We start from the raw sequence: 169,997 nt of genomic DNA, 5'->3' as shown, positions 1-169,997 counted from the left end.
CGAAGTCAGCTCACCATCGCTCTTGGCGAGCTGAGATCGTTAATCGCTATCTTCAAAATTTGAGGGGAAGGTTCAGGGTCTGGGCCGCAATCTGTACCCAACCCTGTCGGTGGAGGAAAACCTGCAATTCTTCGGCCGCCTGTTCGGCCACGACGCCGCCAGCCGCCGTCGCCGCATCGACGAGCTGACCGCCAGCACCGGCCTGGCGCCCTTCCTGCAACGGCCGGCCGGCAAGCTGTCCGGCGGCATGAAGCAGAAGCTGGGCCTGTGCTGCGCGCTGATCCACGACCCCGACCTGCTGATCCTCGACGAGCCGACCGCCGGCGTCGATCCGCTGTCGCGCGCGCAGTTCTGGGATCTGATCGCCCACATCCGCAGCCAGCGCCCGACCATGAGCGTGGTGGTGGCCACCGCCTACATGGAGGAAGCCGACCGCTTCGACTGGCTGGTGGCGATGGACGACGGCCAGGTGCTGGCCACCGGCACGCCGCAGGAACTGCGCACGCGCACCGCCTCGACGACGCTGGAGCAAGCCTTCATCGCGCTGCTGCCGGCCGAGAAGCGCGGCGACCATCAGGCGGTGACGGTGCCGCCGTTCCAGGCGTCCGAGGGCAACGACAGCATCGCCATCGAAGCGCAAGGCTTGACGATGGTGTTCGGCGACTTCACCGCGGTCGACCATGTGGACTTCCGCATCCGCCGCGGCGAGATCTTCGGCTTCCTCGGCTCCAACGGCTGCGGCAAGTCGACCACGATGAAAATGCTGACCGGCCTGCTGCCGGCCACCGAGGGCAGCGCCCTGCTGTTCGGCAGCGCGGTCGATGCCAACGATATGGCGACCCGGCGCCGCGTCGGCTACATGTCGCAGGCATTCTCGCTGTACGGCGAGCTGACCGTGCACCAAAACCTGGTGCTGCACGCGCGCATGTTCAGCGTGCCGGAGGCCGAGATAGCAGGCCGCGTGGCCGACATGGCGCAGCGCTTCGGCCTGGCCGGCGCGCTCGACACGCTCCCCGAGCAGCTGCCGCTGGGCGTGCGCCAGCGCCTGTCGCTGGCGGTGGCGATGGTGCACAAGCCGGAGCTGCTGATCCTCGACGAGCCAACGTCCAGCGTCGACCCGGTGGCGCGCGACCTGTTCTGGCGGCTGATGATCGACCTGGCCCGCAACGACCAGGTGACCATCTTCATCTCGACCCACTTCATGAACGAGGCCGAACGCTGCGACCGCATCTCGCTAATGCATGCGGGCCGCGTGCTGGTGAGCGCCGCACCGGCGGAACTGCCGGCCATGCGCGGCGTCGCCACGCTGGAGCAGGCCTTCATCTCCTACCTGGAAGAAGCGGCCGGCAATGTGGCGCCGCAGCCTGCAACGCGCCTACAGCTACACGTTGCGCGAAACGCTGGAACTGCGCCGCGACCCGGTGCGCGCCACGCTCGCGCTATTGGGCACGGCGATCCTGATGTTCATCATCGGCTACGGCATCAACATGGACGTCGAGAACCTGTCCTACGCAGTGCTCGACCGCGACCAGAGCGGCCTGAGTCAAAACTATGCGCTCAACCTGTCCGGCTCGCGCTACTTCATCGAGCGCGCGCCGCTGGCCGACTACGACGACCTGGATCGCCGCATGCGCAGCGGCGAACTGGCGCTGGCGATCGAAATCCCGCCCGGCTTCGGCCGCGACCTGCAACGCGGCGCCCCGGTGACCGTGGGCGCCTGGGTCGACGGCGCCATGCCGATGCGGGCCGAGACCACGCGCGGCTATGTGCAGGCCATGCACATGGGCTGGCTGGCCGATATGGCGCAGCATCGGCTGGGCATGAAGCTGGCGGGTTCCGGCACGCTGGAAACGCGCTACCGCTACAACCCCGACGTCAAGAGCCTGCCGGCCATGATACCGGCGGTGATCCCGATGCTGCTGATGATGATCCCGGCGATGCTCAGCGCACTGTCGGTGGTGCGCGAGAAGGAGCTGGGCTCCATCCTCAACCTGTACGTGACGCCGGTGACGCGGCTGGAGTTCTTGCTCGGTAAGCAGGTGCCCTACGTCGTGCTGGGCATGCTCAACTTCGCGCTGCTGACCGTGCTGGCGGCCACCGTGTTTGGCGTTCCGGTCAAGGGCAGCCTGCTGGCGCTGACCCTGGCCGCGCTGGTGTACGTGATCTGCGCCACCGGGCTTGGCCTGCTGGTGTCGACCTTCACCCGCAGCCAGATCGCCGCGTTGTTCGTGACCATGATAGGCACCATCATCCCCTGCGTGCAGTTCGCCGGGCTGCTCAATCCAGTGTCTGGCCTGAGCGGCATCGGCGCGCTGATCGGCCGCATCTACCCGGCCACGCATTTCCTGACCATCAGCCGGGGCGTATTCAACAAGGCGCTGGGGCTCGGTGAGCTGGGCGGTTCATTGTGGCCGCTGCTGCTGGCGGTGCCGGTGATCCTCATTTTGTCGGCGCTGCTGCTCGACAAACAGGAGCGATGAACATGCGTATCTCACTTCACACGCGCGTGGCGCACATCTACCGGCTCGGCATCAAGGAGCTATGGAGCCTGCTGCGCGATCCGGCCATGCTGGTGCTGATCGTCTACACCTTCTCGCTGTCGATTTACGTGGCGGCCACCGCGATGCCGGAAAGCCTGCACAACGCCGCCATCGCCATCGTCGACCTGGATGGCTCGCCCTTGTCGGCGCGGATTGCGGCTGGCTTCTATCCACCGCATTTCCGCACGCCGTCGCTGGTGAGCGCCGACCAGGCCGACGCTGGCCTGGATAGCGGCAACTACACCTTCGTGCTGGCCATCCCGCCCGACTACCAGCGCGACACGCTGGCCGGCCGGGCGCCGACGATACAACTCAACATCGACGCCACGCGCATGAGCCAGGCCTTCACCGGCAACGGCTACATCCAGCAGATCGTCGGCGCCGAAGTGGGCGATTTCCTGCGCCGCCAGCAGGAAGCCGCCGCGCCGCCGGTCGCGCTGGACCTGCGCATGCGTTTCAATCCAAACCTGGAGCAGTCGTGGTTTGGATCGCTGATGGAAATCATCAACAACGTCACCATGCTGTCCATCATCCTGACTGGCGCCGCGCTGATACGCGAGCGCGAACACGGCACCATCGAACACCTGCTGGTAATGCCGGTGACGCCGATGGAGATCATGCTGGCCAAGGTGTGGTCGATGGGGACGGTGGTGGTGCTGGCGGCCCTGGCGTCGCTGGTGTTCATCGTGCAGGGCGCGCTGCACGTGCCGATCACCGGTTCGATCGCGCTGTTCGTGCTGGTGACGGCGCTGCACCTGTTCGCCACGACGTCGATGGGGATCTTCCTCGCCACGCTGGCGCGCAGCATGCCGCAATTTGGCATGTTGCTGGTGCTGGTGCTGCTGCCGCTGCAATTACTGTCGGGCGGCTCGACGCCGCGCGAAAGCATGCCGGTGCTGGTGCAGGACATCATGCTGGCCGCGCCGACCACCCACTTCGTGGCGGCCGCCCAGGCCATCCTGTACCGGGGCGCAGGCTTCAGCGTGATCTGGCCGCAGATGCTGGCGCTGGTGGCGATCGGCGCGGTGCTGTTCGCGCTGTCGCTGCGGCGCTTCCGCAAGACCATCGGCCAGATGGCCTGAGCGGCGTCAGTCGTGGAAGGCGTCGACCACTTTGCGTTGGCCGAGCATGAAGGCGTCGGCCACATGGCGCAGCGGCGCCACGTCGACGTCCGAGCGCCCTTCCCTGACCAGGCCCGCGAAGCGACGGTACAGCGACGGGTACTCGGCTTCCTTGGCCAGCGGCTGTTCGACGCCGTGCACCCACAGGCGCGCGCCGCCGTCGCTCAGTTTCAACTCGCCATCGGCCGTCTGGACCACGATATCCCAGCTTTGCTTGCCGGTCTGGCGCCAGTCGAACACGGCGTGCACCGGCACGCCGGCGCCATCCTGGAAGTGCAGCTCGGCGGCGATCGGCGCGTCGCGGTTCTCGGGGAACTCCAGCGAGGCGCGGTTCAAGAAGATCAGCGACGGCAGGATCTCGGTGACGATGGACAGCGCATTGATGCCCGGATCGAACACACCCAGGCCGCCGGCCTGCCAGATCCATTCCTGGTTCGGGTGCCACTGGCGCACGTCTTCCTTCCAGCTGACCTGCATGGAGGTCGGCGCGTGAGCCGCCAGGTAGGCCTTGGCCGGCTGCACCGCCGGCGCGTAGCGCGAGTGCCAGCTGGTGAACAGGGTCAGGCCCTTGGCGGCGGCCAGCGCCTCCAGGTCGGCCACTTCGGACAGGGTCGCACCCGGTGGCTTTTCCAGGAATACGTGCTTGCCGGCTGCCAGCGCCACGCGGGCGGCCTGGTAGCGGTACTGCGGCGGCATGCACAGCGACACGGCGTCGATCCCAGGCACGGCCGCCAGCATCTCCTCGATGGACTTGAACCCGGGCAGGCCGTCGACGGTGTTGTGCCGGCTGGCCGAGGCCACCAGCTGGAAATCGGCGTTGGCCGCGATGGCGGGCAAGTGCTGGTCATGGACGATCTTGCCGACGCCTACGATCGCGAGTTTAATTGCTGACATCATCTGTCTTTCATAAAATGGGGGCTTGTTCGCCACCATGCTACGACGAACGATGCCAGCTTAACCAATCATTTTTTTTGCCGCAAACATACCGAAATGGAATGGGAGCGCCCAATGATGCGAAAATGGCGGGGTTTGCTACTGACACAAGATCCCGCATGCCCCTGACCGCCGCCTCTCCCCTCCTCGCGCGCGACGCCCGCCGCATCGAACGCTATGCGGCCATGGCCGATACCGCCCGCTTCCTGCACCCGATCCAGCAAGCCTTGCTGCACCGGCGCGGCTGGCTCAGGATGCTGGCTCCGCGCGCCAGTGGCGGCGCCGAGCTGCCTTTGCCGCATGCGGTGCGGCTGGAGGAAGCGGTGGCCGGCGTCGACGGCAGCATGGGCTGGGTGCTCACGCTGTGCGCGGGCGCGGGATGGTTCGCCGGCTTCCTGCCGCCGGCGCTGGCGCGCGACATCATCGGCAGCAAGCGTGTTTGCCTTGGCGGCAGCGGCGCGCCGACCGGCTACGCCGACCAGGATGGCGATGGGGAAGCCGCAGGGTTCCGCATCACCGGCCGCTGGGATTACGCCAGCGGCGCGCCTATCGCCACCCACTTCACGCTGAACGCCATCCTGCGCGAGGACGGCAAGCCACTGCTGGACGAGCAAGGCGCGCCGCGCATCCGCGCTTTCCTGGTGCCGGCGGAACTGGTGCAGATCGTGCCGTCTTGGGGCAGCATCGGCATGCGCGCCAGCGCCTCGCACAGCTATCGCATCGACGGCGCATGGGTCAGCAAGGAGCACGGCTTCACGATCAGCCCCGCCACCGCCACGGCCGATGGCCCGCTGTATCGCTTCCCGTTCTATTCGCTGGCCTTCGTCACGCTGGCGGCCAATGTGGCCGGCATGGCGAGTCATTTCATGCAGTTGGCGCGGCCTTGCATCAGCCGCCGCCGGCACGCCATCAGGAACCTGCCGCTGCTGGAGGTCCCCGAAGTCGCCGCACTACTACGCGACAAAGAGCAAGCCCACGCAACCGCCCGCGCGCACTTCTACGACGTGCTCGATCGCAGCTGGGCGCTGGTGGAAAACGGCACGCCGCTGACTGCGGACGATATGGAGGCGGTGCAGGCCAGCTCACTGGCGCTGGTAGCCGCGTCGCGTGCTGCGGTCGATGAACTGTATCCCTATTGCGGCCTGTACGCCGCCCACCAGGACAGCGCCATCAACCGGGTCTGGCGCGACTTCCACACCGCCAGCCAGCACTCGCTGTTGCTGCCATAAGCTACGCCATGAAAGCGCCAACGTCGGCCATCGGACTAGCCTTGCTGTTGTCACTCCCGTGCGCGCGGGCTTCCAGCGCCACACCAGGCGTGCACTGGGCCGACGTGCCTGAGCCAAGTGCGGCATGCCGCGCCGGTCTTGCGCAGGCGCAGGACTACTTGAAGACGCTGCCCAGCACCTCAATGATGGCGGTGCGCGACGGCCAGGTGTTCGCCAGCTACGGCCCGGTGGACCGGGCCAATCAGGTTTATTCGATACGCAAAAGCGTGCTGGCCATGATGTATGGTCCTTATGTCGCCAACGGCACGATTTCATTGAGCCGCAGCCTGGCGTCGCTGGACATCGACGACGTGGGCGGCCTGCTGCCGCTGGAGCGCACGGCCACGTTGGGCGATCTGCTGGCGGCGCGTTCCGGCGTCTATCATGCCGCATCCAATCCAGGCGACGATGCAGAGGCAGCGCCGCCACGCGGATCGCAAACGCCGGGCTCCTACTTCTTGTACAACAACTGGGATTTCAATGCCGCCGGCACCGTGTTCGAGCAGCTGACACAGCGCGATATCTACCGAGGCTTTGAAGCCGAACTGGCAAAGCCGCTGCAAATGGAAGACTTCCGGCTGTCGCAGCAGCGCCGCAACGGCGATCCGGCCCGTTCGCGCCACCTGGCTTATCACTTCCACTTGTCGACCCGCGACATGGCGCGCCTCGGCCAGCTGATGCTGCAACAGGGAAGCTGGAACGGCAGGCAGCTGCTGCCGGCCGACTGGGTCAGCCGCATCACCACGCCGGTTACGCGGGCGGCCGACATGCATCCACCGTCCACCGCGCAGCGCGGGCTCGATTACGCACTGCTATGGTGGATACCCGCCGTGCCGGCGGGATCGCCGCTGGAGGGCGCCTACATGGCGTGGGGCTACTACGGCCAATACCTCCTGGTCGTCCCTCGGCAGCACATGGTGATCAGTCACCAGCGCGTAGTCGATGCGGCGCAGGCGAAAACGGCGCGCAAGGTCAGCCCGGCCGAGTTCCTGCGCCTGGCCGAGCTGCTGGCAAAGGCGCCCTGCGTCGTTAAACCAGAAGCAAAATAGCCGGTAGCAGCATGCCCGCGGCCAGCGTCAGGCCGACCGGGAGTCGCACCCGCGGATTGCTGAACGCGATGTACACCCCTGCCAGCGACGACGCGCACAAGCCTGTCGCCAGGGCCAGCACGAACAGCTTCAGCGGCATGTTGGAATGCTCTTCCGCTGGTTCCGCTTCCGGTTTCGGTTGGGCGTTTTCAGGCGGTGCGGCGTTCGCCGGCTTGCTGACCTGCGGCTTCGGCGCAGGCGCTTCGTACAGCTCCTGATCCTGATGCAGCGACGCCATCGCCGCAATCCACGGATAGGTCGGCGGATCGCCGCGATGCGCGCCCTTGTGCAGGTTGAAGGTCTGCAGCGCGCCAGAAAAAGCGAAGAACACTATGGCCGGTGTGAAGAACACACCGAGGTAACGATGCAGTTGTCGTATCGTGGGCATTTCACTATCCTCATCAAAAATAAACACTTACCACCAAGCCTGCCCCGCCATTGCTGGACAACTCGATCTCGGCGCCGTGGCCATCGACCACGTTCCTGACGATGGACAAACCCAGCCCGCAACCCCAAACGGCATTCCCATCCGGGCGATAGAAGCGGTCGAACAGGCGCCCGCGCTCGGCCTCCGGCACGCCGGGACCGTTGTCCGCCACCCGCAGATATGCCCGGCCCTGCTCCATGCCGGCGCTGACATCGACCTGCCCGCCCGGCTGCGTGTAGCGCACCGCATTGTCGACCAGATTGCTGAGCATGACCGACAAGCCTTCGGGATGAACCGGCACCAGCAGCGGATCGCCACTGCCCGCCACGCCCAAATCTATCCCGCGGCTCTCGGCGAGGATGCTGTGATCGGCGACCACCTGCCGGGCCAGCGCCAGGACATCGGTCGGCACCAGCGTTGGCAACGCCTGATTCTGCTCGTGGCGCGCCAATGTCAACAGCTGGTGCACAAGATGGGTGGAGCGGTCCAGCCGCTCATGCAGCCGGTGGAAGGCGACGTTGCGCTGCTCATCGCTATCGGCTCGCTCGGCCAGTTGCAGCTGCAATTTGAGCGCGGTCAGCGGCGAGCGCAGTTCATGCGCCGCGTCAGCGATGAAGCTGCGCTGCGCCGCCATCGCACTATCTATCTTTTCCAGCAAGCCGTTCAACGCGACCACGATGGGCAGCAGTTCGGGCGGCATGCCGCCAGTCTCCAGCGGCTGCAACACGCCGGGCGAGCGGCCATGCACCGCCTGCGCCACCTGCTCCAACGGCCGCAGCGCCATTCCCACCACGATCCAGATCAGCGCCGCCAGCGCCGGCAACAACAGCAGCAAGGGCGGTACGATGCGCAGCGCCATTTTGGCCGCGATGCGCTGCCGCACCTTGAACGGCTGGGCGATCTGCATAAAGTAATCCGAGCGCGATTCGCTGTACACGCGCCAGCGCTCCCCTTGATAGGTGATGGTGCGGTAGCCGGACAACGACTGTCGCGGCAAGGACTGCGCCGGTTCCGACACATACGCCGGCCGGCCGGCGCGGTCCCATACCTGGACCAGCACCGCATCGTCCTGGTCATCGTCAGCAGGGAGCTGCACGCCGTCCACCAGATGTGGCGGCAAGGCCCACGCCACCTGACGTAGGCGCAGGTCGGATTGTTCGTCGGCCTCGTGATCGGCGCGCTGGTAGACCATCAGGCCAGCGACCAGCGTAAAACAGAGCGTGCCAAACATCAGCCCCGCCAGCAGGCGCGCGCGGATCGACTTCATGCGACGCTGGCCAGTTTATAGCCGACGCCGCGCACGTTCTTGATAAATTCGCTGCCCAGCTTCTTGCGCAGGTGGTGGATGTAGACGTCGATGGTATTGCTCTCGATCTCCTCGCCCCAGCCGTAAATCTTTTCCTCCAGCTGGGCCTTGGAAACCACGCTGCCCGGCACATCGAGCAAGGCGCGCAACAGGGCGAACTCGCGCGAGGAAAGGTGCAGCGCCGCGCCGTTGAACGTTGCCTCGTGCGCGGCCAGGTTGACACTGAGCGCGCCATGCGTGACCAGGGAATGGAGTTGGCCGCCGCGCCGGCGCAACACGGCGCGGATGCGGGCCAGCAGTTCGTCCAGGTCGAAGGGCTTGACCAGATAGTCGTCGGCGCCGGCATCCAGGCCTTCCACGCGCGACGCCGTGGCATCGCGCGCGGTGACGATCAACACCGGCGTCTGGCCGCCCTGCGCCCGCAGGCGCCGCAGCACATCCATCCCCTGCCGCTGCGGCAGGCCCAGGTCCAGCACCAGCAAGTCGTAGATATCCTGCCGCATCGACAACTCGGCAGCCACGCCGTCGCGCACCCAGTCGACCGCATAGCGTTCGCCACGCAGCGCTTCGAGCATGCTCTCGCCGATCATCGGATCGTCTTCCACCAGTAGCAGGCGCATGGTCCGTCAGCTCAGGGAGTGGCCACGATGACCGTGTAGTGTTTGTCCACCACGGTCGGCAGATACAGCGCGCCGCTTTCATGGTCCATGGCCATGGTGCGCGCGCCCTTCTCGGTATGCAGCGTCACCGCCTTGGCGTAATGGTCGGCGTCGTCCTGGTGGATGACGCTGAGCGTGCCGTCGCCGTTGGAAGAAAACACGGTGGCGCTGGCGGCGTCGAACACCACCGCATCGGAATGCTGGCCGATGGCGGCACGCGCCACCGCCTTGCCGTTACTGGCGTCGGTGATCGCCAGCACGCCGTTCTGGCAAGCCGAGAACAGGCGCTGGTGTGCGGCATCGAGCGCCATGCCGGTTGGTTCCTCGCATCCGCTCAACGGCCAGCGCGCAACCTGACGGTCGCCGGCGATGTCGATGACCGCGACCTCGCCCTTATCTTCTATGTTGACGTAGATGCGCTTGCCGTCGGTGACCGCAAATTCCGGCTTGCCGCCGACGGCGATAGTCGCCTTCAACGCCATCGTCGCAGCGTCGAACACCGAAACGTTATTGGTCTTGCCGTTGAATGCGTAAAGCTTGCCGCTACCCGCGTCGAACAGGATGGCGTCGGGATTGGCGCCCGACACCTTCACTTCCTGGCGGGTTTGCAGCGTCGCCAGGTCGAAGACGACGATGCTGTTGCCGCCGCCGCTGCTGGCAAAACCCAGGTTAAGCTTTTGCGCGAACGCCACGCCGTGCGCGCTTTGCAGGCCGCTGATCTGGCCGGCCACTTTGCCCGACGGCAGATCGAGCACCTGCACGCGATCGCCACGCGTCATGAACAGGCGATGGCGCACCGGATCGACTTCAAGATAGTCCCAGCGGCCTGCCTGGTCCAGCGTCCAGGTCTGTCGTACGCCGTAATCGGCCGAATGGGCGGACGGCAGGGTTGCGGCCAGCAGCAGGCCAATTGACAGCAGCGCGCTCGATATCGTTGTTTTCATAGCATTATGCCGAAGTGAGTGAAAGTCGCAGTGTATTGCAGCCTTTATTAAGCGACTATTAACCCCGGCATTTTCGCACGAATGGCGTGCCCCCTCAGAATGCGCCGACGTAGTTCTCCGCCAGGGCCGTCGCCATCGCCCGCGAGCTGACCACGCATTCCAGTTCGGCGCGCTGCACCTCGCGCTGGAACGGCGTGGCGTCGGCAAAGGTGTGCAACAGACTGGTCATCCACCACGAGAAGTATTCGGCGCGCCAGACGCGCTTCAACGCCGCCGCCGTGTAGCCTTGCAGCCGCTCCTCGCTGTCCTGACGGTAGAACTGCTCAAGTCCCTGCGCCAGCAACGCCACGTCCGACACGGCCAGGTTCATGCCCTTGGCGCCGGTGGGCGGCACGATGTGCGCAGCGTCGCCGGCCAGGAACAGGCGGCCCGACTGCATCGGCGTCGACACGAAGCTGCGCATGCCGATGATATTTTTCTGGAAGATGCGGCCTTCGTTGACGCGCCAGCCGTCGTTGTTCTCCAGGCGCGCGTGCAGCTCGGCCCAGATGCGGTCGTCCGACCAGTTGTCGACGTGATCGGCCGGATCGCACTGGAAATACAGGCGCTGCACGGTCGGCGTGCGCGTGCTGACCAGCGCGAAGCCGCGCTCGTGGCGCGCATAAATCAGTTCGTCCGACGACGGCGCCGATTCCACCAGTACGCCAAACCATCCGAACCCGTAGTCGCGCTTGAAGTCCTGCCGCCCTTGTCCCGGCATCGCCGGCCGCGCCACGCCGTGATAGCCATCGCAACCGATGACGAAATCCGCCTCGATGCGCGCCGCCTCGCCGCGATGGATGAAGGCTACCGAAGGCGCGGTGGTGTCGACGCCATGCAGCTCAACGCCACTGACCTCAAACAGCAGCTGCCCTTGAGCCGCCAGTCGCGCCGCCACCAGGTCCTTGATCACTTCATGCTGTGGGTAGACGGTGATGGCCTTGCCCGTCAATTCGGTCAGGTCGATCCGATGCCGCTGGCCGCCGAACGCCAGCTCTATGCCGTGGTGCAGCGCGCCTTCGGCCTGCATCCGGGCGCCGACGCCGGCGTTGTTGAGTATGTCCATCGTGCCTTGTTCCAGCACGCCGGCGCGGATGGTCGCCTCGATCTCGGCCTGGGTGCGCGATTCCAGCACGATCGATTCGATACCGTTCAAATGCAGCAAATGGGATAGCAGCAGGCCCGCTGGGCCGGCGCCGATGATGGCTACCTGGGTACGCATGATGTCTCCGTTATGGTGTTAGTGTGTAGCCATCGTAGCGCCGGGGCCTTGCAAAAAAAATGGATGAAACTACCTAAAACTTGTACTATTTCGACACTCCACTCTTTTGAACGGCACGCCCCTCCATGCCCCGCATCACCCGACCAGCCCTCCCCGACGTTCCGCAGTTTGGCCTCTACGGCGAGCAGACACGGGGAGAAAACGCGGAATTCGTGCACATCGAGCTGATAGAAACCCGCAGCCGGGTACACCACTGGCATATCGACAAACACACCCATAGTGGGCTGTTTCAGGTACTTTTCCTCTACGGCGGCGAGGTCCGTGCCAGCGTCGACGACGCCGTCTGGGAATGCCGCGCGCCGACCGTCATCACGCTCCATCCGTCGGTGGTACACGGCTTCGACTTCTCGGCGGAGGCGCACGGCTATGTGCTGACGGTGGACCAGAATGTGATGTATGCAGGCCACGGCGACCTGTATTCCTCGCTGTTTGTGGAGCCCTTGGCGATCGACCTCTCAGGCCAGCCGGAGCTGCACGCGCGCCTGGAATCGCTGCTGCAAAACCTGTTGACGGAGGCGGCCTGGCCGCAGTTCGGCCACAATCTGATGTTGGAGTGGTTGGCGCGCAGCGCCTTGCTGCTGCTGGTGCGTTTGCATGCGGAGCGCCGCCTGGCCGACCAGTCGGGCCGCAGCGATTTTGAATTATTCAGCCGCTTTCGCGCCGAGGTGGAGCGGCGCTACAAGGAGCAATGGCAGGTCGGCCAGTATGCCGAGGCGCTGCGCGCCACGCCGACGCGGCTCAATCGCCTATGCCTCAAGCTATCCGGCAAATCGGCGTTCGACATCACCCAGGACCGGCTGATGCTGGAAGCCTGCCGCAAGCTGACCTATCTTCCGGCCAGTATCGCCAGCATCGCCTACGAACTGGGGTTCCAGGACCCGGCCTACTTCAGCCGCCTGTTCAAGAAGCGCATGGGCCTGACGCCCAAGGCCTTCCGCGGCGGCTGAAGCGCGGGGCTTCCTACAGCAAGGCGTTCAGCTCGACCTGGATCTTGATCAGCGCCGGCAGGCAGCGTTCGACCATCTGCTCGCGCGGCATGCGGCCGGCGTGGACGCTGATGTTCATCGCCGCCACCACCTCGCCCCGGAAATTCTTCAGCGGCACCGCAATGGTGCGCAAGCCCAGTTCCAGCTCCTGGTCCACCAGCGCATAGCCTTGCGCGCGGGCGCGGGCGATCTCCAGCGCCAGGCGCTCCTTGCCGATGATGGTGTGCTCCGTGATCCGTTCCGGCTGCGCGCGTTCGAGGAAGGCGTCGATCTGCGGCTGCGGCAGGTGCGCCAGCAGCATGCGGCCGTTGGCGGTGCAGTAGGCTGGCACGCGCGTGCCCGGTTGCAGCGTGACCGACACCAACTGCCCGGCGCTGACCGCCGCCACGCACACCAGCTGATCGTGATCGAGCACGCCGACCGATGCCGCCTCGCCCAACGCATAGGCCAAGCGGTATAACAAGGGCTGCACGATGCGCGGCAGGCGCGCCGAATGCAGATACGACTGGCCGAGCCGCAGCACCATGGGCGTCAGCGCGAACAGCTTGTTCTCATGCCGCATATAGCCCAGATGCGTGAGCGTGATCAGGTAGCGGCGCGCCGCCGCCCGCGTCAGGCCGGTGCGCTCGGCCACCTCGGCGATGCTCAGGCGGCTGCGTTCCTGGTCGAAGGCGGCGATCACCAGCAGGCCTTTTTCCAGGCCGGCCACCAGGTCGCGCTGGGCCGGGACGTCGTCTTCAGCTGTCATATGGCAGAAATTGAGTGATTTGTGCGAGTATCGCACAAAATGTGCGGATAGCGGATATCGCCCGACTTTCGCGTATTGTGACGCGGCGCCGCCTTCCCTACCATGGTCTCCACTCGAACTAAAACAACCATCAGGAGGCCAGCCTTGAACTTCGATGTCATCCCGTCCGGCGTCTACCCGGAACTGATCTACCCGCCCTACAAGTCCACGCTCAAGCGCGGTCCCACCCAGCCGCTGCTGCGCATCCGCGCCGACCAGCCGGTGCAGGACAATGTGATCGCGTCGCCGCGCATCCTGCTGCCGAACGATATGGACCTGACGGCGCACGGCCATGGCGCGCCGCTGGGCGAGAAGATCGTCGTCACCGGCCGCGTGGTCGACGAGGACGGCAAACCAGTACGCAATTCGCTACTGGAAGTCTGGCAGTGCAATTCGGCCGGCCGCTATTGGCACAAGAAGGACCAGCACGACGCCCCGCTCGATCCGAACTTCTACGGCATCGGCAAGATGATGACCGACGACGATGGCCGCTACCGCTTCGTCACCATCAAGCCCGGCCCCTACCCATGGGGCAATCACGACAAGGCCTGGCGCCCGGCGCACATCCACTTCTCCTTGTTCGGCAACGTGTATGCGCAGCGCCTGGTCACGCAGATGTACTTCCCCAGCGATCCGCTGTTCGACTACGATCCGATTTTCCAGAGCATCCCGGACCTGGCCGCGCGCCAGCGCCTGATTTCCCGCTACAGCCTGGAACACACCGACAGCGACAAGATGCTGGGCTATGAATTCGATATCGTGCTGCGCGGCCGCGACGCCACGCCCATGGGCATTTAAAGGAGCTATCCGCATGAGCCACATCACTACCTCACAGACCATCGGACCGTTCTCGCATGCAGCCTGGCAGTGGGCGGTCGACGCCAGCGCCGCCGGCCAGCTGGAAACCACCGCCGCCACCATCACCATCAGCGGCATCATCTACGACGGCGACGGCACGCCGATCAACGACGCCCAGATCGAAGCCTGGCAACCGGAAGCCGCCGGCGCGGAAGCGGCGCAGGCGCTACCGGGCTTCCGCCGCGTGCCCAGTGGCGAACAGGGAGATTTCAGCCTGCGCTTGTCGCAGTGCGCGGCGCCGGCCAGCGGCACGCCGGCCACTTTCATCACCGTGTTCGCGCGCGGCCTGGTCAAGCACCAGTTCACCGCCGTGTTCCTCGAAGACGATGCCGGCCTGGCCACGTCGGCGATACTGCAGCAGGTGCCAGCCGCGCGCCGGCCCACGCTGATCGCCCGCAAGACGGCGCCGGGGGTCTATCATTGGGACATCTGGATGCAGTCCGATAAAGAGACCGTGTTCTTCGACTATGCCTGACCTGCCAGCGGAGTTCTCTTGAGCGTATCCATCTTCGACAGTTTCCTCACCACGCCGGACATGATCGCCGTCTTCGACGACGCCGCGATCGTGCAAGCCATGCTGCGTTTCGAGCAAGCCCTGGCGCAAGCCCAGGCCCAACAGGGCATGCTGCCGCCGGAATCGGCGCGCGCCATCGCCGGCGTCTGCAACGCGCAGCTGTACGACATTCCGGCCATCGTCAGCGCCGGCCGGCGCGCCGGCAGCCTGGCCATCCCGCTGGTGCGTGAATTGACGCGCACCGTGGCGCTGTACGACGCCGAGGCGGCCGCGCGCGTCCATTGGGGCAGCACCAGCCAGGACGTGATCGACACCGCCATGGTGCTGGCCACGCGCGACGCGCTGCAACTGTTGGACGACGGCCTGCGCGACCTGACCGGACGCCTGCTGGTATTAGCGGAGCAGCATGCGGCAACGCCGGTGCTGGCACGCACGTTGATGCAGCCGGCGCAAGTGAGCAGTTTCGGGTTCAAGATCGCAGGCTGGCTGGCGCCGCTGGTGCGCGCGCGCGCGCGCCTGCGCGAGTGCGCCTCACGCGCGCTGCAGCTACAACTGGGCGGCGCGGTCGGCACCCTGGCCGTGATGGGCGAACAAGGCGCAGCCGTGGCGGCGCTGGTGGCGGCCGACTTGGGCCTGAAGCTGGCGGATGCGGCCTGGCACACGCAGCGCGACGAGTGGGTGCGGCTAGGACTGGAAGTGGCGGTGCTAAGCGGCAGCATGGGCAAGATCGCCACCGACATCAGCCTGATGGCGCAAGGCGAGATCGCCGAACTGGCCGAGCCGTCCGGTAATGGCCGTGGCGGATCTTCCGCCATGCCGCACAAACGCAACCCGGTATCGGCCATGATCGCGCTGGCCGCCGCAACGCGCACACCGCAGCACGCCGCAGCGCTATTGGCCAGCATGGGACAACAACATGAACGCGGTCTGGGTAACTGGCAGGCCGAACTCGCCGAGTGGCCAGGCCTGTTCCTCAGCGCCCACGGCGCATTGCAGGCGCTGAACGACGCCTTCGCCGGCCTGCATGTCGACCCGGCTCGCATGCTGCGCAATATCGACGCCTTGCAGGGACTGGTGTTCGCAGAGGCTGCGTCGGCCTGGCTGGCTGGCGCCATCGGCCGTCCGGCGGCCCACAGCCTGCTTGAAGAAATGAGCGCCGAGGCACTGGCGGGCGGCCGCAATTTGGCCGAGGTGCTGGCCGAAGCGGTGCAGGCCGACGAGCAGCTGCGCGCACAGGTCGACCAGGCCGCGCTGGCGTCGCTCTTCGATCCGGCCACCGCCTCCGGCCCGGCCCAGCACCTGGCGTTGCAGCAGCTGCAGGCCCTGCGCAAGGATATCGCCGCACTGAACTCCACCCCATTCCATCACAGGACACCCGCATGAGCTTCGATCCCATCGACCACGACTTCGAACGTGGACTGAACAACCGCCGCGCCATCCTCGGCGACGCCTGGGTGGATAAATCCCTCGCCAATGCCAACAGCTTCAACGCAGAGTTCCAGAACATGATCACGCGCTTCGCGTGGAACGATATCTGGGGCCGCCCCGGCCTGGAGCAAAAGACGCGCCGGGCGATGGTCCTCTCCACCACCATCGCACTGGGCCGGTGGGAAGAATTCGAACTGCACACACGCGCCGCGCTGCTGGGCGATGCCGCGAACCGCCTGTCGCCCGACGAACTGAAGGAAGTGCTGATGCAATCGGCGATCTACGCCGGCGTCCCGGCCGCCAACACCGCCTTCGGGCATGCGCTGGCGATCCTGCGCGAGGTCGGGCCGCAGATCGGCTACACGCTGGAGCCGATGGCGCCGGCCGCCGCCGCCCATCCCGGCATCGGCCGCAAGGGCCGCAGCAACGGCCAGCCTGCGCTGCACTACACGGTGCGCGAGCCGCGCAACGGCAAGGCTCCGCGTCACACGCTGGTGCTGAGCCACGCGCTGGGCTGCGACCTGTCGATGTGGGACGGTCTGGCCAATCAGCTGGCGGCGGACTGCCGCGTGATCGCCTACGACCACCGCGGCCATGGTGGCTCGGCCGCGCCGCAAGGCTTGTACAGCATGGCCGACCTGGCCGACGACGCTGCTGCGCTGCTGCGCGAACTCGATACCGGGCCGGTGGTATGGGTGGGCCTGTCGATGGGCGGCATGGTCGGCCAGGAGCTGGCGCTGCGCCATCCTTCGCTGGTACGCGCCCTGGTGCTGGGCAATACCACCTCCCGCTATCCCGAGGCGGCGCGCGACGCCTGGCAGCAGCGCATCGTCACCGTGCGCGAACAAGGCATCGCGGCGATTGCCGACGCGGTGATGGGACGCTACTTCCACGACGCCTTCCGTGCGGACCACGCAGCCACGGTGGCGCGCTTCCGCCGCCGCCTGCTCACCACGGACAGCACCGGCTATATGGGCTGCTGCAATGCGGTTGGCACGATCGACACGACGGAGCGGCTGGGCACCATCGCGGTGCCAACGCTGGTCATCGCCGGTGAGCTGGACCAGGGCACGCCGGTCAGCATGTCCGAGACCGTCAAAGAAGCTATCCCAGGTGCGGAGCTGGTCGTACTACCCAACGCGTCGCACCTGGGCGCGGTCGAACAGCCGGCGCTGTTCGCGTCGGCCGTCGCCGGCTTCATCGCCGGCTTGTAGATCCGCCGCTACACGCCCGGGTCGCGCACCTTGTCGGCCTGGTCGAACTCGATGTTGTAGAAGGAGCCGGCGCTGGCTTCGGCCTTGCGAATGTACACGGTCTGCACGATGTCGCGACTGGCGGCGTCGATGCTGACCGGGCCGCGCACGCTGGTCCACGCCATGCCCTTCATCGCCGCCAGCAGCTTGTCACCGTCGCTGTCGCCGTTGGTCTGCTTGAGCGCCTGGTACAGCACGTGCATGCCGTCGTAAGCGCCGACCGAGTGGAAATTGGGGCGCATGCCCGGATTGGCCTTGCTGAAGGCTTCCACATACGCCTTGTTCTCGGCCGATGGATGCGCCGCCGAGTAGTGATGGCTGCTGACCACACCAGCGGCGGCAGGGCCGATGCTGGCCATCAGGTCGTCGTCCAGCACATCGCCGGTGCAAATCAGCCGTATGCCGGCGGCGGCCAGACCGCGTTCGGTGAACTGCTTGAGCACTGCGGCGCCCTCGCCCGACGGCACAAACACGAACAGCGCATCCGGCTTCAAGTCGCGCACCCGCGCCAGGAACGGTGCGTAGTCCGGGTTGCGCAAGGGCGCACGCAGGCTATCGACCACCTTGCCTCCGCCTTCGAGCAAACCTTTGACGAACACCTTTTCCGCATCCAGGCCTGGACCGTAGTCGCTGACCAGCGTCACCGCGCTCTTGATCTTGTTCTTGGCCGCCCATTGCGCCATCGGCGCCGTCACCTGGGCCAGCGTGAAGCCGGTACGCACGATATACGGGGAGCGTTGCGGCACGGCCGACGCGGCGGCGGCCATCACGATCATCGGCACCTTGGCCTGCGTGGCGACCGGCGCGGCGGCGAAGGCCAGCGGCGTCAGGCCGAAGCCGGCCAGCACCTGCACCTTGTCGCGCGAGACCAGTTCCTGCGCCAGCCGCTTGGTCACGTCCGGGGCCACGCCGCCATCGTCCTTGAGGATGATCTCGATCTGGCGGCCGGCGACGCTGGCGCCGTTCTGCCGCATGAACAGCTTGACCGCCGCCTCGATCTGGCGGCCGGTCGAAGCGAACGGGCCTGACATCGGCACGATCAGGCCGACTTTCAGCGGCTCGGCGGCGGCCGTGGCGACGTTGGGCAGTACGCCGGCCGACAAGGCGGCGGCGCCCAGCAACAACTGGCGGCGTTGGGAATTGATATGGCCTGACATGGTGTCTCCTTCGTTTTATAAGTCTATTTATAAGTCCAGCAACAGCGTGCCGGTTTTGGAACGTGAACAACAAGGGGTGAACTGGTCGTTGGCGGCTTGTTCCGATTCGTCCAGGTACAAGTCACGGTGGTCCGGCACGCCGTCCAGCACGCGCGTCAGGCAGGTGCCGCACACGCCCTGCTCGCAGGAAGCTGGGATGAACACGCCCGCCTCGGTCAATACGCGCAGCACGGTGCTGTCGGCGGGGATGGCGTAGACCTTGCCGCTGGAGGCCAGCTTCACCTCGAACGGCTGGTCGCCGCCGGCGGCCGGCGCGGCGGCGGCGCCGAAGTACTCGAGGTGCAACTGCTCCTGCGGCCATAGCTGCGCCTTGGCCGTGGCCTTGACATGGTCGATGAATCCGGCCGGCCCGCACAGGTAGATGTGGGTCTTGCGGTCCAGTCGTGCCAGCAGGGCGGCCAGGTCGAGCTTTTGCGCTGCGTCGCCGCTGTCGTAGTGGAAGTGCACCTGCGGCGCAAACGGCGCGGCCGCGATGCGCTGGCGGAACGCGGTGCGCTCGGGCGAGCGCGCGCAGTAGTGCATCTCGAACGCAGCGCCGCGAGCAGACAACGCTTCGGCCATCGCCAGGATGGGCGTGACGCCGATACCGCCAGCCAGCAGCAGGCTGCGTTCGGCGTCGACCAGCGGAAAGTGATTCTTCGGTGCGCTGATCTGCAGCGTGGCGCCGGCCGTTACTTCATCGTGCATGGCCTTCGAACCGCCACGCGACGACGGGTCGCGCAGCACGCCAATCACATAGCGATGCCGTTCCTGCGGCGGATTGCACAGCGAGTACTGTCGCACCAGGCCAGCGCCAACGTGGACGTCGATATGCGCGCCCGCCGTGAAGGGCGGCAGCGGCGCGCCATCGACGCCGACCAGTTCATAGGTACAGATATCCTCGGCCTCCGGATGGCGGCGTTCTACCCGCACTTGCAGCAGTCCGGTGCTCATACGCCCTGTTCCTTCGCCAGCCACTGGTCCAGCACACGGCGCGACTGCACACCGCCGGCGTCGATATTCAGCATCAGCAGCTTGCGCTCCGGGTGGCGCAGGATGTTGGCCTGCTGTAGCTCCAGCATCTGCCGGTCCTCGCCGAAGATCTTGCCCTGGCCGGTGCGGATGGTATCGGTCAGCTCCTGGTCTTCCGGCTTGAAGTTGCGGGCCATACCCCAGAAGTACCAGTGCGAGGTCTCGGTTTCCGGCGTAATGAAATCGACCACGATGCTGGACGCCTTGTGCTCCGGCGCGGCGTCGTAACCGCCCTTGCCGGCATGGGCCACGCCGACCTCGATCATCACATGGCTGGGCGCCGTAAAGCGGCAGATCTGCCAGCGGTCCACCGGCACGTCGTCGGCCAGGCCGTTGCCACGCAGGGCCGCGCGCCAGAACGGCGGCGCCATGATGTTCTCCATATAGCGGCTGGTGATCACCTCCTCACCTTCGACCCTGGTGTTGACCGGCGCCTCATCGATCTCCTTCTGGCCAATGCTCGACGCGTGCACATAGGTCTCATGCGTCAGGTCCATCAGGTTGTCGATCATCAGGCGGTATTCGCAGTTGATGTGATACAGGCCGCCGCCGTAGGCCCAGGCGGGATTGTCCGCCCATTCCAGATGATGGATCAACGCCGGATCGGCCAGTTCGCGTTCGCCGGTCCAGACCCAGATAAAGCCGTAGCGCTCCTCCACCGGATAGCTGCGGATGCAAGGAAAGCCGCGCACGCGCTGGCCCGGCATGCTGACCACCTTGCCGTCGCAGCCCATCTCGAGCCCGTGATAGCCGCACACCAGTTGGCCGTCGCGGACAAAGCCCAGCGACAGCGGCGCGCCGCGGTGCGGGCAAAAGTCCTCCACGGCCGCCACCTTGCCCTCCGCGCCGCGATAAAATACGATCTTCTCGCCGCAGATCTGCCGCCCCAACGGCTTGCCATCGATTTCATCCGGCGTGCAGGCCACATACCAGGTATTTTTTGGGTACATCTCGTCTCCTTGTTCTATTTTCAATCCATATTCAGTGCACTGAATGTTGTAAAGTATAGACTGTAAATCCGTAAAGTAAACGCCCCGACCAGATTCTTTTTACGTTGCACCACAACGGCAACAACCGCAGAGGCCATGCAATGCCAGACACAGAGAGCCAATTGATTAACCTGTACGAGCACCCCGGCCACCTGCTGCGCCGCGCGCAACAAATATCGGTGTCGATCTTCCACGATGAGATGGGGGAGGAACTGACGCCAGTGCAGTACGCGATGCTGCGCAACCTGGAGAGCCACGCCGGCATCGACCAGGTATCGCTGTCGGCTATCAGCGGCATCGACACTTCGACCGGCGCCACCGTGTGTGCGCGACTGGAGGAAAAGGGGCTGCTCAACCGCACCGTGATTCCCACCAACCGCCGCCAGCGGGCGCTGACCATCACCGGCGCCGGCGAACGACTGTTGGCCGATCTGATCCCCGGCTCGCAGCGCTTGCGGCGCCGCCTTCTGGCGCCGCTCACCGGCCCGGAACAGCTGCAATTCATGAACCTGTTAACCAAGCTGGTGCAGGAAAACAACGAACAAAGCCGGGCCCCTCTGGCTACGCGCGCGAGTTGAACGCAATCGTCCGATAGTGTTCGGTGATCGCCCAAACGGCTATTAATCGCACACTCCTTACGATACGATAGCCAATGCTGGACACCGGCGCACTACCCATAAGCCGGGCGGCAATCCACACTACATCAAGGAGACACCATGAACCGTTCCCCCCTCACCCACATGGCCGCAGCGCTGCTGCTGGCCGCCACCGCGCCCGCCTTCGCGCAGAATGCCAGCAAGGCCGACGCCATCGCGCTGGTCGACAGGGCCGTGGCCGACATCCAGAAGAAAGGGATCGAGGAGGCATGCAAGGATTTCGCCGATCCCAAGGGAGGCTACATCCTGGGCGAGCTGTATGTGTTCGTGCAGGACGCGGAACTGATGATGACCTGCCATGCGTCCAATCCCAAAATGAACGGTAAAAACATGTCGGAGTTGAAGGACGCGAACGGCAAATACTTCACCAGGGAGATGCGCGACGTCGCCATGTCGAACAAGCCGGGCTGGGTCGACTATGTTTGGGTGAACCCGACCACCAAGGCGCTGGAGCCGAAAACATCGTACATCCGCAAGGCGGCGGACAAGTACGTGGTGGGAGTGGGCATCTACAAAAAATGACGACATGGCGGACCTCGGGTCCGCCATGTCGCCGCTGGTGGCAATGTCAGGCGACAGCCACCAGGCGATCCAGCTTGTCGCCGTCGGCCAGCAGGCTGGCGCTGTCCGAGTCATGTACGATGCGGCCGCGATCGAGCACAATCGCGCGCTGGGTCAGCGACAACGCCAGCCGCGCATGCTGCTCCACCACGATCACCGACATGCCCTCCTCGTGCACCAGCCGCCGTATCACCCGCACCAGTTCCTGCACGATGATGGGCGCCAGGCCCTCCATCGGTTCGTCCAGCAGCAGGATGCGCGGGTTGGTCATCAGCGCGCGGGCGATCGCCACCATCTGCTGCTCGCCGCCAGACAACTGGTTGCCCATGTTGGCGCGGCGTTCGTGCAGGCGCGGAAAGATCTCGTAGACCTTTTGCAGGTTCCAGCGGCCGGGCCGCGCCACCACCGTCAGATGCTCCTCCACCGTCAGCGAAGGGAACATATGCCGTTCCTGCGGCACCCATCCCAGGCCCGCGCGCGAACGCCGGTGCGTAGGCATGCGCGCGATGTCGCTGCCGGCCCAGCGGATGCCGCCGCCGTGCAGGCGCGTCAATCCCATCAGCGTCACCAGCAGGCTGGTTTTGCCGACGCCGTTGCGGCCCAACAGCGCCAGGCTGTCCCCCTCGTTCAGCGCGAACGACACATCTTCCAGCACAATGGACTCGCCATAGCCGGCGGTGACTTTATCGAGCTCCAGTAATTCAGCCATGTTCGGCCTCCCCCAGATAGACTTCCTTGACGCGCGGGTCGGCCGCGATCTCCGCCGGCGTGCCCTCGGTCAGCACTTTGCCGCCCACCAGCACCGTGATGCGGTCGGCGAAGCGGAACACCAGTCCCATATCGTGCTCGATGAACAGCACCGTTACATCGCGCGGCAGCTGCGCCAGCACTTCGAACAGCTCCTTGCTCTCCGCCTGCGGAATGCCGGCGGCCGGTTCGTCCAGCAGCAGGATGCGTGGCCTGGTGGCCAACGCCAGCGCGATTTCCACCAGCCGCTGCTTACCGTAGGCCATGCTGCGCGTGACGCTGTTGGCCTGGTCGGTGAGCTTGAGCGTGGCCAGCAAGGCCATCGCCTCGTCGATCACGTCGGCGTGCTTTGCCACCGTCTTGTACCAGACCGATTGCAGGCCGCGCCGCTCGCAGATCGCCAGCGCCACCGATTCCAGCACCGTCATGCCGGCGAACAGGGTGTTGAGCTGGAAGGTGCGCGTCATGCCGCGCCTCACCCGCTGGTGCTGCGGCAGGTGCGTGATGTCCTCGCCGCCGAGGTAGACCTTGCCGCTGCTGGGCATGAAGCCGCCGGTCAGCAGATTGATGAAGGTGGTCTTGCCGGCGCCATTGGGGCCAATCAGCGCATGGCGCGCGCCCGGTTCGAAGGTCAGGCTCACATCGCTGTTGGCGACGAACGGCCCCCAGCGCTTGGTCAGGCCTTCGGTGCGCAGTGTAATGTCCTGGCTCATGCCTGCTCCTTCCGTTTGAAACGCGATGCCATTTTTTCCAGTCCGCCGAGGATTCCGCCGCGTGCGAACAGCACGATCACCATCAACAGCAGGCCGATATAGAACTGCCAGTAGGCCGGATTGAGGCCGGCGATGTAGTCCTGCGCCAGCATGAACACGGCGGCGCCGACCAGCGCGCCGTACAGGCGGCCCGTCCCGCCCAGCACCAGCATGATCAACAGCTCGGCCGAACGCGGAAAGCCCAGCGAATCCAGTCCGACGAACTGGGTGGTTTGCGCCAGCAGCGCGCCCGCCAGGCCGGCCACCGTGGCGGCCAGCGTGAACACAGCCACCAGGCGGCGGTTGACGTCCACGCCCAGCGCGGGCATGCGGCGCGCGCCCTCGCGGATGCCGACCAGGCTCAGACCGAACGGCGACTTCACCACCCGGCGCAGCACCACGAACACGATGAACAGCACGGCGAAGCTGTAGCAGTAGGCCACGTTGCCGTTCAAATCGAACTCGAAGGCGCCGAACAATTTACCGACCATCATGCCGGACAAGCCATCCACGCCGCCGGTGAGGAAGGACGCCTTGTTGGCCGCCTCGAACAGCATCAGGCCGATGCCCAGCGTAACCATCAGGCGTGTCAAGTCCTGGCCGCGCACCACCAGGAAGGACATGACGAATCCGAACAGACCCGCCACCACGGCGCCGGCCAGCAGGCCGCTAAACGGCTCGCTCCAGCCATGCACCGACAGCAGCCCGGCCGTGTAGGCGCCCAGGCCGAAGAAGGCGGCGTGGCCGAGCGAGACGATGCCGGCATAGCCCAGCATCAAATCCAGCGACAGCGCGAACAGGCCGACGATCATGATCTGGCTGATCAAGACCAGATAGCCGGGGAAGGCGAAATACGCAGCCACCGGCAGCAGCCAGAAGGCGATTTCCAGCGGCGACCAGCGGTCGTCGGGCATACGGAGAAGGCTCATGCTCTGCACCTTGTTGACGGCGACGGGCGCCGGTTTGACTTCAGCTTCGGCGAAGGCGTTCATGCTTTCCTCCTGATCAGGCCTGCCGGGAACAGGATCAGCAGTACCACCATCAAGCCATAGATGACGAAGGCGCCAATCTGCGGCACGTAGTATTTGCCCGCCACGTCGAACACGCCCAGTATCAGCGCCGCCAGCAGCGGCCCCTTGATGGTGCCGGCGCCGCCCACGGCAACCACCAGCAGGAAGTAGACCATGTACTTGATCGGGAAGGTCGGGTCCAGTCCCAGCACGTCGATACCCAGGCCTCCGCCCAGGCCGGCCAGGCCGGAACCCAGCGCGAAGGTCAGGCTGAACACCAGGCCAACGTTGATGCCCAGGCCGGCGGACGCGGTTTGATTGTCCACCGAGGCGCGGATCTGCGCACCGAAGCGCGTGCGCTCGATCAGCAGTCCCAATGCCAGCGTGACCAGCACCACCACGCCTATCAGGAACAGGCGATACGCGCCGACCTCAAGGCCAAACAGCGACACCTGTCCACGCAGCCAGTCCGGCAGCGTGACCGGCTGCTGCGACGGCCCAAACAACCAGGTCGCACCGGCCACCGACATGAAGGTCAGGCCGATCGAGAACAGCACCTGATCCAGGTGGCTGGCGCGGTACAGGCGGCGGTACAGCAAGCGCTCCAGCACCAGCCCGGCCGCGGCCGAGGCCAGGAAAGCCAGCGGCAGCGAAGCCAGGAACGGTACGCCAAGCCGCGACAGCACCGTCACGCTGACATAGCCGCCCAACATGGCAAAGGCGCCGTGGGCCAGGTTAATGAAGTTCATCATGCCCATCGTGACCGACAGGCCGACGCTGATGAGGAACAGCAGGCTGCCGTAGGCGATGCCGTCGAACAGCACACCGGCAAAATTGGCTAGCATTTCCGCCTCCTCGTTTGAATTGTTTTATACATTTTTTGTCTCCACTGCTACTCTACAAACTACATTGAATCATACTCTTTCGATAATCATCGCAATGCCCTGCCCCACGCCTATGCACATGGTGCACAGGGCATAGCGCCCGCCGCTGCGATGCAGCTGGTAGGTTGCGGTGGTCACCAGGCGCGCACCGCTCATGCCCAGCGGATGGCCCAGCGCGATGGCGCCGCCGTTGGGATTGATGCGCGCATCGTCGTCCCGCAGGCCGAGCTGGCGCAGCACGGCCAGTCCCTGCGCGGCAAAGGCTTCATTCAATTCGATGACGTCCATCTGTTCCAGCGTCAGGCCGGTCTGGCGCAACAGCTTCTGCACCGCAGGCACCGGGCCTATGCCCATCACGCGCGGCGCCACGCCGGCCGTCGCCATGCCGACGATGCGCGCCAGCGGTTTCAGGCCGTGTCGCTTGGCTGCGTCGCCGCTGGCGATCAGCAGCGCGCAGGCGCCGTCGTTGATGCCGGAGGCATTGCCGGCGGTGACGCTGCCCTCGGGCCGCACCACGCCTTTCAGCTTGGACAGCGCCTCGATGGTGGTGGCGCGCGGATGTTCGTCCTGCGCGAACACCAGAGGGTCGCCTTTCCGCTGCGGCAGCGACACCGGCACGATCTCGCGCTCGAAGATGCCCTCGGCGATGGCGATGGCGGTCTTGTTCTGGCTTGCCAGCGCAAACGCATCCTGGTCAGCGCGGCTGACGCCATAATCCTGGGCGACGTTTTCCGCCGTCTCCGGCATGGTCTCGACGCCGTAGGCTTCCTTCAGCGCCTTGTTGATGAAGCGCCAGCCCATCGTCGTGTCCTGCAACGCCGCGTTGCGCGAGAACGCCGCATCGGGCTTGCCCATGACGAAAGGCGCGCGTGTCATCGATTCCACGCCGCCGGCGATCATCAGGCAGGCGTCGCCCGCCTGGATCGCCCGCGCCGCCGTGCCGATGGCGTCCATGCCGGAGCCGCACAGGCGGTTGACGGTGGAACCCGGCACCTCCTGCGGCAGTCCGGCCAGCAGCGCCGACATGCGCGCCACGTTGCGATTGTCTTCGCCGGCCTGGTTGGCGCAGCCGTAGATCACGTCATCCACCTGGTCCCACTGCACGTCGGGATTGCGGCGCATCAGTTCCCGCAGCGGCGCCGCGCCCAAGTCGTCGGCGCGCACGTCCTTCAGGGCGCCGCCGTAGCGGCCGATCGGTGTGCGCACGGCGTCGCAGATATATGCTTCGTTCATGTTGTCTCCTCTTATTTCAGCGGCAGCAAAGGCGCGCCGGTGGCCGCTTGCAGCTCTTCAAAACTCAATCCCGGCGCCATCTCGCGCACCACCAGCCCGGCCGGTGTCACATCCAGCACGGCCAGGTCGGTGTAGATGCGGTTGACGCAGGCCACGCCCGTCAGCGGATAGCTGCACTGGCTAACGATTTTGCTTTCACCAGTCTTGGTCTGGTGTTCCATCATGACGAACACCTGCTTGGCGCCGATCGCCAGGTCCATGGCGCCGCCGACGGCGGGTATCGCATCCGGGGCGCCGGTGTGCCAATTGGCCAGGTCGCCGTTGGCCGCCACCTGGAAGGCGCCCAACACGCATACGTCCAGGTGGCCGCCGCGCATCATGGCGAAGGAATCGCCGTGGTGGAAGTAGGCGCCGCCCGTCAGCAGCGTCACCGGCTGCTTGCCGGCGTTGATCAGGTCTTCGTCTTCCTCGCCGGGAGCCGGCGCCGGGCCCATGCCCAGCAGCCCGTTCTCGCTATGCAGGAATACTTCGCGCTCGGCCGGCAGGTGGTCCGCCACCTTGGTCGGCAGGCCGATGCCCAGGTTGACGTAGGCGCCTTCAGGAATGTCCTGCGCCACGCGGGCGGCCATCTGGTCGCGGGTGTATTTGTTCGTCATACCGCCTCCTGCACTACGCGCTGGACAAAGATGCCGGGGGTGATGATCGCTTCGGGATCGAGCTCGCCCAGCGCCACCACCTGTCGCACCTGGGCGATGGTGGTCTTGGCCGCCATCGCCATGATGGGACCGAAGTTGCGCGCCGTCTTGCGGTACACCAGGTTGCCCCAGCGGTCGCCGCGCAAGGCCTTGATCAGCGCGAAGTCCGCATGGATCGGCGATTCCAGCACATAGTGGCGGCCGTCGATCAGGCGCGTCTCCTTGCCCTCGGCCAGCAGCGTGCCGTAGCCGGTCGGCGAGAAGAAACCGCCGATGCCGGCGCCGGCGGCGCGGATGCGTTCCGCCAGGTTGCCTTGCGGGGTCAATTCCAGCTCGATCTCGCCGGCGCGGTACAGCGCGTCGAAATGATGGGAGTCGGCCTGGCGCGGGAACGAGCAGATGATCTTGCGCACCCGTTTGGCCTTGAGCAGCGCGGCCAGTCCCGTTTCGCCATTGCCGGCGTTGTTGTTGACGATGGTGAGGTCGCGCGCGCCCTGCGCGATCAGCGCGTCGATCAGCGCGGACGGCATGCCGGCGTTGCCGAAGCCGCCGATCATGACCGTCGCGCCGTCGTGGATGTCAGCCACGGCGCCCTCCAGTGATGCAAATGTTTTATCGATCATATGCCTGCCTTTTAAGTTCATTGTGCGATAATCGAACTAATGATTGATTACCGCACATCCAGTGTAGCAGCGTAATCGCGCCACGGTCAACAAAAAAACACCTATCGAACTTGCCTACTGCATTAAAATCACGCCATGTCCAAGACCACCAAACCTAAAACCAGCGTCGCCGAGGCTGAGCCGGAGCACGAACCAACCATCTCCGAACAGATCGACGCGCTGACCGATCCCAGTTTCATGACGTCGCTGGCGCGCGGCCTGGCCGTGGTGCGCGCCTTCAGCGATTCGCGTAAGCCGCAGACCATCGCCAATATCAGCCAGAAAACCGGCATTCCGCGCGCCGCCGTGCGGCGCTGCCTGCATACGCTGCGCGAGCTGGGTTATGTGGATGCGGAATTGAACAATTTTTCGCTGCGTCCCAAGGTACTGACGCTGGGTTATTCCTACCTGTCGTCGACGCCGTTGACGGTATCGGCCCAGCCCTACCTGAACAACATCAGCCGCGCACTGAACGAATCGAGCTCGCTGGCGGTGCTGGACGACGATGAAGTGCTCTACGTGGCGCGCGCCGCCACCTCGCGCGTGATGTCGGTGGCGCTCAATACCGGCAGCCGCCTGCCCGCCTACTGCACCTCGTTGGGCCGCGTGATGCTGGCGCACCTGCCGCCGGCGGAGCTTGACCAGTACCTGGCCCGCACCGCGCTGCGGCCGATGACCGAAAACACGGTGGTCAACCAGAAGCGCCTGCGCGAGCTCCTGGCGGGCGTGCGCCAGGCCGGCTACGCCATCAACGACGAGGAACTGGAACTGGGTCTGCGCTCGATCGCTGTACCGGTGCGCGGCGCGTCCGGCACGGTGCTGGCGGCGCTGAACGTGGGCGCGCAAGCGTCGCGCGTCAGCGTCAAGCAGCTGGAAAAAGAGTTCCTGCCCGTGCTGCTGCGCGGGGCACAGGAACTCTCGATACTGCTACCTTAGAAGCTGTGACGCAGGCCGGCCATGACGCCGTTCTGCGTCAGGCCTGCGCCGACGGTGCCGCCCGCATCCAGCGCCACTGCAGATGCGCCGGAGTTCTTCATGCGGCCCAGCGCGCCATACACGGCGGTACGCTTCGACAGGTAGTAGGTCAAGCGGGCCACCACCATGTTGACGTCGGATGAGCTGTTCTTGGTGTCGCGGCGCGCCACCTGCACATCCAGCGTGGACAGCGGCGTCACCGGATAACTGACACCCAGGAAGTACAGGTCCGACTCGGTCACGCCTGTGACTGCGCGCGTGGTGCGGTCGACGATGCCGCCGCCGATCTTGGCCGCGCCCACCTTGGCATAACCGTTGACGGTGATGCGCTTGTCGCTGTTGTCGCTGCTGGTCAGGCCGCCGGCCGCGCCGACGTTGCCGTACATGATGTCGTAGGAAGTGTTCAGGCCATATTCCGGGGTTTCGTAGCCGACCATGCCGGTGATCTGGCGGCAGGCCTTGGAATTGCCGGCCACCTCGCCCGGGCAGCCGGTGGCGGCGGGACCGCCCGCGGCCGACGCATCGCGCCCGGTGCTGTAGGTGGCGCCAACCACGAAGTTGTTGAAGTTGCCCAGGTAGCCGATGGCGTTGTCGCTGCGCGCGTTCGGCAGGTAGGGATCGATGCTGCCGATCGCGAACAGGTTAGGTCCCAGCACATCGCCCTTCATCGAGGCGATATAGGTCATGTTGATCTGGCGGCCCAGCGTCACCGTGCCGAACGCGCCCTTCAAGCCCACCGACGCCTGGCGGCCGAACAGGCGGTTGCCCTGCCCCATGGTGCCGGTATCCATCGACAGACCCATCTCCAGCGTGAACACGGCCTGCAGGCCATCACCCAGGTCTTCGGCGCCGCGGAAGCCCAACCGCGAAGGGAAGGAACCGGTCAGCGACGGCATCTTGGTGATGCTGGCGCCGGCGGCATTGGCGTTGGTCGTATAAACCAGGCCTGTGTCTACAAGGCCGTACACCGTGACGCTGCTTTGCGCCATGGCGCCGGTTGCGCTGACCCCAGCCAGCAGCGCCGCAGCGCATCGGATTGCGTTCTTCATTCCAGTCTCCTGTTGTTATTGAATACGTGATTTTTAATGACGTGCGATTATCGAACAATAGGTTGTTAATCGCACATAGATTGGATACTATGCAGGAAGCGCTGCGCTGTCAACCAACGCCGCGTGGCAGAATTGAGTCCCGCCACCGCATCCACTAGCCGCGCCGGGCCATTCTTCATAGAGAAAACAGAAACGCACAGGAGACCAACATGACGTTGAAAAAATTTGTAGCAATCGCGACACTCGCCACCACCGCGTGGTCGGCGATGCCGCTGGCGCAGGCCCAGGACACCATCAAGATCGGCGTGATCGCCGCCTTCTCCGGCCCCTTCGCCGATTACGGCAAGCAGATGGAGGGCGGCATCAAGGCGTGGATGGCGCAGAACGGCGCCACAGTGGCCGGCAAGAAGATCGAGATCATCTACAAGGACACCACCGGCCCCTCGCCCGAAATCGCCAAGCGGCTGGCGCAGGAGCTGGTGGTGCGCGACAAGGTCGACTTCCTGGCCGGCTTCGGCCTGACGCCGGAAGCGCTGGCCGTGGCCCCTATCGCCGAGCAGGCGAAGAAGCCGATGATCATCATGAACGCCGCCACTTCCGTCATCACCACCAAATCCAACTACATCGCGCGCTTTTCGATGACGCTGCCGCAAATCTCCGCGCCGATGGCGACATGGGCGGCGAAGAACAACATCAAGAAAGTTGTGACGCTGGTGGCGGACTACGGTCCCGGCATCGATGCCGAAACGGCGTTCAAGAATGAACTGGTCAAAGGCGGCGGCGCGGTGACGGAGGCGATCCGCGTCCCGCTGCGCAATCCGGAATTCGCGCCCTACATCCAGCGCATCAAGGACGCCAAGCCGGACGCGGTGTTCATCTTCGTTCCGGCCGGAGAGCAAGGCATCGCCTTCATGAAGGGCTACCGCGAGCGCGGGCTGGCCGCTGCTGGCATCAAGGTCATCGCCACCGGCGACCTGACCGACGACCATGTGCTGCCGGCCATGGGCGACGCCACGCTGGGCGTGATCACCACTTTCCACTATTCGGCCGCGCACAAGTCGCCGGAGAACACTGCATTCCTGAAGAGTTTTGCGACGGCCAATCCGGGAGCGGGACGTCCGAACTTCATGGCCGTGGCGGCGTATGACGGCATGGCGGCGATCTACGAGGTGACGCGCAAATTGAACGGCAAGATCGACGGCGACCAGGCGATGGCCATCCTGAAGACCATGCAGCTCAACAGCCCGCGCGGACCGATCAGCATCGATCCGCAAACCCGCGACATCGTGCAGACGGTCTACGTGCGCAAGGTCGAAAAGGTCGGCAGCGAATTCTATAACGTCGAATTCGACCAGTTCACCAACCAGAAAGACCCAGGCAAGTAAGCCGCCCGCCCTGCTACTTGCAGCTGAAGCTGGCCGCATCTTCGATACTGCCGCTGCCGTTGTATTTCGCCACCTGCGGATAGGGGCACAGCGGCCGGGTGCGCGTCGCCGACCACGAAGCCGGGACGTCGGCATTGGCGCCGCCGGCGTTGCCCGCGCCGCGCACACTTGCCACAACGCGCTCCGGCGCCTGGCCCTTCTCCACCCAGTTCACCAATGGCGTCAACATGTCGAATTGGTCGGTCGCCGGGCCGCCGGAACAATGGTTCATGCCCGGCACCCGGAAGAAGCGCGCAAAGCTGGAGGCTTCGCCGCCGTTGGCCGCGCGCAGATTGTCGTACCACGCCGTGGTGTCGTCGCTGGAGAAGATCGGATCGCTGGTGCCGTGGTACAGCATCATCTTGGCCCCACGGTTCTTAACGGTGCTGTAGTCGGTCAGGTGCGGCGGCAGCATGAAGGACATCGCGCTTTCGGTATAGACACCGTCGGTCGCCGCGACCTGCGCCAGCAGCGTGTCGATGCTGGATGTCAGCGCGAAGCTGGCGCCGTTGAAAGTGGCCGGATTCACGGGCGGCACCTTCCAGATCATCGCCACCGCGCCCGAGTCGAGCTGCAATGGACTGTAGAACTTCCAGAACGCCCAGTTGCCGGTGCCCAGGCCCGAGTCATACGGGAAGCTTGAATAGAACTTGCTCTTGGCGCTGGTGGCGGCGCCCATGAACAACTGCCCGATTGCCGACTTCTGCGCGGTGCTGAGACAGCTGCCGTCGCGGCCTTGTGCTCCGCAGGACGGAACGTCACGCTCCAGGCTAAAGGCAGCCTGGCAGGCGCCGGTGTCCTGCACCAATCCATCCTTCACGCCATCGAGCGCATCACACTTGTCCAGCACCGCGTTCGACACCAGCGCGCGTTCGGCGGGAGTAAAGCCGGTCGACAGGTCGCCCTGCGTGGTCGCCAGCGCCGCGTAGGACTGGCCCCCGGCGATGTTGGCGATCGCCGCCAACGGCAGCCGGAAGCCGGGATCTCCGACCAGATAGCCATCGAACTGTTCGCCGTAACGGGACGCCGCCACCATGGTGTGACGGCCGCCGTTGGAACAGCCGCCGAAGTACGACCGGTCCGGCCCCTTGCCGTAGGCGGTCTGGATCACGTTCTTGGCCATCGGCGCCAGCTTGCCCGAAGCCTGGTAGCCGTAGTCCAGCCGCGCCTGCGGATCGAGGCCAAATAACGGCGTCGCCGCGCCGTGGCCGGCGTCGGAACTGATGACCGCAAAGCCCTGGTTCAACGCGTTGTCCAGTTGCCCACCGCCGCCGACATCGCCGGTCGCAGTGACCACTGAGCCATCCAGGCCCCCATTTGCCTGGTAAAAGAAGCGGCCGTTCCAATCCACCGGCAGGCGCATCTCGAAACCGATCGCGTAGTTTTGTCCATCCACAGGGCCCACGCGCTGGTACATCGATCCCTTCAGCAGGCAATGCGCCGGTACCGGCTTGCCGGCAACCGTCAGCACACCGGCAGCCACTGAGGCCGCGCTGGCGATCGTCGTATTCGGATAGGCGATCTTGCTTGCCAAATCCGTGCAGGTCGATAGCTTGGCGCCGCTGGCTGCGGCCAACTGCGGCAGCGCCGCCGTGGCGTCGGGAACAGCGCCGCCATTTCCTCCACAAGCACTCAAGGTCGCAGCCGACAGGCAAAGCGCCGCCAGCGGCGCGCCGTTCAAGACACGTCGTTCGTTCATCATGAGGAATCTCCTTAGTTAGGGCTGACGTCGCGCAGCACGGCGATCGGCTCGTTCACCAGCTTGCCGTTGACCTTCTTCACTTCGCGGATGTACATGTTCTGCACGATGTCGCGCGTGGCCGGGTCGATGCTGATCGGTCCACGCGGACTGTCGCGCTTCATCCCAGCCAACACCTGCATCGCCTTGTCGCCATTGACGGCGCCGCCGAGTTTGCGGACGGTCTCGTAGATCATGCCCATCGTGTCGTAGGCCGCCACCGTGACGAAGGTGGCCGGTGGCCGGCCCGGATTGGCCTGCGCGTAGGATTTGAGGAAGGCCTTGTTCGTGTCGTTGTCCAGCGTGGGCGCGTAGTTCAGCACCGTCACCGCGCCCAGCGCGCGATCGCCCAACGCCTCCAGCGTCGGCGTCTCGCTGGTCATGTCGCCCACGCCAAGGAATTTGATGCCGGCTTTGTCCAGGCCCTTGTCGCTGAAGGCTTTCAGCAGGCCGATGCCATCCTCCACGCCGGGCGCGAAGAAGAACAGCGCATCGGGTTTTTCATCCTTGATACGCTGGATAAAGGGGGAATAGTCGGGATTGGCCAGCGGCGCCCGTGCCGAGCCCACCACCTTGCCGCCGCCGGCGCTGAACTCCTTGGTGAAACGCGCTTCCGCATCCAGTCCGGTGCTGTAGTCGCTGACCAGGGTGTAGACCTTGCCGATCTTGTTCTTCGCGGTCCAGGCGCCGAACGGCCCGGTCATCTGGTGCATCGTCATGCTGGTGCGCAGCATGTACGGCGACTTGGCGGTGATGCCATTGGTGACCGCGTTCATGACGATCATCGGCATCTTGGCCTGCGTGGCGATGGGCGCCACCGCCATCGCGCTCGGCGTCAGCGAGAAGCCGATCAGGAAGCTCACGTGATCTCGCGTGATCAGCTCCTGGGCCGCCCGCTTGGACTGGTCAACATTGGTGCCGCCGTCATCGCGGTAGATGATCTCGATCTTCCTGCCGGCCACCTGGTCGCCATACTGCAACATATAGGTCTTGATGCCGTCCTCGAACGGTTTGCCGGTGTTGGCGAACGGCCCGGTGAGCGCGGCAATGACGCCGATGCGGATGGGTTCCTGGGCCAAAGCCTGGCCCGCCAACAGTACAGTGGAAAGTACGGCAATAGGTGCGCAGCGTTTCATCGTGTCTCCTCGATGGTTGGTGTTGAGATAATTAGTTATGTTTTATAATGATTATAGACTATACGCATTTTTGCGACTTTGCAAGCATCAGGATGGCCGGAGGGGCGCTTCTTTGTTAGAATCGGACCATGACCACGCAGCCCAAAAAAAAGAAACCAACATTGATGGACGCCGTCCAGGAGGCGGCGGAGCAGCCGCTGGACCAGAGCATGCTCCTGGGTCTGGTGGGCTATAACTGCCGCCGCGCCTACATCAACATCCTGCCGTTGTTTGAAAAGCGGATGGCGAAGTACGAGCTGCGGCCAGTGGATTTCAGTGTATTGAGCCTGCTGAAGGCGAATCCCAACATCAACCAGAAACGGCTATCGGACGCGGTGAACGTGTCGCCGCCCAACCTCGCCATCCTGCTCGACAAGCTGCAGGAACGCGGACTGCTGCTGCGCCAGCGTAGCCCGCTGGACCGGCGCTCGCAGACGCTGGCGCTGACGCCCGCAGGCCTGAGCATGTGCGCCAAGGCGGAAAAGACCGCCAGCGAGTTGGAAGCAGATGCGACGTCCGCGCTGACCGACGCCGAGCGCGCGCAGCTCGTCAAGCTGCTACAGAAAATCTACCTGGAGTGAACGGCGCCGTGGGCGTTCACAATACGATGGCGCTCAAGGAACGCAGCAGCGTCCGCAGTTGCGCGTGCAATTCGCTGCGCTCGTCGACGCCAAGTTCGCTCAACATCGCGCGCTCCAGCTCCGCCACCGCGGCGTCGCCCTGCCGCAGCAAGACGCTACCCTCCGCGCTCAGGCGCAAATGAATAATACGGCCATGATTGGCGTCGGCCTGGCGCACCACCCAACCGCGCGCCTCCATCGCCTTGACCATCTCGTTGGCCGATTGTGGTGAAATCATCGAGCGTTCGGCCAGCTGCGCATTGGACAGCTGCTGCTGGGTGTTAAGCACGGACAGCGCCGTGTACTGGGCCGCCGTCATACCCAGCAGCCCAAGACTGTCGCGCAGGCGCCGACTCAATACATGGTCGATGCGGCCTATCAGATAGGCGATGCCGCTAGGTTTGTCGTGTGCGGCGGCTGGCAGGTTTTTTTTCATCGTCATCCAAAATCCAAAGAGCACACAAAAAGCGCTTGCCTTGCATGCCAGGCAGATTATATTATAAGTCACGTATCAGGCAACCTGATATTAACCTAACATAAAGTGAGACTGAGATGAGCCAATACAACAACCGCTGGAGCACCGTAAAAGTCGAGATCACCGGCGGCATCGCCTGGGTGATCCTGAACCGCCCGGAAAAGCGCAACGCCATGAGCCCGACGCTGAACCGCGAAATGATCGACGTGCTGGAAACCCTGGAGCTGGATCCCGAAGCCGAAGTGCTGGTGCTGACCGGCGCCGGCGACAGCTGGACCGCCGGCATGGACCTGAAGGAGTACTTCCGCGAAAACGACGGCAAGCCGGAAATCTTCCAGGAGAAGCTGCGCCGCGACTGCTCGCAGTGGCAATGGAAACTGCTGCGCATGTACAGCAAGCCGACCATCGCCATGGTCAACGGTTGGTGCTTCGGCGGCGCGTTCTCGCCGCTGGTCGCCTGCGACCTGGCCATCTCCGCCGACGAAGCGGTGTACGGCCTGTCGGAGATCAACTGGGGCATCCCACCCGGTAACCTGGTCAGCAAAGCGGTCGCCGACACCATGGGCCACCGTCAGGCGCTACACTACATCATGACCGGCGACACCTTCACCGGCAAGGAAGCCGCCGCAATGGGCCTGGTCAACAAGAGCGTGCCGCTGGCGCAGCTGCGCGAAGCGACCATCGAACTGGCGGAAAAGCTGCTGGCCAAGGCGCCGACCGTGCTGCGCATCGCCAAGCATGGATTCAAGCGCTGCCGCGAACTGACCTGGGAGCAAAGTGAAGACTACCTGTACGCCAAAGTCGACCAGTCCAACTACCGCGACCCGGAAAAAGGCCGCGCCCAGGGCCTCAAGCAGTTCCTGGACGATAAGACCATCAAACCAGGCCTGCAAACCTACAAGCGCGCATAAGACGCCCACCACGCCAAGAACACAGGAGATACGCCATGCTTGAAGCCCGTTTGCTGATCGGAGGCCTGGACCAGGCCTCATCCACCGGCGCCACTTACCAGCGCCTCAACCCGGCCACCGGCGACACCGCCTCGGTGGCCGCCGCCGCCACGCTGGACGATGCCGACGCCGCCGTCGCCGCCGCGCAGGCGGCCTTCCCCGGCTGGTCCGCCACCGCGCCGGGCGAACGTCGCCGCCTGCTGCTCAAGGCGGCCGACTGTCTGCAAGCGCGGGCCCCCGAGTTCATCGCGGCCGGCGTGGCCGAGGCGGGCGGCGTGGCCGGCTGGTACGGCTTCAACGTGATGCTGGCGGCCTCCATGCTGCGCGAAGTGGCTTCGCTGACGACCCAGATCGCCGGCGAGATAATCCCCTCCGACGTACCTGGCCTGATGGCGATGGGCATGCGCCAGGCTTGCGGCGTGGTGCTGGGCATCGCACCGTGGAACGCGCCGGTGATCCTGGGCACGCGCGCCATCGCCACGCCTCTGGCCTGCGGCAATACGGTGGTGCTCAAGTCGTCCGAGGTCTGCCCCGCCGTGCACAGCCTGATCGGCAAGGTGTTCGAGGACGCCGGCTTCCCGGCCGGCGTGGTCAACGTCATCAGCAACGCACCGCAGGACGCCGCCGCCGTGGTGGCGCACCTGATCGCCAATCCGGCCGTCAAGCGCATCAACTTTACTGGTTCGACCAAGGTGGGACGCATCATCGCCCAGCAGGCCGCGCAGCATCTGAAGCCGGTGGTGCTGGAATTGGGCGGCAAGAATCCCCTACTGGTGCTGGACGATGCCGACCTCGATGAAGCGGTGCAGGCGGCCGCCTTCGGCTCCTTCTTCAACCAGGGCCAGATCTGCATGTCGACCGACCGCATCATCGTCGACAACAAGGTGGCCGACGCCTTCGTCGAAAAACTGCGCATCAAGACCGCCGGCCTGCCCGCCGGCAAACCGGGCCAGGAAGGCGCGATATTGGGCGGCATGGTAGACGCTTCGGCAGCCACCCGCGTGGCGGCCATGATCGCCGACGCGCAGGCCAAGGGCGCGCGCATCGTCTGCGGCAGCGCCGCCAGCGACGGCAACCTGCTGCAACCGGCCATCATCGACCACATCACGCCGGCCATGACGGTGTACCAGGAAGAGTCGTTCGGCCCCATCGTCGGCATCATTCGCGTCGATGGCGACGAGGCTGCGCTGGCCGAGGCCAACGCCAGCGAATATGGCTTGTCCGCCGCCGTCTTCAGCCGCGACATCTCGCGCGCGCTGGCACTGGCGCGACGCATCGAATCGGGCATCTGCCATATCAACAGCTCCACCGTGGCCGATGAAGCGCAGATGCCGTTCGGCGGCGTCAAGGCCAGCGGCTACGGGCGCTTCGGCGGCAAGGCCGGCATCGCCGAATTCACCGACCTGCGCTGGATCACCATCCAGAGCGGCCACCGCCACTACCCGGTCTGATGGAGGAGCACGCGATGACGCAGCTCCCCTCCACCACCGCGACGCTGGACCTGTCGCGCTATCGCCCGGTGCGCGTCGGCGGCGCGCCGGTGCGGATCGAGTCCGACGCCCAAGGCACCTGGCGCCTGGCGTCGGAGGAAGCGCTGGGCGCCTATCCCGACCGCATCACCGATTGCCTGGTACGCGGCGCCGAGCGCCATCCCGACCGCACGCTGGCCGCGCGGCGCGGCGCCGGCGGCGCCTGGCAGCACCTCAGCTACCGCCAGATGCTGGAACAGGCGCGCGCCGTCGGCCAGGCCTTGCTGGACCGGGGCCTGTCGGCCGAACGTCCGCTGATGATCTTGTCCGGTAACGATCTGCAGCACCTGCAGCTGGCGCTGGGCGCGCTGTATGCCGGCATACCGTATTGCCCGGTCTCGCCCGCCGCATCCGGCGCTACCACCGACCACGCCAAGCTGACCCACTTCGTGCGCCATCTGACGCCCGGCATGATCTACGCCACCGACGGCGGCGCCTGCGCGGCGGCATTGGCGGCGGCGGTGCCGGACGACGTCGAGATCGTGATCGGCCATGGCGACGCCGGCCGCGCCAGCACGCCGCTGGCGCAGCTGCTGGTGACCGTACCGCGCACGGTGGACGCGGCCAACGCCGCCGTCGGCCCGCACACCATCGCCAAATTCCTGTTCACGTCGGGATCGACCAAGTTGCCCAAGGCGGTGGTCACCACCCAGCGCATGTTGTGCGCCAACCAGCAGATGCTGCTGCAAAGCTTCCCTGCCTTCGGCGACAAGCCACCGGTGCTGCTGGACTGGCTGCCCTGGAGTCACACGTTTGGCGGCAGCCATAACGTCGGCATTGCGCTGTACAACGGCGGCAGTTACTACATCGACGACGGCAAGCCCACCGCGCGCGATTTCGCCGTCACGGTGCGTAACTTGAAGGAGATTGCGCCGACGGTGTTCTTCAATGTGCCCAAGGGTTGGGAGCTGCTGACGGCCGCGCTGGACGAGGACCCGGAGCTGTGCCGTCATTTCTTCTCGCAGATGGAGCTGTTCTTCTTCGCCGGCGCCGGCCTGTCGCAGGCCGCGTGGGATGCGCTGGAGCGCGTCAGCGAAAGCCGCTGCGGCCAGCGGATCCGCATCATGGCCGGCCTGGGCATGACGGAGACGGCGCCCTCCTGCACCTTCACCACCGGCCCGGTGATGATGGCCGGTTACGTCGGCCTGCCGGCGCCGGCCTGCGAGGTCAAGCTGGTGCAGGTAGAAGGCAAGTACGAGGCGCGCTTCCGAGGCCCGCACGTCATGCCAGGCTATTGGCGCGCGCCACAAGCGACCGCCGACGCCTTCGACGAGGAAGGCTACTACCGCAGCGGCGACGCAGTACGCTTCGTCGATCCGGCGCTGCCGGAACTGGGCTTGATGTTCGACGGCCGCATCGCCGAGGACTTTAAACTCAGCAGCGGCACTTTCGTCAGCGTCGGGCCGTTGCGGGCGCGTGTCATCAGTGCCGGCGCGCCCTACATCCAGGACGTGGTGGTAGCCGGCATCGATCGTGACAGCATAGGCTTGCTGGTATTCCCGCGCCTGGACCAGTGCCAGTTGCTGTCCGGGCTGGGCGCCGATGCGGATGTCGCAGAGGTCCTCGCCAGCGCCCCGGTACGCAGCCACTTCCAGCAACTGCTGGCGAAGTTGAACGCCGTAGCGACCGGATCTGCATCCCGTGTCGAACGCATGCTGCTGCTGGAGGAAGCGCCATCGGTGACGGCCGGCGAACAGACCGACAAGGGGTCGATCAACCAGCGCCTGGTGCTGGAGCGGCGCGCGGCGCTGGTGGCGGCGATGTATGAAGGAAGGAATGCGGCGGTGTTGACCGCCGCCTGAACTTACTTGCCTTTGTAGATGCCGGCTTCCAGGATGATGTCGCCCTGCTTGACGAAGTAGGTCGACTTCTTTTCGATTTCGCCGGTGGCCGGGTTGTTGTAGCGGTAGTCGACCCAGCCCTTGCCCTTGGCCTTGGCAGTGTCGATAATTTCCTTGCGGAACAATTTTCCGTCCGCGTCAGGCAGCACCACCATGTTCTTGCCAACCAGCTTGGCGTTGGTCGGGTGCGCCAGCTGGGTGCCGTCCATCGCCCGCACGGTCAGGTAGGTGTTCTCGTTGATGAACTCGGGATTTTTGTTGTTGACTTCCTTGATCAGCGCGTCCTTGCCGTTCTTCTGCAGATAGCTGGCGCCCTTGTCCACCATCGCCACGGCGGCGGCGGCAGTGTCGGCGGCCAGCGCCGGCAAGGAGGTCAGCGCGGTCGCGGCCAGCAATACGGACAGGATAGTATTCTTCATTTTGTGTCTCCGAAAGTAGTAAAGCGCCGCTGCAACGGCGGCAAGGCACTATATCAGTTCTACACCGGGGCCCGGCAGCTCCCCGGCTACGTGATTTCCCTTATTGGCGACGGCCTAACGCAGCCGTTCCAGCATCAGGAAGTACCACATCCCCAGCGCCAGCATGTGCCGCCCCAGCCAGTCGCCGACCGGCGCCCGCACATGGCTGAAGCGCTGGAAAACGTCGAACTGGTCCATCGTTCCCGCGATGGCCTTGGCCATGACCTCGCCCACGATGTGCGAGGTGGCCAGCCCGTGCCCCGAGTAGCCTTGCGCGTACCACACATTGTGCGCCAACTTGCCCAACTGCGGAATCCGGTTGATGACGATGCCCATGTCGCAGCTCCACTGGTAGTCGATCTCCACCCCGCGCAGCTGCGGGAAGGTGCGCTCGATGCACGGCCGCAGCTCGGCCGCGATGTCGCGCGAAGCCTTGCCCGAATAGTTGGCGCCGCCGCCGAACAGCAGCCGGCCGTCGGCCGTGGTGCGGTAGTAGTCGAGCACGAAGCGGCTGTCGTACACCGCCACGTCCTGCGGATTGATCTGCCGCGCCAGCTCGCCTAGCGGCGCGGTGGCGACGATGCCGCCGGCGGCCGGGAAAATCATGCCGCCCAGCTTGCGCCGCTCCAGCTTGTGGCTGACGTCGCCCGCCAGCAGGATCTGGTCGGCGACGATGCGCCCGCCCTCCAGCCGAAGCGACGGCGTGGCGCCGTGGATAATCTCCAGCACCGGCGATTGCTCGAAGATCAGGCCGCCCAGGCTCGCCAGCGCGCACGCCTCGCCCAGACACAAGTTGAGCGGATGCAGGTGCAGATTGCGCTGGTTGTAGATGCCGCCGTGGTACAAGGGCGTGGCCAGGAAGCGGCCCATGTCGCGCGCCTCGACCAGTTCCACCATGTCGCCCATGTCGCGCCGGACCAGCTCTTCATACGTCGCGCACATCGCATGCATGTCGCCTGGCTTGTAGGCGGCATGGAAGTGGCCATGTTTAAGGTCGCACTCGATGCCGTACTTCGCGATGCGTTGGCGAATGATGTCCTGCCCACGCCAGCGCAGGTTCCAGATGAAGTGCTCGGCCACCTGGCGCCCGGCCTGGCGCGTGAGCTGCCGCAGGATGGCGCCGTCGCCCGACAGGCTGCCCGTGACCTGCCCGCCGTTGCGGCCGGACTGGCCCCAGCCGATGCGGTGTGCCTCGACCAGCGCGACCCGCTTGCCCTGCTCCGCCAACTCCAGCGCCGTGGCCAGGCCGGTGAAGCCGCCGCCGATGATGGCGACGTCGACCCGTACCTCGCCCTCCAGCTTGGGATAGCGCGCCGTGCTGTTGGCGGTGGCGTTGTAGTACGAATGGATGCGCTCGGTACTCATGCCAGCTCCAGGTAGCGTTGCAGCTCCCAGTCCGTGACGCTCTGGTTGAACTGGGCCACTTCCCATTGCCGGGTCTGGACGAAATGGCGCACGAACTCCTCGCCCATCAGTTCACGCGCCAGCGGCGAGCGGTCCATCGCGGCGGTGGCCTCGGCCAAGGTGCGCGGCAGGCGTTCAACCTGTTCGGCGCCGCGGTTGGCGCCCGTCACAGGCGGCAATTCCAGCGCCAGCTTGTGCTCGATGCCGTACAGTCCGGCAGCCAGCGCGGCGGCGATCGCCAGATAGGGGTTGGCGTCGGCGCCGGCGGTGCGGGTCTCCAGCCGCATGCTGTGGCAGCTGCCGGGGATCACGCGCAGTGCGGCGTTGCGGTTGTCCACCGCCCAGGTCGGCTTGACCGGGGCCAGGTGATGGTCCACCAGCCGCTTGTAGCTATTGATGAACGGGGCCAGCATCGGCAGCAGATGCGGCAGGCAATGCAGCTGGCCGGCGATGAAGTGGCGCATGGTGTTGCTCATGCCGTGCTCACCGCGTTCATCATGGAAACAGTTGCGGCCGTCCCGCCACAGGCTCTGGTGCAGGTGCTGGCCGCAGCCGGCGTAGTCGGTCGAATACTTGGCCATGAAGGTGTTCAGCAGGCCGTGGCGGCGGCCGATCTCGCGCACCGATTCCTTGAACAGCACGGCGCGGTCGGCGGTCTTGAGGGCGTCGCCGTAGCGGATCGCAGCCTCGAAGTTGCCGGGGCCAGCCTCGGTGTGCAGCGCTTCCAGCGGCACGTCGATGGCGTTCAGGCTGGTGAACAGTTCGCGCACGAAGGCTTGCCGCGCGCCGAGGCGGAATGGCGAGTAGTTGGTCATGCCGTGGGTGGCGGTCTGCAGGTCGCGGTAGCCCTTGGCGCGCACCGACACTTCGGTCTCGTCCAGCACAAACCATTCGAACTCGGCGCCCACCTGGGCCGAATAGCCGAGAGCGTCGGCCTTGGCCAGCACCCGCTTTAGCACCTGGCGCGGGCAGATCGGCAACGGCGTGCCATCGGCGCGGGTGTGCTCGCCGAGGATCAGCCAGCAGTTGTCGTCCCATGGCAGCTGACGCGCGGTGGCCGGGTCCAGCACCAGGCCGATGTCGGGAAAGCCGGTATGAAAACCGGTGAAGCTGACCTGCTCGTACAGCTGGTCCTGGATATCCCAGCCGAACACGGCGCTGGCGATGGTGCCGCCGCCGTCCAGCATGCTGGCGATCTTTTCGCCGGACAGGTGCTTGCCACGGCTGACGCCGTCGATATCGGTGACGAGGAAACGGGCGTAGGGCTGGCCTGCCAGCGAGTCTTTGGAAAAAGTCGGGTTCATGTGTAGTGCTCTCGATGCGGTTGGTCCTGCGGACGCGCAGGCGCACGCCACCGGCGCGAACGCCGGTGGACGGATGGGACGGGTGTGGGAGCCGGGAGAACTTAGGTGACGTCGGGCGGCGCTTCAGGGCGTGGCTTGGCCAGGCGTCCCTGTTCGTTCAACAGCATCATGTGGCTGGCCAGCGCGTGATGGCAGATCAGGCGGTGGCTCTCGAACAGCTCGGCATGGGCCGGATCGCGCATGATCGATTCGATCAGCAGATGGTGGTCGAGGATGGTCATGGTGCGCGCCATGACGCCGCAGTGGTCCTTGTCGACATACGGCACCAGGAACTGGATGGCGTCGGTCAGCAGGGCTTTCACTTGCAGGTCGATCTCATGTTCCAGCGCCTTCAGCGCCGGCACCGAGGACAGCAGCGTGATCAGCTCGCTCACGCCCGGCACCTGCTGGTACAGCGGCTTGACGGCCGCATAGACCATGCCGAGATAACGGATCAGATCGGTGCAACCAGTCTTGGACGGATGGATGGCGGCCACCGCATCCTTGACCTGTTGCAGCCACTGGCTGGCGAGCGCGTGCACGACCGCTTCCTTGTTGGGAAAGTATTCGTACAGACCACCCACCGACAGGCCCGCCGCCTCCGCGATGCGCTTGGTGGTGAGCTTGCCGAGGCCGCCGCGCGCGATTTCCTGTCCGGCCGCCTTGAGGATGACCTCGATCGTCTTGATGCCGCGCTCCTGCTGCGGAACGCGCCGCTTGGCGGCAGGCTTGACGGCGGCCTTGGCGCTGGCCGGCGCCACCTGGGCGAGGGATTCTTTTTTGTGCATACGTTTCAATGACTGTTCGAAGAGCGGCGCAGAGCGCCGATTATGCCACAGCAGTTCAAGCTGCCGGGCCCATGGTGGGAAAGCGTTCGATGAACAGTTTCGAGGTGCCGGCCCGCGCGTGGTTGGCGCCGATCCGGAACACCGTCTCGTCGTCGTAGGCGTTGGCGACGATCTGCATGCCGGTCGGCACGCCCAGCTCGGACAGGCCGGTCGGCACCGCCATCACCGGATAACGGTTGAGCAGGTTGAACGGCGGCGTCAGGCACCAGCCCAGGTAGGCGTCGATCTGGTGGCCGTTGATATCGAGCATGGGTTCGGCCACCGGGTCCTGGTCTGCGGCCAGGTCGGTGGTCAACATCGAGGCGCAGATGAAGGCGCTGTAGCCCTTGCCCCACACTTTCTCCTGCATCTCGCGCTGCAAACGCTGGCCCAGGGCCGCGCTCGGCATGATCGAGGCGCGCGGTCCGCCGGCCTTTTCGTACAGGTCGGCGGTGTAGCTGTTCAGCTTGTGCGCTTCGGCGTGCGGGATGTCGCGCATGAACTCGTCCACGAACAGCGCCCGCAAGCCTTCCAGCAGGACGTTGTTGATTTCTTCCAGGTCCCAGTTCAGCGCCACCTCCTCGATCACCGCGCCGCGCTCGCGCAGGCCGTCCAGCGCCGTCATCATGTTGCGGCGGATGTCGTCCGCCAGCGCCGGATGGCCGAACGCCGGGCTATAGGCGATGCGCATGCCGCGCAGGTCGCCGTATTCGGTCGGCAGCGGCGTGAACGGCAACGTGGTGTAGGAGTTCGGATGCGGCCCGCCCAGCACGTTTTGCATCAGCACCAGGTCGTCGAAGGTGCGCGTCATCGGCCCTTCCACCGCTTGCGCCATGTATTCGTCGCCGGGCGCGCAGGCCAGGCGGCCGAACGGTGGCTTGTAACCGTAGACGCCGCACAGCGATGCCGGCAGGCGGATCGAACCGGCCATGTCGCTGCCGGTGGCCAACGGCGCCACGCCGGCAGCCAGCGCCGCGCCGGAGCCGCCGCTGGAACCGCCGCAGGAATACGCCGTCGCCCACGGATTGCCGGTCACGCCGTACAGCTTGCTCCAGGTATGGCCCAGCACGCAGAATTCCGGATTGGTGGCCTGAAAGTACGGGATCGCGCCCGCCTCCAGCAGCTTGTCGACGATGGGATGGTTCTCGGTGGCGATCTTGTCGCGGTAGACCAGCGAGGCCAGCGGACGCGGCCAGCCCTTGACGCTGGTCTCTTCCTTGATGATGACCGGCACGCCTTCCAGCGGACGGGCCGTGCCTTCCGCATAGCGGCGGCGCGCTTCCAGCGCCATCGCGCGGGCGGCGTCCAGGTGCAGGCTGGCGGCGCAGTTCACCGTCGCTTGTTGGCGATGGGCGGCTTCGATCAGCGTTTCCAGGTAGTCGGCCGGGTCCAGCGTTCCGGTGCGAAATTGCGCCAGCAGTTCGGTGGCGGGCAGATAGTTTGCGTGTTGCATGAAATTTCCAGTCTTTATTCGTCGGTTGCGGCCGCTTGGGCCGGGTAAAACGCCGCGTCCGGGCGGGGCAGCCACCAGTCGTGGATGCGCGGCTGGTGATCGAGGATGACCATCTTGCTACGGCGGAAGGCGTCCAGGCCCTGCCGGCCCAGCTCGCAGCCCAGGCCGGACATCTTGCTGCCGCTGAAAGGCAGCGCATCGTTGTCGATCAGCGGGTTGTTGATCCAGACCATGCCCGACTCCAGCCGGTTGGCCGCTTCCATGGCCTCGGCCAGGTCGGTGGTGAAGACCGAGGCGCCCAGGCCGAATTCGGAATCGTTGGCCAGCCGCAGCGCCTCGTCGAAGTCGGCCACGCGGCAAATTGCCGCCACCGGGCCGAAGCATTCTTCGCGCATGATGGCCATCTGCGGCGTAACGCCGGTGAGGATGGTCGGCTCGTAGAACCAGCCTGGCGGGCAGTCCGGCGGTATGCGGCCGCCGCAGACGATCTGGGCGCCCTGCTCCACCGCCTGCTGCACCAGCCGCGCCACCTTGTCGCGTGCGGCCTGGCTGACCAGCGGACCGATCTCCGCCATGCCCATGCCGTCGCCGACGCGCAGCTGCACTGTGCGGCGGGCGAACTCGGCGACAAACGCATCGTGGATCTGGTCGACCACGAAGAAACGTTCGGACGAAGTACACACCTGCCCGCTTAGCAGGAAGGCGGAGTTGACGCAACCGGCCGCCGCCACTTCCAGCGGCGCGTGGCGCGAGATGATCATCGGATCGCTGCCGCCAGCTTCCAGCACGCAGGGCTTCATGCGCTCGGCGCAGGCGACGCCGACGGCGCGCGCCGCCGCCACGCTGCCGGTGAAGGCCACCGCGTGGGTGCCGGCCGATTGGATCAGCAATTGCGCGGTGTGGGCGTCGCCGGGCAGGCAGGCCACCAGGCCGGGCGGCAAGGCCGCGAAGTATTCCATGAAGCGCAGCGTGCACAGCGCCGTCGCCTCGGCCGGCTTGATGATGCAGGCGTTGCCGGCGGCCAGCGAGGCGGCCACGGTCCAGCACAGCAGCAGGATCGGATAATTGAACGGCAGGATGTGCACGCTGACGCCGTAGGGCTCGTAGCGCATGTGCTGAAACGAGCCGGCCTGGTTGGTGCCGGCCACCTTGCCGCCGTCGTCACGCGCCATTTCGGCGTAGTAGCGGAACACCGAGGCGCAGATCGACAACTCGCCATACGCATCCGGGTAAGGCTTGCCCATCTCGCGGCAGATCAGCTTGGCGACCTCGCTGCGGATGGGGGCGTTTTCCAGCGCGTGGGCGATGGCGTGCAGCGACGCGGCGCGGCTGGCGGTGTCGGTCTGCTTCCACAGCTTTTGCGCGCGGTTGGCCGAGGCCACCGCCCGCTCGACATCGGCCTCCGCGCACACCGGGTAGCGCCCCACGGACGCCAACGTGGCCGGATTGACGGCCTGCTTGGCCTGCCCGGTCAGCGGCTCGACATAGCCGCCGTCCAGGTAGACCTGCGCGCGCAGTGGGGTGAAACAGGAAAAATTCACATGCATCTTGGTTCCAATTGATAGAGTTTAATGTCCCTGCACCGCGCGGGCGATGACCTTGGCGCAGCGCTGGCCGGTTTCCACCGCGCCGCTCAGGAAGCCCGAGTGCTGCACCGATGCGTGCTCGCCGGCGAAGTGGCAATTCCCCTGCCGCACGCCGGCATAGCCGTACCACGTGGTGTAGCTGCCCTTCGGATGCGCGGTGTACGCGCCCTTGGTCCATTGGTAGCCGGGCCAGTAGTTCAGCACCACGCGGCCGTTCCACAAGGGCTTGATGCCGGGGAAGGTCAGGTTCAAGCCGTCCAACATGTCGATAGCCTTGAGGTTAATCGGCTTGTCGTTCATCGCCACTGCCACCGCGTCGCCCGAGAAGCAGGTCAGGATGCCGGCCGTGCCGGGCTGGGCGCGCGTGACTTCCCAGCTGATCTGGTAGCCGGTGTCGTTGTCGCTCAGGCCGGTGTAGCCCTGCTCGCGCCAGATGCGGCGTTCAAACTGCATCTGGAACTTCGCGTGCATGCCCATGCGGAAGTTGCGGATGGTGTCGACCTTGCGCGCGTCGAAACCGGCGCCGCTGTAGTCCACGGCGCTTTGCAGGATGGAGAACGGCAAGGCCAGCACCACATGGTCGGCCTGCACCTGGACCGTGTTGGCGCCGTTCTTGAAGGTCAGGCTGTAGCTGTTGTCGGCGTTCTTGACGATGCGGGTCAGCGCATGGCTCTTGATGATCTGGCCGCTGTTCAGCGTGGCCGCCATGCGGCTGACCAGCTGGTCGTTGCCGCCGCGGATGTGGAAACGCTCGTCCGACGCCTTGGGCGCGAAAAAGCCCACCAGGTCCAGCGCGCTGGTCTCCGTCGCGGCGATGCCGGACGAGGCATCCATCAGCAGCTTCAACAGCTTGCCCTGGCGCGAATCGAGGCCGCCGGGAACGTAGGCAGTGATGTAGTCGGTGACCGACATATTGTCCAGCTCCGCACCGCGCACGCTGTGGTTGTCGTAAGTCTGCGGCCACGGCGCCGCCTTGTTGTCGGCGTCGATCTGCCCGACGAAGGCGTCGAAGTCGACCACTTGCTCATCCCAGGTGTAGCGCGAACCGTCGATCCAGAAGGTGAGCTCGCCGCCCTGTTGCTCGTCGTAGGCGTTCAGGTCATCGAGCGTCAGGCCCAGTTCGGCGGCCAGCAGGCGCAGTTCAAGGTGGGCTGTATCGATCAGCTCGCCGCCGTTTTCCGCCACCTGGCCGGGGAAGCTGGTGGTGTTGGACGAACAACGCCCACCCAGGTGGTCCGACGCCTCGTACACGGTGGCGCAGACGCCCGCCTTCTTCAATTCATAGGCGCAGGCCAGGCCGCCCAGGCCGGCGCCGACGATGACCACGCGCACATCGGTGCTATCACGATGGACGCGGTGTGCCGCCATCAGCGGGCCGCTGGCCAGCATGGCGGCCGAACCAACGGCCGACAGCTTCAGCAGCGCGCGCCGCTCGCGCAGCATCGCCAGCGCCGCTTCACTCGACAAGCCGTGCCGCTTGCGCAGGCGGGCCACCTCCATGACGGAGGCCAGGATACGCTTCAAAGGAGAATGTGCCATGTTGTCTCTTTCTGATTGTTATGGGTTGGTCTGCTGGAACACGTCGCGGGGAGCTTCCTGGCTGCGTCGCGAAAACAGCCAGTAACCCAAACCGGCCACGAACCAGCAGCCGCCCACGGTCAGCGCCGTGGCGTTCAGGTTGATGAGGATAATCAGCACGGCGGACATCCCGCACAGCGGCACGATCACATGCGCCCACCAGCGCCGTCCGCCATGCCGGCCGAAATGCGCCAGCACCGACAGATGCACGAACAGGAAGCCGACCAGCGCGCCGACGCTGATAAAGATCGCCAGGTCGCTGATGTTGTTGCGCATCAGCAGGGCGATGCCCAGCGAGATGGTGGTCGACACGATCATGGCGACATAAGGGTTGCCATGCCGGCGATGCACCTTGGCCAGCACCGACGGCAAGCTGCGGTCGCGGCCCATGGCGAACAGCACGCGCGCCACGCCCACCTGCATCGGCAGCACGTTCGGCACGCCGACCACCAGGATCAGGAACCACGCCAGCGCCAGCGAAGCCTTGTGGCCGGCGATGGCGGTCAGCAGTTCGTAGATCACCGTGGCCGGGTCCTGCACCGGAAAGCCCACCAGCAGGTTGCCCACCACCCACGAGGTCAGCACGAAGATGCCGCTGGTGATGGCCAGGTTGGTCATGATGGCCTTGCCGACCACGCGGGTGTTGCCGTCCTTGACTTCCTCGGCCAGCGTCGACACGGCGTCGAAACCCAGGTAGGACATCACGCAGATCGAGGTGGCGGCCAGCACGCTGGCGCCATGGAACTTGCCGGCGTCGATCAGCGGGGCCAGCGTCAGCGCCCCGCTGCCGTGGCCGCCGAACAGCGCGAACACACACATCCCCACGATGACCAGCACCGCCGCCAGTTGCAGCACCACCGATAGGAAGCTGACGCGCGAGGTCACGCTGATGCCGAACCAGTTCACCGCAAACGTCGCCGCCACCGTGGCCACGATCCAGGTGGCGCGGTCGCCGTGCGGCACCAGCTCCTCCAGGCTCACCGCGCACAGGGCGTAGGTGAAGGCCGGCACCAACAGGTAGTCCAGCAAGATCATCCAGCCGGCGATGAAGCCGGCGAAGCGGCCCATGGTCTGGCTGGCGAAGCCGTACACCGAACCGGCGCTGGGCATGGCCGAGGTCATCACGGCGTAGCTGCTGGCGGTGAAGTACACGCACAGCGCGCCCAGCAGGTAGGCCAGCATCGGCAGGCCGCCGGACACGGTCCAGACAAAGCCGGCCATCGTCAGCGGCGCCACCGGCGCGGTATAGGCCAGGCCGTAGAACACCAGGTCGCTGTAGCTGAGCGCGCGCTTCAGCTTGCCATTCGGAGTCGCGTCAGACATATCACTTTGCTCCAAGTGGATGGCGGGCCGTCATGGCCGGATCGGGACGCTTGCCTTGCCACACGCCCGCCTCCACCGCCGCGCCGATGCGGAACACGGTGGTCTCGTCGAAGGTCCGGCCGACCACCTGCACGCCGGTGGGGATGCCGTTGCTGGCGATGCCAGACGGCACGCTCAGCACCGGGTGCCGGCTCAGCAGGTTGAACGGGTAGGTCAGCGCATCGTTGCGCAGCACCGCCATGCTGTCGCGCTCGCCTTCGGCCAGGCCGCCGATGGCGCCCATGGTCGGGCAGATCAGGGCGTCGTAGCGGCTCATCACCTCGGCCAGCGAGTCGTACATGCGGCCGGTGGTGACGTCGGCGGCCAGGTACTGCTCGCCCGTCATGCACAGGCCGGCGGCGGCGAAGTGGCGGATGTAGTCGCTGGTCTCCAGCTCCTGCTCCAGGATGCGGACGGCGAACGCGCGGCCGGTCTCGTAGCCCAGCCGGTGCTCCAGCGCATCGGCGGCGCTGCTGTCCCAGCCCAGCGACACCTGCTCGACGACAGCGCCCTGGGCGCGCAGCGCCTGCACCACCTGGTCCATCGACTGGCGCACATCGGCGTGGACCTGGCAGAAGTCCAGGTCGTAGGACAGCGCGATGCGCAAGCCCTTCACCGGCTGGAAGTCCAGCGGCACCTCCAGCTTGGGGCTGATGGTGGCCGGGTCGCGCACGTGCGGACCGTTCATGATGTTGAACATCAGCGCACAATCGGCCACGGTGCGCGCCATCGGGCCGATGTGGTTCATCGGATGCAGCGCGTAGGCGATCGGCGAAACCGGCACGCGGCCGTAGCTGGGCTTGAGGCCGACCACGCCGCAATAGCTGGCCGGAATGCGGATCGAGCCGCCGATGTCCGAACCGGACGCCAGCGCCGTCAAGCCGGCCGCCAGTGCGGCGCCGCTGCCGCCGCTGGAGCCGCCGGGCGTCATCTCGGGATTCCACGGGTTGCGCGTCACGCCGTGGCGTACCGAGCGGGTGAAGCCGGCCATGTAGAACTCCGGCACATTGGTCTGGGCGTGGATCACCGCGCCGGCGTCGAGCAGGCGCTGGCTGACCGGGGCGTTGACCGTGTCCGGCGTGTTCCCTTGCAGCCAGGAGCCCTTGGTGGTGACCCAGCCGACCAGCGTGTGCTCGTTCTTCAGCGACACCGGGATGCCTTCCAGCGCACGCGGTATGGCGCCACGGCCGGCGTAGGCCAGCTCGGCGTCGCGCGCGGCGGCCTTGGCTTCCTCGCGGCGCTGGGCGCTGAAGGTGTTCAGCACGGGTTCGAGCCGGTCGGCCCGGGCCAGGCAGGCGTCCAGCAGTTCCACCGGCGACAGGTCGCGCGAGCGGAACAGCTGCAAGGCCTCGGTAGCGGGCAGGTAGCAGAGTTCATCGGATTTGTGCATGTTCGTGTGTCCTTGTGAGGTCGATCTATTTGTGGTCCGCCGGGGCCGGGCCTCGGGCGGACATCATGGGTGGGGTGCTGCCGGCCAGCGGCAAGGCGGCCGACAGCGGCAGGCGATCGGTCCGGTAGCTGGCCTGCACGCTGGCGCCGTCGTCGGCGCTGCGCAGGATCACTCCGTCCTGGCCCACGGCGAGAACGTCGTGTCCGCTGCCGGTGCGCACCACGCTGGTGATCGAGGCGGTGCTGCCGGTGACGATGCGGGTCCAGCTTAGTCCGGCGTCGCCGCTGCGGTACAGCGCGCCGCGCAGGCCGCCGACCAGCAGGCCGCCGTCCCGCAACACGGTGCCGGCCCAGAACGAACCCTTGTAGCCAGTGGGCAAGTAGTTCCAGCTGATGCCCTGGTCGGCCGAGTGCAGCACATAGCCTTTCTCGGCGGCCGCATACAACACCCCGCCCTGGCCGGCAAACAGGCCCAGCAGGTTCAAGTCGGCGCGGCGGGCGCCGGCGGGCGCTTCAAGTTCGCGGGTGGTCCAGTGATTGCCGCCGTCGGCGGTGGTCAACACCAGCGACCACAGGCCGACCGCGACGCCATGCTGCGCATCGAAGAAATGCACGGCGAACAATGGGCGGTCCTGCTCAGGCTGGCTGCGCTGCACTGTCCACTCCTCGCCGCCGTCGCTGGTATGCAAGACCACGCCGGCATGACCGACGGCCCAGCCGTCCTTGTCGTTGGCGAACGACACGGACGTCAGCGTGACGTCGAGCGGCACCTTGCCGGCCTGGCGCCATTGCTTGCCCTGGTCGTCCGACAGCAGCACGACGCCATGCGCGCCGACCGCGACGATGCGCTTGCCGGCCCAGGCGGTGGCCAGCATGCTGGCTTGGGCCGCATGGGCAACATTGGCGGCCGCACGCAGTCCCACCGGCCAGGCGGTCGGCTCTGCGCCGCCAGCGAGCGGCAGCAGCGCGGCGACGCCCAGTACTCCAGCCAATATGTGTTTCAAGTTACGGTTCATGATTCCCCCGTCGGTTCAATGCTGGAGCAGACCCGGCGCGCGGGCCGGAGTCTTGCGTGGAAATAAACGTTCCAGCCACACGGCAAAGGCCGGCAGCGCGGTCATGGCCATGATCATGTTGACCATAAACATGAAGGCTAACAGCTTGCCCATGTCGGCCTGGAATTTCAGGGCCGAGAAGGACCAGGTCGCCACACCCACCGCCAACGTGACGGCGGTGAAGATGGTCGCCGTCCCCACTTCCAGGATGGCTTGCTCGACCGCCTTGACAATCGGCAATCCGTTCGCCAGGTGCATCTGCAAGCGGTTGTAGATGTAGAACGCGTAGTCGACGCCGATACCCACCGCCAGCACCATCACCGGCAGCGTCGCCACCGTCAGGCCGATGTTGAGCTCCTTCATGAACCAGTAGCCGATGAAGGTGCCCACCGTCAGCGGCAGGCAGCAGGCCAGCACCGCCCGCAAGTCGCGGTAGGTGACCAGCACCAGCAGCACGATGGCGGCATACACCCACAACATCATCGGCAGCTCGCTGCGCTCCAGCGTCTGGTTGACCGCAGCCAGCACGCCGGCGTTGCCGGTAGCGAGACGGATCGTGATGCCGGGCGCCGACTGGCTGGCGGCAAACGCTTCCACGGCGGCAATCACGCGGTTGATGGTGACGGCCTTGTGGTCGGTCAGGTACAAGTGCACCGCCGTCATGCTGCAATCCTTGCGCATGGTGCCGCGGGTGCGGGCGATTTCGGTGGCCAGCGCCGCGAAGTTGGCCGAGTCCAGCGGGATCGCCTCCATCTTCGGGTTGCCTTCGTTGTAGCCACGGTTGTACTGCTTCATCTGGTCCGAGAACGAGGCGATCGACAACACACCCGGCACCGGCTGCATGGCCCAGGTAAAGCGATCCTGGAACAGGCCGATGTTGGAATTGCCGCAGAAGCCCACGCCCTGCCCGTCCGCCGGCGCCGATCCGCCGCCAGCCGCGCCGGCGATCACCTTCGCTTCAAAGATCACGGTCAGCCAGTCGAGGCCGGTGTCATAGTTGCTGGCGATGGAGACGGCATCCCGGTTGAAGCGGGCGTCCGGCCGCAGTTCCGGCGCGCCCGGCTCCACCGTGCCGACCACCCGCCCCTGGCTCTGCCAAACAGCCAGGCTGAAGATGGCGCCCACCACGGCCAGGCAAACCGCCGCGTTGCGCGGCTTGGCCACGCGGGCCAGCACGCGCAGCCAGCCGGCCCGCTTTTCGCGCAGCACCATCGCGGCGTCGGCATACGACTGGTCGATGCGGCAGTACGAAGCCGCCACCGGCAGCATCACCAGGTTGGTGATGATCTTGAAGCCTACGCCCAGCGACGCGGCGATCGCCAGTTCGCGCACCATCGGAATCGGGATCATCAGCAGCGTGACGAAGGAGACGAAGGCGGTCGCCAGCGCCAGCGTGCCCGGTATCAGCAAGCCGGAGAAGCTGGCGCGGCAAGCGTCCATGCAGCTCTTGCCGAGCGAGACTTCGCGCACGATGTAGTTGATCTGCTGCACGCCGTGCGAGACGCCGATGGCAAACACCAGGAACGGCACCAGCACCGCCAGCGGGTCCAGCCCGAAGCCCAGCAGATGCAGCGCGCCGAACTGCCACACCAGCGAACTGAGCGAGCAAACTATCGGCAGCAGCGTGAACCGCACTGAGCGGCAATACCAATACACCGCGCCGGCCGTCAGCAGCAAGGCCAGGCCGAAGAAGCGCAGCACGGACTTGGCCGAATCGGCGATCTCGCCCACCTGCTTGGCGAAGCCGATGATCTCGATGCTGAAGTTCTGGTCCTCGAAACGCTGGCGCAGCTGTTCAAGAATCGCGTTGTAGGCGACGTAGTCCAGCTTGTGGCCGTCCTTGTCGGTCTCCAGCAATTCTGCGCTGATCATGGCGCTGTCCTGGCCGCGCGACACCAGCGTGCCGACGAAGCCGCCCTGCACCGCCGCCGCCTGGATGCCGGCGATGGCGGCCGCGTCCAGCCGGTCCGGGGTGATGCTGCCGTCGATCAGGGGATCGGCGCGGAAGCCCTCCTCGGTGATTTCATTGACGAAGGTGTTGGGCGTCCACAGCGACTGCACGCCGAGCCGCTCCACGTTCGGCAGGAAGGTGACGGCCTGGGTGACCTCGTACAACCGCTTGAGGCCGGCGGCGCTCCAGATGGTGCCGGTGCGTGCCCGCACCACGATGTTGAGGCGGTTGGCACCCATCACATCGTCGCGGTAGGTATGGAAGGTCTCGACATACGGATGGTTGGTCGGCATCTGTTTCTCGAAGCCGGCCTCCATCCGCAAGCGCCAACCCAGGCAGCCCATGAGCACGGTCAGCCCCAGCAGCGCAACCATCAACCAGTTGCGCCGCTTGAAGCAGACCGTTTCAAAGCGCGCCAATAAACGGGCGGGGGAAAATGTCATTGTTACGATCCGGTCAGAAGTTGCGCGAAAGGGTCAGGCCGACGAAACTGCGGTCGCGGTAAGGCTGGCCGAACACCGAGTTGCCCCCCATGAAGCGGCCGTAGTTGATGGCCGCCTGCCAGTTGGCCGGGTTCTGGATGAAGCTGACCGTGAAGTTGACCGACTGCGCCCCCTTCATGAACGTCGCCGCGCCGTTGGGCGTGCGGCCGTTGAGCGCGCGGAAGTAGTACACCTCCGGCACCACCTGCCAGCCGGGGATCAGCGTGCCGTCGTAGACCCAGCTGAAGTCGAAGTTCACGCCCGACGAATTGCGCGTGCCCACCGCCTTCGGCATGCCAGCGGCCGAATACTCCTGGCCCCAGCCCCAGCCGCCGGCCGACACCAGGTCGTCGCCATACTGGCTTTGCAGGTCCGGGAAGCGGATCGCCACGGCCTCGGCCATGAAGTTGCCGGAATCGGCGTGCAACAAGCCCAGCAGGGTCGATGCGGTGTCCGGCGTCAGGCTGAACATGCCGGTGACGGCCGCCTGCATGCGGGTGGTGTCGACCCAGCATTTGCCGCCTTGCGAGGCGCAGCCGGTGGTGGCCGCGTTGATCGTCACGGCGTCTTTCGGACGGTAGGAGAATTCGCCGCCGACCGCCCAGTTACCGACCGGGAAGTTGGCCGACACGCCGTACAGCTTGCGATCCTCGCCGTACACCCAGCCCATCGCGCCGTTCGGGTTGTTGAAGGTGAACGATGGCGACTTGTCGTGGTAGTTGATGGCGTAGGCGCCCAGGTTCAGCTGCGTGCCGGGCGGCTGGTAGCGCAGCGACAGGCCCCACTGGCCGCCGTTCCTGGCCTTGGTCTCTTGCAGGAAGTAGTCGTCGTGGCCGGCGCCGATGCCGTTGTAGTTCGACCAGAAGCTGCCGGTTGGCGGCATGTAGTTGGCGTTCCAGCCCAGCTGCACATAAGCTTCGGCGTTGAAGCCGTTGCCCAGACCGGCGGCCACGCTGACGATAGGCGCCGGCAGGATGGCTTCCTTCAGCTGCGTGCCCGGCTGCGACAAACGCATCAGGTCGACCGCGTTGGTGACGTTGATGCCGCCGGGGATGAACAGGCTCTCGCCCCAGCTGATCACCTGGTTACCGGCACGGATGCGCAGCATGTGGCCGTCGAGGTCGAAGCGCTTGCTGATCCACAGGTCCAGCACGCGGGCCTTGAAGCGCAGGTCCTTGCGGGCATCGTCGGACAGGTTGCCGTCCAGGCCGGGCGGCGTGCCGGCGCTGGTCCAGCCGGTGGTGTGGGTGGCAGTAAAATCACGCAGCCAGCTGACCCGGCCCATCGCGGTGATGCCTTCCGGGAAGCTGAGCAGCAGCTCATGCGAGCCCTTCAGGTAGGTGGTGAAGGCATCGCCCTTGCCGTAGTTCAGGTCGCCCTGGTCGCCGAGGCCGCTGGTTGGCGACAGCTGGCCTTCCGGGCCGCCGGTGTTGCCAGCGCTGACCAGGGTCGGATTCGGACCACGGGTGCGGATGCCGGTGCCGATGCTGATGGTGGAATCGAAACTGCCCTTGACGTACTCGTTGCTAAAGGTTTCGGCGCGCGCGCCCAGGCTGGCGACGGACGTGCCGATCGCGCAGGCCATGATAAATGGCTTGTTCATTGAATGCTCCAGAATGTAGTGGACGGATCAGCGGTCGCTGATGGCGCGCAGGTTTTCCGAGGTGTAGAAGGACGCCTTGGTGCGTTCGCCACGGCTTTCCGTCAGCCACTTGACGTCGACGCCAGCGCCGACGGTGGTGAAGTCGAAGACGTAGCGGCCTTCCGGCAGGTTGTACTGGCTAAAGGCCAGCACATCGCAGGTGCCCGTCTCGTACACCGGTACCAGATAGCCTTCACGAACCTTCCACAGCGCGCCCTGGACGTCGTAGTCCTCGGCCAATACTGCATTCCAGCTGTCTTCATCGAGGTAGTAGGTGCGCTTCGGCGACACGTGGCGCGCGCCCTGCTTCACGGTCGCTTCCAGCACCCACACGCGGTGCAGCTCGTAGCGGCGGGCGCTGGCGACCAGCGCGTTGCGGCCGACCACATCGGCGATCTTGGCCTTGAAGTCATACGCGCCGAAGGTGTTGTACGGCACCAGCACTTCCTTCTTGCCGATGATCTTCCAGTCGAAGCGGTCAAGCGTGCCGGTGAACATCGCGGTCTCGTCCAGCAAGTACTGGTTCTCGAAGCCGATCTGCGGCGCATCGTAGGCATAGGCCGGCAGGCGGCGCACGCGGCGTTGGCCGGGGAAGTAGTAGAAGGTTTCGTTGCTCGCACTGTCGAACAGGATGTTCGCGGCCAGCGCCTGGCCGGCCAGCGCGGCCGGCGACTTGTAGGTGAAGTAGGTGAAGTACTCGACGTTGCCGACATCGCTCAGGTTGAACGAGCCCTTTTTCCCGGTCGGGAAGAAATAGTTCTGCTCGTAGCCGGCCGTGATCCAGTCTTCGCTGCCACGGCGTGGCGACACCAGCGTGTAGCCATTCTGGTATTCGACGCCGACGCCACGATAGCGCAGCTTCATGTTCATCATCGCCTGCGCCCCGGTGGTCGGCAGCGGGAATGGGATGCCGGGGACGACGGCGGTCTTCAGGCTCCAGCCGTCGGCGCCCATCTTGGCGGTGGCGACGTTCTTGCGGGTGTTGTCGGCGACAAAGTCCGGCACGCCGCAGCTGCGGCGGGTTGGGTAGACGTCCATCTGGAAGCCGGGATTCTGCTTCAGCAGCGCCATCTGGCCGGGCGTCAGCACGTCGGCGTGCTGGGCCATGTTGGCGGCGTTGATGGTGTACTGGGAGGCGTCGTTCTTGTACTTCCAGAATTCCTTGCGCGGCTTGCCCCAGGCCCAGCCGTCGGTGGACTGGACTTCGTTTTTCCAGGCCGGGATGCGGCCGTCCTTGCTGCCTGCCATTTCCGCGCCCAGCGGGGTCAGCGTGGTGCCGAGCTGGGTCGCGTCGGCGGCCATTGCCGCGCCGCTGGCGCCGGCCAGCCACATGCCGCCGAGTATCAAGCGGCGCATGACGCCGTAAGTTGTTTGCTTAGCCATCTTCTTGTCTCCGATTTGATTATTTTTATGTGCAGACTATAACCGAATAAATATTCAGTTTTCTACACGTTTTTTGTACAGCGTTGTAAATTGGACTATTTGCTTTCCACTGCCGCCGGCTGGTACCAGTTCCAGTCGGCGTTGGAGTCGAAGCGGGTGATCTGCTTCACCTCCAGATAGGCCACGTACCCGTGCCGCCCCAGCTCGCGGCCAATGCCGGAGGCTTTGTAGCCACCCCACGGCAGTTGGGTAAAGGTGGGCTGCGAGCAGTTGATCCACACCACGCCTGCGCGCAGCTCTTTCGCCACCCGTTCGCACCGCTCCAGGTCGGCCGACATCACCGCTCCGGCCAGGCCGAAGCGGCTGTCGTTGGCGACGGCGACCGCTTCGGCTTCGGTGTCGAACGGCCGCACGCACAACACCGGCCCGAACACTTCCTCACGCCAGATCCAGCTGTCGAGCGGGACGTCGGCGAAGATGGTCGGTTGCACGAAATAGCCGCGCATCAGTTGCGGTGGGCTGCAACCGCCGCTGACCAGCCGGGCGCCTTCGGCCCTGCCGCGCTCGATACCTTCCAGTACCCGGCGCCGCTGCGCATCCGACACGATGGGCCCCATCTGCACGCCGTCGAGATCGCCTGGGCCGATCAGGATGCGCTGCGCCGCCGTGACCAGCCGCGCCAGCAAAGCCTCGTAGATCGGCCGTTCCACCAGCAGACGCGAGGTGGCGGAACAGATCTGCCCCTGGTTCCAGAACACGCCGAACTGTATCCACTCGACCGCCTTGTCGAGATCGCAGTCGGCAAACACGATGAAGGGCGATTTGCCGCCCAGCTCCAGGCTGACGTTGCGGATGCCCGGCGCGGCCGCCTGCATCACCCGCGTGCCGGTCGCCTGCGAGCCGGTGAAGGCCAGCTTGTCGACCCCGGCATGCATGCTCAGCGGGACGCCGGCGTCCGGCCCGGTTCCCGTCAGCAGGTTGAATGCGCCCGCCGGCAGGCCGGCTTCGTGCAGGTAGTGCGCCAATGCGCCGCAAGTCAGCGGGCACAACTCGGACGGTTTGAGCACCACGCAGCAACCGGCCGCCAGCGCCGGCGCCACCTTCCACGCCGCCATCAGCAGCGGGAAATTCCACGGGGTGATGGCGCCCACCACGCCCAGCGGCTCCTTGCGAACCGTGCAATGGAAGCGCTCGTCGCCCACATCGTGCGTTGCTTCGCCTTCGGCCTCGACCTGTTCGGCCATGTCGGCGTAGTAGTCGAAGCAGTAGGCGGCGTCGGCGATGTCGCCGCGCGCTTCCTTCAGCGGCTTGCCGTTGTCGCGCATTTCCAGGTTTGCCAGTTCTTCCAGGTCGGCGCGGATGGCGCCGGCCACCAGCCGCAGCACGGCGGCGCGCTGGGCGGCCGGCATGCGCGGCCACGGGCCGTGGTCGAAGGCGCGACGGGCGGCGGCCACGGCGGCATCGACATCGGCCTCGGTCGCGGCGGCGGCCAGCGCGAAGCAATCGCCGGTGGCCGGATCGATCACTTCCAGAAAGCCGCCACGGGCCGGTTCGACCAGGGCGCCGTCGATATAAAGCAGGTTGCGCATCATTGCTCTCCGCCCCCTCAGCCGATGTCGCGCGTCATGGTGATGTCGAATTCGCGCTTCTCCGCTTCGCGGAAATAGCTGACCGCGCTGAAGTACGCTTCCGGTGCGTACACGCCGGGACGACGCTGCTCGCTCAGCATCAGCTGCACCGCGATCGACGCATTCATCGACGTGGCCGCGTCCACATAGCCTTCGTACATGGCGTTGGGACGGACGATGACCTGGCAACGCGCCGTCGCGGCCTTGCCGCCAACGCGGCCACGGCCGATGGCGAAGTGGATCTCGTGGCTTTTCTGTTGAGGAATACGCTCCTGGTTCTCGGCGATATTGCGCTGGATGACGGCGTTGAGCACATCGAGCGGACGCACCGCGACGCCGTTGATGTCCACCGTGCGGTCGAAGTCGCCGAAACCGGCCTTGACCAGGCCTACCCACGCCTCGTGCTCGCGATTCGGCAGGTGCAGCTTCCAGGTGAATTCCTTGATGCCTTTTTCGCGGATACCGTCGGCCAATGGCACGGTCAGCTGCTCGGAGTGGATCGAGTACATGAACTCGCAACGGCCCCACGGCGCCGGCAGGTCGATGGTTTCGGTGCCGGTCTGCGGCGCGCATTCGACATGGCGACCGTCGAGGAACTGCAGGCACGGATGGGCATACTCGGCCAGCACGGTAGACACGCTGTACGGCGGCACCAGTATCGGATTCTCGTCGCCGGTCAGGGTCGCTGCCCAGTACAGGTTGATGCTGTCGATCTCGTCCAGTTCGTCGGCCACGGCGCGGCAGATCACGTTCGACATGCCAGGATCGGCGCCCACGCCCAGCACTGCCACCACGCCAGCATCACGGAAGCGCTGCTGCCATTGCAGCTGCTTGACGGTGTAGGTGCCCAGGCCGCCCAGGTCCACGTAGTCGACGCGGGCGCCGAGCGCCGCTTCGAAGATCGCCATCTGGTGCCCGGCCAAGGTCGGCACGGAGTTGACGCAGATGTCGGAACCGGCCAGCGCACTTGCCAGCGCCGTCGGGTTGGCCACGTCCAGGTCGTGCAAGGTCAGGCGGGCATCGCCCAGTTCGTCGCGCAGCGCGGTCATGCGGCTGCGGTCGCTGTCGAATACCCGTACTTCGCCGATCTCGACAATGCTGCGGTCGGACAGCAGGTCACGAATGATGCCCTGCCCCATCATGCCGCCGCCGCCCAGGATGGAGATGATTGCCTTCTTTGCCATTGGTAGTGCTCCTTTATCGTTTGCATCACAAACCGAACAATTAGTCGGCTTTTGAAAAATAGTACCTGAAAAGCGGATCAAGTCCGCAAATACTTTTGTAAAAACTGATCTTTTATTCGCTTTTTTACGACAGCTGCGGCTGCCTTGCGAACACGCGAACGCGAACGCCCCGCTCACTCCGGCAGGAGTGGCAGGGCTAGCTTGAACGGTCTCCCGAACCGACGATTATTGCGAGTCGTCGAACTTGATGATGCCGGCGATTTTCTTCTGCAGCTCTTCGCTGAGCTGGCGCGTTTCCCCTAATTCATTGCCTGCCACCATGACGACCGCAGTTGCGCGCGGCGCCGTGTTGACGCAAGTAATGGCGACGTAGGCATTGCCACGTGAACCGGCCACCTCCATGCTTGATACCCGTATGCCCTGCATGCCGGCGCCATGCATTGCGTCGGACGCGAATCCCAGACAGGTTTTAACGGAGCCGCTCTTGACTGGCGTCTTGGTCCAGTACAGCGCGACGGCCCCCGCCTCGGACGCCGCCACAGCGCCGATGAACACCAGGAGGACGAGCTTGCCAGCAGGGTTCTTCATGATGTCTCCAAAGATGATTGTCGAGATCAATTAGACCTGCCGTTCAGGCGCGAGTTCGACTCCTTACTGATTCGATGGGAAGCTGAACACCGCGGCTTCACGCAGGCCTGCGGAAGGCCAACGCTGGGTGATCGTCTTGCGCCGGGTGTAGAAGCGCACGCCGTCTGGGCCGTACGCGCCGAGATCGCCGAACAGCGAACGCTTCCAGCCACCGAAGGAGTGATAGGCCACCGGCACCGGCAACGGCACGTTCACGCCCACCATGCCGACCTGGATGCCGTCGCTGAAGTAGCGTGCCGCCTCGCCGTCGCGGGTGAAGATGCAGGTGCCGTTGCCGTACTCATGCACGTCGATCAGGTCCATCGCGGCCTGCAGCGAGGCCACCCGCACCACGCCCAGCACCGGGCCGAAGATCTCTTCCTGGTAGATGCGCATGTTTGGCGTCACGTGGTCGAACAGACACGGGCCGAGGTAGTAGCCGTCCTCGTAGCCCTTCGGAAGTTCGATCTCGCGGCCGTCGACCAGCAGCGTCGCACCTTCGGCCACGCCATTCGCCACATAGGCGCGCACCTTGTCGTAGTGCTGGCGCGTGACCAGTGGCCCCATGTCGCTGCGCGCATCGTCGCCGGGGCCGACGCGCATCTTGCCGATCTCGGTACGCAGGCCGGCGATCAGGGCGTCGGCCGCGACGTCGCCCACCGCCACCAGCAGCGGGATCGCCATGCAGCGCTCGCCGCATGAACCGTAGGCCGCGCCCATCAATGCGCTGACCGCTTGGGGTATGTCGGCATCAGGCATGACGACCGCGTGATTCTTGGCGCCGCCGAGCGCCTGCATGCGCTTGCCCTGCGCGGTGCCGGTGGCGTAAATGTATTGGGCTATCGGGGTCGAGCCGACGAAGCTGATCGCCTGTACGCGCGTATCCAGCAACAGCGCATCGACCGCCTCCTTGTCGCCGTTGACGACGTTGAGCACGCCCGGCGGCAGGCCCGCCTCCAGCGCCAGGCGGGCGATCAGCAAGGTCGACGACGGATCGCGTTCCGACGGCTTGAGCACGAAGGTGTTGCCGCAAGCGATGGCCAGCGGCCACATCCACAATGGCACCATCGCCGGGAAGTTGAACGGCGTGATGCCTGCCACCACGCCCAGCGGCTGCATCTCGCTCCAGGAATCGATGGACGGGCCGGCGTTCTTGCTGTGCTCGCCCTTCAGCAACTCCGGCGCGTAGCTGGCGTATTCGATGTTCTCGATGCCGCGCTGGAGCTCCCCCATCGCGTCGCTGAGCACTTTGCCGTGTTCGGCCGTGATGAGCTGGCAGATCTCGTCGGCGTGCTGTTCCAGCAGCTGCTTCAGATTGCTCATGACGCGCGCGCGCTTCAGCGGCGGCGTGTTGCGCCAGGCCGGAAACGCGGCCTGCGCCGAGGCGATGGCGGCTTCGACGGTCTGGCGGTCGGCCAGCAGCACGCGCTTTTGCGCCGCGCCGGTGGCCGGGTTGTAGACGTATTGCGAACGGCCGGTGCCGTAGACGTCCTGGCCGTCGATCAAGTGGCCGATGAGGTTGTTCGATTCCATATGCGGTGTTCCTGTGGTGGTTGCTTCAAGCGGTTTCGTGAATGGCTTCGCCTAGCGCGGAGACCAGGCTGTCGATCTCGGCGGGAGTGGAAATGAATGGCGGCGCCAATTGGATGGTGTCGCCGCCGTAGCGCACGTAAAAGCCCTTGCGCCAGCACTTCATGGCGATCTCGTACGGCCGGCGCGCCGGTTCGCCCGGCAGCGCGGCGATGGTCAGGCCGGCGGCCAGGCCGATGTTGCGGATGTCGGTGACGTGCTTGCTGCCCTTAAGGCTGTGCACGGCGTCTTCGAAATGCGGCGCCAGCCCTTGCACCCGCTCGATCATCTGCTCGCTGACCAGCACGTCCAGCGCCGCCAGGCCCGCCGCACAGGCGACCGGATGCGCCGAGTAGGTGTAGCCGTGCGCGAATTCGACCATGTATTCCGGGCCGCCATTTGCCATGAAGGTGTCGTAGATCTCCTTCGATGCCAGCACGGCGCCGAGCGGCTGCGCGCCGTTGGTCACCTGCTTGGCGAGGTTCATGATGTCCGGCGTGACGCCGAACGCCTGCGCGGCGGTGTAGGCGCCAACGCGGCCGAAGCCGGTAATGACTTCATCGAAAATGAGCAGGATGTTGTGGGCGGTGCAGATCTCTCGCAGGCGCTGCAAATAGCCTTTCGGCGGTATCACCACGCCGGCCGAACCGGAGAATGGTTCAACGATGACGGCAGCGATATTCGAGGCATCATGCAGCGCGATCAGGTCGAGCAGCTCGTCCGCCAGCTCGATGCCATGCTTGGGCATGCCGCGCGAGAAAGCGTTCTGCTTCAGTTGAGTGTGCGGCAGGTGATCGGCCTGGATACCCTGGCCGAACATCTTGCGGTTGCCGGCGATGCCGCCGACGGAAATGCCGCCGAAATTAACGCCGTGATAGCCCTTCTCGCGGCCGATCAGCACGGTCTTGCTGGCCTGCCCCTTGGCACGCCAGTAGGCACGCGCCATCTTCAGCGAGGTGTCCGCCGCCTCCGAGCCGGAGCCGGTGAAGAAGACGTAATCGAGTCCGTCGGGCGTCAGCTCCTTCAGGCGGTTGGCCAGCGCGAACGACTGCGGGTGTCCGAACTGGAAGGCCGGCGCGTAGTCCAGCGTTGCCATCTGGCGGCTGACGGCTTCGGTGATTTTCGGGTGGCCGTGGCCGAGGCCGCTGCACCACAGGCCCGACAGGCCGTCGAAGATACGGCGGCCGTCGGCGTCGGTGTAGTAGCTGCCCTGCGCGCCGACGATGATGCGAGGGTCGGATTTGAAATTGCGGTTGCCGGAGAACGGCATCCAGTGCGCCTCCAGCCAAGCGGCGTCGGTGCGGGTGTCGCCTTGCTTCATGTTTGTCTCCTGATAAAAAGCGTCGATGACATCGATTTTAGGGTAAGATTTCACTTCCATATTTATCAACCTATCAATTCTTAGTTAGCGATTTATGCAACCAAAGACCAAGGCGGTACTGGGACAGTTGAGCGACATGGATTTCCGCTTGCTGCAAGTGTTTAAAAGCGTGGCCGATTGCGGCGGCATGGCTGCGGCCGGGCTGGAGCTCAACATCGGCATCTCCACGGTCAGCCGGCATGTGAAGGATCTGGAAGAACGGCTGAAGCTGCGCCTGTGCAGCCGTGGCCGGGCCGGCTTTGCGCTGACCGCCGAGGGCGAACGTATCTACGAGGAGACCCAGCGCCTGCTGGCTTCCGCCGACATCTTTCGCGCCAGCGTGGACGACATCCATCGCCGCATGGGCGGCCAGCTGCATGTGGCGGTGTTCGATAAAACGGCCAGCAATCCGGCCTGCAAGATCAGCGAGGCGATTGCCTTGTTTGCCGAATTGGCGCCGGATGTGGCGCTGAACTTCCATGTCGCGACGATCAATATGATTGAACGCGGCGTCATCGACGGCCAGTTCCAAGTGGGGATTATTCCGGCCCACCGCAGTTCGGAGAGCCTGAGCTACGATACGCTGTTTGGCGAGACGATGCTGCTGCACTGCGGCGCGGATCATCCGCTGTTTGCGCGGGCTGACGCGAGCTTGGATTGGCAAGGCATCCGCAGCTATCAGTTCGCGGGACTGGGCTATCACTCGCCGAATATGGAGATCAGCCAGCAGGTGCGGCTGCCGCGCAAGGCCACGGGCTTCGACCAGGAATCTATCGCCACGCTGATCTTGTCCGGCAAGTACCTGGGGTTCCTACCGGACCATTATGCGCGGGGCTTTGTTGCGGACGGCAAGATGCGCGCCGTGCATCCGGCGCTATTCCGCTACGAGTGCGATTTCGTCGCGATATTGCGCGGCTCGCCCCGTCCGTCGCGGGTTGCGCTCGCGTTCCAGCAATGCCTGCTGGATGCGCACGCTCGTTAGAGTCCGCCCAGGCAGACGTACTTCATCACCAGATAGTCGTCGATGCCGTGGCGCGACCCTTCGCGCCCAAGGCCGGATTGCTTGACGCCGCCGAACGGTGCGATCTCGTTGGAGATCAAGCCGGTGTTGACGCCGACCATGCCGCTCTCCAGCCCCTCCGCCACGCGCCAGATGCGGCCGATGTCGCGCGAGTAGAAGTAGCTGGCCAGGCCAAACTCGGTGTCGTTGGCCAGCGCGATGACTTCCTCGTCGGTTTTGAAACGGAACAGCGGCGCCAGCGGGCCGAAGGTTTCCTCGGTGGCGACGATCATGTCGCTGGTGACGTCGGCGATCACGGTCGGCTGGAAGAAGCTGTGACCCAGCGCGTGCCGTTTGCCTCCGGCCAGCAGACGGCCGCCCTTGGCCAGTGCATCGGCCACGTGCTGCTCAACCTTTTGTACCGCCTTCTCGTCAATCAGCGGGCCTTGCGTCACGCCCTCTTCCGCGCCGTTGCCGACCTTGAGCTTGGCCACGGCGGCCACCAGCTTTTCGGCGAACTGCTCGTACACGCCGTCCTGCACGTAGATGCGGTTGGCGCAGACGCAGGTCTGGCCGGCGTTGCGGTACTTGGAGGCCAGCGCGCCCTCCACCGCCGCATCGAGGTCGGCGTCGTCGAACACGATGAAGGGCGCGTTGCCGCCCAGTTCTAGCGACAGCTTCTTGATGGTCTTGGCGCTCTGCTCCATCAGCAGACGGCCTACCGCCGTCGAGCCGGTGAAGGTCAATTTGCGCACGGTGGGGTTGGAAGTCATCTCCACGCCGATTTCTTTCGGCGTGCCCGTCACCACGCTGAACACCCCGGCCGGCACGCCGGCCCGTTCAGCCAGCAGGACCAGCGCCAGCGCGGAGTACGGTGTCGATTCGGCGGGTTTGAGCACCATCGGACAACCGGCGGCCAGCGCCGGGCCGGCCTTGCGGGTGATCATCGCGATCGGGAAGTTCCATGGCGTGATGGCGGCGCACACGCCGATCGGCTCCTTGGTCACCAGCAGGCGGCGGTCCGGCCACGGCGAGGCCAGCGTTTCGCCGGACACGCGCTTGGCTTCCTCGCCGAACCATTCGATGAAGGAGGCACCGTACGCCACCTCGCCGCGCGACTCGGCCAGCGGCTTGCCCTGCTCGGCCGTCATCAGCTGCGCCAGGTCCTCGGCGTTCGCCAGGATCAGGTCATTCCACTTGCGCAGGATGGTGGCGCGCTCCTTGGCGCTCTTCTTGCGCCAGGCCGGCCACGCGGCGTTGGCGGCGGCGATGGCGCGGCGCGTTTCGGCGGTGCCCATCAGCGGCACGGTGCCTAGTTGCTCGCCGGTGGCGGGATTGGTCACGGCCAGCGTGGCGCCGCCATCTGCATCGCTCCACTCGCCGTTGATGTAAGCCTGCTGGCGCAGCAGGGATGGATCTTTTAACGTCAATTTCATTGGTTTCTCCTTATGCGCGCAGGGCTGCGTCGAGGATGTCGAGCGCTTCGTCCAGCACCGCGTCGCCTATCGTCAACGGGCACAGGAAGCGTATCACCTGGCCGTAGCCGCCGCAGGTCAACAGCAGCAAGCCCTTGCTCATCGCGTGCGCCTGGACCTTCTTGGTGAAGGCGGGATTCGGCGCGCCGGTCTGCGGGTCGCTGAACTCCACCGCCAGCATCGCGCCGATGCCGCGCACCTCGGCGATCTCAGGAACATCGGCGCGGGCCGCTTCCAGCCTATCGCGCAGGCGCTGCGCCACCGTTGCCGCGCGTTCGCACAGGCGCTCCTCTTCGATCACGTCCAGCACCGCGTGCGCCGCCGCCACCGCCAGCGGATTGCCGCCGTAAGTGCCACCCAGACCGCCCGGTCCCGGCGCGTCCATGATCTCCGCGCGCCCGCACACCGCCGACAGCGGCAAGCCGCCGGCCAGGCTCTTGGCCATCGTCATCAGGTCCGGCACCACGTCGTAGTGGTCCATCGCGAACATCTTGCCGGTGCGGGCGAAGCCGGTCTGGATCTCGTCGGCGATCAGCAGGATGCCATGGGTGTCGCACAGCGCGCGCAAGGCCCGCATGAATTCCGGCGGCGCGACGTAGAAACCGCCCTCGCCCTGCACTGGCTCGATGATGATGGCTGCCACCCGCTTCGGTTCGATGTCGGCCTTGAACAGCGTGTTCAACGCGGCCAAGGACTGCTCCACCGTCACGCCGTGCAGCGCATTGGGGAACGGCACATGGAACACTTCGGCCGGGAATGGACCGAAGCCGGTCTTGTAGGGTTCGACCTTGCCGGTCAGCGCCATGCCCATCATGGTGCGGCCGTGGAAACCGCCGCTGAAGGCGATCACGCCCGCGCGGCCGGTGGCGGAACGGGCGATCTTGATGGCGTTCTCGACCGCCTCGGCGCCGGTGCTGAAGAAGGCTGTCTTCTTGGCGTGGTCGCCCGGCGTGATCTGGTTGATCTTCTCGGCCAACGCGACGTAGGAGGCGTAAGGCACGATCTGATAGGCGGTATGGCTGAAGCGCTGCAACTGTTCGCTGACGGCGGCCAGTATGCGCGGGTGGCTATGGCCGGTGTTGAGCACCGCGATGCCGGCGCCGAAGTCGATATAGCGGCGGCCTTCGATATCCCACAGCTCCGCGTTCAACGCGCGCTCCGCGTAGAAATCGCACATGACGCCCACGCCGCGCGGGGTGCTCTGGTTCTTGCGCTGCTGCCAATCGCGATTGGTATCCATGCTGCTTCCTGCCATGACGAGTTAAGAAGCACCCATGGTCGCGCTCTTTGGCACCAGTTGATAGTGCCAAATTCAATTTTCAGATGGTACCAAGATTCCGCCCACGCTATACTGGGCCATGCGCACCTTCACCGTATCCGACTACCTGCTGCTGCATCTCGACAAAGCGCCGGTTCAGCCCCGTAATCAGCGGATCTACCAGCTACTGCGTCAGCTCATACTCGACCGCGTGCTGCCGGCCGACACACGCCTGCCGTCGAGTCGCGACCTGGCGCTTCAGTTGGGCCTCTCGCGCAACACCGTCCTGTATGGCTACGAGCAGCTGCTGGCAGAAGGCTATCTGGAGACGCGCGGCAGCGGCGGCACCTACGTGACGGACACCGTGCCGATGCTCGACGGCGCGCCGCCGGCCACTGCGCGCCGCAAGCCCGTGGCGGCCAATGCGCACAGCGTCCTGTCGCGGCGCGGCCGCAAGTTGGTGGCCCATGCCGGCGCCTCCCAGCAGCAATGGGGAGCCTTCGTGCCCGGCGTGCCGGACGTGACGCAGTTTCCGTACAAGACCTGGAACGCGCTGCAATCGCGCATCTGGCGCAACCCGCCGGTCGCCAGCCTGACCTACGGCCATGGCGGCGGCCATCAGCCCTTGCGCGAGGCGCTGGCCAACTACCTGAAGGTGTCGCGTTCGGTGGACTGCACGCCGGAGCAGATCGTCATCACCGGCGGCATCCACCAGTCGCTCGACCTGTGCATGCGCCTGCTCAGCGATCCGGGCGATGCGGCGTGGGTGGAGGATCCCTGCTACTGGGGCGCGCGCAATATGCTGGCGGCGGCGGGCGTGGAGATCCGTCCGGTGGGACTGGACCAGGAAGGCCTCTGCCCGAAGCCGGGCCAGCTGGCGCGGCCGCCGCGCTTCATCTTTGTGACGCCTTCGCACCAGTATCCGCTGGGGACGGTGATGAGCCTGTCGCGCCGCCGCATGCTGCTGGAGTACGCGCAGCGCCACGGTTGCTGGATCATCGAGGATGACTACGACAGCGAGTTCCGCTACGGCGGCCGGCCGCTCGCTTCGCTGCAAGGCATGGACCGGGGCGATCGCGTGCTGTACATGGGCACCTTCAGCAAGACCATGTTTCCCGGCCTGCGGCTGGGCTACCTGGTGCTGCCGGAGGCGCTGGCGCCGGCCTTCGTGACCGGCATGGAAGAGGTGTACCGGTCCGGCCACGCGCCGCTGCAGGCGACGATGGCGGAGTTCATCGAGCGCGGGCACTTCAACGCCCACATCCGCCGCATGCGCCTGCTATATGGAAGCCGGTTGGAGATTTTGCAGCGGGCCATCGCCGCCGAGTTCCCGCCGGAACAGGTGTACGCGGCCGGCGCCGACACCGGCCTGCACCTGACCCTGTACCTGCCGCCTGGCTGCGACGACCGGGCGGTCGCACAAACGGCGCAGCAGATGGGCATCGCGGTACGGCCGTTGTCGGGCTACTACCATCAGCAGGCGCGCAGCCAGTCGGGATTAGTGCTGGGCTATGCCTGCGTGGAATCGGCCCATATCGCACCGGCGTTCGCGCAGCTGGCGCGGGCGATACGCGCTCACCTTTGAGCGCGCATGCAGATTACAGCGGCTTGAACTTGCCGCTTTCGGTCAGCCTGGCCATAGGGGTACCCTCTAGCATGCAGACATAGTCGCGGTTCATATCGCAGCCCTGAATCTGATCGACCACCTTGCCGTCTACGATGGAAAGATAGACGCCCGACATGATCTCGCGCGCTTCGTTGCGGACCAGCTCAAAATCGTCCACGCGAACCAGGATCACCTGCTTCATCGGCGCAAACACCATGAACGTTGCCGGAACTTTCTGCTTGAATGGCGGCGAAAATCCTTGGGCATATTCCTGTCCACCTTTCACATAGTCGTGATTGCCGATCAGCTTCATGATCGGATCCGCGCTTTTCGGATCGGCGACATAGGGGAAGTAGTCCGGGGCGCAATTATCGGTGGTCTGCGGCTTGCCTTTGGCGTTCAGGATTTTCGGCAAACAGAAAGAATTGTAGCGCTCGAAACTCATGGGCAGCTTGCTCAGCTTATACGCGGCGACCAGTGCCGCCGCAGGGGCACCAGCGGCAACCGGCGCGGACGAGGCCTCGGCCTGGACCTTGACGTAGGTATAGAACGTGACGCCTATCGGGACCAAAATCCGGTCGCCAACCATAAAGAAATCCAGGATCGGCAACGCGCAACCGGCTGGCTTGTAGGCCAGCATGTAGACTTCCTTGGTTTTTGACAGCGACAAATTCAAATTCTTTGCAAGGAACCTTTCGACCTGTTTTTCCGTGGTGCCCTGCTTGGTAAGCGGCTGAAAAATATCCGAGAAAAAATATTGTTCCGGCGCGAACTTAGCAACACACCCTTCGGACAGGCGGACTTCATCATTATGAATAGACAGAGTTGAGTAGCGCGGTGCCTCGTTGAGTGGTGTCCGACCAAAATAGTCGATCGAACGTTCAAACTTCCAACTGCCTTCCAGCGTTGCAGCATAACCATTCGCGGCTGCAAAAAAGGTGCCGATCGCCAGCCATATTCTCAAAGGTCGCATCATCATTTCTAGTTAAATAACTGGAATTTTCCACTGTCGGTCAGCTTGCCCACTGCTTGATCTCTCGCCATGCAGATATAGTCACGGTTGAATCGACAGCCCGAAATCTGATCAACGATCTTGCCATCAACGATAGAAAGGTAGGCAGGACTCATTACATCGCGTTCTTCATTACGGACTCGTGCAAGGTCATCGACGCGAACCAGAATTACCCCCTTCATCGGAGCAAAAACCAGGAACGTTCCTGGAACTTTCTGCTTGAACGGAGGCGAAAAACCAAAAGTGTAGCGCTGCCCCCACTTTCCATAGTCATGATTGCCGATCAGTTTCATAAGCGGGTCGGCACTCTTGGGGTCTGCGACGTAAGGGAAGAAATCAGGCGCACATTTGTCGGTTGTATGCGGCTGGCCTTTGGGATCGAGGATTTTCGGCATGCACGAAGAAGAGTATAGGTCCGTATCCATCGGGAAGCGAGACAGCTTATACCCGGCGACTATATCCGCCTTCGGTGGCGCAACGAACGAAGACGTCGTTCCCGGCGTGCTTTCGGGCCCGGCCTTCACGTAGGTGTAAAAGGTCACGCCAGCGGCAAATAGAATTCTATCGCCAACCATAAAAAACTTCCTCATTGGCCCTGCGCAGCCCTCAGGCGCAGATTTCAACACATAGACTTCTTGGGTTGTAGAAAGCGACAAATGAAAGTGCTTCAAGAGGAAGTTGTCGACCTGTTTAGCTGAAATACCTTGCTTAGTAAGCGGCTGAAAGGTTTGTGGAAAATAATAAGGGGTTGGACTAAGCTGAGCTACACAGGCGTCGGACAACCTGACTTCGTTGTTGCGAAAAACGATAGTGAAAAATTCGGGCGCCTCGTTGAATGGCATGCCACCAAAATAGCCAGCCGACCGATCAAATTTCCAAGCCCCATCAAGTACCGCCGCCCAAGCGTTTGTGGCTGCATAACAAGTGCAGATAAACAGCCACATCCTTAACATCCAGCACCACTGCATCAATTCGGTGCCTTAAACTTTCCACTATCTGTCAGTTTGGCCACTGGGCTGCCCTCTTCCATGCAGACATAGTCGCGGTTCATATCGCAACCCTGAATCTGATCGACCACCTTGCCGTCTACGATGGAAAGATAGACGCCCGACATGATCTCGCGCGCTTCGTTGCGGACCAGCTCAAAATCGTCCACGCGAACCAGGATCACCTGCTTCATCGGCGCAAACACCATGAACGTCGCCGGCACTTTCCGCTTGAAAGGCGGCGAAAATCCTTGGGCATATTCCTGTCCACCTTTGACATAGTCGTGATTGCCAATCAGCTTCATAATCGGATCCGCGCTTTTCGGATCGGCGACATATGGGAAGTAATCCGGGGCGCATTTATCGGTTGTCTGCGGCTTGCCATTAGCGTTCAGGATTTTCGGCATGCAAAAAGAGTTGTAGCGATCGAAACTCATCGGCAGCTTGCTCAGCTTATACGCGGCGACCAGTGCCGCAGCAGGGGCACCAGCGGCTACCGGCACGGACGATGCCTCGGCCTGGACTTTGACGTAGGTATAGAACGTGACGCCTATCGGGACCAAAATCCGGTCGCCAACCATAAAGAAATCCAGGATCGGCAACGCGCAACCGGCTGGCTTGTAGGCCAGCATGTAGACTTCCTTGGTTTTTGACAGCGACAAATTCAAATTCTTTGCAAGGAACCTTTCGACCTGTTTTTCCGTGGTGCCCTTCTTGGTAAGCGGCTGAAAAATATCCGAGAAAAAATATTGTTCCGGCGCGAACTTAGCAACACACCCTTCGGACAGGCGGACTTGATCATTATGAATAGACAAAGTTGAGTAGCGCGGTGCCTCGTTGAGTGGTGTCCGACCAAAATAGTCGATCGAACGTTCAAACTTCCAAGTGCCCTCCAGATTGACGGCGTTGGCGCTACCACTCAGAAAAGAAACGCAGATAAATAGCGAAGTCAGTAATAATCGCATTGGAATCCTATAGCGTTTACGCACGTAGAGTACGAAAAGAAGGTGGAAGCTGAGCAACCTCCGATGGATGGTCGTCGTATCAATTCAGCTTCTGAAATTTTCCAGTCTCCGTCAGCTTTGCAACTGGCTGTCCCCGTTCGATACAAACAAAGTCGCTATTGAATTGACAGCCTGAAATCTGATCGGCTACTTTGCCTCCCACGATCGAAAGATACACACCCGCCATCACATCGCGTGCTTCATTGCGGACCACTGCGAAGTCATCAACCCGAACCAAAACGACTTGCTTCATCGGTGCAAACACGAGGAACGTTGCCGGAACCTTCTGCTTGAACGGAGGCGAAAAATCAAACGCATATTCCTCCCCGGCCTTCGCATAGTCATGATTGCCGACGAGCTTCATCAGCGGATCGTTACTTTTCGGATCAGCAACGTAAGGAAAGTAATCTGGCCCGCATTTTTCCGTTGTCTGTGGCTGGCCTTTCGCGTTCCGTATTTTGGGCAAGCACGAGGAATAGTACTGCTTGTAATCCAATGGCAAGCGGGACAACTTGTATCCGGCGACAATCGAGACAGGCGAGGCCGCAGCCTCTGGCGCCGCTGCGGTCGATGGCACTCTGACGTAGGTGTAAAAAGTCGCGCCTGTATCTATCAGAATACGGTCACCAACCACAAAGAAGTCCATCATGGGATCGGCGCAGTTCTTGGGCGACTTTAGCCCATAGACCTCTTTCGTCGTCGATAGCGATAGTCGGAAGTGCTTTAAGAGGAAGTAGTCCAACTGTTTAGCCGAGACGCCCTGTTTGCTTAGCGGTTGAAATACATCGGGAAAGAAATAGCGATTGCTACTGATCTGCGCAACGCAGGTAGCCGATAGCTTGACTTCGTTGTTACCAAAAACCAAAGTAGTAAATTCCGGCGGTTGGTTAGCCGGAATTTCGCCGAAGTAGTCAGCAGAACGTTCAAATCTCCAACTACCTTCCGGCGCTCCAGCCCAAGCACCCACGCACACAAAAATAGCGCCGATCGACAACCACATTCTTAAAAATCGCACGGTCATTTCCTTAGTGTTCAGCATCATAGACATTATTCCTGAATAATTTCATTTCAGATTTCCGGCGCTTGACCAAGCCCCCCTCACCACCGTTGGTGATATCGGCGAACTCGTCACAGCAACCGCTGTAATTTCCCGTATTTAGCTTGGCCAACAGTTTTTTGAACTTACTCAGTCCGCCGGTATTAAAGGCTAAACTCACCAACGCGTCAAATTCATGTTGATGCACTGGCGCCTGCACACTTACCAAAATTCTGTTCCGCACCCGTCTTACATCTTCGGCAAAAAGGGCAAGTTCTTCCTCAGCGGTAAAGCCCTTCTCATATATCTTGTACTTCTCGCTGCCCATGCTTTTAAGCTTCGCGCAGGAATTTTTCCCATCGATAAGGTGTCCTATTCCAATAGTACAGAAACCCTTATGGTCATCATAAGGCAACAGATGCTGTATTTTTAAGTCAGCGCTCTCCCAAGTCCGGATAAAATCCAACCCCAATGGCGACACCATAAGCGTCTTGGCGTCTTTTCGTTCGGTCGAAGGCGGACCTGCCTTGGCGCCATTGGACTTCGCTCCCGCCGTTGCGGGTTTAGACGTGGGCACAGGCGGCTTAGGCGCGGCGCCAGGTGGCGGGAGTTCGGGAGTCGCTTCTGGCGCTTTTTCAACCGGTACAGCGACAGGTACTGCTCCAGTTGCTGGGATCTGAGCTGGCGCGGCAGGTTGGACCGCGATGCCACCGCAATTGATTAGGCCAAACCGTGCTTCACGTTTCGCCATTGCAACCATCTTGTCACCATCGGCGGCATCCCGTGTCTTGGCGTAAAAGCGATCGAGCTTGTATCGCTCCTTAAACGTCCGAACATCCATGTGCACCCATTGGTCAGTAATGCTCTGCGGCTCCAGCGAGAGGCGATTAGGCTCGCTCCAATTAGGGTTTGCCCCCATAATGCCAACCAGCACCTTGTTCTTCAACGACTCCAACAAATTGCCGTCCACGTGCTGGTTGTTGCTGGCGCGCTTGAAATGGATGTCACAGGCATCACCAAGGTGATTGATCGTGAAGATATTCATCTGCTTTGCGCGCTTCCAGCAGCGGTAGCCTGATGAAATTTTCGAGAATCTGAAGTCGAGCTGACTTTCTTTTCCGTGCAAATAAAAAATTGCCGCGCGCAAGCTCCAGAAAAGTCCTCGGTGAATCCCCGGTCGCTCTATGCCGGGCTTGCTCGCGCCGTTGTTCAAATGGCCCACAGAACCTGATTCCGTTCGCGCCAACCCAAAGCCAGTACAGCCCTGATTACCCGGATTGTGAGCGTTACATTGGCAAGCCAGATTAGTGTACGGCAGCGGATACTGCACCAGGAAATCGTCGATCGCGGCAAGTACCTTGCCACAGACTTTCCCGGTCTCGGCCACGCCCATATAGTCGCGCTGAAACTGCTTAACCGCGCTTTGCGTAGCGGCCGTGAACTCGTCGAGCGGCGCCGGGGACTGCACTGTGTTACCGAAGCCCATCAAGCGCAGATTGATCTCCTCAACCAACTGACCTTTATCACCGAGCTTGATGCAGCCGCTCTGGTCGCACACTGGGCTTAGGCTGGTTTTCGGCGTACCGTTCTCGCCGCGATCTTCTTCCTTTACGATCGGCACCGGCGTGGTGACGGGCTGCTCCTTAGCCGGGCCTCGCTCGGCATCGGTGTCGGCATTGTCGGGTGCGGCTCCTTGCTGTTCCTTGAGGTCGGCCGGCGGTGCGGCCGGCACCTCCGGAGCCGGCTCAGGCGCAGTTACCGGAGCGGCTACCGGCACAGCTGGCGCAGCCGCAGGTTCAGCAGGCGCAGCAACCGGCGCGGCAGGCTTGCCGTCCGGTCCGTTCGGTACCTTGAGCACCTGATCGATATGCAGGATGCTGGTCAGCGACAAGCCATTCAGCTTGGCCAATTCAGCCGCCGTGGTGCCGAACCGCGGCGCGATCCTGCCCAGCGTATCGCCGTCCTTCACCAGGTAGGTCTTGCGCTTGTAGGCACCCGGCTCGCCCTCGTCCTTCTGCGGCACCAGCTTGTCCTTGCGCTTGCCGCTGGCCAGCTTCATGGTGAAGTCTTCGGACCACGGAATAACTTTCCTTACCAACTTCATTTCTTTGGTGTCGAATTTTTCGACGAACACGCCCAGGATCGTGCCAATGGCGGTAACGAACGGCGCCAGTTTGCCTTCGGCGTCGGTGACGCCCTTGGCGATGATCTTCTCCAGATGCCGGACCTGGTACTTGAGGCCGACAATGTTCTTGCCGGTGGGGTCCACCAGGCGTAAGCCCACCTTGCTTTGAATTGTGTCTGTTGCTGTATTTGGACCGCTCATGATGTACTCTGAAGCTCATTAGGACTGTTAAGGTTTCGGGCTCAGCCGACGATATCGTCGCTTTCGGTCGGATCGATCTCCGCGATCAAATCCCATTCTTCCAGCGACTGGCCATAGAGGACTTCAATTTCCTCGCCCTCCGGTGCGTAGATCTGCGGCGAGCGGCCATGCTGGTCGAGCGATCCGGTCAGGATGCGTTTGTCCGGCATCAGCGCCTTGTAGACGATGCCGGAGAATGCATGCTGGATAAACAGGTCGTGCACATCCAGGCGATTGCTGAACGGGCCAGCCATATTCGCCGCCGGCAGCAACGGCAACTCACGCTCCAGACGCTGCGGCCCGCCGAAATTCTTGGCGCCGGCGCGTATCGTGATCTTGCCCGGGCACTGCACCGTGATGTTGCCGCCCTCGATGGTGATGTTGGCGCCGCCGGCGGTCGACAGCGAAATGCGCTGGGCGGCGGCCCACTCCACATGCGCGTTGGCGCTGACCAGGTTCACTTCATCGCGCGCCTGCACGGTGAGCACGTCCGCCAGCGCCTGCACATCCACCGCATCCTTGGCGGCGATCAGCTGCAGCCCGATACCGCCGTCGCCCGCCTTGACCGCGCCGGCCAGCACGCCGATGGCCTGGCCGCTGTGCATGCGCATCTGGCCGCCGGTGGCGAACTGGGTGTCCTGCCCGCTCATCAGCGTCACGGTTTCGCCGTTCGCCAGTTGCACGTTCTGTCCGGCCGTCACGCCGAGGCCATTCTTGGCGGCGATCGCGATGATGGGGCTGGACATATGGGGAAGCTGGCCGTCGGCGCTCTCCACCATGCCGGAAGCCGCCGCCAGCATCGCCTTGAGCGGCGCCGACTGGCCGGATAGCACGCTGTGATGGGCCTTGGCCGCGCCCTGATGCGCCGCCAGCGCCACGGTCTGGTGAGTGGTGGCGGCCTGGCTGAAGGTCTCGCCCAAGGTGACGGCTTGCTTCAGCATGGCGATCACGGCTGAATTGTCACCCACCGGTTCGCGGCTGCCGGCCTGGTGCGAGATGCCGTAGCTGGACACCAGCAGGCCTGCGCCCGCCCGCACCGTGCCGTAGGCATCGGTGCGCAGTTCGGCGCCGAGGCCGCGGAAGCTGCCGCGATAATTGTCCGCGCCGTGGATCAAATGCCCCAGACTGAGCTCGCTGGCCGCATGGCTGCTCTTCAGCTGGACCCGTCCCTGCGCGTCGGTGTCGTCGAACAGCAGCTGGCTGTAGCCGGTCCCGCCGAACTCCTTGCTGCGCAAGCCCCACTGCGCCGCGCCGTTGCCGTGGCCGGCCATATCGGACGAGGCGCCGTGCCACAGCGGACTGTTGCCGCCGGCAAGGTTGCCTTGCGCCGAAGGCGCATGATCATGCGCCGGCCCAAACAGCGATGCCTGGCTGTCCGCATCCGCCTGCCCGCCCGGCGTCGGCGCAACGCCGCCCTCGCCCTGGCCGTTGTACAAGGCGCCGACGACGATGGGCCGGTCGATATCGTTTTCCAGGAACTGCACCAGCACCTCTTGCCCGATGCGCGGCAGGAACTGGCTGCCCATGCCGCCGCCGGCCGAACGCTGCGCCACCCGCACCCAGCACGTGGCCCTGCCATCGTCCTGCCAGTGGAAGCGGATGCGCACGCGGCCGAGCCGGTCACAATGCAGCTCGTCGGCGCCACCGGCCTGGTCGTTGCCGTCGACACCGACCACGATGGCCGTCTGCGCGCCCGGCGCGGTCGGACGCGGATGGCTGCGGCCGTCGCTGCCCGGCAGTTGCGGACGCCAGGGGACATCGGCGGCGACCGCTTCAAAACAGTTGGCATAGCCGCTCTTGCTGGCCTGCGCCACGGCCAGTGCGAAGTCTTCCGGCATGTGCTCGTGTACGATTTCCTGCAACAGTTCCGGGATCGGACCGAACAGCTCGGCCAACGCCTGCTGCGCCGGCGACGGCAGATTGTTGACGCCGACGCTGGTCACGCGGGTCAGCGTGAAGGCGGCGTTGTCGCCTAGCTGCTGCAAGGGCGCGTGGAGGATCGTGAAGCGGGTGCCGGCCCGCAGCGTGCGCACCGTGGAGCGGCCGCGCCACAACTGGCTGCGCGCTTCCCGCCCTTCCATTTGCAAGCCGGCGTAGCGCCGCGCCTGTTCGGCGTTGGCGTAGGCGTATTGGCCGGCGACGTCGTACGATTCCAACGGCGGCAGCTTGCTGCTGTTCTGCTCGCGGGATGGTGCGTTGGCCGTCACCACCTGCTTGGCTTTGTAGTCGTAGCTCAGCACCGTCGCCATCGAGGCGTTGATGGTGCGCTGCGACGTCAAGGCCTGCACCGTATCCTGGCGCTCGCCGGCACGCGCGTTGTGGTAGCGGATGCCGCCGTCGGCCTCGCTGCTCGGGTCTTCCGGCGTGGCCGTCTGCTGGGTGCTGTCGGCGTAGATCACCGCCGCCGGGCCGTCCGGCCCCTGTTCGAAGCGCCATGCCAGGCCTTCCTCGGTCAGCAGCCGGCGCACGAACTCGAGATCGGACTCGCGGTACTGGCAGCAATAACTGCGTGGCAGGGCGCCATCCATGAATGGCGCGGTCTCGTCGCTCCAGCGCCACTGCGCCAGCGGCAAATACCCTTCGAACACGGATTCGACGATCTCCATCACCGTCTTGTCTTGCCATACGCGGCTGTTGCACACCTGGGCCATGCGCCACATCCAGGGCGACAGGCGCAGCCGGTAGCGCGCCAGGCCGCCCTCGCTGCCCAGCATGGCCACCTGGCTGATGTCGCCGGCGAACGTGGCACGGGTGCCGTCCGCCAGGCTCACCGCCAGACTGGCGGGCTGGCCCAGCAGTGGCGCAAGCTCCAGATGGGCATCGGTCGACACCGCGATGATGTCGCGCGCGCCTATCCCCTGCACAATATCGTCGGCGGCAAAGGCCTCGACCATCAGTCCGTCAGGGCCCGATTCGCCATCGCCCACAGTGAGGGCGTAAAGCCGGGACTCGGCCGAGAACTGGGCCAAGGTTGCGTAAATCTGCTCTATGGGTTGCATGAATGGGTAGGGTTATAGCACGACAATATTTATTGTATAACAATGCGCAAAAATGCAACTTTAGCGATTTCAATCGGAACAGGCCTCCACACGAAGATGGTCGCGGGATCAATCAACGCGCGCGGCGCATGCCGCGCATTTCACCAGTCCCGTGCGGCCGATGGTCCAACCGCACTCCCTCGCCGCGACGGCCGCCCTTTTCGCCCACTCGTCCATCGGATCGTTGGCGACTTCTTCGAATTCAAAGAACGCGCGGCAATCATGGGATTCGCACACGAGCATAAATTCGCAGAACAGCATTTCTTCGAGCAGGTCATTCAACATTGCGATGGCTTTCTAAATGTGGAGCGCACGCAGCTCAGGCCAGAGCCGCCTGACGCAGCACTTCTTCAGCCCATTGATTCAGGCTCTTTCCGTGGGCAGCGGCGGCGAATGCCGCCGCCTCGTGTATGGAGGGATCGACCCGCAGAGAGAACTTGCCGGAAAATTTTTTGCGTGGTTCGACGCCGTCTTCAGCGCAAGCTTCGAGAACAGCCCTCAGCGAAATCCCGCCTTCCCTTTGCAAACCTTCGACATCCTTGGCGTAGAAATCCGTCCCACCATGAAGCCCGAGAAATTCGCCCCGGAACATTTGAATTTCGGGATCGAAAGTAATTACGGCCTGGTAGCCGTCAATGGTCATCGTATTGTGCATACTCATGGCTTGATGGTAGCAGAAAATGGTATCAATATACGTTCGATCTGCGGGGAGTCCACCCGTGTCAGGGTCACCAGGGCGACGTCGTTGCTGCGCATCGGCAGCTTGACCTCGACCGCGCCGCTGTTGCCGACCTGGATCACGCGGTCGGTCTCGGGCAGGTCGCGGGTGAGCCCGTGCAGCTGCTCGACCTGGGCCGGGGTCAGCGTCTTCGGCGCGCCCATCTCGATGTAGGCCGAGTAGGCGTCGTTGGCGCGGAAGCCGCTGCGGTGCACCTGCAGCCGGTACTTGCCGGCCTTGACATGGCTGATGCGCACCGCCAGCGGCGCCGATGGCGACGACGGCACCACGCGGCCGTAGAACGGCCGGTTACTAACCTTCTGGTCGGGCTGCTGGAAGTCCCACACCACCGCCGTCACCTTGCGGCCATCCGCGGACGCCATCACCTGCGCGTCGGCGACCGGGATCTCGTTGCCGCTCAGCGCGTGCAGATACTTGTAGGCGAAATACGCGGGCTTGCGTATACCCTGCGGATTGAGCAGGCCGAAGCCGCCTTCGAACGGTTTGCTCGGCGGACCAGGTTCCTCGAACAGGTCGCTGTAGGTCCAGTAGCTCATGCCTTGCACCAAACCCTTGGTGGCCTTGAGCTTGCTGAGTATGTACGCCGAGCTGATGTAGGAATCGTGCACCAGGTCGCGCGGCGTGTAGCTGGTGCTCCACTCGGTGAAGTACAGCGGCAGCGTGGGGAATTTGGAGGCCGAGATCTGCTCGCGCACGCGCCGCACGTCGCCGACGATGGCGTCCGGCGACGCCGACAGCTTGGTGTCGCCCTCGCCTTTTTCGTCGAGGAAGCCACCGTCCACGCCGTAGGTGTGGGTGGTGACGAAATCGACGGCCGCGCCGCTATGGGCCACATGGTCGAGGAATTCCGGCACCCAGGCGGCGCCGGCGGTCGACGGCCCGCCCACGCGCAACGCCGGATCGAAGGCCTTGATGGTGTTGGCGGTCAGGTCGTACAGTTCGAAATACGCCTTCTGGTCGGCGCCTTCCCAGAAGCCATCCAGGTTGGGCTCGTTCCACACTTCGAAGAACCAGCTGCGCACTTCCTCCCGGCCGTAACGCTGCTCGATGTGGCGCACGAAGGCCGCGATCAGGTCTTTCCATTTGGCCGGATCGGGATGCGAGGTGTTGCCTTGCCAGTAGAAGATCTGATTGTTCGAGGTGGCCATCGCCTTGGGCGTGAAGCCCAGCTCGACGAAAGGCTTGATGTGGCGCGCCAGCAGCTGGTCGTACAGCTGGTCCAGCTTGGTCCAGTCATAGACGAGCTTGCCGTCCTCGGTGCGCACCGTGCCCAGCACGTCGTGGAAGATGGCGTGGAAGCGCAGGTAGCGGAAGCCGAGCTCATCGACCGTGGTCTGCAACTGCGCCATGCTGTCGTCGCGCTGCAGCGTGCCCGGATAGTCGGAGCCGACCGACAGGTCGTAGAAACGGTCGAGCGGCTTGAGCGCCTGCGCCACGTCGATCACGATGCGGCGCGGCGCCGGGTGGCCGGCGTCGGCGGCCGATGCGGCCGACAGCGGCAGGCAGATCGCGGCGAGCGCCGCCAGGCAGGTGGGGCGAAAATGCGGCATGGGTACGGTCTCCTTGGACTGATTATTGCCCGGATGCTAGCACCTGCGCCGCGTATCCGACATGGGAGACGGGACCGTTGTTATATTTCGTTAGGCCGGTTGGTGATTTGCGTAATGCCGCTCGCAACAGACCCCGCCGCCTTCAGTACGGTTCGAACTGAATACCGGCTTTTTGCAGCTGGGACGCCAACAAGCTCTTCCACGGTCCTTCCGGCGACCACACCCGTGCGACCGATTCATAGGCGAGCTCGGGCTTCTCGTGCAGGACGATGGCGCGATACAGGAAGGTCATGCTGGAGGCGCGCATATTGACCTGGCAATGGACCAGGACCTTGCGATCACGCAGCCGCCCCATGGCCGCGACGAACGACTGGAAGTCGGCTTCGGTAGGATTGCCGAAGCGGATAGGAATATTGATGAACTCAAGGCCCTGCCGGCGAACGATCTCCGCTTCGCCAGCAATGGCGTCCGGCACGGTCGGTGGCGCCAGGTAAATGACGGCACCAAAACCCTGCGCGGCCAGGGCTGCCAGTGCCGCGGCGCTTGGCTGGCCCGATGTGACCAACCGGGGCGAGATCGCGACCACGTTCGGCGCCTCGATCACCGAATCCGTCGCAGACGCCGTGCCACATGTCAGCAAGCCGGACAGCAGCGTGAACACCGCCATTGCATGCGTCGCTTTAACCACGGTATGGTCCCTTGACTTCACCCCAGCCCCACTTGGGCATGGGTGCATCGTGATCGGCCTGTGCCCCCGGCCGCGAGTTGATGACGGCCAGACGTGAGCCCCACTCGAGATAGCCAACCAGCGCCGAGCGGAATTCCGGGTCATCGGGCATGCCCAACTCATCGGCGGTTTCAAGCAGCAGGGCGACCCAGCGGCGCCGCTGCTCCTGGACCAGATGCCGGTTGAGATGCTGCTGAATCATGTGTGGGTGTCCCCCATGCTGCTCGGAGTAGCTGGTGGGCCCGCCCAGCACCTCGGCAAGAAAGGCCGCAACGTGCGCTGGATGATCGTCGCCCATATGGGCAAACACTGGGGCCAGCAAGGTATCGCGCTTGACATGCTCGTAGAAGCGCGAGGTCAGACGACGCAGGGCGTCGATACCGCCCAGCCATTCGTACAGCGTAGGAATGTTTTCGGACATGCGGAACCTTTCAATGGCGATCTAGGTGGCGACGTTTTAGCGGCGGCTATCCCCGCTACTGGCTGTCGACAGTGTACAACCAGCTCTGCAGACCGTCGCCACCTTTCCGCCTATCACATCTTTCTTCAGGCAAGCCTTCATCAACCAGCAAGGCAGCTCAGCCGGTGTCTCGCGCCAGTTCCGCATCCCTTATCCGGATGAATACATGGTGAAGATGGCCGAAGATGCGCTGCCCTACTGGACCGAACTGCAAACCCACAGCAAGGAACAACTGCTGACGACGGTCGGCACCCTGGCGGAAATCGAAGAGCGATGCTGGGCCGCCAAGTTCGTGCCGCTACTGGGCAGCATCCTGTCGGAAATGGCGCTCGACGGCAAGATGCTGCAGTCCTATTTCGGCCTGCCCCGCCCGAGCTGGCTGCCAGCCGACTATTACCTCGGCTGGTAGACCGCCGGGGCCTTATGCGCGATTCCGATTGCGCGTTACATGGGCCAGCACCGGCATCAGCAGCAGGACCAGCGGCAATTGCACCACCAGGCCGGAGATGATCGCGATGGCCAGCGGCTGCTGCATCTCCGAGCCCTTGCCGATGGCGAAAGCCAGCGGCAACAGGGTCAGGATCGCCGCCAGCGTGGTCATCGCGATCGGCCGCATGCGGTTGATGCCGGCTTCGACCAGCGCTTGTTCCATCGGCATGGTGCGCAACAGGTCCTGCTGTTCCGAGTAGTAGAAGATCGCCACCTCGGTGGCCATGCCGATGATCATGGTCATGCCCATCATGGCGGAAATATTCAACTCCGTCCGGCTGATCCACAGGCCGGCGAACACCGCGGACACCGCCAGCAACGCCGTCACCAGGATGGACAGCGCGATGCGGAAACTCTCGTACATAAACAGCAGCAGCAAGAACACCAGCGCGGCAGCGGCGGCGAACACCATCAACAGCCCCTGGAAGGCGATCTGCTGTTGCTCATAAAGCCCGCCCAGCGTGAAATACGCGCCGGCCGGCAGCGCATCCGGCTGCGCCATCGACTGCTTGACGTCGGCGATCACCGAGCCCAGGTCGCGTCCGCTGATGCGCGCGGTCACCGCCACCATGCGCTTGAGGTTTTCGCGGGCGATTTGCGGCTGGCCGGTGACGGCCTGCATCGTCGCCACCCTTTGCAAGGGGAATAAATGGCCGTCCGGCGCGCGGATTTGCAGCTGCAGCAGCGCCGTATCCGTGCTGCGCATGGCCTTGGGTATCCACAGGCGCAGGCCGACCATTTTCGAACCGACGGCCACGCGCGTCGCCACCACGCCGTTGAGCATCGCGTCGACCGACTTGCTGATCGCATCGACATCGCTGCCCTCCTGCGCCGCCTTGACCGGGTCGATGTGGATCAACAGCGCGTCGCCGGCCGGATTGATGCCGTTGCGGACATCGACCACGCCGTTAATCTTCGCGATGCGCGCGGCCACCGTCTGCGCCGCGCGGTTCAGCTGCTCGGGAGTGTCGGCGAAAATCTTGATCTCGACCGGCTGCGGCACCGCCGTCAGGTCGCCGATCAAGTCTTCCATCAGCTGCGCCATTTCGATCGTCAGGCCGGGCACATCGCGTTCGACGCGGCCACGGATATCGTCCATCACCGCTTCCACCGGACGGCGATTGGCGCCCTTGAGCCGGATGAAGAAATCGCCGCTGTTCGCTTCGCTCAGGCCGCCGCCCAGGCCGGTGCCGGTGCGGCGCGAGTAGCTTTCCACGTCGGGGGTATTGCGCACGATCTGCTCGACCTGGCGCAGCAGGCGGTCGGTTTCAGACAGCGCGGTGCCGGGCTGGCTGCGGTAATCCAGGACAAAGCCGCCCTCGTCCATCGCCGGCATGAAGCCTGAACCGACCGCCCTGAACGCCAGCACGCCGATCAGCACCAGCGCCACCACCGCCGGCAGCACCAGCAGCGGACGTCGGAACAGCGCCGCCAGCGTAGTGCGGTAATGGCGTTGCAGCCAAAGCAGCAGGCGCGACTCCGGATGCGGCTCGGCATCGCGCGCCTTGAGGAAGCGCTCCGCCAGCAGCGGCACGGCCAGCCAGGTCAGCAGGAAGGAAATGAACAGCGCCGCCGCCATGGTCAGCGACAAGGCCTTGAAGAAGGCGCCGGTCACGCCGCTGAGGAAAGCCAGCGGCGCAAAGATCACCAGCGTGGACGCGCTGGAGCCGGCCAGCGGACGGGTAAATTCGATCGCCGCTGAAATCACGCGCTCATGCATTTCACCCTGCCCGCCCTGCAGGCGGCGCACGATGTGCTCGATCATGACGATGGCGTCGTCGATGATCAAGCCGACCGCCGCCGCCATGCCGCCCAGCGTCATGATGTTGAAGCTCATGCCCAGCACCGACAGCAGCAGCACCGTGCTGGCCAACACCGCAGGCACCACCACCACCGCGATCATCGTCACCTTGACGTTACGCAGGAACACCAGCAGCACCAGGGCGGACAGGCCGATGCCGATCAGCACCGCATCGCGCACGCTGGCCGCCGATTCGGTCACCAGCTCGCTCTGGTCATACCAGCTGGCGATCTGCACGCCGGCCGGAATATTGTGCTGGTACTCCGCCAGCTTGGCCTTGACGTCGGCGGCGATCTGCACGCTGTTGCTGCCGGGCTGCTGGTACACCGAGAACAGCACGGCGTCGCGGCCGTCGGCGGTCACGCGGGTCCATTCCGGCACCACCGACTGCTCCACCGTGCCGACATCGGCCAGCCGCAGCATGGCGCCGGCGGCGTTGCGCAGCACGGTCTGGCGGATCTGGGCCAGGCTTTGCAGCCGGGTATCGGACATCACCAGATACAGCTTGTAGTGATCCTCCAGCCGGCCCACCGCCGACAAGACGTTGGTGGCCGCCAGCGTGCGCGCCACCTCGTCCAACGTCAGGTCGTGGGCGCGCAGGCGGACCGGATCGACCGTCACACGATACTCCTCCAGTGCGCCACCCATCGTTTGCACGCTGGACACGCCATTGACACTGGACAGCAAAGGCCGCAGCTGATATTCCGCCAGGTCGCGCAGCTGCACCGGCGACAGCGTGCTCGACACCAGGCTGTAGGCGACGATCGGAAACACGGTCGGATCCATGCGCCGCGTCGTCATCTGCGTGCCGGCCGGCAGCTGGCCGAGCACCTGGGCGATGGCGGCGTTGACTTCCAGCGTGGCGGCGGCCATGTCGCGGCCCCAGTCGAAATTGATTGATACTTCAGCCGAGCCGCGGCTGGTGGTCGAGCGCAGGTTGCGCACGCCGGGCACGCGCCGCACCGCCTCCTCCACCGGCCGCGTGACCAGCATTTCCATCTGCTCGGCGGGTTGATCGCCCGCATCGAGCGACACCACGGCACGCGGGAAGGACATGGTCGGGAACAACGACACCGGCAGATGGAAGGCCGCCACCATCCCCGCCATCGCCAGCATCAGCAGCAGGAACAGGATGGAGCGGCGGTGCGACTGGGCCCATGCCGCGACGCTCATGGCGTGCTCCCGCGCACGGCGGCGCCGTCCTGCAATTCGTAATTCCCCAGCACCACCACCGGCAGCGCCGCATCGAGCGCGCCTTCGACGCCCACCGCCCGCTCGGTCTCGAGCAGTTTGCGCACAGCCACGCGGCGCGCCTTGCCCTGCGCCACCTGGAACAGGTAGGCGCCCTGGTCGTCCACCAGCACCGCCTGGCGCGGCACCGACCATGCCGGACGACTGCCCAGCTCGATCAAGCCCTGCAGGTGGCTGCCAACCGGCATCCGCGCCTGCGCCGCGGCGGGCAGCAAGGCGATCGCGCCGGCCATCTGCGTTTTCGGATCGACCATGTTCTGGATCGAGGCGATGGTGCTGTTGGCGGCCGGGGCGCCCTCCTGCAGCGGCGCGAGCGTGACCTTCATGCCGGCTTTCAGCTCGGCGATGCGGGCAGGCTCGACCGCAAGCAAGACCTTCAGCGCATCGGTGCGTCCCAGCTGCACAATGGTGGCGCCGGCCGCCACGCGGTCGCCCTGCGCAACCGGAATGGCGACCACCACGCCGTCGAACTGCGCTAGCAGATCGGCCGAACCGTGGGCGCCATTCAGGCGCGCCTGCGCCGCCAGCATGGCCTTCGCGTCAGTCGCCGCCTTGGCGGCGGCATCCACCTGGGATTGCGTGGACAGCTGCAAGGCCAACAGATCCTGCTGCCGCTTCAGCTCATGCCGGGCGAACTCCAACGCGCTGGCCGCCTGTTCGTAGGTCACCAGCCCATTCGGATCGCTGGACAGGACGGCCAGCAGGTCGCCGCGACGCACCGCCTGCCCGGCAACAACGGCCATCCGGGTCACCTGCCCGGCCTGGGGCAGGCTTTGCGACTCGACCTTGCTTGCGGCGATATCGCCGAACACGCTCATGGTCAAGGGCATGGGCTGCATGCTGACCTTGACCGTCTGCACCAGCACGCTGCCGCCCCCGGCCTCTTCGCCGCCGGCCGCCGCGCTCGCGCCGCCCGCGCGGGCATACCACCAGGCGCCGCCAGCGGCCAGGGCCAGCAGCAACGCAACGCCGGTCAATTTCATTCGGGTCATGGTTGAGTACTTTCAAGGTTGGTCATATCGATGCCGAGTACGGTGCGCAAGGCGACCCGCTGTTCCAGCACTGCTTGCTCCAAGGCGATGCGCTCCAGTTGCCTGGCCAGCAGCGCCGAACGCGCCAGGGCGTAGGCCAACACGTCGGCATTGCCGGCGCGGAAGGCCTGGTCGCTGCGCGCCAGGACCTTGGTCTGGTCCTGTAAATCGGCATCCATGCTGGCGGCCTGCGCGAGGTTCAGCGCCTGTTCATCGAGGATGCGTTGAACGTCGTTGCGCGCCGCCTGCACCCGCACCTGGTATTCGTCGTAAGCCTTCTGCCGGCTGGCCTGCCCGATCGCGATGTTGCCGCGATTGCGATTCAAGAACGGCAGCGACATGGTGACGCCGATCCCGCTCGAATAGACGTTGCTGGAGTCGCGTGCGCGGGTAAACCCGAGGGTCAACGCCGGGAACTGCGCCAGCAACGCACCGCGATAGCGCTGGTCTTCCGCCTGATACGCGGCCTGCAACGCGCGCAGGTCGGGACGCCGCTGGACTATATCGGCCAGCGCCGACTGCGCCAATGCCGCATCGACCGTGCCGACGTCGCTGCCTGGCTGGAGCACCAGGACCGTATCGGGCGAGAGTCCCAGCAAGGCGTTCAGTTCGTGCGCGGTCTGGTTTTGCAGCTTCTTCAGGTCAAACAACTGGCGCTCCACATCCTGTAGCCCCGCCAGGTTGGGGGTGACTGCGTCGCTGTTCACCAGGCCGGCGTCGAGCGCCCGCCGCGTGCGCGCATAGCGGTCGGCGAACAGCTGGCGCGTGTCGTTCAACACCGCCATCTGCTTGCGGCCCTGCACCACCTTGACGAATAGCAGTTGCGCCTGCGAGGCCACTTGCCACTCCTGCCACAGCAGCGTGAGATCGGTTTTGGCGGCGTCGTTTTCGGTGGCGCGATGCAGCGCGCCATGCGTCAACAGGCTGGTGATGTCGTAGCCCAGGCCCGCACTGAACGCTCTGGTAGCGCCCGCCCCGCCGCTGTTGGACAGGTCGCTGCTGAGGGATAACTGCGGGTCCGGCAGCAAGCCGGCGGAAAAAGCTTGGGCGTGTCCGATCGCCGCGTCGTCACGCGCCAGTCGCAAATCGGGATTATTGACCACGGCCAGCATTGCGACTTCGACGATATCGAGGCCATCGTCGGGATCAAAGCGATGCGCGGCCATCGGCGGGAACGGCAGGCTGCGCGTATCGACCACCAGCCTGGCGGACGGGCCTTCCTGCAGCGGCAGCGGCTGATAGCTTGAGCAGGCCGACACCCAGGCACAGGCCAGTAGCAGACCGCGCCGCAGCTGCGGAGTTTTCAGTGCCAGTAACATAGCGGAGTCCAAGCAAGGTTAAACAATGCGTGCAGGATACTTGCTGCAGAATTAAGTGCGCGTTAAACCAGGCCAGATAGCCATCCGCTGTCTTTCGGCTAAGTTTGCTGTAATCAAGCCTACACATTTGCTCGCCATACTTGCCGCTAGTTCAAGGCGCGGGATGGTCCGGCGCCTGCGAGTTAAAGGATGGCCCGGCGTGCGCGTACTACTGGTGGAAGATGATGACATGGTGGGCGAGGCGATGCAGCTGGCGCTCCAGCAGGCGGCTTTCGTGGTCGACTGGATCCGCGACGGCAGCAAGGCGCTGGAAGCCGTCTTCGCCCACTACGACATGGTGCTGCTTGACCTCGGCTTGCCCGGCTGCGACGGCATGACCGTCATGCAGGCGTTGCAGCGGAACGCGCCGCTGCTGCCGGTGATGATCGTCAGCGCCCGCGACGGGCTCGATGACCGCGTGCGCGGACTGGACCTGGGCGCCGACGACTACATCCTGAAACCGTTCGACATGCCGGAACTGCTGGCGCGCATGCGCAGCGTGCAGCGCCGCTACCGCAAGCAGAACGAACGCCATATCGGCACCGACGCCATCCGGCTCAACATGGACTCCCTGTGCATGTGCGTGGGCGAAATCGAGGCGCCGCTATCCCAGCGCGAAGCGTCGCTGATGCAGGCCCTGCTGGCCCGGCCGGGAGCGATCCGCTCGCGCGAAGCGCTGGAACGCGAGGTGTACCACAGCGACGACGACGTGTCGAGCAACGCGCTGGAATTCCTGATCTACTCCATCCGCCGCAAGTTCGGCCAGTCCACCATCCGCAACGTGCGCGGCATGGGCTGGGCAGTGGCCAAATGAGAGGCTTGCGCTCGCTGCAAGCCAGGCTGGCCTTGTGCCTGGCTGGCGTGATGCTGGTCGCCGCTGGCATCGCCGGCACCGTTTCCTACCGCACCGCCTTCCACGAGGTCAACGAGCTGCAGGACGACCAGCTGCGCCAGATGTCGGCGCTGGCCAAGCGGCGTCACCTGGCCACGCCTTACGGCTTGCAGGACCTCGACAACCATGTGGTCGACGTCGGCGCGCGCATCATGGTCCAGCTGCTGCATCACGGCGCGTGGGGAGAGGTGGAAGGCGCCGAAGTTCCGTTGCCGCTGGCGGCCGACCTGCCGGATGGCCTGCAGACGCTGGAGGTGCTAGGCCAGCAACGGCGCCTGTTCCTGCGCACCCTGCCCGGCGGCGAGCGCGTGGCGGTCAGCCAGAGCACCGCCGTGCGCGATGAAGTGGCGCACAACGCCGGCAAGACCACCATCGTCCCGATCGCCGTGCTGATCCCGGTGCTGGCGCTGGCGATGATCGCCTTGATACGGCATATGCTGGCGCCCGTCATGCGCCTGGCCCAGGAACTCGACCAACGCGGCGACGATCAACTGGCGCCGCTCGACGACAGCGACGTGCCCAGCGAAGTGCTGCCGTTCACCGCCGCCATCAACCGCTTGCTGCAACGGGTTGAACTGACGCTGGCGCAGCAGCGACGCTTCGTCGCCGACGCCGCCCATGAATTGCGGACGCCGCTCACCGCCATCTCGCTGCAAGCTGAATTGCTGGCGGGCCTGAACCTGAGCGAGCAGGCCCAGCCCAGGTTGCAGTCGCTGCAGCGCGGCATCTTGCGGGCGCGCCACCTGGTGGCCCAGCTGCTGTTGCTGGCGCGCCTGCAAGGCCGCGATGCCGCGAACCGGGACGCCGTCGCGGTGGGCCTGGTCTGCCAGAGCGTGCTGGAAGACCTGCTGCCGCTGGCCGATCAAAAGCAGGTCGTGCTCACCGCCCATGTGGACATGGCGTGCAGCGTGCGCTCGAACGCGATGGATGTGGGCGCCGTGCTGCGCAACCTGATCGACAACGCCATCCGTTACATCCAGCCCGGCGGCCAGGTGGACATCGACATCGAATACCGCGCCGCGGCGCTGTACATCTGCGTCAGCGACAACGGTCCCGGCGTACCGGAACACGAACGCGACCTGGTGCTATCGCCGTTTTATCGGGGCGTGGCCATCACCGGCACCGGCTCCGGCCTGGGGCTGGCGATCGTGCACAACATCGTCCAGCGCATGGCCGGGTCGATCGCGCTGAGCGCCAGCCTGCCCGACGCCAGCGGCCTGACGGTGCGCATTGCCCTGCCCATCCCCGCCACCGAACCCGCTTCCCTTGCCACCCCAGTCCCGGACGTTCTTCATTTTCAATGAGAGTATGTATGCAAACCAAACCCATCCAGCAAGCGCTCCTTCCCGCCCTCATCAGCCAGCTGTTCCTGATGCCGGCCTACGCGGCCGACCCGGCGACTGCCGCGCCGTCCGGCGACGCGATCCAGGTGATCGTGGTGGACGCCCAGCGCGCCACCAACGCCAATGCGCGCCAGGCGCAGGAACAAGCGCCTAACCTGATCAACCTGATGACGGCGGCGGAGATGCGCAAGCTGCCCGACGTGAACATCGCCGAATCGGTGCGCCGCATCCCCGGCATCTCGCTCGAGACCGACACCGGCGAGGGGCGCTTCGTCAATATCCGCGGCCTCGACGCCGACCTCAACAGCACGACCTTCGGCGGCCTGCGGCTGCCGCCGTCGAACAACGCCTCGCCGTTCGGCGGCGGCCGCGCGGTGGCGCTGGACGCGATTCCGACCGGCCTGGTCGGCGCGATCACGGTGACCAAGTCCAATCTGCCGGAGCAGGACGCCGAGGCGCTGGGCGGCACCATAGAAATCACGCCGAAGACCACGCCCCGCAACGGCAAGCCCTTCCTTGAAGCGCGCATCGGCAGCGGCCGCGAATCGCTGCGCGGCACCAATATCGCCGACCTGTCGCTGACAGCGGGCAGCCGTTTCGGCGGCGACGGCGCGGATAAAAACAGCGGCAACGCTTATGCGGCCCATCCTTTTTCGATCGTCGTCACAGCCGCCTACTATGAGGACAAGCGCGGCATCGACGACGTCGAACCGGCCTTCCTCGACGATGGCGTTCACTCGCCATTGACATATGCCGGCTGGGACCAGCGCTGGTACCAGTACCACCGCCGCCGTCACGGCGTCGGCATCGACCTGGGCTACCAGCCGGACGCGCGCAACAGCTATTACATCCGCGGCTTCGACGCCGGCTATACCGAATCGGTGGTGCGCCAGCGCCTGACCGTGACGCCGGACGGCGCGGCGGTCGCCACGGCCAGCGGCTTTATCGACGGCATGGGCGCCAACGGCTTCGACAAGACCTTGCGCGACGAGCAGGAAACCATCAACAACAAGGTGTTCATGGCCGGCGGCAAGAACCAGCTGGAACACGCGGTGCTGGACTATCGCCTGGGCTACACGCGCGGCTCGTACAACAAGATGCACGACTATAATTCCGACTTCAACTACACGCCGTCCGGCACGGCTACCGTCAGCTATGCCAACAGCGGACCGGGCAACGTGCCGGCGTTCACCGTGAGCGGTGCGGACTATCTGAATCCCGCCAACTATGCGCTGGTCAAGTTACAGAACAGCACCACCGACATCTCGGACCACGAATGGTCGCTGGCCGCCAACCTCGCATGGGATACGCGCATCGGCGGCTACGATGAAGAGAGCCTCAAGATGGGCGCAGGCGCCCGCCTGCGCAAGCGCGTGGTCAACGGCCAACCCTATTCGTTCGACAAGCTGCCGGCACTGCCGCTGACCGCCGCCTCGGGCGGACCCGGCGTCACCTTCTATGACGGCCACTACCAGAACGGACCGCAGCTCACGCCGGGGCTGATGCAAACGCTGTATGGCGGTCAGCAGGTGGTGTCGGCCTCGAACGCGGAAAACGCCGCGCTCCAGTACCTGCAAGACAAGGAAGACGTCTACGCCGCCTACGGCCAATACCAGATGCGCTCCGGCGCGCTGGGCGTGACGGGCGGCGTGCGTCTGGAAGCGACCCGCGCCAATTATGCGGCCAATGCCAAGGGCGCCGACGCCGCCGGCAATCCCCTGATCCAGCCGGAGAACCGCGACCGCAACTACCTCAACTGGTTCCCCAGTGTGCAGGCGCGCTATGAACTGGGCGGCTCGACGCTGCTGCGCGCGGCCTTCTCCTCGACCATCGCCAGGCCGGGCTTCAGCCAGGTATCGGCTGCGCTCAATATCGATCCCGGCGCGAACAGTGTTACCAAGGGCAATCCGGACCTGAAGCCCACCACGGCCAATTCGTTCGACCTGTCGTTCGAACGCTATCTGCCCAACGCCGGCATTGCCTCCATCGGCTTCTTCGACAAGGAAATCAGCAATTACATCGCGGCCAGCCAGAGCAACCAGACCTTCCCCAACAGCGGTTTGTTTGCCGGTTTTGTCGGCATCGCCCACGTCTACTCGTTTGCCAATGTCGGCAAGTCGAGCGCGCGCGGCCTGGAGCTGAACTACGAGCAGCGCTTCACTACCTTGCCCGGCTGGCTCGGCGGCCTGGGCGCCAGCGCCAACTACACCTTCGTCGATTCGCGCTTCGAGATCCGGCCCGGCGAAACCTCGACCCTGCCATCGACGTCGCGCAACACGGTCAATGCGGCCATTTTCTACGAAGCCGGTCCGTGGAACCTCCGTCTGGGCATGTACACCCTGTCGCGCAATTTGTGGGCGATCGGCGGCAGCGCGGCGCAGGACGTGTATTCCGAGCGCCGCACCTCGTACGATTTCGGCGGGGCGTACGCGCTCGACAAACACGTGTCGCTGTATCTCAACGCCAAGAACCTCAGCGACACGCCACTCAAGTTTGCCGAGGGCACAGCCAATCGCACCATCCAGCGCGAATTCTACGGCGCGACCTATCAGGCCGGCGTTAATCTCACCTATTAATCTTCATCCACTGCTTCGGACACGATATGAACCACACCGCACGTTACACCGCCCTGCTCGCCCTGCTGCTGGGCCACTTTGTCACGCCATACAGCGTGGCGGCGACCGCCGACTACGCCATCCACGACCGTATCGCCTTGAGCGGCGACGGCAAATGGGATTACGCCAGCATCGACGCCAGCCACCAGCGCCTGTATGTCACCCACGGCAACCAGGTGCAGGTGATCGACCTGGGCACGCATAACATGGCAGGTGCCATCGCCGGCACCGAAGGCGTGCATGGCGTCGCCTTCGCGCCGGAGCTGAACCTGGGCTTCACCAGCAACGGACGCTCGGACAGCGTCACCGTGTTTGCGCTCGACAGCCTGGCCGTCAAGCAGCAAGTCAAGGTCAGCGGAAAAAATCCCGACGCGCTCCTCTACGTACCGCAAGCCCATCAGTTGTACGCCTTCAATGGCAACAGCGCCAACGTCACGGTGTTCGACGTGCCCGGCATGCGGGTCGTCTCGACCATCAAGGTCGGCGGCCGGCCGGAATTTGCGGTGAGCGACGGCGCCGGCCGCATCTATCTCAACATCGAGGACAAGAATGCGATCGAGGTGATCGACATCGCGGCCGGCAAAGTGGTCGCGCACTGGCCGCTGGCCGGCTGCGAGGAACCGACAGGACTGGCGCTCGACGTCGCCCATGCGCGCCTGTTCGCAGCATGCAAGAACAAGCTGGCGACGGTGGTCGATGCGGGCAACGGAAAGAAAGTGGCCGAGTTTGCCATCGGCACTCACCCCGACGCCGTCGCCTACGACGCGGCGACTGGCCGCATCTACGTCTCCAACGGCGACAGTGCCACGTTGACCGTTGCCCAGCAAATGACACCCGATCGTTACAACGTGCTGGCCCATGTGCCGACTGCGGCAGGCGCGAAGACGATGGCGTTCGATCCCGCGAGCAAGTACGTCTATTTGCCGGCGTCGATAGACGGCGTGCTGACGGTGCTGGTGGTCGCTCCCGAGGTCAAATAGTCCCGGCGGGGCCAGGCACGATTTGGCGAGCATTGCGCCGACCGGTTCAATCCGCCAGAAAAAACAGGACATCAACCTGCAAGCCCTGGCCGCCCGAAGGCGCCGATAGCGCGATACGCGCGCTCAGGGCGTCACATATTTCCTTAACAATCGCCAGTCCAAGGCCCGAGCTATTCGGGCGCGCCTCGTCGAGCCGGTAGAAGCGCTCGAACACCCTGGCCCGTTCGGCCTCCGGAATGCCCGGACCGTTGTCGACCACGCTGAGCCGGCCCTCGCCGGCGCACCGCGCCAGGGTAATCGTCACCGTGCTGCCAGCGGGTGTATGCTGGATCGCGTTGTCGACCAGATTGGACACCAGCTCCCGCAGCAAGTGGGCCGGCGCCGGCACCATGATGGTCTCGTCGATGCCGTCGATGCCGAGGTCAATTTGCCGCTGCTGGGCGAGTGGCGCCAGCTGGTCGATCGCCTCCACCAGCGGCACCGAGAAGCGGATAGCCGGCGCCCGCTCCCCATGCTGGCGCTTGCGCTCCAGCGCCGCCAGCACCAGCAGTTGATTGATGACACGCGTGCCCTGCTGCACCGACTTCTGGATCGCCGTCAACACCTCCTTCTGCGTCCCCTGCACGCCCGGGCTGCGTTGCGCAAAATTGAGCTGCGACGAAATGATGGCGAACGAGGTCCGCAATTGATGGGCGGTATTGGCCACGAAGCGTTCGTAGGACGACAGCGCATGATCGAGCCGCTCCACATAATCGTTGATCGCATCGGCCAGCGGTTGCAGCTCGGTCGCCTCGTCGCTGGCATCGAGCGTTTCAAGCGAGCCGGGGCTGCGCTGTTGCAGTTTCTGTCCGAAACGTGCCAACGGCTTGAGGGTCCAGCGCAAGGTGATCACCAGTCCGATGATCACGATGGCCAGGATCAGCAGGTGTTCGCGCATGGTCAGCAGGAACAGATCGTGGCGGAAGGCTTCGTGGCCGCGCAGCGTCTGGGCGACCTGGGTGACGGCAAACTCGCCGGCCGGCATGTTCGGCAACGCCAGCGCGTAGGCGATGGTACGGGCTGGCTCACCGCGCATGGTGGTGATGAAAAACTGCTCTTGCTCGATGGCGAGCGGCCCCGGATAGGCCGGCAGTTTGGCGTCGCCGGCAATCAGCTGGCCGCGTTTGCTGCGTACCGAATAAAACACCATGTCCTGGTATTTGCTGGCGAACAGTTCCAGCGCGGCCGGGGGGATGCTGATTTCATAGCCGCCCTCGACCGAGATCAACTGTTCCGCGATGATGCGCGCCGAACCTTTCAGCAATTGCTGTTGCACCAGCGTCGCGATCTGGTCGGTACTGCGGTAGGTGACGATCAGGTCGATGCACGAGATGATGACGGTGGGAAGGAACACCCACAGCCCCAGCCGCCATTTCAGACTGTTAAGCGGCCGTATCATGGGTCAGCATGTAGCCCAGGCCGCGCAAGGTGATGATCTGCGCGCCGGAGCATTCGAGTTTTTTACGCAACCGCAGGATATAGATCTCCAGCGCCTTGGGGGACACGCAATCGTCCAGCGTGCACAGGCTGTCGCACAGCGCTTTCTTCGATACCGTGGAACCCTGCCGGCGCATCAGCATCTCCAGGATCGCATGCTCGCGCGGCGTCGGATTCAGGTCCTGCTCGTCGACGAAGAAGCGTTTGGAATTGCTTTCATAACGTATGGCGCCGCAATGGAGCACCGGGTTAATGCGCCCGCTGGAACGGCGCAACAGCGAGCGCAGCCGCGCCTCCAGCTCCGTGATGTCGAAGGGTTTGGCCAGATAGTCGTCGGCGCCGAGATTGAGGTGTTCAACGATGTCTGGCAAGGAATCCTGCGCGCTGATGATCAGCACCGGGGTCGGATCATCCTTGCGCCGCAATCCCTTCAGCACCACCTGGCCTGGCACCCCAGGCAAGGTCAGGTCCAGCAGGATCGCATCGTACTGCTGCGTCAGCAGCAGCGTGCTCGCTTCTTCGCCGCTGTACGCCTGTTCGACGGCATAGCCCGACTGGTTCAGCAGGCGCTTCAACCAGGACGACAGTTCGCGGTTGTCTTCAACCAGCAGTAATTTCATGGCATTCCCTGTAACAGTGCAGCAGCCTGGCCGGTGTCGTATTTTGGTGCAGCCGGCTTGATTGAAGGCAAATTGAAGGGTTCGCTCTCGTATCTTGAGTGTGTCGCACCGGCAACGAAAAAACGCTTGCCATATTACTCTAAAAACCAGGAGACAGAACCAATGAAGACCAAGCTCATCGCTCTCGCCGTATTAGCCACCCTTGGTGGCGCCGCGCATGCCCAAAGCAGCGCGGAACAATTACAACAAGCGCTGGCGCAAGCCCAACAGGCCGCGGCCGACGCACAAAAGGCGGCCGACCAGGCGCGCAAGGCCCTGGCTGATATCCAGCAAGCCACCGCCAGCGCGCAGCCGCATACCCCGGCCGCCGCCCAGCCTGGCTTCGATACCGACAAGCCCCTGAGCGGCGGCCTGGTGCTGGGCACCAGCAACGATTTCGTCCGCCTGTACGGCTTGATCGACCTGAGCGTGAGCCGCCACACAAACGCCAACAGCAGCGGCGCATCGCTGACCGACATGTCGGTGGCCTGGTTCAGCGGCAACCGCTGGGGCCTGGAAGGCGCCCACGCGCTCAAGACCGCCGACGACCTGAAAGCGATCTTCCGCCTGGAAAGCGAGTATGAGCTGCCGACCGGGAATATGGACTCGCCGGGCACGCTGTTCAACCGCGACGCCTGGATGGGACTGGAAAGCAAATCGCTGGGCAAGCTGACCATAGGCCGCCAAAACACGCTGGCGCGCGAATTCTCCAAGATCTATGGCGACCCTTACGGCTCCAGCAAGGTCACCATGAACGAAGGCGGTTACACCAATAACAACAACTTCAAGCAACTGATCTTCTATTCGGGCAGCGCCACCGGCACCCGTTACGACAAAGGCGTGGTCTGGAAAAAGGAATTCGACAAGATCGTGGTGGGCGTCGGCTACCAGTTCGGCGGCATCCCCGGTGATTTCAACGCGGGCTCGACCAAGTCGCTGGGCGTGGCCTACAACGGTGGCACGGCCAACCTGTCCGCCTTCTACAACACCGCCACCGTGGCCGGCATGACCAACACCAGCTACTCCATCGGCGGCAACTACAAGCTGGGCATCGTGCGCCTGAACGCCGGCTACTTCCACTACACGGCGGACCAGCCTACCGTCATCGGCAACCGCAAGGACAACGCCTACACGGTATCGGCCAAGATCGCACCGAAGGGTGTGTTCGACTACGAGGTCGGCTACCAGGTCATGGACGCCGACAACGCCGCCGTCAACGGCGGCGGCTATGTGCTGAACGCCTATGCCAACGCCAGCAACGCCACCGCCGCCGCCAGCGGCAAGCGCAAGACGGTGTACGGCTCGATGTTCTTCCATTTCGACAGCCGCACCGAACTGTATCTGGCGGCCGACCAGCTCAACACCGATGGCAACTATCGGGCGGCCCAGGCCAACGGCCACAAGTCGCAGTTCGGTATGGCAACCGGCATGCGCTTCCGCTTCTGACGGCTGGCCATCGACGATGACATATGATGCAAGCTCGCCTGCCCGGGCGGGCTTGCAGCCGCATCCCAGATAATTAAAACATAGATAACGGAGACCCCCATGAAATCCCCACTCAGCGCCATCACGGCCGCGCTCTTGCTGGCCGTTGCCGGCGCATCCCACGCGTCCGACAAAATCACCATCATGGTCGGCGGGATAGAAAAACAGATTTACCTGCCGGCCAAGCTGGCGGAACAACTGGGCTATCTGAAGGAGACCGGGCTGGACATCGAATTGCTCAGCGAGCCGGCCGGCGTCAACGCGGAAACGGAAATGCTGTCGGGCGCGGCGCAAGGCGTGATCGGCTTCTACGACCACACGATCGACCTGCAGGCGCGCGGCAAGTCGGTGCAATCGGTGGTGCAGTTCAGCCACGCGCCGGGCGAAGTCATCCTGGTGTCCAAGGCCGCCGCCGGCAGCGTCAGGTCGGCGGCCGACTTCAAGGGCCGGACCCTGGGCGTGACCGGACTTGGTTCGTCCACCAACTTCCTGACGCTGTACCTGGCCGCCAAGTCCGGCATCAAGAGCACCGAATTCACCACCTTGCCGGTGGGTGCCGGCTCGACTTTCATCGCCGCCATGAACCAAGGAAAAATCGACGCCGGCATGACCACCGAGCCGACCATCTCGCGGCTGGTGAACACTGGCGCGGCCAGCATCCTGGTGGACTTGCGCTCGCCGAAAGAAACCGAAAAAGCGCTGGGCGGCACCTACCCCGCCGCCTGCCTGTACATGGAGTCGGCCTGGGTCAACGCCCACAAGCCGCAGGTGCAGAAGCTGGCCAACGCCTTCGTCAAGACCCTGCGCTACATCCGCACCCACAGCGCCAAGGAAATAGCCGACAAGATGCCGGCCGATTACTACGCCTCCGACAAGCAGATGTATATCGCCGCGCTGGAAAGCAGCAAGGCCATGTTTACCGACGACGGCGTGATGCCGGCCAATGGCCCGGCCACGGTGCTGGGCGTGCTGAACGCCTTCGACAAGTCGGTCCAGGGCAAGTCGGTCAACCTGGCCAATACCTACACCACCGAATTCGTGAAGGCCGCGAAATAATGAAGACACCCGCCATAGAGCTGAACAATGTCAGCAGGAAGTTCGTCAGCCCTCAGGGCAAGGTCACACTGGCGCTGCGCGAGTTCAGCCTGACCGTCAACGAAGGCGAGTTCTGTGCCATCGTCGGACCGACCGGTTGCGGCAAATCGACCACATTGGGGATGATCACCGGCCTCAATCCACCCTCGTCGGGCTCGGTCAGGGTATTCGGCCAGCCGGTCACCGGCATCGATCCGAATATCGGCTTCGTATTCCAGGCGGATGCCGTCTTCCCGTGGAAAAACGTGATCGACAATATCGCCATCGGCCCCATCTACCGCGGCATGGACAAGTCGGCCGCGAAGGACAAGGCGGCCGACTGGGTGCGGCGCGTGGGCTTGAGCGGCTTCGAGCACCACTATCCGCACCAGCTGTCGGGCGGCATGCGCAAGCGAGTGGCACTAGCCCAAACCTTTATCAACGAGCCCAAGATCCTGCTGATGGACGAGCCGTTTTCCGCGCTCGACGTGCAGACCCGCGCGCTGATGCAGGACGAGCTGCTGGGCTTGTGGTCGGAGCAGAAGGCATCGGTGGTCTTCGTCACCCACGACATCGAGGAAGCGATCGCGCTGGCCGACCGGGTGGTGGTGCTGAGCAAGGGACCGGGCAGCGTCAAGAGCACTTACGACATTCCGCTGGCGCGCCCGCGCGATGTGGCCGAGGCACGCTATACGCAGCAATTCATCGACCTGTCGAAACAGATCTGGTCGGACCTCAAGGACGAAGTCCAGGTTTAAACCGTACGGAGATTATTTATGCATGCAATGACATCGGCCGACAGCGCCGGCCTGCCGAGCGACGGCAGCGAAGAGCGGGCCGCGGTGGCGCGCGCCGTCAACCATAGGCGCATGGTGCTGTTCCTGCGCGTGGCGCTGGCGGTAGTCACGCTGGGCGCCTGGGAATGCGCGGTGGAGCGGCAGTGGCTGGATCCGTTCTTCTTTTCCCGGCCTTCGGCCATCTACGAACAACTGCTGACCTGGGTCAGCGAAGGCACGGCGCAGGGACCATTGTGGAAAGAACTGCTGGTGACGATGGAAGAGACCGTGCTGGGCTTCCTGATCGGCGGCGTGCTGGGCATCGTATTCGGCATCGCGCTGGGACGCAACAAGCTGATGTCCGACGTGTTGAGCATATACATCAAGGTGGCCAACGCCATCCCCCGTGTGGTGCTGGGCTCGATCTTCATCATCATGTTCGGTCTGGGCATGGGCTCCAAAGTGGCGCTGGCGGTAGTGATGGTGTTCTTCGTCGTGTTTGGCAATGCCTTCCAGGGCGTGCGCGAAGCCGACCGCAATCTGATCGCCAATGCCTACATCCTGGGCGCCAGCAAGCGCCAGGTGACCTTCACCGTGGTATTCCCGTCGGCGCTGAGCTGGATCCTGGCCAGCCTGCATGTCAGCTTCGGCTTTGCCCTGGTTGGCGCGGTGGTCGGCGAATTTCTCGGCGCACGACACGGCATCGGCCTGTTGATCGCCACCGCGCAAGGCACCTTCAATGCGGCCGGCGTATTCGCGGCGATGATCGTGCTGGCCGTGGTTGCGCTGGTGGCGGAATACCTGCTGACCGCGCTGGAGAACCGCTTGCTGAAATGGCGTCCGGTACAGTTCGTCGAGCAAGGCGGCTGATTCAAGCACTCGCCCCCACTCGCACGCAAGCTGCCGACCCGGCCTCCAGGCAATTGGAGGCCGGGTCAACCGTCGCCAGTCCGCCTGCGCTTGTTACACCTGCTTACCCAGGAAACGTCTGCCATACATCCCATTTGCCGGTTCAGCCGTTATTGGCCTATCAGCGCGACATCAGCGCCCTACCGGAGAACGACAATGGAAACCACCGCCACCTCGCATCGCATACACCCACTGATGGCTGCCGCCGCAGTCTCCCTGACCCTGGTCAGTCTGGCCGGCGCCGCCGCAATTACCGGGCTGCTGCCCAATTCACACGGTGCGGCCGTATCCAATCCGACAGCAGACATGACGAACAACGCCAGCGCCCCGCTGGCACAGCAGGCGACGCCTGCCCCCATCGTGCGCGAGGTGGTTCGATACAAGACCATCGTGCACCATGAATACCCGCGTCGCCAGGAAATCGCCTACAACAGCGACCGTGCCCAACCAGCACAAGCCGAACAAGGCCGGGACTATCGACCGGCCCCCGCATATCAGCAGCCCGCTCCGGTCGCACAGAACAGCCCGCTCGGCATAGGCATCGGCGCCCTGCTCGGCGGCTTGGTGGGGAGCCATGTTGGCGGCGGCAATGGCCGCACCCTGGCAGCCATCGCGGGCGCCGTCGGTGGCGGCTACGTGGGCAATGAAATCGCCAAGCACAATCAGCCCCTTGGTCAATAGTAATTTCGACCCGGCTTCAGAACGAGTTCGAGTACCTTCATCAACGAGTGGACATTTGAAAATGACTAAAAAATTATTTTATGCGGCGGCATTTGCCGTCGCGTTGAGCGGCTGTACAACCGTCGTCAAAGAGCGTGTCGCGGTCCACGAGCAAGCCGCCGTTGTGCGCCAAGCCCCGGCGCCCATCCAGGAACTGATTCCGCCGCCACCAGCGTCGGGTTACGCCTGGGTTCAAGGCCACTGGGCATGGCGTGACCATGGCTGGCGATGGCAGGCAGGACATTGGTATCAAGGCTCCGCGCGTCCGATGCCGACTGTAATTGTTGAGCAGATTACGGTCGCGCCCAGCCCCGCACATTACTGGATTCCTGGCCATTGGAGTTGGCGCCACAATGAATGGGAATGGCAGCGCGGCCACTGGGAGCGATAAAGCCTACACATGCGCGGGTGGCGTTGGCCACCGCGACCAGGCCGGCCCATTGCGGCGTCGACAGGCTGGTGCCGCCCACGCTGCCCCAGCGCATCGTGGTGCTGCCGGGCGCGATCATCTGTCGGAGGCGACGGGCCGATTATGTCAGTTAATATTGTCGTGCGCCAATCGTGGCGAGTCGCCCGAGCTACCCATCACCCACTGGTCCAAGAACCGCACTACCCTTTCCTCAATGAAGCTCTCGACTGTTTGCAATCGGAGCAATGGGATACCGCTCTTTCGCAGAATACTGTCTTTCAGCGCGTCCCGCGCCGCCTGCTGCTCCGTATCATGCGACCCGCCATCAACCTCGATCACGCCGAGCGGCGTTTTCCCGACCTTGAAATACACCACAAAATCACAGCTGGCTCGGTTTTTCATAAACGCCTGTTCGGGCGGGGTTAACGTTTCATTGGCCTGCGAGGCCAACTGGGACAAAAAAATCTGAGAGTGGAATGTCATCGCCCGATATGCATCCTGGGCCATCGCCTCGCGCAGAATTTGCGCCACGATCTGCTCTGACATGTAGCGCGAATCCTTCGCGCTCAATCGGCGACGCAATCTTTCAAGCGACTGGTCATATTCCTTGTAGAGCAGATCGAAGGCCGACACAACCGGGGCGCGATGGATCTGTTTTTCCTCAGCGTAGTACTCGATATGGCGCACCAGCGCGGCGATGTGGCCGTTGTTTGTGGTAAAAACATCATCTCCCGTCACCAGGGTAAATTTGCTCTTTGCCCTCGACACCGCCACATTGACCAAATGGGGATCGTCCACGAAATCGAGCTTTCGCTGGCTGTTGTACTTCTTGTCCAGCACCGTTGAAAAGACGATCTCGTCGCACTCCCTGCCCTGGAATTTATGCACCGTGTCTTTGACGAAGCCTGCGGGCAGACGGGTGTGTGAGAGCGCGACTTGTGCATTGTAGGGCGCGATGAATCCTCTGCTGTGCTCACTATCCCAGTCGCTCACACCATCCAAATTGAGGATCTTCTGTACCGAATCTAACTCCCGGAGGTTTGCATTCTTGCGCGTGTGATTTCCCTTGGCGGTTACGATCAGCTTCAACGATTCTTCAGCGGCGTCTTGCGTCATTGGCACAAGCTGGTCGTCATAAAACTGCTGGTTGCAGAACTGGATGATCCTCGGATGACAACGGTAATGCTCCTTCAGCAGCGTCTTCGGCACGGCGCCTTCGAAGACAGCGACGCACGAATCAAGCAGGCTGTATTTCTCGCAATCGTAGAATTCAACCGGCGCCTCGATGTCAACGACCGCGGGAATATGCGGCAACTGTTTGCGGTCGCCGACAATGATCAGGTTCCTGGCGCAACCCAAGGCCAGGATGCCGGGAACAATGTCCTGCTGCGAAGCCTCATCGATAATCACATAGTCGAGCAAGGCACCATGGCCCATCGAGTTGATGATGGAATGCGTGCTGCTGCCGATGATGGGAAAGCGCTTTACAAACGCGTCAAACCGCCAACGATAATTGCGGGCATCGAATTCTTGCTCATCAGGGATGTGCTGATGCAGATGGTGTTTGAGATAGCCCATCGACCACTCGGTCACCTGACTGAGCAGGGTGTCGAAGTGACCTCGTTCCAGTGCCTCCTGATGAGCCGTCAATGCCGCCGCGCGATCCCGTAGCGCTTTGTCGTAATAGTCAAGCTGCAAGGCAAAGATCGCCGCCTTGCGTTTTTCCCAGCTGTCAAAAGGCTTCATCCGCAGGATCTTGAAATTAAACAGGAGCTCGATCCTGTCCTTGATCTTGATGCGACGTTCCGCGAGATAGGCGAGATATGCCATCAAGTCCGAAGACTCTTGTGGCGACAGCCGGTATTTTTCCAGCGACGCCGGCGCCCCGATCAGGTTTTCGCGCTGCCATTGCAGCAGGTAGCGCTGCTCCACCGTCAATTCATCAATCTCGGCCCGCAAGCGCGCCACGGCGACCTGTGCATGAAGCTGCTGCGTCAGCTTTTGCAACGCAGTTTGAATTTCATCCATGGACAGCGGGGGGAGCTCAGGCTCCGCCGGCACCTTGGGCAGAGCATTGAAGAAGCTGGTCCGGTTCTGCTCACTGCCCAACCTGGCGATCAGGTAGTCCAGCCCGGCCGCGCCAAGTTTCTCGTAGACGTTTTCTACCGCAGCGTTGTTGTTGGACAGAATAGCGACGGTGCCTTGGCGCAGCAGGACATTGGCGACGATATTCAATATTGTCTGCGTTTTCCCGGTACCTGGCGGCCCCTCGATCAAGCTGATTTGCGACGAAAACGCTTGCTCAACCGCCTGCAACTGGCTTTCATTGATGCCAAATGGGTAAATGAAATCGCCGCCAGATTCACGCAGCGCGCTCTGTGCCGTACAGTAGGCTTGCAGCGCTGTATCTTCATGCGAGAGCACCTTTTCAAGCTGGCGCAATACGTTCTCGGCGATCGGTCGGTTCTGCGCACTCGCATGCTCTACCCTGGCCTGAGCAACTGCGGCGAAATAGCGAAATACCGCCCCATCCTTGATCGCCGTTTCGGCACTGAAGACAAGATCGTCTGGGTGCACGATTTTGATTGTTGCGCCTTCTCGGTACTGAACCGCGGCAAACCGTCCACCGTAGATCCACACGTCCTCCACCGCATTGAACAGCGTACCGCCTTTGCTCGACAGCAGCCCTCCAGGCACCATGACGGTAGGTTCAACTCGACAAGTACTCAATGGACTATGAAAGGATTTACCAGAGGGAAAGATACAAGTCAGCATCAACTCACCCTGTTTGGATCCCCACCATATTTTCCAGTCGCTGATTTGCCTGGTCTTGTCTACGCCATTCACCCAGATTGAAACCATATTTTCCTTACAAAAAACGGCCACAGCATATTACTCCGGCAGCCGCATGTCATTCCTCTTCAGTACGGTTCAAACTGAAGACCCGCTTTGCGTAGCTGGACAGGAAGTCTGCTTCGGCCCGGCGAGCAGCGTGAGCGCATGAGCGCCAATTTTCATGATAGCACCGTCGGGCCGTCCATCGATGGCTCGCCCCACCCTCGTTAGGCCAGCCGATCCATCACAGGTTTACGGTATCGCCGGCTCATGCGCAGGCGCCGCGTGCTCTCAAGGACGATTTCATATTCGCCGTCCGGGCACAGTTCCAGCGCACGGACGCGGTCGAGATTGACGATGGCCGAGCGGTGTATCCGGCAGAAGCCAAACGGCGCCAACAGCACCTCCAGTTCGGCCAGGCTGCGGCGCAACATATGAGCGCGCTCGCCGGCATGCAGCGTCGAATAATAATCGCTCGCCTCGATCCAGTCGACGTCCGCGTACTTGACCACGTCGAGCACGTTGCCATTCCGGACCATGAACCGCTGGCTGGCGCCGGGAATCCGGATACGTTCCTTGACCCGCTCCAGCACGCGCTGGAAGCGTTGGTCGTCGAATGGCTTCATCAAGTAGTCGAGCGCACCCACCTCGAAAGCGCGCAAGGCGAATTGGTGGTGGGCGGTGACGAAGACGATGGCAAACGGCAGAACCGGTCCCAGGCGATCCAGCATTTCGAAGCCGTCGCATTCGGGCATTTCCACGTCCAGGAACACCAGGTCCGGCTTGCACGCCGCAATCGCGGCCATGGCGTCCTCGGCGGAACCGCATTGGCCAACCAGCTGTATCCCGGCGTCACGCGCCAACAGCGCGGCGATATTGCTGCGCGCGAGCGGTTCGTCATCGACAATCAGGGCGCGCAGCGCATTGGAGTTTTGGTCCATCAATCCTCACGGTATGGCAGTGTAATGGTGGCCAGCACGCCAAGGTCGTCCCGGTTCTCGAGCACGAACGTCTGCGCGCCGCCGTACAGGGCGGCCAGGCGTTGGCGGGTATTGGCCAAGCCCACGCCGGCTCCAAACTCCGGTGGCAGAAGTGGACCATCGTTATAGACGGTCAGGGTCAGGACCGGGCCCGTGCGCGCCGCACCGATACGCAGCGCACCACCCTTGGTGCGCTTGCCGATGCCGTGCTTGATGGCGTTTTCCACCAGCGGTTGCAGGATGAAGTCAGGCACCTGGGCCGCCAGCAACTGCTCGGGGATGTCGATATCGTAGCGCATGCGCTCAGCGAATCGCATCTGCTGCAGCGCCAGGTACTTGCGCAGGAATGCAAGCTCGTCTTCCAGCGCAACGTATTGACGGTCGGAGTGGTCGGTCACCCGCCGCAACAGGTCACCGAGCGCCGCGATCATCGCGATCGCATCGTTGCCCCGCTGCTCACGTATCAGCCCGGTGACCGCGTTGAGGCAGTTGAACACGAAATGCGGCTCCAGCTGGAGTTTGAGCGTGGCCAGCTGCGCCTGCGCCAGCACTTCCGCCATGCGCGCGCTCGCGGCCTGCTGCTGCGCCAGGCGATTGTGGGTCTCAAGCGTCAGGTTCAGCGCAACGATAGCGCCATACAGAATCCCTCCGACGACGAGCATGCCATAGAATTTCGGATACCAGAGCACCGAAAACGCGGTCGGACCGGCGGGATTGGCCAAAGGGTTGGTCAGGTGCTCAAGCAGCGAGGCCCACGTGGCCCAGGCCAGGCTGATGACGCCGCAGGTCATGGCATGCGCCAACCACGGCAGCGCCGACCTGGACGGCAGGCGCCAGCGTTGCAGCAAGAGGAGCACGGCGGGCGTGAACACCGGCCACACGGCCCAGGTCGCCGCAGTCACAACAAACAGCGTGATCCACAGGTGGTGCATGCCCATCGCCCGCATGCTGATCACCGTTTGGGTCGCATCGACCAGGGCGACGGCCAGCCAGACCACGGCAATCTGCATCCATAGTTTGCTTATAAATTTTGCGCTCTTCATGGCCGCCATCATAAGCGAACCGGGGGGGGGCGCTGGATGGGTTTGCAGCCAATCCACGCCAGACTGCAGCCAAGCGCCTCGCGCGGGCGTGCCGGCGATGGGACACTGGACGCCTCTCAACCAAGCGCAAGGACTACCATGAACCACCTTCCAATGGCCAGCATGATGACGATGGCAGCGCTGGCGCTGTGTGGCGCGATGACGCCTGCCGGCGCGGCCGACATGGCCGCGCAGAAAAAACCGGTCTACGTCTGCCAGATGGCCAGCCACGCCCACATGGCCGGCCAACCGGTCGCCGAGTATGACAAGCCGGGGATCTGCCCCACCGACGGCATGGAATTGATCGACAAATCCCAGCGCCTGCGCGTGGCCGTGTTGATCTTCAACGGTGTGCAGGACATCGACTATTCCGGCCCGATGGAAGTGTTCGGCCAATCCGGCGCCACCATCTTTACGGTTGCCGGCAACACCAACAGCGTACAGTCGGCCTGGGGCTTGAAGATGACGCCCGATTACGACATCGAGCACGCGCCACAGGCCGACATCGTGGTCGTCCCCGGCGGCGACGTGAGCAGCGTCATCCGCAATCCCAAGGCACTCGACTGGATACGCGCGCGCGCCATCGACAGCCGCGCCGTGCTGTCGGTTTGCACCGGCGCCTTCATCATGGGCAAGGCCGGCCTGCTCGATGGGCAATCGGCGACCACGATCGTCGGCGCGACCGAACAACTGGCGGCGATGTTCCCAAGGGCGAAAGTGGTCAGCGACCGGCGCTATGTCGACAACGGCAAGATCGTCACCACCGGCGGCCTGTCCTCGGGCATCGATGGCGCCCTGCACATGGTTTACCGCGAGCTGGGGCCCTTGCGCGCCGAAAGCGTCGCCCGTGGCATGGAATACGAGTGGCGCGAGGAAGGCAAGCTCGCCTTTGGCCAGCTGGCAGCCTATCAAATGCCCGACGTGGCCGAGTTCGTGCCCAGGGGCGCAATGTGGGAACGCCTGATCGACACCGGCGATGTCAGCCAATGGGAGGTGGGCGGACGTATCGAACTGGCAGCAGGCCCCTCGGATTTCCTCGATCAGAGCGCGATCAAGATGCGCGCGGCCGGTTGGCGCGACCTGCCCGCCGCCGGCAAGCTCGGCCGCGGCTTCAGCAAGAGCAGCAAAGGCAAGACCTGGCAGGTGGCCATGGCAATCCAAAACGCCGACGGGCCGGCCGTTTATAAGCTGACTATCAAGATCAAGCAGGTCGGCGCGTAGAAAGGCCCGTGAAGATTCAGCGCATGCGGCGCGCGGTGCCGCCGCATGAATGCGCTAGAATACCAGCTGTTTTTAACGATGCAAGGCGCTTGCTTGCCAGACCCTGTGACCAATGAAAAAAATGGCGCTCGCCGCCCTGCTCCTGCCAGCGCGCTCTGGCCCCGACGCCTGACGGCCGGCGCGCTCGTGCTGGCGCTGCACGCCGGCGGCGTGCTGGCGCAAGTGCCGCAACAGCCGAAGGTGCCGCCATCGGCGGCCACGACGGAGCTGCCACCCGCGCCCGCAGAGACCGTGACGGCGCAGCGCGGTGACCTGCAACAAACGGTCGACGCCTCCGGAAAATTGCAATTCCATCAGTTCGCGGACGTGGACATCCCTGTGGCCGGCCAGATAAAAGAGGTCCTGTTTGCCGTCGGCGACACGGTGCAAAAAGGCAAGGTCGTGATGGAAATATCCCCTGCGATCCAGGCCAACCAGATCGCAAGCAATCGCACCCAAATGGCGCGCCTGCAGGCCGAGCTGGCAGACCAGCAGGCGCAGACGGACTTTGCCGAACTACAGTTCAAGCGCCAGACCCAACTCAAGGCACAAAATGCCACCCGCGAAGAAAGCTTTGAATCGAGCCGCATGAGTCTGTCTTCGGCCCGCGCCCGACTGGGCTCCATCAACGCGCAGATCCAGCAACTCGAAGCGACACTGAAATCCGACGAGGAGAGCCGCCAGCATACCCAGGTCCTGGCGCCGATTTCCGGAACCGTCGTCGCCGTGAATGCGCGCCCCGGACAAACGGCGAGCGCCGGGCAGGCGGCCGTGCCCTTGATGCGCATCGCCGATCTTTCACAATTGACGGTGCGGGCACGCGTGGCGGAAATCGACGTGACGCGTCTGCGACGCGGCATGACGGCCAACTTCAAAACGCCCGGCTATCCGGGCCGCACCTGGTCGGGCAAGCTGCGACAGGTCATTCCCGTGCCGGCCGAGGACTCGGGCGAACCGGGCAAGCAGACTTTTTACAACGTCCTCTTCGAGGTCAACAATCCGGAACTGGAGCTGATGAGTGGCATGACAACCCAGGTGCAATTTATCGTCGCGCAGGCCAAGGATGCGGTGCTGTTGCCGGTCAACTTGCTGGGCAAGAGCGACGCGAGGGGATGGTATGAGGTCCAGGTGTTGAACGCCAACCGGCAGGTCGAGGCGCGCCAGCTGAAAATTGGCGTGCGCAATCAGCAACAGGCACAAGTGCTGTCGGGCCTGGAAGTGGGCGAGCAATTGCTGGTCGATCCAGCCGCGGCGCCGCGCTGATGGGAGCGCCATGAAACGCCGCGCTCCCTTTTCCGCGCCGACGCTGTGTCTGGCCGGCGTGCTGCTGGCAGGCTGTGCGCACACGATCCCCGTGGCAGAGGCGCCGCCGGTGCTCGACTTGCCGGCCGGCTGGTCGCAGGGCGGGAAAACGGGCGCCCAGGAATGGCCCGACGCCCAATGGTGGCAAGGCTTTGGCAGCACCGAACTGAGCCAGTTGGTGGGCGAGGGGCAAAAAGACAACCTGGAACTGGCCGCCGCGCTGTCGCGTGTGCGCCAGGCGGAGGCCCAGGCACGGATTGCCGGGGTCGCCCTGCTGCCTTCAGTCGATGCGTCGGCGGGCGCCGCGCGGGATCTGCCGCTCGGAGACCATCACAGCGCCAATGTGTCATCCAGCGGCTTGTTGCAGGTGTCTTACGAAATCGACTTCTGGGGCAAGAACAAGGCCGGTGTCGCGGCGGCCGAGGCATCGCTGCGGGCCAATTTCTATGATCGGCAAACCGTCGCCTTGACGGTGACGAGCGGAATCGTGTCGACCTATCTGCAAGTGCTGTCCCTCCACGACCGCCTCGACGTCGCACGCGAAAACATGAGCAATGCCGAACATGTGCTGTCGCTGGTCGAGGCGCAGCGCAGCGTGGGCGCCGCCACGTCGGTCGACCTGGCACGCCAGCGTTCCGCTGTCGCCAGCCAACATGCCGCGATCCCCGATTTGCTGCAACAGGAGCGCGAGGCGCAATCGGCGTTGGCCATCTTGCTCGGTCGCCCGGCGCAAACCTTCCGCGTCGGGAACTACGGACTCGATACCATCCGCTTGCCCGAGGTGACGCCGGGCCTGCCGTCCGAACTGCTGTCGCGGCGACCCGATATTCGCCGTTCGGAAGCGCGGTTGGCCGCTGCCAGCGCCAACGTGGAAGTGGCGCGCGCGGCGCTGTTTCCCAGCATACGCCTGACCGGATCGACCGGCACCCAAAGCAGCGCCCTACTTTCGCTGCTCAGTGGCCAGAATTTGTTCGCCAACGTTGGCGCTTCGCTGGTGGCGCCGATTTTCGATGGTGGACGTCTGCGAACCGAACGGGATCTGGCCATCGAACAAAAACAGGAACTGGTCAAGGCGTATCGCTCGACCGTGCTCGCGGCGCTGGCGGAAGTCGACACCGTGCTGGGGCAGATCAGAAGTCTCGATGAGCGGCGCCAGTTAAAGCAGGACGAACTGGAACAGACACGTCTTGCCTACAATCTATCGGAGATCCGCTACAAGGCAGGGGCGGAAGATTTGATGACCGTGCTCGATACCCAGCGCAGCCTGTCGGACGTGCAGAATGAGTTGGGCATACTGAAATTGAGGCGCCTGCAGGCCACCGTGTCCCTGTACAAGGCCCTGGGTGGCGGCTGGAACGCAGGCTGACGAAGAAAAAAAACCGCTGGCCCTTTCGGAGCAGCGGTTCTTTTGTTGCCTGTAATTCCAATCAGCGCGCCGTCACCGTCACCGGGATCATCAGCTGGGCGCTGCCTCCGGCATTATCGGTCACCACCACCTTCATTTGATAGCTGCCGGCCACCGGCGCGTTCCAGTACGGCATGACGCTCAGGCCGCTGGACTGGAACATCATGCCCAGCGGCACCCCGGAGATCGTGATCGACAACGAACTGACACCATTGTCGACGATGGTGATCAAGCCCGTCATCGGCTTGCCCGCCAAGCCCGTCATGGCAACGGCCGTGATCACCGGGCCGCTGGCGGTGATTTGCACCGTGTAGTTGGCCTGGCCGCTCAAGCCAGTCTTGCTGTCCTTGGCGGTGACGGTGACGGTGTAGATACCGGCCACCGGCTTGGCCCAGCTGACCAGGCCCGCAGTGCTGATCGTCATGCCGGACGGCGCGCCGCTCAGCGCGTAGGTGACCGGATTGGCATTGCTGGCCGCCGCCGAGAACGACAGCGCCACGCCCACCTTGCCGCTGACGGTGCCCGAGCTCAGCACCGGCGCCGACAACGGCGCGATGACGACGGTGTACACGCCTTGCCCGCTGAGGCCGGTCTTGCTGTCCTTGGCGGTCACGGTGACGGCGTAGGTCCCGGCCACCGGCGTCGCCCAGCTGACCACGCCGGCGCTGCTGATGCTCATGCCGGACGGCGCCCCGCTCAATGTATAGCTGACCGGATTGGCCGCCACGGTGGACACCGTGAACGTCAGCGCGGTCCCGACCGTGCCCTTGATACCGGCCGAGCCCACCTGCGGCGCGGCGGCGATCGTCAGGCCCGACAGCGTCGACAACAGGCTGGACACGTTCGGCGTGCCCAGGCCGGTCAACTGATCGTAGCCGGTCTTGGCGGTGCAGGCAGCGCAGCTGCCGTCGCTGCCGGCGGTGATATCGGCAAAGGCGGATGCATAGCTGCCCGGCACGCTGGCGATCCCGCCGTACAGGGCCGCGTGCGGCGCCCCCAGTGCCGCCTTGCCGTTCAGCGCGCGGGTGGCGTTGGCCACCGCGATCAGGCCGGCCCACTGCGGCGTCGACAGGCTGGTGCCGCCCACGCTGCCCCAGCGCACCGTGCTGCTGCCGGGCGCGATCATCGCCACGTACTGGCCGGACGATGGATCGGCATTGAAAGCGACATCGGCCACCGTGCGGCGCGCGGGCGTGCCCATGCCGGGCACGGCGTTGGTCTGGTAGCTCGGCGTGGCCGTGTACAGGCTGACGCCGCCGCCGGTGCCGGACCAGGCCACTTCGGAACGCAGTCCGCTGCCACTGTAGCTGAGCGTGGTGCCGCCGACCGCCAGCACATGCGGCGCGACCGCCGGCCACGACACGCCTGCACCGGAGTCGCCGGTGGCGGCCAGGTAAGTCATGCCGGCGGCGGCGAATACGCTGTCGGAGGAGACGGTACCGCTGCTTTCAGCGCCGCCAAAACTCATCGAGACGATGCCCGGCCCCATCGCGTTGGCCAGCCTGGCGCCGCCCAGCAGATTGTTGTAGCTAGCATCGGCGGTTTCGATCAGCACGATGCGGGCCAGTGGCGCGGTGGCGTGTGCCCACTGCACGTCGAGGGTGATCTCGCTGGCCCAGCCGGAGTCGTATGAAGGCTGGGTCGCGGTCATGGCGCCGCTGGCGGTGCTGTACACCACGGCCAGTTCGCAGCCGCTGGTGGAGGCGGCGGCCAGCGGCAGGCTGGCCGTGGGCGCGATGGTCTTGGTGGTGCAGGCCGGCAGGCTGAATTTGGTGTTGAACGCGGCCAGTTCGGCGGCCACGCTCGGGTCATGCTGGGCGTCGAGGATGTAGATGGTCTGGCCGGCGCCCAGCTGGGCCGCCTGGGCCGCCGTCAATGCGCTGCCGGCCGCCGGCAGCGCCGGCAAGCCATAGGCGGCGCGGATCTGGGCCGGCGTGTAGGTCGCCACCACCCCGCCGGAGGCTGCCGGCACGGCGGCCGCTTCCGGGCTCAGGCTGCGCATGGCTTCCAGGTGACGGCCGTGCAGCGCCTGCATGGTCAGGCGGCGAGTCGAAAGGTGCTGGAATTCAGTCGGAACAGCCTGCGCGTGCACCGGCGCGGCGGCGCTGTCGGCGTGGTCCTCCGGCGCCGCCAGTTCGACCGGCGCCATGTGGAACGACGGCAGCGCCATGCGCTGGGCATCTGCGGCCGGCAGCGTGCCGGGATCCAGCACCAGCGTGGTCGAGCCGGTTGCGAGCGGCGCTGCGCCCTGTACCAGACGCGGTTCAGCGGCGTTGTCCGTGCCGCCCGCGCCGCATGCGCTCAGCAGGGCAGCCGTACACAGCGCGAGCGCCGGCAGCGCCACCACAGATGTATTAAATTTTGTTAAATATTGATCTTTCATCATCTGCCTTGTCGCCACCATTTTGTATCCACGTGGAAATTATCGCACATTATTTATGTATTGCAAGTTTGGGAACGTATCCACGGGAGGGCCAGCGACCGGTCCAGAAAGGCGTTGCATTCGTCGCCCGCTGCCGTATAGTATTAGCAACTCCGCTGGTCTGCCGCGAGCGGTCCGGACACTTTTACGGAAAGAAGCATGCGCGACAAATCCCCTGCGATGAACTGCTGCGCCAACCAGCGCGCGGCGCGCAACGCGCCCGTGTGCCAACCGCCCCGCCCCTACTCAACACCACATGCGCCCGGCGAGACGCAGTGCGTGTTCGGGAACTCGGCACGCGCCCATTCAACGGCGGACCTATGTTGATGATCGGGGCGCGGCAGCGCGCGGCCTTCGAGACCGCAGCCGTGCTGCGCTTCGAAGGCGAGATGCTGACCCATGCGGGCCTGTACTTCCCCAATCATGTGGCGATTCTGGGCCCGCAGCGCGCTCGTCGCGTCATCGCCCTGGGAATCGAGCGGGCGGCCCTGCATGGCCTCATCGGGCGCAGCGATGTTTGCCGCTACATCAATCTGATGTGGATGTTCGGCAGCTATTTTGATGACGACCCACTCTTGCCCTGGGCTAGCGCGATCCTGGCTGAGCGCAGCCGCGACGATCCGTCCACCAATCTGGCGCGCCTGGTGCGCCGCGCCCTGGCAGAGTTCGAGCAGATGGCTGGGCCTGAGCACGCCTATCTGAACCGCGCACTGCTGCGCCTGCAGCATGTCCTGGCGCAGCCCAAGCTGCTGCAGGGCCAGGACCATCTACCGGCCCGCTTGCAAGGCTTGCTGGCAGCACTGCATCCGGCCAAGAGCGCGCGCCTGACGCCGCCGGCGCATGCGGCCTTGCTGGCCGCGGCTGCGGACAAGAGCGCGCAGCATGGTCTGCAGGGGTCCGAGGCGACGCTGCTGATCGCCTTGAGCATGTTTTACGCCGGCAGCCGTTTCGACACCGACCCGCAGCACGGCTGGGCCGGCGCTGCGCTAACGTCGGTCGATCAGGACAGCGCGCCGCAGCCCCTGGAGCGTTTGATGAAGGCTGCGCGCGAGCAGCTTGCTCTGTGGCTGGCGCGCGAGGACTGACATGTGCTGCAGCGACGAAGCTAACCAGGCCGGAGCGGCGCTCGACAATCAGCCGGTGGTAGCGGTCGAGGTCGAGTGCCGGCAGCCCGACGAGCGGGCGCCGCAAGCGCGGGTCGCCCCCGTGCCGGCGCCCGTATCCGAGCAACTGGCGGTGCCGGCGGATTTTGCCACGCTGGTGGTGGTGGGATACTCCGAAGGCAGTGGCGAGGTGACGGCGGGCTTGAACGTATTGCCCTTCCTGCCGCAAGGAACCCACGTGGTGTACGGCCAACAAACCGATGCCTCCGCGGAGATCAAGCTGCGCGGTTGGACCCAGATCCGCAAAATGTCCGGGCTGCCGGATGAGCCCGCGACCCCCGACGATCCGCCATGGCATTGGATCCACAATGGGAAGCATTTCTGGCCGCGCCATTGGAAGATAAGGCCGGGAACGAAGCCCTTGCTGGTGCTGGCGCCGCACGGCTACAACGGGCGCGAGCTCGAATTGAGCGTAGCGGCGGCGCCCGGCTCAGTACTGGTGAGCTGGGCGCCGTTTGGCTATACCAACGGCGATTTTGGCTTCGTTGGCGATCACGGCGTCAAACTGGGGGTCGTGGGCGGTACCGGCTACCTGGGCCCCAACGCGATGAACGAAGTCACGGCTCCGCGCAGCTACACTACGGATCTCTACTCGGTGGTGCCGGCGCCGCCAGTGTTCGACCCCTTGCAAGCGGCGACGCGGGGACAACGCTTCGCAGCGGCGGCGGTCGCGCTTAGTCAGGAGCCCAATAACCGGCTCGCCTGCGTCTACGGCCATGGCACCAACGCCGCCGGCCCGGCCACGGTGCTGCGCAATTTGCTCAAGGCGGCCCGGGCCGGCACGGATGAGGGCCGCTGGGCCATCATCTTCGTCATCCATCATCAGCCCGACGACACGCCCGAGCGGCGGCTGCTCTCGCGGCCAGGCGATATCGCCACGGCGATCGGGCAGTTACCCGACACTCAGTGGGTGCATACGGTCTTTGAAGAGGACCAGGGCTTTCGCATGGCAAGCTGCGCCGCACTGCGCATCAAGATTTACCACACCGTCGGACTGGAAAAGACCTGTATGGACGGGCTGTTTGTCCAGGCCGACCTAGCGATCGTGGAAGGAGCCAATTCGGTGGTGCAACTGATGTGCGCGGGGCGACCGTTTCTGCGCGCCTCCTCCGGCGTCGAGTTCCTGGGCAAGGCAACTGATTATATCGAGCGGCGCGAACGGGCAGTGCACGGCGCGGCACTCGATACTCTGCGGCGGGGATCGGCGTATCTGAGCCGGGAAAACGCGGATACGCTAGTCGGACAGCGCGCCGTACGCGCGCTACTGTTCACCTATGCCGACCGGGCACCGCTCGACGCGCTGGCCACTCATCTGGCAGTCCGGTATTTCACGCGCGAGATGAACCCGCTGACCTTGACCGGGAACTATCTCGAGGGGATGCACCCGGCGCTAGGCGTGGGCGAGCCGGAACCGACATTTGACGAGCCCGTGTAGCAGGACCAATGACGAATGCGATTGAAGTGAGCGAAGAGGTGAAGGCGCTGGTTCGCAATGGTGGATGTATCTTCCCCGATGCCAACTGAGTTGCGTTGCCGTAGTGCCAGGAATTAAATCCCATGCTGCTGCGGCGCAACATCAAATCTTGTTTACAAATCCCGCCAAAAGTCTACACTGTGGCCAATATTGTTAGCGCTAACATCAGCTGAAAGCGACCGTGAACAAACAACTGACCTGGCGCGAAAAGATCAGCTACGGCATTGCCGATATGGGCTTCAATTTCTATTGGACCAATATCGCCACCTTCCTGCTGATTTTCTACACCGACGTCTTCGGCATCTCGGCCGCCGCCGCCGCGTCGATGGTATTCACAATTAAAATCATCAACGCTTTCACCGACCCGCTGATTGGCGCTGTAGCCGACCGCACCAACACCCGCTTCGGCAAGTTCCGCCCCTACCTGATTTGGGTTCCGCTGCCGCTGGCCGGCGCCGCCTTCCTGACCTACACCACGCCCGACCTGTCCGAGGGCGGCAAGATCGTCTGGGCCTACGGTACTTATCTGCTGATGATGGTCTGCTACACCTGCATAAACATTCCGTACAATGCCTTGTCCGGCGTACTGTCGGCCGATCCGCAGGAACGCTCCACCGTCAACGGCCTGCGCTTCATCTTCGCCTTCGCCGGCGGCACGCTGGTGACGGCGGCCACGCCGGCGTTGGTACGCTGGCTGGGCCACGGCGACGACAAACTGGGCTGGCAGTTGACGATGCTGGTGTGGGGCGCGCTGGCGTCCGCGCTGTTCGTGACGACCTTCCTCAACACGCGCGAACGCGTGGCGCCCGCGCCCACGCAGCAGTCCAACGTCTGGCAGGACATCCGCGACCTGTCGCGCAACCGGCCGTGGGTGGCGCTGTTCTTCCTGGCGCTGATCATCATGATCACCATCACGCTGCGCACCACCAGCGCGGCCTACTACTTCAAGTACGTGGTCGGCCGGCCGGAGCTGATGCAGGGCTTCGTCCCCGCCTACATGATCTCGGCGGCCGTCGGCGCCTCGCTGACGCCGTTCCTGACGCGCTTCATCGACAAGCGCAAGCTGATGATGATTTTGATGAGCACCACCGCCCTGCTGTCGCTGGCCTTCTTCTTCGTTCAGAAGGACCAGGTCACGCTGATGTTCGCGCTGCAGATCGCTACCGGCCTGGTGCTGGGACCGAAATCGCCGCTGGCGTTCTCGATGTATGCCGACACCGCCGACTACAACGAATGGCGCACCGGCCGCCGCGCCACCGCGATGACCTTCGCCGCCGCCACCTTCTCGCAAAAGCTGGGCACCGCCATGGCGGTGGCCGTCATCGGCGGCTTGTTCACCCGGCTGGGCTACGTGGCCAACGTGGCACAGACGGCCGGCTCGCAGGCCGGCATCGTGTGGCTGATGTCCTTTATTCCGGCGGCGTTCGCGGTGTGTGCGGTGGCCGTCATGTTCTTCTATAACCTCGACAACACCAAGCTGGCTCAGATCCAGGCGGATCTGGATGCGCGCAAATCTTAAACGGAGAGTTTCAATGTTAGGCCCTACCCACGACGGCGACCGCTACGAACTGACCAGCCCGACGGCGATGCCGCGCGCGGCCGGCTTCCTGTGGAACCAGAAGATGATGATACAAGTGACCTGCCGCGGCTACGCCACCGCGCAGTTCATGCAGCCGGAGCCGGCCAAGTATGCCTACGCGCCCAACCTGGAGGCCAAGACCTTCATGCAGCCGGAGCAGAACTACTACGCCCATCATCCGGGCCGCTTCTTCTACATCAAGGACGAGGAAACCGGCGAGCTGTTCTCGGCGCCCTACGAGCCGGTGCGCGCGCCGCTGGACCGCTACAATTTCTCAGTCGGCAAAAGCGACCTGTCGTGGACCATCGAGCATCTGGGCGTGCGGGTCGAGCTGAACCTGAGCCTGCCGGTCAGCGACGTGGTGGAACTGTGGTCGCTGCGGGTGACCAACCTGTCGGGCCGGGCACGCAAGCTGAGCGTCTACCCCTACTTCCCGATCGGCTACATGTCGTGGATGAACCAGTCCGGCGAATACCGTGCGGACCTGGGCGGTGTGGTGGCCAGCTGCGTCACGCCGTATCAGAAAGTGGCCGACTACTTCAAACAGAAGGACTTCAAGGACAAGACCTACTTCCTGTGCGAGGAAGCGCCGGTGGCGTGGGAAGTCCGGCAGATGGCGTTCGAGGGCGAAGGCGGGTTGCACCATCCAGGCGCGCTGCAGGATGAACAGCTGGGCAACAGCGACGCCCGCTACGAGACGCCGACCGCCGTGGTGCAGTACCGCCTGGCGTTGGCCGACACCGAGGCGCACGACTACCGCTTCATCTTCGGCCCGGCATTCGACGACGCCGAGATCCGCGCCGTGCGCGAAAAATATCTCGGTGCCGACGCCTTCGCCGCCGCCCGCGCCGACTACGCAAACTACATCGCCGGCGGACGCGGATGCCTGCGGATCGAAACGCCGGACAAGGAACTGGACAACTTCGTCAACCACTGGCTGCCGCGCCAGGTGTTCTACCACGGCGACGTCAATCGCCTGAGCACCGATCCGCAAACCCGCAACTACCTGCAGGACAACATGGGCATGAGCTTCATCAAGCCCGGCGTCATGCGCAACGCCTTCCTTCACGCGCTGTCGCAGCAGGAAGCCAGCGGCGCCATGCCGGACGGGATACTGCTGGCCGAGGGGGCGGAGCTCAAATACATCAACCAGGTGCCGCACACCGACCATTGCGTATGGCTGCCGGTCGCGCTGAAGGTCTACCTCGACGAAACCAACGACTATGACATTCTTGACGTGGTCGTGGCCGGCCACGAGAACGGCGTCGCCCTGACCGTCGCCGAACGCGTGAGCAGCGCCATGGACTGGCTGCTGCAGACGCGCGACCATCGCGGCCTGAGCTACATCGCCCAGGGCGACTGGTGCGATCCGATGAACATGGTCGGCTACAAGGGACGCGGCGTGTCCGGCTGGCTGACAGTGGCCACCGCCTACGCGCTGAACTTGTGGGCGGAGATTTGCGAGCAGCGCGGCGACGCCTCGCCGCTGGCGGCGGACGCCTGCCGTTTCCGCGCCGGCGCCAAGGCCGTCAACCTCGCCGCCAACGAGCACCTGTGGGACGGCGACTGGTACGCGCGCGGCATCACCGACGACGATGTCCGCTTCGGCATCAGCCAGGATGTGGAGGGCCGCATCTGGCTCAATCCGCAGGCGTGGGCGATCCTCGGCGGCACGGCCAGCGCGGAACAGCGCGCATCGATGCTGGCGCAGGTGGAGGAGCAGTTGGCCACACCGTACGGCGTGGCCATGTTCGCGCCGCCGTACAGCGCCATGCGCGACGACGTGGGGCGCGTCACGCAGAAGCATCCCGGTTCGGCGGAGAACGGCGCGGTCTACAACCACGCCGCCGTGTTCTACATCTACAGCCTGTACACCATCGGCGAGAGCGACCGCGCCTACCAGCTGCTGCGCCAGATGATACCCGGCCCGAGCGAGGCCGATTACCTGCAGCGCGGCCAGCTGCCGGTGTTCATCCCGAACTACTATCGCGGCGCCTACCACCAGTACCCGCGTACCGCCGGCCGTTCCAGCCAGTTGTTCAATACCGGCACCGTGTCGTGGGCCTACCGCTGCTTCATCGAAGGCCTGTGCGGCTTGCGCGGCGACGGCGATGCCTTGCTGGTGCGCCCGCAACTGCCGAAGGAATGGGAAGGCATCAAGGTCTCGCGTGAATTTCGCAGCGCGACCTTCACGGTGTCCATACAACGCGCCGACGTCGAAGAAATCCAGGTCTGGTCGGAAGGCCAGCGTTTGCCTGACGGCCGCGTGACCGGTATCGTCACGGGCGGAGTCTATGCGCTGGAGGTATTGATTCCACGCTGCGGGTCCGCAACGTAGGCGAAATCCGCAAGCGCTTCGAACAGCAGGCTATCGCGCCGGCGACGGCACGCCCTGCGGCGCCTGGCCGCCGTGCGGAATCAGCCAACCGCCGTCGGCCAGCCAGTCGGCCAGGCGGTCCGGCCAGTGCACGTCGGACAGGCGCTCCGAACGCTGGCCCATGTTGAAGGCGTGGTCGGTCTCCGCATACATGTGCAGCTCGGCCGACACTCCCGCCGCCACCAGTTGCTGATACAGGGCGATGGCCGGCGGCGCGCAGCACTTGTCCAACGATCCCGCAACGATGAAGGCCGGCGGTGCGTTCTGCACGGCCTTGGCCGGCACGCCCAGCGGACCGGGATAGACCAGCACCTGGAAGTCCGGCCGCGCGCTCAGCTTATCAACGGCGTCCGCCGTGCCCGCCGGTGCAGGTACCGGATTGTCGGCCACCAGCGACACCAGTTCGCCACCGGCCGAGAAGCCCATGATTCCGAGCCGGTTCGGATCGATCTTGTACTGCGCCGCATGCGCCCTCACCCAGCGCACCGCGCGCCGAAGGTCGGCAGCCGCATCGTTCTCAATGCTGTAGGTCGAACCCTGGTCGCGCGCGAGCCGATACTTCAACACGAAGGCGGTGACGCCGGAACGGTTCAGCGACTTGGCCGCCACCAGTCCTTCGTTATTCCACACCAGCATGCGATGGCCGCCGCCCGGCACCACGATCACAGCGGCGCCGTTGGCGTGGCGCGGATCGGCCTCGACCACGGTCAGCGACGGATCGTGGATGTTGCTGATGTAGGTGTTCTGCACGGTCTCGGCTTCGTTGCGACGCTGCTCCGAACCCGGCGCGCCGTTGGGCCACAATTGAACGGTCTGCTGCGCCCCCGCCTGCGCGCACAGCAGCAGCAGCGCCAGGCCGAATTTGTTAATGCACATTGAAGCCTCTCGCAGCGTAAAGGGTATGGTGAGTCAGGATGAACAGCGTACCGTCGCCGTCGCCGCCGAAGATCAATTGCAGTGGACGTTCCGGCACATCGATGCGGCCGATTTCCTTGCCGTCCGGCGCGTAGACGAACACCTGGCCATTGGCGACATACACGTTGCCGGCCTTGTCCACGGCTACGCTCTCGCCGCCCCGGTTGGCGACCTGTCTCAAGTCGCCGATGCCGCCGCCCTGCCCGATCACGCCGCTGTAGGTGCGGTTCTCGGAGCCGTTGGTGAACACCACGCGGCCGTTGGCGCCGGCCGCCACCAGGCCGTGCGTGTCGAGCGTGTCGGAGAAGCGGTGGCCGAGGTGATTGGCCGGTCCTTGCTGGAACACACGGTAGGCCGGCATCACCAGGCTGCCGTCCGGCGACACGTACTCGCGTTGCTTCGGCAGCGCGACATCGCGGGCGAACATTTCAGCCAGCGTGGTGAACTCGTAGTTGTCCGGGTTCAGTTGGTCGCGGAACTCGCCGTTCCGCCAGAAGTTGACCGGCACGACGGTTCGGGCGCCAGCGTGGGCGGCGACCGGCGTCGGCTTGGTCAGTGTCAGCGGGCCGGCCGGCTGATCCGGGTGGAACGAGTAGACCGTGCCTTCCGCGCCGTGCGAGGACAGCACCATCAGCGCGCCGCTCTTGTCGAAGGCCAGGTTGACGGCGTCCAGCGGCGCGTCGCGCACCACCAGCAGGCCCTCGGCCTTGGACCAGCTGTAGATGCGCTGGAAACGGCGATCGACAAAATAGAGTTTGCCTTGGGCGTTAACCGCCGCGCCGGCGATCGAATAGAAATCGCCTTCGAGCTTGTCGATCTTGACGCCGGCGCCGACGCCCGCATCGGCAGCGGCTGCGGGACCGGCGGCGCCGATATCGAGCGAAGCGAACTCGCGCTCGCGCACTTCCAGCTTGCGGGTAACGTCCTGCAGCGCGTTCTCATACGGGTACTTGGTGACGCGCAGATAGGTGTTGCAGCCGTTGTCGTCGCAGGTGGCGTAGCCGCTCTCGCCGTTGACGTGCACGTTGCGGAAGCGGATGCCGCTGGAATTACTCAACTTGACCGCCGATGGCGCAGGCTTGATGGAACGCGTGACGCGGTAGGCATGGTAATTGGCGAACAGCAGATTCTTCGAATTGCGGATCTCCAGCGACACCGAGTCCATGCCATCGCGCACCTCCTCTTCGGTTTGCGGCGCCAGGAATTCCCAGTTCTCCACGCCATCGAGCACGATCTCGGCACGGATGTGGTGTTCGGCCGACAGTTCGTAGACCTTGCCCGGCGTCTTGGTGTTCGATACGTAGAAGCCCGCCTGCGCGAAGGTGCTTGGCGTCCAGCAGGCGACGAAGGTGCCGCCGCCGCCGTCGGTCACCCAGATGCTCGGGTACTGACGGTCCCAGTGCGCGGTTGGGTCGAAGTCGGCGCGCTTCTGGTAGGGATCGCGCCGTGTGCCGTCGTACAGCCGCGTGCCGTGGCCGCCCTGGATGCGGATGTCGTCGACCAGCGAATCGGCGCCCGCCTTCCACAGCAGCGCCGTCGCGCGCGGGTTGACTTCGCCGGTGGCCAGGCCGAAGCCGGTGACCATGGCATCGCCGCCCCTGGCGCTTTCCAGCAGCGCTTTCGGGCCGTCGACGCCGGCGTACAGCGGCGAGCCGTTCGGCAGCACCAGCTGCGTCAGGCCTGGATGCAGTCCGACGAGCACCGTGTCCGGCTTCATGCGGATGGTGTCGTTGACGATGTAGAAGCCCAGCGGCAGGTACACCACGCGCTTGCTGTCGATGGCGTTCTGGATCGCGGCCGTATCGTCGGCCTGGCCGTCGCCGAGCGCGCCGAAGCCGCGCACGTTGGCCCATTCGCTACTTGGCGGCAGCGCGCGCATGACCTGGCGCGGCGCGGCCGGCAAGGCTTTCAGCGCTTCCATCTTGATGCTGGTGGCGAACTGGCCGCTGCTGCCTTGGCCGGGCAACGCCAGGCCGTAGCTAAATTCCTTGACCGCGTAGGCGGAGCCGGCGCCGGCGATGGTCTTGCCGCTGTCGCGGAAACGGGCGAACACCGGCGTGTTGCGGGCCACTGCGTGGTCAAAGCCGACCTGCGTGTAGACGTTGCCCTCGTTGCTGATGACCACCGCCGCCTTCGACACATTCTCGAAGCGCACCTCCTTGCCCCACAGCCAGTCGCCGTAGCCACGGTCGATCTCGATGCCCACCGGCGTGTTGCGGATGCTGGTGTTGATCAGCGTGAGTCCCGCTTCGTGCTCGCGGATGGCGGCATCGCGCTGGCCGTCGAAGGTTGAATCCATCAGCGTGTATGGCCACGCCGGCGAAGTCTTTTCGGACAGGATGCCGTAGCGTCCGCCATAGAACTTCAGGTCGAAACTCTCGTTGCCGACCTGGTAGATGCCGGCCAGGCCGGAACCGATATGAAAGTCGATATGGCTCAGGTAGGAGTGCTGCGCCGTGCGCAGCCGCACTGCCGCGGCGGCGGGATTGCCGTCGCCGATCTCGAAATCGACGTTGCTGAGCGCCGAATAAAACGTCGACGAATTGGCGTCGCGCACCTGGTCGCTGAACGGCACGGCGCTGGCCACCGGAACCGGCACCTTGCCCACCGTGTACTGGTCACCGCCGGTGAACACGATCATGTTGCCGACGCCCTTCTGGAAGCCCGGCGTGTGCGCGCCGAGCACGAACACCGGCCGCGTCCGGCCGATGCCGTACAGGCGCACTGCTGGCGGCACCAGGATTGAACGGGAAATGCGATAGCGGCCCGATGGCAGGAACACCACACCGCCCTCACCTTTGTTGGCGGCGCTGGTGACGGCCTGCTGGATGGCGTCGGTGTCGTCGGCCACGCCGTCGCCCTTGGCCTGCACTTTCACGGCGCGCGGGTCGTCCGGCATGGCCTGGTAGGCGGACGTCGACGCGGCTTGTGCGGCATGGACGACCGGCTGCGCGCACAGAACCGCAGCCGCGGCCACCAGGGCGAGACTCATAGTTAGACTAGTCATGCGCATCGCCTAGGATGGCTTAGAAGCTGTAACGCACGCCAGCGCGGTACACCCGGCCCAACACGTCGTACAGCGTCGGGTTGATGGCGAAGCTCAGGTTGGCCTGAGGCGCCGCCGCCGGATCGACGTTGCCGATGTTGTCGATCTTGAAGTAGGCGGTGGTCTTCGCGTTGACCTTGTAGGTGCCACCGAGGTCGACGTAGAACGCGCCCTTCATCTGGTTGTTGAAGATGGTCGGGTGTATCGTGGTCGAGACCGGGCAATTGGTCTGGCACTCGATGAACTCGTTGCTGTAGACGCCTTTGCTGATCCAGCGTTCGGTCAGCATCAGGCCGAACTTGTCGGTGTCCCACGCTTGCGATGCCAGGCCCTTCCACTTCGGCGTGCCGCCCAGATTGTTGCCGGCGCCTTCAGACGGGATCGTCCCCACCACGCCAGGATCGGTCAGGAAGCTGATGGTGCGGGTGGCCAGCGCGCGGAAGGTCAGGCGGCCCGGCAGGCCGAAGTCCTTCAGGTTCATGCGGTAGGCCGCCTCGACGTCGTAGCCCTTGTTGCGCAGCGAGGCCAGGTTGAACGCCTGCACCGTCACGTAGTTGTTGGTGCTATTGGCGCTGTTGAGCACCATCGCCGAGCAGATTTCCTGGTTGCCGGCCACGCACAGGTCGACTTCCTGCTGCGCCGACAGGGTCGAGATCACGCCGTCGACCTTGATGTCGAAGTAGTCGACCGAGGCGCTGAAGCCAGGCAGCCACTTCGGCTGGTTCAGCACCGCGCCGAACACGGTGTTGCGGGCGATCTCGGGACGCAGTTTGGTGTTGCCGACCGTGCGCTGCTGGACCGTAATGGTGTTGCCCTGGTAGCTGACCACGTTGTTCACCACCACGGCGGCCGCGTACAGTTCGCTCAAGTTCGGTGCGCGCACGTCTTTCGAGGTCACCGCGCGAAAGCTCAGGCCGTCGACCGGGGTCTTCCAGCTGCCGCCGATCTTCCAGCTTTCCACGCTGCCGGAGGTGCTGTACCTGGTGCGGCGGTCGGCCACGTTCAGGTTGGCCTCGCCGAAGGTGGCGGACTTGAGCATCGGAACGTTCAGCTCGACATAGGCTTCCTTGACATCGTAGGTGCCCGAGGCGTTGTGATAGTTGCCGGCGTACCAGTTGTTGCCCACCGCCGTGTTCAGCAGCGGATCGGCCGGATAGTCTGGCGTGTTCGGGCTGCCCGCGGAGACGCCGTTGCCGTAAGGGTCGCCGGTCACGCTGTAGTGTTCGCGGCGGTACTCCGCGCCGGTCGCCACGGCGATAGGACCGGCCCACGATGCAAACGGTTCGCCGTGCAAGTTGAAGCTGGCGACCTGCTGCGTTTGCTTGGTGTGCTGTTGCGGGCCCATGCCCGGTTCGATGTAGGCCATCGCCGCCGGATCGGCCGGCACGTCGCCGATGATGTTCAGCGGCACGCAGCCGGAAGCCGCCGCGACCGGGTTGCGGCAGACGATGTTGCCGTTCGGGCCGCGCACCGCGTCGATGGCGGCGTTGTAGCGCGCATTGAGCGAGATGTCGTGGACGATGATGTCGGTCTTGTTCTGGCCATATTCGGCGTAGGCGTCATACGACCATTCCTTGCCGGCCAGCTGGAAGCGGCCTTCGGCGCCAAGCACCACGCGCTCCATCTGGCGGGTCGGATGGACGTTGATGTTGTGCGGGAATTCGGCGTTGGCCGTGCCGTACTGGAAGCTGGTGATCTTGTTGGCCGCGCAGGCGGCCACGATGGACGCCGGCAGGAACGGGTTGTCGCACTGGATCGTCAGGTTGGCGTTCTTGGCCGCGCCGGGATTCGGCGAGAACACCGATTCGACTTTGCCGAAGTTGGTGGTCAGGTAGATCTCGTGGTCGGGATTGATGTCGAAGCCGACGCGGGTGTACGCCACCTGGCGTTTCAGGTCCATCGCCAGGTTGGTGCCGGCGCCGACGCTGCCGCTCAGGTCGCCGCCTACGCAGAACGGGTTGACGCAGCCGGTCACCGCGCCGGTGCCGGTCGGCTTGCCGCCGCCACCGTAGTTGAACTGGTAGGGTGCACCGCCGGGACCGAAGGCCGTGCCTTGCAGCGGGCCGTTGGTGATCAGGCCGTACTTGGCGTACTGGTATTGCTGGGCGTGGTCGATGACGGTGTATTGCGGCTTGCCGTCGTTGGTCTGCGCCAGCGGGCGGATCTGGTAGGCGGTGTTCTTGTACCAGCTGCGGCCATTGGGGCCGACTTCGCCGAAACCGGGCGAGTCGATGCCCTTCTCGCGGCCGAACTCGCCGCTGACTTCGACGTGCAGGCGGTCGTCCATGAAGCCCTTGCCCCAGGCCGCTTGCACAGTACCGTTACGGTCGTCGTGGTAGGTGGTTTGGCCACCTTCGACGTTGGCCTTGAAGCCTTCGAATTTCTTGTCGGTGACGAAGTTGACGACGCCGCCGATCGCGTCCGAACCGTAGGACGCCGAGGCGCCGCCGGTGACCACGTCGACGCGCTTGACCAGCAATTGCGGGAACTGGCTGACGTCGGTCACGCCGGTGACGTTGGCGCCCACCACGCGCTGGCCGTCCAGCAGGGTCAGCGTGCGGATCGGGCCCAGGCCGCGCAGGCTCAGCGAGCTCAAGCCCTGGATGCCGCTGGAGGTGCTGTTGGTGCTGGTGGTGCGGCCGGTGCTGCCCTGCAGCGCCGGCAGTTCGGCGATGGTGTTGAAGATGTTTGGCTGGGCGTTCTTGGCCAGGTCGTCCGCGTTGAGCACGGTGGTCGGCGTTGGCTGGGTGAAGCCGCGCGAGGCGATGCGCGAGCCGGACACGGTCACCACCGTCTGCGCCGGCGCGGCCTCGGCATTCGCGTCGGCGTTGGGCGGGGTCTGGTCGCCGGGGGCGGCAGGCGCGGCCGCAGCGGCTTGCTGGGCGTAGGCTGGCATGGCGATCCAGCAGCAAGCGCTGGCCACGGCCAGGCTCATGATTTTGTTACGTGTACGCATTGTAGTCTCCTGCACTATTTTTATGATGTTATGGTCAACGCGCGGAATTTCTGACGGCTCCGCTACGCACTGCATGCAACGCTGCCCGACCCGTCAAGCCAGGCGGTATTCGGTCACTATCTAGTACTGATTTTGCTGGCGAGGATATGCCCCACCAGCGTCTCCGGCGCCTCCGCGATGTCCAGCGTGACGCCTGCCTCGTCCTCCTGCAGCGGTTCCAGGTCATGCAATTGGCTGTCCAGCAGCGACGGCGGCATGTAGTGGCCGACCCGCGCCTGCAAGCGGCCGGCGATCAGTTCGCGCGCACCGTTCAGGTGGGCGAAGCGCAGCGCCGGATCGGCCAGGCGCAACTGGTCGCGGTATTTGCGCTTCAGCGCCGAGCAGCCCAGCACCAGGCCTTGATTCAGCAGGCGTGCGCCGTGAACCTGCCCGGCCAGGGTCTGCAGCCAGTCGTGGCGGTCGGCGTCGTCCAGGGCGATGCCGGCCGACATCTTGGCCACGTTCGCCGGCGGGTGGAACTGGTCGCCCTCGACGTAGGACACGGCCAGCGCGCCGGCCAGCGCCTGGCCCACCGTGCTCTTGCCGCAGCCACTGCCCCCCATCACTACCCAACGGGTACTTTCCATCCAGATCTCCAAGTAAGGTAGCGCTAACATTTCAGTGATAATCAATTGCGCCAACCACAGCGCAATAGGCATCATATTTGAGTGGCACTGCTTAACGCCTGCAAGATAGCGTTATCATTTGCAATGACTTTAGACTAATGCAGGAATTTGTAAAGAAATTTTCATGCTGCAACGCGCCAAAAACCACGCTGGGATTGCGGCAAATCATACACAGGATCGGTCATTTTCATAATTGCGATCCCCAGGTGGCTCTGCAATCATGGAGCGCCGCAAAAATGCCGGCACAAAAAAATACAAAAGGAGAACAACCCCATGCGATCGTGGATACTGGCCCTGCTGTTCCTGGCCTCGACCGGCGCCCTCGCCCAAGACAAGGTCGTCACCCTCTGGCCCGACGGCGCGCCCGACGCGCGGCCGCAACCAAGGCCGCCGGCCGGACCGGAACGGCTCGACGGCGAACAGATCCGCAACGTCAGCCAGCCCACGCTGACGGTGTATCCCGCCTCCCTGGACCGCGCAGCCCGGACCGCGGTCATCATCTGTCCCGGCGGCGGTTACGAATTCCTGTCCTTCACGCGCGAAGGCCATCAGTACGCGCAGTGGCTGTCCAGCCTGGGCGTCACCGCCTTCGTGCTGAAATACCGGCTGTCCGGCTACGGCCATCCCGCGCCCCTGCAGGACGTGTTGCGGGCGATCCGCCTGGTGCGTTCGCAGGCCGCGCAGTACGGCGTGGCGCCCGACCGCATCGGTGTCATGGGCAGCTCGGCCGGCGGCCACCTGGCGGCCAGCGCCGCCACCCTGTTCGACCAGCCGGCCGGCCGCGGCGGCGATGCGCTTGACGCCGTCAGCGCGCGCCCGGACTTCGCCATGCTGATGTATCCCGTCATCGCCATGGAACCGCCGGTCGCCCACCTCGGCTCGCGCAACGCCCTGCTCGGCGCGGCCCCGTCCGCGCAACTGGTGCAGCTGATGTCAGTCGAGCAGCAAGTCACCGCGCGCACCCCGCCCACGTTGCTGATCCATTCCCAGGACGACGGCCTGGTGCCGGTCGAAAACAGCATCCGCTACTACCAGGCCCTGACCCGCGCCCACGTGCCGGCCGAGATGATGCTGTTCGAGCATGGCGGGCATGGCATGGCGATGCGCACCGGCCAGGGCACCGCGTCGAACTGGCCGCAGCGTGCCGAGGAATGGCTGCGCGACCGCAAGCTGATTCCCTAGCAATCCATCCCGAATACAGGAGAACACATGATCAAGCATCACCCCGCGCCCATGCGGCGCAAGGCCCAGGCCGTCTCGATTTCCCTGCTCGCGCTCGGCGCCGCCGCAAGCGCCCAAGGCGCGCCGATCGCCACGCTCGACCGCAACGGCGCCTGGGTTTCGGTCGAGGCCTATGGCCCGAACGTGGTCCGCGTCACGATCGCCGCCGACAAGGCCGAGGCGCTGAAAGGCGCCGGCTACGGCATCCTGCCCGGCGCCGCCGACAACGCCACCTTCCGCCACAGCGGCGACAAGGACGGCGACAGCTTCAGCTCGTCGGCGCTGAGCCTGCACGTCGCACCGGCGCCGGCGCCACGCGTGCCGACCATGGGCGAGAAGTATTTCGCGCCGCAACTGGCGCCGGTAGCGCTGCAGGTCAAGAACGCCAAAGGCGAGTTGGTGCTCGACATGACCGGCTGGGAGATGGCGCCGCAAACCGTTAACACCGAGAAGACCTACCAGACCGGCGCCTCGTTCAGCGCGCCGGCCGACGAACATTACTACGGCATGGGCCAGAACCAGGAATCGACCGGCCCGCTCGACCTGCGCGGCCGCGTCATCGACTGCAAGCACTGGTACGACGCGCCGGCCGGCGAAACGGTGTGCGTGCCGTTCATGGTGTCGTCCAAGGGCTACGGCATCGTCTGGGACAACCCGTCGGCGACCCGCTTCATCGCCGGCGTCAACGGCCGCACCGGCTTCCAGTCCAATGTGGGCGAGCGTGTCAGCTTCTTCGTCATCACCGGCAACACGCCGGAAGAACTGTATTCCGGCTATGCGCGCGTGACCGGCAGGACACCGATCCCGCCCAAGGCCGCGTTCGGCCTGATACAGTCCAAGGCGCGCTACGACAGCCAGCAGGAAGTGCTACGCGTCGCCAACACCTATCGCCAGAAAAAGTACCCGCTCGACATCATGGTGGTCGACTGGTTCTACTGGACCCGCATGGGCCAGCTGGACATCGATCCGGCCCAGTTCCCCGATCCGGACGCCATGAACCGGGAGCTGCACGGCCTCGGCATGCAGTCCATCATTTCGATCTGGCCGCGCTTCGAGACGGCGGGCCGTTATTACAACGAGCTCGACACGAAAGGCTACTTCCTCAAGGACAAGGACGGCAAGACCGTCGACGGCCTGCCATCGCGCTCCGACCGCACCGGCGCGCTGATCGACGCCACCAACCCTGCGGCGCGCAAATGGTACTGGGAGCACGCGCGCGACAACGTGCTGTCGCACGGCTTCGACTATCCGTGGCTGGACGAGACCGAGCCGGATCTGGTGCCGGACGGTTATTTTTATGCGATCGGCTCGGGCGACCGCTACCACAACGTCTACCCGCTGCTGCACGTTGAAGGCGTGGCCGAGAACATGCGCGCCTGGAAGCCGAACAAGCGCGCGCTGATCCTGTCGCGCGCCGCCTACCTGGGCGCGCAACGCACCGGCGCGCTGTTCTGGTCGTCCGACATCCAGCCCTCGTGGGAAGCGCTGTCGCGGCAGATACCGACCGGCCTGAACATGACGGCCTCCGGCATCGCCTACTGGGGCAACGACATCGGCGGCTGGCAGTGGCTGCCGCAAAGCACCAAGTCCAGCAAGGCGCCCCTGCTCGACCCGGCCGGCGCCACCGACACCGTCGGCCAGAACCACGACTATCCGGAACTGTTCACGCGCTGGTTCCAGTACGGCACCTTCCTGCCGACCTTGCGCGTGCACGGCGACCGCAAGCACACCGAACTGTGGGAGTTCGGCGCCCAGGCCGAAGCCATCCTGGCCCGCTACGACCGGCTGCGCTACCAGCTCATGCCCTACATCTACAGTCAAGCCAAGGCCACCTACGACAGCGGCGCGCCCTTCATGCGTCCGCTGTGGATGGATTTCCCGCACGATCCGCAGGTCGCCAACATCGGCACCCAGTACATGTTCGGCCCGGCGTTCCTGGTCGCACCGGTCACCGAGCAGGGCCAGACCCAAAAGGATGTCTACCTGCCGGCAGGCAGCGACTGGTACAACTTCTGGACCAATGAAAAACTGGCGGGCGGACGCTGGATCAAGGTGGCCGCGCCGATCGAGCAGATGCCGGTGTTCGTCCGGGCCGGCGCCATTGTGCCGCTGGGCGCCGACATCCAGTCGACCGCGACCCGCCAGGCCATCGCCGAGATCAAGGTCTATCCGGGCAAGGATGGCGATTTTGCGTTGTACGACGACGACGGCGTGTCCTACGACTACGAAAAGGGCAAGGGCACGCTGGCCCGTCTGCACTGGAACGACGGCGCCGGCCGCCTGACCGTCAGCGGCGACGCCGAACTGTCGCGCCAGGCGCCCGGCCTGGTCAAGGTGGTGGGGAAATAAGCAAGCCGCTGCCGGCTAGCGCTGCAGCGTTAGCCGGTAGACGGTGGTCTGGCGATAGATCTGCCCCGGACGCAGCATGAGCTGCGGCCAGCCCTGGCTCAACAGGCCAGGCCGGGGCTGGCCATAAAGAGAGAAGCCGCGCCGGCCCTGCAGCGCCAGACTCGGGCCGCCGGCGCGGAACTGCAGGGCTGCCTCGGTGCTGTACACCTGCAGACGACGTCCCGAGCCGGGATCGATCACCCGGGCCACCTCGCGCAACACGCCCTGGCCGCCGGAGAAATGGTCGCCGACGTAAAAGCAGTGGTCGAACTTTCCCGCGACATGAAGCTGGCTGTTGGGCCAGCACAAGCGTGTGCCGATCGGTGCCGGTTGCCGGAAATCGAACGGCGTCCCGCCTACGACCGCAACGCCGGCCGGCATGCCGCCGGCGTCGAGCTCCACATAATAGTCGGCGCTGATCTGCAGCAAGTGATCGCCGACATCCGCGTCACCACTGTTGAGGTTGAAACAAGGGGAAGACTGCGCCAGTGACAGCGTCGGCGCCGCCGCCACGGCCGCATGGTTGATGATCAGCTTGTCGTCATCGTCGAGATGGTAGTTGAGCAGCAGCTCGGTGCCATCCGCCGTCAACCGCCGCAGCGACACGCCACCTTCGGCATGACGGCCTTCCCAGCGTGGCGGGACCAACTCGGCGGCGGCCGCATCCCGATCCGCCAGCAGCACGTTGGCCATGCGCCCGTAGCGGTCGGGCGCGCGCCAGGAGCACAGCGCAGCACCGCTTTCGCTGATCGTCACCGTCATGCCGTGGGTATTCTTGAGCGTAAACAAGCGGTCTGCGCCTTTTTTGTTCGCCGCGATTAACGGGAGCGTTTGTGCAATGGCTTGCCGTTCACATCATAAACGGCGGCCTCCAGGTGAACCACGGTGCTGACGGCCTGGTCGTCGGCGGCGCTAGACGCCAGAGCGAGCTTGTAATCGCCCTTGGCAACCTTCCACGTCTTCGATGCGGAGTCATAGACCGCCAGCAAGCGCGGATCGACGGTAACAGACGACTGAACGCCCGCCCCCGGCTGCACCTCGACCTTCTGGAAGCCGGCCAAGCGCTTGGGCGCTTCCCAGCGCACCTTCAACGGCGACACGTAGAGCTGGGCCACCTGCTTGCCCGCCACCTTGCCCACATTCTTCACCGTGAACGAGGCCCGCAGCACGCCGTCCTTGACGCTGGCGGCCAGATCCGAGAAAGCAAACTCCGTGTAGGACAAGCCGTGGCCGAACGGGAACAAGGGCGTGAGTCCCTTGAGGTCGAACCACTTGTAGCCGACCGCCGCACCCTCGCTGTAATCGACATCGAAGCGCCGGTCCGCCACTTCGGGGAAGCCGTCCAGCGCCGGACGCGGCAATTGCGATTCCGACGCCGGGAAAGTGGCCGGCAAATGTCCCGACGGATTGACCTCGCCGAACAGCACGCCGGCAATCGCCTCGCCGCCGTCGCTGCCGGGATACCACGCCTCCAGCACGGCCGACACCTTGGGCAGCCACGGCATGGTCACCGGCCCGCCGGTCTCCAGCACCACAACCGTGTTGGCGTTGGCCGCCGCCACCGTTGCGATCAGCGCGTCCTGCTGGTCGGGCAGCGACAGATTCGGCATGTCGAAGCCCTCGCCCGTCCATTGGGTGGCGAACACCAGCACCACGTCGCTGTCGCGCGCCAGCTTGGCCGCTGCGGCGCGGTCGCTGCCGTCGCTGTACACCACCGTTGCCGACGGCAGCCGCGCCTGGATGGCTTTCAGCGGCGACGACGGATAGACCATGACCGGGCCGGGCCAGTTCTTGGGCGCCAGCTCCGGCGCGGCGTTGCCGCCGGCCGGATACACCAGCGACGAACCGCCGCCAGCCAGCACACCGCGGTCGGCATAACCGCCGATCACCGCGATGCGTTTGGCGGATGGCTTCAACGGCAAGGCGCCGGCGCTGTTCTTCAGCAGCACCATGCCCTCCTGCGCATCCTTGCGCGACACGGCCGCATGCGCATTGAAGTCGATCGTCTGCGGCGCCGGCGCCACCGGGTGGTCCACCACGCCGTGCGCGAACATCGCATGCAGGATGCGGCGCACCATGTCGTCCAGGCGCGCCTGCGGCACCCAGCCGTTCAACACGGCCTCCTTCAGCGGCGGGCCGAAATAATCGGCCTGGTCGAACGGCATGCCGGATTGCTGATCCAGTCCCGCATTGGCGGCCGGCACCGTGCTGTGCACCGCGCCCCAATCCGACATCACCCAGCCCTTGAAGCCCCAGTCATCCTTCAGCACCTCGTTCAGCAGGTAGCTGTTCTCGCACGAATAGGCGCCGTTGACGCGGTTGTAGGAACACATCACCGATCCCGGATTGCCGTCTTCGTTCGCTATCTGCAAGGCCAGCAGATCCGACATGCGCGCCGAGCGGTCGTCGATCTTTACGTTGAGCGTGGTGCGGCCGGTTTCCTGGTCGTTCAGGGCAAAGTGCTTGAGCGTGGACACCACGCGGTTCGACTGTATCCCCTTGATCTGCGCGCCGACGATCTTGCCGGCCAACAGAGGGTCCTCGCCCGCATATTCGAAGTTGCGGCCGTTGCGCGGCTCGCGCATCAGGTTGACGCCGCCGGCCAGCAACACGTTGAAGCCGTAGGCGCGCGCCTCCGCGCCGATCATGGCGCCGCCCGCGTAGGCGGTTTGCAGATCCCAGCTGGCGGCCGTGTTCAGGCCCGATGGCAGTGCCGTGCCCGGCCGCGCATCCGGGCCGGCCTGGCTGGCAACGCCCAGGCCGGCATCGGTCTCCCACAGATGGGGAATGCCCAGGCGCGGCACGCCGTAGATGAAGCCGGCCGACTGCTTGTGCGACGGCGCCGGCCGCGTGGTCTTTTTCGATTCCATGTCGGCGCCCAGGTAGCCGTAGACCAGCTTGAGCTTTTCGTCCAGCGTCATCGCGGCGACCGCCAGGCGGGCGCGTTCCTCCGCGCCCAGCTGCGCGTTCATCCACGGCGTGGCCGCAGGCGCCGCAGCCTCGCCGGTTTGCGCGCCGACGCTACCGCAGCAAAGCGCCACGGCCGCCGACAACAGGCTGATTTTTCTCTTCAATTTCATACTCATATTTAAATGATCCGCAGCGCGAACGCATAAGGGAGTGCCGGCGCAGCGCCCGGCAGCGTCACCAGCAGGCCGTCCACCGTTTGCTGGAACGCCAGCGACTGGCTTCTGCCCACCAGCTCGACCCGCGCAATGCCCTGCTTCAGGTGCGGGCTGCCGGCGCACATGGTCTTGATCAGGGCCTTGCCGTCGGCCGGCCAGCCCATGACGAAGGCATACACCGCATCGCCCTTGACGGTGAAACGCACGTCGGCCGCCGAGAACGGCTTGTTCTTGCCCTCGTTGAAGCCCGCGCCCGACATCGGCGCCGACGCCTCTTCCATCACCGGCCCCTCGCCGAACACCGACCACGGACGGCTGTCGTAGATGCCCTCGCTGTTGACCGCCATCCAGCGGCCGATCTCTTCGACGATGGCCTGCTCCAGCGGATCGATGCTGCCGTTGCCGCGCACCGGCACGCTGAGCAGCAGGTTGCCGTTCTTGCTGACCACGTCGATCAGCGTGTGGACCACCGTCTGCGCGCTTTTGTACGATTTGTTGTCGTAGACGCGGCGGTCGTAATGCCAGCTGCCGATGCAGGTACAGGTTTGCCACGGCAGCGGTTCGATGGCGTTGCTCTGGCCGCGTTCGATATCCCAGACCATGGTCTTGCGCTGCTGCTCATCGAGGATCTTGCCGTTGACCACGGCCTCCAGCTTGCCCTTCCTGGCGATGCTGCGGTTGTACATGTGCGCGGTCAGGCGCAAGCCGACGTCGCTGAACGGCCACAACGGCAGCTTGGTGTCGTCGAAGTAGACCAGGTCGGGGTCGTAGTTGTTGATCAGTTCCATGGTGCGGTCGTAGAACTTTTCGCAGTAGGCCTGGTCGGGGATGGACGCGCCGTCCCCCCAGTGCCACTGCCCGCCGCCGACGCCGCCGCCGCCATCCTTGCTCAGCGGATGGTTCTGCGCATACAGCGCCTGCGGATCGAACCCTTCCCACCACTTGCCCTTGCCGTCGGCCTTGGCCAGGCGGCCATCGTAGGGCACGCCTGCATAAGGGCCACTCTTGTCGGCGCCCTGCGCCGTTTCATACCAGGTCCAGGCGTGGGCGGCGTGCACACTGACGCCGAAGCGCAGGCCCTGCTTGCGGGCCGCCTTGGCCCAGCCGCCGATCAAGTCCTTCTTCGGCCCAATCTTGGTGGAGTTCCATTGCGGCTGGTACTTGCTGGCGTACAGGTCCAGATTGTCGTGGTGGTTGGCCAGGGCGACGAAGTATTTCGCGCCGGCCTTCTTGTACAGCGCCACCAGGGCGTCGGGCTCCCAGCGCTCCGCCTTCCATTCACGGATGACGTCCTTGAAGCCGACCTCGGACGGATGGCCGTACTTCTTCAGGTGATACTTGTAGGCGTCGCTGCCCTCCTCGTACAGGGCGCGACCGTACCAGTCGCCGAACTCCGCTTCGCATTGCGGGCCCCAGTGCGCCCAGATGCCGAACTTGGCATTGCGGAACCAATCGGGCGTCTGGTAGGCCGCCAGCGAATTCCAGTCCGCCTTGAAGGGGCCGGGCGCCATGGGCTCGTGGCCGCCGAACGGCGCCGCCTTGGCTGCGTGGGTATAGGGGGACAGCGCCAGGGCCGGAATGGCCGCGCCCAGGTGCTTCAATATTTCTCGTCTCTTCATTATCGGTTCCATCATCAATTGGGGAAAGCCTGCGCGCATTGTGCGAGCCGGCGGATGGCGGCGCAATGGCGAAAACCGTCATTGCGTCTCATAAAATCAGGCAAGCCGCTCCTGCCGCGCCGGCCGGCCCTCCTCTCCGACGCACACGCGCGACAGCCAGGCCCGCAGCGGCCGGTCGTACCATCGCGACAACGCCCAGGCCAACAGGACCATGCCGCCGTACAGGCCGACGGCGACGGCCGCCAGCAGCGGCTTGCCGGGATGAGTCGACCAGTTCCAGTGCGCAAAAAGATAGATGAAGGGGTAGTGGACGATATACAGCGGGTAGGACAGCTCGCCGGCCAGGGCGCAGATCCGCCCCGCCCGGCCCGCCATGTTCGCGGTGCCGGCGCCGGCCATCAGCACGAATGGAAACACCAGGGTCACGCAGGCCGCCTCGAACAACCAGTTGACGCTGCCCAGCATCGGCATGCAGAAGACAGCGGCCAGCAGCAGCGACAACAGCAGGTAGGGCGCCGGCAGCGAGACCGCCAGCTTCATCCTGTACACGAGCAGCCCCAGCAGGAATGGGCAGGCCAGCCGGATCGGCGCGACCCAGAAATGATCCCACCCCCAGCCGTAGCCGAGGTTGCCGAAGTGCCGGGCCGTCAACAGCAGGGCCAGCGCGCTGGCCAGGCACAGCGCCACATGGGTTTTGCGCCCCAGGCGCGGGGCATACAGGACATACAGCAGGTTGGCGAGGTATTCCTGGCACAACGTCCATGCCGGGCCGTTGACGGAATGGGTCTCGCCGAAATAATTGGGCAGGGTCGGCGCCGGCAACAGCAGCAGGTTGAGGCAGAAGGTCAGCACCAGCATGCCCAGCGACAGTTTGGCGCCGACCCGCTGCGCCTCGCCGACAAACGGATCGAGCAAATAGACCAGCACGCCGATCACCATCGCGGCCAGCACCATCGGATGCAGCCGGATCAGGCGCCGCTTGAAGAAGCCGGCTGCCGACAGCGGTTGTCCGGCGCCACCCTGCGGCGCGAGACGGGCATCGTAAGCGTGGCCCAGTACAAAGCCGGACAGGGCGAAGAAGAAATCGACCGCCAGAAAAGTATGCGGCATGGGATGCTGCTCCAGGCTGGGCACCAGCAATTCCCACAGGTGAAACAGGACCACGCTGAAGGCCGCCGTACCGCGCAGGCCGTCCAATACCTGATAGTGCTGCTTCATGGGGACTCCGTGAGGTTCGGGCCGGGCGTGGCCTGGCGGAAGAGGCGCTGGGCGTAGTGGTACAGATTGTCCGCCCAGCTCTCGCGGTCATGGCCGTGCTCGTCCACATTCCAGACGTGGGCGATGCCGTGCAGCGTCAGGTAGCGATGCAGGGTTTGTGAACCGCCGATCAGCCCGTCCTGCCTGCCGCAAGAGAGATACAGCCATTGCGGCTGGCCGCGTCCGCTTTCCGGCAGCAGTTCGGCCGCCGCCTTCAGGTTGGGCGCCGCCGAGAAGGCGCCGACCCAGCCAAAGGTGTCGGGATGGCCGAGTCCGATGTTCAACGCCTGGCCGCCGCCCATCGACAGCCCGGCGATCGCGCGTTGCGCCCCGCCGCCCAGGGTTGGGTACTTGGCGTCGATGGCGGGCACCAGCACCTCCGGCAGCTCGCGCTCGAACGCGGTGAAGCCGGCGATGTGCGCCGGCGTGAAAGTGCGTTCGGCGGGCGGCGGGCGGTCGTCGGCCAGGGCGCGGCCGTTGGGCATGACGACGATCATCGGCAGCGCCTTGCCGTCGGCGATCAGGTTGTCGAGGATGGCTTGGGCATGCACGTAGCCGCGCCACTCGTCGTGGTTGCCGGCGATGCCGTGCAGCAGGTACAGCACCGGGTAGCGCCGCTGCGCGGTGTAGCCGGCCGGCAGGTAGACGTTGGCCTTGCGCCGCGTGCCGGTGATGCCGGAGTCGTAGCTGAACTCCTCGATCCGGCCCTGCGCCACGCCGGCCCGCGGCTGGTCGAAGCCGGCCGGCGCGGCGGCAAAGGACCGCGCGTCGTCGGCCGCCAGCACCACCGGCTGTACCGGGCGCGGCTGATTGAGCAGGCGTTCGATGTCGGGCCGCATCGCGGCCGCCCAGATCCGGTATCCCTGCTCCGACAGATGCAGGAAGTCCGGCTGGTTGACGGCCGACAGCGTGCCGTCGGCGCCGATGAAGTGCGCGCCGTAATCGTGGAAGTAGACGTGCTGGCCGTCGTCCAGCGTCGCCACCATCTTGTCGAGCGCGACGATGCGCTGGCGCACCGGCTCATCGGGTTTGGCGCCGGCCGGCAGCACGGCGTTGAGCAGGATGCGAGCGGCCGGATACTGCGCGCGCAGCCGGCCGACCACGGCGCGGATGCCGTCGAACACCTGCTCCGGCGTTTCGCCACACAGATTGAAGTTGTTCACGCCGATCAGCAGCACCACCAGCCTGGGCTGCAGGCGCGCGATGGCCGGGTCCTGCAGGCGCCACAGCACGTTGCCGGTATGGTCGCCGCCGATGCCGAAGTTGGCCGCCTTGAGCTGGCCGAAATTGGCGTCCCACACCGGCATCGGCCACATCTCGGTGAGCGAATCGCCGAGGAACATCACGTCGACCCCGCCCTCGGCGGCGCGCGCGACCTGCTCCGCGTGCATGCCGCGCCAGCGCGCGATCGACATCCACGGGTAGTCGACCACGCGCGGCGCCGCGGTCAGGGCGCACGGCGGCGGGGCCGCGACGGCGGGCGCATCGGCGGCGATCGCGCCATGAACGGTCAGGGCGGTCATCAACAACAGGGCCAGGCGGCTGGACATACAGGTCATCCTTTTTCATTTCGATCGGTTGCAGCGATTTTGCAACCCGCGCCGCCCGGTATCAATTATGAAATTCATCAACCTGCACAGTGATTCTTGACAACCGCGCCCCAGCGGCAAAGATCCCCTGCACAATAAGCGCCAGCAACTTCCCGCTCCAGCTGGGCACGACGGACAGCGACTTCCGCGCGACTGTCCGCATTTGAGACTTAACGCATTTGAGACTTAATTTTCATACCGACTTCCTCATGAACACTTTTTCGGCACTAGATACCATCGTTTTTCTCGTCTACTTCATCATCGTCGCGGGCTACGGCCTGTGGGTGTACCGGCGCAAGCAGGCCGGCTCGGGCAAGGCCTCGCATGACTACTTCCTGGCGGAGGGCTCGCTGACCTGGTGGGCCATCGGCGCCTCGCTGATCGCCTCCAACATCTCGGCCGAACAGTTCATCGGCATGAGCGGCTCCGGCTTCCGCATCGGCATGGCCGTCGCCGTCTACGAGCTGATGGCCGCCGCCACGCTGGTGATCGTGGCCGTGTTCTTCATGCCGGTTTATTTGAAGAACCGCATCTACACCATGCCGCAGTTCCTCGAACAGCGCTACGGCAAGGCGGTCGCCACCACGATGGCGCTGTTCTGGCTGGGCCTGTACGTGGTGGTCAACCTGACGTCCATCCTCTACCTGGGCGCGCTGGCCATCAGCAGCCTGTCGGGCATTGCCCTGCTGCCGTGCATGCTGTTCCTGGCGGTGTTCGCGGCCATCATCACGCTGGGCGGCATGAAGGTGATCGGCTACACCGACGTGGTGCAGGTCACCTGCCTGGTGGTCGGCGGCCTGGTCACGACCTGGCTGGCGCTCGACATGGTGGCGGCGCTGGGCAGCAAGCATGGCGCGCTGCAAGGCTTCTCCGAGCTGTACAACCACGCCCGCGGCCACTTCGACATGGTGCTCAAGCGCGACAACCCGAACTATATGGACCTGCCGGGCCTGTCGGTGCTGCTGGGCGGCATGTGGATCGTCAACCTGAACTACTGGGGCTGCAACCAGTACATCACCCAGCGCGCGCTGGGCGCCGACCTGCCGACCGCGCGCAAGGGCCTGCTGTTCGCGGCCTTCCTCAAGCTGCTGATGCCGGTGATCGTGGTGTTGCCTGGCATCGCCGCGTATGCGCTCGACAAGTCCGGCGCGCTGGGCGACGCCATGAAAGTCGGCGGCGAAGTCAATCCCGACCGCGCCTACCCTATTCTGCTGGGCCTGCTGCCATCGGGCTTGAAGGGCATCGCCTTCGCCGCGCTGACCGCCGCCGTAGTCGCTTCGCTGGCCGGCAAGGCCAACAGCATCGCCACCATCTTCACGCTCGACATCTACAGCAAACTGTTCAACAAGACCACCAGCGAACAACGCATGGTGTGGATAGGCCGCGTCAGCGTGGTGGTGGCGATGGCGCTGGCCGTGCTGATCGCGCCGATGCTGGGCATCGACAAGAAAGGCGGCTTCCAGTACATCCAGGAATACACCGGCTTTGTCTCGCCCGGCATCCTGGCCATGTTCCTGCTGGGTTTCTTCTGGAAGAAAACCACGTCCGGCGCGGCCATGTTCGCCACGCTGGGCGGCCTGGCCGGCTCCATCCTGCTGAAGTTCCTGCCGACGATGATGGACCTGTCGTTCCTGGCATCGATCGGCTTCTCCAAGGACAACGGCAGCGGCGTGTACGAGATTCCCTTCCTCGACCGCATGTTCATCGTGTTCTGGTTCGTGGTGGCCGGCATGGTCGTGATCAGCAAGATGGCCGAAGCGCGGCGCGCCGCCAACACCCGCCACCTGCATGTCGACCACAACCTGTTCCGCGTCGACGGCGCCTTCGCCTTCGGCTCGGCCGTGATCTGCGTGCTGCTGGCCACGATCTACACGGCCTGGTGGTAAGCCATATCTGAAAGGAGGTGCCAGCCCAGTCTATGCAATGCCGGTTCTTGAACACAAACATAACACTTAACGATAAGGAGATATGTCTTGAGAACAAATACCATCCTGAGCACCTTCCTTCTGGCGCTGGCCGCAACTGGTTGTGGCGGCGGCGCCTCGGACAACGTCGGCGGCGGCGACAAGCAAGCCGCCCTCATGCGCATGGGCGGCAGGCCGGCCGCCACCTACCCCAGCTACAACACCAGCCCGCAACCCGCCGACCTCAGCGGCATGAGCAGCGACGCGGTCACGCTCTCCACGCGGATCAAGGCCGGCTATAACATCGGCAATACGCTGGAAGCGATCGGCGGCGAGACCAACTGGGGCAATCCCGCGATCTCGCTGCAGCAGATCCAGCTGATCAAACAAAGCGGCTTCACCGCCGTGCGCCTGCCCACCTCCTGGGACCAGTACGCCAACCAGAGCACGGGCAAGATCAGCGACGCCTGGCTGGCCCGCGTCAAGCAGGTGGTGCAGTATTGCGTCGACAACGGCCTGTATGTCATCGTCAACATCCATTGGGACGGAGGCTGGCTCGACAACAACATCAACGCCTCCGCGCAAGCCTCGGTGAACGCCAAGCAGAAGGCCTACTGGGAACAGATCGCCACCGCCCTGCGCGGCTTCGACGAGCATCTGCTGCTCGCCAGCGCCAACGAACCGCCTGCCGGCGACGCCACGCAGATGGCCATCCTGCTGTCCTACCACCAGACCTTCATCAACGCGGTGCGCTCGACCGGCGGCAGGAACGCTTACCGGACGCTGGTGGTGCAAGGGCCGAAGACGGACATCGACACCACCTACAACCTGATGAACACCATGCCCAGCGACAGCGTGCAGCGCCGCCTGATGGCGGAGGTCCACTACTACACGCCCTACCAGTTCACGCTGATGGACGCCGACCAGAGCTGGGGCAACCAGTTCTTCTACTGGGGCGGCGCCTACCACTCGACCACCGACACGGCCCACAATGCCAACTGGGGCGAGGAAACCGACCTGAACGCCTACTACGCCAAGATGCGGCAAAAGTTCGTCAATCAGGGCATACCGGTGGTCATCGGCGAGTTCGGAGCGATGCGGCGCAGCGGCCTGTCCGGCAACGCCAATCTGCAGCTGCACCTGAACTCGCGCGCGTACTTCCTCAACTATGCCAGCCGGCAAGCGGTAGCCAACGGCATGCTGCCGTTCTACTGGGACAATGGGGCGACGGGCAACAACGGCTGGGCGATCTTCAATCGCTGGACCAACACCGTGGTGGACCAGCAAGCGCTCGATGCGTTGATCCGCGGCGGCAACGGGCTCGGTCTCTGATCCGGTAGCGAATTTCAGCTGTCGTCTTGACTCTTTTTGTAATTGCGCGCGAGATTTCCCATCAGCAAAATACAGTTCAACCTGGCCATGCGCGTGCCGACGCGCGGGTCAGGGCTGATCAATCAAGCGACGCGCTGTCCGCGTCCCTATCAAAGCGAGCAAGCCATGCAATCCCAGAAGCAGTCGGAAAACCTGAAGTCCCGCGCCCTTTATACGGCCGGCCTGTTGACCCTGGCGCTGGCGGCGGGCTGCGGAGGCGGTGGCGGCGGTAGCGCCAGCGCGCCGGCCACCCCGGCGCCAACCGCCCCGCCACCCGTGGCCCCGCCGCCGGCCACGCCGCCGACCGAGGCGCCGCCGGTGACGCCGCCGCCCACCAATCCGGCGGGCGGCGGCTACAGCTGGTCGTCCACGCTGTTCGGCGCCGGCGGCTATATCACCGGCACCGTCTACCATCCGACGGTGCCGGGCCTGGTCTACATCCGCACCGACGTGGGCGGCGTCTACCGCCGCGATCCGGGCTCGGCCACCTGGATTCCCCTCAACGACGACCTGAGCCGCGACGACAACCAGCTGGCCGGCGGTGAATCGCTGGCGCTCGACCCCAACGATGGGCAGAAAGTCTACGTCGCCGCCGGCATGTACCTGCCGTCGTGGGGACGCAATGCGGCCATCCTGCGCTCCAGCGACCGCGGCGCCACCTGGTCGCGCACCGAACTGCCGATCCGCCTCGGCGGCAACGCCGACGGCCGCGGCACCGGCGAGCGCCTGCAGGTCGACCCGAACCAGGGCGCGATCCTGTTCCTCGGCACCAACCAGGATGGTCTGTACAAATCGACCGACTCCGGCGTCAGCTGGTCGCAGGTGGCCGGCTTCCCGGCCACGGCCGGCAGCACCTTCGTGCTGTTCGACAAATCGAGCGGCACGCCGGGCGCGGCCAGCAAGACCATTTATGTCGGCGTGGCGTCCACCACCGGCAACGCGCTGTACCGCTCCGGCGACGGCGGCGCCAGCTGGGCGCCCGTGTCCGGCGGGCCGGCCGGCCTGATGCCGCTGCAGGGCGCGCTCGACGGCGCCGGCCATCTGCTGCTCACCTACGGCAACGCGCTCGGCCCCAACGGCGTCTCCACCGGCGCGGTCTACCAGCTGACGCTGGCCGGCAATCGCTGGACCGACATCACCCCGGCCGCGCCGACCGCTTCCTGGCAGTTCGGCTACGGCGGGCTGGCCGTGGACGCCCGCAACCCCAACACCATCGTGGTCTCGACCATCGACCGCTGGTCGACCGGCGACGACCTGTACAAATCGACCGACGGCGGCGCCAGCTGGACCGGCCTGAACGCCCGCAGCACCCACGCGGCGCCGAACCAACCATGGCTGACCGCCTACTACGGCGGCTCGCTGGCTGGCAAGATGGGCCATTGGATCACCGACGTCGACATCGATCCCTTCAATGCCGACCACATCATCTACAACACCGGCTACGGCCTATGGGAAAGCAACAACCTGGGCGCCGCCAGCGTGGCCTGGTCGTTCAACGTCGGCGGCATCGAGGAATCGGGACTGTATGCGCCGCTGGTGTCGCCCGCTACCGGCGCCCACCTGTTCACGGCGCTCGGCGACGTCGCCGGCGCCCGCTACGACGCCGGCTTCGGCAGCGTCGGCGGCTACTACAGCACCCCCAACTCGTCGAACTACGGCGTCGACGTGGCCGCGCTCAACACCAACGTGGTGGTGCGCACCGTCGCCGCCGGCAATAAGGCCATGATCTCGCAGGACAACGGCGTCACGTGGGCGCAGGTGGCCGGCAGCCCGGTTGCGGCCAACTCCGACGCCGGCCGCATCGCCGTGTCCGCCAGCGGCGGCGCGCTGCTGTGGGTGCCGGGCGGACAGAGCGCCTACTACTCCACCAACGGCGGCGCCAGCTGGACGGCGTCGAGCGGCTATCCGGTCACCGGCGCGGTCACTTCCGGCAGCTATTTCACGCCGGTGGCCGACCAGGTGGCCAACGGCTACTTCTACACCTACGACCACGCCGCCGGCGTGATCCGGGAAAGCGCCAACAACGGCCAGAGCTTCGCGCCCATCTATTCGGGCCTGGACGTGCTGCCGTCCTACGCCACGCAAAGCCAGCTGGCGTCGGTGCCCGGCTCGGTGCGCCGCGACCTGTGGCTGGCCACGCCGAACGGGCTGTGGCACATCAACGGCGCCGGCGCCACCCCGGTGAAGATCGCCGGCGTGCAGGCCGCCTCCGGGGTCGGCTTCGGCAAGGCCGCGGCCGGCGCCAGCTATCCGGCCGTCTACGTCTCCGCCAAGGTCAACAATGTCTGGGGCGTGTATCAGTCCATCGACGGCGGCGCCGGCTGGAAGCGGCTCAATGACGACCGCCACCAGTGGGCCGGGGTCACCTACGTCACCGGCGATATGCGGGTCTACGGCCGGGTGTACGTCGGCGCCCTGCGCGGCGGCGTGCTGGTCGGCGAGCCGCAGTAGCGGCGGCCCGGCCCTTAGCCGACGGCCGTGCGCAGTTCCGGCCCGTCGAACAGACGGTCCCGGTAGGCGCGCGGCGTGCAGCCCAGCTCACGCTTGAACACCAGGTGCATATACTGGGTCGAGCCGAAGCCGCAGCCCAGCGCGACGTCGGCGATGCTGCGCTCGCCGCTGTCCAGGCCGGCCTTGGCGGCGTCCAGCTTGCAGCGCAGCACGACGTCGTGCACGCTGCAGCCCAGCTCCTGGCGGAAGTAGGCTTCCAGCGACGAGCGCGACACCCCCAGGTGCATGGCCACCTGGTGGCTCTTCAGGCTTTCGCAGGAGTGCTGGCGGATGTAGTGGCAGGCCCGCATCACCAGCGGGTGACCGGCCGGCTGGTGCAGGCTGGAGGCGAGCGCGTTGACGCCGGCCGGCGGCACCAGCACCGGCGTGTTCGGCACCCGCACCCGATGCAGTTTCTGGCTCAGCAGGTGGGCCGCGGTGCGCCCCATCTCGCGCGCGCCGTGCATGACCGAGCTCAGCGGGATGGGCGTGAGCAGGCGCACCAGCGGGTCGTTGTCGATGCCGATCAGCGCCACCTCGCCCGGCACCGCGATGCCGGCCATGCTGCAGGCCTGCAGCAGCTGGCGCGCGCGGGCGTCGGTCACGGCGATGATGCCGACCGGCTTGGGCAGGCTGCGCAGCCACTCGACCTGGCCCTCAAGCGCCTCGTCCCAGGAACAGGGATTGGTGACGCAGCCGCGGAAGATCTCGGCCTCGCTGCGGTCGTTCCACATCAGGCGGCGGAACGCATGTTCACGCTCCTGCGCCCAGCGGTTCGCGCTGGCTTCGGGCAGGCTGAACATCGCGAAACGCTGCAGGCCGGCGTCGATCAGATGCTCGCGCGCCTGCTTGACCAGCTGGAAATTGTCGGTGGCCACATAGGGCACGCCGGGCGGATACTGGTCTTCGGCGGCATACGAGCCGCCCACCGCCACCACCGGCAACTGGCAGTCGGCCAGCGCCGCCGCCACGCCGGGATCGTCGAAATCGGCGATGATGCCATCCCCCTGCCAGCTGCCGATGCCGGCCAGCCGCAGGCAAAAGTCTTCCTCCAGGAAGACTTCCCAGGCCACGCGGGTGCTGCCCAGGTAGTCGGCGATCCCCGCGAGTATCTCGCGATCGAAAGTTTTGTTGGCGTTGAACAGCAGTGCAATCCGGTATGTTTTGGTGGCGCCCATCACGTGGACGCCGGCTTGCGGCGCGGCAGCGCGCGCGTTGGTATCTTGCTCATCGTCTCCTCCTGGTCGTTATTTTTCTACCCTCTCGGCTATGCCGGAGCGTTCCGTAGAGAATAGAAACTCCCGCACGGCGGGAGCTAACGTTCAGACTGAAATTGCTAGCAAAACGGGGGGATTTGTAGGAATGATGACGATAGTGTTAGGGTTCGACGGCAGGACAGGCGCTGCGGAAGGCCTTGGGTGTGCAACCGTACTCCTCCTTGAACAGCTTATTGAAATAGGAAACATTGCCATAGCCGACGGAATAGGCGATTTCCGCCACCGTCGCCGTGTCCTTTTCGGCCAGCAGCCGCGCCGCCTCGGTCAGCCGCAGCTTGTTCAAATAGCCACTGAAAGTGTAGCCAAATTCGGCTTTCAGGATGTCGTACACCTTGTTGCGGTTGACGCCGGTTTCCTCGACCACCCGCTCCAGGTCCAGTTCCGCGTCGGCGTAGCGGCTGGCGATGAATTGCAGGATCGCCATCTTTTCCTTGTCGCGATGCGGCTCCAGCGAAAGTTGCTGATATGCGACGAACGGCATATCCTTTTGCAGCTTGCCTTTGACGTCGTCGACCAGGGCCTGCGCGTGTTGCCTGAAAAACCATACGCCAAAGCCGCTCCAGACGACGATCAACAACACCCCAAACAGCACCAGGTAGCCGCGGTTGCGGCCTTTCAGATTCAGCTCGCGGATCTCCACCTCCACCGTGACCTCGCGCGGACTCTGCTGCGTGCTGCCGATGTCGATTTTGGGCACCTTGTCCAGCTTGTACGACAGGCGCGACAAAGCCTGTTGCGTCATCAAAAACCACCATTGCGGCGTTTCCAGCCGCGTCAGGTCCAGCTCGACGCGCGATTCGTTCTCGTCGCAGGAAAAATAGGACATGGGTGCGCGGTAGCCCATAAACTCCGGCTGGTCGGACCGCCGGCCGACAAAGGTCGGAACGCTGAGCGCCAGCGTATTGGCCTGCGAACATTTCACCAGCAGCGAAATCGACGAATAACGCGACAGATCGATCTGGATCGCCTGCCCCTTGCGGTCGGTGAAATGCAGTTCGGCGCCGGCGAAGCCCTCATCCGTCCTGGCGATGCGGAAGTCGAAGCGCAGCCGTTGCTGGGCTTCATACAAGTGCAGGCTGGCCTTGCCGCCGGGGCGGGTGTCCCAGCTTTGTTCGCCACGCCAGGCCAGCGCGCTGTCGGCGGCTGGCAGCAGGGATACTTGCAAATAGCTCTGTTTGACGCAAATGTAGCCGAGCACTACGCACACGGCGATAAGACCAAAGCACACGACGAGTGCTTTTTTATAAAATTCATGCATGGAAAGCCTGGATCAGAGAAGATGACTGTCGCGTACGGAACGCTGGCTGCCAGTACGCGATGTTACCCGCCCAATGATCATCTGGCAATGCGAGCGCGGCTGGATGGCCGCGGCAAAAAAAACGGGCGGCCGAAGCCGCCCGAAACACTACCGGAGAGGTAGTTGGAGAGCATAGAAACGGGGACCGCCAGGCGTACCCGGCACTGCAGCGCCGCCTCGCAGTCCTTGGGGTACATTGTGGGATCGCGGTCCTCGCGCGGCAATTGTCAAAACCATCAACGCCGGCCCGAAATTGCGCAGCCCCCGGAAGCCAACCATAAATCATTGACTCGCTTGGCAATTTTCATAATTGCGCGGCCGTGCCGTCAGTCTCCACAATGGCTTGCTAACCATTACGGAGACCTCAGATGCTGAAACGAACACTGCTCTCGCTGGCCCTGTGCGCGGCCACTTGCGCGCAAGCCGCCGCGCCACCACCCTTCCCCACCATCCTGTACGGCACCGCCTACTACCACGAGTACATGCCCTACGAGCGGCTGGACAAGGACGTGCAGATGATGAAGGAGGCCGGCTTCAACGTGGTGCGCCTGGGCGAATCGACGTGGAGCTTGTGGGAGCCGGAGGACGGCCGCTTCGAGTACGCCTGGATGGACCGCGTGATCGACGCCATGGGCAAGGCCGGCATCAAGGTCATCATGGGCACGCCGACCTATTCGATCCCGGCCTGGATGGCCAGGCAGAACCCGGAAATCCTGGCCCGCAAGTTCAACGGCGTGCAGAACACCTACGGCATGCGCCAGAACATGAACACCGACTCGGCGGCCTACCGCTTCTACGCCGAACGCCTGATCCGCAAGATCGCCGCGCGCTACAAGGACAACCCGAACGTCATCGGCTGGCAGGTGGACAACGAGACCGGCAGCTACGGCGCCGCCAACGACGACGTCTTCATCCGCTTCCAGCACTATCTGGAAAAGAAATTCGGCACGCCGGAAAACCTCAGCAAGGCCTGGTTCCTGAACTACTGGGGCCAGGACCTGCACAGCTGGACCGACCTGCCGCGTCCGGACGGCGCCCAGAGCACCGGCTACAAGCTGGAATGGTCGCGCTGGGGCCAGATGCGCGTCACCGACTTCCTCACTTGGCAGGCCGGGCTGATCCGCGAATGCGCCTCGCCGCGCCAGTTCGTCACGCATGACTTCGCCGGCTCCATGCACAGCGACGTCAACGAGGTGGACGTCGCGCGCGCGCTCGACACGCCGGCCGTCAACATCTACCACTGGGGCCAGCGCGAGTACTACAACGGCGCCGAGCAGACGCTGCAGGCGGACTTCACCCGCTCGCTCAAGCGCGGCAACTTCCTGGTGACCGAGACCAACGCCCAGACCACCGACTGGTCCTCGTCCTTCCAGTACCCGCCGTACGACGGCCAGTTCCGCGAGGACGTCTACACCCACCTGTCGAACGGCGCCAACATGGTCGAGTACTGGCATTGGGCGTCGATCCACGCCAACCAGGAAACCTACTGGAAAGGCGTGCTGTCGCACGACCTGGAGCCGAACCGCGCCTACGCCGAGATGAGCCGCACCGGCCGCGAGCTGCAAAAGATCGGCCCGCGCCTGGTCAACCTGAAGCTGCACAACGACGTCGCCATCCTGTGGAGCCGCGATTCGCTCAACGCGCTCAACGACATGCCCTACGCCAAGGACAACCAGTGGGGCGGCGGCGGCACCAAGGCCGACTACGGCGGACAGGTGCGCCAGATGCACCGCGCGCTGTACGACCTGAACGTCGGCAGCGATTTCGTGTTTGCGGATACGCAGGACTTCTCGTCCTACAAGCTGCTGATCGTGCCGTCGCTGTACGTGGCGGATGACGCGCTGCTCAAGCGCATCTCCGACTACGTCCGCAAGGGCGGCCGGGTGGTGATGACCTTCAAGAGCGGCTTCACCAACGAGAACGCCGCCGTGCGCTGGACCATGGCGCCGGGGCCGTTGCGCGAGGCGCTCGGCTTCCACTACCAGGAATTCTCCAACCTGGCCCAGCCGCTGACCTTGAAAGGCGATCCCTTCCAGGCCGGCGCGGACAACAAGGTGCAGCACTGGGCCGAGTTCCTACAGCTGGACACGGCCAAGGCGCTGGCGTGGTACGACCATCCGTTCTTCGGCCGCTGGCCCGCGATCACGGCCAACCAGTACGGCGCCGGCAAGGTGGTCTACGAGGGCACCTATCTGTCGGACAAGCTGCAGAAGGCGGTGTTGCAGTCGTCGCTGCAGGAGCTGGGGATGCTGGCGCCGGAGCGGCAATTGCCGGCCAGCGTGCATGAGCGCTCCGGCGTCAACGGTTACGGCCATGCGCTGCGCTACTACTTCAACTATTCCGGCGCGGCGGTCAACTTCAGCTACCGCCACCAGGCCGGCGTCGAGCTGCTGAGCTCGCGCCGCGTGAAGCCGGACGAGGCGCTGACGCTGGGTCCGTGGGAACTGGCCATCGTCGAAGAAGACGGCCAGTCCAAATAAGCAGAAGCAGCCCCGCGCGAACGCGGGGCTGTTCATCACGCCTTGTTGCGGCGCTTCATGCAGGCCAGCAGGCCCAGGCCGGCGGCCAGCATCGCATAGGTGGCCGGTTCCGGCACGGCGCTGACGTCGATGTTGTCGAGCTGGTTGTAGGCGCCCGAGCTCAGGCGCAACTCGCTGATGCCGTTCTGCGCCGTGTTCCAGCTCCCCTCGCCTTCCAGCACACCGATCTGCTTGCCATCGGCCGACAGCGTGCTGCCTTCAAGGTAATAGTCAAAGCCGGCCAGGTTGAAGCGGCCGCCGCCCACCCGGGTCAGCGTGACGTAGGTATCCGCGCCGTTTTCCAGGCCGTCGTGCCAGTTGTAGGTCTGCGGCTCGAACGTGCCGTCGCCGATATGGGCCTCCCCCGCCGCCGCATTGGGCGCGTTCAGCGTCAGCAGGAAGCCGGCCTCCTCATAGCTCAGGTTGTTGCCGCTGTAGTGCATGGTGGCCGGCAGCTCGCCGGTGTTGCCGTACATGACCAGCTCGGCCATGCCGCCGAAGCCCAGCACGGCGGCGCCGGCGCTGCCGGCCAGCGCGCTCAGGCCCATGCCCAGCACCAGGGCCCCGACCAGCTTGTTTAATTTCATACCATTCATTTGATTCTCCAGATTGGGTAGGTTTTAGTAGCTGAACAGGACGCCGCGGCCGTGGCCGCTAAGATACAGACGCCCAGGCACGTTCTGGTCGGCCGCCAGCGTGCCGGCGCCGCCGAACTGGTGCTTGTCATCGTTGAAGCGAGTCCAGCTAAGGCCGCCGTCGTCGGAGCGGTGCACGCCCGACACGCCGTTGATCACGCCGACCACGTACACCGAAGCCGAGTACTTGGCGCCGATCGGCGCCTTGCCCAGCGCGATCGAGGTGGCGCCGTACACGTCCGGCTGGAACGACGACTGTCCCCAGATCGGCGCCGCCGCGCTCAGCTTGGTCCAGGTCGCGCCGGAATCGAGCGAGTGCAGGATGCCCTTGCCGTCCGCCACCCAGATATCGCCCTCAGCGTTCGGGTTGACCGCGATCGACGTCGCGTAGAAATCGGCGGTCCACGAATTGGCCGCGAACGTGCTGCTCTCGGTGAAGGTGTGGCCGCCGTCGGTCGAGGTGTAGAAATGCGCCGTCTCCGACCATTGCGCCCACCACGCGCCGCCGGCGTTGTAGGCATACACCTTGTTCGGATTCTTGCGGTCGGCCGCCAGGTGGTAGGCGCGGTCGATGCCCACATGATTCAGCGCCGGCAGATTGGTGTAGATCCAGGTCGCGCCGTTGTCGGTCGTATAGGCCGGCGCCGCATGGGACGGCGCCCAGACCACGTTGTTCAGCTTGGTGACGGCCAGGTTGCCGGCGCCGCTTTCGTTGGCCAACGCCTCCGGATGGTTGGTCGGGAACGCCTTCCAGCTCACGCCGGAATCGGCGGAATAGGCGCCGGCCACGGTGCTGTTCCACACATGGTTGCCGGTGGTTGCCATGTAAGCTGGATTGGACCAGGCCATGTCCGAACTGAAGGTGCTGTTGAACATGCCCCACGCGCCGCGCGTGGGCGACTTGAGCAGTTCCGTCTGGACCGCGGTGCCGACGTCGCCGGCGCTGCGCAGCAAGGTGTAGCTGGCGCCCGGCGGCGGCGCCATCAGCGCGTTGGTCACCACTTCCTCGATACCCTCGGAGGCATTGGTCCAGGTCGGCTTAGCCGCCGAGGCGTTGCGGGTTTCCCACACGCCGCCGCCGTGCACATGCAGGATGTGCTCGGGATTGTTCGGGTCGATCTCGACGTCGTCGATCCAGCCCGAGAAGCCGTTACTGGCGGGCAGGTGCGGCGCGGTCGAGGCGATCTCGCGCCAGCTCAGGCCGGCGTCGTCCGACAGCTGCACTACCGGCTGGCCGTCGTAGTTGCCCCAGGAGTTGGTCACGCCCAGTGCGATACGGGTGCTGGCGCCGGTGCCGGACACCGACAGGCCGCCCATGCCGAAGTTGACCCACTGCTGGGCATCGTACTTCTTCAGCAGGGTCCAGTGGACGCCGTCGAATTTGTACAGCCGCGACGGGCCGCCGGCGCCGGGGCCGGTGTCCTTGGTGAAGGCCACGTACATCATGCCATCCTTGTTGCGCACCATGTGCGGCACGTAGAAGCCGGCCACGTCGGCGGGGGTGGCGATGCCGTTCCAGGTCGCGCCGCCGTCGGTGGTCTTGTACATGCTGAAGCTCAGGCCCGCCACCGCCGCATAGTCCGGCGCGACGGCGGTGTAGATGGTCTGGGTGGCGCTGCCGCTGCCTTTGGTGTCAGTGTCGAAGATCACCTGCTCGAAGCCGACCACGCCGCTCCAGAAGACCGCGTTGATTTCATCCTTGGTCATATTGTGCGTGGCCAGCGACGCCAGCTGCTTCCAGGTCTGGCCGTAGTCGCTGCTCTTCCACATGCCGTTGGCGCGGGTGGCGTAGAACAGGATAGACGGCTGGTTCGGGTCCACCATCAGGCGCTCGCCGACGGCGCGGCCCTGGTTGTTGGCGCCCGCCGAGAACGGCAGGTCGACGTGTTGCCAGTTGTCGCCGCGGTCAGCGGAAATGTACAGGCGCGCATCGGGCTTTTCCGTCAGATACAGGCCGGCGCTCATGTAGACGCGCTTGTCGTCGTTCGGGTCGAGCGCCATGGTTTCGGTGCCGTGGTAGATGCCCTCGGCGGCGCTGAAGCCGTCGGTGATCGCTACCCAGGCCTTGGTGGCGGCGTCCCAGCGGTAGGCGCCGCCGACGTCGGTGCGGGCGTACAGCACGTCCGGGCTGGTCGGATGATAGACCAGGCCGGGGACGTAGCCGCCGCCGCCGAACTTCACGCTGGCCCAGCGGGTTGGCGCCGGCGCCCTGGCGGCGCCGCCCATCGTCAGGCGGGCCGCCGTCTGGTCTGCTTTGCCGCCGCTGCTGTCGCTGCCGCCGCAGCCTGCCAGCATGGCTGCCAGCAGGCCGGCCACGGCCGCGATGTGTCTCGTCTTCATATTTTTTTAACTCCAGGAAAAGTGGTGGAACAATGAACTACAGACGCCTAGCCGACCAGCTTGCGCACATAGTGCGTATGGTCGGGCATGGCGTCGACGGTCTGCGCGATGGTCTGGCGCAGCTGATAGAAATGCGCGTGCAATTTGCGCAAGTCCATAAGGTTGATGAGCGGGTCGTCGGTCTTAGGCACGATGCCCAGTCCCGCCATGATCGAAACGTGCGACGACACATGGAATCCCTGCGCGTCGTAGATGGCGACCCGCCCGGTTTCGCGGAACAGCTCGATCTGGTGCCTGAGCGTGTCCGGGATCGCCATGTTGGCGCAATAGCGCCAGAACTCGGAATCGCCGCGCTCGGTCACCTTGTAGTGCAGCACGATGAAGTCGCGCACGCTCTCGTAGCGGTAGGCGACCAGGCGGTTGAACTCGTCGGCCAGCTCGGGGCGGAAGTCGCGGTCGGGGAAATTCTCCAGCAGCCAGCTGACCGAGTTTTCGATGATGTTGATGCTGGTCGATTCCAGCGGCTCCAGAAACCCGCTCGACAGGCCGATGGCGACGCAATTCTTGATCCAGGACTTGCGGCGGCGGCCGGTGGTGAAGCGCAGCTGGCGCGGCTCGTCGAGCGCACGGCCGTCCAGGCCGTCGAGCAGCACGCGCGACGCTTCGGCGTCGCTGGTGAAGCCGTTGCAGTAGACATGGCCGTTGCCGGTGCGGTGCTGCAGCGGAATGCGCCAGGTCCAGCCGGCGCTCTTGGCGGCCGAGACGGTGTAGGGCGTGAGCCGTTCGACGCTCTCGCACGGCACGGCCTGTGCGCTGTTACACGGCAGCATGGCGCTCCAGTCGTCGTAGCCGGCCTGGTAGACGCCTTCGATCAGCAGCCCGCGGAAGCCCGAGCAATCGACGAACAGGTCGCCCTCGGCCCGGCGGCCGTCGCGCAGCTTGACGGCGACGATGTTGCCGCTCTCCGGATGCTGTTCGACCCCGGTGATCATGCCTTCGATGCGCGCCACGCCGCGCTGCATCGCATAGTCGCGCAAGTAGGCGGCATACAGGCCGGCGTCGAAATGGAAGGCGTAGGAATACGCATTGGTGGGCCCCGGCTGCGCGCCGTGCGGCGGCGTGAAGCGCTGCTGGCGCGCCATCACGCTGGCCACCGACCAGTCCTCGTAGGAAGGCATGTCGTGGAACTCGCGCGCCAGCCGCTGCCAGTACTGGTAGGCGGAACGGTATTCGATGGCCGGCACGAAATCGCCGAAGCCGTGGAAGAAACGGTTGCCGACATGGCCCCAGTCCTGGAACTCGATGCCGAGCTTGAAGGTCGCCTTGGTCTTCAGCACGAAGTCGACCGGGTCCAGGCCGAGCGCCTGATTGTAGTTGCGGATGGTGGGCAGCGTCGCCTCGCCGACGCCGACGGTGCCGATGTCCGGCGACTCGACCACCACGATTTCGCAGGCGTGGCCCAGCTTGAGCGCCAGCGGCGCGGCGGTCATCCAGCCGGCAGTACCCCCGCCGACGATGACGATTTTCCGGATAGCTTTATCGGACATGTCTGTCTCCTTGTAATTATTTTTCCCGGCAGTTCAATAACTGCCCATCCTGACCTTCAGCGTCACCGGCTGTCCGGTGAAGTTGAGGCCGTGGTCGGTCTGGTCGCCGTTCCAGTTGCGCTCCATGACCCACTGGCCCTGCGCGTCGAAATGCCCTTCCTCGACGCGGGCATACAGATACGGTTTGCCGGCGTTGGCGCCGGTGGCTTCAAGCTGGACCCGCAGGTGCTGGCCGAACAGCACAAACTCGTTGTCGCCGATCTGCGCCACCGCCAAACCGCCCGACGGTGCTTCGGTTCCCACCGGCGAGTCGGTGATGCGGGCAGGATCGGGCTGGCCGCCAAATTGCCACTCGCGGAACGAAGCCTTGATATTCCAACCCTTGAAATTCAGGCTCTGCGGCGTGCGCGCCTCGGTTTCGGCCAGGCCGTCGGTGCGCCCTTCCAGCGCCCAGCGCGCCCACTGCCCGGCCATCGGACGGAAGGCCTGGTAGATCTTTCCGAAGGGCTCGGCCATGGTCTTGTCCTTCAGCTTGGAGCCCAGCGGATAGTTGCTGTAGTCGGCATAGTCGACGCCGAACGGCGCCACGCCGATCGCGCCGCGCCCCAGGATCTGGAACACATAGCGCGCGTACAGCTGCGCGTTGCCCATCTCCGGCACGAACAGCGGATTGTCGCGGCGCTTGAACTGTTCCAGCGTGGCCGCCACCTTGTTCGATTCGGGCAGGTAGATGTCCGGGCCGACCACGTCGATATGCGGTGCGGCGGCCTTGTAGATGTCGATCACGTCATGGCCCGGACCGCCGCTGACAAAATTGTTTTGCCACGGCGCCATCGGCTCGATCGGATCGCGCAGCGCGCTGTTGACCGACATTGGCAGGTCGTACACCGCGCGCCCTGCCCTGGCCACTTGCTCGATATGGCTGGCGATCGCATAGGCATGGAAATACTCGTCGGCATACGGGCCATACACTTCCGTCCAGCTGCCGCTGGCGGCACCCGGCACCGGCGACTTTTTGCGCGCCAGCACCGCCGCCGGCACCGGCTGGCGGAACGCCGCCTCGGCCTTGGTGCTGAAGTCGCGCACCGTGCCGTAGGTGCCGACCTCGTTTTCGACCTGCATCATGATGACGGTGTGCTGCGCCGCGTCGATCCGCTTCAGGTGGCCCATCAGGGCGACGAAAGCCCTGGTATCGGCCTTGACCGTCTGCTCGCCCAGCGGCGACAGGCAGTAGCTGTTCTTGCCGTCCTTGCCGACCATGCGCGGGAAGCGTTGGTTGTCGAACTTGACCCACTCAGGCGTGTAAGCCGGCCCGGTGTTCTTCCAGCTGCCGAACCACAGCAGCACCAGCCGCACCTGGTTCTGGCGCGCCTGGGCCACCAGCGTGTCGATGTAGCTGAAATCGAACTTGCCTTCGACCGGCTCGATCTGCTCCCACGCCACCGGTATCTCCAGCGTGTTGGCATGGGCATCCTTGACGGCGGCCCAGACCTTGCCGAGCGCGGCCGGATAGTTGCTGGAATTGTGCGCCTGCACGCCCAGCATGATGTAGGGCTGGCCATCAACGACCAGCGCATGGCGGCCGTCGTCCTGCACCAGGTGCGGCAGCGCAGCGGACAACTCGGCGGCTTGCGCCCATGCGGAGGAAATAGCCAGCGCGCACCAGGCGCCGAGCAGACGGTAGGAAGTTTTTTTCATGGGATCGGATGCCGATTAAGGCTTAATGAAATGGCCTCCCGAAGCCGGAATCGACTGGGAGAGGCCGTGGATCAAACGCTTAGAACGAGTAGTTCAGCTGCGCGCCGAAGGTGCGTCCGGTGTAGAACGCCGAGCGCAGCTTCATGCCGATCTGCTGTTGCATGTACTGCTTGTAGACCGCGTTGGTCAGATTGCCGACCTGCGCGCCCATGCGCAGGTTCTCGGTGATCTTGTACTGGAAGCCGAAGTCCAGCTGGCCATACGCGCCGCCCCAGGTCGGCAAACCGTAGTTGACCGAGTAGGCGCCGCCGACATTCGGACTGGCAGGGTTGCGGTCGATGCCGTCGCCGCCGGCCGTGCCGTAAGCGGTGGTCGACTGCAGGTACTTGTCGCGCCAGCTGTAGGCCATGCGCATCGACAGCGGACCTTTGTCATACAACAGTGCCAGGTTGAGCGAGGTCTTCGACAAGCCCGACAGCGGCATGTCGCCGAACGCCCGGCCGTCGGTGTCGCAGCCATGCAGGTTGCGCACCTGATTGGCCTGCAACGTATCCTTCGGCGTGCACCAGCTGGAATTCACCGGGTCGTGGAAGGTCGTGCTGCTGTTGATGTAGGTGAAGTTGCCCGACACGCCGAGGCCGGACCACTGACCAGGCAGTTTGTCGAAGTAGGTCTGGAAGCCCGCTTCCAGGCCGCTGATGCGCGCATCCATCCCGTTGACCGGACCGTTGACCATAAAGTCGTAGCTCTTGCCGTTGACATCCGTCAGCGGGTGGCTCGCGGTCTGGTTGATGACCAGGTCCTTCAGATACTTGCTGAACACGCCCAGCGTCGCCGAACTGGCGCGGCCGAAGTAGTACTCGGCCGTCAGGTCGATATTGTTCGCCATGACCGGACGCAGCGCGGTGTTGCCGCGCGAGTCGCCGGTGTAGGTGATCGAGTCGACCACCGGCTGCTGATTCGGGCCCGGCGGCGTATGGGTTTTCACATCCATCTTCAGCGTCGTGTAGGCCTGCAGCTGGTAGAAGTCCGGCCGCGACATGCCACGCGACAGCGCCATGCGGAATTGCAGCTCGTCGTTGACCTTCATGCGCAGGTTCAGGCTAGGCAATACCTTGACGTAGGAATACTCGAAGGTCTGCTTCTCCGACGAACTTGGGATGTCCGGCACGCCCGGCTGCAGCGGCTTCTTCGGCGCATCGAACAGCGCGTAGCCGATCGATTCCGGGTTGGTGCGCACCACCCGCACGCCGACATTGCCGTCGATCGGGTAAGGCGCTTTGTCCAGACTGAAGCGCAGCTGCGCATAGGCCGCCTGGGTGCGTTCGCGCTGCTCGTTCAGGCCGGTGGCGTCGCCAAACGGCGGCAGCTTCCAGCTGCAGTCGTTGGTGCGGCCGGTGGCGTTGGCCTCCTGGCACAGCGTCGTGTAGTAGGTGTGCAGCTTGCTGATGGCATCGATCGAACCGGTCAGCGCCATGTTAGGCATGATCACCGAAGCCGGCATCGGCGCGGTGCCGCCGAAGAAGTTGTTGAACTTGTACAGGCTGTTGTTGCCGGCAAAACGGGGATCGCTCAGGGCCGCGAAATTGGCCAGCGGCTGCCACGAGGCCGAGCCGACCGCCCAACCCTGCGAGATCTGGGTCCATTCCGAATCGTGGGTGGACTGCGTCAGCGACGAACGCTCGGTGGCGCGCAGGCCGAAGCGCAGGTCGTTGAACACCGGGCTGTCGAAGGTGTATTTGGCGTCGATGCGCGCGGTGTTCATCTTGGCCGTCGCCACATCCTTGTGCACCTGGGTGAAGCCCCAGTAGTAGTGCGATGGATCGGCCAGGAAGTCCTGCGACGTCTTGTCGAAAGTGAACGACGGCAAGCTGCCGCCCAGGCTCACCGACTGGCCCGGCACCCAGCCGCCCAGGCCGATGGTGTTGTCGTAGCCTTCGGTTTTTGCCTGCACATGCTGCAGGTCGGCCTTGATGGTCCAGGCGTCGCTGGCGCGCCAGGTGCCGGACCAGGAGACGTCGCGGGTGTCGGAATCGCGGCCGCTGGAGCGCGCATCGGTGCCAAAGCCCAGGCCGGTGCCGAAGCCCTGGCCGCCGCTGGTGGTGTCGTGCAGCGTGCCGGACACCAGCGCGCCGCGGTCGTCGAAGACGGCGCCCGGATCGACCGACAGCGTGGCCGGGTTAGTGCCGACGAAGAAGGAATTCTCGCCGGTGTGCATCTTGTACTTCGAGCGCAGGAAGGTCACGTAGGACATCAGGTCGCCCTTCTTCCATTGCAGCGCGCCGTACAGGCCGTCGCGGGTGCGCTCGTAGGTGTTCGAGCCCCACGACGCGCCAGGGGTGACCCAGCGCGTCTTGTTGTCGCCGGCGACCAGGTCGTTACGCGAAAAATAAGGGTTGACCGTCATGCTGTCGCTCTGGCTGGCGATCTTCGAGTGCGCCAGGTCGATCAGCAGGCCGACCTGGCCCAGGCCGGTTTCCCAGCGATCCGAATACAGGCCCGACAGCGACGGCGGCGACACCTTCTTGCGCAGCGAGGAACCGGAGACGTCGGTCGACAGGGCGAACTTGCGGCCCTTGGAATCGAACGGCAGCGCGGTGCGCAGGTTGACCAGGCCGCCGATGCCGCCTTCGATCTGCTCGGCGGACGGGTTCTTGTAGACGTCGACGCCGGCCATCAGCTCGGGCGGCACGTCCTCGAAGCTCAGCGAGCGGCCGCCGTTGGCGGAGAACGAATCGCGGCCGTTGAACTCCGAACGCACCTGGCCCGAACCGAGGCCGCGGATCGACACGCCGGTGCCTTCGGCGGCGAAGTGGGCAATGCCGTCGCCGACGCCCTGTTGCGGATCGACCCGGTTCATGGTCCGGTCGATGGTCACGCCCGGCATGCGTTGCAGCACCTCGGTCACCGAACGGTCGGGCAGCTTGCCGATGTCGTCGGCGACCACCGAATCGAGGATCTCGTCGGCGTTCTTCTTGATGTTCTGGGCCGATTCCAGCGCGCCGCGCTGGCCGGACACGACCACGGTCAGCGGCTTGTCATCGCCCGTGGTTTTGGCCGCCGGCGCGGTTTGCGCGAACGCGGCGCCGCTGGCGATCACGATCATCTGGGCCACGCCAACTGCAATTGCTGTCTTTTTTAAGTTTGTCATTTACCTGTCTCCCTAGTACCACCACAAATTCACGGCCAACAACTGGCCGCAAACACCACCTCCGCCCTGCCCTTGTCGCATCGCGGAGGGTTACGTCATGGCGCTCATTCTGCAAGTCGCACCTTGATGCGGCAATTACAAAAAGAATCAAAGCCACAACTGAAAATGGGCAAACGACATGCAGGTGCAAAGCGCAGGGGCGTGCGGCTTCCGCCCGCCTGTTGCCAGCGCACGACACGGCGCGCCAATTTCACTTTGGCTTTGGCATTTTTCATTATTGCGGCGGGCGCAAGGATTGAGCACACTGAAATCCAGCGGGGCAGTACCCGCTTGGCCAACTGGAGACTAAAGGATACAAATGAAAAAAACACTACTACCCAATGCGCTGCTGCTGGCGCTGTTTGCCGCCAAGCTCATCACCATGCCGGCGCAGGCGGCCGGACCGGCCTATAGCTGGAACAACGTCAAGATCGGCGGCAGCGGCTATGTGCCCGGCATCATCGCCCATCCCGGCCAGCAGGGTTTGTTCTATGCCCGCACCGACGTCGGCGGCGCCTACCGCTACAACGCCGCCAGCCATAGCTGGACCCCGCTCAATGACTGGATCTCGGGCGCCCAGTTCAACATGAGCGGCATCGACTCCATCGCCATCGACCCCAGCGATCCCAACAAACTGTACGTGGTCGGCGGCATTTACTACAGCGGCAGCAGTGCCGTGCTCATGATATCGAGCAACCAGGGCGCCAGCTTCACGCAGGTGCCGCTGGGCTTTTCGACCGGCGGCAACGAGGGCGGCCGGCAGGTGGGCGAGCGCCTGATGGTCGACCCCAACCTGGGTTCGGTGCTGTTGTATGGCACCGGCAATTACGCCGGCAACGCCAGCAGCAACGGCCTGTGGAAGAGCAGCAACGGCGGCACCAGCTGGTCCAAGGTGAGCGGCTTCCCGGCGCTGTCGAACGACGGCAGCGGCGCCGGCGTCTCCTTTGTCGCCTTCCAGAAAGCGTCGACCACGGCGGGACACGCGACCCCGACCATCTTCGCCGGCATCAACACCAAGACCGCCGAGCAGACCGGCTCCAAGCTGTACAAGAGCACCGATGGCGGCAACAACTGGCAGCCGATCTGGGGCGGCCCCGGCGGCCTGCAGCCGCAGCGCGGCCAGGTCGGTCCGGACGGCAATCTCTACATCACGTTCGCGGCCTGGACCTCCGACACCGACCAGGACGGCAAAGTCTGGGAGCACTACGGACCGGACGGCCTGACCAAGGGCCAGGTGTGGAAGTACAACATCGCCAACAGCCAGTGGTCCTACATCACTCCGTGGAGCAGCAACAACACCAATGGCGAGTACAGCTGGGGCTTCTCCGGACTGTCGGTGGACCCGAACCATCCGGGCACGCTGATGGTCAACACCATCGACCGTTACGACAGCCAGGGCGAGACCGCCTACCGCTCCACCGACGGCGGCGCCACCTGGACCGACCTGACCGCCAACGCCACTTTCGACATCAGCGCGGCGCCGTGGAACACGGTGTACGGCACCGTCCACAACACGGGCAACTGGGCCGCCTCGGTGCTCGATCCGTTCAACCTCAACCATGCCTTCGTCACCTCCGGCGGCGGCATCATGGAGAGCAACAACGTGACCGTGTCCAATCCGGCCTGGGCCTACGGCCAGAACGGCATCGAGGAAACCGTGATCAACGCGCTGATCTCGCCACCGCCCAACCAGTACGGCGCGACACCGCTGATCAGCGGCGGTCCCGACGTGTGCGGCTTCGTCCACTACAGCCTGACCACCGCGCCCACGCTGGAATTCTCCGGCCCGACCTGCTCCCAGCTCACCAGCATGGACTACAACAAGGCCGACTCCAACTACGTGGTGCGGGTCGAGTATGACGGCTACAACAGCGTCAAGCACTACGGCGCCATCTCGTGGAACGGCGGCTACAGCTGGAGTCCGTTCAACAGCAACGGCACCGCCACCAAGGGCGGCGGCAACGTCGCGGTGAACGCCGACGGCTCGGCCATCCTGTGGGCGCCGCTGGACACGGCTCCGGCCTACTCCACCAACAGCGCCTATTCGTGGAACTCGCTGATCGGCGTGCTGCCGAACAACGTGAAGATCGTCGCCGACGGCTACAATCCCAACCTGTTCTACGCCTACGACCGCAGCGCGGGGACCTTCTACACCAGCAGCGACAAGGGCGCGACCTGGGCCACCACCAACGCCGGCCTGGGCGCGTGGGGCGACCAGCTGACCGCTCCGACCGGGCTGGGCGGCGACCTGTGGCTGGTCACCTACAACGGCCTGTACCACACCACCACCTCCGGCTGGGGCGCCTGGGTCAAGGCGCCCGGCGTCACGCAGGCGGCCGGGCTGGGCTTCGGCAAGGCGGCGCCCGGCGCCGGCTATCCGGCCATGTACGTGGAAGGCACGGTGGCCGGCGTGTGGGGCATCCACCGCTCGACCGACGGCGGCAACACCTGGGTCCGCATCAATGACAGCCAGCACCAGTGGTACGGCACCAACCACGTGATCACCGGCGATCCGAAGACCTTCGGCACCGTGTACATCGGCACCAACGGCCGCGGCATCATCTACGGCACCTCGGCCAACTGACGTCCAGCCAGCGCAAGCGCCCCGTCGTTGCGGCGGGGCGCCCGATACTTACCAGTGAAAACCGATCGACTGGAGACTAAAATCTTACGGCCGAGCTGAGCTTGCAATATCGACAATTCACGGCTTCATGACGATCCCGAGGGAATGCGCTACACTAATTGACATCGACAGGCAAGGAGGTGCGCCATGACAGCCTTCATTCACCACGAAGACGAGCAATCGCTCGACTCGGCAACAAAAGACACGTCAAAGAACGACTCGCTTGCTCAAGCGCGCAAACGTCGCGTGGAAGCTCTGCGGCGCGTTGCCGGCATCTGGGCAAACCGCACCGATATTCCCGCCGACGGCCTGGCCTATCAATTAGAGTTGAGGTCTGAATGGCGCTAGTCCTTTTCGACACCAACATACTCATAGACGCCCTTAAGGGCTACCCGCCGGCAATCCAGGAGCTGGAATATTGGGACGAGCCCGCCATTAGCGCGATCACCTGGATGGAGGTCATGGCCGGCACCAGAGACGACTACGACGAAGTGCTGGGCTTCCTGAATTCCTTTGGATTTGAGATCATTCAGACGAACGAAGCAATCATGATCGCTTCGATGGAGATCCGCAGGATGAGCATCCAAATGGGCCATAAAGTCGCGCTGCCTGACGCCATCATCATGGGCACGGGCCTATTCCGCGGAGCAATCATCATCACTCGCAACAAAAAAGACTTCTTTACTCCGAACGTCCGCATTCCTTACGAGTTGAAATCAACAAATCCCGTGGAGTTCATCAATACGGATCCCCCACCTGGTCTCGCTTCGTCATCCGCCCCCCTTGGCGACGACTAGTTTGACCTTTTCACCAAAACCATTCCGGGCCCGCCGCAGGGCTAAAATGCTGATCCGCCTGGAACAACAAGCGACTTGCCGGAGGCGGTAGCTTACTTCAGTCCTGCCGCGTCAGCGTCACCAGGGCGACGTCGTTGCTGCGCATCGGCAGCTTGACATCGACCGCGCCGCTGTTGCCGACCTGGATCACGCGGTCGGTCTCGGGCAGGTCGCGGGTTAGCCCGTGCAGCTGCTCGACCTGGGCCGGGGTCAGCGTCTTCGGCGCGCCCATCTCGATGTAGGCCGAGTAGGCGTCGTTGGCGCGGAAGCCGCTGCGGTGCACCTGCAAGCGGTACTTGCCAGCCTTGACGTGGCTGATGCGCACCGCCAGCGGCGCCGACGGCGACGACGGCACCACGCGGCTGTAGAACGGCCGGTTGCTGACCTTCTGCTCCGGCTGCTGGAAGTCCCACACCACCGCCGTCACCTTGCGGCCGTCCGACGACGCCATCACCTGCGCGTCGGCGACCGGGATCTCGTTGCCGCTCAGCGCGTGCAGGTACTTGTAGGCGAAATACGCGGGCTTGCGGATGCCCTGCGGATTGAGCAGGCCGAAGCCGCCTTCGAACGGCTTGCTCGGAGGACCCGGCTCTTCGAACAGGTCGCTGTAGGTCCAGTAGCTCATGCCCTGCACCAGGCCCTTGGCGGCCTTGAGCTTGCTGAGGATGTACGTCGAGCTGATGTAGGAATCGTGCACCAGGTCGCGCGGCGTGTAGCTGGTGCTCCACTCGGTGAAGTACAGCGGCAGGTTCGGGAATTTCGACGCCGTGATCTGCTCGCGCACGCGCCGCACGTCGCCGACCACGGCGTCCGGCGACGCCGACAGCTTGGTGTCACCCTCGCCTTTTTCGTCGAGGAAGCCGCCGTCCACGCCGTAGGTGTGGGTGGTGACGAAATCGACGGCGGCGCCGCTATGGGCCACGTGGTCGAGGAATTCCGGCACCCAGGCGGCGCCCGCCGTGGACGGCCCGCCCACGCGCAGCGCCGGATCGATGGCCTTGATGGTGTTGGCGGTCAAGTCGTACAGTTCGAAATACGCCTTCTGGTCGGCGTGTTCCCAGAAGCCGTCCAGGTTGGGCTCGTTCCACACTTCGAAGAACCAGCTGCGCACTTCCTCCTGGCCGTAGCGCTGCTCGATGTGGCGCACGAAGGCCGCGATCAAGTCCTTCCATTTGGCCGGATCGGGATGCGAGGTGTTGCCTTGCCAGTAGAAGACCTGGTTGTTCGAGGTCGCCATCGCCTTGGGCGTGAAGCCCAGCTCGACGAAAGGCTTGATGTGGCGCGCCAGCATCTGGTCGTACAGCTGGTCCAGCTTGGTCCAATCGTAGACGAGCTTGCCGTCCTCCATGCACACCGTGCCCAGCACATCGTGGAAGATGGCGTGGAAGCGCAGGTAGCGGAAACCGAGTTCGTCGACCGTGGTCTGCAACTGCGCCATGCTGTCGTCGCGCAGCAGCGTGCCCGGGTAGTCGGAGCCGACCGACAGGTCATAGAAGCGGTCGAGCGGCTTGAGCGCCTGCGCCACGTCGACCACGATGCGGCGCGGCGCCGGATGGCCGGCGTCGGCCGCCGATGCGGACGACAGTGGCAGGCAGATCGTGGCGAGTGCCGCCAGGCAGGTGGGGCGGAAGTGCTGCATTGATACGGTCTCCTGGTCTGATTATTGCCGGGATGCTAGCACCGGAGCCAGGCATCCGGCATGGTAGACGGCGCCGTTAGCACATTTCATTACGCCGCTTGGTGAATTGCATAACGCCGGCCGCCGGCGCTCGTTAATTCTGTTGACGGCCTTGGTGAATATTGCAATTGCCGCACCCTACAGGCATGGGCAGAATGGGCCGTTGACTGGCCTTATCCCGAATGGAAAACTATGAAGCGCAACTACCTGCAATTGCTGACCGCCCTCGCCTGCTGCATGGCGGCCCATCCGCCGCAGCCGGCGTTCGCCCAGGCCGGCCTCACCGACGAGCAGCGCTCGGCCGCCAAGTCGCTGGCCGATTCCGGCGCGCTGGCGCCGGAGCTGCGCCTGTCCGCCCAGGACATGGCCTGGTGGCGCGACGCCAAGCTCGGCATCTTCATCCACTGGGGGCTGTATGCGCTGCCCGGCAAGGGTGAATGGCATATGCACAACGACAAGGTGCCGGCGGCCGGGTACGCGCGGCTGGCGCAGGAATTTCACCCGGCCCATTTCCGGCCGGAGGGCTGGGCCGCGCTGGCCAAGGATGCGGGCGCGCGCTACATGGTGATGACGGCGCGCCATCACGACGGCTTTGCGATGTTCGACAGCCCGTCCAGCTACGGCGGCTACGACGCCATGCGTTCGGCGGCCCATACCGACTTCATCGCCGGCTACACGCGGGCGGCGCGGGCGCAGGGCCTCAAGGTCGGCATTTATTATTCGCCGATGGACTGGCGCTTCCCCGGCTATTTCGCGCCACGCGAGCTGGCCGCCAACGCCGCGCTGATGAAGCAGCAAGCCTACGGCCAGGTGCGCGAGCTGATGACCAACTACGGCCAGGTCGACGTGCTGTGGTACGACGGCGGCTGGCTGGCGCACCAGGGCTCGGACGCGGACGCGGCCTGGTTCTGGCAGCCCGAGGTCCTCAACAAGATGGTGCGCGGCTACCAGCCCAAGGCGGTGATCAATCCGCGCTCCGGCTGGCAGGGCGATTTCGACACCGAGGAAGGCGACGCGCCGATCACCGGTCCGGTGCGGACCAAGCCGTGGGAAAAGACGTTCACGCTGTCGCTGCGGGCCTGGGGCTACACGCCGGGCGGCGGCGCGCTGGCGCCGGAGCGCGTGATCCGGCTGGCGGTGGACGCGGCCACACGCAACGGCAATGTGCTGGTCAACATGAGCCCCGACCCGGACGGCGACATTCCCCCGGACCAGGTGGCGACCCTGCGCGCGCTGGGCGCGTGGATGCAACGCAACGGCGCCAGCCTGCAGGACACCCGCCCCGGCCCCTATCAACCGGTGGACAGCGTCTACGGCTCGACCGTCAAGGACCGCGACGTCTACCTGCACGTGCTGGCATGGCCGCAGCAGCGCCTGAACCTGCCGCCGCTGGCGCAGCGCATCGTCTCGGCGACCCGCATGGATGGCCGCAAGGTGCCATTCGAACAGAGCGCCAGCGGCGTGTCGGTCGAGGTGCCGGCGGCCGAGCGGGACCCGGTCGACACCGTGATCCGGTTTGAAATGGCGGCGGCCGTGCCGTCGCTGGCGCCCTAAACGGCGCAGCCGCCACGTCGAGGTTCAATCGACGTGGAACACCGCCGGCATCATCGCCCAGTGTTCGCCTTCCGCGCGGACTGCCAGCGGGCGCTGGCACGGTGCGCAGAAGGTCCACCAGCGCCGGGTCTCCGGATCGTCCGCCACGGCGCGCATGTCGGCGTCGAAATCGCTGCCGTGATATTCCCAGTAGCCAAACAGCAGATTCTCCGGCTCGCGCAGGAAGATCGTGTAGTTGCGCACGTGCGCAGCCGCCAGCGTGGCCAGCACCTGCGGCCACACCGCCGCATGCAGGGCCTTGTATTCGTCGATCTTGCCGGGCTCTATCCCGATCACCATGCCCATACGTTCCATTGCTACTCCTTGTTTGACTCGATAAAAAGGTAAAATGACATGTCTTTACTTTGCCCGCACACCATGGCCAAGCTTCCCATCACCACCCGGCGCAGCATCAACCTGCTGCTCGATCACGCCGCCCAGCACCTGAAGGTGGGCGACGCCCTGCCGACCGAGATGCGGATGACCGAGATCGTCGAGAGCAGCCGCACCGCGGTGCGCGGTGCGCTGGCCCATCTGGTCGAGCATGGCCTGATCGCCGGCATGAAGCAGCGCCACCTGCTGCGCAAGCCGAAACCGGACGACTATTTCGACGTGGCCGAACTGCACAGCGCCAGCGAACAGCTGCAGCAGGTGCTGATGGAACGCATCTACGAACGCGACCTGCCGCCCGGCGCCGAGTTCACCGAGGTCGAGCTGTCGCGCGCGGCCGGCGTGAGCACCATCGCCGTGCGCGAATTCCTGATCGGCTTCTCGCGCAACGGCTTGATCGAAAAAACCCCGCGCGGCAGCTGGCGCCTGTGCGCGTTCGACACCAAGTTCGCCCAGGAGTTAGGCGAGGTGCGCGAGATGTTCGAGCTGAAGGCGATCGAACGCATCGCCGGCCTGGCGCCGGACGATCCGGCCTTCGCCCGGCTGCGCGAGCTGCTGGCGCGCCACGAAGCGCTAGGCAAGGAATCGGCCGAGAGCCACGTCGAATTTCCGGCGCTCGACCGCGAGTTCCACAGCTTCCTGATCGGCCTGCTGGACAACCGTTTCGCCGAAAACCTGAACGACGCCGTGTCGATGGTGTACCACTACCACTACCAGTGGGACAAGCGCGACGAACTGCCGCGCAACCAATACGCGGTGCAGGAGCATCTGGCCATCCTGCGCCCGCTCGCCAAGGGCGACGTGCCGGCCGCGATGGCGGCCATGCGCAACCACCTGCACTCGTCCCGCTCCACCATGCTCAGCGCGCTGCGCCTCCGGGAAAACAGCGCGCACCCGGAGTGACGCCGCGCCGGATCAGGCGTTGAGCGTGATGAAGCCGCCGTCGATCGGATAGTCGGCGCCGGTGATGAACGAGGCCTCTTCACTGCACAGGTACAGCGCCAGCGCCGCCACCTCGTCCGGCCGCGCCATGCGGCCGATCGGCTGCGTCTTCGACAGGCGCTCGAACATTTCCGCCTCCTGGCCCGGATAGTTCTTGGCCAGGAAACCGTCGACGAACGGCGTGTGCACCCGCCCCGGCGAGATCGAATTGCAGCGTATCCCGTCCTGCAGGTAATCCTTGGCCACCGACAGCGTCATCGCCATCACCGCGCCCTTGGCGGTGGAATAGGCGAAACGCTCCGGCACCGCCACCCACGCCGCCACCGACGCCATGTTGAGCACCACGCCGCCGCCGTTCTGGCGCAGCAGCGGTATCGCCGCGTGCAGGCAGTTGTAGGCGCCCTTGACGTTGACGTTGATCACGCGGTCGAAATCTTCTTCGCTGGTGCTGTCGGCCTTGCCCACGTGGGCGATGCCGGCATTGTTGATCAGGATGTCGATCGCGCCGATCTGCTCGAACAACGCATGCACCTGCGCCTGGCGCGTCACGTCGCAGGCGTGCGCCGTGGCCTGGCCGCCCTCCTCGCGGATGACACCCGCCACGTCGGCGCCGGCGGCCTCGCTGACGTCGAGGATGTGCACCACGGCGCCCCTGCGCGCGAACAGCGCGGCAATGGCCGCGCCGATGCCGCTGCCGCCGCCGGTGATGACCGCTCGTTTACCTTTTAATTCAAACATGTTTCGATACTCCCTGTCGAGGTGATGGTGGCCGGCTGCCGCGCCTCCTGCAATGCCGCCCGCGCGAACCACGCGATCACGAGGAAGCACAGCAGCGGCGCGGCGTAGCCGAATTGAAGGTTATGCGTCATGTCGCTGATCACGCCGAACAGCAGCGGCAGCACCGCGCCGCCGACGATGGACATGACGATCAGGCTGCTGCCCATCTCGGTGTCGGCGCCGGCGTTGCCGATGCCGAGCGAGAAAATGGTGGGGAACATGATGGACATGAAGAAGGCGATGCCGATCACCGCCGCCAGGCTGGCGGCGCCGCTGGCGAACATCGCCAGCGCCGACAAGGCCACGCTGGCCAGCGCGTACACCAGCAGCAGGCGCGCCGGCGCGATGTACTTCATCAGCCAGGTGCCGGCGAAGCGGCCGATCACGAAGGCAGCGCCGCAGCCCCAGCCCAGGTAGTCCGCCGCCTTGATCTGCGAGATGCCGGCCGCCCTGGACGCATACAGGATGAAAAAGCTGAACACGCACACCTGCGCGCCGACGTAGAAGAACTGGGCGATGACGGCGCGCCGGATCGACGCCCGGCGCAGCGCCCGCAGGATGGCGCCGCGCGCCGGCGCGGCCTGCGCGGCGGTGCCGGCGGCCGGCAGCTTGAGGAAATAGAACACCAGCGCGATGGCCATGATCACCAGCGCGATCGCCAGGTACGGCGCCTTGACGCTGGCAGCTTCCGTCGCCAGCAACGCCTGGCGCGCGCCGTCGGACATGGCCTGCAGCTGGGCGTCGCTGGCGCCGTCGACCAGGATGGCGCGCGCGCCGACGATGGGCGCCAGTGTGGCGGCCAGGCCGTTGAACGACTGCGCCAGGTTGAGGCGCTGGGTGGCCTGCTCGGGACGGCCCAGCAGCGTGATGTAGGGATTGGCCGCCGTCTCCAGCACGGTCAGCCCGCAGGCGATGATGAACAGCGCGCCGAGGAAGAACACGTAGCGCTGGGTGTCGGCGGCCGGGATGAACAGCAGCGCGCCGGTGGCGAACAGCGCCAGTCCGGCCAGCATGGCGTTCTTGTAGCCGGCCCGGCGGATCAGCAGGCCGGCCGGCAGCGCCATCACGAAGTAGGCGATGAACACCGCCGAATCGACCAGCGCCGATTGCAGCACGGTCAGGCTGAAGGACTTGCGCAGGTGCGGTATCAGAATCGGGTCGAGATTATGGACGAAGCCCCACATGAAAAACAGCGTGGTGATCATCACAAAGGCAAACCGGTAGGAATGCCCGCTTGCTGGTGCGGTCGGGGTCATGGAGTCTCCGTAGGTGGCGCTTGGGCGCCTTGCTGTTCTATCCATTGTTGCAGCCGCCGCGGATGTCGGTCCGCGGCGGCGATACCACTACTTGGCTTAGCCGTCGATCAGCTCCGGGTTCCAGGCGTGCACGGTCTGGTTTTGCTGGCCCAGGCCTTCGATGCCCAGCGCCATGCGGTCGCCCGCGCGCAGGTAGACCGGGTCCGGCTTCTGGCCCAGGCCCACGCCCGGCGGCGTGCCGGTGCTGATCACGTCACCCGGATTGAGCGTCATGAAGCGGCTGATATAGCTGACCAGCTGCGCCACCGTGAACACCATGGTGCGGGTGTTGCCGGTCTGGTAGCGCTTGCCGTTCACCTCCAGCCACATGTCGAGGTTCTGTGGATCGCCCACCTCGTCGGCGGTGACCAGCCACGGGCCCACGGGACCGAAGGTGTCGCAGCCCTTGCCCTTGTCCCACTGGCCGCCGCGTTCGAGCTGGTACTCGCGCTCGGACAGGTCGTTGACCACGCAATAGCCGGCCACGTAGTCGAGCGCCTCGCTCTCCTCGACGTAGCGCGCGCGGGTGCCGATCACCACGCCCAGTTCCACTTCCCAGTCGCTCTTGATCGAGTCGCGCGGCAGCACCACCGCGTCGTTGCAGCCCATGATGGAGCTGGTGGCCTTGGCGAACAGCACCGGCTCGGACGGCACCGCCATGCCCGATTCGGCCGCGTGGTCCGAATAGTTCAGGCCCACGCAAATCAGCTTGCCGATGTCGGCCACGATGGGCGCGTAGCGCACCGGCTGCGCGACCAGCGGCAGTTTGCTGGCGTCGATCGTGGCCAGCAGGTCCAGGTTGGCGCGGCCGAGGTGGGCCGAGGTAAGGTCCGGCAGTACGCCGGACAGGTCGCGCAGCATACCCTGCGCATCGAGCAGGCCAGGTTTTTCGTAGCCCTTGGGGCCAAAGCGTAACAATTTCATTTATTTCCCTTGTACGTCACTTCAAAAAAAATCAGGCGCCCATGGGCGTCGGCGCGTTACGGTCGATCAATCCTTGTTGAACCAGGGCCGCCCACAGCGCGGCGGGCAGCGGCCGCGCGAACCACTCGGCGTTCTGGCGCAGCTGCGCCGGGCTTTGCGCGCCGGGGATGCAGGACACCACCGCCGGATGCGCCATCGGAAACTGCAAGGCGGCCGCCTGGATCGGCGCGTCGACCTGCGCGCAGACCGCGGCGATGGCCTCGACGCGGGCGATGATGTCGGCCGGCGCGTCCTCGTAATTGAACTTGCGGGTGCCCGCCAGGATGCCGGAATTGAACGGCCCGCCGATCACGATGCCGACGCCGCGCTGCGCGCAGCGGTCCAGCAGCGGCGCCAGCGCGGCCTGTTCCAACAGGGTGTAGCGCCCGGCCAGCAGCGCGCAATCGAGGTCGCACACTTCCAGCGCGTCGGCCACCACCTCCCATTCATTGACGCCCAGGCCGAAGGCGCCCACGCTGCCCTCGTCACGCAGCTGCGTCAGCGCACGGAAGCCGCCGCCGGTCGTCAACTGCTGCCAGTA

Annotated in this window: 131 protein-coding genes and 1 pseudogene (1 of these 132 only partly in view); 48 read left to right on the top strand and 84 right to left on the bottom strand. The window is 64.7% G+C overall.

The annotated features are described in order from the left end of the window. Positions 1-73: 73 nt before the first annotated feature. Both rbbA and AC07OK_RS15690 read left to right on the top strand, forming a co-directional pair. Positions 74-2,480: pseudogene (gene rbbA / locus AC07OK_RS15695) on the top strand (ribosome-associated ATPase/putative transporter RbbA); the annotation flags it as partial. Between the two features lie 2 nt (positions 2,481-2,482). Then, a complete protein-coding gene (locus tag AC07OK_RS15690) occupies positions 2,483-3,622 on the top strand; it encodes an ABC transporter permease (RefSeq protein ID WP_494691184.1) in 1,140 nt (379 codons plus the stop codon). Positions 3,623-3,628: 6 nt separating this feature from the next. On the opposite strand, the gene AC07OK_RS15685 is transcribed toward AC07OK_RS15690, so the two are convergent. Continuing rightward, positions 3,629-4,558: a Gfo/Idh/MocA family protein gene (locus AC07OK_RS15685; RefSeq protein WP_494691183.1), complete on the bottom strand. Its 930-nt coding sequence runs from the start codon at positions 4,556-4,558 to the stop codon at positions 3,629-3,631. Positions 4,559-4,713: 155 nt separating this feature from the next. Between AC07OK_RS15685 and AC07OK_RS15680 the strand changes: the two genes are divergently transcribed. Then, positions 4,714-5,823 carry an acyl-CoA dehydrogenase family protein gene (locus AC07OK_RS15680; RefSeq protein WP_494691182.1) on the top strand — a complete coding sequence of 370 codons (1,110 nt, stop codon included), beginning with the start codon at positions 4,714-4,716 and terminating at the stop codon, positions 5,821-5,823. Between the two features lie 8 nt (positions 5,824-5,831). Then, the gene (locus AC07OK_RS15675; protein WP_494691181.1) at positions 5,832-6,911 is read left to right on the top strand and encodes a serine hydrolase domain-containing protein; all 1,080 of its coding nucleotides are present in this window, start codon (positions 5,832-5,834) and stop codon (positions 6,909-6,911) included. Here the strand turns inward: AC07OK_RS15675 and AC07OK_RS15670 are convergent. From AC07OK_RS15670 to AC07OK_RS15650, 5 genes are all read right to left on the bottom strand, one after another. Next, complete coding sequence (locus AC07OK_RS15670; protein WP_494691180.1) at positions 6,892-7,338, bottom strand: hypothetical protein; 447 nt, start codon at positions 7,336-7,338, stop codon at positions 6,892-6,894. The genes AC07OK_RS15675 and AC07OK_RS15670 overlap by 20 nt on opposite strands. A gap of 13 nt (positions 7,339-7,351) precedes the next feature. Then, positions 7,352-8,644, bottom strand: coding sequence for an ATP-binding protein (locus tag AC07OK_RS15665; RefSeq protein ID WP_494691179.1), 1,293 nt, complete (start codon positions 8,642-8,644; stop codon positions 7,352-7,354). Next, positions 8,641-9,303, bottom strand: coding sequence for a response regulator (locus AC07OK_RS15660; RefSeq protein WP_494691178.1), 663 nt, complete (start codon positions 9,301-9,303; stop codon positions 8,641-8,643). Before AC07OK_RS15660 ends, AC07OK_RS15665 begins: the two co-directional genes overlap by 4 nt. 11 nt (positions 9,304-9,314) lie before the next feature. Next, positions 9,315-10,286 (bottom strand): YncE family protein, encoded by a 972-nt coding sequence (locus AC07OK_RS15655; protein WP_494691177.1) that lies wholly within the window; start codon positions 10,284-10,286, stop codon positions 9,315-9,317. A gap of 94 nt (positions 10,287-10,380) precedes the next feature. Continuing rightward, positions 10,381-11,547 (bottom strand): 4-hydroxybenzoate 3-monooxygenase, encoded by a 1,167-nt coding sequence (locus AC07OK_RS15650; protein WP_494691176.1) that lies wholly within the window; start codon positions 11,545-11,547, stop codon positions 10,381-10,383. A 125-nt stretch (positions 11,548-11,672) separates the two neighbouring features. Between AC07OK_RS15650 and AC07OK_RS15645 the strand changes: the two genes are divergently transcribed. Beyond that, complete coding sequence (locus AC07OK_RS15645) at positions 11,673-12,554, top strand: helix-turn-helix domain-containing protein (RefSeq protein WP_494691175.1); 882 nt, start codon at positions 11,673-11,675, stop codon at positions 12,552-12,554. Positions 12,555-12,567: 13 nt separating this feature from the next. On the opposite strand, the gene AC07OK_RS15640 is transcribed toward AC07OK_RS15645, so the two are convergent. After that, complete coding sequence (locus tag AC07OK_RS15640) at positions 12,568-13,341, bottom strand: IclR family transcriptional regulator domain-containing protein (RefSeq protein WP_494691174.1); 774 nt, start codon at positions 13,339-13,341, stop codon at positions 12,568-12,570. Between the two features lie 144 nt (positions 13,342-13,485). Here AC07OK_RS15640 and pcaH point away from each other — a divergent pair, with 144 nt between their 5' ends. The 4 genes from pcaH to pcaCD are packed head-to-tail and all read left to right on the top strand — an operon-like array spanning position 13,486 to position 17,394. After that, on the top strand, positions 13,486-14,178 hold the full coding sequence (pcaH, locus tag AC07OK_RS15635) for a protocatechuate 3,4-dioxygenase subunit beta (protein ID WP_494691173.1): 693 nt from the start codon (positions 13,486-13,488) through the stop codon (positions 14,176-14,178). A 13-nt stretch (positions 14,179-14,191) separates the two neighbouring features. Continuing rightward, the gene (locus AC07OK_RS15630) at positions 14,192-14,713 is read left to right on the top strand and encodes a peptidase associated/transthyretin-like domain-containing protein (RefSeq protein WP_494691172.1); all 522 of its coding nucleotides are present in this window, start codon (positions 14,192-14,194) and stop codon (positions 14,711-14,713) included. Positions 14,714-14,731: 18 nt separating this feature from the next. Beyond that, positions 14,732-16,135 carry a 3-carboxy-cis,cis-muconate cycloisomerase gene (gene pcaB, locus AC07OK_RS15625; RefSeq protein ID WP_494691171.1) on the top strand — a complete coding sequence of 468 codons (1,404 nt, stop codon included), beginning with the start codon at positions 14,732-14,734 and terminating at the stop codon, positions 16,133-16,135. Then, positions 16,132-17,394 carry a bifunctional 4-carboxymuconolactone decarboxylase/3-oxoadipate enol-lactonase PcaCD gene (gene pcaCD, locus AC07OK_RS15620; RefSeq protein WP_494691170.1) on the top strand — a complete coding sequence of 421 codons (1,263 nt, stop codon included), beginning with the start codon at positions 16,132-16,134 and terminating at the stop codon, positions 17,392-17,394. Before pcaB ends, pcaCD begins: the two co-directional genes overlap by 4 nt. An 8-nt stretch (positions 17,395-17,402) precedes the next feature. Here the strand turns inward: pcaCD and AC07OK_RS15615 are convergent, their stop codons facing one another. Genes AC07OK_RS15615 through AC07OK_RS15605 form a run of 3 tightly spaced genes read right to left on the bottom strand, consistent with a single transcriptional unit; the run spans position 17,403 to position 20,611 of the window. Further along, positions 17,403-18,590, bottom strand: coding sequence for an ABC transporter substrate-binding protein (locus tag AC07OK_RS15615; protein ID WP_494691169.1), 1,188 nt, complete (start codon positions 18,588-18,590; stop codon positions 17,403-17,405). A gap of 27 nt (positions 18,591-18,617) precedes the next feature. Beyond that, the gene (locus AC07OK_RS15610) at positions 18,618-19,583 is read right to left on the bottom strand and encodes a PDR/VanB family oxidoreductase (RefSeq protein WP_494691168.1); all 966 of its coding nucleotides are present in this window, start codon (positions 19,581-19,583) and stop codon (positions 18,618-18,620) included. Further along, a complete protein-coding gene (locus AC07OK_RS15605; RefSeq protein WP_494691167.1) occupies positions 19,580-20,611 on the bottom strand; it encodes an aromatic ring-hydroxylating dioxygenase subunit alpha in 1,032 nt (343 codons plus the stop codon). The genes AC07OK_RS15610 and AC07OK_RS15605 overlap by 4 nt, the downstream gene beginning before the upstream one ends. Before the next feature lie 140 nt (positions 20,612-20,751). Between AC07OK_RS15605 and AC07OK_RS15600 the strand changes: the two genes are divergently transcribed. Both AC07OK_RS15600 and AC07OK_RS15595 read left to right on the top strand, forming a co-directional pair. Continuing rightward, the gene (locus AC07OK_RS15600; RefSeq protein WP_494691166.1) at positions 20,752-21,228 is read left to right on the top strand and encodes a MarR family winged helix-turn-helix transcriptional regulator; all 477 of its coding nucleotides are present in this window, start codon (positions 20,752-20,754) and stop codon (positions 21,226-21,228) included. A 138-nt stretch (positions 21,229-21,366) separates the two neighbouring features. Further along, complete coding sequence (locus AC07OK_RS15595; RefSeq protein ID WP_494691165.1) at positions 21,367-21,828, top strand: cache domain-containing protein; 462 nt, start codon at positions 21,367-21,369, stop codon at positions 21,826-21,828. A 46-nt stretch (positions 21,829-21,874) separates the two neighbouring features. Here the strand turns inward: AC07OK_RS15595 and AC07OK_RS15590 are convergent, their stop codons facing one another. From AC07OK_RS15590 to AC07OK_RS15560, 7 genes are all read right to left on the bottom strand, one after another. Then, a complete protein-coding gene (locus AC07OK_RS15590) occupies positions 21,875-22,576 on the bottom strand; it encodes an ABC transporter ATP-binding protein (protein ID WP_494691164.1) in 702 nt (233 codons plus the stop codon). Further along, the gene (locus tag AC07OK_RS15585) at positions 22,569-23,327 is read right to left on the bottom strand and encodes an ABC transporter ATP-binding protein (protein WP_494691163.1); all 759 of its coding nucleotides are present in this window, start codon (positions 23,325-23,327) and stop codon (positions 22,569-22,571) included. The genes AC07OK_RS15590 and AC07OK_RS15585 overlap by 8 nt, the downstream gene beginning before the upstream one ends. Beyond that, the gene (locus tag AC07OK_RS15580) at positions 23,324-24,295 is read right to left on the bottom strand and encodes a branched-chain amino acid ABC transporter permease (protein ID WP_494691191.1); all 972 of its coding nucleotides are present in this window, start codon (positions 24,293-24,295) and stop codon (positions 23,324-23,326) included. Before AC07OK_RS15580 ends, AC07OK_RS15585 begins: the two co-directional genes overlap by 4 nt. Positions 24,296-24,354: 59 nt before the next feature. Continuing rightward, positions 24,355-25,221 (bottom strand): branched-chain amino acid ABC transporter permease, encoded by an 867-nt coding sequence (locus AC07OK_RS15575; protein ID WP_217940106.1) that lies wholly within the window; start codon positions 25,219-25,221, stop codon positions 24,355-24,357. Between the two features lie 69 nt (positions 25,222-25,290). Further along, complete coding sequence (pcaF, locus tag AC07OK_RS15570) at positions 25,291-26,493, bottom strand: 3-oxoadipyl-CoA thiolase (protein ID WP_494691162.1); 1,203 nt, start codon at positions 26,491-26,493, stop codon at positions 25,291-25,293. A gap of 11 nt (positions 26,494-26,504) precedes the next feature. Next, complete coding sequence (locus AC07OK_RS15565; protein WP_494691161.1) at positions 26,505-27,149, bottom strand: CoA transferase subunit B; 645 nt, start codon at positions 27,147-27,149, stop codon at positions 26,505-26,507. Then, positions 27,146-27,811: a 3-oxoacid CoA-transferase subunit A gene (locus AC07OK_RS15560; protein WP_494691160.1), complete on the bottom strand. Its 666-nt coding sequence runs from the start codon at positions 27,809-27,811 to the stop codon at positions 27,146-27,148. The genes AC07OK_RS15565 and AC07OK_RS15560 overlap by 4 nt, the downstream gene beginning before the upstream one ends. A 135-nt stretch (positions 27,812-27,946) precedes the next feature. Between AC07OK_RS15560 and AC07OK_RS15555 the strand changes: the two genes are divergently transcribed. Beyond that, positions 27,947-28,786 (top strand): IclR family transcriptional regulator domain-containing protein, encoded by an 840-nt coding sequence (locus AC07OK_RS15555; protein ID WP_494691159.1) that lies wholly within the window; start codon positions 27,947-27,949, stop codon positions 28,784-28,786. Here the strand turns inward: AC07OK_RS15555 and AC07OK_RS15550 are convergent. After that, positions 28,783-29,874 (bottom strand): porin, encoded by a 1,092-nt coding sequence (locus AC07OK_RS15550; RefSeq protein WP_494691158.1) that lies wholly within the window; start codon positions 29,872-29,874, stop codon positions 28,783-28,785. The two genes, AC07OK_RS15555 and AC07OK_RS15550, sit on opposite strands and share 4 nt — an antisense overlap. Before the next feature lie 209 nt (positions 29,875-30,083). Between AC07OK_RS15550 and AC07OK_RS15545 the strand changes: the two genes are divergently transcribed. Continuing rightward, positions 30,084-31,259 carry an ABC transporter substrate-binding protein gene (locus AC07OK_RS15545; protein WP_217940112.1) on the top strand — a complete coding sequence of 392 codons (1,176 nt, stop codon included), beginning with the start codon at positions 30,084-30,086 and terminating at the stop codon, positions 31,257-31,259. Between the two features lie 13 nt (positions 31,260-31,272). On the opposite strand, the gene AC07OK_RS15540 is transcribed toward AC07OK_RS15545, so the two are convergent. Both AC07OK_RS15540 and AC07OK_RS15535 read right to left on the bottom strand, forming a co-directional pair. Next, entirely contained in the window at positions 31,273-33,000 is a 1,728-nt protein-coding gene (locus AC07OK_RS15540; RefSeq protein ID WP_494691157.1) for a tannase/feruloyl esterase family alpha/beta hydrolase, read from the bottom strand. Positions 33,001-33,011: 11 nt separating this feature from the next. Further along, entirely contained in the window at positions 33,012-34,172 is a 1,161-nt protein-coding gene (locus AC07OK_RS15535) for an ABC transporter substrate-binding protein (protein ID WP_494691156.1), read from the bottom strand. A gap of 128 nt (positions 34,173-34,300) precedes the next feature. On the opposite strand from AC07OK_RS15535, the gene AC07OK_RS15530 reads away from it, so the two are divergent. Continuing rightward, on the top strand, positions 34,301-34,792 hold the full coding sequence (locus AC07OK_RS15530) for a MarR family winged helix-turn-helix transcriptional regulator (RefSeq protein ID WP_494691155.1): 492 nt from the start codon (positions 34,301-34,303) through the stop codon (positions 34,790-34,792). 16 nt (positions 34,793-34,808) lie between these two features. Here AC07OK_RS15530 and AC07OK_RS15525 read toward each other — a convergent pair whose 3' ends face one another. Continuing rightward, positions 34,809-35,273: a MarR family winged helix-turn-helix transcriptional regulator gene (locus tag AC07OK_RS15525; RefSeq protein ID WP_494691154.1), complete on the bottom strand. Its 465-nt coding sequence runs from the start codon at positions 35,271-35,273 to the stop codon at positions 34,809-34,811. A 110-nt stretch (positions 35,274-35,383) separates the two neighbouring features. Between AC07OK_RS15525 and AC07OK_RS15520 the strand changes: the two genes are divergently transcribed. From AC07OK_RS15520 to AC07OK_RS15510, 3 genes are read left to right on the top strand one after another with little or no spacing between them, the layout of a single operon-like run. Then, positions 35,384-36,217, top strand: coding sequence for a p-hydroxycinnamoyl CoA hydratase/lyase (locus tag AC07OK_RS15520; RefSeq protein WP_020702875.1), 834 nt, complete (start codon positions 35,384-35,386; stop codon positions 36,215-36,217). Between the two features lie 35 nt (positions 36,218-36,252). After that, on the top strand, positions 36,253-37,707 hold the full coding sequence (locus AC07OK_RS15515) for an aldehyde dehydrogenase (RefSeq protein ID WP_494691153.1): 1,455 nt from the start codon (positions 36,253-36,255) through the stop codon (positions 37,705-37,707). Between the two features lie 14 nt (positions 37,708-37,721). Beyond that, positions 37,722-39,587, top strand: coding sequence for a feruloyl-CoA synthase (locus tag AC07OK_RS15510; protein ID WP_494691152.1), 1,866 nt, complete (start codon positions 37,722-37,724; stop codon positions 39,585-39,587). A gap of 2 nt (positions 39,588-39,589) precedes the next feature. Here the strand turns inward: AC07OK_RS15510 and AC07OK_RS15505 are convergent, their stop codons facing one another. The 18 genes from AC07OK_RS15505 to aptA all read right to left on the bottom strand — a co-directional run bounded on the left by AC07OK_RS15505 (position 39,590) and on the right by aptA (position 63,868). Then, positions 39,590-40,045: a cache domain-containing protein gene (locus AC07OK_RS15505; protein WP_494691151.1), complete on the bottom strand. Its 456-nt coding sequence runs from the start codon at positions 40,043-40,045 to the stop codon at positions 39,590-39,592. 114 nt (positions 40,046-40,159) lie between these two features. Further along, positions 40,160-41,449, bottom strand: coding sequence for an NAD(P)/FAD-dependent oxidoreductase (locus AC07OK_RS15500; protein ID WP_494691150.1), 1,290 nt, complete (start codon positions 41,447-41,449; stop codon positions 40,160-40,162). After that, positions 41,446-42,792: a glutamine synthetase family protein gene (locus AC07OK_RS15495; RefSeq protein ID WP_494691149.1), complete on the bottom strand. Its 1,347-nt coding sequence runs from the start codon at positions 42,790-42,792 to the stop codon at positions 41,446-41,448. Before AC07OK_RS15495 ends, AC07OK_RS15500 begins: the two co-directional genes overlap by 4 nt. A 101-nt stretch (positions 42,793-42,893) precedes the next feature. Further along, on the bottom strand, positions 42,894-43,619 hold the full coding sequence (locus tag AC07OK_RS15490; RefSeq protein WP_494691148.1) for a TetR/AcrR family transcriptional regulator: 726 nt from the start codon (positions 43,617-43,619) through the stop codon (positions 42,894-42,896). A 55-nt stretch (positions 43,620-43,674) separates the two neighbouring features. Then, positions 43,675-45,111, bottom strand: coding sequence for an amidase (locus AC07OK_RS15485; protein WP_494691147.1), 1,437 nt, complete (start codon positions 45,109-45,111; stop codon positions 43,675-43,677). A 14-nt stretch (positions 45,112-45,125) separates the two neighbouring features. After that, positions 45,126-46,658 carry an aldehyde dehydrogenase family protein gene (locus AC07OK_RS15480; RefSeq protein WP_494691146.1) on the bottom strand — a complete coding sequence of 511 codons (1,533 nt, stop codon included), beginning with the start codon at positions 46,656-46,658 and terminating at the stop codon, positions 45,126-45,128. A 21-nt stretch (positions 46,659-46,679) separates the two neighbouring features. Continuing rightward, positions 46,680-48,236: a flavin monoamine oxidase family protein gene (locus AC07OK_RS15475; protein ID WP_494691145.1), complete on the bottom strand. Its 1,557-nt coding sequence runs from the start codon at positions 48,234-48,236 to the stop codon at positions 46,680-46,682. An 18-nt stretch (positions 48,237-48,254) separates the two neighbouring features. Next, entirely contained in the window at positions 48,255-49,598 is a 1,344-nt protein-coding gene (locus AC07OK_RS15470; protein ID WP_494691144.1) for an APC family permease, read from the bottom strand. A 1-nt stretch (position 49,599) separates the two neighbouring features. After that, entirely contained in the window at positions 49,600-51,027 is a 1,428-nt protein-coding gene (locus AC07OK_RS15465) for an amidase (protein WP_494691143.1), read from the bottom strand. A 25-nt stretch (positions 51,028-51,052) separates the two neighbouring features. After that, entirely contained in the window at positions 51,053-52,042 is a 990-nt protein-coding gene (locus AC07OK_RS15460) for a YCF48-related protein (RefSeq protein ID WP_494691142.1), read from the bottom strand. A 15-nt stretch (positions 52,043-52,057) separates the two neighbouring features. After that, positions 52,058-54,475 (bottom strand): efflux RND transporter permease subunit, encoded by a 2,418-nt coding sequence (locus tag AC07OK_RS15455; protein WP_494691141.1) that lies wholly within the window; start codon positions 54,473-54,475, stop codon positions 52,058-52,060. 13 nt (positions 54,476-54,488) lie between these two features. Continuing rightward, entirely contained in the window at positions 54,489-56,117 is a 1,629-nt protein-coding gene (locus tag AC07OK_RS15450) for a DUF1302 domain-containing protein (RefSeq protein ID WP_494691140.1), read from the bottom strand. A gap of 27 nt (positions 56,118-56,144) precedes the next feature. Continuing rightward, a complete protein-coding gene (locus AC07OK_RS15445) occupies positions 56,145-57,512 on the bottom strand; it encodes a DUF1329 domain-containing protein (RefSeq protein ID WP_494691190.1) in 1,368 nt (455 codons plus the stop codon). 122 nt (positions 57,513-57,634) lie between these two features. Continuing rightward, complete coding sequence (locus AC07OK_RS15440) at positions 57,635-59,128, bottom strand: aldehyde dehydrogenase family protein (protein WP_494691189.1); 1,494 nt, start codon at positions 59,126-59,128, stop codon at positions 57,635-57,637. 17 nt (positions 59,129-59,145) lie between these two features. Next, positions 59,146-60,351, bottom strand: a complete 1,206-nt coding sequence (locus AC07OK_RS15435; RefSeq protein ID WP_494691139.1) for a saccharopine dehydrogenase family protein — start codon at positions 60,349-60,351, stop codon at positions 59,146-59,148. A gap of 225 nt (positions 60,352-60,576) precedes the next feature. Continuing rightward, the gene (locus AC07OK_RS15430) at positions 60,577-60,939 is read right to left on the bottom strand and encodes a hypothetical protein (RefSeq protein WP_494691138.1); all 363 of its coding nucleotides are present in this window, start codon (positions 60,937-60,939) and stop codon (positions 60,577-60,579) included. A gap of 63 nt (positions 60,940-61,002) precedes the next feature. After that, positions 61,003-62,511: a CoA-acylating methylmalonate-semialdehyde dehydrogenase gene (locus AC07OK_RS15425; RefSeq protein WP_494691137.1), complete on the bottom strand. Its 1,509-nt coding sequence runs from the start codon at positions 62,509-62,511 to the stop codon at positions 61,003-61,005. A gap of 25 nt (positions 62,512-62,536) precedes the next feature. Continuing rightward, positions 62,537-63,868: an omega-aminotransferase AptA gene (aptA, locus tag AC07OK_RS15420; protein ID WP_494691136.1), complete on the bottom strand. Its 1,332-nt coding sequence runs from the start codon at positions 63,866-63,868 to the stop codon at positions 62,537-62,539. Positions 63,869-63,962: 94 nt separating this feature from the next. Here aptA and AC07OK_RS15415 point away from each other — a divergent pair, with 94 nt between their 5' ends. Beyond that, entirely contained in the window at positions 63,963-64,889 is a 927-nt protein-coding gene (locus AC07OK_RS15415) for a LysR family transcriptional regulator (RefSeq protein ID WP_494691135.1), read from the top strand. Here AC07OK_RS15415 and gabD read toward each other — a convergent pair. Further along, the gene (gabD, locus tag AC07OK_RS15410) at positions 64,886-66,343 is read right to left on the bottom strand and encodes an NADP-dependent succinate-semialdehyde dehydrogenase (RefSeq protein WP_494691134.1); all 1,458 of its coding nucleotides are present in this window, start codon (positions 66,341-66,343) and stop codon (positions 64,886-64,888) included. The two genes, AC07OK_RS15415 and gabD, sit on opposite strands and share 4 nt — an antisense overlap. A 10-nt stretch (positions 66,344-66,353) precedes the next feature. After that, positions 66,354-67,622 (bottom strand): 4-aminobutyrate--2-oxoglutarate transaminase, encoded by a 1,269-nt coding sequence (locus tag AC07OK_RS15405; protein ID WP_494691133.1) that lies wholly within the window; start codon positions 67,620-67,622, stop codon positions 66,354-66,356. Between the two features lie 118 nt (positions 67,623-67,740). On the opposite strand from AC07OK_RS15405, the gene pdxR reads away from it, so the two are divergent. Continuing rightward, positions 67,741-69,225 carry a MocR-like pyridoxine biosynthesis transcription factor PdxR gene (gene pdxR / locus AC07OK_RS15400; protein WP_494691132.1) on the top strand — a complete coding sequence of 495 codons (1,485 nt, stop codon included), beginning with the start codon at positions 67,741-67,743 and terminating at the stop codon, positions 69,223-69,225. A gap of 13 nt (positions 69,226-69,238) precedes the next feature. Here pdxR and AC07OK_RS15395 read toward each other — a convergent pair whose 3' ends face one another. The 11 genes from AC07OK_RS15395 to AC07OK_RS15345 all read right to left on the bottom strand — a co-directional run bounded on the left by AC07OK_RS15395 (position 69,239) and on the right by AC07OK_RS15345 (position 82,124). Continuing rightward, positions 69,239-70,225, bottom strand: coding sequence for a hypothetical protein (locus tag AC07OK_RS15395; protein ID WP_494691131.1), 987 nt, complete (start codon positions 70,223-70,225; stop codon positions 69,239-69,241). Between the two features lie 2 nt (positions 70,226-70,227). Next, positions 70,228-71,202, bottom strand: a complete 975-nt coding sequence (locus AC07OK_RS15390; RefSeq protein WP_494691130.1) for a hypothetical protein — start codon at positions 71,200-71,202, stop codon at positions 70,228-70,230. Between the two features lie 23 nt (positions 71,203-71,225). Then, a complete protein-coding gene (locus tag AC07OK_RS15385) occupies positions 71,226-72,209 on the bottom strand; it encodes a hypothetical protein (protein WP_494691129.1) in 984 nt (327 codons plus the stop codon). A gap of 79 nt (positions 72,210-72,288) precedes the next feature. After that, on the bottom strand, positions 72,289-73,290 hold the full coding sequence (locus tag AC07OK_RS15380; RefSeq protein ID WP_494691128.1) for a hypothetical protein: 1,002 nt from the start codon (positions 73,288-73,290) through the stop codon (positions 72,289-72,291). Then, the gene (locus tag AC07OK_RS15375) at positions 73,274-75,610 is read right to left on the bottom strand and encodes a glycoside hydrolase family protein (RefSeq protein WP_494691127.1); all 2,337 of its coding nucleotides are present in this window, start codon (positions 75,608-75,610) and stop codon (positions 73,274-73,276) included. Before AC07OK_RS15375 ends, AC07OK_RS15380 begins: the two co-directional genes overlap by 17 nt. Positions 75,611-75,651: 41 nt before the next feature. Then, positions 75,652-78,648 carry a type VI secretion system Vgr family protein gene (locus AC07OK_RS15370; protein ID WP_494691126.1) on the bottom strand — a complete coding sequence of 999 codons (2,997 nt, stop codon included), beginning with the start codon at positions 78,646-78,648 and terminating at the stop codon, positions 75,652-75,654. 108 nt (positions 78,649-78,756) lie between these two features. Next, positions 78,757-78,972 (bottom strand): hypothetical protein, encoded by a 216-nt coding sequence (locus AC07OK_RS15365; protein WP_494691125.1) that lies wholly within the window; start codon positions 78,970-78,972, stop codon positions 78,757-78,759. 34 nt (positions 78,973-79,006) lie between these two features. After that, complete coding sequence (locus tag AC07OK_RS15360) at positions 79,007-79,330, bottom strand: type II toxin-antitoxin system HicB family antitoxin (RefSeq protein ID WP_494691124.1); 324 nt, start codon at positions 79,328-79,330, stop codon at positions 79,007-79,009. A gap of 14 nt (positions 79,331-79,344) precedes the next feature. Then, positions 79,345-80,976: a GH39 family glycosyl hydrolase gene (locus AC07OK_RS15355; protein ID WP_494691123.1), complete on the bottom strand. Its 1,632-nt coding sequence runs from the start codon at positions 80,974-80,976 to the stop codon at positions 79,345-79,347. A gap of 142 nt (positions 80,977-81,118) precedes the next feature. Further along, on the bottom strand, positions 81,119-81,664 hold the full coding sequence (locus AC07OK_RS15350) for a protein tyrosine phosphatase family protein (protein WP_494691122.1): 546 nt from the start codon (positions 81,662-81,664) through the stop codon (positions 81,119-81,121). Continuing rightward, complete coding sequence (locus AC07OK_RS15345; protein ID WP_494691121.1) at positions 81,657-82,124, bottom strand: group II truncated hemoglobin; 468 nt, start codon at positions 82,122-82,124, stop codon at positions 81,657-81,659. The genes AC07OK_RS15350 and AC07OK_RS15345 overlap by 8 nt, the downstream gene beginning before the upstream one ends. A gap of 205 nt (positions 82,125-82,329) precedes the next feature. Between AC07OK_RS15345 and AC07OK_RS15340 the strand changes: the two genes are divergently transcribed. Beyond that, a complete protein-coding gene (locus AC07OK_RS15340) occupies positions 82,330-82,572 on the top strand; it encodes a hypothetical protein (RefSeq protein ID WP_494691120.1) in 243 nt (80 codons plus the stop codon). A gap of 12 nt (positions 82,573-82,584) precedes the next feature. Here the strand turns inward: AC07OK_RS15340 and AC07OK_RS15335 are convergent, their stop codons facing one another. The 3 genes from AC07OK_RS15335 to AC07OK_RS15325 are packed head-to-tail and all read right to left on the bottom strand — an operon-like array spanning position 82,585 to position 88,054. Continuing rightward, positions 82,585-85,626 carry an efflux RND transporter permease subunit gene (locus tag AC07OK_RS15335; RefSeq protein WP_494691119.1) on the bottom strand — a complete coding sequence of 1,014 codons (3,042 nt, stop codon included), beginning with the start codon at positions 85,624-85,626 and terminating at the stop codon, positions 82,585-82,587. Next, positions 85,623-86,696, bottom strand: a complete 1,074-nt coding sequence (locus AC07OK_RS15330; RefSeq protein WP_494691118.1) for an efflux RND transporter periplasmic adaptor subunit — start codon at positions 86,694-86,696, stop codon at positions 85,623-85,625. The genes AC07OK_RS15335 and AC07OK_RS15330 overlap by 4 nt, the downstream gene beginning before the upstream one ends. Then, positions 86,693-88,054 (bottom strand): TolC family protein, encoded by a 1,362-nt coding sequence (locus AC07OK_RS15325; protein WP_494691117.1) that lies wholly within the window; start codon positions 88,052-88,054, stop codon positions 86,693-86,695. The genes AC07OK_RS15330 and AC07OK_RS15325 overlap by 4 nt, the downstream gene beginning before the upstream one ends. A 199-nt stretch (positions 88,055-88,253) precedes the next feature. On the opposite strand from AC07OK_RS15325, the gene AC07OK_RS15320 reads away from it, so the two are divergent. From AC07OK_RS15320 to AC07OK_RS15305, 4 genes are read left to right on the top strand one after another with little or no spacing between them, the layout of a single operon-like run. Then, positions 88,254-88,907 (top strand): response regulator, encoded by a 654-nt coding sequence (locus AC07OK_RS15320; RefSeq protein WP_494691116.1) that lies wholly within the window; start codon positions 88,254-88,256, stop codon positions 88,905-88,907. Beyond that, positions 88,904-90,289 (top strand): ATP-binding protein, encoded by a 1,386-nt coding sequence (locus AC07OK_RS15315; RefSeq protein ID WP_494691115.1) that lies wholly within the window; start codon positions 88,904-88,906, stop codon positions 90,287-90,289. Before AC07OK_RS15320 ends, AC07OK_RS15315 begins: the two co-directional genes overlap by 4 nt. Positions 90,290-90,297: 8 nt before the next feature. After that, entirely contained in the window at positions 90,298-92,904 is a 2,607-nt protein-coding gene (locus AC07OK_RS15310; RefSeq protein WP_494691114.1) for a TonB-dependent receptor, read from the top strand. A gap of 26 nt (positions 92,905-92,930) precedes the next feature. Further along, a complete protein-coding gene (locus AC07OK_RS15305) occupies positions 92,931-93,923 on the top strand; it encodes a YncE family protein (RefSeq protein WP_494691113.1) in 993 nt (330 codons plus the stop codon). 46 nt (positions 93,924-93,969) lie between these two features. Here AC07OK_RS15305 and AC07OK_RS15300 read toward each other — a convergent pair whose 3' ends face one another. Together AC07OK_RS15300 and AC07OK_RS15295 are read right to left on the bottom strand one after the other, a co-directional pair. Continuing rightward, positions 93,970-95,316 carry a sensor histidine kinase gene (locus AC07OK_RS15300; protein WP_494691112.1) on the bottom strand — a complete coding sequence of 449 codons (1,347 nt, stop codon included), beginning with the start codon at positions 95,314-95,316 and terminating at the stop codon, positions 93,970-93,972. 28 nt (positions 95,317-95,344) lie between these two features. Next, positions 95,345-96,019, bottom strand: coding sequence for a response regulator (locus tag AC07OK_RS15295; RefSeq protein WP_494691111.1), 675 nt, complete (start codon positions 96,017-96,019; stop codon positions 95,345-95,347). Positions 96,020-96,181: 162 nt separating this feature from the next. On the opposite strand from AC07OK_RS15295, the gene AC07OK_RS15290 reads away from it, so the two are divergent. The 6 genes from AC07OK_RS15290 to AC07OK_RS15265 all read left to right on the top strand — a co-directional run bounded on the left by AC07OK_RS15290 (position 96,182) and on the right by AC07OK_RS15265 (position 101,413). Continuing rightward, positions 96,182-97,504, top strand: coding sequence for a porin (locus tag AC07OK_RS15290; protein ID WP_494691110.1), 1,323 nt, complete (start codon positions 96,182-96,184; stop codon positions 97,502-97,504). Between the two features lie 99 nt (positions 97,505-97,603). Further along, positions 97,604-98,599 carry an ABC transporter substrate-binding protein gene (locus AC07OK_RS15285; RefSeq protein WP_494691109.1) on the top strand — a complete coding sequence of 332 codons (996 nt, stop codon included), beginning with the start codon at positions 97,604-97,606 and terminating at the stop codon, positions 98,597-98,599. Beyond that, positions 98,599-99,375, top strand: a complete 777-nt coding sequence (locus AC07OK_RS15280; RefSeq protein WP_494691108.1) for an ABC transporter ATP-binding protein — start codon at positions 98,599-98,601, stop codon at positions 99,373-99,375. Before AC07OK_RS15285 ends, AC07OK_RS15280 begins: the two co-directional genes overlap by 1 nt. Positions 99,376-99,393: 18 nt before the next feature. Then, positions 99,394-100,263 carry an ABC transporter permease gene (locus AC07OK_RS15275; protein ID WP_494691107.1) on the top strand — a complete coding sequence of 290 codons (870 nt, stop codon included), beginning with the start codon at positions 99,394-99,396 and terminating at the stop codon, positions 100,261-100,263. A gap of 195 nt (positions 100,264-100,458) precedes the next feature. After that, the gene (locus AC07OK_RS15270; RefSeq protein WP_494691106.1) at positions 100,459-100,983 is read left to right on the top strand and encodes a glycine zipper 2TM domain-containing protein; all 525 of its coding nucleotides are present in this window, start codon (positions 100,459-100,461) and stop codon (positions 100,981-100,983) included. A 61-nt stretch (positions 100,984-101,044) separates the two neighbouring features. Then, the gene (locus AC07OK_RS15265) at positions 101,045-101,413 is read left to right on the top strand and encodes a YXWGXW repeat-containing protein (protein ID WP_494691188.1); all 369 of its coding nucleotides are present in this window, start codon (positions 101,045-101,047) and stop codon (positions 101,411-101,413) included. A gap of 144 nt (positions 101,414-101,557) precedes the next feature. On the opposite strand, the gene AC07OK_RS15260 is transcribed toward AC07OK_RS15265, so the two are convergent. The 3 genes from AC07OK_RS15260 to AC07OK_RS15250 form a co-directional block, all read right to left on the bottom strand. Beyond that, a complete protein-coding gene (locus AC07OK_RS15260; protein ID WP_494691105.1) occupies positions 101,558-104,293 on the bottom strand; it encodes an AAA domain-containing protein in 2,736 nt (911 codons plus the stop codon). Between the two features lie 200 nt (positions 104,294-104,493). Then, positions 104,494-105,207 (bottom strand): LytR/AlgR family response regulator transcription factor, encoded by a 714-nt coding sequence (locus AC07OK_RS15255; RefSeq protein WP_494691104.1) that lies wholly within the window; start codon positions 105,205-105,207, stop codon positions 104,494-104,496. Further along, positions 105,207-106,289: a sensor histidine kinase gene (locus AC07OK_RS15250; protein WP_494691103.1), complete on the bottom strand. Its 1,083-nt coding sequence runs from the start codon at positions 106,287-106,289 to the stop codon at positions 105,207-105,209. Before AC07OK_RS15250 ends, AC07OK_RS15255 begins: the two co-directional genes overlap by 1 nt. A gap of 138 nt (positions 106,290-106,427) precedes the next feature. Between AC07OK_RS15250 and AC07OK_RS15245 the strand changes: the two genes are divergently transcribed. Genes AC07OK_RS15245 through AC07OK_RS15235 form a run of 3 tightly spaced genes read left to right on the top strand, consistent with a single transcriptional unit; the run spans position 106,428 to position 110,256 of the window. Continuing rightward, a complete protein-coding gene (locus AC07OK_RS15245; protein ID WP_494691102.1) occupies positions 106,428-107,549 on the top strand; it encodes a DJ-1/PfpI family protein in 1,122 nt (373 codons plus the stop codon). Between the two features lie 45 nt (positions 107,550-107,594). Beyond that, entirely contained in the window at positions 107,595-108,851 is a 1,257-nt protein-coding gene (locus tag AC07OK_RS15240; protein ID WP_494691101.1) for an efflux RND transporter periplasmic adaptor subunit, read from the top strand. Positions 108,852-108,861: 10 nt separating this feature from the next. Continuing rightward, a complete protein-coding gene (locus AC07OK_RS15235; protein WP_494691100.1) occupies positions 108,862-110,256 on the top strand; it encodes an efflux transporter outer membrane subunit in 1,395 nt (464 codons plus the stop codon). A 61-nt stretch (positions 110,257-110,317) separates the two neighbouring features. Here the strand turns inward: AC07OK_RS15235 and AC07OK_RS15230 are convergent, their stop codons facing one another. Next, entirely contained in the window at positions 110,318-112,681 is a 2,364-nt protein-coding gene (locus tag AC07OK_RS15230) for a S53 family peptidase (protein WP_494691099.1), read from the bottom strand. Between the two features lie 356 nt (positions 112,682-113,037). On the opposite strand from AC07OK_RS15230, the gene AC07OK_RS15225 reads away from it, so the two are divergent. The 4 genes from AC07OK_RS15225 (at position 113,038) to AC07OK_RS15210 (ending at position 119,271) form a co-directional block, all read left to right on the top strand. Then, entirely contained in the window at positions 113,038-113,802 is a 765-nt protein-coding gene (locus tag AC07OK_RS15225) for a hypothetical protein (RefSeq protein ID WP_494691098.1), read from the top strand. A 1-nt stretch (position 113,803) separates the two neighbouring features. Then, complete coding sequence (locus tag AC07OK_RS15220) at positions 113,804-115,315, top strand: hypothetical protein (RefSeq protein WP_494691097.1); 1,512 nt, start codon at positions 113,804-113,806, stop codon at positions 115,313-115,315. A 220-nt stretch (positions 115,316-115,535) separates the two neighbouring features. After that, on the top strand, positions 115,536-116,873 hold the full coding sequence (locus AC07OK_RS15215) for an MFS transporter (RefSeq protein ID WP_494691096.1): 1,338 nt from the start codon (positions 115,536-115,538) through the stop codon (positions 116,871-116,873). Between the two features lie 13 nt (positions 116,874-116,886). Beyond that, a complete protein-coding gene (locus AC07OK_RS15210) occupies positions 116,887-119,271 on the top strand; it encodes a GH36-type glycosyl hydrolase domain-containing protein (RefSeq protein ID WP_494691095.1) in 2,385 nt (794 codons plus the stop codon). A gap of 30 nt (positions 119,272-119,301) precedes the next feature. Here the strand turns inward: AC07OK_RS15210 and AC07OK_RS15205 are convergent, their stop codons facing one another. From AC07OK_RS15205 to AC07OK_RS15190, 4 genes are all read right to left on the bottom strand, one after another. Beyond that, positions 119,302-120,186 carry an alpha/beta hydrolase gene (locus tag AC07OK_RS15205; RefSeq protein ID WP_494691094.1) on the bottom strand — a complete coding sequence of 295 codons (885 nt, stop codon included), beginning with the start codon at positions 120,184-120,186 and terminating at the stop codon, positions 119,302-119,304. Next, positions 120,176-123,232: a glycosyl hydrolase family 28-related protein gene (locus tag AC07OK_RS15200; RefSeq protein WP_494691093.1), complete on the bottom strand. Its 3,057-nt coding sequence runs from the start codon at positions 123,230-123,232 to the stop codon at positions 120,176-120,178. The genes AC07OK_RS15205 and AC07OK_RS15200 overlap by 11 nt, the downstream gene beginning before the upstream one ends. Positions 123,233-123,251: 19 nt before the next feature. Further along, positions 123,252-126,227 (bottom strand): TonB-dependent receptor plug domain-containing protein, encoded by a 2,976-nt coding sequence (locus AC07OK_RS15195; RefSeq protein ID WP_494691092.1) that lies wholly within the window; start codon positions 126,225-126,227, stop codon positions 123,252-123,254. A gap of 116 nt (positions 126,228-126,343) precedes the next feature. Then, positions 126,344-126,853: a gluconokinase gene (locus AC07OK_RS15190; protein ID WP_494691091.1), complete on the bottom strand. Its 510-nt coding sequence runs from the start codon at positions 126,851-126,853 to the stop codon at positions 126,344-126,346. Between the two features lie 312 nt (positions 126,854-127,165). On the opposite strand from AC07OK_RS15190, the gene AC07OK_RS15185 reads away from it, so the two are divergent. Together AC07OK_RS15185 and AC07OK_RS15180 are read left to right on the top strand one after the other, a co-directional pair. Then, positions 127,166-128,074 carry an alpha/beta hydrolase gene (locus tag AC07OK_RS15185; RefSeq protein WP_494691090.1) on the top strand — a complete coding sequence of 303 codons (909 nt, stop codon included), beginning with the start codon at positions 127,166-127,168 and terminating at the stop codon, positions 128,072-128,074. A gap of 27 nt (positions 128,075-128,101) precedes the next feature. Continuing rightward, positions 128,102-130,462: a glycoside hydrolase family 31 protein gene (locus AC07OK_RS15180; protein ID WP_494691089.1), complete on the top strand. Its 2,361-nt coding sequence runs from the start codon at positions 128,102-128,104 to the stop codon at positions 130,460-130,462. A gap of 15 nt (positions 130,463-130,477) precedes the next feature. On the opposite strand, the gene AC07OK_RS15175 is transcribed toward AC07OK_RS15180, so the two are convergent. From AC07OK_RS15175 to AC07OK_RS15155, 5 genes are all read right to left on the bottom strand, one after another. Further along, the gene (locus AC07OK_RS15175; protein ID WP_494691088.1) at positions 130,478-131,263 is read right to left on the bottom strand and encodes an aldose epimerase family protein; all 786 of its coding nucleotides are present in this window, start codon (positions 131,261-131,263) and stop codon (positions 130,478-130,480) included. A 56-nt stretch (positions 131,264-131,319) separates the two neighbouring features. Further along, complete coding sequence (locus tag AC07OK_RS15170; protein ID WP_494691187.1) at positions 131,320-133,581, bottom strand: glycoside hydrolase family 3 C-terminal domain-containing protein; 2,262 nt, start codon at positions 133,579-133,581, stop codon at positions 131,320-131,322. An 8-nt stretch (positions 133,582-133,589) separates the two neighbouring features. Further along, positions 133,590-135,245 (bottom strand): alpha-L-fucosidase, encoded by a 1,656-nt coding sequence (locus tag AC07OK_RS15165; protein WP_494691087.1) that lies wholly within the window; start codon positions 135,243-135,245, stop codon positions 133,590-133,592. A gap of 96 nt (positions 135,246-135,341) precedes the next feature. Next, the gene (locus AC07OK_RS15160) at positions 135,342-136,463 is read right to left on the bottom strand and encodes an acyltransferase family protein (protein ID WP_494691086.1); all 1,122 of its coding nucleotides are present in this window, start codon (positions 136,461-136,463) and stop codon (positions 135,342-135,344) included. Next, positions 136,460-138,052, bottom strand: a complete 1,593-nt coding sequence (locus AC07OK_RS15155; protein ID WP_494691085.1) for an alpha/beta hydrolase-fold protein — start codon at positions 138,050-138,052, stop codon at positions 136,460-136,462. The genes AC07OK_RS15160 and AC07OK_RS15155 overlap by 4 nt, the downstream gene beginning before the upstream one ends. Positions 138,053-138,300: 248 nt before the next feature. Here AC07OK_RS15155 and AC07OK_RS15150 point away from each other — a divergent pair, with 248 nt between their 5' ends. The 3 genes from AC07OK_RS15150 (at position 138,301) to AC07OK_RS15140 (ending at position 143,817) form a co-directional block, all read left to right on the top strand. Beyond that, a complete protein-coding gene (locus AC07OK_RS15150; RefSeq protein WP_494691084.1) occupies positions 138,301-139,977 on the top strand; it encodes a sodium:solute symporter family transporter in 1,677 nt (558 codons plus the stop codon). 87 nt (positions 139,978-140,064) lie between these two features. Next, a complete protein-coding gene (locus AC07OK_RS15145; protein WP_494691083.1) occupies positions 140,065-141,327 on the top strand; it encodes a glycoside hydrolase family 5 protein in 1,263 nt (420 codons plus the stop codon). 165 nt (positions 141,328-141,492) lie between these two features. After that, positions 141,493-143,817, top strand: coding sequence for a hypothetical protein (locus AC07OK_RS15140; RefSeq protein ID WP_494691082.1), 2,325 nt, complete (start codon positions 141,493-141,495; stop codon positions 143,815-143,817). A gap of 14 nt (positions 143,818-143,831) precedes the next feature. On the opposite strand, the gene AC07OK_RS15135 is transcribed toward AC07OK_RS15140, so the two are convergent. Together AC07OK_RS15135 and AC07OK_RS15130 are read right to left on the bottom strand one after the other, a co-directional pair. After that, entirely contained in the window at positions 143,832-145,034 is a 1,203-nt protein-coding gene (locus AC07OK_RS15135) for a XylR family transcriptional regulator (protein WP_494691081.1), read from the bottom strand. A gap of 199 nt (positions 145,035-145,233) precedes the next feature. Continuing rightward, positions 145,234-146,298, bottom strand: a complete 1,065-nt coding sequence (locus tag AC07OK_RS15130) for a helix-turn-helix domain-containing protein (RefSeq protein ID WP_494691080.1) — start codon at positions 146,296-146,298, stop codon at positions 145,234-145,236. 500 nt (positions 146,299-146,798) lie between these two features. On the opposite strand from AC07OK_RS15130, the gene AC07OK_RS15125 reads away from it, so the two are divergent. Next, complete coding sequence (locus tag AC07OK_RS15125) at positions 146,799-148,910, top strand: beta-galactosidase (protein ID WP_494691079.1); 2,112 nt, start codon at positions 146,799-146,801, stop codon at positions 148,908-148,910. 35 nt (positions 148,911-148,945) lie between these two features. On the opposite strand, the gene AC07OK_RS15120 is transcribed toward AC07OK_RS15125, so the two are convergent. From AC07OK_RS15120 to AC07OK_RS15095, 6 genes are all read right to left on the bottom strand, one after another. Further along, positions 148,946-149,545: a PEP-CTERM sorting domain-containing protein gene (locus tag AC07OK_RS15120; protein ID WP_494691078.1), complete on the bottom strand. Its 600-nt coding sequence runs from the start codon at positions 149,543-149,545 to the stop codon at positions 148,946-148,948. Between the two features lie 24 nt (positions 149,546-149,569). After that, positions 149,570-151,924, bottom strand: a complete 2,355-nt coding sequence (locus AC07OK_RS15115) for a WD40/YVTN/BNR-like repeat-containing protein (protein ID WP_494691077.1) — start codon at positions 151,922-151,924, stop codon at positions 149,570-149,572. A 47-nt stretch (positions 151,925-151,971) separates the two neighbouring features. Continuing rightward, a complete protein-coding gene (locus AC07OK_RS15110) occupies positions 151,972-153,471 on the bottom strand; it encodes a tryptophan halogenase family protein (RefSeq protein ID WP_494691076.1) in 1,500 nt (499 codons plus the stop codon). Positions 153,472-153,504: 33 nt separating this feature from the next. Continuing rightward, positions 153,505-155,169: a DUF5597 domain-containing protein gene (locus tag AC07OK_RS15105; protein WP_494691075.1), complete on the bottom strand. Its 1,665-nt coding sequence runs from the start codon at positions 155,167-155,169 to the stop codon at positions 153,505-153,507. 79 nt (positions 155,170-155,248) lie between these two features. Further along, a complete protein-coding gene (locus tag AC07OK_RS15100) occupies positions 155,249-158,320 on the bottom strand; it encodes a TonB-dependent receptor (protein WP_494691074.1) in 3,072 nt (1,023 codons plus the stop codon). 104 nt (positions 158,321-158,424) lie between these two features. Beyond that, positions 158,425-158,595 carry a hypothetical protein gene (locus AC07OK_RS15095; protein ID WP_494691073.1) on the bottom strand — a complete coding sequence of 57 codons (171 nt, stop codon included), beginning with the start codon at positions 158,593-158,595 and terminating at the stop codon, positions 158,425-158,427. 83 nt (positions 158,596-158,678) lie between these two features. Here AC07OK_RS15095 and AC07OK_RS15090 point away from each other — a divergent pair, with 83 nt between their 5' ends. The 3 genes from AC07OK_RS15090 (at position 158,679) to AC07OK_RS15080 (ending at position 161,779) form a co-directional block, all read left to right on the top strand. Beyond that, complete coding sequence (locus AC07OK_RS15090; protein WP_494691072.1) at positions 158,679-160,943, top strand: hypothetical protein; 2,265 nt, start codon at positions 158,679-158,681, stop codon at positions 160,941-160,943. Positions 160,944-161,129: 186 nt separating this feature from the next. Continuing rightward, complete coding sequence (locus tag AC07OK_RS15085) at positions 161,130-161,330, top strand: hypothetical protein (RefSeq protein WP_494691071.1); 201 nt, start codon at positions 161,130-161,132, stop codon at positions 161,328-161,330. After that, positions 161,321-161,779, top strand: coding sequence for a PIN domain-containing protein (locus AC07OK_RS15080; RefSeq protein WP_494691070.1), 459 nt, complete (start codon positions 161,321-161,323; stop codon positions 161,777-161,779). The genes AC07OK_RS15085 and AC07OK_RS15080 overlap by 10 nt, the downstream gene beginning before the upstream one ends. A 97-nt stretch (positions 161,780-161,876) precedes the next feature. Here the strand turns inward: AC07OK_RS15080 and AC07OK_RS15075 are convergent, their stop codons facing one another. Beyond that, positions 161,877-163,457, bottom strand: coding sequence for a GH39 family glycosyl hydrolase (locus AC07OK_RS15075; protein WP_494691069.1), 1,581 nt, complete (start codon positions 163,455-163,457; stop codon positions 161,877-161,879). 231 nt (positions 163,458-163,688) lie between these two features. On the opposite strand from AC07OK_RS15075, the gene AC07OK_RS15070 reads away from it, so the two are divergent. Then, the gene (locus AC07OK_RS15070; RefSeq protein WP_494691068.1) at positions 163,689-165,050 is read left to right on the top strand and encodes an alpha-L-fucosidase; all 1,362 of its coding nucleotides are present in this window, start codon (positions 163,689-163,691) and stop codon (positions 165,048-165,050) included. 24 nt (positions 165,051-165,074) lie between these two features. Here AC07OK_RS15070 and AC07OK_RS15065 read toward each other — a convergent pair whose 3' ends face one another. Beyond that, complete coding sequence (locus AC07OK_RS15065) at positions 165,075-165,404, bottom strand: L-rhamnose mutarotase (protein ID WP_494691067.1); 330 nt, start codon at positions 165,402-165,404, stop codon at positions 165,075-165,077. 39 nt (positions 165,405-165,443) lie between these two features. Between AC07OK_RS15065 and AC07OK_RS15060 the strand changes: the two genes are divergently transcribed. Continuing rightward, a complete protein-coding gene (locus AC07OK_RS15060; RefSeq protein ID WP_494691066.1) occupies positions 165,444-166,382 on the top strand; it encodes a GntR family transcriptional regulator in 939 nt (312 codons plus the stop codon). A gap of 12 nt (positions 166,383-166,394) precedes the next feature. Here the strand turns inward: AC07OK_RS15060 and AC07OK_RS15055 are convergent, their stop codons facing one another. The 4 genes from AC07OK_RS15055 to AC07OK_RS15040 all read right to left on the bottom strand — a co-directional run. After that, the gene (locus AC07OK_RS15055; RefSeq protein ID WP_494691065.1) at positions 166,395-167,159 is read right to left on the bottom strand and encodes an SDR family NAD(P)-dependent oxidoreductase; all 765 of its coding nucleotides are present in this window, start codon (positions 167,157-167,159) and stop codon (positions 166,395-166,397) included. After that, positions 167,147-168,454: an L-fucose:H+ symporter permease gene (gene fucP / locus AC07OK_RS15050; RefSeq protein WP_494691064.1), complete on the bottom strand. Its 1,308-nt coding sequence runs from the start codon at positions 168,452-168,454 to the stop codon at positions 167,147-167,149. The genes AC07OK_RS15055 and fucP overlap by 13 nt, the downstream gene beginning before the upstream one ends. Positions 168,455-168,550: 96 nt before the next feature. After that, positions 168,551-169,417: a fumarylacetoacetate hydrolase family protein gene (locus AC07OK_RS15045; RefSeq protein ID WP_494691063.1), complete on the bottom strand. Its 867-nt coding sequence runs from the start codon at positions 169,415-169,417 to the stop codon at positions 168,551-168,553. Positions 169,418-169,448: 31 nt separating this feature from the next. Continuing rightward, positions 169,449-169,997, bottom strand: the 3' portion of a protein-coding gene (locus AC07OK_RS15040; RefSeq protein WP_494691062.1) for an aldo/keto reductase. Its footprint extends 465 nt past the window's final position; the window shows 549 of its 1,014 coding nt (coding positions 466-1,014); its start codon lies beyond the right edge, outside the window; its stop codon occupies positions 169,449-169,451.

It is taken from the genome of Duganella sp. GW821-FHT07G03, assembly GCF_059418605.1.
Note: the sequence above shows the minus strand (reverse complement) of the source record. Positions and strands in the feature narration are given on the sequence as shown.

Coding starts and splice junctions, on each gene's coding strand:
- AC07OK_RS15305 (WP_494691113.1), top strand. CDS start 92,931: ATGAACCACACCGCACGTTACACCGCCCTGCTCGCCCTGCTGCTGGGC.
- AC07OK_RS15680 (WP_494691182.1), top strand. CDS start 4,714: ATGCCCCTGACCGCCGCCTCTCCCCTCCTCGCGCGCGACGCCCGCCGC.
- AC07OK_RS15575 (WP_217940106.1), bottom strand. CDS start 25,221: ATGCTAGCCAATTTTGCCGGTGTGCTGTTCGACGGCATCGCCTACGGC.
- AC07OK_RS15180 (WP_494691089.1), top strand. CDS start 128,102: ATGATCAAGCATCACCCCGCGCCCATGCGGCGCAAGGCCCAGGCCGTC.
- AC07OK_RS15685 (WP_494691183.1), bottom strand. CDS start 4,558: ATGATGTCAGCAATTAAACTCGCGATCGTAGGCGTCGGCAAGATCGTC.
- AC07OK_RS15295 (WP_494691111.1), bottom strand. CDS start 96,019: ATGAAATTACTGCTGGTTGAAGACAACCGCGAACTGTCGTCCTGGTTG.
- AC07OK_RS15485 (WP_494691147.1), bottom strand. CDS start 45,111: ATGCAACACGCAAACTATCTGCCCGCCACCGAACTGCTGGCGCAATTT.
- AC07OK_RS15460 (WP_494691142.1), bottom strand. CDS start 52,042: ATGAACCGTAACTTGAAACACATATTGGCTGGAGTACTGGGCGTCGCC.
- AC07OK_RS15490 (WP_494691148.1), bottom strand. CDS start 43,619: ATGCACAAAAAAGAATCCCTCGCCCAGGTGGCGCCGGCCAGCGCCAAG.
- AC07OK_RS15115 (WP_494691077.1), bottom strand. CDS start 151,924: ATGAAGACGAGACACATCGCGGCCGTGGCCGGCCTGCTGGCAGCCATG.
- AC07OK_RS15275 (WP_494691107.1), top strand. CDS start 99,394: ATGCATGCAATGACATCGGCCGACAGCGCCGGCCTGCCGAGCGACGGC.
- AC07OK_RS15185 (WP_494691090.1), top strand. CDS start 127,166: ATGCGATCGTGGATACTGGCCCTGCTGTTCCTGGCCTCGACCGGCGCC.
- aptA (WP_494691136.1), bottom strand. CDS start 63,868: ATGAAGCAAGGCGACACCCGCACCGACGCCGCTTGGCTGGAGGCGCAC.
- AC07OK_RS15060 (WP_494691066.1), top strand. CDS start 165,444: ATGTCTTTACTTTGCCCGCACACCATGGCCAAGCTTCCCATCACCACC.
- AC07OK_RS15370 (WP_494691126.1), bottom strand. CDS start 78,648: ATGCAACCCATAGAGCAGATTTACGCAACCTTGGCCCAGTTCTCGGCC.
- pcaF (WP_494691162.1), bottom strand. CDS start 26,493: ATGAACGAAGCATATATCTGCGACGCCGTGCGCACACCGATCGGCCGC.
- AC07OK_RS15675 (WP_494691181.1), top strand. CDS start 5,832: ATGAAAGCGCCAACGTCGGCCATCGGACTAGCCTTGCTGTTGTCACTC.
- AC07OK_RS15415 (WP_494691135.1), top strand. CDS start 63,963: ATGCAACCAAAGACCAAGGCGGTACTGGGACAGTTGAGCGACATGGAT.
- AC07OK_RS15505 (WP_494691151.1), bottom strand. CDS start 40,045: ATGAAGAATACTATCCTGTCCGTATTGCTGGCCGCGACCGCGCTGACC.
- AC07OK_RS15645 (WP_494691175.1), top strand. CDS start 11,673: ATGCCCCGCATCACCCGACCAGCCCTCCCCGACGTTCCGCAGTTTGGC.
- AC07OK_RS15605 (WP_494691167.1), bottom strand. CDS start 20,611: ATGTACCCAAAAAATACCTGGTATGTGGCCTGCACGCCGGATGAAATC.
- AC07OK_RS15555 (WP_494691159.1), top strand. CDS start 27,947: ATGTCCAAGACCACCAAACCTAAAACCAGCGTCGCCGAGGCTGAGCCG.
- AC07OK_RS15615 (WP_494691169.1), bottom strand. CDS start 18,590: ATGTCAGGCCATATCAATTCCCAACGCCGCCAGTTGTTGCTGGGCGCC.
- AC07OK_RS15255 (WP_494691104.1), bottom strand. CDS start 105,207: ATGGACCAAAACTCCAATGCGCTGCGCGCCCTGATTGTCGATGACGAA.
- AC07OK_RS15105 (WP_494691075.1), bottom strand. CDS start 155,169: ATGAAAAAAACTTCCTACCGTCTGCTCGGCGCCTGGTGCGCGCTGGCT.
- AC07OK_RS15355 (WP_494691123.1), bottom strand. CDS start 80,976: ATGCCGCATTTTCGCCCCACCTGCCTGGCGGCGCTCGCCGCGATCTGC.
- AC07OK_RS15065 (WP_494691067.1), bottom strand. CDS start 165,404: ATGGAACGTATGGGCATGGTGATCGGGATAGAGCCCGGCAAGATCGAC.
- AC07OK_RS15665 (WP_494691179.1), bottom strand. CDS start 8,644: ATGAAGTCGATCCGCGCGCGCCTGCTGGCGGGGCTGATGTTTGGCACG.
- AC07OK_RS15475 (WP_494691145.1), bottom strand. CDS start 48,236: ATGGCACATTCTCCTTTGAAGCGTATCCTGGCCTCCGTCATGGAGGTG.
- AC07OK_RS15150 (WP_494691084.1), top strand. CDS start 138,301: ATGAACACTTTTTCGGCACTAGATACCATCGTTTTTCTCGTCTACTTC.
- AC07OK_RS15405 (WP_494691133.1), bottom strand. CDS start 67,622: ATGGATACCAATCGCGATTGGCAGCAGCGCAAGAACCAGAGCACCCCG.
- AC07OK_RS15170 (WP_494691187.1), bottom strand. CDS start 133,581: ATGAAATTGAAGAGAAAAATCAGCCTGTTGTCGGCGGCCGTGGCGCTT.
- AC07OK_RS15535 (WP_494691156.1), bottom strand. CDS start 34,172: ATGAAACGCTGCGCACCTATTGCCGTACTTTCCACTGTACTGTTGGCG.
- AC07OK_RS15265 (WP_494691188.1), top strand. CDS start 101,045: ATGACTAAAAAATTATTTTATGCGGCGGCATTTGCCGTCGCGTTGAGC.
- AC07OK_RS15110 (WP_494691076.1), bottom strand. CDS start 153,471: ATGTCCGATAAAGCTATCCGGAAAATCGTCATCGTCGGCGGGGGTACT.
- AC07OK_RS15095 (WP_494691073.1), bottom strand. CDS start 158,595: ATGAAAAATGCCAAAGCCAAAGTGAAATTGGCGCGCCGTGTCGTGCGC.
- AC07OK_RS15515 (WP_494691153.1), top strand. CDS start 36,253: ATGCTTGAAGCCCGTTTGCTGATCGGAGGCCTGGACCAGGCCTCATCC.
- AC07OK_RS15120 (WP_494691078.1), bottom strand. CDS start 149,545: ATGAATGGTATGAAATTAAACAAGCTGGTCGGGGCCCTGGTGCTGGGC.
- AC07OK_RS15550 (WP_494691158.1), bottom strand. CDS start 29,874: ATGAAGAACGCAATCCGATGCGCTGCGGCGCTGCTGGCTGGGGTCAGC.
- AC07OK_RS15175 (WP_494691088.1), bottom strand. CDS start 131,263: ATGACGGTGACGATCAGCGAAAGCGGTGCTGCGCTGTGCTCCTGGCGC.
- AC07OK_RS15070 (WP_494691068.1), top strand. CDS start 163,689: ATGAAGCGCAACTACCTGCAATTGCTGACCGCCCTCGCCTGCTGCATG.
- gabD (WP_494691134.1), bottom strand. CDS start 66,343: ATGAAATTGACGTTAAAAGATCCATCCCTGCTGCGCCAGCAGGCTTAC.
- AC07OK_RS15230 (WP_494691099.1), bottom strand. CDS start 112,681: ATGATGAAAGATCAATATTTAACAAAATTTAATACATCTGTGGTGGCG.
- AC07OK_RS15245 (WP_494691102.1), top strand. CDS start 106,428: ATGAACCACCTTCCAATGGCCAGCATGATGACGATGGCAGCGCTGGCG.
- AC07OK_RS15160 (WP_494691086.1), bottom strand. CDS start 136,463: ATGAAGCAGCACTATCAGGTATTGGACGGCCTGCGCGGTACGGCGGCC.
- AC07OK_RS15455 (WP_494691141.1), bottom strand. CDS start 54,475: ATGACATTTTCCCCCGCCCGTTTATTGGCGCGCTTTGAAACGGTCTGC.
- AC07OK_RS15225 (WP_494691098.1), top strand. CDS start 113,038: ATGTTGATGATCGGGGCGCGGCAGCGCGCGGCCTTCGAGACCGCAGCC.
- AC07OK_RS15325 (WP_494691117.1), bottom strand. CDS start 88,054: ATGTTACTGGCACTGAAAACTCCGCAGCTGCGGCGCGGTCTGCTACTG.
- AC07OK_RS15670 (WP_494691180.1), bottom strand. CDS start 7,338: ATGCCCACGATACGACAACTGCATCGTTACCTCGGTGTGTTCTTCACA.
- AC07OK_RS15125 (WP_494691079.1), top strand. CDS start 146,799: ATGCTGAAACGAACACTGCTCTCGCTGGCCCTGTGCGCGGCCACTTGC.
- AC07OK_RS15250 (WP_494691103.1), bottom strand. CDS start 106,289: ATGAAGAGCGCAAAATTTATAAGCAAACTATGGATGCAGATTGCCGTG.
- AC07OK_RS15090 (WP_494691072.1), top strand. CDS start 158,679: ATGAAAAAAACACTACTACCCAATGCGCTGCTGCTGGCGCTGTTTGCC.
- AC07OK_RS15345 (WP_494691121.1), bottom strand. CDS start 82,124: ATGTCCGAAAACATTCCTACGCTGTACGAATGGCTGGGCGGTATCGAC.
- AC07OK_RS15585 (WP_494691163.1), bottom strand. CDS start 23,327: ATGAGCCAGGACATTACACTGCGCACCGAAGGCCTGACCAAGCGCTGG.
- AC07OK_RS15510 (WP_494691152.1), top strand. CDS start 37,722: ATGACGCAGCTCCCCTCCACCACCGCGACGCTGGACCTGTCGCGCTAT.
- AC07OK_RS15690 (WP_494691184.1), top strand. CDS start 2,483: ATGCGTATCTCACTTCACACGCGCGTGGCGCACATCTACCGGCTCGGC.
- AC07OK_RS15465 (WP_494691143.1), bottom strand. CDS start 51,027: ATGCACAAATCCGATGAACTCTGCTACCTGCCCGCTACCGAGGCCTTG.
- AC07OK_RS15290 (WP_494691110.1), top strand. CDS start 96,182: ATGAAGACCAAGCTCATCGCTCTCGCCGTATTAGCCACCCTTGGTGGC.
- AC07OK_RS15140 (WP_494691082.1), top strand. CDS start 141,493: ATGCAATCCCAGAAGCAGTCGGAAAACCTGAAGTCCCGCGCCCTTTAT.
- AC07OK_RS15395 (WP_494691131.1), bottom strand. CDS start 70,225: ATGATGATGCGACCTTTGAGAATATGGCTGGCGATCGGCACCTTTTTT.
- AC07OK_RS15270 (WP_494691106.1), top strand. CDS start 100,459: ATGGAAACCACCGCCACCTCGCATCGCATACACCCACTGATGGCTGCC.
- AC07OK_RS15365 (WP_494691125.1), bottom strand. CDS start 78,972: ATGTTGAATGACCTGCTCGAAGAAATGCTGTTCTGCGAATTTATGCTC.
- AC07OK_RS15655 (WP_494691177.1), bottom strand. CDS start 10,286: ATGAAAACAACGATATCGAGCGCGCTGCTGTCAATTGGCCTGCTGCTG.
- AC07OK_RS15080 (WP_494691070.1), top strand. CDS start 161,321: ATGGCGCTAGTCCTTTTCGACACCAACATACTCATAGACGCCCTTAAG.
- AC07OK_RS15375 (WP_494691127.1), bottom strand. CDS start 75,610: ATGAGCGGTCCAAATACAGCAACAGACACAATTCAAAGCAAGGTGGGC.
- AC07OK_RS15600 (WP_494691166.1), top strand. CDS start 20,752: ATGCCAGACACAGAGAGCCAATTGATTAACCTGTACGAGCACCCCGGC.
- AC07OK_RS15545 (WP_217940112.1), top strand. CDS start 30,084: ATGACGTTGAAAAAATTTGTAGCAATCGCGACACTCGCCACCACCGCG.
- fucP (WP_494691064.1), bottom strand. CDS start 168,454: ATGACCCCGACCGCACCAGCAAGCGGGCATTCCTACCGGTTTGCCTTT.
- AC07OK_RS15380 (WP_494691128.1), bottom strand. CDS start 73,290: ATGATGCTGAACACTAAGGAAATGACCGTGCGATTTTTAAGAATGTGG.
- AC07OK_RS15330 (WP_494691118.1), bottom strand. CDS start 86,696: ATGACCCGAATGAAATTGACCGGCGTTGCGTTGCTGCTGGCCCTGGCC.
- AC07OK_RS15285 (WP_494691109.1), top strand. CDS start 97,604: ATGAAATCCCCACTCAGCGCCATCACGGCCGCGCTCTTGCTGGCCGTT.
- AC07OK_RS15450 (WP_494691140.1), bottom strand. CDS start 56,117: ATGAACAAGCCATTTATCATGGCCTGCGCGATCGGCACGTCCGTCGCC.
- AC07OK_RS15190 (WP_494691091.1), bottom strand. CDS start 126,853: ATGGAAAGTACCCGTTGGGTAGTGATGGGGGGCAGTGGCTGCGGCAAG.
- AC07OK_RS15235 (WP_494691100.1), top strand. CDS start 108,862: ATGAAACGCCGCGCTCCCTTTTCCGCGCCGACGCTGTGTCTGGCCGGC.
- AC07OK_RS15495 (WP_494691149.1), bottom strand. CDS start 42,792: ATGAACCCGACTTTTTCCAAAGACTCGCTGGCAGGCCAGCCCTACGCC.
- AC07OK_RS15335 (WP_494691119.1), bottom strand. CDS start 85,626: ATGAGCGTCGCGGCATGGGCCCAGTCGCACCGCCGCTCCATCCTGTTC.
- AC07OK_RS15210 (WP_494691095.1), top strand. CDS start 116,887: ATGTTAGGCCCTACCCACGACGGCGACCGCTACGAACTGACCAGCCCG.
- AC07OK_RS15540 (WP_494691157.1), bottom strand. CDS start 33,000: ATGATGAACGAACGACGTGTCTTGAACGGCGCGCCGCTGGCGGCGCTT.
- AC07OK_RS15340 (WP_494691120.1), top strand. CDS start 82,330: ATGGTGAAGATGGCCGAAGATGCGCTGCCCTACTGGACCGAACTGCAA.
- AC07OK_RS15430 (WP_494691138.1), bottom strand. CDS start 60,939: ATGAAGAACCCTGCTGGCAAGCTCGTCCTCCTGGTGTTCATCGGCGCT.
- AC07OK_RS15315 (WP_494691115.1), top strand. CDS start 88,904: ATGAGAGGCTTGCGCTCGCTGCAAGCCAGGCTGGCCTTGTGCCTGGCT.
- AC07OK_RS15385 (WP_494691129.1), bottom strand. CDS start 72,209: ATGCGATTATTACTGACTTCGCTATTTATCTGCGTTTCTTTTCTGAGT.
- AC07OK_RS15650 (WP_494691176.1), bottom strand. CDS start 11,547: ATGCGTACCCAGGTAGCCATCATCGGCGCCGGCCCAGCGGGCCTGCTG.
- AC07OK_RS15165 (WP_494691087.1), bottom strand. CDS start 135,245: ATGAAGAGACGAGAAATATTGAAGCACCTGGGCGCGGCCATTCCGGCC.
- AC07OK_RS15435 (WP_494691139.1), bottom strand. CDS start 60,351: ATGGCAAAGAAGGCAATCATCTCCATCCTGGGCGGCGGCGGCATGATG.
- AC07OK_RS15055 (WP_494691065.1), bottom strand. CDS start 167,159: ATGTTTGAATTAAAAGGTAAACGAGCGGTCATCACCGGCGGCGGCAGC.
- AC07OK_RS15135 (WP_494691081.1), bottom strand. CDS start 145,034: ATGGGCGCCACCAAAACATACCGGATTGCACTGCTGTTCAACGCCAAC.
- AC07OK_RS15440 (WP_494691189.1), bottom strand. CDS start 59,128: ATGCGCAACCTGCTTTATATCGACGGCGCCCTGGTCGAACCGGCCCGT.
- AC07OK_RS15500 (WP_494691150.1), bottom strand. CDS start 41,449: ATGAGTACCGAGCGCATCCATTCGTACTACAACGCCACCGCCAACAGC.
- AC07OK_RS15480 (WP_494691146.1), bottom strand. CDS start 46,658: ATGCATGTGAATTTTTCCTGTTTCACCCCACTGCGCGCGCAGGTCTAC.
- AC07OK_RS15525 (WP_494691154.1), bottom strand. CDS start 35,273: ATGACGATGAAAAAAAACCTGCCAGCCGCCGCACACGACAAACCTAGC.
- AC07OK_RS15425 (WP_494691137.1), bottom strand. CDS start 62,511: ATGGAATCGAACAACCTCATCGGCCACTTGATCGACGGCCAGGACGTC.
- AC07OK_RS15310 (WP_494691114.1), top strand. CDS start 90,298: ATGCAAACCAAACCCATCCAGCAAGCGCTCCTTCCCGCCCTCATCAGC.
- AC07OK_RS15085 (WP_494691071.1), top strand. CDS start 161,130: ATGACAGCCTTCATTCACCACGAAGACGAGCAATCGCTCGACTCGGCA.
- AC07OK_RS15520 (WP_020702875.1), top strand. CDS start 35,384: ATGAGCCAATACAACAACCGCTGGAGCACCGTAAAAGTCGAGATCACC.
- AC07OK_RS15195 (WP_494691092.1), bottom strand. CDS start 126,227: ATGCGTACACGTAACAAAATCATGAGCCTGGCCGTGGCCAGCGCTTGC.
- AC07OK_RS15595 (WP_494691165.1), top strand. CDS start 21,367: ATGAACCGTTCCCCCCTCACCCACATGGCCGCAGCGCTGCTGCTGGCC.
- AC07OK_RS15470 (WP_494691144.1), bottom strand. CDS start 49,598: ATGTCTGACGCGACTCCGAATGGCAAGCTGAAGCGCGCGCTCAGCTAC.
- AC07OK_RS15280 (WP_494691108.1), top strand. CDS start 98,599: ATGAAGACACCCGCCATAGAGCTGAACAATGTCAGCAGGAAGTTCGTC.
- AC07OK_RS15390 (WP_494691130.1), bottom strand. CDS start 71,202: ATGTGGCTGTTTATCTGCACTTGTTATGCAGCCACAAACGCTTGGGCG.
- AC07OK_RS15075 (WP_494691069.1), bottom strand. CDS start 163,457: ATGCAGCACTTCCGCCCCACCTGCCTGGCGGCACTCGCCACGATCTGC.
- AC07OK_RS15200 (WP_494691093.1), bottom strand. CDS start 123,232: ATGACTAGTCTAACTATGAGTCTCGCCCTGGTGGCCGCGGCTGCGGTT.
- AC07OK_RS15560 (WP_494691160.1), bottom strand. CDS start 27,811: ATGATCGATAAAACATTTGCATCACTGGAGGGCGCCGTGGCTGACATC.
- AC07OK_RS15580 (WP_494691191.1), bottom strand. CDS start 24,295: ATGAGCCTTCTCCGTATGCCCGACGACCGCTGGTCGCCGCTGGAAATC.
- AC07OK_RS15360 (WP_494691124.1), bottom strand. CDS start 79,330: ATGACCATTGACGGCTACCAGGCCGTAATTACTTTCGATCCCGAAATT.
- AC07OK_RS15590 (WP_494691164.1), bottom strand. CDS start 22,576: ATGGCTGAATTACTGGAGCTCGATAAAGTCACCGCCGGCTATGGCGAG.
- AC07OK_RS15100 (WP_494691074.1), bottom strand. CDS start 158,320: ATGACAAACTTAAAAAAGACAGCAATTGCAGTTGGCGTGGCCCAGATG.
- AC07OK_RS15155 (WP_494691085.1), bottom strand. CDS start 138,052: ATGTCCAGCCGCCTGGCCCTGTTGTTGATGACCGCCCTGACCGTTCAT.
- AC07OK_RS15240 (WP_494691101.1), top strand. CDS start 107,595: ATGAATGCGCTAGAATACCAGCTGTTTTTAACGATGCAAGGCGCTTGC.
- pdxR (WP_494691132.1), top strand. CDS start 67,741: ATGCGCACCTTCACCGTATCCGACTACCTGCTGCTGCATCTCGACAAA.
- AC07OK_RS15045 (WP_494691063.1), bottom strand. CDS start 169,417: ATGAAATTGTTACGCTTTGGCCCCAAGGGCTACGAAAAACCTGGCCTG.
- AC07OK_RS15205 (WP_494691094.1), bottom strand. CDS start 120,186: ATGTGCATTAACAAATTCGGCCTGGCGCTGCTGCTGCTGTGCGCGCAG.
- AC07OK_RS15220 (WP_494691097.1), top strand. CDS start 113,804: ATGTGCTGCAGCGACGAAGCTAACCAGGCCGGAGCGGCGCTCGACAAT.
- AC07OK_RS15610 (WP_494691168.1), bottom strand. CDS start 19,583: ATGAGCACCGGACTGCTGCAAGTGCGGGTAGAACGCCGCCATCCGGAG.
- AC07OK_RS15260 (WP_494691105.1), bottom strand. CDS start 104,293: ATGGTTTCAATCTGGGTGAATGGCGTAGACAAGACCAGGCAAATCAGC.
- pcaCD (WP_494691170.1), top strand. CDS start 16,132: ATGAGCTTCGATCCCATCGACCACGACTTCGAACGTGGACTGAACAAC.
- AC07OK_RS15565 (WP_494691161.1), bottom strand. CDS start 27,149: ATGACGAACAAATACACCCGCGACCAGATGGCCGCCCGCGTGGCGCAG.
- AC07OK_RS15640 (WP_494691174.1), bottom strand. CDS start 13,341: ATGACAGCTGAAGACGACGTCCCGGCCCAGCGCGACCTGGTGGCCGGC.
- AC07OK_RS15660 (WP_494691178.1), bottom strand. CDS start 9,303: ATGCGCCTGCTACTGGTGGAAGACGATCCGATGATCGGCGAGAGCATG.
- AC07OK_RS15530 (WP_494691155.1), top strand. CDS start 34,301: ATGACCACGCAGCCCAAAAAAAAGAAACCAACATTGATGGACGCCGTC.
- AC07OK_RS15445 (WP_494691190.1), bottom strand. CDS start 57,512: ATGCGCCGCTTGATACTCGGCGGCATGTGGCTGGCCGGCGCCAGCGGC.
- AC07OK_RS15630 (WP_494691172.1), top strand. CDS start 14,192: ATGAGCCACATCACTACCTCACAGACCATCGGACCGTTCTCGCATGCA.